This window comes from Ruegeria sp. HKCCA5929, from assembly GCF_013034525.1.
In the GTDB taxonomy this organism is placed as follows: Bacteria; Pseudomonadota; Alphaproteobacteria; order Rhodobacterales; family Rhodobacteraceae; genus Ruegeria.
Genome location: NZ_WQGE01000004.1, coordinates 112680 through 340780, shown reverse-complemented (window position 1 = coordinate 340780; position 228101 = coordinate 112680). Strand labels below are relative to the sequence as shown.

The following is a 228101-nucleotide window of genomic DNA, read 5'->3' as shown; positions in this document are numbered from 1 at the left end:
ACCTTCGCTTTCGTCTCGGACTCGGCTGCGATCTCGTCCCAGAATGCAACGGCCGCCGCTTCGACAGTTGCCCATTCTTCGTCCGGAATTGACGTCAGCTGCATCTTGTCGCCGTTGACGCGCAGGCTGGCCTCGCCACCCCAATACCACCACTGGCGGTAATAGTGCGACTGATCGGTGCAGACGCGGAACAAGGTTTGCAGGTCTTCCGGCAGCTCATTCCAGCGGTCCATATTGGCGAAGAATGAACCCGCCCATGCGCCCGAGATGTTGTTGGTCAGGAAGTAGTTGGTCACATCCGCCCAACCCACGGTGTAGTCTTCGGTGATCCCTGACCACGCGATACCGTCCAGCTCGCCGGTTTGCACCGCAACTTCGATGTCTTCCCACGGCAGTGTCACCGGCACGACGCCAAACTGGCTCAGGAAGCGGCCCGCTGTCGGGAAGGTAAAGACACGCTTGCCCTGAAGGTCAGCGAGGCTGTTGATCGGGTCTTTGGTCGCGAAATGGCACGGGTCCCAGGCACCTGCCGAGATGTGCTTGACGCCAACTTTAGAATACTCGGCGTCCCAGATTTCGTTCAGCCCGTATTGATTGAACAGAACCGGCACGTCCAGCGAGTAGCGCGAGGCAAACGGGAAGTAACCGCCGAACACGGTGACTTCGGTCGGCGACGCCATCGAGTCGTCATCCGACTGCACTGCATCGATCGTGCCGCGCTGCATGGCGCGGAATAGCTCGCCCGTCGGGACCAGCTGGTCTGCATAGAACAGCTCAATCTGCATCCGATCACCGGCGATGGTGTTGAACATCTTGATGGCCGGATCGATCACGTGTTCGGCCAGCGCCGGGCCTGCATAGGTCTGCATCCGCCACCTGATCGTTGATTGCGCCAGTGCAGGTGTCGCCAGCGCTGCTGCGGGCGCGGCTGCTGCGCCTTTCAGAAATGTACGTCTGTTTGTCATTCTCTCTCTCCGTTGGTCAGTTTCAGCAATGCGGGGGATGCCCGCGATGCCCCGGTTTGGTCCGGGATCATTTGTTGTAAACGTATTCTGGTAACCACAGCGCGATCTGCGGGAAGGTCATGATAATGGCCAGTGCAAGCGTCATCACCATCACGAAGGGCAGGATCGACCCGTAAATGTCACGCAGTGAAATCTCTGGTGGCGCCATCGCGCGCATCAGGAACAGATTATAGCCGAAGGGCGGTGTCATATACGCGATCTGAGTCGTGATCGTGTACAGCACGCCATACCAGATCAGGTCGAAACCCAATGCCCCCACCAGCGGCACGTATAGGGGGGCAACGATGACCAGCATGGCGGTATCGTCCAGGAACGTACCCATCAGGATAAAGCTGAGCTGCATGAAGATCAGGATCACCCAGGGGTTCAGGCCCAAACGTTCGGTAAACAGATTCTCGATCGCGCGCACCGCACCCAGCCCATCGAACACAGCGCCAAAGGCCAGTGCTGCAAGGATGATCCACATGAACATGCAGGTGATGCCCAGTGTTGAGCGCACCGAGGTTTCGAAAACCTCGCGGGTCATCCGGCCCTTCAGCACCGCAGCGACAAACGCCGTCAAAGCGCCAATGGCCGAGCTTTCAACCAGCGAGGTCCAGCCGTTCACAAATGGCACCATCATCGCGGCAAAAATGCCCAGCGGCAAAAGACCGGCACGCAAGAGACGCAGTTTTTCCGCCATGGGAACATCACGTTCTTCCGCTGATAAAGCAGGCCCCAAAGTTGGGTTAATCCGGCAGCGGATCACGATGTAAAGGATGAACATCGCAGCCATCATCAGTCCGGGCAGTAGCCCCGCCAACCAAAGCTGACCAACCGGTTGACGGGCGATCATTGCGTAAAGAACCAAGACCACCGAGGGCGGCACAAGGATGCCCAGAGACGATCCGGCTTGTATCACCCCCGTCACCATCTTCTTGTCGTACCCACGTTTCAGCAATTCAGGCAGCGCAATCGTTGCGCCGATGGCCATACCTGCAACGCTTAGACCGTTCATGGCCGAGATCAGAACCATCAGACCAATTGTGCCAATGGCCAGACCGCCGTTCAGCCCGCCCATCCAGACGTGGAACATCTTGTACAAGTCGTCTGCGATTTTGGATTCGGCCAGCACATAGCCCATGAAGATGAACATCGGCAGCGTCAGCAGCGGGTACCATTTCATCAGCTTCATGGCGGCGGAAAAGCCAATGTCGTAACCGCCACGATCCCCCCAAAGAAACAGCGCTGCCATAACGGCGACAAAGCCGATGGCTCCAAAAACGCGCTGCCCTGTCAGCAACATCAGCATCATGGTCGAAAACATCAGGATGGCGATCATCTCGTATGACATCAGATCACCTCGCGCGGGATGTCATCGCCCTTGAGGCGTAGTATATCTTTGAAGAGTTCCGAGATGGCTTGAAGCAACATCAGGAACAGCCCCACAACCATGATCACCTTGATTGGCCACAGGTAAGGACGCCACGCGGTGGGACTGCGCTCGCCATATTGCAGCGAATAACTCAGCGAGTCGTAGCCGCCATAGATCATCACACCCAGATAGACGATCAGGAAGAACACCGTGATCGCATCGGTCCAGGCCCGCCGACGATTCGACCATTCACTATACAGCAGATCCATACGGACGTTCGATCCCATCTGAATGGAATAGGGGCCGCCGAGCACATAATAGGCCACCATCGCAAACTGGGCCATCTCAAGGGTCCAGAGAGATGGCAAAAAGAACGTCTTCGAGATCGAGGACCAGAGCAGAATGCCCATCATGACAAAGATGCCATACATGACCACACGCCCGATCCAGCGGTTCGCGCGATCAATGACCGCCACATATCCCCGCATGAATTTCATTGAGATATTGCCTCTGTCATGCTGTAGCCTCGGTGTTCGAAAAGGCAGAAATGACGGATTGCAGGATCGGCGCGAGCTGCCCTGCCATTCGGTTCACACCCGCAGGAGTGTCGATCAGGTCATTGCGCACCTCGATCATGACATTGGGCAACCCGCGTTTGATTGCGTGTTCCTGCAACGTGTGCGTGACGCCGTCAGTGGCCGAGTAGGGTTCGTTCAGCGCGACCTTTAGTCCGGTGCCTTGCGCCTGTTGCAACATGATCCGGGCCGCGCGGTCGTCTTTGTCATGCAATATACCCAGCTCAACCGAGCGCGTCTGTCCCTTGTAGATCGGGGTGAAGCTGTGGATCGTGATGACCACGGGCGGCTCGTTTCTTGCGTTCAAGGTGGACGACAAAAGGTTTCGGAATGGGTCATACACATCCCGCACGCGCTGGGTGCGCTGTGCCGCCGTCAGATTCGTGTTTCCGGGAACTGAAAACACTTCGCTGAGTTGAGGCATGGCGTCTTCACGTTCCGGCGGGCGGTTGCAATCATAGACAAGCCGACTGACCCGAGAATGGACCAATGGCGCGTCCAGCGCCCCCATCAACTCAACCGAAAGCTCCATTGCGCCAATATCCCATGCAGCATGGGACCGGGCCGCACTCTCATCCAGACCGAGGCCGTGCAAAGCGGCGGGGACAAAGCGGCTGGCGTGTTCGCACACCAAAACCGCATTGGCGCTGCCCCGTGCATTGAGCAGACGTGCAGCCGGTGCCTCGACGGTTTGTAATAGGGATGACTCGGAATCGTGATGCATAGGTAGCATTTGTTACAGCAGCTTCCCAACTGTCAAGAAAATTACTGTAGACAAAATTACAGGTGAGAATATTCTGTAACAAACATAAGAAACGAGGGTGCCGATGGCCACCGTTGTGAAACTTGTCAAACAGCGGATTCAGGATGAACTGGACGATCTGACTCGATCAGAGCGCCAGTTGGCGTCTATCCTGTTGCAGGATTATCCGATGGCAGGGCTGCAATCGATCACCAAGCTGGCAGCTGCTGCGCAGGTCTCGACCCCGACCGTTATCCGTATGGCCCGCAAGCTTGGGTTCGATGGGTTTCCGGACCTGCAGGATGCCCTGCGCGAAGAAGTGGCAGCGCAGATCAAGAAACCGATCTCGAAACGGGATGCCTGGGTTGTCGATGACGAGGCCGAACACCCGACAACGCGCTTTGCGCAGGCCGTCTGGACAAACATGCGCCACACGCTGGAGCGTCTGGACAAAGAGATGTTTGACACCGTCGCCCAGCTATTGGCTGAAACGGACCGGCATCTTTATGTGGTGGGTGGCCGCATCACCCGATCCAACGCGGATTATCTGTTCAATCACATGCAAATCATCCGTCCAAACGTGACCATGCTGGGCAATTCAGCCAATGTTTGGCCGCAGTACCTTTTGGACATGGACGCGTCCTCGGTCCTGGTGATCTTCGACATTCGGCGATACGAGGCGCATCTGGAAAAGCTGGCCCAGGTTGCCTCGAGCCGAGGCGTCACAGTTGTTCTGTTTACCGACCAGTGGGGCTCACCGATCGGAAAGACCGCAAATTACACCTTCCACGCCTTGGTCGAGGCCCCTTCAAGCTGGGATTCGACGATAGCGCTGCAGCTGATTTCGGAAACCTTGATTGCAGAAGTGCAAGAGGCCCGGTGGGAGGAAAGTAAGGAACGGATCGAGGAACTGGAGCAGTTTTTTTCGTCAACCCGGCTATTCCGCAATCAGGATTGAACGGTCGAATCTGATTAAGCGCTTTGGTGCAAAAACGGTGGCACAAAATTTGCCACTTCTTGCTTGACGCGCACCTGTGCATGACTTAACCAACGCAAACCATTTGCGGGTATAGCTTAATGGTAAAGCCCCTGCCTTCCAAGCAGGCTATGTCGGTTCGATTCCGTCTACCCGCTCCAATCACCCTTACTTTTCTGCGTCAAATGGCCCTTTCGGGTGGCTGATCCATGTCGTGATGCTTGACCAGAAGGGCGGCTGAGGCCAAGAAAGCGTTCACTTTCTAGCGTTCAATCCATAAGGGCCCGACATGGCAAGACAGACCGCCAACAAACCAGCTCAAGCCGCTGCCCCCGGTGCCAGCGAAGAGCGGGCCCGCTCAAAGAAAATTGGGGTGCTGGCCTCGCTTTGGCCTTTCATGAAGCCCTATAAGCTTTTGATGATCGGCGCGACTCTGGCGTTGATTCTGACCGCAAGCATGACGCTGACCCTGCCACTTGCGGTGCGGCGCGTGATTGACAACTTCCGCATTCAGGATGGCGAACTGCTGGATTGGTATTTCCTGGCGGCACTGGGTATCGCCGCTGTTCTGGCTGTGGGCACCGGTATCCGGTATGCGCTGGTCACGCGACTGGGCGAACGTGTGGTGGCCGATATTCGCAAGGCTGTGTTCGATCGCGTGATCGCGATGAGCCCTGAATTCTATGAACGCATCATGACCGGCGAGGTGCTCAGCCGGATCACAACGGATACCACCCTGATCCAATCGGTGCTCGGGTCATCAGTGTCGATCGCGTTGCGCAACATGCTGATGTTCTTTGGTGGGCTGGTTTTGATGCTGCTGACCTCGGCCAAATTGACCGGGCTGGTGCTTTTGTTGATCCCGATTGTCGTTGTTCCGATCCTGGTTCTGGGCCGCCGTTTGCGCGTGATCAGTCGCGAAAATCAGGATTGGATCGCAGCCTCGTCCGGAAACGCAGGTGAGGCATTGGGGGCTGTTCAGACCGTGCAGGCCTTTACCCATGAACAGGAAAGCCGCAAGCAATTCGGAGAGATGACCGAAACCTCGTATGTGGTCTCGTTGCGTCGCATTCAGACTCGCGCGGTCCTGACAGTCATCGTGATTTTCCTGGTCTTTTCGGGCATCGTCGGTGTCCTTTGGATGGGGGCCAATGACGTACGAAACGGTGTGATGACCGAAGGCGTTCTGGTGCAGTTCGTGATCTATTCGATCATCATGTCAGGCTCGGTTGCGGCCCTGTCCGAAATCTGGAGCGAACTTCAACGCGCGGCCGGGGCGACCGAGCGTCTGGTCGAACTTCTGAATGCCGAAGACACCGTGACCGATCCCGCCAAGCCCTTGACCCTGCCCAAAGATGTTAAAGGTGAAATCCGGTTCGAAGATGTCAGCTTCCGCTATCCAGCGCGCCCCGATACCGTCGCACTGGATCATCTGTCGCTGCAGGTCAATCCGGGCGAAACTGTCGCGTTTGTCGGACCGTCAGGTGCAGGCAAGACGACCGTCATTCAGTTGATCCAACGCTTCTATGATCCCAATTCGGGCCGGGTCACGTTGGATGGTCATGACCTGCGAGAGCTGGATCGGGCAGATTTCCGTACCCATATGGCTCTGGTTCCTCAGGACCCCGTGATATTTGCCGCCTCGGCCCGCGATAACATCCGCTTCGGGCGTTTGGATGCAACCGACGCCGAAGTTGAAGCCGCGGCTCGTGCAGCCGCCGCACATGATTTCATTGCGGCCTTGCCGGAAGGGTATGACAGCTTTGTCGGTGAACGTGGTGTAATGCTGTCCGGTGGGCAAAAGCAGCGCATTGCCATCGCCCGTGCTATCCTGCGAGACGCGCCGGTTTTGTTGCTGGACGAGGCGACCTCGGCTCTGGATGCGGAAAGCGAACGTGCGGTGCAAGGCGCGGTAGACCAGATGCGCGCTGGGCGCACGACGCTGATCGTCGCGCACCGATTGGCAACCGTCAAAAAAGCCGACCGCATCGTCGTGCTGGAAGAGGGCCGTATCGTGGCGCAAGGCAGCCATGATGATCTGGTGTCTCAGGACGGGCTGTATGCACGTCTGGCCCGGTTGCAATTCACCGACGGTGTTGCCGCAGAATAAGGGTGACGCACGGGCATTTTCCCATTCGCCGTAGCGTCATTCTACATTTTACCCGTTGTCACAGCTAAGCCCTCGCTTGCGCGCGGTCGGTTTTGATCCCATCTTGGAGGCGAACAACAAGCCCGCGCGAAATGCGGGAGATCATACGGGAGGAACCACATGGCTTTTGTGGGATTGGAAGACAAAACGCGCATGGAACAGGAAATGCCGTGGGAGGATCGGGATTTACCCGTCACCTTCCATCAGCTCTTGTCGCGCACGGCAGAGAAGTTTCCCAACCACAATGCCATCAGTTTTCAACTGTTGTCGGGACCAACCGAAAAGGCCGAGACCCTGACCTGGTCGCAACTGCAGGGCAAGGTTAATCAGGCGGCGAACCTTTTCCGTTCTCTGGGCGTTGGCGAAAAAGATGTGGTGGCCTATGTGCTGCCCAACTGTAACGAGACGCTGATCACGATGATGGGCGGCGCGGTAGCCGGGATCGTGAACCCGATCAATCCGCTGCTTGAGCCGGAACAGATAGCGGCCATCCTGCGCGAGACCGGCGCCAAGGTTGTGGTGACGCTGAAATCGTTCCCAAAAACGGATGTGGCCCAGAAAGTGGAAGAGGCTGTGCGTCATGCCCCCAAGGTCAACACCATTCTGGAAATCGACCTGAATCGTTATCTGACGCCACCCAAATCCTGGCTGGTGCCGTTCCTGCGCCCAAAGATGGGTGACAAGGAAAAACTGGCCCATGCGAACTACAAGAACTTTAATAAAGAGCTGGCCAAGCAGCCGACCACGCTGACGTTTGAAGACAGCAAGGAAGACCGCGTTGCGTGCTACTTCCACACGGGCGGCACGACAGGTATGCCAAAAGTGGCGCAACACAAGTATTCCGGCCTCGTCTATAACGGCTGGCTGGGTCACACGCTGTTGTTTGACGAAAACGACGTCATCATGTGCCCGCTTCCCATGTTCCACGTCTTTGCGGTGCACGTGATTATGATGGCGGCCGTGTCCTCGGGCGCGCATGTGATCTTCCCGACACCGGCCGGGTATCGTGGAGACGGCGTTTTCGACAATTTCTGGAAGCTGATCGAACGCTGGAAGGTAAGCTTTATCATCACCGTTCCCACTGCCATTTCGGCCAAAATGCAGCGTCCGGTTGATGCCGATATCTCAAGCGTAAAAACAGCTTTCTCTGGCTCGGCCCCGCTGCCGGTTGAGCTGTTCCGCCGCTTTGAAGAAGCCACGGGTGTGACGATCGTTGAAGGCTATGGCCTGACCGAGGCCACGTGTCTGGTGTCGTGCAACCCTGTGGATGGTGAGAAAAAGATCGGATCGATCGGTATTCCGTTCCCCTATACGGATGTAAAAATCCTGCAAAGCGGGCCGGACGGACCGGTCGAATGCGGTACGGATCAAATCGGAGAAATCTGTATCTCGAACCCGGGTGTATATGCGGGCAACACCTATACCGAGGCCGACAAGAACGTCGATCTTTACTATTACGACAAGTATTTGCGCACGGGTGATCTGGGGCGGTTTGATGAAGACGGCTATCTGTGGATCACGGGCCGCGCCAAGGATCTGATCATTCGCGGTGGCCATAACATTGACCCAGCCGAGATCGAAGAAGCGCTATTGGGCCATGAAGCTGTCGCGTTTGCCGGTGCCATTGGTCAACCAGACGCGCATTCCGGTGAAGTGCCATGTGCGTTTGTCGAACTGGTCGACGGGGCGTCGGTCACGGAAAAAGAGCTTATGGACTACTGCAAGGTTCATGTGCATGAACGTGCGGCGCAGCCCAAGCATATGACCATTCTGGACGAACTGCCGAAAACTGCGGTTGGTAAGGTCTTTAAGCCCGATCTGCGTAAGCAGGCGATCACACGTATCTACAATGGTGCGCTTGAGGCAGCTGATGTATCTGCACGTGTTGTTTCGGTGATCGACGACAAAAAGCGCGGCCTTGTCGCGCAGCTTGACGCGAACGGATCTTCGGAAGACGATGTCTCAAAAGTGCTGGGCGCATTTACCCAGCCATGGGAGTGGTCTGAGTAAGCCGGAGGGACAATGGACTATGAACGCCTGATTGACGAGGAAACCTGGGCGTTCATACGTCGCACGGCTGAAAGCTATCCCGATGATGCGGTTGATCTTTCAATTCAGGATCAGCGTCGCGTCTATGACACCATGTGTCAGGATTTCCGACAACCTCGCCCTGCGGGTGTAGAAACACAGGATCAGGCGGCTGATGGCGTTCCGGTCCGTATCTACACCGCCGGGCAACCCACCCGAACCATCGTCTATTTCCATGGCGGTGGGTTCGTTGTGGGTGGGTTGGACAGCCATGATGATGTCTGCGCCGAACTGTGCGCCCAGACAGGGTATCGTGTTGTTTCGGTTGACTACCGGCTGTGCCCGGAACACGTGCATCCCGCGCAGTTCGAGGACTGTTGGACGGCGGTGAATTGGGCGGCGCGTGAATATGGTGACCCGCTGATCCTGGCCGGAGACAGTGCTGGTGGGAACCTTTCCGCTGCCGTTGCCCATCACGCGCGTGGGCGATTGGACGGCATCTTAGGACAAGTGCTGATCTATCCGGGGCTTGGTGGCGACCGTAGTCAGGGTTCATATCTTGAACACGCCCATGCGCCATTGCTGACCTTGGACGATATCAAGTTCTATGAGACCGTCCGATGTTCAAGTGATCAGCCGCAGAACGACCCGACCTACGCGCCCTTGCAGGACAGCGACTTTTCGAACCTGCCCCCAACTGTGGTTGTGACGGCCGATTGTGACCCGTTGCGTGATGACGGTCTGAACTACTGTCAGCGAATTACCGTAGCAGGGGGCCAGGCCCATTGGATCAACGAGCCTGGCCTTGTGCACGGCTATCTGAGGGCACGGACCTCGGTAAAACGCGCTGCGGAAAGCTTCGAACGTATCTCGGTCGCTGTCGAAGCCCTGGGACAAGGGATCTGGTCTTACGACTAAGAACTATCTTAGTGCAAAGACGCGTTCGCCTTATCGCAGGAACACTTCGCCTTTCATTGTCTCTGCAATGGGGGCACCCATACGGCTAAGGATTGTCGGTGCCAATTGCAACTGGCTGATGACGGTCTCTGCGTCAGGTCCTTCTGCGTCGCCGAAGTAATACAGTGCTGTTTCCTGTTGCAATGGGCCACGACCACCGTGATGGCCGCGTTCGTCCTGCCCGTGATCGGCGGTTACGATCACATCATATCCCAGTTGGCGCCAGCGGGGGATAAAAGGGGCCAGCATCTCGTCGGCGACAAAGCAAGCATGATCCATTTCTTCGCAATCGTGGAAGAAACGGTGGCCCATACTGTCCAGCGTGCAGGTGTGAAGGATGCCATAGTCCAGCCCGAAGCGCAGGCACAGATTGGTAAGTGTCCCATACAGGTCCACGTCGGATGGCGTCATCTGATTGTCTTTGCCATATCCCGTCATGCTGTGGAAACGACCATGGTTGATCGTCTGGCTTTCGGGCTCGTCATATTCGATATCACGGACATAGTCGAACGGGTGGCGGTTGAAGAACTGGGACCAGTAGCTATGCGTTACTGCTCCGGTTACGCCGCCACCTTCGCGAACCTGACTGAATACGTCCTTGTGGCTCAAACGAAAGACGTTGCCGTTGCCGGTGCAGCCATGTTCCTGCGGTGTCACACCTGTGTGGATTGACGCATAGCAGCTGGCCGACGTCGAAGGCAGCACGGCCCGCAACTTCCAGACCCGTGCGTCGCCACTGTCGACCCAGCCTTCCAGATTGCCAAACAAACGACGAAAATTGCGGTAGGGGACGCCGTCCAGAATGATGAGTAGAAGTTTGCGGTCCATGCCCGTGCCTTTCATTAAATTCTTCAGCCGAGCCTAGGAGATTCGCGGCCCTAAACGCGACTGTTCACGCCCCCAATAGCAAAATCCCGACACCTGTCATCTGACAAAGCGCCGGGATTTTCAGATTTCATGGAACTGTCACAAGCGTGGATCAGTTGCCTGCGCTCTCCATCTTGCGATGGGCGACAACCTCTTCCAGCCAACCCAGATGCATTTCGGGCACCGAGCTGAGCAGAAGGTCGGTATAGTCGTCAAACGGCGGGCTCAGCACCTGCGATTTCGGCCCGTAGCGAACCACGCGCCCCTGATACATCACCGCGATGCTGTCGCTGATCGCGCGGACCGTCGCTAGATCGTGGGTGATGAACAGATAGGCCACGTTCTCGATCTTTTGCAGGTCCAACAGCAGCTTGAGAATGCCATCCGCCACCAGAGGGTCGAGCGCAGACGTTACCTCATCACAGATGATCATCTTCGGCTTTGCCGCCAGTGACCGGGCGATGCAGACACGCTGTTTCTGACCACCGGACAGCTCGGCTGGATAGCGGTCGATGAACTTTTCGCCCAACTCGATCTCATCCAGCAGTTCGATGACCCGCTTGCGCTTTTCCGCACCCCGCATGTTGAAGTAGAATTCCAGCGGGCGGCCGATGATGGTTCCAACGGTCTGACGCGGGTTCATCGCCACGTCGGCCATCTGGTAGATCATCTGCAATTCGCGCAGGTCTTCGCGGGTTCGGCCTTTGAGGTCTGGCGATAGTTTGCGCCCGGCAAAGGTGATTTCACCATCCCGAGGGGGCAACAAACCGGTGATGACCCGCGCCAGCGTCGATTTACCCGAGCCGGATTCGCCCACAACGGCCAGTGTCTGCCCCGGATGAAGCTCGACATTGACGTTGTGCAAAACGTCGAAGTTCAAGCCCTTGTAACGCGCGGTGATACCGTCAACGCTGAGCACCGGTTCTGGTGTCGGCTGCTTCTCTTCATGCTCAATTGAGCGAACCGAGACCAGCGCCTGCGTGTATTCCTCCTGCGGATTGTTGATGATCTGATCGGTGTTGCCGTACTCGACCGTATTGCCCATGCGCAGAACCATGATGTCATCGCTCACCTGCGCCACAACTGCCAAGTCATGGGTGATGTAAAGTGCGGCGACTCCGGTGTCTGCGATGGCTTCTTTGATCGCCATCAGAACATCGATCTGGGTAGTCACATCCAGCGCCGTGGTGGGTTCGTCGAAAACCACAAGATCAGGCTCGGGGCACAAGGCCAGAGCCGTCATGCAGCGCTGCAACTGTCCACCCGAAACCTGATGCGGGTACCTGTCGCCGATATTGTCCGGGTCGGGCAGACCCAGCTTGGCGAACAGTTCACGCGCCCGGCCTTCGGCCTCTTTGCGGCTGAACTTTTTCTGTTCGACCGCAGCCTCGACCACCTGATCCATGATCTTCTTGGCCGGGTTGAAGGACGCCGCGGCGGACTGAGACACATACGTGACTTCGCCACCGCGCAGCTTGCGGATATCCCCGTGCGAGGTTTTCAGGATATCACGCCCGTTGACCCAAACCTCACCACCGGTGATCTTCACACCGCCCCGGCCATAAGCCATTGAGGCCAGACCGATGGTGGATTTCCCGGCGCCGGATTCCCCGATCAGGCCCAGCACCTTGCCGCGCTCGAGATCAAAGCTGACCCCGTGCACGATCTCGATGTCATGAGGTTTTTCACCCGGTGGATACACGGTTGCGCCGATCTTGAGGTCGCGGACCTTGAGAAGTGGATCGCTCATCCCCGGCCTCCTTTCAGTGATGTGGTGCGGTTCAGGACCCAGTCAGCCACCAGGTTGACCGAAATCGCCAGCGTCGCGATGGCGACAGCGGGATACAGCGCCGCACCGATACCGTAGACGATGCCGTCCTTGTTTTCTTTCACGATGCCGCCCCAGTCCGCCAGCGGCGGCTGAACGCCCAGACCCAGGAAGGACAGGGTCGAGACAAACAGAACCATGAAAATGAAACGCAGACCCAGTTCAGCCACCAGCGGCGACAGAGCATTGGGCAGGATTTCGCGGAAGATCACCCAGATCTGGCCTTCACCCCGCAGGCGCGAGGCTTCGACGTAATCCATTACGGCGATGTCCACCGCAACAGCGCGCGCCAGACGATAGACGCGCGTGGCATCCAGCAGGCCCATGACAACGATCAGAACAGGGATGGTGACCGGAACCATGGCCAGAACCACCAATGCGAAGATCAGCGATGGAATCGACATGATCAGATCGACTGTACGTGACATGACCTGATCGACCCAGCCGCCCATAACGGCTGCCAGAAAACCCAGGACCGAGCCGGTCACAAAGCTGAGGATCGTTGCTGCCGTGGCGATGAAGATCGTCGTGCGCCCGCCATAGATCATGCGGCTGAGAAGGTCGCGGCCAATGTTGTCCGTGCCCAGCCAGAATTGCGAGCTTGACGGCTCCCACACATCGCCGACGACCTCGGCCATGCCATAAGGGGCCAGCAGGGGGGCAAAGATGGCAACAAAGAAGTACAGGCCGGTAAAGCCAAGACCGATCATTGCAGAGATAGGAATGTTCTTCATTTCGGATGCCTCAACCTTGGGTTGGCAAGGATCGAGACGATGTCTGCAATCATGTTCAAACCGATATAGATCGCGGCGAAGATTACACCGCACGCCAGGACAACGGGCACGTCACGCTTGGTCACGTGATCCACCAGATATTGCCCCATGCCGGGATAGACGAAGACGACCTCGACCACGACGACGCCAACAACAAGGTAGGCCAGGTTCAGCATGACCACGTTTACAATCGGTGCGATGGCATTCGGGAATGCGTGGCGGTAGATCACCTGAAAGTTGCTCAGGCCCTTAAGCTCTGCCGTCTCGACATAGGCCGACTGCATCACGTTCAAGATTGCAGCGCGGGTCATACGCATCATGTGCGCCAAAACCACCAGAGTCAGCACGATGACAGGCAAAGCGATAGAGTTCAGCTTTTGCCCAAGGGTCATGCTGTCGTTGATCATTGCAAGCGGCGAGAAGAAGCCCAGTTTGACGGCAACGAAGTAGACCAGCACATAACCGATCAGGAATTCGGGGATAGAGATCGTGGTCAGTGTGACCGCCGAAATCATCTTGTCGGGCCAGCGGTTGCGGTAGCGGACCGCCAGAAGGCCCAGGAAGATAGCCAGTGGAACCGAAATAATAGCGGCCCAGAACGCCAGAAACAGTGTGTTGCCCAGACGGCTGCCAACGGATTCAGCGATGTCGAGCTTGTTTGTCAGTGATTGGCCCAGATCACCCTGAACAATGCCACCCAACCATTCAAAATAGCGGGTCAGGGCTGGCCGGTTGAGGCCCATTTCTTCGCGCAGGTTTGCCAGCGCTTCGGGGGTTGCGGATTGGCCAAGGACGGCTTGCGCCGCGTCCCCGGGAAGGGCTTCAGTGAGGCCGAATATCAGAGCCGATGCACCGAAGAGAAGCAAGAGTCCCAGCGCTAAGCGCTGGAACACCAGTTTGATGATGGGATGCATATACAGTAGCCCGGATCAGACGAACCACATTTTGCGGGACATATTGCCGTTCATCAGCTCTTGTGTCGGGTCGGTTTCCCAACCGTCCAACTGGTTGCTGATGCCCTCAACAAAGTCGTTGAACATCGGACAGATCAGACCGCCTTCATCACGGACCATCATGCCCATCTGGCTGTAGATACCTTTGCGCTTCTCAGGGTCCAGTTCAGCACGTGCGGCGAACAGCAAGTCGTCGAAGGCCGGGACCTTGAACCGCGTGTCGTTCCAGTCCGCAGTCGACAGATAGGCAGTCGCATACATTTGATCCTGAACCGGGCGGCCACCCCAGTAGGACGCACAGAATGGCTGAACATTCCAGACTTCCGACCAGTAGCCATCATTTGGCTCACGCTTGATCTCAAGCGGAATTCCAGCTTCTGCTGCAGACTGTTGGAACAAGGCCGCTGCATCTACCGCACCAGGGAAGGCGCCATCTGCCACACGCAGAATAATTGGCGAACCGTCATGGCCCGACTTTTGATAATGCTCAGCGGCCTTTTCAACGCTGAATTCGCGCTGCGGAATAGTCTCATCAAACAGCGGGTAAGCCGCGTTGATCGGCATGTCGTTCCCGATCGAACCATAGCCTCGAAGCACTTTCTCAACCAGATCCTCTCGGTTGATGGCGTGTTTCAGAGCGAGGCGCAGTTCGTTGCTGTCGAACGGTGCAGTGTCAATGTGCATGATGAAGACATAGTGTCCGCGACCTGCGGTCGAGTGCACTGTCAGGTTTGGCGCGCGTCCCAAAAGGTCGGCCACTTTCGGTTCGACCCGGTTGATTGCGTGAACTTGTCCAGATTGAAGCGCGGCCGTACGGGCCGTAGCATCGTTGATCACGATCACTTCTACGCTGTCGAAATTTCCGAAATCCGAATTCCAGTGGTTTTCGAACTTTGTATAAAGGTGGCGCACACCGGGTTCATCCACTTCTACCTTATACGGTCCGGTTCCGATGCCCGCGCCAGGATTCTCCATCCCTCCGTCAGGCTGAACGATCAAATGATAGTCGGCCATCAGATAGGGCAGGTCAGCGTTTGGCTCAGTCAGCGTGACCTGGAAGTTGTCCCCGTCAGCCTTCATGGACTCGATACCTTTCATGATGCCAAGCGCACCAGATTTCGAGTCTTCGTTCGAGTGACGCTGCATCGTTTTAAGAACGTCTTCGCTGGTCATTGTTTTCCCGTTGTGGAACTCAACGCCTTGACGCAGCTTAAATGTCCATACTTTGGCGTCTGCGCTACCTTCCACGCTTTCTGCCAGGCGCGGTTCGATGGTGCCATCGGGTGCCACTTCAACCAACTGATCGCCGAATTGTTTGCCGTTCTGGAAGGGAACTGAGCTTGCATAGGTCGCCGGGTCAAGCGAGTTAGTTGATTCGCCACCTTGCAGGCCAAACTTCAGGTCACCGCCTTTTTTGGGCCCTGCCGCCCGCGCGGCGTCCGCAAACATTGTGCTGGCCATTGCTGCTGAAACACCTAAAGCCGCAGCTTTCCCCATAAATTCGCGGCGGGTCATCTTCCCGGCAGTGACCTGGCCGGCCATGTGCGTGATTTGTTCGTTCATTGAGTGTTCTCCCTATTGAGTGGTTTTAGCCCTTTGCGGACTTTTTATTGACGCATGAGTCAAAGTTGGCGCATTTCAGACAGCCGAGCAAGGATATTTCGCGCGTGCACCGAAAACGATGGTCTTCACGATGACGTCAAGAACGCTGCCCTCGTGATCTGTATGTTGAGAAACCGTCTGCATATTCTTTCATTTTCGGTTCTTGATGGAACAAAGTGTAGGAAAATACGTCAAATCATACGCGTATTGCGACAATTAGGTCCATTACGTTGGTCCCGGTCGGTCCCGTCAACAAAAGCGCACCCGCTGAATCCAGAAAGGTGCCGCTGTCAGCGTTTTGAAGGTAGGTTTCGGCTGCTTCTACCCAGGTAGTTCCGGTTACGATTCCTCCGGCTGCGTTTGTTGGGCCGTCCGTACCATCCGTGCCACCGGCAACAACCGTCAGGTTCGGCTGACCTGAGATCTCTTTGGCCAATGCAAGCGCCAGTGCCTGATTTCGCCCACCGCGCCCTGGGTCATCGGGGAGAACCACGGTCGGTTCACCGCCAAAGATCATCACACCTTTGTCCATGCCACGTAGCATTGGCCCAAGGTGCGCAGCCACCCTCAGATAGTCGTCGTGCAGGGTTTCGTCATTGGCCAGAACCGTTTGACCCGCTTCGCTTGCTGCGAAGGCAGCCGCATTTCGGGCATGGGCGTTTGAAGCCACGATCTGAGTGGTCGCTGTGAAGCTGTAATCATCGGGCAAAGCGCCAATGCCCGAACCAATGACACTGAGATCGTCGCCGGGCACATCTGAAATCGCCAGAACAGTCGCGTGTGCACCTTTGAAATGAGACAGCAAACCGCCGCCCTTGATGCGTGACAGCTTGCGCCGCTCGGCGTTCATCGCCCGAATGTCCATCCCCTCAGACAGCAGTCTGCGGTTCAACGCTTCCAGATCGCGCAAAGATACGCCGGGCAGAAGATCCTCGGCCAACGAGGACGCGCCGCCTGAAACCAACAGAAGGACATGAGAGCCCGGCGGCATCTGCTCCATCGCAACGCGGAGCGCGCGCCCGCCCGCAAGGCTGCGGTCATCCGGCACCGGATGAGAGGCCTCGATCACCTCGACCGACTCGGGAAGATCGCGACCGTGTTCGTCTTTGGTGACCACAAGAGTGGGGATCGGACCAAACTGAGCCAGCGCCGCACGTGCCATCGCGGCAGCGGGTTTGCCGACCGCGAGAAGCCGATCGGGCTTGGGAACACCCGGCAGTGCGGCCTTGGTGGCAGCGAACCCATCGACCGCATCAACTCCGGCCTGCCAAAACGAAAGGGCTTGCTTTGTGATATCCATCAATTCTCAATCCAGATCGTGACGGGGCCGTCATTTACAAGTTCGACCGCCATATCAGCCCCAAACTGCCCCGTTTCCACCGCAACACCTTGTGCGGAAAGGTGATTTGCAAACTCCTTGTACAGCTGTTCGCCCTGATCCGGCGGGGCTGCGGTTGAAAACCCCGGCCGGTTGCCGCTTTTCGTATCGGCGGCGAGTGTAAACTGGCTGATCACCAACGCCGATCCGCCAATATCCAGAAGTGAGCGGTTCATTTTCCCCGCATCATCTTTGAAGATACGAACCTTGGCCGCCTTTTCGGCAAGCTTCTTGGCCTGCTCGTTGCCATCGCCCTGCATGGCGCAAACAAGAATCATCAACCCCTGTCCACATGATCCTGTGACAGTGCCATCGACCGACACTTTGGCATACGACACCCTCTGCAATACTGCGCGCAAGGGATTCCTCCTTGTTATGCGAAAGCCAACCTCTGGGATTGTTTAATCCCACCATTCCACAAAGTCACTCGGTGCGGCGCGTTCTGTGCGAAAGCTATTTGCGGGATGATCAGGGTCCGCATAGCCAAAAGAAATCGCGCACAGGATCAAGCGGTCTTCGGGGATCTGAAAATAGCGATGCAAGAATGGACCGTAAGTGGCCAATGCGGCTTGTGGTATGGTCGCGATCCCCAACGCTTGGGCTGCCAGCGCGAAGGCCGTGACAAAACCACCGCAATCCATCGCGCCATAGGGGCCAAGCTCAGCCGGGCTTGAAAGGATAGCGCAATGCGGTGCGCCAAACAGGGCAAAGTTCTGCATCATTTGCTGCGCCGACCCGGCGCGGTCCCCGCGTTCCACCCCAACAGCTTCGTACAGCGCCCAACCACAGGCGCGGCGGCGATCCTGGTACACGCCCGAGTAGGAGGTTGGAAACGGCAGATCCGGTGCTGGGGTTCCGCTGACAGCCTCAGCTAACATTGCTTTACGGAACGTATCTGTTTCATCTGCGCTGGTGATCACCAATTGCCAGGGTTGTGCATTGCACCAGCTAGGGACTTGGGATGCGCTGGTGACGATCTGTTCGATCTGCGCTCGCGGTACTGGTTCTGACAGAAACGCCCGACAGGAATAGCGGTCTTTCAGCAGAGTATTCAGTTCAGCTAACGACACGGCAGACCCATCCCTTTGTTTCCGCACTGAGCATGACCGGGCTTTGCCCGATGCACAAGCCTGTCCGCAGGTCCGCCTATTGCCCTGTGGCCGCCAAATATCCGACACCCGCAGCCACCAACAAACCTAGTACAACAGCGATGGTGATTTTGATCGCTGACCAAGGACGTTCGCCTTGAACCCGCCCGGTTCTACCATTGACCACAAATCGGTAGGTCTGGCCGCGGTATTTATAGGCGGCCATCCAAACCGGCAGCAGGATATGCTTGAACGTAACATCACGCACATCTGTATCGACCGCATGAATGCGCTGCCGGTCCCCGCCGATGTCAAAACGAACGTCCCGTTCGATTACGCGCGCCATATGGGCGCGGGCTTCGGCGTACCCTTCCCGCAGTTCAACGCTGTAGGCTTCAGCACGGAAACCGGCCAGGTATTCGGGCTGATAAGGCTCCAGCGCGGGCAGATCCCAGGGCTCCAGCGCGTCGGTGTACCGTTTTGGAAGCGACTTAGACGCCAGCACCAACACGTCGTCAAAAAACCGCGCGACGCGGCCGGACTTGGAGGTCCAGCGTACCTTTGGCACTTGTTGCTGAACCCGCTTGCCGTCTCGCATTACGGTGCGGGTTTCATAATAGACAGTGCCGCGTTCGCCGCGATACGAAGACTTGGTGTCGGCGTCGAAGGTCCAATAGGGCACGTAAATACCCTGCATCTTGCGCCCTTTGCGTGCATATTCCTTCAACCCGTTTGGTGCGAACCACAGTCGCCCCAACCAATCGCCCATCGCCTTGTGGGCTGATCGTTCGTCGAATGCAAAAGGCAATACGCCTTTTGGTTTGATATGCCGGTTGATCCCGGTATCTGTCACGACTGGCGTGGCGCAAAACGGGCATTCTGCTGCATGGGTGTTCGGGTCGAACTCCACCTGCGCGGCACAGTTTGGGCAGGACAGAACGCGGGTTTCCTCGATCTCGCTGTCCGGCAGGCGGTCAGCGATGGCAGCGTCAAAGTCCAGCTCTCGCAGACTTGCACTGCCCCACGGCCCGGCACTGATCGGCTCGGAATGCCCGCAATGATCACAGGTTAAGGTACCATCACCAGGGTTGAACCGGTAGTCAGCGCCACACTGGTCGCAGGGGAAACGGTGTTCGGTCGGGTCAGGGGCGGTGACGTGTGTCATGAATTACCCGGTGGTCATGATGAATAGGAAGGAAGACCGTGTTTGTTCACGTTCCAGGCGCAGGAGGCGGCAGGATTGTGAACAACTGCGCAAGTTCCTGCACGTCGCCTGCCTTTTTCCAACCGTCTTGTCCTGCGGTCCAGACATATGTGTCACGTGTCAGTTCGCCTTCGCTGGCCATGCGTCCCATCTTGGCTTTGGAAAACGGCCCACTTGTCTGACCATCCACAGCGATATGCCACACATGTTCGACAGGTGGCGGAGGAGGCGGTGCCGCATGTGCTACCGGTTGCGGGGCAGCGGGGCCGGGCGATCCCCACGGGCCGCTCGGCTGGCTCGCTGCCATGTTCGACATTTGCTGTGCCATCGCCATGCCCATACCCATGCCAAGACCAGCCCCCATGCCGCCGCCTTGACCCGGATTATTGGCCGCAGCCGTCATTGCCTCTGCAGCGGAATACTGTGTGAACTTGCCCAGATCGCCCGCCAACCCCATCGAGGTCCGCTTATCCAGCGCTGCCTCGACCGCAGGCGGCAGCGAGATGTTTTCAATGTAAAATTCCGGCATTTCCAGCCCATAGCTGTCCAAGACCGGCGAAACTTCGGCAGCGATCAGCTTGCCCAGATCGGCGGTGTTTGCGGCCATGTCCAGCACCGGAATGCCTGAGCCCGAGATGACGCGGCTGAACTCCTGCACGATGATATTGCGCACCTGAAAGCTGATTTCATCCATTGTGAATTCGCCGTCTGTCCCGACGATTTCGACAAGGAACTTGGCTGGGTCCTTTACACGCACCGTGTAGGTGCCATAGGCCCGAATACGGGTTGGCCCGAACTCGGGGTCGCGCAGCATGATCGGGTTTTTGGTGCCCCATTTCAGGTCGTTGAACCGAGTTGTGTTGACGAAATAGATCTCGGATTTGAACGGCGACTGAAAGCCGTGATCCCAATGCTGAAGGGTGGTCATGATCGGCATGTTGTTGGTCTCAAGCATATAGAGACCCGGCGTAAACACGTCGGCCAATTGCCCTTCATGCACAAATACTGCCGCCTGACCTTCGCGCACGGTCAGTTTGGCACCGTACTTGATCTCGTGCCCCTCACGCTCAAACCGCCAGACCATCGTATCACGGGTGTCATCCACCCAATGAATAACGTCAATGAATTCTCCGGTCAGAAAATCGAAAATTCCCATTTGGGTTCTCCTGTCCTTGGGGTCAGAGCGGCTGACCCATTAACTCGCGGGCAATAATACGTACGACGGGGCGCGCATCATCCACGCCCACACCAGGTTGCAGGCGCTGATCATACAGCATCGTCAACAGTTTCTCGTCATGGCTGGTCAGCAGCGCAAACTCATCATCATCGTTGAAAATCGAAGGCCGTGCTGCGGGGCTGTCATTGGACAGACCAAGTCCCTGCGCAATCTCTTCGTGAATACAACTGCGACGCACCAGATCGGTCAGTTCGGCCCGGATCAACGCGACTGCACGCACATATTTGTAGGGCGACGCCCTGGTCGCGGAGGCAAAGACCAGACAGTCGAAATTGGCGCGTGGGTTGGCAACAAGATCCAGCGAAGCCTGGCTGATATTCGGGATCAATTGCTTCAGGCGCGACGCGACATAGGCGCTGTCGTCCTTGCCTGCGAAAAAGACATGGAAGTTGGCGTTGCGCGACACAACCGAAATCGGGTGCTGGGTCAAACCGGCCAGACGGCCCGCGAACACGCGAACCTGATCCGCGTCCTTAGTCCGCGTTTCGGGCAAAACCGAAGGGCCAAACTCGGTCTGGATGCGCACGGGGCCGGACCAACGGCTCAGCTGCCCATCTGTTTGGCGAGAACCGATCGAAACACTCTGCGTCGGATATTCGCTGTAAAACGCGATTGCTTCGAAGTTACGGGCCAGATCGTCGGCATCATAGGGCGTATCCGGTCCGCCGCCATCTGTGCGCAACAGCCCTCGAACCAGAAGGTCGCGTTCAACCCGCTGGTAGAAACGCGCCAGATCCTGACTGGCGGCAGAGGGCGGTACATACGCATTCGCCGCTGTCGGTGCGGGTTCGGGCCGGGGTTGCGGCGCAACAGTGGATGTCAGGGTTTCATCGCAGTTGGCCAAGGCCAACACCGAAGTCACCCCTAACACAAGTTTCAGAGAGTTGAAGCGCCGCACGCGGATCTTGCCTTTAGCCAGGAACCGACGTACCGGAATTGTCACCAATCCCGTCCCGGCGCGCTTTGGCAGCGGCCAGCGTGTCACGCAATTCGGTCTCCATCTTTTGCAATTCGACCTCAGCCGCCGCGCGTTTCGCTTTTCCTTCGTCCGCAATCGCCAGGCTTTCGTTGATAGTTCCGATCAGGTCAGCATTGGCCTGCTTGACGGCCTCGATGTCGAACACACCGCGCTCCATCTCTTCGCGGATCATCTTGTTGGATTCGCGTAAGTTGGCCGCGTTCGAGGTCAGAAGTTCGTTTGTCAGATCATTGGCGTCACGTACCGCGGCTGCAGCCTCGGCGCTGCGCTGGATGGTGACGGCCTGCGCCAGCTGGGTTTCCCACAGAGGCACGGTGTTCACCAGCGTCGAATTGATTTTGGTGACCAGCGACTTGTCGTTTTCCTGCACCAACCGGATTGAGGGCAGCGACTGCATCGTGACCTGGCGGGTCAGCTTCAGGTCATGAACCCGGCGTTCCAGATCGTCGCGCGCGGCACGCATGTCGCGCAGCTCTTGCGCTTTCATAACCTGTTGATCTTCGGGCGCGGCCTCAACTTCGGCTTCTTTCTCGGGAATGTCGTGGCTGTCCAATTCGGTCAGCTTTTCCTCGCCTGCTGCGATATACAGTGCCAGTTCGTCATAAAAGCCCAGCGTCTTTTCATAAAGCAGATCAAGCGATTTGATGTCCTTCAGCAGCGTATGCTCATGGCTCAGAAGGTCGTCGGTTATGCGGTCAATCTGGCCCTGAACTTCTTCGTATTGGGCGGTGAACTTGGCAAACGGTGCGGCCTTGCCCAGCAGTTTTTCCCACCAGCTGCGTTCGCGGCGCACGTCCAGTTCACTGACCGAGAACCCTCGTATCGTGGTGACGATATTGCGTAGGCTGTCCCCGGCGGGGCCCACGTCCTTGTTGCGCACATCCGCCAGCATGGCCTGACTGATTTCCTGCAGTTCGGCCTGTGCGGACGATCCGAAAGACACGATCGAGTTGGTATTGCCCATGTCGATTTCATCCATCCGCTTGCGGATTTCGGCACTGACGGGTTCGTCGGCGTCTTCCAGCGACACGACCTCGGCCTGAGGTTCAGGCAAAGCTACGGCTGTGACTTCCTGCACCAGAGTTTCGGCCTGAACTGCCTTGTTCTTGATCTCATCGGACATGGGGATGTTCCTCGCTCAAATAGTGGCCGGTCAGTCCAACCGGACGCCCTCGCGCTGCAACCTTTCGCGCAGCACGTCAATTTCAACCGTCAGATCACTGCGGTCATCCAATAGCATTTTGCGCGTACGCGCGGCGAAATTCTGTTCCAGATCGTCAAGCAGCGCAGAATAGTCCGCAAGCGCCTGCGTATCGCGGGTTCGGGCGTAGACGTCAGCAAACTTGACGGTCGCGTCCCGTGCGCCCTGCAGATAGACAGTCAGGTACTTTCTGGCACCGGCCAGATCGCGGGGATCTTCTTCGACCGTGCGGAACAGATCCCGCGCGGTGTCCTGAAACCGTTCGACGCGGGCTTCGACCCTGCGGTCGCCTGCGCGTTTGATGGCGTCGGTCATCTCAGACAGATGTTTCTCGGCATCATCGACAACGCGGGCCACGCGGTCTTGTTGAAAGGTGTCGATCCCTTCCATGCCTTTGTCTTTCATCGGATCAATGCCGAATGAGACCGAGTGCAGAACGGTTGCCGCCACTCCGAAAAGCACCGGGGCCAACAAGCTGGCTTGTGCGGCGGTTTCTGCATCCAGAAACTCGGTCCTGTACGTAGCAAGTCCTGCACCCAGACCGGTCAGAATGCTTGCAAATATCTTGCGCGGAAAAGCAGGCCGTCGGGCGGTCTTTCGGGCATTGTATGCGGCTTCGGCCCGCAGACCTTCGCGCAGCAGGAACGCGGCAGCTGTCAAGATACCAGCTGCGATAAGCCCGATGGTCATGCCGATCGCACCATCGTTCAGTGACAAAAACGCCAAAGGAATGGCCGGAAGAAACAAAAGGTTCGCACGCGCACCAGCAGGTTCAACCCGTGCGCCGTCAAATTGCCCCCTTGGCAGAGGTGAATCGCCCGAGGTATCGCCCTGCGGGCTGTACTTGCCGCCAAACCGCTTTGCCATGGCCTACAGCCCCCCAAGCAGGCCGGTGCAGACACCAAGCAACAGCAACAACAAGACAGCGTAGGCGAGTTTTTGCACTCCGCTTCCGGACATCACGCCCCCCAAACAGCAGCATTCACTGAAAATTTAGGGGATGCGAGGGCTTAGCGCTAGGGGGAAGGTTGCCGAACCCGCGTCACTTGCGAGGTTTCTTGCCGATTGGTGCCCGTTTTCTTTGCGGTCGCGCTGGGCGCTTGGGCGCGGCATCGGGTTTGACGTCTCCGTCCAGCCCAAGTTGATCGCGCATCACACGGCGGCGGATCTCTTCAACCTCGCCCTGCTTCAGGCTGCCCAATTGGAACGGGCCGTAAGACACGCGCAACAGGCGGTTCACAGTGAAGCCGATATCTTCCATCGCGCGGCGGATTTCGCGGTTCTTGCCTTCTCGTAGACCAATGGTCAGCCATGCATTGGCCCCTTGCTGACGATCCAGCGACACGGTCATAGGCTGAAAACGTTCGCCTTCGATGACCAGACCTTTACGCAGCGGTTCGAAATCTTCGTCTTTCGGGCGACCATTCACCCGTACGCGGTACTTGCGCAGCCAACCGGTTGAGGGCAGTTCGAGCTTGCGTTTGATGCCGCCATCATTGGTCAGCAGAAGGAGCCCTTCGGAGTTCAGGTCAAGCCGACCGACGCTCATCACCCGCGGCATATCTTCGGGCAATTTGTCGAAAATCGTCTCACGTCCCTTCTCATCACGGGTCGTCGTCACCAGTCCCGCAGGCTTGTGGTACAACCACAGGCGCGAGGGCTCGGGTTCCGAGACGGGCTTGCCGTCGACAACGATCTGGTCTTTTGCCGTGACGTTCAGGGCTGGGCTTTCGATGGTCTTGCCATTCACGGCCACACGGCCTGCTTCGATCATGCGTTCAGCCTCACGCCGCGACGCAACACCGGCGCGGGCCAGGACTTTGGCGATCCGGTCGCCGGGAGGAGGGGTCTTGCTCATGTCAGGCCCATACCGCATCCCGCGCGCTTGCGAAAGGCAGGTTTCTGATGCAGTCAGGGGCATGATGTTCAAATCGCATATGGATCAGGCATTGGCCGAGGCGCGCGCGGCAGCGGATCGCGGTGAGGTGCCAGTAGGCGCCGTTATCGTAGGGCCGGACGGTTCCGTTGTTGCAGCGGCGGGAAACCGGACGCGCGAGTTGAACGACCCAACCGCGCATGCCGAAATTCTTGCCCTACGGGAGGCATGCGCGCGTGCAGGGTCCGAGCGGTTGCCGGACCATGATCTCTACGTCACGCTGGAACCCTGTGCGATGTGTGCAGCGGCCATGGCAGCCGCGCGCATAAGGCGGATTTACTACGGCGCGGCCGATCCCAAGTCAGGGGGTGTGGCACACGGCGCGCGCGTGTTCTCACACCCGCAGGCGCATCACGTACCCGAGATTTACGATGGGATCGCCGGTGACGAAGCAGCAGAGCTTTTGAAAGACTTCTTTGCTTCGCGCCGCAAAGACGTGCCGGGCTGAAGCCCGCCTACAGTTTGATTGGCTGCATCACTACGGGCTCAATCACGTTGACCTCCGGCAGCCCGTCAATCAGCGACTGTGCTGATTGTTCGAGGATCGGGAAGGTCTTGTAATGGCACGGAATAACCGTTTTGAAGTTGAAGTAGCGCTTGGCCGCGTAGGCTGTGGCTTTCATGTCCATCGTGAAATGCCCGCCAGCTGACAATATGCCGATGTCAGGTTTGTAATAATCTCCCATCCAATCCATATCGGCCATGATGTCCGTGTCGCCCGAGACATAAAGCATGTGCCCCTCAGCTGCGATCATGAAACCAACCTCACTGCCGCCGGTACGCAGCCCGTCTGGAGTTGAAAAAGTCGAGCTGTGAGACGCCGGAACCATCGTGACCTTCACCCCGTTCAGATCGACGGTGCCGCCTTTGTTGAAGCCGATGGTCTCAATGCTTTCGGCTTCGCTCCAGTATCCCATCAGATCGTACTGACCGACCACGGGGATTTTCAGGTGTTTGGCCAGAGGGAGTACATCGGCCACATGGTCAAAATGGGTATGTGTCAAAAGGATATGGGTGGCCCCATCCAACGCCGCGTCGTGCTGATCTTCCGCTAGAACGGGATTGCCGGTTAGCCAGGGGTCAATCAATAGAACCTGTCCCTGGGTTTCGATGCGGAAACTACCATGCCCCAGCCAAATAATGTTCATTCCAAATTTCCTCCAAAATGGTGTCTTGGCAGCAGCCTAGCATCGGCTATGTAAATTTCCATGGATTGGATTCGAGAAATTGATGGCTATTGTGAACGGCTGTCTCCGGATTATTGGGCAGAGCCAATAAACGCGATTACAAACGCAGCTTTTCTGATTTCTGCTTGGATCATGTGGAGGCGGGTTCGCAATCAGGACATGCCACTGGCCATGATCCTTGTTGCGCTTCTGGCGATGATCGGAATCGGCAGCTATCTGTTTCACACGCATGCTCAGGTCTGGGCGGCCCTAGCAGATGTGGCTCCGATCCTTCTGTTCATCCTGGTTTACATTTTTGCCGTGAACAAAAACATCTGGCGGATGTCGTCGGGGTTGGCGTTCGGAGGGACGTTGCTTTTCTTTCCCTACGCGGCAGCAACCGTTCCGCTGTTTCAGCTTATTCCCGGGTTAGGGGGATCGGCAGGCTATGCGCCGATTCCTCTGCTCATCCTGATCTATGCGACCCTGCTGCGGGGCCGAGACCCAGTCTTGGCCAAAGGAATGTCTGTTGGAGCATTGATTCTGATCCTCTCAATCACCTTCCGTGCGCTGGACTTGCCGGTTTGCGGGCAATGGCCGCTGGGGACGCATTTCATGTGGCACATCCTGAATGCCATAATGCTGGGTTGGATGATCGAAGTGTATCGCGCGGCCCTTATACGGGGCCGCTTTGCAGAAAGTCTTTAAAGCTGAGAGGTGGGACGGTCCCTATTGACCGTCCTCAAAATAAGGAAAAGAGCTTCCCAAACTGCGTAAGTTCCGACTCAATCCTGAAAGGCGGCGGCCAGATGGTCGGGCAAGTCGAATTCAGTCAAAACCCGCGCGCGGCCCTCGGATGACATTTTGCGGGCAGTCTTTTCAACGATGCTCTGGATTTTCTCAGCCGAGTGTTTCGCGGCAAAGGGTTGGAAATACCATTTCAGGAACACAAAGCAGATTACATCTTCCAGCGCCTGTACTTCTTCGTCGCGCTTGATGCCCTGTTTCCGCAACATACGACCCGCAGCTTCAACCTGTTCGGAGTCATAGCCTTCCCGGGTCATCAAGCCCATAACCACGTCGGCATGGTGCACGGCCTGCGCCTTGCGCCAGGCCAGATAACCTGCGCGACCTTCAGGATACTCTGTGCGTGCCAGTTTCCAGCGCTCTACATGCTGACCACGCGCCGCAATCTGAAGGGCGTCAGAAGCGTTCGGGAACAAACGGTCCAACTCGGCGGTCATGCGTTCGCCGTAAAGCAGCGCTTCGGGTCGGTCCTCGTCGAGGTTGTGGTCATGTGCATTGGCTGCATCGATTGCGTCCAGAACCGCTTGCTTTTGCGCGCTCATACTTTGCTCCACTGGCTTGCCTACGCCACGAAAGTTTCGCAGCCGTCTTGGATATTGTCGCTCATGCTAACGGCTTGCTGTGAGATGCGCATCCTGGAAAATGCAAAAAGGCCGGGTCAGAGAGGGGATATCCGGCCCGGCCGGGACCTGCGCTTTATTTGGCAGGTTTAACCTGATCCTGCGTGACCGGTTCCGCGACAGGGGACGGGAAGGTCAACGTGCGTGTCAGGTTGCTTGTGTCGATACCCAAAGCCATGGCCGGCGCGGCCAAAAACGTGGCGGACAAGACTGCGGCTGTGATCAGGGATTTCATTGTGTTTCTCCGGTTTGCGTTGTGTCGCTGTTTATAAAATGAACAGTACAGTTCAGTTTTCAAGATCGATAATGAACTAATCGGTTTACTTTTTCGTATACCCCTCATTCAGATTTGAATGGCAGGCAAAGGCGCGGAGCCCAAAACTCGGGCTTGCCTGTTGCGCAGCGGTCTTGCGACTGCCGCAACAGACGGGTAAACGCCCCATAACGTATATGAGGGAAGCCGATGTCGATTGACCAAAGCACCGCCGCCAAAGTGGCCAAACTGGCCCGGATCAAGGTCGAGGATGACGCGCTGCCGGCGCTGGCATCCGAATTCAACACCATCCTGGGTTTCATCGAGCAACTGAACGAAGTGGATGTCGAAGGGGTTGAGCCGATGGTTTCGGTCACGCCGATGCGCCTTAAGCGTCGTCAGGACGAAGTGACCGACGGTAACCAGCAGGACAAGGTTCTGGCCAACGCCCCCGACGCGCGCGAAGGGTTCTTCGCAGTCCCCAAAGTGGTGGAGTAAGACATGAGCGATCTGAACAAACTGGGCCTGGCCGAGGCCCGCGACGCGCTGCGCAAAGGTGACGTTACCTCGGTTGAACTGACCGAATCCTGCCTGAAGGCCATTGATGAGGCTGACGCGCTGAACGCTTTTGTCCACAAGACGCCCGAAATCGCGCTGGAGCGTGCCAAAGCAGCGGACGAGCGGATCAAGGGTGGCGACGCGCCGTCGATGTGCGGTCTGCCGATTGGTATCAAGGATCTGTTCTGCACCAAAGGCGTACCGTCGCAAGCCGCATCGGGCATTCTTGAAGGCTTCAAGCCTGAATACGAATCTACTGTCTCGCAGCAATTGGCCGATGCGGGTGCGGTGATGCTGGGCAAGCTGAACATGGACGAATTCGCCATGGGCTCGTCCAACGAAACCTCTGTCTACGGCAATGCGGTCAGCCCGTGGCGACGCGGCAATGATGATGCACAACTGACACCCGGTGGATCGTCGGGCGGGTCAGCCTCTGCCGTGGCGGCCGATCTGTGCCTCGCCGCGACCGGCACTGACACGGGCGGTTCGATCCGCCAGCCTGCCGCGTTTGTGGGCATCACGGGTATCAAACCCACCTATGGCCGTTGCTCGCGCTGGGGCATCGTTGCGTTTGCATCCTCGCTGGATCAGGCTGGGCCGATGACCAAAGACGTGCGCGACGCCGCCATCATGCTCGAAGCCATGTGCGGACATGATCCCAAGGATTCCACCAGCGCCGAGTTGGCCGTACCGAATTTCGAGGCGATGCTGACCGGCGACATCAAGGGTAAGAAAATCGGTATCCCCAAGGAATACCGCATGGACGGTATGCCAGGCGAGATTGAAAAGCTTTGGGCCGAAGGGGCTGAGATGCTGAAAGCTGCTGGGGCCGAGATCGTCGATATCTCGCTGCCGCACACCAAATACGCGCTGCCAGCATATTATGTGATTGCCCCGGCCGAGGCGTCCTCGAACCTGGCCCGTTATGATGGTGTTCGCTACGGTCACCGCGCGCAGCTGGCACAGGGCGACGGCATCACCGAGATGTACGAAAAGACCCGCGCCGAAGGTTTCGGTCATGAGGTGCAGCGCCGCGTGATGGTCGGTACCTATGTGTTGTCGGCAGGTTTCTACGATGCTTACTACAACCGCGCGCGCCGCGTCCGTACCCTGATCAAGAAAGACTTCGAGGACGTGTTCGCTGCAGGCGTTGACGCGATCCTGACCCCGGCGACCCCTTCGGCGGCCTTTGGCCTGGGCGAAATGACCGAGGCAGATCCCGTTCAAATGTATTTGAACGACGTCTTCACAGTGACCGTTAACCTGGCTGGTTTGCCTGGTATTTCGGTGCCCGCAGGGCTCGACAAACAAGGTCTTCCGCTAGGTCTGCAGCTGATCGGACGCCCGTGGGAAGAAGGCGATCTGCTCAACACCGCCTATGCGCTGGAGAACGCGGCTGGTTTTGTGGCCAAGCCCGGGAAATGGTGGTAAGCCTCAGGCAACTGAAGCACGAGATACGGAGCCAAGTGATGCGCGTTTTGCTTTTGGTCCCTGCCCTGACGCTGGTTGCGGCCTGTACGGATGTCGCGCCGCTGACCAGCACCGGGTTCAATACGCCCGAGTATCAGGCACAGCGCGAGGCGCAGTTGGCCGGGCAAGGCGCAGCAGGCAACCCGCTGTTGGCTCCTGTCGATGTGTCCCAGCAGCCGCTGGGCGCGCCCGGTTCGGCAGGCTTCGCAACCGGTGAAAACGCCGATATTGCCAATCAGGCCGCTGCAGCCTTGGCCAGCACATCGGGGCAGGGCTCTGGCGTTGTGCCTGCGGCACCGGCGTCAAACAACAGCGCAATTTCCGACGAGCAGGACTTTGCCGCGGTGTCTGAACGGCGCAGCATTGAATCCGACGCCGCACGGCTCGAGCAAAACCGCCAGACTTACGAAGTTGTGGCCCCAACCGCCGTGCCAGAGCGCAACGCAAGCGGTCAGCCCAACATTGTGCAATACGCCCTCAGCACCTCGAACCCGGTCGGTACGCAGCTTTACAGCCGCGCAGGTTTTAACCTGCAAGCCAAGGCACAGCGGAACTGCGCGCAATTCCCATCCCCTGATCAGGCACAGATCGAGTTCCTGTCCAATGGCGGCCCACAGCGCGACCGTAAAGGTCTGGACCCGGACGGAGACGGCTATGCTTGCGGCTGGGACCCAAGCCCGTTCCGCAGTGCCGTCAACAACTGAACTCTCACCCATTTGGCATCCATCGCCTAACTTCGGCGAACGCCGAGACGGGCTAACGCCGTCTTTAATCGTGATCCACTACACGGCCATGGGCAGCGCCCAGGCAGCTCTGGAGCGTCTCTGTGATCCGACGGCCGAGGTTTCGGCGCATTACCTGATCGGCAATGACGGAAGGCTTTGGCAGATGGTGCGCGAAGAAGACCGCGCGTGGCACGCCGGGGCAGGGGAGTGGGATGGCAAGAACGACATAAATTCGCGGTCGATCGGGATCGAATTGGACAACACAGGATTGCATCCTTTTTCCGAACCACAAATGACGACGCTCGAAACTTTGCTACCTCGGATCATGAACACCTGGTCAATCCTGGCGTCGGGTGTGATCGGCCATTCCGACATGGCTCCGGATCGCAAATCAGACCCCGGTCCACATTTCGACTGGCAAAGGCTAGAGCGGCAAGCTTTGGCACGACCGCGCGGTTCAGACATCGCGTCAGCCTTACCAAGCCCGGGCGAATTCCGCGCCGCCGCGCGACGGGCAGGTTTCACTGCCCCGGTGGAAGATACTCAACTGCTGGCTGCCGTTCGGCTACGGTTTCGCCCTTGGGCAAAAGGCCCGCTTGAAACTGCGGATTTGAATGCGCTCACGCAGCCCAACACAATAACCTGATCCGCTCTTCATCTAGCTAAAAATACCTCGGGGTTGAATTGGCCGCAGGCCAAGAAGGGGCTGGCCCCTTTCCCGCTTTGCACTCTTGACGCCGCAGGGCGCAAAGCCTACCCATCCCCCGCGCGGAGGGCCGGATGGCCGCTGGGGTCGCAAGGCCCGAGAGGAAAGTCCGGACTCCACAAGACAACGGTGCCGGGTAACGCCCGGGCGGGGCAACCCGACGGAAAGCGCCACAGAAATCAGACCGCCACACATGTGGTAAGGGTGAAACGGTGGGGTAAGAGCCCACCGCGCCGCTGGCAACAGGGGCGGCACGGCAAGCCCCACCGGGAGCAATGCCAAATAGGGTCCCCGCGCGGGATGGTCGGCGTCTGCCGATACCACCGCTAAGCGCGTCTTGGCTGAGAGGGACCGGGTTGGCAGCTTGAGCCGTGCAGCAATGCACGGCCTAGAGGAATGGTCATCGAAGGGGTTAACCCCGGAACAAGATCCGGCTTACAGGCCCTCCGCGCGTATTCAATTACCCTCCGGGCGGCGTGTAAGCCCCGGTCAGCCGGGCGGCTTTTTCGGTGACCGCGACGAATTCATCCGCGGTCCAGGCGCGGACCGTCTCGATATTCGTCACGGCACCCGATGCGGCAACGGCCATGCCCACTGCGACGGCGTCGGTCCCGTCGGGGGCTTCGCTGATCACAACAACATCGTTGCCACCCGTGGTCATGTAAAAAGACAGCAACCTGCCGCCGACTTTCTCGAGCAAGGTTTTGACCGGGCCGGTGCGGTTCTCGGGCTTCTGCAACATGCCTTTGACGCCAGCTTGCGAGTAAGATGCATAAGTAATGAAAATGGGCATTGAAACCTCCGAGTTTTGACAATCAATTGGGGCCATTGCATCGGCTGGCCCCTTGGGCCGATTGGTGTCAGCCGCCGGTAAGAAACGGGGCCGCGATTAACCAAACTCCTGCACCGATCAGTGCCAAACCCGAGACCGGAACCAGCCAACGGGCGGTGGGGAGCAGTTTTTCAAGCGCCACATAGGCGGCAATGCCGACGATCCAGTACAGGTTCATGATGCCGCCGACGAACAGCAGCAGCATCAAAGCCCAGCAGCACCCCAAGCAATAGGTGCCATGCAGGCCGCCGGTTCTGAACGCCCCCAAAAGACCGGGGTGGTTGTGGTCCGCCAGAAATCGGGCGGGGCTTTGGCAATGACGCAGGCACGCGGTCTTCAGCTCCGAAAATTGATAGGCGCCCGCAGCCAGCAAAACGATTCCTGCAAAGGCGCCGGAACTTATTGTCATCATCGGACCGTCAGACAGTCCGATATGCTCTAACCCCCATTGCAAGGCGGTTGCGGCAAGACTGAAGGAAGCCCACGCCACCAGATAGCCCGACAGAAAGCACAAGCTGAATGTCGCGGCACGCGCTTTGTCTGGCCCTACGCGCTTGAGCGCGGTGAACAAAAGCACAGCAGGCGCAGCGCTTGGGGTCATCATGGCAATCATCATGACCCACCACATAAGAAAGATCAGCAGGGCGTAACCGATGCTCCAGGCTGTGGCAGAACCCATGGTCATGGGCTCGCCAATCGGGCCCGCCATCCGCGTCATTTCAACTGCGGACATATTCATGCCAACCCCGGCCACCGTGTACCACGCGGCAGCAAGAACGATCAGCAGAACGCTGCCCAAAACGATCACAGTGTCCTGTCGCAACAGCCGTTCAACGGCTCCGGCGTGGTGCGAGGAGTGTTGCCTTGTCATGAGGCACCCAAGTTTAAGCGCCCAATACGCCGTGACCCGAGATGTTCAGATGCGCCAGATGTGCGTGCGTGGCATCAAAGGTCAGGCTTATCTTGCTGCCGGTGGTTTTTGCCGAACCCGACGCAGCTTCGGCCTGACGGTATTCGAACCCGTTTGGCAGTTGGATCGCCGCCCGATGTGGCGCGCCAGAGACGATATGGGGAATTGGGCTGACTTCAACGTCGAAAACACCCGTGACCTTTGCATACCCGCTGCGATCTTCGCGGCTCCAGTCCAACTCGATCGGAACGAACAGTGTTTCGTGCTTGGTCGGGGCCATCGCGCTGAAGACGTACCAGAATGTGGCCATTTCGTCGGTGTCTTCTCCGGTCATGATTGCCTGCAAGGCGGCCCGCTGATCGGCCGAGGCGCTCTCATCGATGATCAGTTGCATCTGACCGTTGCCTTCATGAATAGGTCCCGGCCAATGGTAAACACCTGCCGCCCGAAGACCCCCCAGATCAGTGTCGCCATAGTGGCCGCTTTGAATGTCGAAGACGACGACCGCCTCGCAATTGCCATGAGACGGCAAAACGCTGAACTGGCAAGGGCAGCCAAAGTTGCAATTGCAATTGGCCAATTCTTCGGCCTGAATAACCCATTCTGTCATGATAACCCCCCAAGAAAAGTCGTGTAAAACAACTCTGCTCAACGCGGGGCGATCCCGCACATGCTGCCTCGGAAATCGAGCCTGGATTTGGCTTCTTGGATGCTCGAACGTATCACAAACTCGTGATATGTACAAACATGACTCCGGTTAAGATGTGAAATACAGGCTTTACTACGAGGTCTAATCGCGCGTGAGTTGAATGCGGTATTCGATTTTACGTTCGGCTGTTAGGTTTGAGGCACAGATTTTAATCCGGGAGGTTGATTATGAGTTTTTTGAAAACGCTGGCGTCTGTGGCCATCGGGTTTGCTGCCGCAAAGGGCATGGACAAGTATCAGAAAATGGGTGGAATGGCGGGCCTTCAGGATATGATGCAGGGCTCGGGTGGTGAATTTGGTATGGACCAGCTGGGCAAAATGGCCGAGCAATTTGGCTTGCCCGGAGGTGCAGCAGGACTTCAGGACATGATGGGCAAGATGGGGCTCGGCGGCAGCGCTGCCGGAGCTGCGGGTTTAGGAGGCTTGTTGAACGCAATGCAAGGGGCCGCGAAAACGGCCAACCAACAGACCGGTGACATGATGGAAACTGTGTTCAGTGGCACCCCGGCTGGCGCAGCGATGGAAGCACAAGCCAAACTGATGCTGCGCGCCATGATTCAGGCGGCCAAGGCGGATGGCGAGTTGGATGATCACGAAAAAGAAATCATCCTGGGTGAATTGGGCGACGACATCAGCGACGAGGAACGGGCGTTTGTACAAGAGCAGTTGAATGCACCGATTGATGTCATGGGATTGGCTGCTGATTCTGGCGCGCCGCTGAGAGCACAAATCTACGCCACATCTCTTGCCGCCATTCGTCTGGATAACGCGCGCGAAGCGTCTTACCTGCGGCAATTGTCCACTGCGCTGGGCCTCTCAGACGCGGAAAGAGACCAGATTCACACGTATATGGGGGCCCCGACCCTGACGGATTGATCTCGGGAAGGATTCCCACTGCAGGATAGGCCGATTGGCCTTGACATAGTTGGTGCAGCGCGTAAAAGCGCACGCTCATAGGAATTCAACCGAAAGGCCCCTGCCTTTTCGGACGCAGGAGATAACCATGGCGAAGCCGACGACAATCAAGATCCGCCTGAACTCGACCGCGGGCACGGGCCACTTCTACGTGACCAAGAAAAACGCGCGTACCATGACCGAGAAAATGACCATTCGTAAATACGATCCGGTCGTTCGTAAGCATGTTGAGTACAAGGAAGGCAAGATTAAGTAATCTGCCTTTCCACGTGGACATTATTTTAAAAGGGGCTCTGATTGGCAGGGCCCTTTTTTTCTGTTCAGTTCCGCGGCCCAGTGGTGAAAAGTCTGGGGCAATCTGATGCGCCTCCGTTGCAGCGGCGCATCAGCGGTTAGGGCAATCGCATCGACCTTGGCTTGCTTTTTACGGCACCCTGCCAGTACGCTTCAGCAAACCGCCACAAAATGTTGAGCGCCATGAAAAAAATCTTGTTGTCCACATTCGCCGTCCTGACCCTCGCGGCCTGTGAAGATCCGTTTAACCGCGAAGGTGTCGGATTCACCGGAATTGATGGGGAGCCGCGCACTATCTCTGATGTACCGGGCGCTGTTGCCTTTCTTCCAGAGGCCACAAACGTTCCTGCAGAACTGGCAAAGATTCCGACCATGACTTTGCTGGTCGATGAGACCGATCCGTCCAAAGTGGCATCGGCGGCAATCAACAGTGGCGGACAGTCGCCGAATACAGCTGTTCAGCTCGAAGGCAGCGACACTGACCTGTTCCTAAGCACTGTCAGCGTCAACGGAACGTTGTTCGGCGTATTACGCACTGGAACCAACAGCGTGACAGTCGAAAATTCGATTGGGATCGGCTTTGCGGAAGAAACCGAGCGATTCACCGGATGCCTGCCAGCGGGCGGAGTATTCCGCAAAGGTACATCCGAGCGGAGTTCCGGTTTTGCCGTTCCGTTGAATTGTAGCTGATCGGTTAAAACCGGGAATAGGGCCTCACCTGATTGGTGGGGCTATTTTGATTCTGGGGATTGGAAAAAATGACGGGCTAAAAAGAAAAGGGCCGGTCAATGACCGGCCCTTTCGACTAGAGAATAAGCTGTTATTCGCGGCTACCCAGCAGTTGCAGCAGGAACATGAACATGTTGATGAAGTCCAGATACAGGTTCAACGCGCCCATGATTGCGGCTTTGCCCAACCACTCCTGATCGCCTGCGTGGGCCATCTGAAGGTAAGTGGTCTTGATTTTCTGGGTGTCATAAGCGGTCAAACCCGCAAAGATCAGAACGCCCAGGATGGATACGGCAAACATAACGGCAGGCGATTGCAGGAAAAGGTTGATGACCATTGCAACAACCAGACCAATCACGCCCATCATCAGGAACGTTCCCATGCCCGACAGGTCTTTCTTGGTGACATAGCCGTAAAGCGACAGCCCGGCGAAGGCGATTGAGGTTACCAGGAAGACCTGAGCAATCGAAATGCCGGTGAAGGCAACAAATATCCAGCTGAGCGACAGGCCCATGACCGCCGCGAAGACGTAGAAGAACAGTTGGGCACCCGCTGCCGACAACCGGTTGATTGCGGCACCAAAGCCAAACACCATGGCCAGCGGAGCAAACATGATGATCCAACCCAGGATGTTCGGGCTCAGCGTGACCGGATCACGGAATACCGAAAGCAATTGAGGGTTTGAACCAACGGCCCAGGCCACGGCGAACGTGATCAACATGCCCACGGACATTGTGCCGTAGACTTTGTTCATATGGGCGCGCAGGCCCTCATCAATCTCGGCGGCGCGCGCGCCGGATGCCGTCCGGATCGTGTCGAATTGTGCCATCAAAGGGTCTCCCTTATCGAAAAGTTTAGTCGCCCCGGCTGTGCGGGGCGGTTTCCCCGTAAATATCGGCAACTAGAGGCTGTGTTTCAAGAGATTCCGGGCGAAAACCGACTAAAACACGCAACAAATTCGGCGACAGGTGATGCAAAGCCACCCATCGCCGTTAAAAAGTGAGTTTTGAACTTATCTTTTCCAGAAATCAGGCGCATCCCAGAAGAGCCGACGCGCCTCGGCAGAGGCCTCAGCGCGGGTCACTCCGATGTCCTCAAGCGCGGCATCATCCAGTTGTGCCAGTTCACGACGCTGCCGGTTCAGTTCCAATGCCCGAAAAAACCGCGACATCAGGGACAGTTTGGCTGGGCTGCAAGTCGTATGAAGTGCAATTTGGGTCATGATCTTTGTCCTTTCCAGGTTTTTCGATGCTTTCTGTGTCCGACATCAATTTCCTTGATTGATATGGAGGCATATGACATATTTTGAAAACGAATATTTTTGATGACACGCATAAGGAATCGTGAAGATGCGAAATCTGGACATTACGACCCTACGATCCTTCGTGGCAGTTGCGGATCAGGGCGGTGTCACGCGCGCCGCTGGTTTTTTGCACCTCACGCAATCCGCGGTTTCCATGCAGTTAAAGCGGTTGGAAGAACTGCTGGGTTTGGAATTGCTGGATCGCAGCGGTCGCACCATCGCGTTAACAGCCTCGGGCGAGCAGTTGCTGGCTTACGCTCGCCGGATGATTGCCCTGAATGATGAAGTCATCAGTCGTTTGACGGATCAGGCATTCGAGGGCGAAGTGGTTCTGGGTGTGCCCCATGACATCGTCTATCCGGCGATCCCACGGGTTTTGCAGCGATTCAACGTGGATTTTCCGCGTGTGCGTGTGCAATTGGTGTCGTCGTATTCGCTCCAGCTGAAAGACATGTACAAGCGTGGTGAATGCGACTTGATCCTGACAACTGAGCCATCCACGGCTGAGGGCTCAGAAACCATAGCCGAGCTTCCTTTGCGCTGGATAGGTGCGCCGGGCGGGTCTGCTTGGCGCAAACAGCCGCTTCCACTGGCGCTTGGACGTAGGTGTCTGTTCCGGCCACAAGTAATCTCGGCACTGGATGCCGCCGGAATCCCGTGGGAGCTGTCAGTGGAAACCGAGAATGACCGGACGATTGAAGCCACGGTCAGTGCCGATCTTGCAGTTCACGCCATGTTGGACGGAACCGAAGCCTCGCACCTTGAACAAATCGAATCCGGCGGCGCATTGCCTGACTTGCCGGCCCACAAGATCAACCTCTATGGCGGCGAGTCGGGCCGTGGCGCAGTCGTCGAGGCGTTGGCGCAGTTGGTGCGTCAGAATTTCCGGATGCTAGGTGGTACACAGCTGCGCGCGGTGGCGGGGTAAAAGCGATCAGGGCGTGATCACGATCTTGCCCGTCGACTTCCGCTCTTTCAGCAGTTGCATTCCATAGGCGACGTCATCAAGCGGTAGAGTGTGGCTGATATGCGGTTTGATCCGCCCTTCTGCATGCCACTGGAAAAGGGTCTCGAAGCTGTTGCGCACAGCTTCGGGGCGAAATTTCAGGTATCCGCCGATATAGAAACCGATAACGGTCAGGTTCTTAACCAATAAGTGGTTTGCCGGAATCTGTGGAACCTCGCCCCCGGCAAAACCAATCGGAAGCAAGCGGCCCTCGGGGTTGGTGGCGCGAAAGGCGGCTTTGAACACGTCGCCGCCGATGGCGTCATACACGACGTCTGCGCCGCCCAACGCTTTGACGCGCTCTCTCAGGTCTTCTGAGGTGTCGATCAGGTGATCAGCCCCTGCGGCCTGGGCGACGGCAAGCTTTTCCGTACCGCGCGCCTGCGCGATCACCCTGGCACCCATAAGTTTGCCAATCTCGACAGCTGTCAAACCAACGCCGCCCGCCGCACCGGTGACCAACAGCGTCTCGCCCGGTTGCAATCTGGCCCTGTAATCCAGCGCCATGTGACTGGTGCCATAGGCGATCTGTATCGCTGCGGCATCTTCGAAACGCATGGCATCTGGCAACGGGATCGCTCGATCCGCGTCAAAAACGCCGAATTCTGCAAGCCCGTCCTTCCCAGAATAGACTGCGATCCGGTCCCCCGGCATCAAACTTGACACGTCCGGCCCGACCTCATCCACGACACCCGCTATTTCCATACCCAGCGTAAACGGGGCAGGGGGCGTGTCCTGATACGTGCCCTTTTGCATCAGAAGATCTGCAAAGTTCAGGCCACAAGCCTTGATCGCCACACGCACCTGACCCGGGCCCGGAACCGGGACATCAAGATTGCACAACTGCGCCGCTGCTCCGTCAGATTGAACGCAATAGGCCCGCATCACTTTCCTCGCATTTTGGGTCATAGGCGCGCGTGAGTTGGCGAAAGTCAATTAATTTAGCATGACGGCGGGCACCGGAAAGCAAAAGGTCCTTTGTCAACATTGCCATCCGGAGCGTTGGGTAATTCATTATACAACCACAACCCTTCTAAAGGGTGTGTGACTCAACCGTCTTGAAAAAAATTCAAAAACCGGCATTATAAACGCTTAGTGCTGTGTAGGGGGCGGTACAGTCCGTATTAGGGGGTAATTAAGGGGAACCCTCTATGCATGCGATAGCGGACGTCGCGACCTCCCACGCAGATGTTTGTGTAGTATAGGAGAATACCAATGACTCATCACGTCGATGTCCATGTGGGCAAGCGCGTTCGGCATCGCCGCTGGCTGATTGGCATGACCCAACAGCAGTTGGCGCAACAAGTTGGTATCAAGTTTCAGCAGATCCAAAAATATGAGACCGGAGCCAACCGAATCAGCGCATCCCGCCTTTGGGACATCGCCGAGGCATTGGAAGTGCCGGTCAGCTTTTTCTTCGAAGGACTGGAAGAAGCCCAAAAAAGCGACGCGGAAAAGAAATCCGTTCCTGCCGATCTTATGGGCGACAAGGAAGCGCTGGATCTGGTGCGTTCTTACTATGCGATTCCGGAAAACCAGCGCCGCCGTCTGTTCGAACTGGCGCGGGTTCTCAGCGACGTCGCCTGAGTGACTTGACTTTGTTGGGCGTTGCTCGCACCTGTGGGCCATGCAACCGACAGCTTTGAACGACATCGAAATCGCCGAAGAAATGGCTGACGCAGCGCGCGCAGCCATTCTTCCTTTTTTTCGTCAAACCAATCTGGAAACAGCAAATAAGCTGACCGACGGGTTTGATCCTGTGACGGTGGCCGACCGTGCAGCCGAAAAGGCGATGCGAGAGGTTCTAGCCCTGCGCCGCCCCGAAGACGGCATTCTGGGTGAAGAGTTTGGTGAGCTTAAAGGCAGCAGCGGCCGGACCTGGGTACTGGACCCTATTGACGGCACACGCGGATTTATCAGTGGCACACCAACCTGGGGCGTTCTTATTGCGCTGAGCGATCAGGATGGGCCGTTCATGGGGGTCATTGATCAGCCTTATATCGGAGAGCGCTTTTTGGGATCGCCATCCGGCGCTCATTTTTCTGGTCCGTTGGGCACCCGCAGTATGAAAACCCGCGATACCAATACACTGGATCAGGCAACTCTGTTTACTACGTTTCCCGAAGTTGGGACCTTGGAAGACCGGAAAGGGTTTCAGACCGTATCCGAGCAGGTGCAACTGACGCGGTATGGAATGGATTGCTATGCTTATGCGCTGCTTGCGGCGGGGCAGGCGGATCTGGTGATCGAAGCAGGTTTGAACTCTTACGACATTCAAGCGCCCATAGCGGTCATTCAAGCGGCAGGCGGGATCGTGACAGATTGGCAAGGTGGCCCAGCGCATGATGGTGGTCGTGCCTTGGCTGCCGCGAACGCAGAGCTTCACGCCGCAGCCCTTAAGATCCTGCGCCATTTCTGAACACTGTTGCCGCGCACACGAATGGCGGTTAAACCGTATATAGCCGGTTCTTGAGCCCGTTTTCCGCCGGCCAACGCACTCCTTGCATGAAACGGGCAGATGCAGGAGAGCGATATGACCGAAATCCTACTCAAGAACGCTGACCTTATCCTGACGATGGATGACACCCGGCGGGAATTGTCTGGGGCTGACATTCTGATCCGTGATGGGCAGATTGCCCGGATCGGGATGGGCTTGCAGACGCAGGACGAAGTTCACGACGCCTCGGGCTGCCTGGTGACGCCCGGTCTGGTGAACACCCATCACCACCTTTACCAAACCCTGACCCGTGCCGTTCCGGGCGGTCAGGATGCGTTGCTGTTTGGGTGGCTGCAAACGCTTTACCCGATCTGGGCAAGGTTCGGACCGGATGAGATGTTCACCTCTGCCCAGATTGGCTTGGCTGAACTGGCGCTGTCGGGCTGTACGCTCAGCTCCGATCACCTTTATCTCTACCCCAACGGCGCGCGGCTCGAAGACACGATTTCTGCTGCGTCCGAGCTGGGGATGCGGTTCCACCCAACGCGTGGCGCGATGAGCATCGGCGAGAGCGACGGTGGACTGCCGCCGGACATTCTGGTGGAAGACGAAACCGCCATTCTGAACGACATGATCCGTGTTGTTGACGCGTTTCATGACCCGTTAGAAGGGTCGATGTGCCGCGTTGGCCTTGCCCCGTGTTCACCGTTCTCTGTCAGCCGGGATCTTATGCGCGATGCAGCTTTGCTGGCGCGAGACAAAGGTGTGATGCTTCATACGCATTTGGCTGAAAATGATGAGGACATTGCTTATTCGCAGGCGCAGTTCGGGTGCCGCCCCGGTCAGTATGCCGAAGATTTAGGCTGGACCGGCCCCGATGTCTGGCACGCCCATTGCGTCAAACTGGATGGGGCCGAGATTGATCTGTTTTCACGCACCAAAACAGGCGTGGCCCACTGCCCGTGTTCCAATTGCCGCCTTGGTTCCGGCATCGCACCGGTGCGTGCGATGCGCGACGCGGGCGTCAAGGTCGGCCTTGGCGCAGATGGGTCAGCCAGCAACGACAATGGCAACCTAATGCTGGAAGCCCGGCAGGCCATGCTGCTGCAGCGCGTGGCCAATGGCGCAGATGCCATGTCGGCCCGCGAAGCGTTGGAGATCGCGACGCGTGGCGGGGCCGATGTGCTGGGCCGCACTGATTGTGGGCGGCTGATGCCTGGCAAACGCGCGGATATCGCGGTGTGGGACACAGGCAGCATCGAAAGCGCGGGCAGTTGGGATCCTGCCGCATTGCTTCTCGCGGGGCCGATGACCGTTAAGCATCTGTTTGTCGAAGGTCGTCAGATCGTACGGGACGGGCAGATCACAACGATTGATCTGCCCCGTGTGATCGAGCGTCAGAATGCGCTTGCGCGGGCGTTGCAGGCTTAAGCAGCCTGTCGCCCGCCGATCCAAACCTCGGCCACGGCCCGATCATCACCCATCATGATGGTCGGGAAAATCGCCTCCCACACATCGTTTGCATGGGCCTCGCGCTGGGCGATAGCAGGGGTCGAGGCGAGGTCGAGCACAACCAGATCCGCCTCCATCCCCGGTGCGACATTGCCGATGCAGTCGTCCATGCGCAGGCTACGCGCGGACCCGACGGTGCCCAGCCATAGCAATTGCGCCGGATGCAGCGGGCGGCCACGCAGTTGGCCGATTTCATAGGCCGCCGCCATTGTGCGCAGCATCGAAAAACTGGACCCGCCGCCTGTATCCGTGGCCAGACCGATGCGGTGGCCATCATGGATTAGCCCATTCATGTCAAACAGACCCGACCCGATGAAAGTGTTCGAAGTGGGGCAGTGGATCAGTGAGGCATCAACTTCGCGCAGCCGATCGCGCTCTCTGTCCTCCAGATGGATGACGTGCCCGTACAGGCCGTTTTGACCCAGCAGGCCAAACTTCTCGTAGGTGTCCAGATAGTCCTGCGCGTCGGGGAACAGAGACTGGACCCATTCGATTTCATCTGTTTGCTCGCTCAGATGGGTTTGCATCAGGCAATGAGGATGCTCTGCCCAAAGCGCGCCCATCGCCTCAAGCTGTTCGGGGGTTGAGGTCGGCGAAAAGCGCGGGGTGATGGCATAGGACAGCCGGTCAATGCGGTGCCACTTTTCCAGAAGCGCGGCAGATTGGTCATAGGCGGTCTGAGCCGTATCGCGAAGACCTTCGGGCGCATTGCGATCCATGCAGGTCTTGCCCGCCACCACCCGCTGTCCACGTTGCTGCGCAGCCGTAAAGAATGCATCCACACTTTCGGGGTGGATTGTGCAAAAGCTGCACATCGTAGTGGTGCCATGTGCGGTGGTCAGATCCAGATAGCGATTGGCGATTTCACTTGCATAGACGGGATCGCCAAACTTCATTTCTTCCGGGAAGGTGTAGGTGTTCAGCCAGTCAATCAGCCGCTTTCCCCAACTGGCAATCATTGCCGTCTGCGGGTAATGCACATGCGGGTCAACAAAACCGGCCAGGATCAGATGATTACCGTGATCCCTGGTGACCGCATCAGGATGAGCCAGCGCCAAAGCATCGACGGCGCCAACATCTGCGATGCGCCCGTCTTCTATCACAACCGCTTCGTCCAACCGCGTGGCGTCGGTCGGCTCTCCGTCAAAGGGTGAGCCGATAAAGCTCAGAACGCGCCCTTTCAAAAGCGTCTTTTGCGCCATTTGCCCTGTTCTCCACCTGTTTGGAACCACGCATCAGCATAGGCGGACGAAAGAAGTGGGTAAATCGGCGCATTGTCATTGTTTTCCGGTAGCTGCTTCTTCTATTTAGAAGCCAATCGCCGAATAAAGGGGGCAGCGCATGACGACAGGCAGTGACGAAGCCGGACACGATCTGCCCCGGGAGGACGACGCTTACGCGCTGGATCCCAAAGCCGTGGCTGCGATCCTCTATGCGGTGGATATCGATGATCGCGAAAAGCTGATCGAGTTGATGGAGCCGCTGCACGCGGCTGACATCGCTGACCTTCTTGAACAGATCAACCCGTTTGACCGGGCCCGCCTGATCCGCCTGTATGACAAGGAATTTGACGGCGACATCCTGTCCGAACTGGATGAATCGGTTCGGGAAGAGGTGATCTCGGTTCTGAAGCCTGATGTTCTGGCGGACGCTGTGCGCGAGATGGAAAGCGACGACGTCGTTGACCTGCTGGAAGACCTTGAGGAACCTCAGCAGGAAACCATCCTGGATGCGCTGGAGGATTCCGAACGGATCGCCGCCGAACAGGCGCTGTCCTACCCTGAAAATTCGGCCGGCCGTCTCATGCAGCGCGAGGTCGTCATGGCGCCCGAGCATTGGACCGTCGGGCAAACGATTGATTTCATGCGCGCCAATGATGATCTGCCCGAGCAGTTTTATCACGTGGTGCTGGTCGATCCGCGCCTGAAGCCAGTGGCGCAGGTTACTTTGGGCAAGCTGATGGCGGCCCGACGTGAGGTGCCGTTGCATGATCTGACGGAAGAGGAGTTCCACATCATCCCTGTCGATCAGGACGAGGAGGACGTGGCGTATGCCTTCAATCAGTACCACCTGATCTCGTCCCCGGTTGTGGACGCAGATGGACGTCTGGTTGGTGTCATCACCATCGACGATGCGATGGTGGTTCTGGATGAAGAACACGAAGAAGACATCCTGCGTCTTGCCGGTGTCAGTGACGAAAGCTCTATTTCCGACAGTGTCGCAGCGACCAGTCGGCGGCGGTTGCCTTGGCTGGCGGTTAACCTATGTACCGCGATCTGTGCCTCGCTGGTGATTTCACAGTTCGAGGCTGCGATTGATCAACTGGTCGCACTTGCCATACTGATGCCGATTGTGGCCTCGATGGGGGGCAATGCGGGCACGCAATCGCTGACGGTGGCGGTGCGTGCTTTGGCGACGCGAGACCTGACCAATGCAAACGTGATGCGTGTTATCCGGCGCGAATTGTTGGTCGGCATGCTCAATGGGCTGTGCTTTGCCATCGTGTTGGGTACCGTGGGGATGTTGTGGTTTGACTCTCCGCTATTGGGTGTCGTGATCGGATCGGCCTTGGTCGTGAACATGATCATCGCCGGGTTCGCGGGTACGGTAGTACCTGTCGTGCTGGACCGTTTGGGTGTTGACCCGGCGCTGGCGTCCGGAACCTTTGTGACGACTACAACGGATGTCATGGGGTTCTTCATCTTTCTTGGCCTTGCCAGCGTGGTGCTCTTGTGACCGATCTGACCGAAATCAAAGCCGCAGCCCGTAAGGCGGCCTTTGCGCGCCGCAAGGCTGCATTCGATACGCGTTTGCCCGGTGCAGCCGGACGGTTGTCCGAGGTTCTGGCGGGGCACCGGGGCGTACCCATGTCAGGCTATATGCCCATCAGAACCGAGATCGACCCTCTGCCCGCGATGGCCGAGGCATCGGCTTACGGGCCGGTTGGCGTGCCGGTCATTCAGGCCGCTGGTCAACCTTTGAAATTCTCTCGCTGGACACCCGAAGGTGCGCTGAAAGATGGCCCGTTTGGTGCCAAAGTGCCCGAGGTGGATGACTATTTCGATCCCGAGATTCTGGTCGTGCCGCTGGTCGCGTTTGATGCAAATGGCGGTCGGCTGGGCTATGGCGGCGGGTTCTATGATCGCACGCTAGAAGGTTTGCGCGCCAAACGCCCGACGCTGGCCATCGGTTTCGCCTTTGACGCGCAAGAGGCCGAGGGCCTGCCGTTGGAGCCAACAGACCAACCGTTGGACATGGTCATCACGGAAAGTCGGGTGCTGACCTTCTAGCTGTTATTGCTCGAAATGGCTGCGCAAGTAATCCCAGGCATCCACTTCGGTGCCGTCTTTAAGGATACAGACGCCGTAGACGCTGCCATCTTCGTTTTTCCGAAGTTGATACGTCCCGTCGTTTTCGATGCAAAAAGTTGCTGCGGGGTTGGGCATGGAGGTTTTGGTGCCTTCGGCAACGGCAGCCGAAGCAAACAAGACGCTGGCCGTCAGTAGAACTAAAGATTTCACGAAGAATTCCTTCTATATTCAAACGCTCTTTAAAAACATTGCCACAGGTGAATGTGAATTCAACCCTCAACTTGGCGGCAAATTTCATGCTTCCGCCTTGTTATTGCCCTGCACAGCCCCTACGACCCGGATCATGAGGATTTTGTTTCTTGGTGACGTCATGGGGCGCGCGGGTCGCGCCGCCGTTCAGCAGCACTTGCCGCGCCTGCGCGACGAATGGCGGCTGGATTTTGTTGTGGTCAACGGTGAAAACGCGTCGAACGGTATGGGACTCAGCGGCGATCACGCCAAGCTGCTTTTGGATGCGGGTGCGGATTGCCTGACGCTCGGTGATCATGCCTTCGACCAGAAGGACATGTTGCAATATATCGAGAAAGAGCAGCGCATCGTGCGCCCTGTGAACTTTGCCAAAGGCGCGCCGGGGCGGGGTCATCGGCTGTTCAATGCACCGGGTGGGCGCAAGGTTCTGGTCGTGCAGGTGCTTGGGCAGGTTTTCATGAAACGGCCCTTTGACGATCCGTTCTCGGCCATCGAACCGATCCTGAAGTCGCATCCTCGCGGGGGGCAGGCGCAAGCCATTATCGTGGACATGCATTGCGAGGCGACGTCCGAGAAAATGGCGATGGGCCACTACTGCGACAAGCGTGCCAGCCTTGTGGTCGGGACACATACCCATGTTCCGACCGCGGATTCTCAGATTCTACCGGGCGGTACAGCGTATCTGACAGATGCCGGTATGTGCGGTGACTACGACTCGGTCATCGGGATGGACAAGCAGGAACCGATGCGCCGATTTATCACGGGTATGCCCAAGGCGCGGTTCACCCCTGCAAACGGTGAAGCCACGCTGAGCGGCGTGTTCGTGGAGACCGATGATCGTGACGGTCAGGCCAAATCTGTTCAAATGGTGCGCGTCGGCGGGCGTTTGGAGCAGGCTGGGCCCGAATAATCAACGTCAGGCTTGCTCTGCTGCGCGCAATGCGTGAAACTGCATGTCATCAGGCGCTTGGGCCCGGGTTCGGACAGAATACCACGAATGAATTTCCTTTCACTGACAGACACGGGCAGCGCAGTTCTGGCGCTGCTTATTGTTGCGGGCATGTTCATCATGTTCCTGCGCGAGGTGTATCCGACCGAAGTCGTGGCCATCGGAGGCGTCTCGTTGATGCTTGTCACAGGCATTCTGCCCTATCAAAGCGCATTGGCGGTTTTGTCCAATCCTGCGCCGTGGACCATTGCGGCGATGTTCATCATCATGGGTGCCTTGGTGCGAACGGGGGCTTTGGACTCGTTCACTTCAACCGCGCAGAAGCAGGCGCAGGTGAACCCACGTATCGCGATTGGTTTGCTCATGGGGTTTGTTGTTGTGGCCTCGGCTGTGGTGTCGAACACGCCAGTTGTGGTGGTCATGATTCCGGTTTTTGTGCAAATCGCTCGCACCCTGAATGTGCCCGCGTCCAAACTGCTGATTCCGTTGAGTTATGCCGCCATTCTGGGCGGTACACTGACGCTGATTGGCACATCGACCAACCTGCTGGTCGATGGTGTGGCACGCGCACAAGGGATGACACCCTTTACAATCTTCGAAGTCACGCCACTGGGGATCGTCCTTGTGATCTATGGGATGTTCTACCTGCGCTTCATTGCGCCCAAGCTTTTGCCCGAGCGCGACAGCATGGCGTCGCTGCTCAGCGACCGGTCGAAGATGAAGTTCTTTACCGAGGCCGTCATTCCGCCAGACAGCAACCTCATTGGGCGCGAGGTGACAGGTGTTCAATTGTTCAAGCGGCCGGGTGTACGCTTGATCGATGTTCTCCGAGGGGATGAATCCCTGCGGCGTAACCTGAAAGGCGTCGAACTGCGGGTCGGCGACCGTGTCGTGTTGCGGACCGAGATGACCGAGTTGTTGAGCTTGCAAAGCAACAAGGAACTCAAGCGCGTGGACCAGGTGTCTGCCGTTGAAACCAAGACGGTTGAGGTGCTGATCACGCCCGGTTGCCGGATGGTGGGACGGGCCTTGGGCATGCTGCGACTGCGCCGGCGCTATGGCGTTTATGTCTTGGCCGTTCATCGCCGCAATCAAAACATCGGTCGCCAGTTGGACGAACTGGTGGTTCGCGTCGGTGACACCCTGCTGCTGGAAGGTGCACCCTCAGACATCCAGCGCCTTGCAGCGGAAATGGACATGGTCGACGTTACACAACCGTCCGCTCGGGCTTTCCGCCGTCGTCACGCACCCATTGCAATTGGTGCGCTTGTCGGGATTGTCGCCCTGGCCGCGCTGGGCATCGCGCCGATCCTTCTGTTGTCGATTGTAGCGGTCGCTGTGGTCCTGATGACCCGCTGCATTGACGCGGACGAAGCGTTTTCCTTTGTGGAGGGCCGATTGTTAGCATTGATTTTTGCGATGCTCGCCATCGGTGCAGCACTGGACAACTCTGGCGCGGTGTCGCTGATTGTCGAGGCTGTTGCGCCCGGGCTAGGTGCCTTGCCGCCGTTCCTGATCATATGGGCGGTTTATCTGTTGACGTCGGTCCTGACCGAGCTGGTCTCAAACAATGCCGTGGCCGTCGTTGTTACACCGATTGCAATCGGGCTGGCTCAGGCTGTTGGGATGGACCCGCGCCCCCTTGTCGTCGCTGTCATGGTTGCGGCCTCGGCATCATTTGCAACGCCGATCGGCTATCAAACGAACATGATGGTCTACGGTCCCGGCGGCTATCGGTTTACCGATTTCTTGAAGGTGGGCGTCCCGTTGAACCTGACGGTCGGATTGCTCGCATCTCTGCTTATCCCGTTGATCTGGCCTATCTAATGTCGGCGCGGAATCGCCACTCGTAAACTGATAGGCTTGTAAATTCCGGGCGACACACAATCTTTTGTGAATGTGATTTGCAAAGGGGAATTGCCATGCTGACAGCAGCCCAAGCCACATTGGCAGGCGCAGCAATTGCAACCATGATCAGCGGTGCCGCAATGGCTGGTACGGTTGAGGGAACTGCAACCTACCGCGAGCGTATTGCGCTTCCACCTGACGCAACCCTGTTTGTCGAGCTTCAGGATATTTCGCTGGCCGATGCACCAGCCGTAACACTCTCGGCGCAACGATACGCTCTGACAGGTGTGCCTGCGCAGTTTGAACTGACCTATGATGACGCGTTGATCAAGGACGGGCACAACTATGCGGTGCGCGCGACGGTCACGCAGGGGCAAAAGCTGTTGTTCACTACAGACATGGTTTATCCGGTCCTGACAAACGAAGCGGGGAACACGGCTGACCTGTTGCTGGTCCAGGTTCAAAGCCAAAAAAGCGCAACACTTGAGAACACCGAATGGGTCGCGGCAACACTAAACGGCGCACCGCTGCAGGCTGAAAGGCGCCCCGAACTGAGCTTTGGGCAAGGCGGGGCCTTTGGGGGCAGTGGCGGCTGCAACCGTTTCAGTGGTCAGGCAGAGGTTTCGGGCAACCGGATTACCTTTCCGGACAACATGGCCGCAACCCTCATGGCTTGCCCGCCCGAATTGGATGAGGTTGAGCGCGCGTTTCTGAAGTCGATGCAGGCCATCACATCCTTTGCGATGGAGGGAGATGCGCTGGCTCTTCTTGATGCTGAGGGAGAGCCTGTGATCAAGCTGGTCCGTAAATAGAGCTGCAAGGCCGTCAGGCGACGGCCCTAGACCGCCCTGCGTTGCGCCCCGAAAAGATGCATCCGCCCAGGAAGGTTCCTTCCAGCGCGTTGTACCCGTGATAGCCGCCTCCGCCAAAACCGGCGACTTCGCCTGCGGCGAACAGGCCGGGCACCACGTTGCCATCTTCCCCGATCATCTGGCTGTCCAGGTTGGTTTGTAGCCCGCCCAGCGTTTTGCGGGTCAGGACGTGCAGCTTAACCGCAATAAGCGGGCCGTTGGCCGGGTCGAGGAACTTGTGCGGTTTGGCAGTGCGGATCAACTTGTCTCCGCGATAGTTTCGGGCGGCCAGAATCGCCATCATCTGGGCGTCCTTCGAGAAAGGATTGTCGACCTGCGAGTCGCGCGCTTCGATCTGCCCGCGCAAGTGCGCTTCGTCGATCAACCCACCGCCCAGATGATTCATCCCGTTGACCAGTTCGGTCAGCGTGTTGGCCACGACGAAATCCTCGCCGTGTTCTTTGAACGCTTCAACAGGGGCAGTTGCCTTGGACCCGGACAGGATGCGCTGACGGATGACTTCTTTCCAACTGCCCGAGGTAAAGTCCGGGTTCTGTTCAGACCCGGACAGGGCGAATTCTTTCTTGATCACTTTCTGCGTCAGAACAAACCAGCTGTACTCGTACCCTGTTTTCAGGATTTCCTTCAACGTCCCCAACGTATCGAATCCAGGCAGGCAGGGCGGTTCCAGACGGTTTCCTTTGGCGTCGAACCACATAGAGCTGGGGCCGGGTAAAATACGAATGCCATGGGCAGGCCAGATCGGATCCCAGTTGCGCACGCCTTCGGTGTAATGCCACATGCGGTCGCCATTGATGACGTGTCCGCCCGCTTTTTCGCTGATCCCGATCATGCGGCCGTCGACATGAAAGGGCACACCAGCCACCATGTCTTTTGGCGGTTCACCAAGACGATCTTTGGGCCAGTTCTGCCGAACCATTTCAAAGTTACCGCCGATACCGCCCGAGGTAACGATGACCGACGGCGCATAAACCTCGAACTCACCCACTTCGTCCCGGTTGGTCTTGCCGCCACGTTGGGTGGTGTCGTCGGCCAAAACCTCGCCAGATACGCCTTTGGCAGTGCCGTTCTGCATGATGATGTGGCTGACCTGATGGCGGAACTTCATTTGGATCAGACCGGCGCTGACATGTTCTTTCACACGTCGGATGAAATGCTCCAGAACGCCGGGACCAGTGCCCCACGTGATGTGAAAACGCGGGACAGAGTTGCCATGCCCGTTCGCATAAGAGCCACCGCGTTCTGCCCAACCTACGACCGGAAACCAGCGCAAACCCATCTCGTGCAACCACGGGCGCATTTCACCAGCCGCAAACTCGACATAACTCTCGGCCCATTTGCGGGGCCAGGCGTCTTCCGCGCGGTCGAACTGTGCGCTGCCCATCCAGTCACGAAGGGCAAGCTCTTGGCTGTCGTGTATGCCCATCCGCCGTTGTTCCGGAGTGTCGACCATGAACAAACCACCGAGGCTCCAGAACGCCTGACCACCCAGAAAGCTCTCGGGCTCCTGATCGACAATGATCACCTTCTTGCCTCGGTCGCCCAGTTCAGCCGCTGCTGCCAATCCAGCCAGGCCCGCGCCGACGACAATCGCATCTGCTGTGTTCTTGGTCATAAACTGTCCTTTCAGCGTCGGCGAAACCAAACGAGGAACGGCAACACGACGGCATACATCGTGATCCCGTAGACTGCGGACGGCAGGGCCAGAGGGCTAAATCCGCTCTCTGTGCCTGTGATAAGGGCCGCCAGTGTAATGCCCAGTGTCGAGTTCTGGATGCCAGTGTCAATTGATATGCTTTTACACTCGGCCCATGACAGATTTGCAGCCCGTGCGATCCCCAACCCGATGAGTAAAAGTGCAACGTTAAGCGAGATCAGACCGGCGCCCATGATGCCCAGGTTATCAATGAAAATCTGCCAGTTCCCGGCCAGGGCGGCCACAACGATCAAAACGAACAAAGCGGTTGCGAGCGTTGAAAGCCCATTCTCGATACGGTTTGCAAACCCGGTTGCAAACCTGCGAACTCCGACGCCTATGGCGACGGGAAGGGTGGTGATCAGAAACATGGCAATGGCCAGACCGCTGATCGACACATCAGGTGCGTTTTCCTCCATGAAATAGGTGATGGACCACGCGGCCAGAAAGGGCACTGTCAGGATTGACAAGATGCTGATCACCGCAGTCAGGCTGACGGAAAGCGCCACGTCGCCCTTTGCCAATTTGGTCAGAATATTGCTGGTCACACCACCGGGGCAAAAGCTGAGCAGCATGAAGCCAACTGCGATTTCAGGGGGCAGGCCAAACAGAGTGACGGTGAGGAACGCAGCGATGGGCAAAAGCACCACCTGACAGACCGCACCGATTGCAAACGGGTGTTTTCGGCTCAGTACGCGCCGGAAATCTGCTGTCTCGAGTCCAATGCCAAGTGACAGCATGATAATGGCCAGCGAGATCGGCAGGCCAACATTGATGAGCAAGTCCAAGAACAACTCCTCCCAAAGTCGTTTCGGATCAGCCTATGCGAGCATGAAAGGCGCAGGCAACCGCGCCGTTGGGTCACTTGTAGCGTTCGACAAAGCGGCGCAGGATTTCGCCGGGTTGGGTGACGTCTGCGGCGTTGCAGATGTCGATCAGGCGCTGGGCGTCTTCGGGCGGGAAATAGCCGTGATGTTTGTAGATGTTGATGCGCTGTTCGAAGTCTTTTGCATCCGCTTCGGGGTGAAACTGCGTGGCATAGACGTTCTGTCCAAAGCGGATCATCTGAAACGGGCAGGGGTCTGAGGCGACAAGATGCGCGCAGCCTTCAGGCAATGCTTGAACAGCTTCCTTGTGACCAACGAAGGCGTCGAATTCCGGGATCAGCCCGGCTGTCAGCGGATCCGAGGAACCATCTTCTGTAAGGTGGCAAGCTGAGGGTCCGACTGGTTCGCTGTACTGGGCTTTGCTCACGTCACCGCCCAGATGCGCGGCCAGAACGCCCAAACCATAGCAGCAGCCCATGAAGGGGTGATCCTGCGCCGTGATCTGCGGCATCAGGCCCATAACCGCGCCTTCGATCTTTGCGTCCAGTTCAGATTTCGTTGCTGGATCGTCACTGACACAGCCGGGACCTCCGCCAACGATGACGCCTGCATAGTCCGTGACATCCAGATCGTCAGGCAGGTTCTCACAATCCAGCCGGATGCGATGGGTCTGTTCGGGCGTCAAACCGGTCTTGTCCAGAATCGAAGCATATTCGGCGTCTGATGCGTCCGTTTCAGGTCGCAGTTGCAGGATCAGAAAGCGTTTCATGCTCTGCCTTTACCCGTCACAGCGGCCAGAAGACAAGGATGGCAGGGATGGAAACCGCGATGATCAGCACCTCAAGCGGCAGACCCATGCGCCAGTAATCGCCGAACCGATAGCCTCCGGGACCCAGAACCAGCGTATTGTTCTTGTGTCCAATTGGCGTGAGGAACGCGGCCGAGGCCGCAACGGCAACCGTCATCAGGAATGGGTCGGGCGAAACCTCGAGCGTGCGGGCCATTTGTATTCCGACCGGCGCGGCGACAATGGCGGTGGCGGTGTTGTTCAGCACATCCGACAAAGTCATGGTTACGACCATCAGCACAGTCAGGATCGCCCAGGCGGGCAGGCCATCGGTCAGCTGGATCAGCGCATTTGCGATCAATTCAGTCCCGCCAGAAGTCTCCAAAGCACTGCCGAGTGGGATCATCGAACCCAGGAGGACAACCACCGGCCATTCAATGTGATTGTAGATATCCGCAATCGGCATGATCTTGGTCAGCACATAGGCAATGACCACCAGTCCAAGGGCAATGGGCAAATAGATCAACCCAATACTTGCGGCCAAAACCGCAGCAACGAACAGTCCAATGGCAAGCCACGCCTTATCGTTGGCAGTGACGTTCAATCCACGCCCTGCAAGGGGCAGGCAGCCCAACCATTCCGTGACATCCGCCGCGCGGTCGCGCGGGCAGAGCAGCAGCAGGATATCGCCGGGTTCTACCTCGGTTTTGCGAACCTGTTGGGTGATTTGTCGCCCCTGACGTGAGATGCCCATCAGCACTGTACTCTGCCGCCAGGCCAGTCCAAGGCCCTGTGCGGTACGCCCGGTGATGCGGGCACTTTCTGGCACGACCACTTCGATGACGTCCAATCCGTCACCTTCTGCCGTCAACACTTCTTGCCGTCGCGTGTCCGAGAAGTCGAGGTTCAGCGCGGCGCGAAATTCGTCCAACGCCTCGGGCCGGGCTTCCAGAACCAGTGCGTCGCCTTCTTTCAACGTGGCATGGGCGGATCGGCCATAACGCCGCTTGCCATCGCGGATCAGGCCGATGATGGCGACGTCGGATTTTTCAGCGGCCTCATAAAGCTCGCTGACGCGTTTGCCGATATGCGCGGATTCAGGGGGGACAGTTAGCTCGGCTATATACTCCGCCAATGCTTCCGATGTTTCAGTTTGCGGCCCGCGATTTGGGATCAGACGCCAGCCGACCAGAGCGACAAAGGCAAGACCCGCAATTGCGGCTATCCCGCCCACGGGCGCAAAATCGAACATGTGAAACGGCTCGCCCAGCGTCTCGGCCCGGATCGAAGCGATGATGATGTTCGGAGGGGTGCCGATCAGTGTTGCCATCCCCCCAAGAATGGTGGCAAAGCTCAGCGGCATCAGCGACAGACCCACTGATCGCCCCGCCTTGCGCGCGGTTTGGATGTCCACCGGCATCAGCAAAGCCAGCGCAGCCACGTTGTTCATGAAGGCTGACAAGACCGCACCGATCCCGCCCATCAGCGCAATATGCGCGCCCAGCCCACGTGAGGCATCGACCAATGTGCGGGTGATCATGAACACCGCCCCTGACCGGACCAAACCGGCAGAGACGACCAGAACCAGCGCCACGATGATGGTGGCCGGGTGGCCGAACCCTGCAAAAGCGTCATCCACTGGCACAACACCCAGCACGACACCGATCATCAGTGCGGCAAAAGCCACAAGGTCGTAACGAAACCGACCCCAAAGCAGCATTCCAAAAACCGTAATGAATAGCGCAAAAAGAATAATCTGATCTGTCGTCATACAGTCACCATAGTCCCAGCCTCGCAAGGAGCAAGTCGCTCTCTTGATCCCGCCCCCTGCAAACGTCTATATGAGCGCCGAACACGTAATCACGATGACGAGGACGCACTATGGCAGGCCACTCCAAATGGGCCAACATCCAGCACCGCAAGGGACGTCAGGACGCCGCGCGGTCCAAACTGTTTTCCAAACTGTCGAAAGAGATCACAGTGGCCGCCAAGATGGGCGACCCCGATCCCGACAAGAACCCGCGCCTGCGTCTGGCGGTGAAAGAGGCAAAGTCGAACTCGGTGCCCAAGGACGTGATCGACCGCGCAATCAAGAAATCGGTTGCAGGTGAAGGCGACGAATACGAAGAAATCCGCTACGAGGGTTACGGCCCGAACGGTGTCGCGGTGATCGTCGAGACCATGACAGACAACCGCAACCGCACCGCTTCGACCGTGCGCTCGACCTTTTCCAAGAACGGTGGAAATCTGGGCGAGACGGGCTCGGTCGGGTTTATGTTCGACCGTAAGGGCGAAGTTGTCTATCAGGCGGATGCTGGCGATGCAGACACAATTTTCGAAGCCGCGATCGAAGCCGGTGCCGAAGATGTCGAAAGCTCGGAAGATGGCCATATCATCTGGTGTGCGGACACTGACCTGAACGATGTGTCAAACGCATTGGAAGAAGCACTGGGTGAATCGGAATCCACCAAGCTGGTTTGGAAACCGACTACGACGACCGAGCTGGGTCTGGAAGACATGCAAAAGCTGATGAAGCTGGTCGATGCGCTGGAAGACGATGACGACGTGCAGCGCGTCACAACCAACTTCGAAGCCACTGACGAAGTGATGGCTCAGCTCTGAGCTGCTGCAAATCGCCAATGCGAAGCCCGGCCAATCTGGTCGGGTTTTTCGTTTTGGTACAAATTCTGAGGGTTATTGGCTGAATCCCCGTAAACGCATAGGCTGGGCGGGTGTTGATCCGCAGGGAAGGCGCAACCGAAAGGCCAATGACATCCGAAACACCTGATACCGCCAAGCGCAATGTACCGGTTCTGACCGGCCAGAGTATTGTGTCACAGGTTGCGTGGACGCTGGGCAGCCCATCGGTGGTATTGCCGTTTCTGGCGGTGTCTTTCGAACTGCCCATGTTTGTGGCAGGCGCGCTGGTTTCGGTGCGGATGGTTGGAAGCATGATTTCCGATTTCTTTCTGGCGCAGTCCATTGCAGCAAAACCGCAAAAGAAGCGCGCAATTGCCACAACCGAGGCCGTTATCGGTGCCTGTCTTGTCTTTGCAATGGCCGCAGCCGCGACCGGCGTCGTCCCTTTGATCGCCGTAGTTTTCGTTTCAGTCTTTTTTGTAATCGGTCTGGTCGACGAGATTCAGAACCTTATGTTCACCGATCTGCTGGGCGATCATGTCCATTCCCGATCTCGCATGGTGATGCACTATCTGCAGCTTGGCGGAGGTGGATTATGTGCCATTGGCCTTGCATTGCTGGTGCATCAGATCACCAAGGAAAACCCACCCTTCTCACGCCATTCCACAATGATCGGCGTGTCTGTCGCGTTCTTTCTGCTATCGGGTCTGTTGATGTTGGCGATGACAGAGAATGTACGCTCTGCTGCACCGGCAAAACCGACTGAAACCAAAACAAAGTTGTCGCTCAGGTCCAATGTTCATGGCATCCTAGGCATGTTCGAGCAGGCCTGGTTTCGGCGTTACATGGCCATGCGTATGCCTTTGGTGGCAGTCTCGCTATCTGTCCCGTTTTTTGCGCTAATCGCGGCCGAGGCGCATCACAGTTCGGCGAAAGGTCTGACTGCGATGATCGTGTCTTCCGCCTCGGGGTATCTCGTTTCAGGACCGCTGTGGCAAATCGTGAACATGAAGTCTCATCGCGCCGTCATGGTGGTTGGCACCTTGATGGTGGCGGCAACCGGAGCTGTTCTTTTGGCGTTCCACTACTTGGGCATCGATCACGAGGTTCATCTGCATGCCGTCGCGCTGTTTGTTGTCACGGTCGCAGTGACTGGGATCAGTAGTGCGCGCAAACTATATTTTCTGGATGTCGCGCCCAAGGAACAACGTGTGCAGGGATCAGCCGCGATCAAGTCGTTCACACGATTGTTCGCGGTTCTGCTTTCGGCGGCCTTGGCCGCTGTCGCGCATATGCACGAGGTCGCCTTGGCGGTCGGCTTCATCGTTGCCGCCAGTTTGGTGGCCTGCGCGACATGCTATCGCATGATGTCGCCCGTACAGAAGGACGCGCCCCTTTCGCAGGAATAATCCAAGGGTCTTCAGAAGAACGAAGAAATCTCCTCAAGCGGTTTCTTCAGCTTTGGCACTGCAGGTACCGTTGCGTTTTCCGAAGGGTGACCTACTGCGATGATCATTGTCGGTTTTTCCGATGCAGGGCGGTCCAGTGCATCGTTCAGAAACCGCATCGGATTTGGGGTATGGGTCAAAGTGCTGAGGCCCGCGTGGTGCAGCGCAGCCAGCAGAAACCCGGTGGCAATGTTCACGCTTTCCGGCACGTAGTAGTTCTTGTACCGCGTCCCATCTTCGAAGTGTCCCCAACGCTGGGCGAACACCACGATCAGCCAGGGTGCAATAGTCAGATGTTCTTTGACTGCGTTGGTGCCGATGGGCTCCAACGCTTTTATCCATTCGTCACCTGCGCCGCCTGCGTAGAACCGGCGCTCCTCTTCTTCAGCTTCTTCTCGAATGCGCTGCTTTAGGTCAGGGGCCGAGATCGCAGCAAAGTGCCAGGGTTGATGATTGGCGCCAGACGGCGCGGTGCCTGCCGTACGCAAACACGTTTCGATCACAGAACGGTCCACGGGGCGGAGGCTGAAATCTCGCACCGTGTGGCGCTGGCGCATCTTGTCGTAGAACTCTTGTGCGGCACCTTGCATGTCAGCATCGCTGATCTCGGACCGGTCAGGCAATGGAATGGGATCATAGCTGAGGGCATCGCGTGAAAACATCGGTTCCTCCGAAACTTTGGTGTGCGATCAGTTCGCGCTGGGCGGCAGCAGGACCTGCTTGGCGGCACGTTGAACCGCATGTGTAAGCGGTTTGAGGGCAGGTGCAAGTACGCGACCAACCTGCCAGCTGAGGGCAACATCCAGCGGAGCATTGGCCAGGAGGGGCAGCAACCGCCCTTGTTCCAAGGCGTCTTTGGCCAGGGCCGCTGGGTTCATACCCCATCCCAGCCCGGCAATCGCAGCATCCACGAAGCCGTTCGAGGATGGCAGGAAATGAAACGGCGGCGACATCTGGCCCGCGATGTATTGCGACAGCCATGCCTTTTGCAAACCATCCTTTTGGTTGAAAACCAGGCAGGGCGCTTTGCTAAGCGTGCCCTCGTTCACACCATCCTTGAACCACGTGTTGATGAAGGAAGGGCTGGCTGTGGGCAGGTACCGCAGCACACCCAGCGCCGTCACGTCACATCCTGTCACGGGACGCCCGCCCACAGTGACGGCTGCGCTGACCTCTCCGCGTTTCAGCCAATCCGCTGAATGGTCCTGGTCGTCAACGACTAAATCGAACAGCATGTCGGGCACTTGCGCCATTGCATCGATAAACCATGTGGCCAGAACATCGGCAGGCACCGCTATGCGCACCCGCCCGGATCGCGGGTTCTGTTCCAACGCCAGTTCGCGGGCAAGTTGCGCCTCAAGAAGACCGACGTCCTCGGCATAGCGGGCAATACGCAACCCTGCGGGCGTTCCGGTGCAAGGTGTAACCCGATGGATCAAGGATGCGCCGACCCGATCCTCCAGCGCTTTGATCCGCTGGGAAACTGCAGAAGGCGTGACAGCCAGTTCCGCAGCGGCGGCTTCAAAGCTCCCAAGGCGCAGGATGGCTGACAATGCGGACAGTTGGTTTGGATCCAGCAGCATTAGAGTTTCTTAAGTCAGAGCAGAATCTTTAATTTGATAGGTCAAGCCAAGGGGCTTAGTCAACGCTTGGAAAGGTTCAGGAGGTTCCATGCCAACATCCATGATTGCCGGTTTTGCGCTGGGTTTCAGCCTGATCCTTGCGATCGGTGCGCAAAATGCCTTTATCCTGCGGCAGGGACTGCGGCGCGAGCATGTTTTCATTCTGTGCCTGACCTGTGCTGTGTCCGATGCTGTTTTGATCGGCGCGGGAGTGGCCGGTTTTGGCACTCTGGCGCAGGCGGTGCCATGGTTCGAAACCGTGATGCGCTATGGCGGTGCCGCGTTTCTGACCTGGTATGGGCTGCGTAGCCTTGGCTCGGCCTGGCAGGGTGGCGCAGTGATGGAGATCGGCAATGGTCAGCGCACCAGCTTGAAAACTGCGCTTCTCACGGTGCTCGCCTTCACCTGGCTGAACCCGCATGTCTATTTGGACACTGTCGTGCTGATCGGTTCAATCTCGGCGCAGTATGACGACCGTCTGGGGTTTGCACTGGGCGCAATGACGTCCAGCTTTGTCTTCTTCTTCTCGCTAGGGTGCGGAGCAGGCGTTCTGTCGCCTGTTTTTACCCGCCCGAGGGCGTGGCAGGTGCTGGATGCCGGGATTGGCGTTGTCATGCTGGGGATCGCACTGAAACTTGTTGTCATGTGAAGGGTTGTTCCTGACCGGGTTTCGGTGTTCAACCTAAGCCATGACTTCACACGCCGTTTCATCCCGCCCCATAGCAGGCATGTTCTGGATGTTTTCCGCCGGGCTGTCTTTTGTTGTGATGACGGCTTTGGTGAAGTCCTTGGGGACGACCATGAACCCGATTCAGGCAGCGTTTCTGCGATACGCTTTGGGGCTGGTTTTCTTGCTTCCGGCTCTGCGGTCGATCATGGCAACACGGCTAACGCCCCGTTTGTTGACTCTGTTCGGCGTGCGGGGTGTGGTTCATGCTGTTGCGGTGATGCTGTGGTTCTTTGCCATGACGCAGATCCCGTTGGCTGAAGTTACGGCTATGAACTACATGACACCCGTCTACGTGACTTTGGGGGCAGCCCTTTTTCTGGGCGAAAAACTGGCCTTTCGGCGGATCGCAGCAATTCTGGTTGCTTTGGTCGGGGTGTTGATCATCCTGCGACCGGGTTTCCGAGAGGTGTCTCCGGGGCACCTGGCGATGCTGGGCACAGCTTTGACGCTGGGCGGTTCGTACCTGCTGGCTAAGCTGTTGGTGCGCGATGTGCCACCTTCGGTCGTTGTTGCGCATCTTTCGATTTGGGTGACACTGGCGCTGATCCCCTTTGCTGTTGCGGTCTGGACTCAGCCCAGCTTACGCGATCTCGGGGTTCTGTTTCTGGTGGCCTGTTTTGCCACTGCGGGGCATTATTTCATGACCCTCGCTTTGCAAGCTGCACCTGTGGCTGTCACGCAGCCGATTACTTTTCTTCAGCTAATCTGGGCCACATTGTTGGGCGCTGTTGTGTTCCACGAAAGCGTGGATGTTTGGGTCGTTGCCGGTGGAACTTTGATCTTATGCGCTGTCAGCTTCATCTCATGGCGCGAAGCCGTGCTGAATCGCCGAGACTTGACGCCTCCGAGTATTGCGCCGAAGCTATGAGGTAGGTCCTACCGCGCCTTTCATTGATTGACGAGTCAATAAAAAACTCCTAATTTGGGATCATAACGCCTGTTCAGGGGGGAATGATGCCTAAAGTAGGAATGGAGCCGATCCGCCGGGATGCAATTGTCCGTGCCACGATTGCCGAATTGGGCGTGCAGAAATCCCTTGATGTGACAGTCAGCCAGATTGCGAAACGAGCAGGCATGTCCAGTGCACTGGCGCATCACTATTTTGGCGGCAAGGATCAGATATTTTTGGCAGCCATGCGTCAAATCCTGACGGATTTTGGCGAAGAGGCGCGTGCCAAATTGAAGGCGGCCGCGCCCGAGGAGCGAGCAAAAGCAATCATTCAGGCGTGCTTTGCCCCCTCATGTTTCACACCGGACGTGATTGCCGCGTGGATGACCTTTTATGTTCTGGCGCAAACCAATGATGACGCGCTGCGCCTTTGGCAGGTCTATCAGGCGCGCATCCGTTCGAACCTTATTGATGCGCTTCGCCCCAAGATGAAGGATCCGGTTGAGGCGGCCGAAAACATGATCGCCTTGATTGATGGGTTATACATCCGAGCGGCTCTCAGCGCCCCGGAAGAGCCGCAATTGGCGGTGAACCACGCAATGCGCGTGCTCAACACTCTGCTCGAGGCCGAAAAATGACAAAACCAAACATTCTGATCCTGATGGTGGATCAGCTGAACGGAACCCTCTTTCCCGACGGTCCCGCAGACTGGCTTCATGCCCCGAATCTGAAGAAGCTGGCCGAACGGTCGACCCGGTTTGCCAACGCTTACACGGCCTCGCCGTTATGCGCACCGGGGCGGGCCAGCTTCATGTCCGGCCAACTGCCTTCGCGCACCGGCGTCTATGACAACGCAGCCGAGTTCCGCAGCGACATCCCCACCTATGCACACCACCTGCGCAGGGCGGGATACTATACCTGCCTGTCCGGCAAAATGCATTTCGTCGGCCCCGACCAGATGCACGGGTTCGAGGATCGTCTGACCACCGACATCTACCCGGCCGATTTCGGCTGGACGCCGGATTACCGCAAACCGGGCGAGCGGATCGACTGGTGGTATCACAACATGGGTTCCGTCACCGGCGCGGGTGTTGCCGAAATCTCCAACCAGATGGAGTACGATGACGAGGTTGCCTATAACGCCAAGGCCAAGCTTTATGATCTGGCGCGCGGCAAGGATGAACGTCCATGGTGTGTGACCGTCAGCTTTACGCATCCCCACGACCCATACGTCGCCCGCCGCAAGTATTGGGACTTGTACGAGGATTGTGAGCATCTTCTGCCCGAGGTCGCTGATATCGGCTACGACAATCAGGACCCGCACGCCAAGCGTATCTTCGACGCCAATGATTGGCGCAGTTTTAACATCACCGAAGAAGACATTCGCAAATCCCGCCGCGCCTATTTCGCAAACATCTCCTATCTGGACGACAAGATCGGAGAGATCCTCGAAGTGTTGGAAACGACCCGGCAGGAGGCGATCATCCTGTTTGTCTCGGATCACGGGGACATGCTGGGCGAACGCGGCTTGTGGTTCAAAATGAACTTCTACGAAGGTTCCGCGCGTGTGCCGCTGATGATTTCATCCCCTGATCTGCCTGCCGGGCGGATCGACACGCCGGTTTCCACAATCGATGTAACCCCGACCCTCGGGGCATTGGCAGGTGTCGACATGGATGAAATCGCGCCATGGACGGATGGCGAAAACCTCGTTCCGCTGGCGAAAGGTGTCGAACGCACCGCGCCGGTGGCCATGGAATACGCCGCCGAGGCATCTTATGCACCGCTGGTGTCGCTGCGCTATGGCAAGTGGAAATACAACCGCTGCGCGTTGGACCCGGATCAGTTGTTTGATCTCGAGGCCGACCCGCACGAGATGACAAATCTGGCAGACAGTCCCGAACACGCGGGTACCCTGCAAACCTTGCGCGCAAAATCCGAGGCCCGTTGGGATCTGGATCGCTTCGACGCCGACGTCCGCGCCAGTCAGGCGCGCCGCTGGGTCGTGTACGAAGCGCTGCGGCAAGGCGGATATTACCCATGGGATTACCAGCCGCTGCAGAAAGCATCGGAACGCTACATGCGCAATCACATGGATCTGAACATCGTCGAGGAAAACGCCCGGTTCCCACGCGGCGAATAACCTCTTCATCTTTTCGAAAATACTCCCGCCGGAGGAATCCAACCTTCTCGGCGGGACAGGAGTTGTGGAAATGGAAGCAGATTTTGTCATCGTAGGCGCAGGGTCCGCAGGCTGCGCAATGGCATATCGCCTAAGCGAAGCCGGGGCCTCGGTCCTGGTGATTGAACACGGCGGGACAGACGCGGGACCGTTTATTCAGATGCCAGCCGCGTTGAGCTATCCGATGAACATGTCGCGTTACGACTGGGGCTATCAGTCCGAGCCCGAGCCGCACCTGAACAACCGTCGTCTGGCTTGTCCGCGTGGTAAGGTGATCGGGGGCTCGTCTTCGATCAATGGCATGGTCTACGTTCGCGGCCACGCACGTGATTTCGATACATGGGCCGAGATGGGTGCAGATGGCTGGTCCTATGCTGATGTCCTGCCATACTATAAACGCATGGAAAGTTGGCACGACGGGGGGCACGGTGGTGATCCGGCATGGCGTGGCACGAACGGTCCGCTGCATGTCTCACGCGGCCCGCGCGAAAATCCCTTGTTCAAAGCGTTTGTCGACGCGGGCCAGCAGGCCGGATACGAGGTCACGGGCGACTATAACGGCGAAAAGCAGGAAGGCTTTGGCCCGATGGAACAGACCGTCTGGAAAGGGCGGCGTTGGTCGGCGGCAAATGCCTATCTGAAACCAGCGCTCAAGCGCGACAATTGCGATATCGTACGGGGCCTTGCGTCTCGGGTTGTGATGGAAAACGGGCGCGCGACCGGGGTGGAGTTGGTCCGCGGCGGCAAGTCTGAAGTCATCAAGGCCCGGCGCGAGGTCGTTTTGGCAGCGTCCTCGATCAACTCGCCCAAGCTGTTGATGTTGTCCGGCATCGGCCCGGCTGCGCATCTGGCCGAGCACGGGATTAGCGTTGTTGCGGATCGACCGGGCGTTGGTGCCAACCTGCAGGACCATTTGGAGCTTTACATCCAGCAAGCCTCGCTGCAGCCAATCACGTTGTACAAGCATTGGAATCTGTTCAGCAAAGGTCTGATCGGGGCGCAGTGGTTGTTTACGAAAACCGGCCTAGGCGCTTCGAACCAGTTTGAAAGCGCGGCCTTTATCCGGTCGAAACCGGGCGTAGAATACCCTGACATTCAGTACCACTTCCTGCCCATCGCGGTTCGTTATGACGGGCAGGCGGCAGCGGAAGGCCACGGGTTCCAGGCGCATGTCGGTCCGATGCGGTCTCCGTCGCGTGGGGCTGTGACACTGCGGTCCGCACAAGCTGCGGACGCGCCAGTGATCAAGTTCAACTACATGAGCCATGAACAGGATTGGGAAGATTTCCGCACCTGTATCCGTCTGACTCGCGAAATCTTTGGTCAGAATGCATTCAAGCCCTACGCGGGCAAGGAAATTCAACCGGGTGCCGCCGTGCAATCAGATGAAGAGCTGAACGGCTTTATCGCGGAACATGCCGAAAGCGCATATCACCCCTGCGGCACCTGCCGGATGGGGCGGGCAGACGACAAAAACGCTGTGGTCGATCCCGAAGGGCGCGTCATAGGTGTGGATGGGCTGCGTGTTGCGGACAGCTCGATCTTTCCTCAGATCACCAACGGTAACCTCAACGCGCCGTCGATCATGGTGGGTGAGAAAGTGTCGGATTCCCTATTGGGCAAAGACCCGTTGCCCAAGGCCAATGACCGGCCTTGGATCCACCCGAACTGGGCAACGGCACAGCGTTAACCTTTTGACATGCCCTCGGTTGAATATGCGTGATTTCAGGCGCATATCGGGGGCATGTTAAGGATTTGTTTAGTTTTTGTTCTGCTTCTGCCATCTGTGACACTGGCCGCTGAACGTCTTTCAGGCCAAGTTAATGTAGTAGATGCCGATACTTGGGATGTCGGCGGCATCCGAGTTCGCCTGCATGGAATCGATGCGCCCGAGCTGGATCAATCCTGTCAGGATGCCGAAGGATCAACGTGGCCATGCGGCGCTTGGGTGACGCAGGAGGTTCGCCAGCTATTCCAGGGAAAAACAGCATCATGCATGCCGATGGACCGCGATCGATATGGTCGGGTTGTCGCAAGGTGTATGTTCGAGGCGCAAGATGCAGCCGATCAACTGGTGCGGCTGGGTTTGGCCTTTGCCTATCGCAAGTATTCACATGCCTATGAAAGCGCTGAGCAAGACGCAAAGGCGCGACGTGTTGGGCTGCATCAGCAGCAAGTTCAAGTGCCCTGGGTGCATCGCGCCGCCAGGAATTCCTCGTCATCCGATGGGTGCCGGATCAAAGGAAACATCTCGGCCAAGGGCGAAAAGATATACCACATCCCGGGCCAGACCTTCTATGCCAATACCCGGATCAGTACATCCAGCGGCGAGCGTTGGTTCTGTTCTGCCGCTGCCGCCCGTGCCGCAGGATGGCGCGCGTCAAAGCGCTAAAATCTGTATGAAACCTGCATGAAATTGATCCGCGTCAAAGCGGGTTCTTCCGGACGCGTCTACGCCTGATTTGCAACGACTTATTATGGAGCGAACAGATATGTCCCACACCCCGCATGAACTGGCTGAAGAATTTCCGGACAAAGTTGAATTGATGAGCCAGCTCAAGCAATCGGACGCGCATTTTGCCCGGCTGGCCGACGAGTACCACGAAATCAACCGCGTGGTTCATCGCGCAGAAACAAATGTCGAACCGATGGAAGATCTGGCTGAGGTTGAGCTGCGCAAAAAACGCGCGGCCTTGAAAGATGAAATCTGGTCGATCCTGTCCAAAGCCTAAGCCAAGAGATGGGGGCTCTGCCCCCGTCGCGGCCTAGGCCGCGACTCCCCCGAGGTATTTTGGGCCAGGTGAAGATCAGGTGACTTCGTAGGGCAAGGTGCCGCGCAGATGGGTGTCTATGCTTAGGCGACGTTCCAGGGGCGGAACCGAGCGCTGGTGGCAGGTTTGCCGTTCGCAGATGCGGCAAGATATGCCGATCGGTTCGTATGCACTGGCGTTATTGATATCGAGATTGTCGGCATAGACTAGTGCCGGAGCATGCCGAACCTCGCACCCCAAGGCAATCGCATAGCGCCGGACAGGGGCGCCAAAGGATCCGCCGGACTTTGATACGTCACGTGCAAGAGAAATATAACGAACCCCATCTGGTGTTTCTGCCAGTTGGCGAAGAAAGTGCCCCGGTGTTTCAAAGGCGCGGTGCACGTTCCACAAGGGGCACGCACCGCCAAACCGCGCAAATTGCAGGCGCGTGGCCGAGTGTCGTTTGGTAATCGTGCCAGCCTGATCCACCCGGACAAAAAAGAAAGGGATCCCCTTTGCTCCGGGGCGCTGAAGCGTCGATAGCCGATGGGCAATCTGCTCGATTGACGCTCCGAACCGATTGCTGAGCAGTTCCAGATCGTGGCGCTCTTCTTGCGCGGCGGTCAGGAAGACGGAATAAGGCATCAAAGACGCGCCTGCGAAATAGTTGGCAAGGCCGATCTTTGCAATCGACCGGGCCTCGTCGCTTTGGAACTTTGCAAAATCCAGCGTTGCTTCCAACAGCTTGTCCTGGCTGATCAATGCAACCTGCAAAAGCAATTGGAACACTTGGGTTTGCGGCGCAGCGCGCGAGGACAGGCGCAGTATTTTGCTTTCTGCGTCGTAACTGCGCAGTAGGTCCATATCTGAAAAAACGACCTGAATACCGCGCTCCGACAGGCTGTTCAGGGCGGCCTGCCGTATCCCTCCGGGCCCGTCTGCGCGGTTGGCGAACAGTTCTGCCGCCCTGTCCACAGCGTCGATGTAGTTGTCGCAATAATGGAAGAAATCTCGCACTTCTTCCCACGGACTGGCCTGAATACGTGCATCTTCGCGCCCCAAGGCTTCGTCCAGTGACGCAAGGCGTTCGTGTGTTTGGCGGTAGGTTTTGTGTAACTCGATAAAGGCACGCGCCAAGGCGGGGGCGTTGGATGCTGTCAGGCGCAAATCAGCCAGTGGAGGTTGGGCATCGGCGAATACCGGGTCGGCCAATGCCTCACGCATGTCAGATACCAGCCGCTCACTGTCGCCGGTGCTGAGTTCGGTCACGTCCATGCCGAATTCCTGTGCCAAGGCTAACACAACCGTCGTCGAAATCGGTCTGTTGTTGTTCTCCATCTGGTTCAGATAAGGCAGGGAAACGCCCAGTTTGGCTGCGAATTCCCGCTGGGTCAGAGTCAGACGTGTGCGCATCTCGCGGAGCTTTGCGCCCGCATAAAGTTTTTGAGTCGCCATTGGGGGTCTTTGCAAGTTTCCTAAATCCGAATCCTAACTTTGCAAAGTGATCCGCGCAACCGATTAGAGCCCAAGTTGCCGTTCCCGCCGGATGACTGCTGCAATCGCACAAATAGCCAAAAGGGCTGTTGCCAGCATCAACCATAAAAGAGGCATAGCGCCGGTTTCGTGTGTCAATAGCGCGCCCGCCAATGCGCTTAGACCTGCGCCGCCGCCCAACATGATGGCGCCGCTCAAGCCTGACGCGGTTGCAGCCAGGTGCGGGCGGACAGACAGTGAGCCGGCAGTTGCATTGGGGATGACCATACCGTTTCCGATGCCGACAAAGGTCATGAGTCCAAAGAAGCTGAGCGCCGTTCCGCTGCCTACAAGAAAAAGCGTTGCCGATAGGGCGACGCCGAAAGCATTTAGCAGGCTGCCCCAAAACACCATGCGATTCACGCCGACGCGCATAGAATAGCGCCCGCTGATGAAGTTCCCCGCGAAGTACCCAACGGCAGGTGCGCCAAAATAGATGCCAACTTGCGCGGCGCTCAGTCCGAATAATTCAGTTCCAATAAATGGTGCGCCACCCAGATAAGCAAAGAACGCTCCCGACGAGAATGCGCAGGCCAGTGAGTAACCCCAGAAGCGAGGCGAGGTCAGCAATTCGGGGTATTCTTTGAATTGCTGTATGAGTGATTTTCCGCTTTTTGCTGCCGTTTCGCCAAAATCCGTAAATGTCAGGAAAAGCGTCAAGGCACCAATGGCGAATGGCAGCCAGAAGTTTGCTTTCCAGCCGAACGCCTCTTCGAGAATGCCGCCAATTGCAGGTCCGATCATGGGGACCACGGCCATGCCCATGGTCACATAACCGATCATGGATGCGGCCTGGTCTTGATCGTACATATCCCGCACGGCCGCGCGACTTAGCACGATACCTACGACAATGACTGCCTGACACATCCTGAAGACCAGGAATATCTCGGCGTTCGGCGCATAAATGCATCCCAAAGTGGCCAGTAGGAAAAGCGCGAGCCCCCAAAGCAAAACCGGTCTACGACCCGCCTTGTCGGCAATTGGGCCAATCACGATTTGCAAAACGGCATTGATCAGCAAGTACAAGGCAATCGAGAGCTGCATGACCTTGTAATCGGTGTCGAAGTACACGGCCATGTTTGGAAGGCTGGGTAGGAACAGGTTCATGCTCAGGGCGGATAGGCCTGAGAGCAAGACAAGTGTTGCCAATGTGGGTGGTGTGCGCTGCGCGGCGCCTAAGCTGAACTGCATAGTTCACATGTATAGCTATTGAAATTCGGAATGCCAGTCGTTGAGAAAAATCAATTCGATACTTAGCTAATTTGCAGTTATCCAGAATGTTGTTGCTGAAACTTTGCAAATTTGCCGAAAAGAGCTTTGGCTCAGACTGTCTTGCAGGTAGTGTCCCGTCAAATTTTAAAAGGGATACGCGTCATGAAGGACATCCTTTCGGAGTTGGAAAATCGCCGAGATGAGGCACGACTGGGCGGTGGGCAAAGAAGGATCGATGCCCAACATTCACGCGGCAAGCTGACAGCACGTGAACGGATCGAATTGCTGCTGGACGAAGGCAGCTTCGAAGAATTCGATATGTTTGTCAGCCACCGCTGCACTGAATTCGGTATGGAAAACCAAAAGCCTGCGGGTGATGGGGTCGTGACCGGGTGGGGCACAATCAACGGCCGTATGGTCTATGTTTTCAGCCAGGACTTTACCGTTTTCGGCGGGTCGCTCTCGGAAACCCACGCGCAGAAGATTTGCAAGATCATGGATATGGCTGTGCAGAACGGAGCGCCGGTCATCGGGATCAATGACTCGGGCGGGGCGCGAATCCAAGAGGGTGTTGCATCGCTGGCTGGGTATGCCGAAGTGTTCCAGCGCAACATTACGGCATCCGGCGTTGTCCCGCAGATCAGCGTGATCATGGGCCCCTGTGCCGGTGGCGCGGTCTACAGCCCGGCGATGACCGACTTTATCTTCATGGTCAAAGACTCGTCTTACATGTTTGTGACCGGTCCCGACGTGGTAAAAACGGTTACAAACGAAGTGGTGACTGCCGAGGAGCTGGGTGGTGCGTCGACACACACCAAGAAGTCCTCGGTCGCGGATGCAGCGTTTGAAAACGATGTCGAGGCTTTGGCAGAAGTCCGTCGACTGGTGGATTTCCTGCCCCTTAACAACCGGGAGAAACCCCCGGTCCGTCCGTTCTTTGACGAGCCCGGACGGCTTGAGCCGTCGCTGGATACCTTGGTGCCCGACAATCCCAACACGCCTTACGACATGAAGGAACTTATCACCAAAGTGGCGGATGAGGGCGACTTCTACGAGATTCAGGAAGACTTTGCCAAGAACATCATCACCGGTTTTATCCGCTTGGAGGGCCAGACCGTTGGGGTCGTTGCCAACCAGCCGATGGTTCTGGCGGGATGTCTGGACATTGACAGCTCGCGCAAGGCGGCGCGCTTTGTGCGCTTCTGCGATTGTTTTGAAATCCCGATCCTGACCTTTGTGGATGTTCCGGGCTTCCTGCCGGGCACGCAGCAGGAATATAGCGGTGTGATCAAACACGGTGCCAAGCTGCTTTATGCCTATGGTGAGGCCACAGTGCCCAAAGTGACCGTGATTACGCGGAAAGCATATGGCGGTGCTTATGTGGTTATGGCGTCCAAGCATTTGCGTGGTGATTTCAACTATGCCTGGCCCACAGCCGAGATTGCGGTGATGGGGGCAAAAGGCGCAACCGAAATCATCCATCGCGCAGATCTTGGGGATGCAGAAAAGACCGCGCAGCACGTTGCAGATTACGAAGATCGGTTTGCCAACCCCTTCGTCGCGGCCGAGCGCGGCTTTGTCGATGAGGTGATCATGCCGCAATCGACCCGTCGTCGTGTGTCCAGAGCGTTTGCCAGCTTGCGGGGTAAGCAGCTGAAGAACCCATGGAAAAAGCACGACAATATTCCGTTGTAACTGACCTGGGGCGGTCAGGCCGCCCCGCTGCTCTTATGCGTCGTCAGGCTAAAAACTGGGCAAAACCCGCTCAAAATTGAGGCGGAATTGACAAGAATCGGCAAATAGTTGAATGATCCGACCCATCAGACATAGAACAGCGCAGTTCACAAGCACTGCGCGCGCGATCCCGGAAGGAGGAGCTCGCCCTTGGCGGGTCCGGGATCGCGCCATTTGTCTGATGATCTGCCTGGTCTGTTCACCCGTCTTTGCCCAATCAGATACGCCGTTGCCGGTGCCGTCTGGCCAGCCTGTGCACTTGGATGATGTCTTGCTCGACAACAATCCGGGCGAGCTTTGGGTGCGCTTCCGTTTCATCGCTCCAAAAATTGGCGCGACGGTAGGACGGATCACTTACGATGTTGCGTCCAAAGACATGGAGCATCTGTGCCAAATACTGGCGGTTCCCTATGTGGCCCAGCATGACTTGCAGCCTGTGCGGGTTGTCATTTCATTGGCGGACCGACCGGTAGAATTTGGCGATGCTGCCCCGGACGCGACGCAGTTTTTTGAAGCCTACCGGCTGGAGCAGTCCCGGTGTATCTGGGAGGGGCTTTGACCATGAATTCTTTCTTTCATGACGTCAGAGCATCTCAGACCAACGGTGCGGCTTTGGAGGTGCGCAACATGATCCCATCCCTTTTCGGGTTTGATATTTCTTTGTCTGTCAGCGTTAAGCCGGAGGTATTGCCATGCTGAAGCATCGCGGCTTCCCCGGGCGTCTGTCCGGCACGGATTTTCAGTTTACCATTCGCCGGGCCAATCCCAAGGGCGTGACACCTTTGACGCGTCGGGAACGGTTCCGCGACCGTAAGCCTGCCGACAAGCGTGCGGATACCGCGTTCATGGAAGCGCTTTGGACTCATTTCGGGGATCAGCCCTTCGAGCGGGGCAATCTGGACGCGGGTCGCCTGAGCTGGTTGTTCGGGCGCGAAGTTGTGCCTGCAGAGGACCCGTTTAATCCGTCCAGCTATGACGCGCTTTTGGTCATTGATGTGGATGTGGCCCGCGCATCTTTTCCCGAAATCATCGACGGGGTGGGCTGATTTTGTCATTGGCTGCCGCATATCAGTATGCTGAACCCGGCGTAGCGGCGATCCTGCCCGCCACTGGGCAGGATCCGTGTGCTGCATCAGAAGTTGAGCTGAGCGGCCAGCTGAACGCGGCTACCGTCAAAGGTGCGGCCGGTGGGCGCGTCGTTCCGCTCACCATAGATGTACTCGGCGCTGAGCGTCAGGTTGTCAGTTGCCTTGTAGAAGGCGTTGACATGGATCGTCTCCAGCTCGGTGAAGGACAATGTGCCGGTCGAGGTGGGAAGATCATAATTCTCGCGACCGTACGCAATGCCGACATTCCATTTTGGACTCAGGTCTTGCCTGAACTCGACGGTATAGCCATCCACATCGTTCGCTTGCCCGCCGACAATCGCATCGCCAAGGCCGATCAGATAGGGGCCAAGGGCCTCACCCGTCACGTAGTTGACTTGGAACAGCCCACCTTGCCAAGGGCGAACCGAGGCAGAAGCAGTGAAGCCCGTTTGGTCAACTTCCACATTGCCGGAATTGGCTTTGCCATGCAGCACCGCGCCCCGCGCAATATATGTGCCGTCATTGTATTCCGCCGAAGCCGTCAAGACCGGATCGTCAGAGTTCGAACCGCTGACATTTTCTTCCAGAGAAACGGCGAACTGAGCGTCGCCCCCAAGTTGCCCGGTGTATCGCAGCTGCGGGACACGGGCGAAGGCAATCCCGACCGGGCCGTTGAATTCCACCGAGGTAGGATAGGTGTCCAGCGGCTGGAAGTTGGTCCAGTACTGGCCGATCAGGAACTGATCACCGATCGTGATGTTTGCGTGGCGTATGCGCAGTTCGGCAGTTCCACCCGAGCCAAACAGATCAAGCTCCAGCTGACCCCCGATGTCGCCGATCCCACTTGGCGTGGTGGTCCGCAGGCCAACCCGCGATTGGCGTACGGTCGCACCAAAGGTGCCATCGGTTGCGGCAGACGGTTCACCGATGACGTTCACAAAGGCAGTATCGCCCTGATCAAAGTCGAAATCGTAGAAGAAGTCTGCCTTGACGTAGCCATAAACGTCCAAAGTGGTGTTGCCGATCCGAAAATCTCCGTCAGCGGGGCTGCTATCGGCGGATTCCAGCGCCTCAACCCGTGCGCGCAAGGCATCGAGTTCGGCTTGAGTCTGGGCATTCTGAGCATAGGCAAGCGTGCCGGTCACACTAAGCGCCGAGGCAGCAAGCAGGAGTGCCTTCATTCGTGTCGTCATCATGTGGGTGTTTCCTTGTGTGCGAGTGTGCATCCGCACCGTTTCACGCGGCCGATGACGACGGAAATCACGAGAATGGGACGAAAAAGCCCAAATATCTCAAGGAAATGTGCGACTCGGCCCTGGAAAAATCACGTCAGGGTGAACCGATCTGTCAACCATATGAATGTGAATGCACTTTTGCAGTGCAGAAAAATGTCGCCGCGTGATGCCGCACGTGCAAACGGCCGCCTCTGTTTGGGTAAATGTAACGGCAATTTGACGGGTAGGCAGGGGCTGTCACCGATTTACCAGAGATCCTGGATCGGCACGAATTTGCGTGAGTTGTCTCAGCGTGGGCAGAAACCAGCCGAGTTATCGTGTGGAAACAATACTGTGTTTGCAGGTGATATTGTGGCGTGCACAGTGAGTGGGCCGTGCGGCTCTACTTTGCCTGCGCCGCACATGCACCTACTATTCCGTACCCCTTCCTTACGCGGGCAGGCTTGTGTTCCCCACAAAAACCTGTCCGCGTTTTTCTTTGGGCGTCTGGCAGGTGAAAAGAGGCAAAAACCTGCACATATCCCGCCTGCGCGCACATTGATATTGAATAACAGGCCGCGCTTCGCGCATCTGACCCTCAACAAATCAAGAAACCAAAAAGGGCAGATATCATGCGAATCTCTCAGTTCATCTTTGTTGCAGCGGCCTGCGCGGGCTTGGCGGCTTGCGGTGACACCACGGGCGAACAGGCAATCTTGGGTGGCGGGGCCGGCGCTGTCGGCGCAGCCGTTCTTAACGCAGACCCACTTTTCGGCGCGGCCGTCGGCGCAGCCGGCAACGTGCTGTATTGCAAAACACAGAACACCTGTAACTAACGCATCTTTTTCGGGGCGCCTGTCGCCCCGTCCGCTATCTCGCATCACGCCGTCGTGGGGATCGCTCCCTGCGGCGGCGTTTTGCGTTTCCAGAACACCAAGCCAAAGGACGTTCCATGTTCAATAAGATCCTGATCGCCAACCGGGGCGAGATCGCCTGCCGAGTCATCAAGACCGCCCGCAAAATGGGTATCGGCACAGTTGCTATTTATTCGGATGCGGACAAGAACGCGCTGCATGTGTCGATGGCGGATGAAGCCGTGCATATTGGCCCGCCCCCGGCGAACCAGTCTTACATCGTGATCGACAAGGTCATGGACGCCATTCGCCAAAGCGGTGCGCAGGCGGTGCATCCGGGTTACGGGTTCCTGTCGGAAAACGCCAAATTCGCCGAAGCGCTGGAAGCTGAAGGTGTGGCCTTTGTCGGTCCCCCGAAAGGTGCAATCGAGGCGATGGGCGACAAGATCACGTCGAAGAAAATCGCTCAGGACGCAAACGTGTCGACGGTTCCGGGCTATATGGGGCTGATCGAGGATGCAGATGAGGCGGTCAAAATCTCGAATGAGATCGGCTATCCGGTCATGATCAAAGCCAGCGCCGGTGGCGGTGGTAAAGGCATGCGGATTGCGTGGAACGACGAAGAGGCGCGCGAGGGCTTCCAGTCGTCCAAGAACGAAGCTGCGAACTCGTTTGGGGATGACCGGATTTTTATCGAGAAATTCGTCACCCAGCCGCGCCACATCGAAATTCAGGTTCTGTGTGACAGCCATGGCAATGGTATCTATCTGGGCGAGCGCGAATGCTCGATCCAGCGCCGGAACCAGAAGGTGGTCGAAGAGGCGCCGTCGCCATTCCTTGATGAAGCAACGCGTAAGGCGATGGGCGAACAAGCCGTGGCCTTGGCTAAGGCGGTTGGCTATTCCAGCGCAGGCACGGTGGAATTCATCGTTGACGTTGAAAAGAACTTCTACTTCCTTGAAATGAACACCCGCCTGCAGGTGGAACACCCGGTCACCGAGCTGATCACCGGCGTCGATCTGGTGGAGCAGATGATCCGTGTGGCGGCGGGTGAGCCTTTGACGATCACACAGGATGACGTGACGCTGACCGGTTGGGCCATTGAAAACCGCCTATATGCGGAAGACCCGTACCGGAACTTCTTGCCGTCGATTGGCCGTCTGACCCGGTATCGTCCTCCGCAGGAAACTGCGGCCGGTCCGATGTTGGTCAACGGCAAATGGCAGGGCGAAGCGCCTGAGGGTGAGGCCGCCGTACGCAACGATACCGGCGTCTACGAGGGCGGCGAGATCAGCATGTATTACGACCCGATGATCGCAAAACTCTGCACCTGGGCCCCGACCCGTGAAGCCGCGATTGAGGCGATGCGCGTTGCCCTGGACAGTTTCGAGGTTGAAGGCATCGGTCACAACCTTCCGTTCCTGTCGGCTGTTATGGACCACCCGAAATTCATCAGTGGTGACATGACCACAGCCTTTATTGCTGAAGAATACCCAGATGGGTTCGAAGGTGTTTCCTTGCCTGAAGCTGATCTGCGCCAGATTGCAGCCTCCTGCGCAGCAATGCACCGTGTGGCCGAAATCCGCCGGACCCGCGTTTCGGGTCGGATGGACAATCACGAACGCAAGGTCGGTAAGCGATGGGTTGTTTCGCTGGAAGGCCACGAGTTCCCGGTTCAGGTCAACGCTGACAAAGAAGGTGCGACCGTCAAGTTCGAAGATGGCTCGACCCTGCGTGTGGCCTCGGACTGGACGCCGGGTGATCAGCTGGCCGTACTAGATGTCGATGGCAGCCCTTTGGTTCTGAAGGTTGGCAAGGTTTCGGGCGGGTTCCGCATTCGCAACCGTGGGGCCGACCTGAAGGTTCTGGTGCGCCGTCCGCGACAGGCAGAGCTGGCCAAACTGATGCCGGAAAAACTGCCGCCGGATACCTCGAAAATGCTGCTGTGCCCGATGCCTGGTCTGGTCGTGAAAATCGATGTCGAAGTGGGGCAGGAGGTGCAGGAAGGTCAGGCGCTGTGCACCATCGAGGCGATGAAGATGGAAAACATCTTGCGGGCCGAGAAGAAGGGCACGGTTGCAAAGATCAACGCTGGCCCCGGCGACAGCCTTGCGGTGGACGAAGTGATCATCGAGTTCGAGTGATCATGCCAGTGCTTTCACTATACCTCCGACGGTCTCCGGCGTTCTGCGCCGGAGCTGCCGGGTATTGCGAAAGCGCTCAACCGCCCTCGCGCCGGTCGCGGATTTCGCGCTCACGCAGGGGGGTCTTGTCGATGGACCGGCCGATTTCTCGCACGCTCCAAGGGGCAGGTTTGCGCAGTTTGACCACACCGTCCTTGTCGACAAACACCATCTGGAACCCACGTGGACGCAACTGTGACCGGATCGGAGACCGCGCCGATGGGTCGGTATCGGTCAAAACCACCACATCCCGGTCACGCATGGCCTCTTCGCCGTCCAGCAGCATGTCGATCTGTTGTTGGAAGCGCGGGTCGGCAGGTGTGTCGGCAAAAACTACGATAGGCCGGTTGACCCATAGAAATTCGCTGAGTTCGCTGTCTCCGACCGGGCGAACAAAGCTGTCATCCGAGGGCGCCGTGCCGTCCGCCGCCCAAGCGGCCAGAGGGATTAGTGCCGAGAAAACAAAGGCAAGCGTGCGAGTCATGTGGCCTCCTGTTCTTTCGAATATAGCCCCTGTCTCCGCGATTGCGACTGACGATTTACACAGAACGCTCAAAATTTCGCGCTTGCGCCCCGACGCAATGGTCAAGCGCAGGACCTCAATGCGGACGCTTTTTGCGGCCGCCACCCGAGTTGACGAGAGGAAATTCAAATGACCGACACGAAGGACTGGAAAGCGCTGGCCGAGAAAGAGCTGCGCGGACGTCCGTTGGACGATCTGACCAAGGAAACGCTGGAAGGCATCGCCGTCAAACCACTTTATACGCAGGAAGATACCGCTGACTTGCCGCATATGGGCTCTCTGCCCGGGTTTGGTCCGTTCACACGCGGGGTGAAGGCGACGATGTATGCCGGGCGTCCGTGGACGATCCGCCAGTATGCGGGCTTTTCGACGGCCGAGGAATCAAACGCCTTTTACCGCCGTAACCTGGCAGCTGGTCAGCAGGGTGTTTCGGTCGCTTTCGATCTGGCCACGCACCGTGGTTATGACAGTGATCACCCGCGTGTTGTGGGCGATGTGGGCAAGGCCGGTGTGGCCATCGACAGCGTCGAGGATATGAAGATCCTGTTCGACGGCATTCCGTTGGACAAGGTCTCGGTCTCGATGACCATGAACGGCGCGGTGGTTCCGATCTTGGCCAGTTTCATCGTTGCGGGCGAAGAGCAGGGCCATGACAAATCGGTCCTGTCTGGCACAATTCAGAATGACATTCTGAAAGAGTTCATGGTGCGTAACACCTATATCTATCCCCCTGAACCGTCGATGAAGATCATCTCGGACATCATCGAATACACCTCGAACGAGATGCCCAGGTTCAACTCGATCTCGATCTCGGGCTACCACATGCAAGAGGCCGGGGCGAACCTGGTGCAGGAATTGGCCTATACGTTGGCGGACGGACGCGAATACGTGCGCGCCGCGACTGAGGCCGGGATGGACGTGGACAAGTTCGCGGGGCGTTTGTCGTTCTTCTTTGCCATCGGCATGAACTTCTTCATGGAGATCGCCAAACTGCGTGCGGCGCGGACCCTATGGCATCGCGTGATGACCGAATTCGGTGCAAAATCCGAGCGGTCAAAGATGCTGCGTACCCATTGCCAGACCTCGGGCGTGTCGTTGCAGGAGCAAGATCCCTATAACAACGTGATTCGCACAGCCTATGAGGCAATGAGTGCGGTTCTGGGCGGAACGCAAAGCTTGCACACCAACGCGTTGGACGAGGCGATTGCTCTGCCAACCGACTTTTCGGCGCGTATCGCGCGGAACACGCAGTTGGTGTTGCAGGAAGAGACCGGCGTGACCGACGTGGTCGATCCTTTGGCCGGTTCGTATTACATCGAAAGCCTGACCAACGAACTGGTCGAAAAGGCCTGGGCCTTGATGCAAGAGGTCGAGGAGATGGGCGGCATGACCAAAGCCGTGGCCAGCGGCATGCCCAAACTGCGGATCGAGGAAAGCGCGGCGCGCCGTCAGGCGATGATCGACCGGGGCGACGAGGTGATCGTCGGTGTCAACAAATACCGCAAAGAACAGGAAGACCCGATCGACATTCTGGATGTCGACAACGTTGCGGTGCGCGAAGCACAGGTCGCGCGACTGGAACGTATCCGCGCAACCCGCGACGAGGCAGCGTGTCAGGCTGCGCTGGACGCGCTGACCACAACTGCCCGCGAGGGTGGCAACCTGCTGGCTGCTGCGGTCGAGGCCGCCCGCGCCCGCGCATCCGTAGGAGAGATCAGCATGGCAATGGAAAAGGAATTCGGTCGCCACCGTGCCGAAGTGAAAACCCTGGCCGGGGTGTATGGCGCGGCGTACGAAGGTGACGAAGGTTTTGCGGCGATCCAGAAGTCCATTGAAGAGTTTGCCGAAGCTGAAGGGCGTCGCCCCCGTTTGCTGGTGGTCAAGATGGGTCAGGATGGGCATGACCGGGGTGCCAAGGTCATCGCCACGGCCTTTGCCGATATTGGGTTTGACGTCGACGTCGGGCCTTTGTTCCAGACACCCGCCGAGGCCGCGCAGGATGCCGTGGACAATGACGTGCATGTGATTGGGATTTCCTCGCAAGCTGCAGGGCACAAGACGCTGGCCCCGCAGTTGGTGGAAGAGCTGAAGAAAGCTGGTGCCGAGGACATCATCGTCATATGCGGTGGCGTTATCCCGCAGCAGGATTATCAGTTCCTGTACGATCATGGGGTGAAAGCGATCTTTGGGCCGGGCACCAATATCCCCGAAGCTGCGCAGGACATCCTGCGTCTGATTAGTGAAGCGCGCGGCTAAACAGTGGCTAAGGTTTTTCGTCGAAAAATCTTGTGATCGCGCGCCGATGGCGGAAACATGCGACCAGACCTGATTGGGTCTGGTCGAATTGTTTTTAGGAGGGGCGCATGTTGCTCGATCACCTGGCTGTCGCCGGAGAAACGCTGGAAGAAGCATCCGCGCATGTCGAACAGGCTTTGGGCGTTGCGCTGCAGGCGGGCGGCAAACACGAGAAGTTTGGCACCTATAATCGATTGCTGGGACTCAAGGACGGCCTGTATCTTGAGGCAATTGCCATTGATCCCGACGCGCCCACGCCGGAACGGACCCGCTGGTTCGATCTGGACCGGTTCACAGGTAAACCGCGGCTGACCAATTGGATTTGTCGCGTGCCGGATATCGAGGTGTCTCTTTCAGTGTTTCCCGATGGTGTTGGAACGCCGATTGATCTGACACGCGGGGCTTTGAGTTGGCGAATGGCCGTGCCACCGACCGGCCGACTTCCCTTTGACAACCTGTTTCCCGCGCTGATTCAGTGGCAGGGGGATCTGCATCCGGCGCAGATGTTGCAGGACAGCGGCTGCCGCCTACGCAGGCTGGTTGTGTTCCACCCGGATGCGCTAACACTGGCCACGCATCTTGGCGCGTTGGACTGGGTGGTGTTCGACACTGGGCCAGCCGCTTTGCGGGCCGAGTTTGAAACCCCGCACGGCGTGCGTGTGTTGGAATGAAGGTCCGACAGGCGCAGCCTGCAGATGCACACGCGATTGCCGAGATCACCAATCAGATCATTCGCGAGACGTTGGTGACGTTCACAACCGATACCCGCAGCGTTGAGAGTATCGCCGAAGATATCCTCGCCCGAGGTCCCGGGTTTCTGGTTGCAGAAATTGAAGGCCGCGTGGTCGGGTTTGCGACCTTTGGGCCTTTCCGCTCAGGCCCCGGGTATGTCCACAGCTCGGAACACTCGATCCAACTGGCACCCGACGCGCGCGGCAAGGGTGCTGGCCGCGCCCTGATGGCGGCACTTGAAAAGGCCGCGCGTGCCGAAGGCGTCCATGTGCTGGTTGCTGGCATCTCGTCCGCAAACCCGTCTGCCATTGCATTCCACACAGCGTTGGGGTTCGAACAGGTCGGGTATATGCCTCAGGTCGGTTACAAATGGGGTCAGTGGCTGGATCTTGTGCTGATGCAGAAAATTCTTTCACCGGAATGATCTATCGCACCTGACAGTCCCGGATTGTGGCGCTAGGGTACGGCCATGTCGATCTGGACCCGCATATCCGACGCGCTCAGCGCCCTTGCACAGGGCGAAAGCCTGACCGCCGTTTTTGAAAAGCTACGCTCGCCGCCTGAACGCTCGGTTGCGTTCACGATTGCCGTCATTGCGTTGGGTGCAAAAATGGCCAAGGCAGACGGGCAGGTGACGCGGGACGAGGTCACGGCCTTCCGCGACGTGTTCCAGATTGCGCGCGAGGATGAAGAAGGCGCTGCGCGGGTTTTCAATATGGCGCGCACGGATGTTGCCGGATACCAGGACTATGCCCGCAAGATCGCCCGGATGTTTTCCGAAGACAACACGACCCTCTGCGACCTGATGGAGGGGCTGTTCCACATCGCTATGGCAGACGGGTTTTACCATCCCAATGAAAACGAATTCCTGGAAGAGGTCAGCCGCATCTTTGGTCAGACCGACGCGCAGTTTCTGGCCTTGCGCGCGCGGTTTGTACCCGAGGCACCCAATGACCCTTACGTGGTGCTGGGCGTATCACGGGACATGCCAGTAACTGAGATTCGCAAAGTCTGGCGTCAACTGGTACGCGAGACTCATCCGGACGCGATGATGGCACGCGGGGTCCCCGAAGAAGCGATCCGGTTGGCTGAAAAAAAGATGATCGACATCAACCGCGCCTGGGATGAAATCAACGGCGCGGCGGCCTGAGAAGATGCGGCTGGCGACCTATAATATAGAATGGTTCGCCAATCTTTTCGACAAAAACGACGCCCTCATTGTCGATGAAAGCTGGTCGGGCAGGCACGACGTCACAAAGGCCCAGCAGGTCGAGGCAATTGCCAAGGTTCTGACCGCGATAGATGCTGATGCGGTTCTGATCGTTGAGGCACCGAACACCGGCAAACGCCAGAACACGGTACGCGCATTACAAGCCTTTGCCGAGGCATTCGATCTTCGCACTTCTGACGCGGTGATGGGTTTTGCCAATGACACACACCAGGAGTTGGCGTTGTTGTATGACAGGTCAGTTGTGGACGTGCGCCACGACCCAAAAGGAGACGCCGACGATCTATCAGCCCCTCGGTTCGATGGTGAATTCAAAATTGACCTGGATGTTGATGCGACCGAAGACATCGTCCGATTTTCCAAACCGCCAATGGAACTGGCTCTGACAACACGAGCGGGTAAGGACGTTAGGTTGATCGGGGCGCATCTAAAGTCAAAAGCGCCGCATGGTGCAGATTCAAGGGATGAGGCGATCCGCATTTCGATTGCCAATCGCCGTAAGCAACTTGCGCAGGCGGTTTGGCTGGCCAGAAGGGTCGAGGCGCATTTGGCGCAGAATGAGTCTGTAGTCTTGCTGGGCGATCTGAATGACGGGCCGGGCCTGGATGAGTTTGAACATCTGTTCGGACGGTCGTCGGTTGAGATTTTGTTGCAAGCGGGGCTGTATGACCCGCATGCGGTCAGGGCGCATGAGTTCAGGCCGGGATCAGTGCCGTCCACTGCACGTTTCGCGCGCCCCGACGAAGGCCGGTTTCTTGAGGCGTTGTTGGACTACATCATGATCTCAGAGGATTTGCGTGCCTTTGATCCAGCCTGGCGCATATGGCACCCGTTTCGGGATGTTGCATGCTGGTCTGAACCAGAGTTGCGGCAAGCGCTGTTGACAGCCTCGGACCATTTCCCAGTCACTCTGGATATTGATCTGTAGCCTTTGCAGCTTGCGTCTGAAGGCTTATATCAACGTTATGAAACGGATTGTTTTGATCAGCGTCGTGTGGGCGTCTTTGGCGGTGCCGACACTGGCACAAGAAGACACTGGAAAATCCCTGATGGAGCAGGGGGCCGAGCTGTTTTTCGAAGGGCTGCGCAAGGAAATGGAACCGGCACTGGATGAGTTGCTTGGGATGGCGGACGAGTTTGGGCCGGCCATGCAATCTTTCCTGCAAGAGATGGGCCCCGCGCTGGCGGAACTGGCGGCTGAGGTCAAGGATTGGAGCGCTTATGAAGTGCCGGAAATCCTGCCCAACGGTGACATTATCATCCGTAAAAAACCGATTGAAGATCTGCCCGAGCCTGAAGACAAGGATGAAGAGGTTCCCGAAGGCGCAACTGATATCTGAGACAATCTCAGTTCTTGATGATCACGCGCATTTCGGATTTCAGTGCGCTTGCCAGTGAATTCAGGCGCGCTTCGGCCACTTCGCTGAACAATGGTGCCGCAGCTTCGGGCAGATACAGCTCTAGCTCGCGTTTTTTGGGATAGAGTTTCAGTCGTCCCATATTGGCATCGTTGTGCATCCACAGCATCGCGCCAAATCGCATGGCTTTGCCCAGAATCTCGGCCTGTTTCTGGTCTTTCTCGTCCAGTAACTCATACAACGGGGCAAACCGATTGCCTTCACGTTTGTTTCGATAGCGGTGTTGTAGTGCAAGCCCGATAAAGACACGCTCGGAATGCTTGAGGCCACCAAGATTTGCGCGGGTGACATAGTCGAAACATGCTTCGGCCCGGTAATCCGGGTGGGCCCTCCAAGTGACGTCGTGCAGCAGGCAGGCCGCCTTGATCAGGCGTACCCGGCTGGGCGGTGCTGACCGGAACAAGGGCATCACAAAATCATAAAGGTGGCGACCAAAGCCGGGCAGGCGCGCATCTTTGGCTTCGGAAAAGCGACTGGCTTCGATCAACGGGTCGCGGTCGCGCAGTTCCTGTGACATCTGTTCGTAAAGCAGACCTTCGCGGATGCCATAACTTGAAATCGCGATATCCTTGGGCTTGAACGTTCGGATCAACCGCGCCAGCACGTCCATCGCATAAGGAATCAATGACATGCGCGAGCTTGAGACCCCAGCTTGGCTGCGCAGCTTGTCGGGATCGTTCTTTTCGATGAACTTGATCGTTTCACGCACCTGTTTGGTGGTCATGCGGTATTCGTGCAGCACGTTCAGCGGATAGCCCCGCCGCAGCATGTCCAACCGCGCAAAGGCGCGCCAACTGCCACCGACCAGAAACAGACGGTCCCGCTGCGGGCCCATCTGATCGCGCAGCTCTTCCATTGTAGACTTGATATGCGCCTTGCGCGCCCGTCGCCCACCCTTGATGTCGCGCAGCTTCAGCGGCCCGAGGGCTGAGGTCACACGGCGGCCGACCTGACCGTCGCCGATTTCGGCCAATTCCATCGACGAGCCCCCAATGTCGCAGATCAGGCCGTAAGCACCGGGCCAGCCCAACAACACGCCTTGCGCTGACAGGCGGGCCTCTTCAGCGCCGTCGATCACGGCCACATGCAGCCCGGTTTCCGCTTTGACCTGCGCGCAGAAATCAGGGCCGTCTTCGGCCTCTCGCACGGCGGCTGTGGCCACCACGTGCAGCCCGGGCAGATCCAAATCCATTGCCAGATGCTGGAACCTGCGCAGTGCCGCCAGCGCGCGGTCGCGTCCGCGCGGGTTCAAACGCCCTGTCTCGGACAGGCCCGCGCCCAGTTCGCACATCACCTTTTCGTTGTAGAAATATGCGGGTGATCGGGCCGCCCCGTCGAAGATGACCATTCGCACCGAGTTCGACCCAACATCGACCACCCCGACCCGTGACAGAGCCCGCGTGCCAGGGTCGTCGAACAATGGTTTTCCGAATGGTCCCCAGTCCGGGATGTCGGTTTCGACGGTCTGATCCATGTGTCTTCCAAATAGTGCAGTCAGAGGATGCGAAATTGGAGCTTGCGGGTCAATCACCCGTCTCGATCTCATCCGGGCTTGTGTTCAAAACCCGGACAGCCAATGCGCGGGTGATGTCGCGTTTTTCCGTCAATGCCAGGTGGTCCAGCTGTTTGACAACATTTGCGGCGGTTTCAAACCGGCGGTCCATATGCTTGACGAGATAGGCAATGACCTCGGGGCCGGGATTCAACTGACGGTCCACAAACAGCTTGGCCAGCACTGCGCCCAGCAGCGCATCGTCGGGCGGATCCAGCGCGACGTGGTGGGCCCCTTCAACCCGGCTTTGCAGATCTGCCAGCGGCATTTCCCAGAACTTCGGCGCAAGCCTGCCGGTCATCAACAGGGCGTGCCCCTCGGCCAGAACCAGATTGTGCAGGTGAAACAGCGTTTTCTGCTGTTCCAGATCACCTGCAACCATCGGCACGTCTTCGACCGCAATCGGCTTGCGCGCCAGTTCTGGTACATCGTCATAGCGCAATTCAGACGCTTGAATGATGCGACCGCCGGTTTCAGCGGCCCAAACATGCGCCAGGTGGGTTTTGCCAGCGCCAGCAGGGCCGCTCAGCACAAGTTTGTTTCCGGGCCAGGACGTGGCCGAGATCATTGCTACGGCCAAAGCATTGGCAGGCGAGACAAAGAAGTCCTCGCGCCCAAGCGCAGTTTTGGCGGGCAGATCAAAGCTGAGTTGTCGGGCCATTTACTCGGTTTCCTGATCCTGGCTTTCAAGACCGGTGTACAGGCGGCTGTCCAGATAGAGCGAGGTTCCAAACCGAGCCAGAACGCCAAGGGCCGCTGCGACCGGAACGGCAACCAACATCCCGACAAAGCCAAACAGCGCGCCAAAGACCGAAAGCGCCAGCAACAGCCAAACCGGGTGAAGCCCAACGGAGTTTCCGACCAGTTTGGGTGTCAGAAAATTGCCCTCGGTCACTTGCCCAATGGCAAAAATACCAGCGATCAGGCCAATATGAGCCCAGTCACCCCAGAACTGGAACAGTGCCAGTCCGATGGCCAACGTGCCACCGATCAAAGCACCCAGATAGGGAATGAACGTGACCAACCCCGCAATGAAGCCCACGATCAGGCCGAATTGCAGACCCGCGAGCATCAGGGCCACCGCATAATACGTGCCAAGGATCAGACAGACCGTACCCATCCCGCGCACGAAAGAGGCCAGAACGGCATCAATCTCGCCCGCTAACCGTTTGATGGTTGGGGCGTGATCGCGTGGCAGCAACTCTCCAATCCGGGCGATCATGCGATCCCAGTCCAACAGAAGGTAGACTGCAACAACCGGCACGATCACCAGAAGAACCACGATGTTGATGGCAGACCCCAGCGAGGTCAGCACCGTTTGCAAAACGTCCCCGGTTTTAGACTTGAGCGTTTCGCCAAAAGACACGAGCATCTGGTGCGTGCTGGATTCCCGGTCCAACAGGGATGGGAACTGTTTTTCTACGAAGCCGCGCAATTGCTTGAACAGCTCAGGCATCACGTCCACAAGATCCAGCAACTGGGTGATCAGGGCTGGAACGACCATCAGGATAGCCAACACGAACCCCAGAATGCCAACAACGGTAATGATTGCCGTAGCAGCCATGCGCGACAGGCCAAGCCGTTCAAGCCGATCCGCAACGGGATCAAGGAAATAGGCAATGGCCCCGCCGATCACAAACGGCAGCAGGACATCTCCCAAGGCCCAGAGGATCAATACAAAAACAACAGTGGCAACGCCCCAGTATCTCATCTGATCCTTAACCGGCAATGCCATCGCGATCCCCTTTTGCAGGTCTTTGATGGTGTTCTTGGCGTATCAAGGCGAGTGATGCAAGCGCTTCATTTGGCCTGAAATTGCAGCCTTTAGTCCTGAAGTGTCCCCAGTTCCGGCGTATTGTCGTCTGCGGTCTCATCGGGCCAGTTGGTGCGCCAGATTTCTGCAGACCAATGCCCGCAATGAACAGCAGGGCGGTCGAAACCAGGCAGTGCAGCCAATAAAGGTTCGACGATGACGTCGTGGCGGGGAACGGCGAAGTAGGGGAAAGAGTACCGCTCTTTGCCTGACCGGTTGACCACCCGGTGCGGCGTGGACTTCAACCGACCACCGGACCAAAGCTCCAGCATATCGCCGATATTGACGACAAACCCGCCCGGTGGGCAGTTTGGCGTGATCCATCCCCCAGTGCGCGTCTGTACTTCAAGTCCGCCCACCGGATCTGGGGCGATGATGGTCAGCGCGTCCGTGTCCTTGTGCGGATGGATGCCATAGCCAGCCTCGTCCGCAGCCTGCGGCGGATAGTGTAGAAGGGTCATGTTGGTCATCGGGTCCTGGAACGCACTGCGCAGCGTGTTTGGCTTCAGGTTCAGACCTGTCTCTAACGCCCCGAGCAAAAGATCGGCGACCCGGTCCAGCTGGCTCCAGTAACCCAGAATGATCTCTTTGGCGCCGGGTAGTTCGTCCGGCCACAGGTTCGGCCCGTACAAAGAACAGTCCGAGCGTATCGGGGCATTTGCCGCGACTTCGTGATGCAGCTTGTAGCCTTCGTATTTGTCCGCGTTGCCCGAGCCATCGTTGGGTGTGAAGAACCCCATGGGGATATAGCCGCGATAGTTTTCGCGGGTAATGGCCTGATCCCATTTACGCGATTCATCGATGGCAAAGATCTCTCGGGTCGCCTGTCTAACTTGATCAACGGTTTGCTGAGTCACGCCTGTCCCGGTGATGGACAGGAACCCGATCCCGGTACAAGCCTCAAGGATGTGCTGCACCGTTGCTTCGTATGTATCGGTTTTTGGTTCGGTCAAAGGCGAGATGTCGATTGTTGGAATGCTGTCCATTAGTGAATCCTAACCCCTTGGCGTTCCAGTTCCGTGTGAACAGGTGCCAAATTCAACTGGTCCAGGTCCTGATTGCTTTTCAATGACAGCGCTGCCGCAATGCCTGCACCCTGACCCATAACGGCACAACAGGCCATGTTGCGCGTAGCTGCATGCGCTACCCGATCTGCACCATGCGACCGGCCTGCAACGAGCAGCCCCTTAATTCCCTTTGGCAGCATTGAGCGATAGGGAATCTGCATATATCGCCCCGTGGTCGGCAGGATCAGAATGCCATAACCGTCGATGAATTCGGGATAGATGCCAATGGTATCTTCAAACCGACCCTGATGGCGGGCATCGTTTTCGGTCATGTTATACACCGCGTCGATCTTGCGCGTGTCGCGGATGCCAATGGTCATACCGAAGTTTCGAAGCCGCGCGTTTTCACAGCCCGGCATGAACCGGCGCAAAGCGTCAATAGCCAGCATCGACTGGCGGCGGCCCTCGATCTCGCCGCGTGTCAGGCTGTCGGGGTCGGTGCCATCGACCTCGGCCAGGTGGATGAGGTTCATGTACGTCAGCTCACCCGTGTCATGCATCGCGCCCCAGGTGCCCGCGATGGTGTTCAGATGCGGCGGGATCAGCCCTTCATCTATGGCTTGCTGGAACGGTTTGTGTACGAACGGCGAGAACATGTCATCCTCTTTGCCTGAGGTCTCGATATTCCACTCACCGCCGCCGCCCCAGTCCTTGTAGGTCTGCGGGTCGGCCTTCACGCCCTCCATGAACGCGCGTTTATCGACGCCAGCCAGATGGAACATGACCGAGGCGGCCATCATGTCTTCACGCGGGGTCTTGTGGGTCGGTGCGCCTGCGCGGTGCGCCACATCCGCGTCGCCGGTGGCGTCGATTACCACTTTGGCCAGGATCGCCTCGCGCCCGGCTTTGGATTCGGTGATGATGCCGGTGATCCGGTCGCCCTCCATGATGGGGGCGACGAACTGACGATGAAGCATTGGACGCACGCCTGCCTCTTCGACCAACTTATCGGCCACCAGTTTGAACCCTTCGCTGTCCAGCTCATAACTCAGCGACTGGCTTTCCGGCACCGCCGCGCCCATGTCTTTGGCGCGGGTCTCGAACTCCATGCCGATGCCGCCGGCCTCGACCGTCTGTTCATGGCGATACCAGGCAAACCCCTCGACGCCCACAGCAGTGATGTTGCCGCCCATGCAACCAAAGCGGTCGACCAGAGATACTTCGGCCCCGGCCCGCGCCGCTGCCAGTGCTGCGGCCAGCCCTGCGGGACCAGAGCCAACAACCAACACGTCGGTCTGATGGATGACAGGGATTTGGCGGGCGGGTTCCAGAATTGTTTGCATCGGCGCCTCTTGAGTTTCGCAATTCTGTTACAATTGAAGCTCTCGATTGGCGGGTCAATCAAAAAACCGACTGACGCGAAGTCGCAAAACTGCCAATGTTCGATTGCCCCCGGCGGGGCTTTGGAATAATCACCTGTGCAGTCGAATTCTTACCTTTGAAGGTCCATCCATGCGCCTGAGCCGTTACTTTCTGCCCGTTCTCAAGGAAAACCCGTCTGAGGCCCAGATCGTCAGCCATAGGCTGATGCTGCGCGCGGGCATGATCAAGCAGGCCGCCGCCGGTATATATTCGTGGCTGCCGCTGGGCTTCAAAGTGCTGCGCAAGCTGGAAAACATCGTGCACGAAGAACAGGCGCGTGCAGGCCACATCGCGATCCAGATGCCGATCCTGCAATCGGCCGACCTGTGGCGCGAATCCGGGCGCTATGACGACTACGGTCAGGAAATGCTGCGCATGCAGGACCGTCACGGTCGCGACATGCTGTATACGCCCACCGCTGAGGAACTGGTGACAGATATCTTTCGCGGTCACGTCAACAGCTACAAAGACCTGCCGCTGACGCTGTATCAGATCCAGTGGAAATTCCGCGACGAGATCCGCCCGCGTTTCGGCGTGATGCGCGGGCGCGAGTTCTACATGAAGGACGGCTACAATTTCGACCTGACCAAGGAAGACGCGCTGCACGCCTATAACCGTCATCTGGTCAGCTATCTGCGCACTTACGAACGCATGGGCCTGCAGGCCATTCCGATGCGCGCCGATTCAGGCCCGATCGGCGGCGATGACACCCATGAGTTCCTTGTGTTGGCTGATACCGGCGAATCCGAGGTCTTTTATGACAGCGCAGTCACCGACCTGACTTTTGGCGACCGCCAGATCGACTATGACAACCGCGAACAGTGCCAGGCTATTCTGGAAGAGTTCACCTCGAAATACGCGCGTACGGACGAGACGCATGATGAGGCATTGTTCAACCAAATCCCCGAAGAACGCCGTCGCGTGGCCCGAGGTATTGAGGTTGGTCAGATCTTTTACTTCGGCACCAAGTACTCTGAAGCGATGGGTGCAACGGTTCAGGGTCCTGACGGAAAATCCGTCCCGGTTCACATGGGCAGCCACGGTATCGGTGTCAGCCGCCTGATCGGCGCGATCATCGAAGCCAGCCATGACGACAAAGGTATCATCTGGCCCGAGGGCGTAACGCCGTTCCACTGCGGAATTGTGAACCTGAAGCAGGGTGATGAAGAAGCAGATGCGGCCTGCGACAAGATCTATGCGGCGCTGACCGCCTTGGGTCTGGAGCCGCTGTATGATGATCGCAACGAACGGGCAGGGGGCAAATTTGCAACCATGGACCTGATTGGTCTGCCCTGGCGCATTACCGTGGGACCGCGCGGTCTGAAGAACGGTGTGGTTGAACTGACCTGTCGCCGTACAGGCGAAAGCGAAGAGCTTAGCCCGGAAGCGGCAGTCACCAAGGTTGCAGAAATCTATGAGAAGATCGCCTGATCGCAATCTTCGGGTGCACAATTAACAGTCACCGTGAACTCGTTAGAACAAACTAGGCGGCCAGCATTCTGATCTGGCCGTCAATCGCGGCCAACTCAGGTTGCCTGGCTTCGCTCTCAGTCCTGGTCTGCCGTCGGGCGCTCTGCCAGAACGTCACCATTGGCACCGTCACCGCGAGCGACCACAATCGGTCGGCCCAAACGGCTGACCAGTTCGCGAAACTCGAGACCCAGAAACCGCAGCCCGCAAACGCGTGCGTCGGTCGTCCGATCCGTGATGCACAAACGCCCCTGACGGAACGCCAGCCGGTATCCTTTTTCCTTGAGGATATCAGCCAGATTGCTCCAGCTTGCTGCGCTGACAAAGATCGGCCGAATGGCCGCGCGCAGCAGTGCCGCTGTCTCACAATCCAGTTCTGTTGATGCCCTGCGGGTTGGAATTGCGCCCGCGCCATTGTTAGAGATTTGAAAATTCATTGAGCGACCCCCGCTCTTTAAATGTGTTCCCCCATAGTTAGGGTGACAAAGTTTCTGAAAATAATCAAAAAGAGTAATAAAATTTCGCCCTCATTGTTGCCTTTTCGATTCACAGACTCACAAAGTGCGATGATTAACCTCATAACTGAAACAATATCACCTTGTCTGTGAAGGGCTTCACAACTCACGGTGTAGCGCCGCGTTTTAAAGTCGTCCGTTTGGCTGCGACTTGTAAGCGGCGGCCCGAATCACTGCTACGCATTCAGGCCGAGGAACCAAGTCTTGGTGACTACCGGCTTGACCATCGGGTGAAATGCCGAAACTGTCGCCGCAAACAAGAAACACCCCGGAGCAGGCATGGCCAACACACCCCCGCCCTTTGCCCCTTTTGAATGGAAGATTGCATGGCGTTACCTGAGGGCCCGCAGGGCCGAAGGTGGTGTCAGTGTTATGACTTGGATTTCACTGATCGGGATCACCCTCGCGGTGTTCGCGCTGATTGCGACATTGTCGGTCCGGTCGGGTTTCCGTTCGGAATTTGTGGGCACCATTCTGGGGGCCAACGCGCATGTGACGGTTTATTCCTCAGGTGAGATCGACGCGCAGGGCCGAGTCGACCGAACGATAGCCGATTACGAGGACCGCTCGGCCCGGATCGCGCAGGTGCCCGGTGTTGAAAGAACAGCACCTTTAGTCAAAGGACAGGTGTTGATCACCAATCGCGACCGCAGCAGCGGGGTTGAGGTGTTTGGCATCCGACCTGACGATCTGCGCGACCTGCCAGGTATCGCGCAGGCAGAACAGTCTGCAGGAGATCTGACTGAGTTTGAAAGCGGTGAAGATGTCATTGCCATTGGATCCGGCGTCGCGCGTAGCATCGGTGCCACCGTGGGGGATGTTGTCAAACTGACCTCGCCCAATGGTGTCAAAACAGCCTTTGGCACCTCGCCGCGCGTGAACGCGTATCGCGTCGTTTATGTCTTCTCGGCAGGTCGTTATGATATCGACCGCACCCGCGTGTATATGCCGTTCTCGCAGGCCCAGAGTTTTTTCAACCGTGAAGGTGTGGCGGATGAAATTGAGGTGATGGTGGAAAAGCCTGAAGAACTGGGCCCGATCCTGATCTCGATTCTCGAAGCCTCGGGCGAACGCAGCCAAATATGGACTTGGCAGGATGCGTCGGGAGGCTTTCTGCGGGCGCTGGAAGTTGAAGACAACGTGATGTTCATTATCTTGTCGATCCTTGTTCTGATCGCTGCGATGAATATCGTTTCGGGCTTGATCATGCTGGTCAAAAACAAGGGGCGCGATATTGGCATCCTGCGCACCATTGGACTTAGCGAAGGGTCGGTTCTGCGTGTCTTTTTTATCTGTGGGGCGTTCACCGGCCTGATTGGAACGGCAATGGGAGTCATTCTGGGGTGCCTTTTTGCGATCTATATCGATCCGATCTTTTCCTTCGTGAATTATGTGATGGGCGGCGGCGTCTGGGATCCGTCGATCCGCGGCATCTATGCTTTGCCGGCAGAGTTACACCTGAGCGACGTGCTCAAAGCCATCGGGCTGTCGCTTGGTCTGTCTTTCATCGTCACCTATTTTCCAGCGCGTCGTGCGGCGCGTCTGAACCCGGTTGAGGCGTTGCGCTATGAATGATGTCACATTGCGCCTGAATGGCCTGACCAAAACCTACCTCAAGGGTACGCCGGGTGAAGTACAGGTTCTGCGCGGTGTCGATCTGGACCTGCGCGCGGGTGAGGCCGTGGCGATGGTGGCTCCGTCCGGTGCGGGTAAATCTACGCTTCTGCACATTGCAGGACTGTTGGATATGCCCGACGACGGAACCGTTGAAATCGGAGGGCAGAACGTAAGCGGAAAGGGCGACCGAACCAGAACCGCGCTGCGCCGACAAGATGTCGGGTTTGTTTATCAGTTCCACCACTTGCTGCCCGAGTTTACAGCGCTCGAAAACATCACTCTGCCGCAGCTGGCGAACGGTATTTCCGAAAAAGCCGCGCAAAAGCGGGCCATGGATCTTCTGGACCGGGTGGGCGTTGCCCCGCGCGCCAGCCACCGCCCAGCCGCACTGTCGGGTGGTGAGCAACAGCGCGTGGCTTTTTGCCGGGCGCTGGCCAACAAGCCGCGGGTTTTGCTGGCGGATGAACCGACCGGAAATCTCGACCCCGAAACCTCGGATCAGGTGTTTGATGCGCTGATGGCACTGGTCCGGGACGAGGGGTTGTCGGCCTTGATTGCGACGCACAACCTTGAACTGGCGGCGCGTATGGATCGGACGGTTAGACTTGAGGCTGGGGTGCTCAGGCCAGTTGAGTGATTGCAACACCAACGGCCATCACGGCAATACCCCCGGCCCGCATCCATGTCAGCGGCGTGATCTGAGCTCCAAACAGGCCGAAATGGTCAATGGCCGCTGTGCTGATCAATTGGCCCAGCAAAACAAAGAACACTGCGTTGCCCACTCCGAAATGCGGGGCGACGTGGGTGATTGACAGAACGTAGAACGCGATCAGCACGCCTGCCAGCAGCAGGTGTTTCGGGGCCTCAGCGACCTTGGATAGCGCTTCGAACCCTGGGAACAGCAACATCACAAGCGCTGACGCAGCAAAAGCGATTGCGAACAGGATCACGGCGGCAGTGGTCGGCGATCCGATCAGCTTGCCCAAGGCTGCGTTCAAAGCGGCCAGAATTGGCACTCCGATCCCGGCTGCCAACATTATGGCTGCGTATTGTGTCATGTCCTGCATCCTCCCGCCTGCGTTGATCTGGATCATTGCGCCAAGGTGTCCACCGGGCAACCCTGCAAATGTCTATCGTGGCAGGAGGATACGATGTTCAAAGCAAAACTTGGTGTGCTGGTTTTATCAACTTCGCTCGCCACCTCTCAGGCGGTTTTTGCGCAAGACGCCAAGATCGGTGAGGAGCTTTACATGCACTATTGTGCAACTTGCCATGGGATCGATGCGACAGGGCAGGGGCCTATGGCAAGCGTGCTTGTCGTACAGCCGAGTGACCTGACCAGCTTGTCTGGCGAAGGCGGCGTATTCCCAACCGCACGTGTGGTTGCACGAATCGATGGGCGTGACCCGTTGGTCAGCCACGGCAGCCCGATGCCGGTTTATGGTCCGTATTTCGACGGGCAAGACACGTCCATGAAAACACCGCAGGGCCAGCCGATCCTGACAAGTCAGCCTATTGTGGATCTGGTTGCCTATCTGGAAACGCTTCAGGACTGACTGCAAATTCCGTCCACTTCTGCCTCGCTCCATGGCAAAAGAACCGCTCGTTCACGCCCTTTTTCCGGCAAAGGGGACAGGTCGAAATGTGCACCCAACATAGTGTGGAGCCTTGCTGTGCGCTCGGCCTGAGGGTCCAGCGCACGGCAACACACGTATTCCTCGACAATCGCGCCCTGCTGTTCGAAGCCATAGGACAAAAAGTCAGGTGAGGTATCCAGATCGAACAGATACGGATCCCGTCTTCCGCCGTGTTCTGCCGCTGCTCGCAGAGGGTGATATCCGGTGGTTGCGCGGTTCTGCCATTGCCATACATGGGTCAATTCATGAGCCAGTAACATCGCGGCGATCAGGTTCATCTGATCGGGAAAGTCGGTCATGTAATCTTCCAGATACCAGTCGCGTGCAAAATAGACCTTGTTGAACAGGGCGACAGCTGCGGGTTTGCCAGTAACAAACCCCGCTTCGACAGGCGGCAAAATAAGCTCACGGCAGGCCAAACGTGGGCGTTCTTCCCGGAAATACGTGACCGGTGCGACTGGGGCACCTTCGACCAATCGCACATTATCCAGATTCAGTGTGTCGCCTTGAATGCTCTCTGCAAACACGCGCTCTGGTTCGGTCAGCGGACGCCCGCAGGACGATAGAAATAAGAGAGAAACTAGAAAAACGCGCAGAACCATAAGAAGAATCCTAATCTGCTGCGCCCGTTCAGCAAACCGTTTTCAAACGCTCATAGCCAGAACCCGGCTGATTTCCGTCAAGGATCGCCCGGATTGATTCATCCAAGTGTTGAATGCTTGCTGGACAGCCACCATCGCCTTTTTGGACGTGGCAGGTTTGTCGATCACGCCTTCGGCAATCAGCCGGGCGGTAACGTCCTGGGACAGAATAAAACTGTCGCGCCCAATAAACCTCATAGAATATTGTGCCGACGCCCCACCCAGACGCGAGCCGCGCTTGGCCAACATTGCCAGCAAGCTGATATAATCTTCCGAAGGCCAGCCACCCAGCACTTTGCCCGCGCCGCCTTCTTCACGCAATTCCATAAGAAAAACAGCGTTGTCACGCACCGTCGAAATCTTGGTGCCGTGGCGTACGATTCGCGTATCCTGCAACAACGCATCGAATTTTTCGTCATCCATAAAGGCACACCGCCCCACGTCAAAACCGTCAAACGCGGCTTCGAAGCCATCCCATTTGTTTTCGATGACTTTCCAGTTGAACCCAGCCTGAAAGATGCATTTTGTAATGATGGCCAGCCAACGATCTTCTGGCAGGGCTACCAGTTCATCCTGGGTTTTGGGTTTGTACAGCGTAGCTTGCAACGCATCTGGCCCGCCATGTCGTTCGGCAGCAATTTCGAAGATTTCGTTAAATGCGCGCATTTATCCAGCCTCAGATACCATCTTCTGAGTGTTTGCCTTTTGTTCCGCCTTTGCAATCAAAAAATATAGCTGCCAGTGCATGAGCCCGGTCCTGACTGTGTTTCAGATCGGCGAGTTCTCGGCCGGGGCTGCGATGGCGATTCTGGCACTGATCGCAGACCGCATTGTGCAAGGCTTTGCCGAAGAACGCCGCGCGGCGCTTGGCTTGTAACACAGGGCAGGGGCGGCATGTTTGCCCCTGCGCAAAACTTGATTTCGGACAAGGAACCCAGCGCTATTCTGATCTAGACCGATCCCAATACGTTCGGAGATCACCATGACCGGTTGGGTTCTATTCCTTGCAGCGCTTGTCACATTTCTTCTCAGTCACGCGATTCCCGTGCGGCCGACGGTGCGCGGGTGGTTGATCGGAACGCTGGGGCATCGTGGGTACTTTGCAGGGTATTCCATCCTGTCGCTGGCTGTGCTGGCCTGGCTGATCATTGCAGCCGCAAACGCACCTTATGTGGAGGTCATTCCACCGTTTCCTGTATTGCGTTGGGTGCCGGTCTTGATCATGCCGGTTGTCTGTTGGCTGGCCCTTGCGGGGCTTGCCATTCAAAATCCGTTCTCGTTCGGCGGGCTAGGCAACCGGACCTTTGATCCTGAGAAGCCTGGTGTCTTGCGCACCACCCGCCATCCGGTCCTTGCCGCGTTGATGATGTGGGCATTGGCGCACTTGCTGGCCAATGGCAGCCTGTCGCATGTCATCCTGTTTGGCCTGTTTGCCGGTTTCGCGGCCATGGGTATGGCCTTGATCGACCGCCGCAAACATAGCGAAATGGGCATGGAATGGATACGTTTGTCGCGAAATACTGCGCGCTTTTCACTCCGCGCGCCGCGTCCTTGGCCGCGCCCCTGGGTGTGGCTGTCCGCACTGGCCGCTTATGCGGTTCTACTTCACCTGCACGCACCTGTGATCGGCCTGTCTCCGCTTCCTTAGCTGGGGGAGTGGTCGGATGTACCTGAGCGTGCTATTTGAAATGTCGCAATGAAAAACAAGAGGTCCAAGATGAATCTGGCCTATGTCACCACCACCGATCGCGGTGCCACTGATCGCCTGTTAAGCGCTGTAGCAGAACACCTGCTGGCTTCGGGCGCGAAATTGGCGGGCGTTGTTCAAACCAACACCGAATGTGCGGACAGCAGCAAATGCGATATGGATGTGCGCGTGCTGCCCGAAGGAGAGACCATCCGCATTTCGCAATCGCTGGGAACCCAGTCGCGCGGTTGCCGTCTGGACCCGGCGGCGCTGGAACAGGCGGTCGGATATGTAACGTCGTCGCTGTCCGACGCACCTCAACTGTTGATCATTAACAAGTTTGGCAAGCACGAGGCCGATGGCCGCGGGTTTCGCCCGGTGATCGCTGAAGCACTTGCGCAGGACATCCCGGTCCTGGTCGGTGTGAACGGTCTGAACAGTGAGAAGTTTCAGGACTTCACAGGTGGTGATGCGGAACAGCTGGACTCGGACCTGAGCGCAATCGTCGCTTGGTTCGAGCGCGTAAACGCGCAGCAGGCCACCGCGGCCTAAGCCAAGTCACGTCACGTAACACGCTGAATCCCTGCCTTGTTTCGCTGACTTCGGGCTGCAATCCTCGCAATACGGAGGATGAGCTGAATGTGGTCAAACTGGGCAGGAAACGAAAACACAAATACAGCGGTCATGCGTCCGACAACACTGGATGCGTTGCAACGCGCTGTAATGTCGCCTCAGACGCTGAGGGTCGTTGGAGCTGGCCATTCTTTCACACCTATTGTGGCAGGGGCCGAGCGTATTCTGGACCTGTCGCAGCTTGAGGCCCCGACAATCGGTGCGGCTGAAGACGGGCAGGTCTGGGTGAACGCCAACGCACGCCTGCGCGATCTGTCCCCTGCTTTGGCTGACCGGGGGCTGGCTTTTCGCAATCTTGGCGACATCAATACTCAATCGCTGGCTGGGGCGGTTTCGACCGCGACCCATGGCACGGGGAGCGAGTTGCCCTGTCTTGCCGCAGAAATCACGGATGCGCGCTTTGTCGGTGCAAGCGGTGAGGCCTTAACCTCGGCCGATATTCCTTTGGACATGGCACAAGTAACGCTTGGGTTGCTGGGTGTTCTGACCGAAGCCCGCATCAATGTTGTGCCCAAATACAATCTGCGCCGTCAGGTCATGCTGACCGATTTGCCGGAGTGCTTGGCGAACATGCACAAGAAGTGGGCTGAGAACCGAAACTTCGAATTTTTCTACATTCCTTTCACTGGCAAGGCCGTCGAACTTCGCCATTCAGTGGTCGACGCGCCCGAAACCAAGGCCCCGCGTGATCTGGATATGCTGGCGGTCAAGGTTCTGAAACTTGCCCGAAACGCAGGGCGGTTCAGCGGTGGTTTGCGTTCAACGTTGCTTAGACTTTTGACGATGGCGCAATCCGACGAGGATTACGTAGGCGAAAGCTGGCGGGTTTTGTGCAGTGACCGCCATATCCGCTTTAAAGAGATGGAGTATCATTTGCCCCCTGAGGTTGCCAGCGACGTGTTGGCTGAAGTGTTCCGTCGTCTCGAACGGGATCACAAGGATATCTATTTCCCCATTGAGGTACGACAGACCGCAGGCGACACTGCGTGCCTTTCGCCGTTTCAGTGCGGCCCGCGTATCTCTGTTGCTATTCACACGGATGCGGATGAGGACCACAGTCGCTACTTCAACGCGCTGGAACCGCTTTTTGTCGAGGCCGGAGGTCGCCCGCATTGGGGCAAGATGCACAGCCTGACTTACCGGGAACTATCCGGCCTTTACCCCGATTTCGACCGCTTCTGCGCCTTGCGTGAACAGCTTGATCCGCAGGGCAAGTTCCTGACACCTGCCTTTTCGAAGCTGTTTCAGCCATGAACGACCCGTATGTCGCCGGTCTGTCGCAATCGCTGCGAAACTACGGTGCGGATCATCCGGTCATCGCAATTGACCTGAACCGGCTCGAGTCCAATTGCGCGATGGCCATGGCCGGTGTTGATGCTGGGCTTGAGAAACGCTTGGTTGCTAAATCTTTGCCCTGCTTGCCGCTTTTGGATCAAGTCCGGAGTCTGATCCCAACCTCGGGGCTTATGACGTTCTCAGAACCAATGTTGACCGCCTTGTTGCAAGCCGAAGGTGGCACCGATCACCTGATTGGCAAGCCTTTGCCCGTTGGCTCTGCAGCGCGTGTGCTTCAGGCAAACCCCGATGCCGCAGATCGGGTGCAGTGGCTGATCGACACCCCCGAACGCTTGCAGGACTATCTGACGCTTGCGGACCAGACCGGCTTGTCTTTGCGTTTGTCGCTTGAATTGGACATTGGGTTGCATCGCGGTGGCCTGAGCGCGGATCAGGTTGCCAGTGTAGTAAAAACGATTGTTGCAAACCCATTGGCGCGGTTGAGCGGCGTGATGGGATATGAGGCGCATCTGGCAAAACTGCCTTCTGTACTCAGGGCCCGAGCCGAGCGGCGCTGCGCCGAAGCCTATCGCCAAGCCGTTGCAGCTCTGCCCCACAGCGGCGCAGGGCTGTGTCAAAATACAGGTGGCAGCCTGACCTTTCAGGCTTATGGCGCAACCGGTTCCGCAACGGAGGTCGCCTTTGGTTCGGTTTTGGTCAAGCCTTCGGATTTCGATCATCCCTCGACAACGGCTTTTCAACCTGCAGCTTTTATCGCGACGCCAATACTCAAGACCATGCCCGGCAATGCTTTGCCCGGGTTAGAGTTCCTACCGCGACGCAAGACGGATGTTGCCGTGTTTGGCGGGCATTTTCTTGCGCAACCGGTTTATCCAGAGGGATTTTCCTATTCCTCAATCTTCGGTCGATCCAGCAATCAGGAGGTCTGGACAGGCCCGGCGTCAAGTATTGTACAACCCGGCGAAATTGCCTTGCTGCGCCCGACACAAAGCGAGGCGGTGTTGAACCAATTCGGCAAGGTTTTGGCTGTGCGCGACGGCGCTGTTGTACAGGAATGGGAAACCCTGCCGAATTAACAGCAGGTTGCATTGGATTACACATCTTTGGAAGATGGTGGGCGACCCTGGAATCGAACCAGGCGTGCGTCTCCGCGAGGGAGTTACAGTCCCCTGCCACACCTTGCGGCCTGTCGCCCACTGTCAGGCGTTGCACCTGACGTGGAGGCGTGATTACTAGCGCACCAAAGGAGCGTCAACAGGAAAATTCCGCTTTGACGCAGGAAACCGAATTCTCGGCCCGGAGGCCCCTAAAATGAAGAAACCCAAATGGGTCGTCGAAAAGGAACAGGCGCGCAAAGCTGCTGCCGCCGAAACCGTCTGGCTGTTTGGCTTGCATGCGGTTCGGGATGCTTTGATGAATCCAAATCGTCAGAAATTGCGCCTGATCGTGACCCGAAACGCGCGGGACAAGCTGGCGGAAGCTATTGATTTTGCAGGGATCGAGGCCGAAATGGTTGATCCGCGCAAGTTTTCCGCGCCCATCGATGCGGGATCGGTTCACCAGGGTGCGGCGCTTGAGGTCAAACCGTTGGATTGGGGCGGTCTGGCTGAAAACTGTATCGGTCGAGAAAACCCGCGCGTCATCCTGCTGGATCGCGTGACCGATCCGCATAACGTCGGGGCGATTCTGCGTTCAGCCGAAGTTCTGGGGGCCAGCGCCGTGATTGGTACGCGCCATCACTCTGCACCTGAAACGGGCGCACTGGCCAAAACCGCCAGCGGCGCACTTGAGCGTCAACCTTATCTGCGGGTGCGCAATCTTGCGGATGCGATCATCGAGCTTCAGGGCATGGGCTTTCTGGTCCTGGGGCTGGACGGCGAAGCCGAAGTGACGATCGAAGGCGCGCTGTGCGAGGGGCGTGATCGCCCAGTGGCCCTTGTGCTTGGCGCGGAAGGCCCAGGCTTGCGGCAAAAAACCAAAGAGACCGTGGATCAGTTGGTGAAAATTGACGCAGCAGGTGGGTTTGGGTCGCTGAACGTCTCAAATGCGGCGGCAATCGCCTTATATGCATCTCGTCCCTGAGCAAAGGAGAGCGTTATTTCCGGCCCATCCAAAATCGCCACCTGCTGTTATTGCGGGACCCGTGCGGCCCTGGTCCTGAAGGGAAAAGAGCGGCATGAGCTTAGTTGTTCAAGCTGCGGTGCGCCGCTGCATGATTTGAAGATGCTGCCAAAGCGCAAGGCTGAGAAGACCAAGCCGGCGCGACCTGCTGTGTCTCATGTGGCGCCTCCAAAGGCGAAACGCAAAAAGAAGAAAAAGAGCATGTTCTCGCGCGTATTCGACGAGGCTTGGGATGTGATTGAGGATATTTTCGACTGATCTCCCTGGCGTTGAAACTCGATCACATCCTTGTCAACAGGGCTTCCGTTGCCCGTGAAAACTTGCATCTTGATACTCTCAAGAACGCAGATTCTGACATGACGATGCTGATCCGACGTACCATCCTTGGCGCGCTGAGCGCCCTTTTCCTTTCTTCTGTCGCGTTTGCGCAGGATAAACCCGTCTATTTTGCCACCGAAGGCGTGGCCTTGGCCGGGTATGACCCCGTGACCTATTTCGAAGGCGCGACGCCTGTGATGGGTGCCCCGGAAAATGCGGTGATGTGGAAAGGGGCAAAATGGCACTTTTCGTCAGCCGAAAACCGCGAGCGTTTTGAAAGCAATCCGCGCGCTTTTGCTCCGCAGTTTGGTGGATATTGTTCTTACGCGATGGCCAAAGGCGTCCTGAAAAGCACGGATCCCAATGCGTGGCAGGTTGTCGATGGCCGACTGTACCTGACGCATTCACCGCAGATCGAAGTGATGTGGCGGCAAGACAGGGCTGAGTACATTGAAATGGCAGAAGAAAACTGGCCTGTGATCTTGCATCAGAAATAGGCAAGAATCAGCTAATTGTGAAAAGTCATCACAAAAATGCGCGCCCCCTCTTTTTTTTAACCAACTCATGCCTAAATGTCACAGTGACCGCGGAACGGAACTGCCGCGGGTCATTTCACTGTCCCTCGTTCCAACAACTGGCGCCCAAGGTTTCTTGGGCGCTTTTTTCTTTTGGGAACCCTGTTAAGGATAGGGTATGCCAGACTATTCCGATCAGCACCTCAAGAACATTCTGCAACGGACCAAGACGGTTGCCGTTGTTGGGGTGTCAATGAACCCTGTGCGGCCCAGCTTTTACGTGGCGCGCTATCTGTCGCTGAAAGGGTTCGATGTGATCCCCGTCAATCCGGGACACGCGGGCAAGGAACTGTTTGGCCAGACGGTGCGTGGCAGTTTGTCAGAGATATCCGGGCCAGTGGACATGGTCGACATTTTCCGGCGGTCCGAAGCTGTGCCGCCTATCGTTGACGAAGCATTGGCGGCCTTCCCTTCCCTCAGCACGATCTGGATGCAAATCGGTGTCGAACACCCCGAAGCAGCCGCCCTCGCCGAAGCCCGCGGTGTGGAGGTGGTGATGAACCGCTGTCCCAAGATCGAATATCAGCGCCTGTTTGGCGAACTGCGTATGGGCGGGTTTTCGACTGGGATTATCTCCTCCAAGCTTTAGGGCGTTGTCGGCTGATAGGGTTTCAACCGGGCCACCTGTTCCTGCCGCCGTTTCTCTAGCACCACGTCGCGCGGCACCCACTCGTATCGGGTGTCCTCGACCAGTGGAGACCAGAACAAAACTCCACCATAGCGCCACGGGTCCAGCACAACACCGTCATAAAGCGATTCCCCCTTGCGGCTGATGATTGCCGTGCTGTGGTCGATCCTAAACGGGTTGTCGGCATTGGCGATCGCGCGGTGCATCTCCAACGTTTGAAAGTTTTCCTGTTTCAGGCGGCGCTCAATGTCTTCGGCCCAGTGCCAGCATAAGCCGCGCGGGCGTAGTCCCTTGTTGACTTTTGTATTGTGGATCAAGGGTGGGTCGGTGATCTGATATTCATCAACAAGTTGCGCGGTGTAGGCATAAGCGACTTGCGCCGCGCGTTGGGCTTCGTCAGGATCTACATCAGGCCCCAAGCTTTGGATTTGAGTTGCCAGCCGTTGGACCTCATCCCCGGTCGAGGGTGGTGGCGCAGAACAGGCCGCAGCAATGGCAAGCGTTGCCACAAGCATCAAAACTCGGATCATGTCGCGCCCTCGGCCTGCCAATCTGACGTCCGAGTATAGCGGCCTAAACAGCAGCGCGGAACCCAGGCGTTACCCCTTGGGGCGGGATGCTTTTTCTGCGATACCGCTGACGCCCTGACGACGTGCCAGTTCGGTCAGGACATCATCCAGCGCCACGTCCCGCGCGGCCAGCATGACCAGAAGGTGATACAGAACATCAGCCGCCTCAGAGGTCAGCTTGGCTTTGTCATCCTTGACGGCCTCGATGATCGCCTCAACGGCTTCTTCGCCAAACTTCTCGGCGCATTTCTCGGGACCTTTGGCCAGCAGCTTGGCTGTCCAGCTGGAGTCCGGGTCTGCGTCTTTGCGGTCTTCAATCGTCCGGGCCAGATCGTGCAGGATGCTCATGTCAGCCTCATGGGAATGCCCGCAGCGGCCATGTGTTCCTTGGCCTCGCGGATGGTGTATTCGCCGAAATGGAAGATCGAAGCAGCCAGTACGGCGCTTGCACCGCCTTTGGTGACACCTTCGACCAGATGGTCCAGATTACCGACGCCGCCGCTGGCAATCACCGGCACATTCACCGCGTAGGAAATGGCGCGGGTCAGGGGTAGGTTGAAGCCCGCCTTGGTGCCGTCACGATCCATCGACGTCAAAAGGATTTCCCCGGCCCCTTTGGCAACAACCGTTTTGGCAAATTCGACCGCATCAATACCGGTGGGCTTGCGTCCGCCATGGGTGAAAATCTCCCACTTGCCGGGGCTGACGGTCTTGGCGTCGATGGCGCAAACGATGCATTGGCTGCCAAACTGGTCCGCCGATTCCGCGATCACATCCGGGTTGGCGACGGCAGCCGAGTTGAAACTGACCTTGTCCGCCCCTGCCAGCAACAGGGCACGCACATCATCCTTGGTGCGCACGCCACCGCCTACTGTCAGTGGAACAAAGCATTGCTCGGCCGTGCGTTGCACCACATCAAACATAGTGCCGCGGTTTTCGTGCGTCGCGTGGATATCCAGAAAACAGATTTCGTCCGCTCCAGCGGCGTCATACGCTTTCGCTGACTCCACGGGGTCGCCTGCATCGCGCAGGCCGACGAAGTTCACGCCTTTGACCACGCGGCCGTCAGCAACATCAAGGCAGGGGATGATCCGGGTTTTCAGCATGTGGGCGTCCTTATTTGCCGGACCTTTAGCGGCAAAGCCCCGCCGATGCCAGACTTGTGATTGTGATCCATCGTGAAGCCATGGAAATTAGAGGTGAAATTCATGAAAAGGATTATCGAAATGAAACATCTTCTTCTGGCTTCAATTCTCACGTTTGGAGGCGCGCTGTCCGCCATGGCTGACGACATCATCAAAGTACAAACAGATAAATCCGTTTCTGAAGCGCTGGATGCGCTGGAAGCGGCGGTTGGCAATGCCGGTGCTACTGTGTTTGCCCGCATTGACCACGCAGCTGGTGCGGAAAAGGTCGGTACGCCCATTCCCGCCAATCAGGTGCTGATTTTTGGCAATCCTGCACTGGGCACACCCGCGATGCAGATTGACCCACGCGCCGGTTTGTTCCTGCCGCTTAAGGTTCAGGCGTATGAGGACGCCAACGGTCAGGTCTGGCTGGCCTATGAAGACCCCAAAGAGACGATGGATGAACTGGATGAGGTTGAAAAGTCACCCGTCATCGAAAAGATGCGCGGCGCACTGGCCAAGCTGACTGCTGCCGCCGCGCAGTAATCCATCAAGACAGAGCGCGAATGGCCTCAGCCAGGTCAATCGCGCCATCATAGAGCGCCCGGCCCGAGATCGCGCCGTTCAGTTCGACACCGCAATCGCGCAAAGCAATCAGGTCTTCCAGTGAGCTGACACCGCCCGAGGCGATAACCGGGATGGATACGGCCTGAGCCAGCGCGGCGGTGGCCTCGACATTCGGTCCCTGCATCGCGCCGTCGCGGTTGATGTCCGTGTAGATGATGGCTGCGACGCCTGCGTCCTCGAAACTGCGGGCCAGATCGGTGACCTGAACATCAGTCTCCTCGGCCCAGCCTTTGGTCGCCACCATGCCGTTGCGCGCATCAATGCCCACGGCGACCTTGCCGGGGAAGGCTTTGGCCGCTTCGCGCACCAGATCAGGGTTTTCAACCGCAACTGTACCCAAAATGACCCGCGCCAATCCCTTGTCGATCCATGTTTCGATCGTGACCATGTCGCGGATACCACCGCCTAACTGAGCAGGCACGTCGCAGGCTTTCAGAATCGCCTCAACCGGGGCGGCATTGACCGGCTCACCCGCAAATGCGCCGTTCAGATCGACCAGATGCAACCACTCGCAGCCTGCATCAACAAAGGCACGGGCCTGAGCAGCGGGGTCTTCGTTGAATACAGTGGCCTTTTCCATTTCACCGCGCAGCAGGCGCACGGCATTGCCGTCTTTGAGGTCGATGGCTGGGTAGAGGATCATGTCTGGCGGCCCTATATCTGTGTTTCACGCGCGGGATATCGCACAGGCAGGGCAGGGGATGCAACGCGACGCTGGGTCATTCTTGCCCGTCGGTCCTTGGCGGGTCAGACTGCCCTCAAAACAGGGAGAAAATCATGAAGAAATTCACTTTTGCAGCGGGCTTGTCGCTTCTTGCGACTGGCGCTTTGGCAGCAGATCCCGTCGACGGTTTGTGGAAGACCGCCCCGGGCGACACGGGCGGTTACCTGCATGTCACGATTTCTGAATGCGGCAGCGCGATTTGCGGCACCATCGACAGCGCATTTGACGCAGATGGAAACCAGCAGCTGGAATATGAAAATCTGGGCAAACAGATCATTTGGGACATGGTCCCTGAAGGCGGCGGCAGCTATGACAGCGGTAAGATCTGGGCCCCGGACCGCGACAAGACTTACAATTCGAAAATGTCGCTGGACGGCCAGAACAAGCTGACCGTCAAGGGGTGTGTGGCTGGCGGTTTGATCTGCCGGGGTCAGACCTGGACGCGCGTCCAGTAATCCTCAGGGTGTCCAGGTCAGGAAATTGCCCAGCATACGCAGACCAACATCCTGACTTTTCTCGGGGTGGAACTGCATCCCAACCATCGTGTCGCGGCCGATCACGGCCGTGACCTCTTGCCCATAGTCCACGTAAGCCAGCCGCTGTGCTGGGTCGTTCACACGAAAATGGTAGGAGTGGACGAAATAAGTGTGATCGCCAGTTTTCACCCCGTTGAACACTGGGTGATCGCTTTCCAAGACCAGATTGTTCCAGCCCATATGGGGGACTTTCAGGGCTGCATCCGAAGGCTCGATTCGGACAACATCACCTGCAACCCAGCCCAAACCATCGGTTTCGCTGTATTCGTGGCCCTTAGTCGCCATCAGTTGCATGCCAACGCATATTCCCAGAAACGGGCGACCTTTCTGTTCAACCGCCTCGACCATCGCGTCATAGATGCCCTTATGCCCACGCAGTTCAGCTGCACACGCGGGAAAGGCTCCATCTCCGGGTAAAACCAAACGGTCCGCCCGGGCGACAACATCAGCGTCCGAGGTCACAACAACCTCACCGGCGCCGACCTCTTGCGCCATGCGCTGAAAGGCTTTTTCTGCCGAGTGAAGATTGCCGCTTTCGTAGTCGATAATGGCAGTCAGCATTTACAGCGCGCCTTTGGTCGACGGAATTGCATCCGCCTTGCGGGGGTCTGTTTCGACCGCATCACGCAGCGCACGCGCGACGGCTTTGAACGCAGCCTCGGCAATGTGGTGGCTGTTAAAGCCGTGCAACTGGTCGATGTGCAGGGTGATGCCACCATGGGTGCTGAGGGCCTGAAAGAACTCCCGCACCAGTTCGGTGTCGAACGAGCCAATCTTAGGCGTCGGCAAGTCTACATTCCAAATCAAGAACGGACGGCCCGACAGATCCAGCGCACAGCGCACCTGCGCGTCGTCCATGGGCAGATGGCATTCGCCATAACGGCGGATACCTTTCTTGTCGCCCAAAGCTTGTGTCAGTGCCTGACCCAGCGCGATGCCGGTATCTTCGACCGTGTGGTGGTCGTCGATGTGATAATCGCCCTTTGCGCTGATCGTCATGTCGATCAGCGAATGGCGCGCCAGCTGATCCAGCATGTGGTCAAAGAAGCCAACACCGGTCTGGTTGTCATAGGTGCCGGTGCCATCCAGATTGACCTGGACCGAGATCTCGGTTTCGGCGGTCTTGCGGCTGATCGAAGCGCTGCGCATGGGCGAATTCCTTTTGCTACAGGCGCGCTTATAGACGGGGTTGGGCTGCCTTATCCAGACCATAGGTGGCATTCAGGCCAAACTGTTGCAGGGGATTGCGCCCGGCTGTGCCCCGTGTCAGCTTGCAAGCAACACGAACCGATAGGGTCACACCATGTCCACCTGCGTTTTCATCCAGATCCGCTGCAAACCCGGCACCACTTACAAGGTGGCCGAGGAAATCGCCCTGCACGAAATTCATTCCGAGCTGTATTCCACCAGCGGCGAATATGACCTTCTGCTCAAGCTCTACATCCCCGAAACCGAAGATGTGGGCCATTTTATCAACGAACATCTGCTGGTGATCCCTAATATCGAACGCTCGCTGACCACCATGACGTTCAAAGCGTTCTAGCCCAGCTCGAACGTCGTCACGCCAAAGATTCGGTCCAGATCGATATCCGGCTGATGGCTGGAATACATCCGGGCGGTTTCAAACACTTTGTCCAGCCCAAGCGCGTCGGCCAAAGCGAAGGCTGATGTGTTGGGCTGTGGCATGTCCACAAAAACCTCATGCTCGTTGTGGTCTTCGGGAATGGCAGTCAGCAGAGCGGCCAACAGAGCCCTTGCAATGTCGGCATTGTCCGCAAACAGCGGGCCAACCTTGTACCCGGTGAGGCAAGGGCGCAGCGTTGCGTAGCCTCGGATTCTGCCGTTGTCGGAATAGACCTTTGATACGTGATTGTAAGCGCTGAGCCAGCTTTCAAGGAACAAATCGCGTGCAGCGGGAAACATGTCGCGGTCATAGGCTTTCAATTCATCTGACGCGCTGCTCATATCCGCTATGCAATCATTCGACGATGTACCCAGCTTCGCCAGCATTCGCGTTTTTGTTCCGGCAAATCGGTAGTTGTTATACGCAAAGGTAAAGCCTGACTTGCGATAATTGTCCTGTTGCTCGACAACCCCATCCAGACCCATGTTACGACCGCCGCAATGAGCAAGCGCATGTTGCGCGATCTCAAGCCCGTGACCATGGTGCCGGAACTCGGGTTTAACGATGTAAAAGCCCAGAAACGCGAAATCGGCGTTGTAATTCACCGCCGAGACCGACGAAATCATCTCTCCTTCCAGGAACCCACCCAGGAACCCGTCCGGGTCTGTTGGTCGAAAGCACTCGGCGTCATGTACGCCGGGGTTCCATCCCTCGCGCCCGGCCCAATCCACAGCGTGCTGGACTTCGGCGGCAGTGAGCGGGCGAATGGTATAGTCAGACATGGGGTAATCCTGCATTGCGTAATGCGACCAGAATGGCGCAACGCGGTGCAAAGAACCAGCATGTTGAGAAAGTTTTGTATCTGGAGCGGGCGAGGCGATTCGAACGCCCGACCCTAACCTTGGCAAGGTTATGCTCTACCCCTGAGCTACGCCCGCATCAGATACATATGTTGGTCCGAAGACCTCTCAATGGAGCGGGCGAGGCGATTCGAACGCCCGACCCTAACCTTGGCAAGGTTATGCTCTACCCCTGAGCTACGCCCGCGCCGTTGAGTGAGGAGGGATGTATAAATTCCCACGCGGGGCTGCAAGCGGAAAAACACAAAAAAGAGGAAAAATCTTTCGACGGAAATGCGCCTCTGGCGCGTTCTATTTTCAGAGCATCACAAAACAAGAGGGGCTAAGTGAAGGAAATGGCGAAAACAACAGACCTGAAAATGGCGATGTTGGCTGTTTTGATCGTGCTGACAACGGTGATCTGCACACAGGACGAAAACAGGGTGGCAGAGATCGAGCCGGTTCTGATTCAAGCTCCGGCGGTCGATACGCGAGTTTTGGCAAGTTGATCCCGCAGATGGTCAGAGCGCCAAAACCAGATTCGCAATGGCAGCGATCAATATCGAAGTGAAAGTCAGCCCCATCCCGATCTGTCGCAGGATGATGATTTGCGGGGTTCTGCCAAACCCGTAAGCGTGCAACAGACGTCCAGCCAGCAACGTCAGGCCCAGCAGATGCACAAGCCAGCCACCCGCGCCCTGCAACTCAACCATCGCAATCAGCAAAAGGCCGATAGGCGCGTATTCGGCGCAATTGGAATGCGTCCTTATCGCCTTGATCATCATTTTGCTGCCGCCATCCCCGACCGAGATTTTGTCACTGCGACGCTGCAGAATCACTTTGACGCTGAGCGTCACATAAAGAACTGCGATCAGGGCCGCATAGATCGGAGTGATTGAAAGCAAGGTGTGTCTCCTTTCCGTCATAGAAAAAGGCCGCCCGGTTCCCCGCGCGGCCCTTGTAACCTTAGAATGCTAAACCGGTTATTCCAGTTCGACCAGCAGGTCCTTAGCGTCAATCTGGCCGCCGGGCTGGACGTGAACGGCCTTGACCGTGGCATCACGCTCGGCATGAATGCCGGTTTCCATCTTCATCGCTTCGATGGTCAGCAACATGTCGCCTTCCTTGACCTGTTGACCGGCAGTCACGGCGACGGTGGCCACAACACCAGGCATCGGGGCTCCGACATGGTTGGGGTTGCCGACTTCGGCTTTGGGCCGGGCTTGTGTGCTTGATGCAACCATCCGGTTCGGAACCCGGATCACGCGCGGTTGGCCGTTTAGTTCAAAGAACACGCGGACCTCGCCGTTTTCATCGGTTTCGCCAATCGCCTGACAGCGGATTTCCAGCGTTTTGCCCGGGTCAATCTCGGCCGTGATTTCCTCGCCCGGCTCCATGCCGTAGAAGAAGGTGCGTGTTGGCAGAGTACGGACCGGGCCATAGATCCGGTGGCGACCCATGTAGTCCAGGAACACCTTGGGATACATCAGGTAGCCGTTCAGATCTTCGTCATCGACGTCTTTGCCTTCCAATTGCTTGGACAGTTCGGCACGCGTGGCTTCCAGATCGACCGCAGGCACGTCCTTGCCGGGGCGCTGGGTGTTGGGGGCTTCGTCCTTCAGAACCTTCTTGATGATCGTGTCAGGGAATCCGCCCGGAGGCTGACCCAGATTGCCACGCATCATGTCCACGACCGAGTCGGGGAAGGCCACGTCAGTCGACGGGCTTTCCACATCGTCGCGCGTCAGGCCCTGGCTGACCATCATCAGCGCCATGTCGCCGACAACCTTAGAAGACGGTGTCACTTTCACGATGTCACCGAACATCTGGTTCACGTCGGCATACATCTGGGCGACCTCGTGCCAACGCTCTTCCAAACCCAAGCTGCGCGCCTGCGCCTTGAGGTTGGTGAACTGACCGCCGGGCATCTCGTGCAGATACACTTCGGACGCCGGGGCCTGCAGGCTGGATTCAAACGCCGCATACTGTCCGCGAACCGCTTCGAAATAATCGCTGATCTCACGAATCGCCTTGATGTCCAAGCCGGTGTCACGGTCGGTGTGGCGCAGGGCCTCAACAACAGTGCCCAGGGTTGCCTGCGAGGTGTTGCCCGAGAAGCTGTCCATCGCGCAGTCCACGGCATCTACACCCGCCTCGGACGCGGCCAGAATGGTCGCGCTGGCGATACCCGCCGTGTCGTGCGTGTGGAAGTGGATCGGCAGACCGACCTCTTCTTTCAGCGCGCGGATCAGGATTTTGGCCGAGGCCGGTTTCAACAGACCCGCCATATCTTTTAGGCCAAGGATATGCGCGCCTGCGTCGCGCAACTCTTTCGCCATTCCGACATAGTACTTCAGGTCATATTTGGCGCGGTCCGGGTCCAGAATATCACCGGTATAACAGACGGTGCCCTCGCAGATCTTGCCGTTTTCGACGACCGCATCCATCGCCACGCGCATGTTTTCAACCCAGTTCAGAGAGTCAAATACACGGAACACGTCGATGTTCTGCGACGCCTGGCGCACGAACTCCTGCACCACGTTGTCGGGGTAGTTGGTGTAGCCGACCCCATTTGCGCCACGCAGCAGCATCTGGGTCATCAGGTTCGGCATCGCCTCGCGCAGGTCGCGCAGTCGCTGCCACGGGCATTCCTGCAAGAAGCGATAGGCGACATCGAAGGTCGCTCCGCCCCAGCATTCGACCGAGAAAAGCTGCGGCAGGTTCGCCGCATAGGTCGGAGCCACTTTGATCATATCGATTGAGCGCATCCGGGTTGCCAGCAAAGACTGGTGCCCGTCGCGCATGGTGGTGTCCGTGATCAGCAGTTGACGCTGCGCCTTCATCCAGTCGGCAACGGCCTGCGGGCCTTTCTGTTCCAGCAGGTTGCGGGTGCCCATTTGTGGCTCGGCCTTCTGTGCGGGGGGCTTGGCCTCTTTCAGGTCTGCGCGCGGCTCGGGGCGATCCTTGGTCTCGGGGTGCCCGTTCACCGTAATGTCCGCGATATAGGTCAGAACCTTGGTGCCCCGGTCGCGGCGGCGTTTGAACGCAAACAGGTCCGGCGTCGTGTCGATGAATTTGGTGGTGTATTCATTCGACAGGAAAGTCGGGTGTTTCAGCAGGTTGATGACAAAGTCGATATTTGTGCTGACACCGCGAATACGGAATTCGCGCAGGGCGCGGTCCATCCGGTGAATCGCCTTGTCCGGTGTTGGGGCCCAGGCCGTCACTTTGGTCAGCAGTGAATCGTAGTACCGAGTGATCACACCACCCGCATATGCCGTACCACCATCCAAACGGATGCCCATGCCAGTGGCCGAGCGATAGGCGGTGATCCGGCCGTAGTCGGGGATAAAGTTGTTCTGCGGATCCTCGGTCGTAATCCGGGTCTGCAGCGCGTGCCCGTTCAGATGTACGTCCGCTTGGCTGGCAGCACCGGTGGCTTCAGCCAGAGTCTTGCCTTCGGCAATCAGGATCTGTGCCTGTACGATGTCGATACCGGTGACTTCCTCGGTGACAGTGTGTTCCACCTGCACGCGCGGGTTCACTTCGATGAAGTAGAACTTGCCGGTTTCCATATCCATCAGGAACTCGACCGTGCCCGCGCATTCATAATTCACATGGGCGCAGATTTTGCGGCCCAACTCGCAGATTTCAGCACGCTGTTCTTCGGAGAGGTATGGGGCAGGGGCGCGTTCAACTACTTTCTGGTTCCGACGCTGGACCGAGCAGTCGCGTTCATAGAGGTGATAGATCTCACCATGTTTGTCGCCCAGGATCTGAACCTCGACATGGCGGGCGCGGGTGATCATCTTTTCCAGATAGCCCTCACCATTGCCAAAGGCGGCCTCGGCTTCGCGACGACCTTCCAGCACCTTTTCTTCCAGCTCGCCTTCCGACTGAATCGGGCGCATACCCCGACCGCCGCCGCCCCAGCTGGCCTTCAGCATCAGCGGATAGCCGATCTCGGCGGCTTCCTTGCGGATGGCGTCCATGTCATCGCCCAGAACCTCGGTTGCTGGAATGACAGGAACATCTGCCGCAATAGCGACACGCCGTGCGCTGGCTTTGTCACCCAAGGCGCGCATGGTTTCCGCTTTGGGGCCAATGAAGGTGATACCGTTCTGAACACAGGCATCCACGAAGTCGGGGTTTTCTGACAGCAGGCCGTAACCTGGGTGGATCGCGTCAGCGCCGCATTGCTTGGCCACGCGGATGATCTCGTCGATCGACAAATAGGCTGCGACCGGACCCATGCCCTCGCCGATCTGATAAGCCTCATCCGCCTTGAAGCGGTGCAAGCCCAGCTTATCTTCCGCTGCATAGACGGCGACGGTGCGTTTGCCCATCTCGTTCGCTGCGCGCATAACGCGGATGGCAATCTCGCCGCGGTTGGCGATCAGGATCTTGTTGAAGTCTGTCATAGTAGGTCCCGGTCTTTTGTGTTTGGGCGTCTTATTGGGCAAACAATACGCGCAGGTATATCCGTTCTTCTGGGTAGAACCGGCATGTTACCGCTCGCAAACGCCCTTTGGCCGCTGCAGCCTTATAGTCATGCCGCGCTGCAGCATCAAATGTTTAGCGTTATCTCTCGATTTGAGACAAATTTGCCAATCCCATTTGCCCCATATTCGCGTGCAGATCCTGTTGTAGAATGTCGATTACATGGGCAGGGCCCCGTGCGCCAAGTGCTGCTAACCCATACAAAAAAGCGCGCCCCAGCATGACAAAGTCCGCCCCAAGGGATAGCGCGCGCAGAACGTCCAGCCCGCCTTCGATGCCACTGTCAAAGATCAGGGGAAGATGGGTGGCGGTTCTGATGGCTGGAAGAACCTCTATGCTGGCGGGGGCTGCATCAAACTGACGACCGCCGTGATTCGAGACCCAAAGTGCGTCCACCCCAACCTGTTCCAGACTGTGTGTATCTTCGGGCCGAAGGATGCCCTTTATCACCAAAGGCCCATCCCAGTGGTCGCGCAGCCACGAGACATAATCCAAATCCGGTGAGGTCCTGAGCAAGTATCCGATATGCGCCGTCGGCGGCAGATTGCCCGGATTTTCAATGTATTTATCCAGACTGCGCATGCGCGGCGCGCCGCTGCGCAGCATTCCCATCGCCCAGGCAGGCCGCATCGCGATCTGTGCAAGCAAGCGTGGTGTCAGCTTTGGTGGCTGCCTTAAGCCTGAGCGGGTTTGCCTTTCTCTGCGCGATGCGACGGGAACGTCTACTGTCAGGACAAGCGTACGAAAACCGGCGTCACGTACACGGTTCAGCATATCCTTGCGAATGTCTGGATCCCTCGGTGGGTACAGTTGGAACCAAGCGTCTGGCCCGAGATGCGGGGCCAGATCCTCGGGGCTCTGACTTGCGACGGTCGACAGGGTATAGGGAATCTTCGCCTGCGCGGCGGCCTGCGCCAACAAACGCTCTGCATTCGGCCAGACCAACCCGGACATTCCAATGGGCGCGATACCGCAGGGCAAAGCACAAATACGGTTCAGAATCGTCTTTGTCGTATCAAACTCCAACTCTCCGTGCAGGATGGAAGGAGCAAGGCGAACGTCATCCAGCGCTTTGCGGTTGCGTAGCAGGGCCGTTTCCGAACCTGTTCCGCTTTCGACATATTCCCACACGAAATGCGGCAAACGGCGGCGCGCGCGGCGTTTCAGGTCCGGGATGCCCGGAAAGGTGCTGTGCAAGTCCATGCGGATTGATCCGACCCGCCGTGCGATTCGGCAAGGGGTTAGGCCGCATCTGAATTTTTCGGGTCACTGTCAGCTTCAGATCGTTTGGGTTGAATTTGCGACTCGCCAGCAACTTGAACCTGGTTGCGCCCCTGGTCCTTGGCGACGTAAAGCGCATCATCTGCAGCGCGCATAAGATCCTGCGGCATGGTTCCGTGTTTCCGGTAATGCGCGACCTCTTCCCGATCGCAATTCTGTTCCAACGCGGCACCAGTGTGTTGACTGCGGCTTATAGATTTCTGAAGCGTTTCGGTCATGTGGCGTCGATTGAACAGGCCGGTCGGCGGGTCGCGCACTGATTGGTCATGCAGTTGATCGCCCATGCGGACATTGGCAATCGCCATGCTGATTTGTTCGGTGCAAAACTGTGCCAATTTTCGGCTTTTTTGGAAGCAAGCTTCGCCCCCTTCGCAGGCCCCAGCACCCTTCGGGGTGAATATGCGCCTTATGTGTGCCGCCATTCCAACTGGCGCAGCCATCCAGTTCATCCCGCGAGTTGGAATACACATGAACACTGCCCTCGGCCTCGGGCAGAATGTGGGTCAGAAAGCGCTACACCATATCGAACAACTCATCCTGCGAAGGGCTGAACTGCAGCTGTTCGTTTAACTCGCCCAACAAACGTCCCCCGCGTTCCAGGCGGAGTTTGTCATCCACTAACTGGAGTTCACGCGCCGACACGTCATCAAGGCGGGCCAGAGCGAAAGGCTAATGGCGACCTGGACAAGCTCGACGCTAAGATTGAAAGCAAGCAGACTCCACCGACGCTGCCTTCCAAGATGTTTGCCTGATGCCCAAAGCCAGGTTTTAAGTTAAGCTAACCCAAGCTGCATTCCTTAAAGAGCTTTGCACGCACGCGGAAACAAACTTTACCCCATTAAGCCCATCGTGGACCGTTGGATAGACAACGGACGCGTCAGGTGAAATCCCATTTCGGAAAGCTCGGATCGCCTCGGCTGCCTCGCCATAGATATTGGCAAAACCTTCAAGATACCCCTCGGGATGGCCCGGTGGGACTCTGCTCAACCGATTGGCAGCTTCACCAGCCCCGGCGCCATTTCGGGTGATCAGACGCTTTGGTTCGTTGTAGGGTGTGAACCAAAGGTAGTTGGGATCTTCCTGAGACCACTCTAGCCCACCTTTTTCGCCGTAGACCCGTAAGCGAAGCGCGTTTTCATTGCCAGGAGCCACCTGAGAAGACCAAAGCATACCGCGCGCTCCGCCTTCGAAGCGCAGCAAGACGTGCGCGTTGTCATCGACTTTGCGCCCCGGCACAAAAGCCTGCAAGTCTGCCGCCAGGCTTTCGGCTGTCAGCCCGGTTACAAAGCAGGCAAGGTTGTATGCATGGGTTCCGATGTCACCGGTTGATCCACCCGCGCCCGAGCGTTCGGGGTCGGTTCGCCATTCCGCCTGTTTGAAATCCTGCTGCTCGGTCAGCCAATCCTGCGGGTATTCAACCTGAACCACGCGGATCTTGCCAATATCGCCGTTGGCAACCATTTCGCGCGCCTGCCGAACCATCGGATAGCCCGTGTAATTGTGGGTCAAAATGAATAGGGCGTTCGCGTTTTCCGCTGCTTTGACCAGCTTCTTTGCATCGGCAAGGGTCGAGGTGAGTGGCTTGTCACAAATGACATGTATACCGCGTTTCAGGAACTCACGCGCGGCGGCATAGTGGACGTGATTTGGCGTGACGATTGAGACCGCCTCGATCCCAGATTTCAGCCGGGCTTCCCTGATTGCCATTTGTTTATAGTCTTCATAGACCCGTTCGAGCCCCAATGCCTGACCACTTTCAAGAGATTTCTCTGGCGTCGAGGACAAGGCACCGGCAACCAGTTCGAACTTGTCGTCCAGTCGCGCGGCTATGCGATGAACACCGCCTATGAAGGCGTCGTTTCCACCGCCAACCATGCCAAGGCGAATGCGTCCTGAGGTTTCTTCACTGCGTCCTGTGACCATCACTCAATCCCCAGCATTTTACGATTGGCGGCTTCGTCTGCACCCCCGTCGGCGAAGTCATCAAAGGCTTTCTCGGTTACACGGATGATGTGATCTGACACGAACTGAGCGCCTTCACGCGCTCCATCCTCGGGGTGTTTGAGACAGCATTCCCATTCGACCACAGCCCACCCATCAAAGTCATTCGCAGCCATTTTTGAGAAGACGGCACCGAAATCTACTTGGCCATCACCAAGCGACCGGAACCGCCCAGCCCGATCAATCCAGCTTTGATAGCCGGAATAAACACCCTGCCTCCCGGTCGGGTTGAACTCGGCATCTTTGACATGGAACATCCGGATCCGATCTTTGTAGATGTCAATATTGTCCAAATAGTCGAGGCATTGCAGCACGTAATGCGACGGGTCGTATAACATGCAGGCCCTTGGGTGATTGCTTGTCCGTTCCAGAAACATCTCGTATGTCACACCATCGTGGAGGTCTTCTCCGGGGTGGATTTCGTAGCAGACATCGACACCGCATTCATCGGCGTGATCAAGGATGGGTACCCAACGGCGCGCGAGCTCATCAAACGCTGTTTCGATCAAGCCCGCAGGGCGCTGCGGCCAAGGATAGACGTAGGGCCATGCTAGCGCGCCTGAGAATGTCGCATGTGCCGAAATGCCCAAATTTTTCGAAGCGGATAGCGCCTTTTTGACCTGGTCCACTGCCCATTCTTGACGGGCCTTTGGGTTTCCTCTGACGCTTTCGGCCGCGAAGCCATCAAACGCACTGTCATAGGCAGGGTGAACGGCCACAAGCTGGCCCTGAAGGTGCGTCGACAGTTCAGTGACTTCGACACCATTTTCTCTGGCTTTGCCTTTGAAATCATCGCAATAATCAGTACTGGTCGCGGCCTGCTCGAGGTCGAATAACCGGCCATCCCAACTGGGGACTTGAACACCCTTGTATCCGCAATCAGCCGCCCATTTGGTGATCGTGTCCCACGAATTGAACGGCGCTTCGTCCCCCGCAAATTGCGCAAGAAACAAAGCTGGACCTTTGATCGTTTTCATAAAACTTCCTCCCCAAAACCTAAGCCTCTATGGCGGTAAATTTTCCTTCAGATAGATGTCGATACGGATACGTTCCTGGGCTTTGTTGAATGGCACTTTATCCGAAGTTGCCCGCAAAAGACGGACGGCAGAACGAACAATGTGCCCAGTGTCTTGCGAGATTAAAGCATCAAATGTACCAAGCCTAAGCGCCTCACGACTGAGCGGCGTAAGCTCATGAGCTATGATCACCAGATCCTTGCTGAGTTTGTTCTCTGAAAGAAATTGAATCAGGCCTGCGTTGCCCGCTGCTGACGAGTATATTCCGACCAGATCCGGATAGGTTTCAAAGATTTCGGGCATCATCTTGTAAATCAGATCCGGGTCATCGCGGCCCTCGACAGATGCGACGACTTGGAGGTGTGGAAATTCCTCAGCTACAACTAGGTCAAAGCCTTGGCGACGTTCGAGGTGGTCACGCGCCAAACGGGATCCTGTAAGAACCAAGACCTTGCCTTCGCGATGGACAAACCTCCCCATCAATTGAGCGGCGGTTCGTCCTGCCGAAACGTTGTCAATTCCTACAAAATGGTCTCGCTCAGAGCTGGGCAAGTCAGACACCAACGCAACCACAGGAACGCCTTTGTCCCTGAGCCTTTTTACCGCATCACGAACAGAAGGCGTTTCGGGCCCAAAAACAGCAACCCCATCAACTTCTGAACTGTCGACAGCATTCAAAATATTGACAATATCTTGCGGCTCAAACGGAGCGACTTTCCTTATCGCAATACGAGTCCGCTCGATAAATTGGTCGCGGGATTGTTCTGCGATCTGACTGCTGATTGCCTCCACAAACTCGTTGTCCGTGTCCGGCAGAACAAAGAGGAAGTTGTAAACTCGGTTTCGTGCAAGGTTTGCCGCAGCGGTGTCACGCACATACCCCAGCTCATCAATTGCCTTTTGCACCTTCTGTACGGTTACGGCCCGCACGCCGGGGCGTCTGTTCAAGACCCGGTCAACAGTCGCCAGACTGACACCGGCGACGCGCGCGAGGTCGTTGACGGTTGGCTTTTTCACCAATTCTAGTTTTTGTTTTTGATCTTCCACGTGTTCTTCAGCCCTCAATCTCCCGCGCTAAGCCTTCAAACAACATAGCAACAGCCTCAGCGCCGGGATCGTTATGTCCAACTAGATTTTCTTCGGGAACATAAGCTGCACGCCCTGCCTTCGCACGACGAATATTCGCGGTGTTGTTCGCACCTTCGCGGGCAGCCTGGGCCGCATGTTTCAGACCAGATGGCAGTGCAGTAAGTGCCGGTGCTAGGGCGTCAATCATTGTCCTGTCACCGACCTTGGCGCCCCCAACCTGGCTGACGCGATTCAGTCCTTCAACCAGAGACTTCGATACCGAAGCCCCGCTCGCACAGGCATCTCCGGCTGCGTTGAAGAAAATTGCAAGTATCACGCCGGAAGAACCACCCATGGTTTGGCTTAACTCGTTACCCAACGCCGGAAACAGTTGTGTCAAATCGGCAAGCGGCATGCGGTCAAGACTTCCTTGCAATGCTCTTGCGGCAGTCGCCAATGTGCTTCCTGTATCGCCATCCCCGGATTTTGCGTCCAGCTCGTTCAGGCTCTTCTCTGCGTTAATAAGCAGCTCAGACAGCCGGGTGATCGTTTCCCTTGTGGTGGGATTGTGCGAAGGGATTGGATCGATCGGGGTCAGGCCATCAGGCAATGGTGCAACTTTGATCGGGTCGATGGAATTCACCCCGGGCCAAGCGGCCAGATCAACGGGTGCTTCAAGGGCTGACAAATCGTCCTGATCTATAGGCAGAATGGAAACCGAAAACCCGTGCATATCCAGCGATGTCATCATTGGTGCCGGACCAATTATATGATGGGCAATACCAGTCTCGAACAAGGCATGTGTGAGGACAGCCATTTCCAGCGGAGTTGTAGAACCCAGGTTGTTGACCAACGCCACACAATCCCCGGACCCAACCTTTTGCTTCAGCTTGTCCACTACCGTGGACATGGCCGAAACAGCATTTGAGAATTCGACTTGCTGTACACCGGGCTCGCCGTGGATGCCCAAGCCGAGTTCCGCTTTGCCGGGTGCGATCCGGTCTTCTTTTGGAGATCCGGGAACGGTACAGGTGTCCAAGCTCATTCCGATGCTGACAACCTTTGCTATGGTGTTTCTTGCTGCGGTGGTAACGGTATCTAGGTCAGCACCGCTTTCAGCAAGCGCTCCGGCTATTTTGTGAACGAACAACGTACCCGCGACACCACGTGGTTGCGGAAGGTCGGGCAGAGCGATGTCGTCATCGACAACGACCATTTCGACCTTGCGGCCCAATGCACGGGCGCGTTCAGCTGCCAATCCAAAGTTCAACCGATCACCAGTGTAATTCTTGACAATAAGCAAGCACCCGGCCTCACCCGTGACAGCAAGTATGCCAGCCAAAACCGCCTCGACCGAGGGGGAGGCGAAAACTTCGCCGCAGACCGCGGCTGTCAGCATACCGGCACCAACAAACCCTGCGTGGGCCGGTTCGTGACCAGACCCTCCACCGGATACCAGGGCGACCTTCGACTTGTCCCAGTCCGACCGGTAAACAACCTTGATATGCGGATAGCCGTCCAGCCGGGTTAGCTGCCCGCCGGAGGAAGCCAGAAGGCCGTCTATCGCCTCGGTTACCAGGGTTTCTTTTGTGTTGAGGAACTGGGCCATGCTTTTGCTCCTTAATTCACACGCGCGCCGGACGCGTCAAAATACAACGGGTTGTGGGGGCGGATTTTTATAATCTTTCCAGATGGGTAGTCCTGATGGACATCGATCAGGGTCACCACCGGGTGACCATTCAGATCCAGATGCAGCCGTGTTTGGTCTCCCAGATGCTCGGCGCGTATCACCCGCGCCTCGCTGCCTTCACCTTCAATGATGTTTTCCGGGCGCAGGCCTATCTGCGGACCTTTGTGATCGCCCCCAAACAAATCGGACGGTAGGATGTTGATCCGTGGCAGACCCAACCTGCTGGCTACGTAAACACTGCCGGGATTTTCATAGATGTCGCGAGGGGTGCCATACTGAACCAGCTTGCCGTTTTCCAAAACGCCGATATGTGTCGCCATTGTCATGGCTTCGACCTGATCATGCGTCACGTACAGTAAGGTCGACCCCAGATCGGCCTGAATCCTTTTAAGCTCGACCCGCAAATCCGCCCGAAGCTTGGCGTCCAAAGAGCTGAGCGGTTCATCCATCAGGAAAATCTGTGGGTCACGCACAAGCGCACGTCCGATTGAAACGCGCTGCATTTCACCGCCGGACAGTTCAGTGGCTTTGTTGTCCAGCTTGTGCGGAATTTGCAGGATCTCAGCGACTTCGTTAACCTTCCTCGTGATTTCATCCTCTGGTGTCTTCAGGATCGGCGACCGCAAAGGGAAAGACAGGTTCTCGCGCACCGTCATATGCGGGTACAGCGAGTATTGCTGGAAGACCATCGCCACATCGCGCTGGGCAGGTGTATCTATACCGACGTCACGCCCGGCAATGCGTACTGATCCAGAGTCCAGTTTCTCAAGCCCGGATATCAATCTCAGCGTCGTCGTTTTTCCCGCACCTGTCGGACCCAACAACACCACAAAGGCGCCGTTGGGGATCGTCATTGAGATATCATCCACCGCTTTAAGATTGCCGAATGATTTCGAGATATTCTCCAAAACGACTTCAGCCATTGCTTAGCACCTCGTCGTTCAGGGCGGACCTCAACGCGCGCCCGGTTGATTTTTCAAATAGGGTTACCGCGTGAGAGCGGAACTCCAATCCCACCGTCTCGCCGGGATTTACGACGTCGCGTGCATCAATCCGGGCTTTCAGCTCTCCGTTCGGGCTTTGCAGCGTCACGATCTGGGTTGTTCCCAAGTATTCTGCGGCCAAGACCTTGGCCCGGTATGCGCTCGCATCCGATAGAAAAACATGTTCGGGGCGAACGCCAAAAACCAAGTCACCTTCCGCCCCTTCCATCAGTTTGGGTACGGCTTCGTCATGGCCATTCAGTCGAACCAATTCCGAGCCAGGCTCGACCTTTCCCTGAAACGGCAGGAAGTTCATCGAAGGAGACCCGATAAAATCTGCAACGAACATTGTGGCTGGTTTGTCGTAGATTTCCTGAGGTGTGCCGAATTGCTCGATCACAGCGTTGTTCATCACTACGATCTTATCGCCCATTTGCATGGCTTCTAACTGATCGTGTGTGACGTAAACAGTGGTTGCGCCCATACGGTCATGAAGCGCGCGCAATTCTTCGGCCATATGCTCCCGAAACTCGGCATCCAAGGCGCCCAGCGGTTCGTCCATCATGAACGCTTTGGGTTCGCGAACGATCGCGCGGCCCAGCGCCACGCGCTGCCTGTCGCCACCTGACAGTCCACCTACGGCGCTATCGAGGATGTCGTTGATCCCCAGAATTCCCGCGACTTCCTCGACCTTGGCTTTGACAGCAGCACGCGGCATGCCCTGCGATATCAGGGGATAGCTGATATTTTTGCGCACGTTCATGTGGGGATACAGCGCAAACATCTGGAACACGAAGGCAATGTCTCGCTCTGATGGGGGGCGCTGGCTGATCTCTTCGCCGTCCAGGTAGATTTCACCCGACGTTGGCAGCTCCAACCCCGCGATCATTCGCAGCGTCGTCGTCTTTCCGCAGCCGGATGGCCCCAGCAACATGAAAAACTCACCGTCTTCAATCGTGAACGAGCTTTCGCGGACAGCCGTGAAATCGCCGAACATCTTCTTTACGTTTTTGACTACGATCTGGGCCATTTCTACTCCGGGAAATGGCTGACGATGATGAACATGACGGTTCCGATCAGCGTGACGATGAAAGAATATGTGAAGGCCCAAAGGACAAAGGGTTGCATCAGCATAAAGACACCCAGTGTAATAAGGATGGTTGCGACCATCTCCCATGGGCCGCGGCGGAGCCGCATCAATCCGGTAAGAAATTCGCTCATTTGCGCACGGCTCCGAATGTGATCCCGCGCAGCAAATGTTTGCGCATCAGGATGGTGAAAATCATGACAGGGATCAGGAAGATCGTGGCACCTGCCGCCACTGCAGGCCAGTCCAGGCCGCCAATACCGATAATGGTCGGGATGAACGGCGGTGCAGTTTGTGCGTTCGCGGATGTCAGCAGTACGGCAAACGCGTATTCATTCCAGGCGAAGATCAGGCAGAAGATCGCAGTTGATGCAATGCCTGTGGCGGCTTGCGGCAGGACCACTTTGTAGAACGCCTGAAACCGGGTGTACCCATCGATCAGCGCCGCTTCTTCGTATTCGCGTGGGATTTCGTCGATGAATCCCTTCAGCAGCCAGACCGCCAGCGAAATGTTCACTCCGGTATAGAGCAGGATCATTCCTAGATGCGTGTCGCTCAGCCCAAGGTTTCTGAACATTAGAAAGATTGGGATTGCAACAGCAACTGGGGGCATCATCCTCGTACTCAGGATGAAGAACAAAAGATCGTCCTTGAGTGGGACCTTGAACCTGCTGAATGCATAGGCGGCCAGAGTGCCTAGGAAGATACTCAAGAACGTCGAGCCAAATCCGATGATAACCGAATTCATAAAGCGCTCACCGAACTTCGATGGCCCGACGATCACCATGTCATATTGGCGCACGATCTCATCGGCCCAGTTCTGCGGGGGATTAGCTTCCAGAAACTCCTGCGTTTGTCGCGTGCGCGTGGTGAAGAGGTTGACGTAGCCTTCAAGCGTTGGGTCAAAGACTACTTTGGGCGGATAGCTAATCGCGTCGGCGGGCGATTTGAAACCGGTCAGCAAGATCCACACCAGCGGGATCATCGTGATCAGCGCATAGCCGATGACCAGAAAGCCTGCGATCCACTTGGACCGGTTCGAAGGTTCGGTGACGGAAAAACTGCTCATCTCTGTTTCACCTTGTTCAGGGCTTTGACGTAGATCGACGCAAGGCCGAACACGGTGACGAAAAGGATGATCGCATAGGCTGACGCATAGCCCGTACGCCATTTCTCAAAGGCTTCGCGTTTCAGGTTGATCGAAGTGAGTTCCGTAACAGACCCCGGCCCCCCGCCGGTTAGCTGAACCACCAGATCGAACATTTTGAAATTCTCGATCCCTCGAAACAGCACCGCGAGCATCAGGAACGGCAGCACCATCGGGATGGTAATCGTAAAGAACTGCCGCACTTTGCTGGCCCTGTCGATCTCCGCCGCCTCATAGATGTAATCGGGAATGCTACGCAGCCCGGCCAGACAGATTAGCATCACGAAGGGGGTCCACATCCAGGTGTCGACAATCACGATCGCCCAAGGGGCCAGATTGACGGATCCCAGCATTTCAAAGCTCGATGGGTCTTTGCCTGTAAACCAGGACACGATGTAGTTAAACAGCCCGATTTGAGGTTGATACAGGAACTTCCAGAAGTTCCCGACGACTGCAGGAGACAGCATCATCGGCAGCACGATGATCGTTGTCCAAAGATCGTTGCCCTTGAATTTCTTGTTGATCAACCAGGCCAGAGTAAACCCAATCAGGACCTGGAAAAAGATCGTCCAGAACAGGAAATGCGCCGTCGCCTGCATATTTAGCCAGGTGTCCGAATCTGTCAGAATACGCTCGTAATTCCTGAGCCCGACATCTTTGACTTCGCGCCCGATCCGGTTGGCCTTGTAGTTGGTAAAGCTCAGTTGGATGGTCCAGATCAACGGAAAGATGTTGATCGCCAGCAATAGGAATATCGTTGGGGAGATGAATATCCAGGCGATCGCGCGATCGGATAAACCTCGTATTTTTCGCGCAACTCGCTCGGGCGTTGCCTGCGCAACGCGATCTACGGTCCTGTCAGACATCTCTTTGCCAGTTCTTGTTGGTTTAGGACTCACGGGTGAAGGTGGAGCGGGATTGCACCCGCTCCTGCCTTTGTCCGGACTATAGCTTGCCTTCGTCTTCGAAGACTTCCGTCCAATCTTCGATCAGAAGATCAAGCGCTTCTTGGGCGGTACCTTGGTCTGCGACCACGTAGTCGTGGATGCGTTTCTGCATGGCCAGCAGGAGTTCCGCATAGGCAGGCTCTTGCCAGAAATCCTGAACTCCAGCCATTGCTTCAAGGAAGTCACCGGCAAACGGTTGGCTGTCCACGAAACCAGGATCTTCCAGCACAGAGTTATGCGCCGAGTAGCCGCCTAGTTCCCACCATTTAGCCTGCACTTCCGGCTGCGCGAACCACTTGATGTAATCAAGGGCGGCGTCCTGTTTGTCAGAGTAGCTGACAACAGAAATGCCTTGTCCGCCAAGCGTTGAACCTGCCTGGTTTTGTGGCGGGTTTACAAAGAAGTCGATCTTGTCACCGCCGGTATTGGGGTCGGCATAGAGACCTGGGAAGAACGCAAACCAGTTCATCGCCATGGCGACCTGACCGGACTTAAAGGCATCCAGGCTCTCACCCATGTAAGAGTTGGTATATCCCGGAGGTGTCGCCGTTTTGTAGAATTCCTTGTAAAATTCTAGAGCTTCAACAGCTTCCGGTGAGTTTACAGCTCCTTCCATGTCATATGAGCCCGGGGTGTTTTCGTATTTGAAACCCCATGGATACAGCGCTCCGGTCACACCCATGGTGATCCCTTCCGAGCCGCGCTCGGTAAAGATTGCTGCTCCGTAGACAGTCTTGCCGTCGATTTCACGACCCTGAAAGAACTGGGCGATCTGCAACAACTCTTTCTGAGACTGAGGTTCACGTAGGTCCTGACCAGTCGCTTCCTTGTATGCAGCTTGGATTTCGGGGTTTTCAAACCAGTCCTTGCGATAGAACCAGCCGTTTGCATCGCCCATCGCAGGCAGCGCGTAGTAGTTTGGTGTACCTTTGGGCCAGGTCGAGTAAGCGTAAACAGTGGCCGGTGCGAAATCGTCCATGCTGATGCCTTCAGCATTGAAGAAGTCGTTCAGCTGGACATAATGACCATTCTCAGCGCCGCCGCCGATCCATTGGCTGTCACCGATCAGTAGGTCGCAGAGCTTACCCCCAGAGTTCAGCTCGTTCAGCATACGGTCCGCAAAATTTGGCCACGGAACAAATTCGAAGTTCATCGTGTGGCCGGATTCTGCTTCGAATTCTTTTGATAGTTCGACAAGCGCGTTGGCCGGGTCCCATGCAGCCCAACATAGCGTCAGATCTTCAGCATTTGCCTTGGTAGAAAGAGTAGTAGCGGCAAGGACTATTGCGCTGGCCGAGGCCAGTTTTGTGTAAGTCATCCATTCCTCCCTTTTTGCGCCGTCAATCGAGGATGTGCGAATCGCGGCATACCTCCAAGGCTATTTGAGGTACGCACCTCAAGTCCAGAAATTTTTGAGGCTCGTACCTCAAACTGGCAGAGGGGATCGTTGGATTTTCTTCTTAATGTGTGATTTTAAAAGAAATAGTTTGCGCATCTTTAATGCGATTCTATTTTAGGCAGTGAGATGTAAATGGCCTAATCGACTAAAAGTGGCGCAACCCACAACCGCAATCGTCGTGCAGCCAACAGGGACAGCGAAGTCTCTGCTGAAGCACTTAAAGATTATTTGGTCGATACCTTCGAGAATTGGAGATAGTTTCAATCAGCGCGTACCACACGGGGGTCGTGTATAACTCGTTTGGTCAGGTGCAGACATATGAACGCTCTCTCTATCGTCAGATTGAACCGCTACCCCATTAAAGGCTTGAGTGCCGAACCCATACAAACCGTGACGCTGCGAGCAGGGGAGGGGATTCCGGGTGATCGCCTGTTCGGATTTGCGCGCTACAACTCCGGTTTCGACGTGCAGAACCCGCAGCCGCTCCCGAAAGATCGATTTGTCGTTTTGCTGAATGAGGCTGCATTGGCAGGTATTCAGACGAATTTTGATATTGAGACCCAAGTTCTTGCGATCAAAGCAAACGGCAAAACACGTAGCTTTAATATGTTAGCAGCAGAAGATCGGAGAAATGCGTCAAATTTCCTTTCTTCGGTGATCGGCTTAAAAGATCCCGAACCGCCAAATTTCGTTTCGTCTGCTCCTCATCGGTTTACAGATGTGTCTGTCGTATCACCTAAAATGATGAACGCGATATCCGTTTTGAACCTGGCGTCTGTGGGCAAGTTGGGTGAAAAACTGAACGCGGAAATCCACCCGGCGCGCTTTCGGGCGAATTTAGAGATAGATGGTTTAACTTCGTTTTCCGAGTTGGATGCCGTTGGTTCAGTTTTCAGATTTGGCGACGTCGAGTTGAAGATACTCTCACGCACCAAAAGATGTGCGGCCACTGAAGTGAACCCGGATACGGCCGAGCGGGACCTGAAGATACCCTATCTAATTCGGAAGTTGATGGGTCATACGGACATGGGTGTCTATGTTGAGGTTGTTAAAGGCGGAACTCTGAGAGTCGGCCAAACTGGTGAAATGTTAAGTTGAATGTTACTCATCCTGCCAAAGTGGCAGTCATAGGCGGTTCGTCCCGCCTTCTCTAAAGTGATTTGTGTCTAGTCGTTCGTTTGCTCGCCCAGTCTGGCGAAAGTAACTCGTTCGAAAAACGATGCTCCAGATGAAGCATTTGATTGACCAAACCTGGATAACTTACCAACAAGTTGGTTGCGGATTTCTCTGACCTCTTCCTGGGCTTAGGTGGAAAGACGGACCGATATGCGCTGATTACGCGATAGAATGCCTTTGTTTCATCTATGACAACTTCGTTGCGACCGAGGCTGCTCAGTTGATACAAAATCAATAGCTTAGCTGTCATTGAATGGCAAAACAATGTGTCGCCGGACACGTTCAAGAGCCACCCGTGGGTCGTACAACTGGCTTTCGACTTGGCGCCCCATTTAGACGACACGATGGCGTAAATCGGATTCCAGCATACGATCGACGACCGGACCAGGGATGGCATAGAGTCCCCAACCGGCCAGCGCTGTAAGCGCAAGCAGCATTGTCGTTATTATGAACGTCTTTAGCCTTGTGCTGATGCCTGCCGTCCCAGCCCCGTCCATGTCCACACTCTCCCACATTGGTAAGGGCAGGATGTGCGGAGGGGTTTGACAGAGCGTTAATTCAGCCCGGAACATACCAAAGCAAATGTTTAAGATTTATTGGAACAGAGGCAAAAAGCTTGTGAACAAGCCGTGAACAAACTCTTTCCCTTCGGGCTTATCCGGCGTAGTTTGGGCCCATGAGCAGTTTTGACGAAATGGACGCCTTCGAGGGCGCATCGCTGTCGGCGCGGGCTATGGCCGTGCGCCCGTCACCCTATCTGGATGAACTGAACCCGGCGCAACGGGACGCGGTCGAACATCTGGATGGCCCGGTTCTGATGTTGGCTGGGGCAGGGACGGGCAAAACCAAGGCTCTGACGGCCCGTATCGCGCATTTGCTCAACACGGCGCGCGCCCGTCCGAATGAGATTCTCTCTGTGACATTCACAAACAAGGCCGCGCGCGAGATGAAAGAGCGGGTCGGTCGCCTGCTGGGCCAGCCTGCCGAAGGGATGCCGTGGCTGGGTACGTTCCACTCGATCTGCGTCAAGCTGCTGCGCCGTCATGCGGAATTGGTCGATCTGAAATCGAATTTCACGATCCTGGACAGCGATGATCAAAAGCGACTGCTGAAACAGCTTACTCAGGCGGCGAACATCGATGATAAGCGTTGGCCTGCGCGCTTGCTGGCCAGTATCATCGACGATTGGAAAAACCGTGCGTTGACACCGGACAAGGTGCCTTCTGCCGATGCTGGGGCGTACAACAACAAGGGTATTGAGCTTTATGCACAGTACCAGACGCGCCTGCGCGAATTGAATGCGGTGGATTTTGGCGATCTGCTGCTGCACATGGTCACGATCTTCCAAACCCATCCGGACGTTTTGGAGCAATACCAGCGCTGGTTCCGCTACATTCTGGTGGACGAGTATCAGGACACCAACATTGCCCAATACCTTTGGCTGCGTCTGCTGGCCGGAGGACACAAGAATATATGTTGTGTGGGGGACGACGATCAGTCGATTTACGGCTGGCGCGGGGCCGAAGTGGGCAACATCCTGCGCTTTGAAAAAGATTTCCCGGGCGCTTATGTGGTGCGGTTGGAGCAGAACTACCGCTCGACCCCACATATTCTGGCGGCAGCATCGAACGTCATTCGAGGGAACGAAAACCGGCTGGGCAAAGAGCTCTGGACCGATGCCGAGGAAGGCCACAAGGTCAACCTGATCGGCCATTGGGATGGCGAGGAAGAGGCCCGCTGGATCGGCGAGGAAATCGACGCGATGCAAGGCGGTACACGCGGTATCCGTCCGGTGAATCTGGATGAAATCGCCATCCTTGTCCGCGCCTCGCACCAGATGCGCGCGTTCGAAGACCGCTTCCTGACAATCGGTCTGCCTTACAAAGTGATCGGCGGCCCGCGATTCTATGAGCGGATGGAGATTCGCGATGCCATGGCGTATTTCCGGCTGGTGATCAGCCCCGAAGACGATCTGGCCTTTGAGCGTATTGTAAACACGCCAAAACGCGGCCTTGGTGACAAGGCGCAGCAGACCATTCAGATGACCGCACGTGAAAACGGCGTTTCTCTGGTCGATGGGGCACGGATTGCCGTCGACAATGGGCTGATCAAGGGGAAGGGTGGCAAAGCCCTGCGCGAGTTGATTGATGGGCTGGCGCGGTGGAACGCCATGACGCGCGGCCCAAGGATCGAGGTCGACGACGACTCAGTGATCGATGACGGATCGCCCCTGCGGTTTGGCGCACCCGAACACTCGCATATCGAACTGGCCCAGATCGTCCTAGACGAATCCGGCTATACGGCCCATTGGCAGAACGACAAGACCCCCGAAGCGCCGGGGCGTTTGGAAAACCTTAAGGAACTGGTCAATCAACTGGACAACTTCGAGAACTTGCAAGGGTTTTTGGAGCATGTCAGCCTTGTCATGGACAACGAACAAGACGGCGACGGGGCAAAGGTGTCGATCATGACCCTACACGCTGCCAAGGGGCTCGAATTTCCGGTTGTCTTCCTGCCGGGGTGGGAGGATGGGTTGTTTCCCTCGCAGCGTTCCATGGACGAAACCGGCCTCAAAGGTCTCGAGGAAGAACGGCGTCTGGCCTATGTCGGCATCACCCGCGCGGAAGAGGTTTGTACGATTTCATTCGCCGCCAATCGGCGGGTTTTTGGGCAGTGGCAGAACTCCATGCCTTCGCGTTTCATCGACGAATTGCCGGAAGACCATGTCGAGGTTCTGACTCCTCCCGGCCTCTATGGCGGCGGGCACCAGACAGCGGGAATCGAAACGCGCGCAGCCGAAGCCAATGTTTATAACTCACCGGGCTGGAAGCGGATGCAGGCGCGGCAGGGGCAATATGGCATGTCACAACCCCGCGAAAGTCGGAACACGGTGATCGACGCCACCGCTTTGGCCAGCTTCACGCTGGGTGAGCGCGTGTTTCACCAGAAATTCGGCTATGGCGCGGTCATTGGTATCGAGGGCGACAAGGTCGAGGTTGATTTCGACAAGGCAGGCACGAAGAAGGTTGTGTCGCGTTTTTTGACCAACAAGGACGACGTTCCGTTTTGAGGCGTCAGATCCCTTCGACAAGAACCAAATTAGTCGAGGCGGTGGCTTGCCGGATCCTCGCCAATTCGATGTAATCAGGGTCGTCTTTCCAGGCTTTCGCTGTGGCTAGGTCTGGAAACACCATCAGCACAATTCCACCTTCCGGCCAATCGCCTTCGATTCGTTCGATCGGTTTCGATGAGACCGTGAGCAAACGGCCTTTGTGGCGGTCGAAGATCGGCATGAACCCTGCCAGATAATCTTGATACCCGTCCGGGTCGTGTATGTCGATTTGCGCGATGAAATAGGCAGCCATGGCGTTCTCCGGATCAGAAATCAGGATGCCATCCTACACAGGTGCCCGAAAAACAAAAAACGGCGGTTCCCAGGGAGGAGGAAGGGGAACCGCCGTCTTGTCAACATCAGAGCAGGGAGGAGGAGAGCCCTGATGTATACGAACCCGGGTTTGAGCCCGGTATGGGTAAGACGCGGCGACGTCAGGGAGGAGGACGACGTCGCCGCGCGCTTTCAACATCAAGGCAGGGAGGAGGAGAGCCTCGATGTATCAGGTTCCGGCATCTTGAGGCCGGTATAGGGTGCGGCAACGTCAGGGAGGAGGAGAGACGTTGCCGCTGATTACAGACCCTAAAGGGAGGAGGAAGGGCCTGATCTCGGTATCTTTGGTGCGCTCAGCGCGCGGTGTGGTCTTCTGCCGCCTGCATGGCGACCCGGCGGATCATCGAACGGTGCAGGCCCAGATCAGCCAGCTCGCGGTTCGACAGGCCGGACAGTTCGTTCACAGTCTGGCGGTACATGCGATAGCGTGCAAAGCGGGTCTTGGCGTTTTCAACTAGCGTGTTCAGTCCGAACGCCGGTGCGCTCTTGGGTGCGGTTTGTGTGCTTGCAACTGCCATTTTCATCATCCGTCTTTCTTGCGTTACCGATATCAGTCGGTCCGTGCTTGAGACTGAAGATAGGCAAATGCTGCGATTGCACAATGGGTCACGTCATCAATGCTGCTATGCAGCAAATGCATAGATTGGTTCGCTTTTTTCCCGGCAACGATATGCGCCTTTAAAATATAGGTTTTACCCAAGGGCAACTTGATCGACCCGAAAATCGCATCGATGTGAACTGCCTTGGAATTGAGCGCATTCGACGAGAATTTGTGCGACTTGAAACGCAGAGGACGGATTCCGGATGTGCGCAGTATGTCAAAGAATGACTGTTTGGAGGGGCCAGAGTCGTCTTGCCGATTCTAACCGCTCGGGTTGGCGGCAGCGCGAAGTAGGTCGTTTAAAGTGCCAAGTGACGACCTATGGGAATTCGTGGGCGATGCTGGTGTGGGCAGGGGAATGCCGGAATCTTTGGTGTCTTTTTCTGGTAGATTCTTGCGTTTGGCTGCTTCACACGCGTCAAAAAATCCAGCCTGAACGAACAGATTCAATTTTTTTCGGGAAAACGCGGGAAATTTTTCCCCAGAGATTTGTTCTATATATAGGCGGTGCCTGATTTAGTTGCACTATTTGTGGTGCATTGGCGCCAAAACCCTTGTATTTTAGTATATACATCGCGTGCCCCGGGTGCCACGGAGGGAAAAATTCCTGTTGATTTCCATGAATTCCCATGGCATCCCTTATACATCCGATGAGGACGAGGCAGCAGGGGCACCAAACGACCCCGAACCAAAAATACTAATCAGGTTTCATACAGGCATCTCGCTTTCATCAACCAAGAGATCCGGCGCGCGGGCGAGCAGACATCCCCCCAGGTGGCGCGTGCAGCTGGACATCCCGCAAAGCGGGTCAATGCGGCGGGTTGATCAGTGGCAGCAGATCAACCCGCCGTTTTTCTTCCGGGGGGAACGTGAATTTGAGGTGGGGCGCAAGCGAAAGGGACAGTCGTCTTGGCGCGCAGGTTTAGAGGTGAAAGCCACCATAAGGTGGACACGAAGGGCAGGGTCTCGATCCCGGCCTCGTTTCGCCGTGTGCTTGAAGCGTCCGATCCCAACTGGCAGCCCGGTGACAATCCTGAGCTTGTGATTGTCTATGGCGACCACCGCCGCAAATACCTTGAGTGCTATACCATGCAGGCGATTGACGAGGTCGACGCCAAGATTGACGCGTTGCCGCGTGGCTCGATGGAACGCAAGATGCTGCAACGCATGTTCCACGGTCAGTCTTTCCCGACCAATGTCGATGAGACCGGTCGTCTGGTCTTGCCCGCCAAGCTGCGCAACAAGATCGACCTTGAAAATGAGGCCTTCTTTATCGCCGCTGGTGACACTTTCCAGATCTGGAAGCCCGAGACTTACGAGGTCGAGGAGCTGGCCAAGGCCGAAGAGTGGATGGACGATCTGCCCGACGATTTCGACCCGATGGTCTATCTCGATGGCGTCGGGGACGCGTGACGGCATGTCCGGCGCTGTCTCTCCCTCCGACAAACCCCATATCCCTGTTCTGCTGCGCCCTCTGTTGGCCGCAGTGGCTCCGGTATCCGGTGTTTGGTTGGACGGCACCTTTGGGGCGGGCGGATATACGCGCGGGTTGCTAGATGCAGGGGCTGACAAGGTGATTGGCGTCGACCGTGATCCGCTTGCCTTTGAAATGACCGCTGATTGGGCAGGAGAGTACGGCGACCGGTTGGTGATGCAGCCCGGTGTGTTCTCACGGATGGACGAATACGCTCAGGATCTGGACGGCGTTGTTCTGGATCTTGGAGTGTCTTCGATGCAGCTGGATCAGGCTGAGCGCGGTTTTTCTTTCATGAAAGACGGCCCCTTGGACATGCGCATGAGCCAGGAAGGCGAAAGCGCTGCTGATTTGGTCAACACGTCGACCGAGGCGCAACTGGCTGACATCCTGTTCCATTTCGGCGAGGAACGCGCAAGCCGCCGGATCGCCAAGGCCATTGTGAAAGCGCGAAGCGAAGAACCAATCACTACGACCCTGCGTCTGGCTGAGATTATTGAATCCTGCCTGCCGCGCCCCAAGCCCGGACAATCGCACCCGGCGACCCGCAGCTTTCAAGGGCTGCGGATCGCGGTCAATGCCGAGTATGAAGAGCTGTTTCAGGGGTTGATGGCGGCGGAAAGGGCGTTGAAACCTGGCGGGCAACTGGCTGTCGTGACTTTCCATTCCATCGAGGATCGAATGGTCAAGCGGTTCTTCCAGTCCCGCGCGGGCAAGACAGGGCGTGCAAACCGTTACGCGCCTGAAATCGAACAGGATCAGCCGCAATTCACGCTTAAGACCCGCAAGGCCGTTGGGCCAGATGAGCAGGAATTGCAGGAAAACCCGCGTGCGCGCTCGGCCAAACTGCGCGTGGCAATCCGAACCGAGGCACCGGCAGGGGAAATTGAGGCCCGTGCCATAGGGATGCCGCAACTGGGGGGAAGGGCAAAATGAAGAGTATTTTGTATGTGTTGACCGCTCTGTCCGTTTTTGGGTTGGCGCTGTGGGCCTATCAGGAAAACTACCGCACCCAGCAGGTGGTGAAGGAAACGCAGAAACTCCAGCGCGAGATTGGCATGGCACAGGTTCGGCTGGCTGTTCTGAACGCGGAATGGGCTTACCTGAATCGTCCTGACCGACTGCGCGAATTGGCAGATTTGAATTTTGAGCGTCTGGGCCTGTTGCCGCTGCGGGCAGAACAGTTTGGGCGTGCCGATCAGATTGCCTATGCCGAAGACCCCGATCTGCCCATCGTTGATCCGATTGAGTTGCAGGCCATCACCGACATTCAGGCGTTGGGCGAGGTGCAGATTCCATGACACGCACGCCGCTTCGCCCTCTGGCCCGAATTCTTGATGCCCGCGCCCGAGGTGAAAACCCAAAGGCGATTGAACGGGAAAACATCCGTAAACGCCACGAGGATATGAAAGACCGCGCCCGCGCCCGTGCGGAAGGGCGTCTGTTGGTGTTGGGGCTGTTCTTCTTTTGCGCCTTCTCGGTTGTTGGCGTCCGGATGGGTATGCTGGCCACATCCGAAGCGCAGGAGCCAGTGGCAAGCGCGCCGGGTGCGGCTATTGCCATGCAGCGTGCCAATATCGTTGACCGCGAAGGGCGCATCCTGGCGACCAATCTGGACACTTATTCGGTCTACGCGCAGCCGCCCCTAATGATCGACCCGATCGCTGCCGCAGATCAGTTGGTGGCAATCTTTCCGGATCTGGACAAAGAGCGTCTGGTCAAGGACTTCACAGGCAAGCGTAAGTTCTTGTGGATCAAGAAACGCATCTCACCCGAACAGAAACAGGCCGTACACGACATCGGGGATCCAGGCATTCTGTTTGGACCACGCGAAATGCGCCTTTATCCCAACGGCAAGCTTGCCGCACATATTCTAGGTGGGTCCGGCTTTGGTCGGGAAGGTGTCAGCGCTGCGGAAGTGATCGGTGTTGCAGGTGTCGAGAAACAGTTCGACGACTATCTGCGCGACCCGGCCAACGGCAACAAGCCGCTGCAATTGTCGCTGGACCTGACCATTCAGGCGGCTGTGGAACAGGTGCTCTATGGCGGCATGAAGATCATGAATGCCAAGGGAGCCTCGGCGGTCTTGATGAACGTGCACACAGGTGAGGTTGTATCAGCCGCGTCTCTGCCGTCGTTTGATCCAAATGACCGTCCGCGCCCGCCGACCTCGGGGTTTGATCCATCGGACAGCCCGCTCTTCAACCGCTATGTGCAAGGCGTGTACGAACTGGGCTCGGTCTTCAAGATTTTTACTGCAGCGCAGGCCGTCCAACTGGGGCTAGTGAATTCAAATACGATCATTGACACGTCAGGTCCGATGAAGATCGGTCGCTTTCCCATCGGAGAGTTCAACGGCAAGAATTACGGCAAGATCAGCGTTGCGGACGTGATCGTACACAGCTCGAACCGGGGTACGGGCCGGTTGGCGTTGCAGATCGGTGCGCAGCGGCAGCAGGATTTCCTGAACACGTTGGGCATGTTCGATCCAACGCCGTTTGAAATTGTTGAAGCCAAAGGTGGCGTACCGCTCAAGCCCAAGAAATGGGGTGAACTGAGCACTGTGACCATTTCCTACGGTCATGGTCTGTCAACAAGCCCGATGCATCTGGCGGCCGGGTACGCGGCCATTGCAAATGGCGGGCATTATGTCAGCCCGACTATTCTAAGAAAAAATGGTCCGCAATACGGCCCTCGGGTCATGTCGGACAGCACGGCGCGTCAGGCTCAGAATATGCTGCGCAAAGTGGTGACAGATGGCACCGCCAGCTTTGCTGAGGTGAAAGGCTATGACGTGGCGGGCAAAACCGGCACGGCGGACAAGCCAAAGCCGCGTGGCGGGTATTACGATGACAAGGTCATTGCGACCTTCGCGACGATCTTTCCGGCCTATGATCCGAAATACGTTCTGATCGTCACATTGGACGAACCTTCGATTGTGGCATATGGCGAAAAGCGCCGCACTGCGGGCTGGACGGCTGTGCCGGTCGCCGCCGAACTCATTGGTCGCGTCGCACCCTTGCTGGGCCTGCGCCCCCGGCTTGAGCCTGAGGCGGGCGCTGCTATAACGCTGACCTCAAACTAGGCTGTCCGGCAAGAGGTGGGTCATGGGCACAAGGACAAAGAAACTCAAGCAACTGGCCCTGACCGCGCGCGGGGGCGCAAACCCTGACATCACAGGTCTGGCCGATGACAGCCGTGAGGTGAAAGACGGCTTCCTGTTCGCGGCCCTTCCCGGCACGCGGGTGCATGGCGGAGAGTTCATTCAGTTTGCCCTGCGCATGGGTGCATCCGCGATCCTGACCGATGCCGAAGGGGCTCAGATCGCCGAGGTCGAGCTTTCTGCATCAGACGCCGCACTGATTGTGGTTGAAGACCCGCGTCAGGCGCTGGCCGGGGCGGCTGCGTTGTGGTTTGGAGCACAACCAAAAACTATCGTCGCCGTCACGGGAACCAATGGAAAAACATCTGTCGCCACCTTTGTGCGCCAGATTTGGTCTGAATTGGATCACGCTGCTGTCAATCTTGGAACCACCGGGGTTGAGGGCGCATGGACCGCACCGTTGGCGCACACCACCCCTGAACCAATCACCCTGCATTGCTGTCTGGCAGAGGCGGCTGAAAATGGTGTGACCCATGCCGCGATGGAAGCATCGTCCCACGGCCTGGAGCAACGTCGCCTGGATGGCGTGCACCTGACTGCCGCAGGGTTTTCCAACTTCACACAAGACCATCTGGACTATCACGAAACCTTCGAGGCGTATTTTGCCGCCAAGGCTGGACTGTTCGACCGAGTGTTGCCGCAAGACGGTACAGCGGTGATCAATCTGAGTGACCCTAAGGGGGCACAGGTCCAGCGGATCGCAAAATCCCGGGGCCAATCGGTGTTGACCGTTGGTCTTGGCGATGCTGATTTGTGCCTGATCAATCAGCGGTTTGACGCCACAGGACAGGACCTGCGCTTTTCGTGGCAAGGCCGAACCTACCAGACTCGTTTAAACCTGATTGGTGGATTTCAGGCCGAAAATATCCTGCTGGCCTGTGGGTTGGTCATCGCCGCTGGCGACAGCCCCGAGCAGGTCTTTGAAACACTGCCGCATCTGACAACGGTACGGGGACGGATGCAACTGGCCGCAACGCGCGACAACGGTGCAACGGTTTTTGTGGATTACGCGCATACGCCCGACGCGGTGGCCACGGCCCTCAAGGCGCTGCGCCCGCATGTCATGGGGCGTCTGATCGCCATCGTTGGGGCAGGTGGGGATCGCGACGCCACGAAACGCCCTCTGATGGGCAAGGCGGCGGCGAACCATGCTGATGTGGTGTTTGTCACCGACGACAACCCACGCAGCGAAGACCCGGCCACCATCCGCGCTGCAGTCATGGAAGGTGCGCTTGAGGCCGCAGGCCAGGCCAGCGTGACCGAGGTCGGCGACCGGGCCGAAGCCATCCTGCGTGGCATCGACGCGCTGCAACCGGGCGATGCGCTGCTGATTGCTGGTAAGGGGCACGAAACCGGCCAGATCGTCGGGGATCAGGTTCTGCCCTTTGATGACGTTGAACAGGCCAGTATTTCTGTGGCCGCGCTTGACGGGAGGGTAGCATGACACTCTGGACAGCATCCGAAGCCGCCGAGGCCACAGGCGGTCAGGCGACGCGTGATTGGGTTGCAAATGGAGTATCGATCGACACCCGCACCCTTCAGCCCGGAGACTTGTTCGTCGCGTTGAAAGCTGCGCGGGACGGTCATGATTTTGTGGCGCAGGCGTTGGAAAAGGGGGCGGGCGCTGCACTGGTGTCGCGCATACCCGATGATGTGCCGGACGGCGCACCTTTGCTAATCGTCGAAGACGTTCAGGCTGGACTTGAAGCCTTGGGTCAGGCCGCACGGGCGCGAACGGATGCGCGCGTGGTGGGCGTAACAGGCAGCGTCGGCAAGACCTCGACCAAGGAAATGCTGGCGACGATCCTCGAAACCCAAGGCAAGACCCATGCCAGCGTGGCCAGTTACAACAACCATTGGGGCGTGCCGCTGACCTTGGCGCGGATGCCGCGCGACACGGAATTCGCCGTTATTGAGATCGGTATGAATCACCCGGGCGAGATTGCCCCTCTGGCCAAACAGGCGCGCCCACATGTGGCGCTGGTCACAACCGTGGCTGCGGTGCACTTGGAAGCCTTTGAATCAGTCGCAGGCATCGCCCATGAAAAAGCGGCGATCTTTGAAGGGTTGGAGCTCGGCGGGGCCGCGATTGTAAATGCAGACATCGAGCACGCAGACATTCTGCGCCAAACCGCGCTGGGCCACGGGACGGGAATTGTTGATTTCGGCCGCAAGGCCTCGGATTACCGATTGACCGACGTGCAGCAAGCGGTCAACGCCGTGAACGCCCAAGCCGTGATCGGCGATTATCCCATCCGCTTTGACGTCAACTCTGCCGGCACCCATTTTGCTATGAACGCGCTTGGGGCTCTGGCGGCCTGCGTGGAACTGGGTGTCGATCTGGATCAGGCGGTCGCGGGACTGCGAGCGTGGTCGCCGGTCAAGGGGCGCGGTGTGCGCGAAAGCTTGCCGCTGTCCGGTGGTGGCCAAATCGAACTGCTGGACGATAGCTACAACGCCAACCCAACCTCGATGGAGGCCGCGCTGGACGTGCTGGCTGCCTCGCAAGGTACCCGCCGCATCGCGTTTTTGGGTGACATGAAGGAACTGGGCTCGCAGGAAGTGGCGATGCACGCCGAAATGGCGAATGTTGCAGCCATGGGGAAAGTAAATCAGGTGCATTGCATCGGCCCCTTGATGCAGGCCATGCACAAGGCGCTACCCGATGACAAGCGCGGGCTCTGGTTCGAAACCAGCGCCGAGATGGCCGCGCATTTACCTGCATTGATCAATGAAGGTGACACGGTATTGGCCAAAGGGTCACTCAGCATGGCATTGGCAACGATTGTTGACGGTCTGCGTAAAATGGGGCAAGGGAGCGCGCTTGATGGGTGATCGCACCCAGACGCCGCGTGTGAGAAAGGTATTGTCATGCTGTATTGGTTGACCGCCCTGTCGGATGGCGGGGACTTCTGGAACCTCTTCCGCTACATCACCTTCCGCGCGGGCGGTGCCTTTTTGACGGCGCTGATCTTTGGTTTCCTGTTCGGCAAGCCCTTGATCAATGTGCTGCGCAGAAAGCAAGGCAAGGGCCAACCGATCCGCGATGACGGCCCCGAGGGCCATTTTTCCAAGGCGGGCACGCCGACCATGGGCGGGTTGCTGATTGTTGGTGCGCTTGTGACATCGACCCTGATCTGGGCACGCTGGGACAACCCTTATGTCTGGATGGTTCTGTTCGTAACGCTGGCCTATGCGGCCATTGGGTTTGCGGATGACTATGCCAAAGTCTCCAAGCAAAATACGAAAGGCGTCTCAAGCAAGATGCGTCTGGCGTTGGGCGTCATCATTGCGGTTCTGGCCTCGCTGTGGGCATCTTTGCACCATCCCGAGGCGTTGCAGAACCAACTGGCGGTGCCCGTGTTCAAGGACACTCTGGTCAATCTGGGCCTGTTCTATATCCCGTTTGCGGTGGTCGTGATCGTGGGGGCCGCCAATGCGGTGAACCTGACTGATGGGCTGGACGGACTGGCGATCATGCCCGCAATGATTGCCGCCACGACCCTTGGAATCATCGCCTATGCGGTCGGACGTGTGGACTTTACCGAGTATCTGGACGTGCACTATGTGCCCGGAACCGGTGAAATCCTGATCTTTACGGCTGCTTTGTTCGGCGGCGGTTTGGGCTTTTTGTGGTACAACGCACCACCCGCGGCGGTCTTCATGGGTGACACCGGTTCATTGGCTCTAGGTGGTGCACTGGGGGCGATTGCCGTCGCCACCAAGCACGAGCTTGTTCTGGCCGTGGTTGGCGGCTTGTTCGTGGTCGAGGCGCTGAGTGTGATCATTCAGGTCCTCTACTTCAAACGCACCGGCAAGCGGGTCTTCCTGATGGCCCCGATCCACCACCATTATGAGAAAAAAGGCTGGGCTGAACCGACCATCGTCATCCGTTTCTGGATCATCTCGCTGATCCTGGCGATGATCGGACTGGCAACGCTGAAGGTAAGGTGAGCAACCGTCGCATTGTGCTGTCAGGCTGTTCAGGAGGCGGTAAATCCACCCTCCTGCAAGAGATGGCGCGGCGCGGCTATGAGACTGTTACAGAACCCGGTCGCCGCGTTGTGATCGCGGAACAGCAAGTCGATGGAACCGCCTTGCCTTGGACAGATCCCGAAGCGTTTTGTCGGAAAGTCATCGAGACGGCCTTCAACGACATGACCCAAGCCCCGGATGGTTTGGTTCTATTCGACCGGTCCGCATTGGATGCATTGATCTGGTTTGAGCGCACAGGCACTGATCTGGACAAAGCCGTGCGAGACCAGATCGTCCGGCTTGACTATGACCGTCAGATTTTTCTGTTTCCGCCTTGGCCTGAAATCTATGTGAAAGACAGTCAGCGTCAGCACGATCTTGTTGACGCTCTTGCGGAATATGAGGGTTTGTGCGACCGCTTGCCCAAACTTGGTTTCAAGACCACCCTTGTTCCAAAGCGACCTGTCGAAGAACGGGCGGATTGGCTTGAGGCACAGCTAGACGAAGGAAGTAAGACATGATCCCAGTCAAAGGCTTTTCAGGGCAAAAAGTTGCAGTTCTGGGGCTGGGCCGATCGGGCTTGGCGACAGCACGCGCTTTGCGTGCTGGCAAGGCTGAGCCTGTGTGCTGGGACGATAACCCGGTAGCTCGTGAAACTGCCGAAGGCGAGGGGTTCACCTGCGCCGATCTGCGTAAACACGGCGCGTTTGATGGCGTTGCGTCGCTGATCGTCTCACCGGGCATTCCGCATCTTTATCCTGAACCGAACCCAGTCGTTTCCGCGGCTTTGGACGCTGGCGTGCCGGTGGACAACGACATCGGCCTGTTCTTCCGTTCCTTCGCGGGGTCGGAATGGAACAACTACGACACGCCGCCGCGCGTGATTGCAGTGACGGGCTCGAACGGGAAATCCACCACGGCGGCGTTGATCCACCACATCCTGACCGAAGCCGGGCGCGAGGCGCAATTGGCGGGCAATATCGGACGCGGGGTTCTGGATATTGATCCGGGCGGCGATGGTTCGGTGGTGGTTTTGGAACTCAGCAGCTATCAGACGGAACTTGCTCGTGCGTTGACTCCCGACGTGGCTGTATTCACCAACCTCTCACCCGATCATCTGGACCGACACGGCGGCATGGGCGGCTATTTTGCTGCCAAGCGGCGTCTCTTTGCTGAAGGCGGGCCAGACCGCGCGATCATTGGCATTGACGAGATCGAAGGCGCATTTCTGGCTGGGCAATTGTCCGAAGGGCCAACGGATGACCGGGTGATCCGCATCTCGGTTGCGCGCAAACTGACAGGTCCGGGGTGGCAAGTGTTTGCACGCAAAGGTTTCTTGTCGGAATACCGCAAGGGGCGTCAGGCAGGTTCCATCGACCTGCGCGCGATCAAAGGTCTGCCCGGTGCCCATAACCACCAAAACGCCTGCGCTGCTTACGCCGCCTGCCGGTCGTTGGGTCTTGCGCCGCGTGTGATCGAGGATGCGCTGCACTCTTTTCCGGGCCTGCCGCACCGCAGCCAGATCATTGCCGAAGCGGGTGGGGTTACTTACGTCAACGATTCGAAGGCGACCAATGTCGACAGCGCGTTGAAGGCGCTGAGCGCGTTCAAAAACATCCGTTGGATTTGCGGTGGGCTTGAGAAAGAAGGCGGTATCGCAGCTTTGAACGCTGCGTCGGATCAGGTGCGCAAAGCTTATGTGATCGGTCGCGAAGCGGCGGGTTTCGCGATGCAGTTGGAAGCGGACGCCCAGGTTTGCACCACAATGGAGGCCGCCGTAGCGCAAGCTATCGAAGACGCAGAAGAGGGCGACACGGTGTTGCTGGCACCGGCGGCAGCCAGTTTCGATCAATATGACAATTTCGAGCAACGCGGCGATGACTTTACCGAGCAAGTGCGCAAACGACTGACGTAAGGCGACGCTCTGCCGGTTGATCTGGACTTTTCCCAATCAGATTGACACTTTGTGGGAAGTAAGGTTGCGTCACCTTCAGTTCACAAAGAGGTAGCGGATATGTCTGCACGCAAAATTTTCTTCGCCCTTCCTGTCGTTGCACTGGCCGGAGCCTGCGCCAATAGCGGGGCGAACTATGTCCCGATCATCGACGGGGCGGTAGGGCCCAATTATCAGTCCGATCTGGCCAATTGTCAGGCGCTGGCACGATCTCAGCCGACGCTCGACAGCAACACTGCGGGCGCCGCTGCCATCGGCGCGGCCGGTGCTGCGGCAACCACTGCAATCATCGACAACAGTGCCAGTGATCTAGGCCGTGCAGCAGCAGCCGGTGCGTTGATCGGTGCTGGTGCAAGCGCGATCAACAACACTCAGAATCAGGAAGTGATCGTGCGCAACTGTATGCGCGGGCGCGGGTATAACGTCGTCGGTTAATGCTTGGCGGCAATGGCAACACCAGCGGCATGGCCTGACGACCATGCCCACTGGAAATTATAGCCACCCAACCAGCCAGTGACATCCACTGCTTCGCCAATCGCATAGAGGCCAGGGACATCCTTGGCCTCCATGGTTTTAGAAGACAAATCTTCGGTATCGATCCCACCCAGCGTGACTTCGGCCGTGCGATACCCTTCGGTTCCCGATGGTACCAATTGCCAGGCGGATAGGGCTGCGGTCAGGTCTGTCAGTTTCGCATCTGACTGATCTGCAAGGTTGCCGGACATAGGAATGACCTTACTCAGATAATCCACCAACCGGGCGGGCAGATGGCGCGCCAGTTCTGTCGTCAAAGCCTTTCGACCCCCGCTCTGACGCTGTGTCCGCAACAGATCGAACAACGGCAGATCAGGGATCAGATTCACCCGGATCGCTTCACCCTCGGACCAATAAGATGACAACTGCAACACCGACGGCCCGCTGAGGCCGCGATGCGTGAACAGCAACGCTTCGTCAAAGCTGGTGCGATCGTTTGACAATCGCGCTGGCAAGGAAACACCGGACAAGTCATTGAACCGACCATCCGAGAAGGTGAACGGAACCAGCGCGGCGCGCGTGTCGGTCACGCGCAAGTCGAATTGTCCGGCAATGTCATAGGCCAATCCGGTCGCGCCCATTTTCGGGATCGACTTGCCGCCGGTGGCCAGCACCAGATTGGCGCAGGTCAGGTGCTGCCGTTGCCCGTCACGTTCGACCTCAAGCGCAAACCCGCTTTCGGTCTTGCGCAGATCGCGCAGAGACGTTTGCACCCACAGCTCTGCTCCTACATCGCGCATCTCGTCCAGCAGCATCTGTATAATCTGTTTCGATGACCCATCACAAAACAGCTGACCCAGCGTTTTCTCGTGCCAGGCGATATTGTGACGCCCAACCAGATCGACAAAATCCCACTGCGTATAACGTGCTAACGCAGATTTGCAGAAATGCGGGTTTTGCGACAGAAAGCTGCTTGGACTTGCGTACATATTGGTGAAATTACAGCGCCCACCGCCCGAGATGCGGATCTTTTCGCCCGGTGCTTTGGCGTGATCAATCACCAAAACGCGCCCGCCACAGTGGGCTGCGCACATCATGCCTGCGGCTCCGGCCCCCAATATGATTGTGTCGAACCTCATGCACCGCCATTGGCGCGGATTCTGTGCAATGACAAGAGGGAAAGCCGCGCCACCTGTTGCGGCGTCAAAATTTCGTTGCAGGATTAACGATTCTCAGTGAACCACGCGCGCCACTTTTCGAGCTGTTGAACAAGCAATAATGTTCCTACTGCGTTGTGCAACTTGGGAACGGGTCCGCGAGAGCATCTGGGTCATTTCGAAATAAACTGCGAGCGGTAAACTATACATTCGTTATAGTTGAGACATTGGTAAGTTCTACCGAAGCAATAAGACACTTGTTTAGAACGTTATCTGTCCCTTTTGTTTGCATCAGGAAGGTAGCATAACACTACACAACAATTGGGTTTTCCTGTTCGGTTGTGACGGGAGTTGGTTGTGCAAGGCATTAGTAGCGTTGAGGTTTCTGAGGCTCGTTCTCAATACTGTCCATCAGTGTCTAAGCGGCAATTAAACGCCTTTTGCGGGAAAGATTCGTCTTTTCTGGCCAATCTCGACTAGTCTGCCACCCCACTCAGAGCCGTCAGAAAAAGTCCGGTTTGAGAGTGTAAGGCAAAATTAAGTCGACGAGAGTTCACAAAACACATACAATAAGGTGCATTGGATTGAACTTAACGCATTTTAGAAACCGAAATTCTCTGTCAGGCCGACAACGCCTTTTGAAGCCCATCCAGACCAAGGGTCGGTCCTGCGAAAAAAAAGACGGCGCCGAAACGAGCACAACCTTCGGATCAGCGCCACGCATGCATCGGATGCAGCCTGATCATTCTTGGGGCGGTGCATCCCAATTGGTTAAAGAAGTCAGAGATACGATCATGGGATTAAACCTGAATCTATACAGGCCAACCGAATTGCCTAAGGCACAGCTCAGGGCCATTCTGTTTTTGGATGCTTGCGACTATTCAGTTGAAGTACGCGAAGCTGAAATTGAAACTCTTGCCACCATCCGCCGCGACCTGAATTGCGCCAGTGAACTGGTCCAAAGCTTTCGCGGCTGCGTGACGGGCCTGACGGGTGACGGCCTGTGCGCCGTGTTCCCAAGCGCGCGTGCTGCGGTGGAAACTGCATTGGGGGTGCAGGAGGTGCTGACCCAAAGCCCCGAGCGGTATGCCAAAGGGTATCGCATCGGCGTGCATCTGGGTGACACGTTTGAAGTCGATCAGCAGATTATTGGTGACGCGGTCAACACGGCGGCCCGGATCGAAAGTGTGGGTTCGCCCGGCGAAGTTCTGGTTTCAAGCGTTGTGCGCAATGCATTGCGCGGGCGAAACGACTTTCTCTTTAACTCTGTCGGCCGTCCCAAGCTCAAGAATATCGGCGCTTCGCTTGAGCTGTTCACGGTGTCGCGGGCGACGATAGAGGGTGCGCTTGAGCAGGCATCAGCAGCAGGCCCCATGCCTGTACCAACAAGCCAGCCTGCGCGTGTTTCACTGCCGTCTTCGATTGCACACCCCCGTCCGAATTTTGTGGTTGGTCTGTTGTCTCCGGATGTGGGGGCAGGGTCCGAGACGGCCACTTTTGTCTCCAACATCGTTGCAGAACAATTGTCAAAATCGCTGATCGAGATCGAAGCGCTTGAAGTGCAGGATTACCGGGTGTCACAGATCCCGCTCCCGACCGATCCTTTGACGAGGGGGCCTGATCTTTTCTTGCAATGCCGGGCTGCGAGTTGCGGTGACATGCTGCAAGTGTCCGCCACTGCCATGAGGTCTGAAGACCGGAAAGTGATCTGGAGCCAGAACGTCGTGGCTGATCAGGGTGACTTTCTGGGACAAAACTGTTCTGGCCTGACGTCCTTTATCAGCTATGCCACTGATGCATTGCTTACCGCTCTGCTCAACGGGCGTCATATGCGTGATCCGGCAGCGCATCATGCCGCTAAGACGGCGGTTGCGGCTGTGCATCATCTGTTGACGATGAGCGGGCCGGGGTTGGACGAGTTGGAAGCCGACATCCTGGCCGCGTACGAGCTTGACCCCAAGCCGGTCTATCTGGCCTGGCTGGCCTATGTGACCACGTTCAAGGTCGGCGAGCGATATGGCACTTGGGACGCCACGCTTGAGGCGCAGGCGCGCGACCTGGCCCGCCGCGCTGTCGAGGCTGACCCCAATAATGGCACTGTGCTAGGTCTTGTTGCCCATGTGCATTCCTACGTGTTCCGTGAGTTTTCGGTCGCGCAAGATCTGGTGGACCGTGCACTGGAGCTTAGCCCGTATCGCGCCATGAGCTGGGATTCGGCTGCCATGCTCTACTGCTATACTGACCGGCCCGCGATGGCGCGGGAAGCTGCGCAGCAGGCCAGATTGGTTGGGCGTCACAGCCCGTATCGGCATCTGTTCGACGGTGCAGCCTGCGTTGCATCGCTGGTCAATGGCGATTTTGAGAAGTCCATCGAATTTGGTGAATCCGTGATGGAAGTTCAGCCGCAGTTCAAAACCGTCATGCGCTATCTGGCGGCGGCTTACGGACATGCGGGCAACCGCCAGATGGGGGAGCAGGCTTTGAAGCGGCTGATCAACCTGGAGCCCGACATGTCACTGGCCTGCATTCAGCAGGATCGCTTCCCGGTGCCGACCCGGTTCAGCGCGCATCTGATGGAAAGCGGCCTGTCACGGATCGGGTTGCCACAACAAGTTTAAGAGTTTCGGAAGGGGGACAATATGGATTACAAATACACGCTGAACGCGTTTGGCATGCTTGCGCGACGTGGTGAGTTGATCTCTTGCACAGTATTAGAGTTGATGAACATTGGTCTTGGTGCCGATGATCCAAGGGCCGATGTGGAAGAGTTTTTCTACAAAGCGCAAAGCAAGAGTTTTCTGGCGTTCAGCGAAGCTATCAGCGCTCTGAGACCTGATCTTCTTAATCCTGATGGCATTGCTGAAATTGCCAATTATCTGGCAAGTGGCGATGGTGTCGCTCGGATCAGTAAGAGCGATGCGGTGATTAAGGCGCTGGATGCCGAAATTCAAAACAGATCGGCCTTGGGCGCGGCATCTATTGCACTCAGCCAAAGCGCGGCCTTTGCCTTAAACCGCAATCGCAACCGGAACAGAAACCGCAATCGCAACCGCAACCGGAACAGAAACCGCAATCGAAATAGAAATCGCAGTGACTTTGCCTTTGACGGAAGTGACGCCGCATTCGGCTGGCGCGACATGCGCCGCCTGTGCAAGATCGGTATCCCCTTTTTGGATCACGTAAAGGGTAAAATCTGGGAAAATATCGACCTTCTGCCTCCGCCGGGGCCGGATGACAGCTTGAAAGAGACGGAATACCTGCTGGAACTGCAAGGTGAATTGAAAACCGCCAACCAGGCGCTGCGTCGAGAAGAAATTGTAGCGCAGGCCAGTTTCGGGATTGATGACTACCTTTCACCTTTGGGTATCGAGGACGACGGAGGCTTCGGCGCAACCCATGCACTGATGGTGATCTTGCTGGAACTGACGAACGAGATCGGGCTGACCTACAAGAACCGTTTCAGCAGGCAGCGTCCGAACATCATCCAGCCTTTGATCCGGCCCTACATCGCAGTGCCTTATCACGCGGCTTACCCTTCGAACCACTCGTTCCAATCCTTCGCCATAGCCGAGATGTTTTCGCGTATCCTACCAGAGCATCCGGGCACCATTGCCTTGTTTCACAGGGCGCAGCGCATTGCGGAAAATCGCGAATGGGCCGGTCTGCACTATCCCAGCGATACTGCCGCGGGGCGGGAATTGGCCCGCAAGACAGTTGCGTATGTGGCCGAGGTTCTGGATGAGCTGATGGATGCCGCTCAGGACGAATGGCTGGGTTGAGAAATAGGGGGAGTGACCAAGATGACGATGGGTCAGGAAGACTATAAACGTTACTACTATCTTTGGCATCTGGTCGCGATCAAAGCGATCACAGTGCAGACACCTCCGGCAAGTTCTCAGGGATGCCCGGAAATCGGCAGTGTGGAATGGGACTTTCCCGACAGCAAACGAGAAGCCCATATTGGTTTGATCGACATGGGTGTCGCACCTTATCATCCGAACCTTGTGGCACCGCCCATGTCGACGGATACGGACCAGATTCTGTGGGACAAGGCAATTGATCTGGCAAGCCATCCATACGGGGCCAGATATGTCGATCTGGGCGCGGTTCCGGCCAGCGACCGGCATGTTGAAAAGCCAGTGGCGTTGCTCGCTTCAATACCGACCGGAGCAACCATCGCAGGACTTAACGCTGACGAGCGGGCGATCGTTGACGAAATCCGCGCGGGGTGTGGCGTTGAGCGTTACGTCCAAGCGTATGACGACCGATATGCGGCCCACGGAACAAGTTGCGCCGGTCTGACCAGCGGTACCGCTTATATCGGGGATCAATACGGAAACACGGGCAATATCGCAGCCTATTTCGGTGTCGACCCCCTAAGCAAAGTGATTCCAATAACCACCTCGATATCGCCCAGTCCTAAAGAACTGATCGCAGCTTTTCTATACGCCTATGCACAAAAGGTGCACGTGATCCTATTGCCGCGGGATGCGGCGGACCCAGAGCATTGGTCTGGGTATCCCAGCCTGGATGCGAATGAAAAGACCCGCCTTCACGAGACCCTGCCGGGTGAACCGGATCAGGACGCGATTGACATTGATGCATCTTGGCGGCTGTTGAAGAAGGTTATTGAATGGGTCAGCCTGGAAATTCCGGTGGTCTGCGCCGCCGGAAATGACGGGCGCAGCGAATTGATTTATCCGGCCAAAATGTCGTCCGATCCCAATAACGGGGTCATATCAGTAGGAGCAGTGAGCTATAACGCTTATCGGTCCGGCTATTCGAACTACTCTTCGCATTTGACGGTCGTTGCACCTTCGGACGATGGAGAGGTTTATAATCGGCATCAGATACGACTCGACCGGGACGCAGCCCCTGCAACCGATTTTCATTGGGATGAAGATCTGCACAAAACCCCGGGTTCTTGTACTGCCAAGATACCTTCGGTTCCCTATGCGTCTCAACGGCTGATCACACTGGATGCACCCGGCCCACGCGGCTATGTCGAAGGCTCGCTTGCAGGGCCAGTGGAAACTCGTGCCAAAGCTGCTGACGATCCGGCTGGCTTGTATACCGAATTTGGCGGCACGTCTGGGGCGTCCGCGCTCGTGGCGGGCGTGATCGCTATGATGCAGCGTAAATCAGCCAATGTGTTGAAAGGCCCGGCAATCAAAGGAAAATTCACCTCTCTAACCGGCAACTCCAGGTTTGATACGTCGCACTGGTATTGGCTGAATGGCACGACCAGTTTACAGCAGGACGCGATCAACGGCACCCCAACGCCGCCCAAGGACGATTTGTTTGGACAGGCGGGTTTGCTGGACGTCAAGCTGATGCTGTCGTTAGTCTAGTTTTCTGAACTGAACAACGTGAGGGCCGAAAATCCGGCTCGGCCCTCATTCCACTAGCCCAAACACCAAATTCCATGTAGACTCTCAACCAGATCCCGAAAACGGGACGTTAACGAGGCAGAGAGTGGCGGTATCTCATGACTGAGATGGTGTATGGCGCGGTCCAGGACCAGCGCGGAGAACCGATTCTACCAAAGTGGTGGCGTACAATTGATCGCTGGACGATGTCCTGCGTGTTGATCCTTTTCACCATCGGTCTGTTGTTGGGTTTGGCCTCATCGCCGCCGCTGGCCGGGCGCAACGGGTTCGATCCTTTCCATTATGTCGAGCGTCAGGCCATCTTCGGCGGATTGGCGCTGATTGCGATGTTGCTGACATCAATGATGTCACCGACGCTGGTTCGGCGCTTGGCCGTTCTTGGTTTTCTGGCGTCATTTGTGGCGCTGGTCTTCCTTCCGGTCTTCGGAACCGACTTTGGCAAAGGTGCTGTCCGCTGGTATTCGCTGGGCTTTGCCTCTCTGCAACCGTCCGAATTCTTGAAGCCCGGTTTCATTGTCGTGGCCGCGTGGTTGCTGGCGGCCTCGCAAGAGATCAATGGCCCTCCTGGGCGTATCTGGTCCTTCGCGCTGTGCATGTCGATCGTCGGGATGTTGGTGATGCAGCCCGATTTCGGTCAGGCCTGCCTGATCCTGTTCGGCTGGGGCGTGATGTATTTCGTGGCGGGCGCCCCGATGCTTTTGCTCGTCGGCATGGCGGGGGCGGTCGTTTTGGCTGGTATGTTTGCCTATTCAAACTCCGAACACTTTGCCCGCCGCATCGATGGCTTCTTGAATCAAGAGGTCGATCCGACCACCCAGTTGGGCTATGCCACCAACGCCATTCGCGAAGGCGGGTTGTTCGGCGTTGGTGTCGGGGAAGGGCAAGTGAAATGGTCCCTGCCTGATGCCCATACCGATTTCATCATTGCTGTCGCGGCTGAGGAATACGGCCTGATCCTGGTGCTGATCATCATCGCGCTCTATGCGTTGATTGTCGTGCGCTCGTTGCTGCGGCTGATGCGCGAACGCGACATGTTCATTCGTCTGGCAGGCACCGGATTGGCCTGTATGTTCGGCGTTCAGGCGATGATCAACATGGGCGTCGCCGTGCGCCTGTTGCCCGCCAAGGGCATGACGTTGCCTTTTGTCAGCTATGGCGGCTCGTCGCTGATCGCGGGCGGTATTGCCATCGGCATGTTGCTGGCGTTTACCCGAACCCGTCCACAGGGCGAGCTTGGTGATATTCTGCGCGGACGAGGATAATGGGGAACCCTTACCTGTTAATTGCGGCTGGTGGAACCGGGGGGCATATGTTCCCCGCTCAGGCCCTGGCCGAGGCTTTGCTTCATAAAGGTTGGCGCGTGCGCCTGTCCACCGATGCACGCGGTGCGCGCTATACCGGCGCTTTCCCGGATGCGACCGAGATTACCGAGGTGTCCTCGGCCACCTTTGCTCGCGGCGGTTTAGCAGCCAAGGCGCTGGTCGGCCCCAAGATCGTGGGCGGCGTGACGAGCATGGCGTTCCAGATGATGCGCGATAAGCCCGACGTGGTTGTCGGGTTTGGTGGCTATCCGTCGATCCCTGCGCTGGGCGCGGCAACGCTGCTGAAAATCCCACGCATGATCCATGAACAGAACGGTGTGTTGGGCCGTGTGAACAAGCTGTTCGCCACTCGCGTTGCACAGGTTGCTTGCGGTGTCTGGCCAACCGATCTGCCCGAGGGGGCACAGGGCGTCCACACAGGCAATCCGGTGCGCGCCGCCGTTCTGGACCGCGCCGCCGCAGGATACATTCCACCCGGCGATTACCCGATGTCGATTTTGGTCATGGGCGGTTCACAAGGTGCGCGTATCCTGAGCGACGTGGTGCCCGAGGCCATTGCCGCCTTGCCTGAAAACATCCGCAACCACATCCGCGTTTCACATCAGGCCCGGGATGAGGACAGTGCACGAGTCACAGCGTTTTACAATGATCATGGCATCCGCGCCGAAGTTCAGACCTTTTTCGCGGACGTGCCCCGTCGCATGTCGGACGCCCAATTGGTCATTTCGCGTTCGGGTGCATCCAGCGTGGCCGATATCTCGGTCATCGGGCGACCCTCGATCCTGATCCCCTTTGCCGCCGCTGCCGGAGACCACCAAACCGCCAATGCGCGTGGCTTGGTACAGGCGGGCGGTGCGATCATGATCCCTGAAAATGCGCTTGACGTTCGCGCCTTGACGCAGCAAATCACCACGGTTCTGACCAACCCCGAAGCCGCACAGAAAATGGCCCATGCCGCCCTTTCGACCGGTGCCCCCGACGCGACCGAGCGTTTGGTGCATCTTGTCGAACAACTGGCGCAGAAGGAGACCGCATGAATCCTGCAACCAAACTGCCGCAAGACGTAGGACCGATCCACTTTGTAGGGATCGGAGGGATCGGGATGTCCGGGATCGCCGAGGTGCTTTTGAATCTGGGGTATCGGGTGCAGGGCTCGGACCTGAAGGCATCGAAGATCACTGACCGGCTGGCGGGTTTGGGGGCTGAAATCTTCGTCGGGCAGCGGGCTGAAAACCTTGAAAACGCTGCGGTTGTGGTTGTTTCGACTGCAATCAAACCCGGCAACCCGGAACTGGATGAGGCTCGCGCCCAAGGACTGCCCGTTGTCCGGCGTGCTGACATGCTGGCCGAGTTGATGCGCCTGCGCTCGAACATCGCGATTGCGGGCACACACGGCAAGACCACCACGACCACGATGATGGCTGAGCTAATGGTGGCGGGTGAGTTTGACCCGACCGTGATCAATGGCGGCATCATCCACGCCTATGGCTCGAATGCGCGCATGGGGCAGGGCGAATGGATGGTGGTTGAGGCGGATGAATCCGACGGCTCGTTCAATCGTCTGCCCGCGACCATCGCAATCGTTACCAATATCGACCCCGAGCATATGGAGCACTGGGGGGATTTCGACAAATTGCGTGATGGGTTCCACGAATTCGTCTCGAACCTGCCTTTCTATGGTCTGGCCGTTTGTTGCACGGATCATGCCGAGGTACAGGCTTTGGTCGGGCGCATCACGGACCGCCGTGTACGCACCTATGGCTTCAATGCTCAGGCTGACGTGCGGGCCGAGAATCTGACCTACAAAGGCGGCGTTGCGCATTTCGACATTCACCTGCAATACGAAGATAAAGTGATCGAAGGTTGCACCCTGCCGATGCCTGGGGACCACAACGTCTCGAACGCGCTGTCTGCGGTGGCGGTTGCCCGCCATTTGGGCATGAAGGCGAATGAGATCCGTGATGCGCTTGCCAATTTTGGCGGCGTTAATCGTCGCTTCACCAAGGTCGGAGAAGTCGATGGGGTTACCATCATCGATGACTATGGGCATCACCCGGTCGAAATCGCTGCTGTCCTCAAAGCTGCGCGCCAAGCAACCGAAGGTCGTGTCATCGCTGTCCACCAACCTCATCGTTACTCACGTCTTTCCAACTTGTTTGATGATTTCTGTACTTGTTTCAACGATGCGGATGTCGTGGCCATCGCCGAGGTTTTTGCCGCCGGGGAAGACCCGATTGAAGGCGCCTCGCGCGACGATCTGGTACAGGGCCTGATCCGTCACGGCCATCGCCACGCACGAGCGCTGTTGGACGAAAACGATCTTGAACGTCTGGTGCGGGAACAAGCCCGTCCAGGGGACATGGTCGTCTGCCTTGGGGCGGGGACCATCAGTGCATGGGCCAATGGTCTGCCAGAGAGACTGATGAGAAAACAAGCCGTTTGACATTCCGGGTCGTTGGTGCGCAACCATAGGATGTATTGACCTGCTACCTGCCATCACCATCCTTTGGAGGGGGAAATGGATTTTTCCGTGATCTTTTCAGCCCTCTGGGTAATCTGTGCCACTGTTGTGGCGATGATGCCAATGCGGCTGCAATTCCCACCGGGGATTGTCCTTTTGATTTGTGCGCCGGTTTTGATCGTTTGGTTGGGATATGACCATGGTTGGGTTTGGTCTGCTCTCGCTTTTGGCGGCTTTGTTTCGATGTTCCGCAATCCGATCCGCTTTTTCTGGCGTAAATGGACGGGCCGAGAGGTGGCGGAATGAGTTGGTCCCTTGCTCTGGCCGCTCTTTGGGGGTTGTCCGCCAATATCCTTGCGATGGTTCCCAGCAAGGATAACCACTGGACACGTGCTTATGTCCTGATTGTCGTGGGAATCCCGATTCTAGGTTATGTCACATATCAGCACGGTCCGTGGATCGGCCTGTTGGTGCTGGGTATGGGCATGTCGATGCTGCGCTGGCCGGTGATTTACCTGAGCCGTTGGACAAAAGCGAAAATGCAGGGCATGAAGACGGCCAACAAGTAACGGCCATATTCAGGAGGCCACATGGTCGATATTGCCACATTCGCCTATTTGCCACTCATTTCTTTGATACTTGGCGGAGTTGCCGGGCTTATTGCCGGGCTCTGGATTGGTGTCAGAGGATTGTTTTGGCTCATCGGCCTGACCTCGGCAGTTGCGTTGGCGCTGATCGTTTTGCTGGCGGGCGTCAGCACGGGCGAGGAGGAGCAGGCATTTGGTCCCTTCATCTGGCTGACTGGATCGGTCCTGCCGTTCCTTCTTGCTGTTATCGTGGGTGGTGTTGGCGGGCGCAGCCTGGCGAAAAAGTCAACCACATGAGCAATCTGCCCGAAGTTCGGGGTCGTCTGACCCCGGCCCGACCGCTGAACGATCTGACATGGCTGCGCGTTGGTGGCCCCGCAGACTACTTGTTCCAACCCGCCGACGTCGAGGACCTGCAAACGTTTTTGCGTGGTCTTCCGTCGGATGTTCCGGTTTTCCCAATGGGTGTCGGTTCAAACCTGATCGTGCGTGACGGTGGCTTGCGCGCCGTGGTGATCCGCTTGGGACGCGGTTTCAACGGGATCGAGATCGAGGGTAACACGGTCACCGCAGGCGCGGCGGCATTGGACGCCCATGTGGCGCGTAAAGCAGCGGATGCCGGGGTCGATCTGACCTTTTTGCGCACCATACCCGGTTCTGTTGGCGGGGCAGTTCGGATGAACGCGGGCTGTTATGGCAGCTACACGGCGGATGTCTTGCGTAAAGCGACTATTGTCACCCGACGGGGTGAATTGCTTGACCTGACCCCCGAAGATCTGAACTTCCGCTATCGCCAGTCCGATCTGCCTGAAGGCTCCGTGTTGATATCGGCGACGTTTCAAGGGCCCTCTGGCGACCCGGCAGAGCTTCACGCCCGCATGGAAGCGCAACTGAAAAAGCGTGATGAAACCCAGCCCACTAAAGATCGCAGCGCCGGGTCAACTTTCCGCAATCCGGCTGGGTTTTCGTCGACCGGGCAGGCGGATGACGTGCATGATCTCAAGGCGTGGAAAGTGATCGATGACGCCGGAATGCGTGGCGCGACGCTGGGCGGTGCACAGATGAGCCCCAAACACTCGAATTTCCTGATCAATACCGGCGCGGCCACTGCCGCTGACCTGGAAGGTCTGGGCGAAGAAGTGCGAAAAAAGGTTTACGAAACAAGCGGCATCACGCTAGAGTGGGAAATCATGCGGGTCGGTGATCCGCTGAAAGAATAAAGCCCCAACCGTCAGACCAATAACAGGCTAATTCAGGCGACGGATCAAAGGCATAAACGCAGTACGGACCACCACATAAGGTCCGGGGACATTGAGGCGCACGTTGGGAATGTCGAGCAGGACAAACCCCAAAGTGGCGGTGTTGATGGGTGGACCCTCGGCGGAACGCGAGGTGTCTCTCAGCTCTGGGCGCGAATGCGCAGCCGCCCTTGTGGGAGAAGGCTTTGAAGTGGTCGAACTGGACGCAGGTCCCGACCTTTATGCGCGCCTTTTGGACATCAAACCGGATGTGGCTTTCAACGCCCTGCATGGACGCTGGGGTGAAGATGGTTGTGTGCAAGGTCTGCTGGAGTGGATGCGGATTCCCTACACCCATTCCGGCGTTTTGGCCTCGGCTCTCGCGATGGATAAACAGCGCAGCAAAGAAGTGTATCAGGCCGAGGGCTTGCCGATCGTGCCCAGCGTGATCGTGCCAAAGGTCGAAGTCATCGAAGTCCACGTGATGGAGCCGCCCTATGTGGCGAAGCCCAATAATGAGGGTTCCAGCGTCGGTATCTACATCGTGCACGAAAACGCCAATGGTCCGCCGCAGCTGGACGAAGCGATGCCCGATCAGGTCATGGTCGAGAAGTACGTGGCCGGGCGCGAGTTGACCGTGACTGTGATGGGGGACCGACCCCTGACCGTGACCGAGATCATGACGGACGATGGCTGGTACGATTACGACGCCAAGTACAAACCCGGCGGATCTTGGCATGTTCTGCCCGCTGACGTTCCGCAAGACATTTTTGATCGTTGCATGGATTACGCCGTACGCGCGCATGATGCGTTGGGGTGCAGGGGTGTCAGCCGTACCGACTTCCGCTGGGATGACAGCATGGGCGCTGATGGTCTGTTTCTGCTGGAGACCAACACGCAACCCGGAATGACGCCCACGTCGCTGGCCCCGGAACAGGCCGCCCATCTGGGCATGACATTTGGCCAGCTTTGCGCCTGGATGGTGGAGGACGCCTCATGCGACCGTTGACCGCCAGCCGTTCACTGGAAATCCATCGATCCAAATCGCTTGCGGGGCCGGATGCTGATTTCGCATCGGCAGACACGGAAACGCACGAAGCAGAGCCGATTTTGCGCCTGCGCGGGGCGCGGGTGTTTTCCCGCACCGCACGCCGCAGCGATCCGGCACCGTCGCGCCTGAGCTACAGGCTTCAGCGCTGGATGCTCACGCCGGGCATCCGCATGGGTGTCAAAGTCGGTTTGCCGATCTGTGCTGTTGCTGCGGCCGTTGGGGTTTACTTCGCCTCGCCAGAGCGGCGGGACGCTGTCACGGCCTTTGTGGCCGATATCCGTACTTCGATTCAGGAACGTCCTGAGTTCATGGTCAATCTGATGGCCATTGATGGGGCTGGCACCAGCTTGTCCGAGGACATCCGCGAGGTCGTGCCTCTGGATTTCCCGATCAGTTCCTGGGATCTGGATGTCGAACACATGCGCGATACGATCACCGGGTTGGACCCGGTGAAATCCGCAACCGTGCGCATCCGTCCGGGCGGTATCCTGCAAGTGGATGTGGTTGAGCGTCAGCCAGCGATCGTCTGGCGCACCCGCGATGGGCTGGAATTGTTGGATGATACCGGAGCCCACGTCAAAGAGACTCCTTCGCGTAAGGACCATTCAGACCTGCCTTTGATCGCCGGCAAAGGCGCGGATGCCCATGTCGCTGAAGCGCTTGAGATCTTTCAAACCTCGCGCAGCCTGGGCAACCGCGTGCGTGGGCTGGTGCGCGTGGGCGAGCGGCGCTGGGATCTGGTTCTGGACCGTGGCCAGCGCATCATGTTGCCGACCACCCGCCCGGTACGTGCGCTGGAACGCGTGCTGGCTGTCAACGAAGTGCAGGACCTTCTGGAACGTGATGTGGCCGTAGTCGATATGCGCCTTGGCCAGCGTCCAACCATCCGAATGAGCAAAGCCGCCAGCGAAGACTGGTGGAATACAAAAGTGAACGTGAGTAACGGGCAGTAACGACCATGATGACCGATCTTTATCAGTCCCAACGCGCTATGCGTCAGATGCGGCGGCAGGCATTGCAACGCGGTGTGATTGCCATTCTGGATGTGGGTAGCTCAAAGATCGCCTGCCTTGTTTTGCGTTTTGACGGCACGGGTCGGCTGAGTGAAGACAACACCATCGGTTCGATGGCTGGCCAGACCGGGTTCCGCGTCATTGGCGCGGCGACCACGCGCTCGCGCGGTGTACAATTTGGCGAAGTCACCGCCATGCAGGAAACCGAACGCGCCATCCGCACCGCGTTGCAAGCGGCGCAGAAGATGGCCGATATGCGCGTCGATCACGTGATCGCTTGTTTCTCGGGGGCCAATCCGCGCTCTTATGGGTTGGATGCGCAAGTCGACCTTGATGGTCAGCTTGTGACCGAGGCCGAGGTCGGCCGTGTTCTGAACGCCTGCGACGTGCCAGATTACGGTGAGGGGCGCGAGGTGTTGCATGCGCAGCCGGTGAACTTTGCGCTCGACAACCGATCGGGTCTGATCGATCCCCGCGGCCAGATGGGTCAAAGCCTCGCGGTCGACATGCATATGTTGACCGTAGACGCGATGGCGATCCAGAATATCGTGCGTTGTATCAAGCGTTGTGATCTTGAGCTCGCAGGTATTGCCAACTCGGCATACGTGTCGGGCATCTCAGCCTTGGTCGAGGACGAGCAGGAGCTGGGCGCAGCCTGTATCGACATGGGTGGTGGCACCACCAGCGTGTCGATCTTCATGAAGAAGCACATGATCTATGCGGATTGCGTCGGTATGGGGGGCGATCACGTAACCAGCGACATCTCGATGGGTCTGGGTGTGCCTGCGGCTGTGGCCGAACGGATCAAAACCTTCAACGGGGGCGTGCACGCAACCGGGGCCGATGACCGGGATATGATCGATATCGGTGGTGACACGGGCGACTGGGAACATGACCGCCGCACCGTCAGCCGGGCCGAGCTGATCGGCATCATGCGCCCGCGCGTCGAAGAGATTCTGGAAGAGGTCCGCGTGCGTCTTGACGCCGCTGGGTTCGAACATATGCCAAGCCAACAAATCGTTCTGACAGGAGGCGGTAGCCAGATCATGGGGCTGGACGGACTTGCCACCCGCATTCTGGGACAGCGCGTGCGTCTGGGACGCCCGTTGCGTGTGCATGGCCTGCCGCAATCGGCGACGGGCCCTGCGTTTTCCTCTGCCGTGGGTCTCAGCCTGTTTGCGGCCCATCCTCAGGATGAATGGTGGGATTTCGAGATCCCGGTCGACACCTATGCTGCGCGCCCGTTCAAACGCGCAGTGCGGTGGTTCCGTGATAACTGGTAAGCACTTGCGCTGGGCCGCGCTTGGCGCTGCCCTGTTGCCTGGCTGGGCCACGGCGCAGAGTATGATCACGCCAGACGCGTTTCTGGACGCTGCGGTCGGCAAAACTCTTACGTTTTACGAGATTCGCAGTGGCGATCTGGTCGGGACCGAGCAATTTCTGAACCGTCGCGTCTCGGTTTGGCGGGAAGAGGGCCGGGGATGTGTTTATGGGCAAATCACGACGCCAAACGGTCAGATCTGCTTTCTTTATGACAACGATCCGGACGGAATCCCGGTTTGCTGGTGGCCGTTTTTGCACGAAGGCCGTCTGATGGTGAGGCTGGCTTCATTTGCAGACGGAGAAATTCAGGAAGTGCGTAGTATCACGGAAAGCAGCCTGAACTGTCCAAACGCCCCGACCAGTTGAAGTTTCCGGTTGCGGCGCGCAGTTTTATCCCTCAAAATATCCACAGGGCCCGTCAGAGGTCTCGCGGCAGGACCTGAGCAGTTTTCCGCAGTGTAGAAATAGTCTGTCTGAGCGCGAAGGAGAGGATTCCTTCGCGGGGTGATGGGTGTCTTGTTATGGTCGCCGATGTTTCCGCTATATCTGGCAGTGCCTGCGAAATGCCGCCGGTTGCTGCCTTATTTCCTCCATATTTTGTGGCAAAACGCGATTTTTGACGTGACCTTTTCGCATCATCCGGCTAGAATCGAACAAGGATAGGTAAGAAAAACACCGCTTTGGCGGGACATAAATACAGGCGGACAGAGCATGACATTGAATCTTTCGATGCCCGGGCACGACGAACTGAAGCCTCGGATTACAGTATTTGGCGTTGGCGGTGCAGGCGGGAACGCCGTCAATAATATGATTGAGAAACAGCTGGACGGCGTCGACTTTGTGGTCGCCAACACCGACGCGCAGGCGCTGCAGCAAAGCCAGTCTTCGGCACGCGTGCAGTTGGGCGTGAAGGTCACCGAAGGTCTGGGCGCGGGGGCCCGTCCAACCGTTGGCGCGGCAGCCGCCGAAGAAAGCATCGAGCAGATCGTCGATCATCTGGCAGGCGCGCATATGTGCTTTATCACCGCCGGTATGGGCGGCGGCACCGGCACCGGCGCTGCACCGATCATCGCGCAAGCCGCCCGTGAATTGGGTGTGCTGACGGTGGGTGTCGTCACCAAGCCTTTCCAATTCGAAGGCGCCAAGCGGATGCGTCAGGCCGAAGACGGCGTTGAAGCACTGCAAAAGGTTGTCGACACGCTGATTATCATTCCGAACCAGAACCTGTTCCGTCTGGCCAACGAAAAGACCACCTTTACCGAAGCCTTCTCGATGGCAGACGACGTTCTGTATCAAGGCGTTAAGGGTGTTACGGACCTGATGGTTCGCCCAGGCTTGATCAACCTCGATTTTGCCGACGTTCGTGCCGTAATGGACGAGATGGGCAAGGCGATGATGGGAACCGGCGAGGCAACCGGCGAAGATCGTGCGGTTCAAGCGGCAGAAAAAGCCATTGCCAACCCGCTGCTGGACGAAATCAGCCTCAAAGGCGCGAAGGGCGTGTTGATCAACATAACCGGCAGCCACGACCTGACTCTGTTCGAACTGGACGAAGCGGCCAACCGCATTCGCGAAGAAGTGGACCCCGAAGCAAACATCATCGTCGGGTCGACGCTGGACACAGCCATGGAAGGCGGCATGCGTGTATCGGTCGTTGCGACCGGTATCGACGCCAGCGAAAAACCCGTGGATGTACCTGTTGCGCGTCGGTCAATGTCCGAGCCCCTGACACGCACCGTTTCGGCGGAAGAGCACATTCAGGAAGACGCACCTGTTGCAGCCGAAATGGTAGAAGCCGCGCCTCAGATGGAAGAGCCTCGTGAACCTTCGCTGTTTGAGGCAGCGGAAGAGCCTGCGCAACCGCAGTTCCAGCCGCGAGACGAGCGGGAAGAGGATGATCTGCCGCCTCCGGCGTACCAGCCGCGCGTCGCCGACTTTGAGCCGCAGCCCGAACACGTCGAACCCGCGCCCGAAAGCTTTGTCGCCCCGCGCGGCCATGCGGCAGGGACACCGTCGCCTGAAGCGCTGCAGCGTCTGCAGGCGGCTGTACAAAAGGTTCCGTCTGCGCCGCAGCGTCCGGCTGCACCGCGTCAGCCCGAGGCCGTTTCGCAGCCCGAACCTGAAGAGCGGTCGCGTTTTGGCTTCAATCGTCTGATCGATCGGATGACCGGTCATGCTGCGGATACACCGGCGCAAGCACCACGTCAGCAACCGGTTCTGCGCCAGTCCGAGGCCACCGCGCCGGTCCAGGATGAGGCCGATCCCGAGCAGGATCGTATCGAAATTCCTGCCTTCCTGCGCCGCCAAGCCAACTGATCGCGGTAACAAAATCCACTCACAGGGCCGCTTCTTAGCGGCCCTTTATCGTTTAGAAATGGTGGTTTACGAATATGTAAGCAGGGTTTTGCCGATCTGTTACATACATGTTTCATTCGGTTACAAAGAGTGAGTTGAGCCTTGACGCAGGCTTCCTTAACTGAGTGTCCAACACAGCCCTCGCAGGCTGGACACTGCTCACCGAGGCCCATTTTGCAACATACGCTCAAATCTCCGGTCACGTTCAAAGGCGTTGGACTGCATGGCGGCCAACCCGCAACCATGGTTCTCAAGCCTGCTGCGGCGGGGCATGGGATTTGGTTCAAACGTACGGATATTCATCTGGGCGATGCAATGATCCCCGCCATTTACCATGCGGTCGAGCGTACCCCGCTCTGCACCCGACTGGTGAATGACTCAGGCGTCTCGGTCTCGACCATTGAACATATCATGGCCGCATTGGCCGGATGTGGTGTACACAACGCGCTGATCGAGATTGATGGTCCCGAAGTGCCGATCATGGACGGGTCTTCGATCGACTTCGTGCGTGGCATCATGGCAAAAGGCGTGCGCCGTCAAGCCAGCCCGGTTCTGGCCTATGAGGTTCTGAAGCCCGTGACCGCGTCGCGCGAAGGCGCGGATGCCAGTATCGTTCCTGCCGACGGTTTGATCATCGACTTCCACATTGATTTCGAAGACAGCGCAATCGGCAGCCAGACCAAAACGCTGGATATGCGCAACGGTTCCTTTGCGCGCGAACTCAGCGATTGCCGTACATTCTGCCGTCGCACGGATGTCGAAGCCATGCGTGCCAACGGGCTGGCCTTGGGTGGTACGCTGGACAATGCCGTTGTAGTTCAGGGCGACGAGGTGCTGACGCCCGGTGGTTTCCGCCGCGCCGACGAAGCTGTGCGTCACAAGATGCTGGATGCTCTGGGTGACCTCTATCTGGCAGGTGGTCCGATTCTGGGCCACTTTACCGGTAACAAGTCGGGCCATTCTCTGACCAACACCCTTCTGCGCAACCTGTTCGAGACACCCGGTGCGGTGCGTCCGGTGCTGTGCACGCCGCAGCAGGCCGCACGTCTGCCGGGGCAGGGGCTTATTGTAAACGAAATTCCGGAAGTCGCCTGATCAGATCAACTCTGACGACATTTGCGCCAGATGTTGCATAAGGCGTTTTGCACCGGAATTTTCTGTGCTAGACCATGGCTCAATTCGGGGCGAACCCCATTAAGTAAGACGACAAGGATGGGCGGTATGGTTGGCAGCAAAGCGGCAGTCAGACTCGCAGGCGCGATTTTTCTGACAGCAGTTTTGACAGCGTGTGGTAACGGAGGCGGCCTTTTCGGCAACAAAGGCGCTGACCGGAGCCAGAACCTTGAAGGGTTCACGCCGGAACAGATCTACACCCGTGGTGAATACGAACTGTCGCAGAATCGCTCGGACGATGCGGCATGGTATTTTTCGGAAGTTGAACGCCTGTATCCTTATTCCGATTGGGCCAAACGTGCGCTGATCATGCAGGCGTTTTCGTTCCACTCGGACAAGAACTATGAAGAAAGCCGGGCCGCGGCGCAGCGATATATCGACTTCTACCCCACGGATGAAGACGCAGCTTACGCGCAATACCTGCTGGCGCTTAGCTACTATGATCAGATCGATGAGGTCGGGCGCGATCAGGGCCTGACCTTTCAGGCACTGCAATCGCTGCGCACCGTGATCGAGGTGTATCCCGACAGCGAATATGCCACCTCGGCGGTTTTGAAATTCGACCTCGCCTTTGACCATCTGGCAGGCAAAGAGATGGAGATCGGGCGCTATTACCTGCGTCAGGATCACTACATCGCAGCGATCAATCGATTCCGCGTTGTTGTTGAAGATTTCCAGACGACCTCTCACACCGCTGAAGCGCTCTATCGTCTGGTCGAGGCTTATTTGTCCCTTGGCCTGCTGGACGAAGCGCAGACAGCCGGTGCCATCCTTGGCTATAACTACCAGTCCTCGGAATGGTATGACGATGCCTACAAGCTGCTGACGTCGCGCGGTCTTGATCTAAAGAGCCGTGGCAACAACTGGCTCAGCACGATCTATCGTCAGACCATCAAGGGTGAATGGTTGTAATCGCCATGGCTTCTGGCTTGGGACGCTAAAGACCCGATGCTGCGCGCCCTAGATATCCGCGACATGCTCATCATCGACCGGTTGGAACTGACCTTCCAACCGGGTTTGAACGCTTTGACCGGGGAAACAGGGGCTGGCAAATCGATCCTTCTGGATTCGCTAGGGTTTGTGTTGGGCTGGCGCGGACGGGCCGAATTGGTGCGGCAGGGTGCAGCACAGGGCGAGGTCGTCGCCGAGTTTGAACTCTCCACCGACCATCCCGCTCATGCGATTCTGTCTGAAGCCGGCTTGCCGGGCGGCGAAGAACTGATCCTGCGTCGGGTCAACACTGCCGAGGGGCGTAAGACCGCCTGGGTCAATGATCGGCGGTGCTCGGGCGAAGTGCTGCGCGCATTGTCCGAAACCCTGATCGAACTACATGGACAGCATGACGATCGTGGGTTGCTGAACCCGCGCGGGCATCGGGCGATGCTGGACGATTTCGCTGATGTATCGGGGCATTTGGCCAAAGTGCGTGCGGCCTGGTCCGAGATGTCCCGTGCGCGTAAAGCCCTGGCCGAAACCGAGGCCGCACTGGAGGCTGTCCGCAGCGAAGAAGAATTCCTGCGCCACGCTGTGGCCGAACTGGAGCAGCTTGATCCGCAACCGGGCGAGGATGCCGAACTGGATGCCCGCCGCCGCATGATGCAAGGGGCCGAACGCATCCGGGATGATGTCGCCCGCGCTTTCGCGCTGTTATCCGGGGATGGGGCTGAAGGTGCAATGTCTGACGCGATCCGCTGGTTGGAAGGCGTGTCAGACAACGCAGGTGGTCAATTGGAAGAACCGATTGCCGCGCTAGGGCGGGCGATGATCGAACTGGGCGAGGCGCAGGACGGCGTGAATGCATGCCTTCAGGCGCTGGATTTCAACCCGGCGGAACTGGAACAGGCCGAAGAACGCCTGTTTGCCATCCGTGCACAAGCGCGAAAGCATGATGTATCACCGGATGATCTGGGAACATTTGCCGACACTCTGCGCGACCGGTTGAATCGGTTGGAGGCGGGTGACGCCGATCTGGCGGACAAACGTGCAGCCGTGAACGCGGCGCAGGAAGCCTATAACACTGCTGCTGCCGAGCTGAGCGCAGCCCGCAAGGCGGCTGCTGGGCGGCTTGATGCTGCCGTCATGACTGAACTGGCCCCGCTCAAGATGGAACGCGCCGTGTTCCAAACCGAACTCACTTTGGCGGAACCGGGACCCGAAGGCACTGACGCAGTGGCGTTCACTGTGGCGACCAATCCCGGCGCTCCGGCCGGTCCTTTGAACAAGATTGCATCGGGCGGTGAACTCAGCCGTTTTTTGCTGGCGCTCAAAGTCTGTCTGACTGGGGATGACAGCGCGCGCACGATGATCTTTGACGAGATTGACCGGGGCGTTGGCGGTGCCACAGCTGATGCGGTTGGGCGCAGGCTGGCGTCATTGGCGCAGGGCGGTCAGGTTCTTGTCGTCACCCATTCGCCTCAGGTTGCCGCCCGTGCCGCGCATCACTGGCGTGTGCAGAAACAGGTGACAAAGGGACAAACCCTGTCCACCGTAATTCCCTTGGCGGAACCGGACCGTGTGGATGAGATCGCGCGTATGGTGGCAGGTGATACAATCACCGAGGAAGCACGCGCTGCTGCCCGGGCCCTGCTGCAAGCCTGATATGCCTGTGGCGTGAATCAGTGCTCACACTGTCGCTATCTCACTTTTATATGGACGCTCCGTGGCTTACTAAGGGTTAAGAGATGATCCCCGAGGGCCAATGACCCAATCGACCCGCACCGTTCTGCGCAACCAGTTCAATCAGGCTCTGGCCGCGATCAAGGATGCGTGGCGGGTGATGCTGCGCCGGGGGCCAAGCCAGATCCAGTTTTGGTTCATCGCACTGGCCATCGGTATCGCGGCAGGGTTCATGGCGCTTGGCTTCCGCAAAGCCATCCGTTCCCTGCAGGCTTACCTTTACGACACGGATGATATCCTGCTGCTGCACAGCCATGCCGAGAAGTTGCCGTGGTTCATGGTTCTGATTATTCCCATCGTCGGCGGCCTGCTTGTGGGCGTCATCTTGAACCGGTTCACCAATGACGGGCGTGTACGGTCTGTGGCCGATGTAATCGAAGGCGCCGCCGTGACGGACGGCCGGGTTGAGGTCAAGGCCGGGATCGCGTCGTTTTTTGCTTCTCTGATCACGCTCAGTTCGGGCGGGTCAACGGGCCGGGAAGGGCCTGTAGTGCATATGGCCGGAGTGATTTCCACCTGGGTCAGCAACCGCATCCACGCGGACGGGATCACGGGGCGTGACCTTTTGGGATGTGCCGTTGCCGCCGCTGTTTCAGCCAGTTTCAACGCGCCCATCGCGGGGGCCTTATTTGCGCTCGAGGTCGTGCTGCGCCATTTCGCCGTTCATGCCTTTGCGCCGATCGTTATCGCCTCGGTCGCGGGAACGGTGATCAACCGGCTGGAATACGGCGATGTTACCGAATTCACCCTGGATACGCCGGGGTCGCTGCAATTTTATGTCGAACTTCCGGCTTTCCTGATCCTCGGTCTGATCTGTGGATTTGTCGCCCTGCTGCTGATGCGATCGATCTTCTTTGCCGAGGATATCGGCAGTCATATCCAAAGCCGTCTGTCCATCCCGGGGTGGCTGCGCCCGGCGGTCTCTGGCGCGATGCTGGGGCTGATGGCGATCTGGTTCCCGCATATCATCGGCGTGGGTTACGAGACCACAATCCGTGCTCTGACCGGTGATCTGGTTCTGACAACGGCCATCCTGTTTGCCGTTACCAAAACCGTTGCCGTCGCCATCACCATGGGCGGGCGCATGGGCGGTGGTGTGTTTTCTCCCTCACTTATGGTGGGCGCGCTGACCGGGCTGGCCTTTGGACTGATCGCCACCGGACTGTTGCCGGACGTGTCCGGAACACACACGCTTTATGCCTTTGCCGGAATGGGTGCTGTTGCTGCGGCGGTGCTGGGTGCACCTATTTCGACCACACTGATTGTCTTTGAATTGACCGGGGATTGGCAGATCGGTCTTGCGGTGATGGTGACGGTTTCTATGTCCACTGCGCTGGCCTCGCGTCTTGTGGATCGGTCCTTCTTCCTGACCCAACTGGAACGGCGGGATGTCCATCTGGCGGCCGGGCCGCAGGCGTATCTGTTGGCCATGCTGCGCGCCGGGGCCGTGATGCGCCCAATCGGTGACCCGCGTTCGATCACCAAGGAAGAAGCGCAAGGACTGATCGAGCAGGGCCTGTGCATTCAGGCCAGCGCCACACTGGAAGCCGCCATGCCCTATTTCGACCGGGCGGACATCCCTTGTATTCCGGTGGTTATTTTGGATACCGATGGAACTGAAACACCGGTAGGTGCGCTTTATCACATTGATGCGCTCAAGGCCTACAACAGGGCGCTTGCCGCCACCGCGGCCGAGGAACATTCCTGATCCTCAACCACCGTAGACGCTGGCAGCGTCCCCCAGGTAATTGTCCCATGCAAACCAGTAAGAAATGTGGCCCGCAACCCGAGACAAGCGTGTGCCATCCGGTCCGATCAACGCGTCTTCAGTCACGGTCCAGCTTTGACCTCTGCCATCCTGCAAACCTGTTTGCGTGGCCTTGAATGTATGACCTTTACGCTCGTAGGCGCGTACGCTGCGTTCCTTTGGGTCCCCGATCAGAACCAGTGGCGTTTGGGCGATGGCGTCGTTTATCACCGGCTTGTGCTTGAATGCATCCAGCGGCCATGCGCGCGCGGCTCCGAACTGGCGCACGGCAAAGATGTAATCTTTCTGCCGATGTCTGGACTGATCCACCGCAGCCGGGAACATCAACTCGCTTGAGGCGAAGTAGTCTCGATAGACAACGCCCGACCCATAATTGCGCCGATGCCCGGTATTCAGAGACAAGACGCGCGTCTTTGGGTGCGAGGTTTTCCAACTGTCCCACGTAGTGATCACAACCGGGCGCTGTTTCAACGTGATGCCGCTATTCACCAAAGGACCCACAACAGGTTTGCCGGTGTATTGGTTCCAAAGCGAATGTGTCTCGCGGTCAAACATCAGCTTGTTCGAGCGATAAAGGAACCCTGACGAACCGAAAATGAACGGTTTTCGCCGCCCCGCCACCTGCGTTTCAAAAAGAATGCCGGACCCGCAAAGCGTGCAATAGGCCAGCGCCACGGGTACTCCGCCGATCACTTCATTGAACATCTCGTGCCAGCCCATGATCCGCAACGGATAGGCGCGCTCGTCCCCGTTGATTGCTACGCCGAAGACCAGATCATCGCCTTTAAGATATCCGGCATTCGAAGGTGAAATCAGAGACGGATTGTCCAAAGACGGAATACCGTCCTTATGCACTCCGCCCCATGCGATTTCTTCCAAACGGATCTTCATCCGGTCGCGTTGCAGGTATTCGGGTTGCAGGAACACGTCGAAGTTCGGGTCGATCCGCAGCAGAACCTCGCGCTTGAACGGGATAAGCGACGGATGAGGAGTAATCTGCGGGTTCCGCTCCTGCCACAGCATCCACTCGAACCAGTCGTTGCCATAGCGCTGCCCGGTCAGAGCCTCCATTACCTCGACGATCTCGTCTCGCCGACGGTCGGCATAACGCATCGCGGTCAACAACCCAGGAACAACATCTGGCTGCCCACGATCCTTGAGGTACGCCATCTGCGCCTCAAACGCGGTACGTCGCCCCTCCAGCGTGCTACGCAAAGCTTCAAGCACTGGATCCTGCTGTGCCCAAAGCGAGCTTGGGGCAAGCGCACCAGCCCCGATCATCCCTGCAAAACCGCGACGTGAAATCAACATGGAAGCCTCCGGTGATACCCGCAGGTAAGTGTGCCGCAATTGCCGCTCACATGCATTCCACAGCTGCGTGAGGGTAGGAAATAGAGAGCGCTTTCGCTTTCAGAAGCTTTACAATAGTCGCAAAAAAAACGGGCCTTCCGGCCCGTTTGAATGCGCAACAAAGATCGCTAAGCTCAGACTAAATCTGCTCTACCTTCACTGATTCCACAGGATAAAATGCCAGATGATCTTTGATCTCAGCCACGTCCGGGATTGGGTTCTCATAGCTCCAGACTGCATTTTCGGTCACGGATGATTTGTTGACGATGGAAAAATGCGTTGCGTCGCCCTTGCCGGGGCAATGGGTTACTTTGTCGGTACGGTCCAAAAAGGCCATCGCGATGTCGTTGCGCGGGAAGTAGATCACCGGATCCTTGTCGCCTTCGTGCAGTTCCAGGGCGTTGTTTGTCTCGCCCAGGATCGCACCGCCCGAGCGGACACTCCATTTGCCCGGCGCTTTTTGGATCGTGATCTCGGTCATTCCTATTCCTTCCTTCGTCGTATTCGGGCCTCTCCTCTGCCCGTTCTATGTAACAGCCCGGTGTCAGACCGGCGCAGTTGCGGCATCCAACCACAGTTGCGCGTCACGTCCCAGGCTTGGGCGGATCTTTTCCGCAACGTCGCGGTGGTAGGCATTCAGCCAGTCACGTTCGTCGGGTGTCAACATATCGACCAGGATCAGCCTGCGGTCAATCGGTACGAAAGTCAGCGTCCGCCAGTTCAGCATTGCACGCTCTGCGTCGCTGCCGGGCAGGGCGGGAGCCTCTTCCACTACGACAAGGTTTTCAATGCGGATGCCAAAAGCGCCTTCACGATAGTATCCAGGCTCGTTTGACAGGATCATACCTGGCTGCAACGGCACATGGCTTACCCTTGACAGGCGCTGCGGCCCTTCGTGAACACTCAGATAAGCTCCGACCCCGTGGCCGACCCCATGATTGAAGTCTTGCCCTGCGGCCCAAAGCGGCGTTCGCGCCACGCATTCGATGTCACGACCTGCAAGCCCTGCAGGCCAGCGCAACATCGACATGGCAATCATGCCTTTCAGGACACGTGTGAAACACGTTTTCTCTTCCTCGCCAACTTCGCCGATGGCAATGGTTCGTGTGATATCGGTTGTACCGTCCAGATATTGCCCGCCGCTGTCCAGAACCAGAATGTGACCGTCTTCCAAGCGGCTGTCGGTTTCTTCGGTCACGCGATAATGCATGATCGCACCGTTTGGCCCGGTCCCTGCGATGGTGTCGAACGAGATATCCTGAAGCGCATTGTCCTTGCGCCGGTTCTCTTCCAAGCGCGTGACCACTTGAGTCTCGGTCAAACTGGCGGGTACCTGCCCGTCCAGCCAGCAGAGGGTCTCGATCACGGCCACTGCATCACGCAAATGCGCTTCGGCGCTGCCCGCGATTTCGGCAGGGTTTTTGCAGGCTTTGGGCAGGGCACAAGGATCCCCACCTTCAGTCATCTCCGCCCCCAACACATCCGCTACGATCTGGGGCAGTGTGCCAATGTCCACTTGAACCGGCCCCTCCAGTGCGCCGACCGTATCCGGGAAAGTCTGCGGGTCATGCACAGTCACATTTGAACCTAGATGATCCCTGACTTCGACCAGCTTTTCGGCTGTCATGAACAGGTCGACCTTGCCATCCGCATGTAAAATCGCAAAACCATGTGCGACCGGGTTATAGGCAATGTCAGATCCGCGAATATTCAACAGCCACATTATCGAATCCGGCAGGGTGAGGATCGCAGCACTATTCCCATTCCGCTGCAAGTCTTTGGCCAGACGCGTAATTTTGCTGTCCGACGACTCCCCGGCAAATTCAATCGGATGCACCTTGACCGGCTTCATGGGTGGCGCAGGTTGATCCGTCCAGATCCGGTCAACAAGGTTCTCACATCTCACTGGTTCGATACCAGTACCGTCCAGATCACGAAGCAAATCGGAAATCTGACCTGCAGCGTGCAGCCAAGGATCAAACCCCACCTTGCCCCCGTGGGGCAGTTGCTCTTTCAGCCACGCGCTCAGGCTGACCTCGGGCCAGGGCACTGGCGTGAAGTCATCGGCAACCTGTGCCTTAACCTGCGTACGATACCGCCCGTCAATGAAGACCCCGGCGACATCAGGCAAGGCGGCGCAAAACCCGGCCGAACCTGTAAAACCCGTTAACCAAGCCAAACGTTCATCACGTGGGGCCACATATTCCCCTTGATGGGCGTCCGCGCGCGGTATCAGAAACCCATCCAAACCTGCTTGCGCCATTTCCGCTCGCAGCGCGGTCAACCTTGGTGGGCCTTGTTCCGGGCGGGCAGTCACTTGAAAGGATTGGAACATGAAGGGCCTCATTCACTGTGGTACCGGCAGACCCTGAGGCGCAGTGGAACAAATGTCCAGATCAGTATGACCCGAACAAAAGCCGATCCCAGACTTCATCTTTTCAAAAATACTCCCGCCGGAGGCAAGGCCAGCCTCAGCTGGCCTTTCGCATCCCCATCACCCGGGCCCGAGCGCGCGGATCACTGTCGAACAAAGCCGCCAACTGTTCGGTCATAGCTCCTGCCAGCTGTTCCACATCGGTGATGGTCACGGCGCGGTCATAATACCGGGTCACGTCGTGGCCGATCCCGATGGCCAACAGTTCCACCATCTTGCGCTTTTCGACCATGGCGATCACATCGCGAAGGTGTTTTTCCAGATAATTGGCCGGGTTCACACTCAGCGTGGAATCGTCGACCGGAGCACCATCCGAAATGACCATCAGGATCTTTCGCGCCTCGCGCCGCGCCAGCATCCGCCGGTGCGCCCATTCCAACGCCTCACCGTCGATGTTTTCCTTCAGCAGGCCCTCTTTCATCATCAGGCCCAGATTGGGGCGCGCTCGACGCCAGGGCGCATCGGCACCCTTATAAATGATATGGCGCAGATCGTTCAGACGCCCCGGCTGCTGCGGGCGGCCATCGTTCAGCCAAGCCTCGCGCGCCTGACCACCTTTCCACGCCCGCGTGGTAAAACCCAGAATCTCGACCTTCACATTGCAGCGTTCCAGCGTCCGCGCCAGAACATCCGCACAGATGGCCGCGATCGAAATCGGACGTCCCCGCATCGAGCCGGAATTGTCCAGTAGCAGTGTGACCACTGTATCGCGGAATTCGGTATCTTTCTCGACCTTGAAGCTCAATGGTGTGGTTGGATTCGCCACCACACGCGCCAGACGACCGGCATCCAGAATACCTTCTTCGCGGTCGAACTCCCAACTGCGGTTCTGTTGTGCCTGCAGTCGACGCTGTAGCTTGTTGGCCAGGCGGCTCACAGCCCCCTTCAGCGGTTCCAGCTGCTGATCAAGATAGGCACGCAGCCGTTCCAGCTCGGCAGGTTCCGCCAGGTCCTCGGCAGCGATTTCTTCGTCATGGGTATCCAGATAGACTTTGTAATCCGGGTCAGCCTCGGATGCTGGCGGCGGGGCAGGTGGCTCCATCGGGGCCTCACCTTCAGGCATCTCCGCCTCATCGCCCAACTCATCCTCGGCCATCTCATCCATCGAGACCTGTGCCTGAGATTGATCCTGTTGCTCTTCCTGGCTTTGTTCAGGGGTGGCGTCTGCGTCCTGCTCGTCCTGATCATCCTGACCGGTGCTGTCTGGGTCGGGCTGTTCTTCAGCGTCTTCCTCGGCCTGATCTTCCTGCTCATCGTCCAGCTCATCGGGGTCATCCCCAAGCTGATCGCCATAGCCCAGATCCTTGATCACCTGACGGGCAAATTTGGCAAACTCGGCCTGATCCGAGAGAATTTCGTCCAGATTCTCCAGCGTGCCTCCGGCCTGTTCCTCGATGAAGCCGCGCCACAGGTTCATGATGTTCTCGGCCGCAGGCGGCAAATCGCGCCCGGTGGCCAGATGCCGTATCAGATAGCCTGCTGCCACGGCCAGAGGTGCATCGGCAGGCTGTTTGCATTGGTCATAGCCACGCCGGATCGCCTCATGCCCGATCTTGACGTCAATATTGCTGGCAGTGCCGGGCATATCCCGCGCGCCCATTGCTTCGCAGCGAGCGGTCTCCATCGCCTCATAGAGGTCCCGCGCCATATCACCCGGAGGGGCATAGCGTGCATGAGTGGCATCGTCGTGGTATTTGCGTTGCAAGGCCAGAGCATCGGCAGTACCGCGCGCCAAAAGCACCTCTTCGCGCGTCATCCGGCGCGAAACCTGAGGCAAACGCATCGACTCGCCGGACATGCCCGAAGGATCAACCGTATAGGTTACGGACAGCTCGGGGTCATCGGCCATGACCTTGGTTGCCTCGGCCAGAGCCTTCTTGAACGGATCAGCAGGGTTGTCGTTCTTCTGTGCCATGTCCCCAAGCCTTTCACATTGCAGCCCCGATTTCCATGAGCAGGGAAACGGGATCCGCCTTCATCTGGCTAAAAATACCTCCGCCGGAGGCATTGCGCCCGCAAACGGGCGCAATTCGGCGTATTACCCTAAGCTCACACTCGCCGCGCTTTCCGGCAGCTCTTCGTCGAAGCAGCGTTGATAGAACTCGGCCACGGTCTGACGCTCCAACTCGTCACATTTGTTCAGGAAAGACAGGCGGAAAGCATACCCGACATCGCGGAAAATCTCGGCGTTCTGTGCCCAGTTGATCACCGTACGGGGGCTCATGACGGTCGACAGATCGCCATTCATGAAGGCAGTCCGGGTCAGGTCGGCCACAGTGACCATCTGACTGACGGTCTTGCGGCCGTCGGCGGTGTTGTAATGTGGCGCTTTCGACAGCACGATCATCGTTTCGGCATCGTGGCTGAGGTAGTTCAGGGTCGAGACCAAAGACCAGCGGTCCATCTGTGCCTGGTTGATCTGCTGCGTGCCGTGGTACAGACCCGTGGTGTCGCCCAGACCAACCGTGTTGGCGGTGGCAAACAGGCGGAAGTTAGGGTTCGGTGTGATGATCTCGTTCTGGTCCAGCAGGGTCAGTTTGCCGTCATGCTCCAGAACACGCTGGATTACGAACATCACGTCCGCGCGGCCCGCGTCATATTCGTCGAACACGATGGCGACCGGGTTACGCAGCGCCCAGGGCAAGATGCCTTCGTGGAACTCAGTGACCTGCTTACCGTCGCGCAGCTTGATCGCGTCCTTACCGATCAGGTCGATCCGGCTGATATGGCTGTCCAGGTTCACGCGTACTGCGGGCCAGTTCAAACGCGCCGCAACCTGTTCAATGTGAGTCGATTTACCCGTACCGTGATAGCCCTGGATCATCACACGACGGTTGTGGGCAAAACCCGCCAGAATGGCCAGCGTAGTTTCAGGATCGAATTTATAGGTCGGGTCGATGGCCGGCACACGATCTGTGGCTTCGGCAAAGCCTTTGACCTTCATTTCCGTATCAATGCCGAATACGTCGCGGACCGAGATATCTTCGGTTGGTTTTGCGTTTACGTCGATCGATCCGTCAGCCATTCGTCTTGTCCTTATCCTTTGGCCCGCCTTGCCGGGTCTGAACCCGTGTGTGGTGCAACATATTGCGGGCAAGGGCAAGGGAAAGAGACAGACCTGAAAAGCTGAGGGGATGTTTCTTTGAAACTGGCCTTATCGTTATTGCGCGCCGAGGCTTGTGACTTTCGGCTCAAACCGAGAAAGGAACGTTATCCCCGGGGCGTGCAGTTTAAAAGAAATTAAATATAAAAATATTACAATTATATTATGTGAAGGATTAATCTGGCTATATGCTCATGCATAAGTCGCTCTAGGTGTTTGTTAACGGAAAAAGTTCGAATGGCGCTTACAATTCTAGGCCCATCTTCAATTGCGGTCCCCAGTGGGTCGTCTTCCGTTATGCAACAATACACTGCAACCAAAGCCGGAGCTTCATGGAATGTTGTTGTTACGGGAACAGGGGGATTGAACCCTTCCGATTACTCTGTTTCGATTTCGTCGAGCGGGGTTTTAACTGTTGACCTCACCCCGGGTGTCGTCATTCCTCCCAACACGCAACTGGCCGTCGAAATATTCGCGTCTACGGGTCCTGGAAATGGCAACAACGACACACTCTTAGTGACGGTCGCGCTTCCGGCTGGAACTGTGCCGTGTTTCGTGAAGGGCACTATGATAGCAACCGAAAAAGGGTATTGTGCTGTCGAAGATCTTTCAGTCGGAGAGAAAGTGCGCCTTTCCAGCGGTGATCTGCTGCCCATTGAGTGGATTGGAGAAAAGACCCTGAGCGCGGAGGATTTGAGGCGCAACCCTCAATTGAACCCCGTTTGTATCCAAAAGGGAGCGTTGGGAGAAGGCATTCCTCACCGCGATTTGTACGTATCTCCGCAACACAGAATTGTTCTGGAAGGATGGCGCGCAGAACTTCTGTACGGAGAGCCTAGAGTCTTTGCCGCAGCAATCCATCTGGTGAACGACAAAACCATTCGTCAGGTTCATTTCAATGAGCCAGTCACGTACTACCACATTGCTTGTTGTCGCCACGCAATACTGATGTCCAACGGTTTGCTAACTGAAAGTTTATTTCTGGGTGATATAGCGCTGAAATCCTTCCACCGCGAAGACGTAAAAGAGTTGCTAACGCTATTTTCGGAATTAAGTGATCGCTCGACAGTGCCCTCACAAACTCGCCTGAGTTGCTTGAAGCGTTGGGAAGCACTTGTAATTCGAAGTTAAGCTCGCGGAGAAAGCCCTGCCATTTACTGATCTACACCGCGGTCAAGCAAGTTAGTGCAAAGTTTGCTTCTCTAGATCGACTACCATCAATTTGAAATGAGGGCGGCACACAAAGTACGTCACAGCGCCGCGCGCAAACTTTAGCTTTGAAACGACGGTCACCTACTCATTGCGAAAACCAAAGCTCATCGTTACGAAAGCCGCCTTTCACGAGGCGATCCGCTTTCAAAACATCCGGAAACTCGTCCACCCAATCCCGAAACCGGTCATTTGTGATAATGCGTGCCTTGCTGTCCCGCGACGCTTGTAAAATCCAAGGATCCGCCGGCGTTCCTTTGGGTGCGATCATGACCTGCTTGGTGCGCAGGCCTAAAGCGCGGCTCAGCGCCCGGTCGTTCATGTATTCGCCGTCGAGCTTATAGCCGACATTTGCATCGAATACGACACCCGGTTTGAACCCGGCCGTCTTCAGCGCCGACAGCACCAGCCGCAATGTGCCCAGATCCGGCTTACCCTCTTTCCAATGGATCACGTTGGACCCGTCCACGATGATCCATGTGTTTGCCTTGCGCCACCTGAGCCACGCGCGCAGTCCCCAAACCAAGCTGATGACAATGAATAGCAGGCTCAGTTCTCGGGCGAACGCGAATTCAGGCGGAAGAAACGGGGCCGCGAAATAAACGCCCAGCGAACAAAGCAAAAGGAGGTATGGCATTCGCACAGCGGCTGCTCCGTTAATACCTGTGTTCAAACCCCACCATTATTGCGGGTATTGAACAAGGTTTCCCGTGAGCTTGATCGCAATCGGGCCGGGCAGTGTACATACAAAGCCACAGCTGTCGGATCGCAGAATTATTTAAAATTCCGGCTGTCCTTGATCTGATCCCAGGCCCAGACGACCTCTTGTAGCTGCTCTTCCTGCGAGCGATCACCGCCATTCATGTCCGGGTGCAAAACCTTAATCAGTTTCTTGTATGCCTTGCGTACTTCGGCCTTGGACCAGCTGTCATTGGCTTCCAGAATCTCGATCGCGCGGCGTTCGGTGGGGGGCAGGCGACGGCCACCACCGCCCGATGTGCGGCCTTTGTTTTGCGTGCTGTTGGCACCCAGAACCTGATGCGGGTCCTCGATACCCAGACGGGCCCAAGCGCGCGCTTCGGGGTCGCCCATCGGTTTTGTTTCGCGTTCCCACACTTTGTCTTTCGACCGTTGCGCGTTCAACTCGGCCTCTGTGGTGCCGTCGAAGAAGTTCCATTTCTGATTGTATTCGCGCACATGCTGCTGGCAGAACCAGAAGAAATCATCCAGCACATCCGGTGCCTTGGGCGCGCGGAACTTGCCCGGCTCGTTGCAGCCCTCATGATCACAGATCCGGACCGACGTCTCGGACGCGCCTGACATGCCCCGACGCCCGCGCGGGTTCTTTTTCTTGGCGCTGGAAACGGACATATCAAATCCGAAGGGGTCTGACTTCGTCATGCTCTCAATCCTCACGAACGCATCTTTTCGACTCGGAGGCAGCAGTTTAATCTAAGCAGCCGAAAGTAGAAGAGGGGGGCGGTAAAATTTTTACCGCTGAGCGAAAAAATGAGCGTGACCGACGAGATCCGAACCTGCCTGCAAGCCGCCTTTGACCCGCGCGAGCTTGAGGTGATCGACGACAGCGAAAGCCACCGCGGCCACGCGGGTTTTCAGGAAGGCGGCGAGAGCCATTTCAACGTCCGCATTCGCGCCGCCGCCTTTGAAGGGCAATCTCGCCTTGCCCGCCATCGTGCGGTTTACAAAGCTTTGGGTGATATCGTGCCCCGCATTCACGCGCTGGCGTTGGATATCGATACTTGAACGCGCAGAACGTCAGTCTGCGCTCATCTGCGCCGAGGGCGTTGATGCCGAAATCGCATATTCTTCTTCGGTCATGTCGTCCTCGATGCCTTCGAACAAAGGGGTCGACAAATAACGCTCGCCAGTGTCCGGCAGCATGACCAGGAAAACGGATCCTTCCGGTGCGGATTCGGCCATCTTCATCGCGACGGCAAAGGTCGACCCGCCCGAGATTCCGGTGAAAATACCTTCTTCCGAGGCAAGTCGGCGCGACCACGCGATCCCTTTGGGTCCGGGTACGGGGATCAGTTCGTCGTAATACTTATTGTCTATGGCTTCCTGCAGGACCCAAGGAATGAAGTCCGGCGTCCATCCCTGAATCGGGTGCGGCTCGAAATTCGGGTGGCTCTCGGTCGGCTGATGATCCCCGTTGCGGGTGTTAGTGTACCCCGATGACACGATGGCTGCATTGGCTGGTTCGGTCAGGATGATCTTCGTTTCGGGCCGCTCTTTCCGCAAGGCGCGCGAGACACCTGAAACTGTGCCGCCGGTCCCGTATCCTGTCACCCAGTAATCCAGCCGCTGCCCTTCGAAATCGGCAAGAACCTCCCGCGCAGTCGTGTTTTCGTGAATATCAGCATTGGCAGAGGTTTCGAACTGGCTGGCCAGAAACCACCCGTTTTCCTCGGCCAGTTCCTTGGCCTTGGTGTACATGCCAAACCCTTTTTGCGCCTTGGGGGTCAGAACGACCTTGGCCCCCAAAAACCGCATCAACTTGCGCCGCTCGACCGAAAAGCTCTCGGCCATCGTCACAACCAGAGGATAGCCCTTGGCCGCGCAAACCATGGCAAGTCCGATGCCGGTATTGCCCGAGGTTGCTTCGACAACGGTCTGGCCTGGTTTCAACCGCCCCTCGCGCTCTGCCGCTTCGATAATATTCAGCGCCAGCCTGTCCTTGACCGAACCAGCGGGATTGAACGCTTCGAACTTCACATAGACGGTTACATGATCTGGCGCGATACGATTGACTCGGATGCAAGGAGTGTCGCCCACGGTGTCCAGAATGCTGTCATAAAGGCGTGCCCGCCCTTGCGTCTGCCGAATAGCCATTTTGATGTCCCTCCCGGTTGTTCGATTAGCATGCCATAGATTTTCGGGGCGCGTATCCCTTTTTCAAATGGCGTGTCCTGCTTGTGCTCAAGTCACCGCCAGTCTTTTGACGCTTCTGTTCTTTTTCGGACGAGATCACGCATAGACAGGCGTCTGTTCCGGTCATTTGCAACCGGAGTGCGCTGGAACCCGCGCGGGACAAGCCTAGACGCGGGTTCCGCCGGGCAACCTGTGTTGAAAGCGTGGCAAATGACTAAGGATGTTGGATTTATCTCAAAACAGCAGGTGGTCTAGTGCCCTGACTCAGATACCCAACCCTTCGACATAGACTAAGATTTTGAAGCGTCATCGGCCTCGGATACTTCATCAGACCGTTTCAACGACAACGGCGGTTCATCCGCTTCCGCCGCAATCGGTTTCGGCGCCTGAACCTCGTCGGGGCCCGGAACCGGCTGGGCCAAAGGGGTGCTGTCCATATCTGGTGCTGTACCGATTTCGGATGCGTCAACTTCTTCTTCCACCACGCGCCGAAACACCAGCACGTTACGCCAGTTCGTTGTCGATCCGGTCAGGCCCGCGCGTTCCTCGCTGGGTAGCAGCTCGGCGCGGTGGTATTCCCAGCCGTCCTGACCCATCTGGTTCAGGACCTGTTCAACCGAGACCGCAAAGCGGCCCTCGGGTGTTTTCACCCCTTTGGCTTTGACACCTTTTTGCGGGGCGGGGATCACCTTGTATTCGTAGCGCTGCATCAACTGTTCCTAAACACCTGTTCGCGCCAAACTAACACGCTGATCCCCGAGTGAAAGAGCCGTTGCCCAACCGGCGGAATTCAGCCCTGATGATTGCCGCCTGCCTGTGCTGCCTTGGTCACAACCGAAAGGCACAGCTCAGTCGCCAGTGCCATGTCTTGTACTGAAATCCATTCCATCGGTCCGTGAATGCATTGCATCCCAGTGAACAGGTTGGGGCAAGGGGTGCCGAATTCGGTCAGGCGCGACCCGTCGGTGCCGCCACGGATCGGGACGGACAGAGGTTCGATCCCCAATTCGCGGCAGGCATCGCGGGCCAGATCGACCGGTGTCATGTCATTTTCCAGCCAATAGCGCATATTGCGATACTGATGGCTGATCTCGCAGGTGATATTTGCGCGTGGTTCGGTGGCCTGTACGGCGGCACAAACCTGTCGCACGATGTTGCGCTGGGCTTCCAGTGCGTCCATTTCGAAATCACGCAGGATCAGCTTGATCTCCATCTCGGACGAGCCGCCATTCATGTCGGTGACATGGATGAATCCCTCGCGCCCATCTGTGGTTTCCGGAGTCATGGTGGCCTGAGGTAGCGTTTGAACGATTTTTGCAGCCAGATGTGCAGCGTTCACCATTTTGTCTTTCGCCAAACCGGGATGGATCGAAACGCCTTCGATCTTGATCACCGCACGGTCGGCTGAAAAGCTTTCGTACTCGATCTCACCGACTTCCTGACCGTCCAGAGTATAGGCGAAATCCGCGCCCAGATCCTTGGGCAGCTGTTCGGTTACGCCGCGCCCGATCTCTTCATCCGGGGTAAAGCCGATGCGGATCGGTCCGTGTGCAATATCCGGGTTTTCGATCAGGTGCCGTGCCATGGTCATCAGAATCGACACGCCCGCCTTGTCATCCGCACCCAGCAGGGTTGTGCCCGAGGCGGTTATCAGGTCATGGCCAATTTTCTCGGCCAGATAGGGGTTTTCTTCCGGTGACAGGACCAGATCAGGATCGTCTGGGAATGAGATATCGCCGCCATTGTATCCCTTGATCACCCGTGGCTTGACGCCTGTGGCGTTGAACTGTGGGGCGGTATCCACATGCGCCAAAAAGCCCACTGTCGGCCCCGGAGCGGTTCCGGGAATGGTCGCAACCACCACGCTGTCGCCTGTGACTTCGATATCCTGAGCGCCGATCTGGGCCAGTTCATCGCGCAACAGATTCAGCATGTCGAACTGGATTTGCGTGCTGGGGGTTGTGGGGGAAGTCTCGTCGCTCTGACTGTCGATGGCCGCATACCGCACCAGCCGGTCCTCGAGTTCCTGATCAAATCTGTTCTGCATGATACCTCACCTTTCTGGAGGCGAAGAAAGGACGCGAACAGCGGGAAGTCAAGCCGATGGCTTGACCCCAAGTCTTAAGATTTCGTGAGAATATGACGTGTACAAATCCACGCGTTTCCGCTGGCAGACCTGTACAAATCAACCGGGTTACGAGCCCAGCTTTTTGCTGACCAATTCGTTCACGGCCTTCGGGTTCGCTTTGCCGCCGGTTGCTTTCATGACCTGACCGACAAACCAACCCGCCAGTTTCGGGTTAACTTTAGCCTTTTCAACCTGTGCCGGATTGGCAGCGATGATTTCATCCAGAGCAGCTTCGATGGCGCCGGTATCGGTCACTTGCTTCATGCCGCGGTCTTCAACGATCTGCGCGGGATCACCGCCTTCGGTATAGACGATTTCGAACAGGTCTTTGGCGATCTTGCCCGAAATGGCATCCGACGAGATCAGATCGATGATCCCACCCAACTGTGCCGGGGAAACCGGCGAGTCGGTGATGTCGTGGTCTTCTTTTTTAAGACGGCCGAACAACTCGTTGATCACCCAGTTCGCAGCCAGTTTGCCGTTGCGACCCTTGGCGACGTCTTCGAAATACGCGGCAGATTCCACCTCGGCGGTCAGAACCGATGCGTCATAGTCGGTCAGGCCAAATGCGCTGATAAAACGTGCTTTTTTCTCGTCGGGCAGTTCAGGCAGCTTCGCGGCGATGTTATCGACCCACGCTTGCTCGATTTCCAGCGGCAGCAGATCAGGGTCGGGGAAGTAACGATAATCATGCGCCTCTTCCTTGGACCGCATCGAGCGGGTCTCACCCTTGTCCGGGTCATACAGGCGGGTTTCCTGTTCGACCTCACCACCCCCTTCGACGATGGCGATCTGGCGGCGGGCTTCGACTTCAATCGCCTGCTGGATGAACCGCATCGAGTTCATGTTCTTGATCTCGCAGCGCGTGCCCAAATGCGAGAAATCCTGCGTTTCCTGATACTTCTCATAGGCACCCGGCAAACAGATAGAGACGTTGACGTCCGCCCGCAGGTTGCCGTTTTGCATGTTGCCATCACAAGTGCCCAGATAGCGCATGATCTGGCGCAGCTTGGCGATATAGGCGGCAGCCTCTTCCGGCCCGCGAATATCTGGGCGGCTGACGATCTCCATCAGACAGACGCCGGTCCGGTTCAGGTCGACGAAGGACATATGCGGGTCCATGTCGTGGATCGATTTACCCGCGTCCTGCTCCATGTGGATGCGTTCGATGCGAACCATGCGTGCGGTGCCGTCACCCATCTCAACCAGCACTTCGCCTTCGCCCACGATAGGGTGGTACAGCTGCGAAATCTGATAGCCCTGCGGCAGGTCAGGGTAGAAATAGTTCTTACGGTCGAACGCCGATTTCAGGTTTATATCCGCCTTCAGGCCCAGCCCTGTGCGCACAGCTTGCTCAACGCAGTATTCGTTGATCACCGGCAGCATCCCCGGCATCGCCGCGTCCACGAAAGCCACGTTCGAGTTCGGTTCGGCTCCGAATTGGGTCGACGCACCCGAGAACAGCTTGGCATTAGACGAGACCTGAGCGTGCACCTCCATCCCGATCACCAGTTCCCAATCGTGCTTGGCCCCGGCAATGGTCTTGGGTTTGGGCATTTCGTATGTCAGATCGAGCATGGCGCGCCTCATTTCCGCAGAAGTCTAAGCCTGCGTATTAGGCCCGGCAGGGCCTAGGGGCAAGGGGGAATCCTGACGCGTTCAGTTCTGGGAAAACTGCAGGCCGGTTGGAGTGAAGGTCACGTCCATACCACTGCGCAATTCTTCCCTGAACAGATCCGAGATCGCCCGCAAGGCATCCCGCTGACCCCGCGCGGCAAACCGCTCGGGCGAGTTGATGCGCACCGAGTTGTTGAAGCCTGCTGTCGCGTGGGCCCAGATCAATGGGTGCAACTCGGTCAGGTGATCGCGGATCAGCCAGTTCGCAGTATCGCGCATTTGTGCGCGGAACTGGTCGGCTTGTTCGTTCTGGCCTCGTCCGTTCTGGATGGTGATTGCACAATAGGCCGACAGCATGTTGATCATTTGCTGATCGGGCCGCAGTCGCACGATGTCGCGTAAACCGTCCAGGAAATACTCGGTATCGACCCGCGCACAGGCTTCTTCATCCAACGCAATGGCGTCGAACTGAACCCAAGTGTAGCCGCCAGCACCCCAGACATCTTGGGTCCGAGCCGCTGTGCGCATCGCTTGCAATTCCAATTCATCGTAGCTTCCGAACCACCGGGGCAACAGATGGCTGCCCATGGCGCGCATGTGCCGTTGGTTGCGCGGATCCAGCGTGATCAGGCGCTCATATTCATCAGACACCCGCGCGTTGGCGCGGCGTTGACCGGCCAAAAGCGCGCAGCCTGCCGCAGCAATCAGCGGGCTGTCCGGGGCATCAGTCCGGCATTTGGGCAAGATCGACGCGGCCCGGTCGAAATGTGCCGCACAGCGCGAACGGTGCAAGGGCGGCAGTGCCGTGTCTGACGCTGTACCACGCCACGCCCAGGCCAGATCGATATGGGCAAGTGCCACAACGGCGGCGATCATTGGGTCATCAGGATTGTCCGCCATTTCGCCTTCAAGCTCAGATATGCCTCCCAACAGGTCGTAATCCGAAATGGCTTTGCCGTCCGTCAGTGCGTGTTCCGCAGCCAGAACCACATCCGATCTTGCCCCAAACGCCAGAAGATCGGCAATTGGCATCCCGTCCGACACGGCAACGCGATCCTGATCTGCGGTTCGCATTTCCTTGGACAGGTCGGTCCAACGATCCTGCCTGGCCAAATAGCGGCCATGTTCGATTGTGGAATGTCCGATCAGGTTTTCATTACCCGTTTGCACAACAGGAATGTTGAGTTGTCCTTGTTCAGGCAAGGCAGCCGCCAACGCAGACTTCGTCGCGCACAATTCTGGTGCGGCAGGAGCGGATGAGGCTGAGGGTTGGGCAAACATTGCCCGAAACGACCGAAACATGGCGAAACTCAAAAACTGTAAAAACACTTAACGTCTTTCAAATCTGGCGAGATATTGGGCTCAGATCAAGTTAAATGCTTAGCAGTTTTCGGTTTTTGTGTCCAATTTACCGGTCAGAGGCTCAGTGTTTCAGAAAACAGTAAAATGATGGCGCTCAACACGGAACCCGGCCTGTGTCAGGACCGGTTCAAGGTCTCGATGCGGCGGGAGCGACTCATCGGGTAAACGGATTCGTTTGCCCGAATGCAGAACGATGGAAACGCGTACCGACAAGTCCCACCGCGTGTCAAACCGGAAAAAATCAATGTCCTGCAGCAGGACCTCTGCCTGGCGCTTGCCGGTAAACCAGCGTATGGCGGCCGCATCGATCTGCACGCCGGCGCGCGTATTCTGGATCACGTCCCACACAGCTGGTAGGGTGCCCAATGCCAGCAGCCATACCATCCACCAGGCGGCATCGAACAGGACGACCAGAGCCATCAAACCGGAATAGACCGCAGCCAGAATGACCAATGTTCGCGTGTTTCGGTTCTGGCGGGCGAATGTGAATTCAGTCATGCGCCAAGGATACGCGATACCATTTCACTGGTGTCACGCGACAAGTTCGGGGTTCCAGCAATGCGAGAAAGCTGCGCACGCATCAGGTCCTGACGGTCGGCATCATACCGTTTCCACGTTTGAAATGCCGAACACATGCGTGCAGTGGTTTGCGGATTCACTGGATCCAGTCGGATCAGCCAATCAGCCAGCAGGGCATAGCCAGCCCCGTCAGGCTGATGGAACCCGGCATGATTCATCGCTAGCGCGCCCATAACGGCGCGGAACCGGTTGGGGTTCTTCCAGTTGAAGTCGGCATGTTGTGTCAGAGATTGTGCCACGCCGGGTGTCGCCTCGGGTGCAGCCATTGTCACCTGCAGGCCAAACCATTTGTCCATAACCAGTCGGTCATGCTGCCACTGGTTGTAGAACGCAGCGAGTTCTGTTTCTCCTTTGCGCGCGCGCAACAGACAAGACAGGGCAGTCAATTGCAGGGTCATGTTATCTGCGTTGCCATACGCCTCAGCCGCCATTGCCCCGCCATCCAGTCGGGTGGTCAGCGCCAGCGCGGCGCTGCCAAGGGCGCGTTTGCCGGATTGCGCAGCGTCCGGCGCATAGGGGCCATCCACCAAGGCTTCGCTGTGTAGCCGGGGCAACAGATCCTGTACGTGCTGGGCCGTGGCCTGCCGCAGTGTCTCTACCGCGGACCAGATCACCATCGGATCAGGGGTTTGGCCGCGCTCGTACAAGGTTGCCGCCAGCTCGGATTGCGTCGGCAGCCTAAGCATTAGGGCCCGGTAGGCTGGGTCCAATTCTCCGTCACGCAGCACGGCCAGCAGACCATCGAGGTAATCGGCATCCGGCGCGGCATCATCCTGGATCATTCGCAGCAAAGTATCCTGCGCCAGAGACCGCCCAGCCTGCCAACGGTTGAAGGGGTCGGTGTCATTTGCCAGCAGAAACGCCCGCTCGGCGTTGCTGACGTCATGCTCAAGAATAACCGGCGCTGAGAAATCACGCAGGATCGACGGTGTGGGTTTTGCGGCCAGCCCGGTGAATTGAAAGCTTTGCTCAGCTTCCGTCAGTTCCAACACTTCGGTCGGGCGGACCTCATCCCCATTTGCACCTAACAGGCCCACAGCAACCGGGATCACTTGAGGTTGCTTTTCATTTTGCCCCGGCGTCGGCTCGGTGCGCTGTTTCAACGTCAGGGTATAAATGCCGTCCGCCCAGTCTTCCGAAACGGTGACGCGTGGCGTGCCCGATTGGCTGTACCAGCGTTTGAATTGGGTCAGGTCGCGGCCTGTGGTGTCTTCGAATACCTTGATCCAATCTTCGATGGTGCAGGCTTGGCCGTCGTGGCGCTCAAAATACAGGTCCAGTGCTTTGGTATAGGCTTCGTCCCCGACCAAACGTTTCAACATTCCGATTACTTCAGCACCTTTCTCATAGACGGTCGCGGTGTAGAAGTTGTTGATCTCCTGAAAGCTCTCGGGCCGTACCGGGTGTGACAGGGGGCCGTTGTCTTCGGGGAACTGGCGCGCGCGCAGATCGATGGCGTCGTGGATGCGTTTCACAGGGGCCGAGCGCATGTCGGATGTGAACTGCGCATCGCGGAATACCGTCAGTCCTTCTTTCAGACACAGCTGAAACCAGTCGCGGCAGGTGATGCGGTTGCCGGTCCAATTGTGGAAATACTCATGTGCGATGATTGCTTCGATGCGTTCGAAATTCGCATCGGTCGAGGTTTCGGGGCTTGCCAGAACAGCCGAGGAGTTGAAGATGTTCAGCCCCTTGTTTTCCATCGCTCCCATGTTGAAATCGTCCACGGCGACAATGTTGAACACGTTTAGATCGTATTCGCGGCCATAGACGTCTTCGTCCCATTTCATCGACTTTTTCAAGGCTTCCATGCCAAAGGCGCATTTGCCTTCATCGCCGGGACGAACCCACAGGTTCAATTCCACTTCGCGGCCCGACTTGGTGGTGTATTGGTTGTGATGGGCGATTAGGTCGCCTGCAACCAGAGCAAACAGATAGGCCGGTTTTGGCCATGGGTCGGTCCATTCGGCCCAGCCGTCGCCCTTGCCCGACGGGTTGCCGTTGGACAGCAGTACGGGAAGGTCGCCATTGATGCGTACGGTAAAGGTGGACATCACGTCCGGGCGGTCGGGGTAGTAGGTGATCTTGCGAAACCCCTCTGCCTCGCATTGCGTGCAATACATGCCGTTTGACATGTAAAGCCCTTCCAGCGCGGTGTTATTGCCGGGATCGATCTCGACCTCGGCCTCCCAGATGAAGGGCGCATCCGGTACGGCAGCGGTCAGGCCCTTTTCGGTTACATCCGGCGCGATCTCTGCACCGTCGATTGCAGCGCGGATCAGCGTCAGGTCTTCCCCATGCAGAAAGAATGTTCGGTCCTTGGCATCAGGATTCGGGCGAAAGGCGACGCGCGATGTGACCCGGGTGGCATGGTCGGCAAGGTCGAAGGTCAGGTGCACGCTATCCACCAAATAACCGAACGGCGTGTAGTCCTTCAGGTAAATTGTTGTGGGGGCAGCGTCGCGCATCTTGGGCCTCGTCTCCTTACTGGTTTGGCGCGACGTTAGGGGCTTCGTACAGGGGCTGCAACTGGCCTACGTCACTCGCTTGCTGATTTTAAGGCGGCTTTTTGAAGGACCGAATACTGCTAATCACTCGACAAAAGTTGCCTATCGGAAACTTTCCCCCTAAATGCACCTGAGCATACAGTGGCACACAATCGCGGGAGAGCGGGAACATGACTGGCAGACACACCCTGAACGGGCTGCAGATCGATCCGATTTTGGCAGAGTTTATCGAGACGCAAGCACTGCCAGGAACCGGTGTGTCCGCGCAGCAGTTTTGGGCAGGCCTGGCGCGATTGGTGAACGATTTGGGGCCGAAGAATCGCGACCTTCTAGCGAAACGGTCTGAAATTCAAAGCCGTATCGACGGCTGGCATATGGCCCGCAAGGGGCAGGAGATTGATCCTGCCGAATACCAGACTTTCCTGAAAGAGATCGGTTATCTGGTCCCAGAAGGGGATGGGTTTCAGATCGAGACGGCAAACGTGGATCCCGAGATTGCCCTTACCCCCGGTCCCCAACTTGTGGTGCCGATCACCAATGCCCGTTTTGCCTTAAATGCTGCCAATGCCCGTTGGGGCAGTCTGTACGACGCGCTTTACGGAACTGACGCTATGGGTGATTTGCCAGCGGGCGGTGGCTATGATGCCGCGCGCGGGGCGCGTGTGATCGCATGGGCCAAAGCCTTTCTGGACGACGTCGTACCACTGGCGTCCGGGTCTTGGGCGGACGTGTCCAGCCTTACAGTGAAGGACGGAGGATTGGTTCCTGCGCTGGGCGACCCCGCGCAATTTGCCGGGTTTGGTGGTGCGGCGGACAAACCGGAATTCGTGCTGCTGAAGAACAATGGCCTGCACATCCAGATCATGATCGATCCTTCCAGTACCATTGGCGCAACCGATCCCGCTGGCATCGCGGATGTCCGGCTCGAGTCAGCGCTGTCGACGATTATGGATTGCGAAGACTCGGTGGCTTGTGTTGATGCCGCCGACAAAGTTGTCGCATACGGCAACTGGCTGGGTTTGATGAAGGGCGACCTTACCGAAGAAGTCACGAAGGGCGGCACGACATTCACTCGCAAACTTGCGGACGACCTGAGTTTCACCACGCCGTCGGGCGATCAGGCCGCGCTGAAAGGCCGGTCGCTGATGTTGGTACGTAACGTAGGTCACCTGATGACCAACCCGGCTGTGCTGGACGCTGAAGGGCGCGAGATTGGTGAAGGGCTGATGGATGCCCTCTGCACTACGTTGATCGCCATGCACGATATGAAGCGCGAAGGCGGTAACTCGGTCGAAGGTTCGGTCTACGTCGTAAAGCCCAAGATGCACGGGCCCAAGGAAGTTGCGTTCTCGGTCGAGATTTTCGACATGGTCGAAGACATTCTTGGCTTGCCCCGCAACACCGTGAAGCTGGGCATCATGGATGAGGAACGGCGCACTTCGGCCAACCTCAAAGAGTGTATTCGGGCGGCGAAGTTGCGCGTGGCGTTCATCAACACCGGGTTTTTGGACCGGACCGGGGATGAGATTCATACCTCGATGGAAGCCGGTCCGATGCTGCCAAAAGGCGATATCAAGAACACGCCCTGGATCGCGTCCTACGAGGACCGCAATGTCGACATCGGTCTGGCCTGCGGCCTGAAAGGCAAAGCGCAGATTGGCAAGGGCATGTGGGCGATGCCGGATCGCATGGGCGACATGCTGGACGCCAAGATCGGACACCCGATGTCTGGCGCAACCTGCGCCTGGGTGCCTTCGCCAACCGCCGCGACACTGCACGCGACGCATTATCACAAGGTTGATGTGCTGGCCCGACAGGATGAACTGGCCGCCGGAGGCGCGCGCGGTAAGCTAGATGACCTGCTGACCGTTCCGCTGCTGGGTGGTCGGAACCTGAGCGAAGATGAAATCACTCGTGAGATCGAAAACAACGCTCAGGGCATTCTGGGCTATGTGGTGCGCTGGGTCGATCAGGGCGTGGGCTGCTCCAAGGTGCCGGATATCAACGACATCGGCCTCATGGAAGACCGCGCAACCTGCCGGATTTCGTCTCAGGCGCTGGCCAATTGGCTGCACCATGGCATCGTGGACGAAGCGCAGGTCATGGCCGCGATGCAGAAGATGGCGGCTGTTGTGGATCGTCAGAACGATAGCGACCCAAGCTACACGCCTATGGCGCCAAGCTTTGACGGCATTGCCTTTCAGGCGGCCTGCGATCTGGTGTTCAAGGGGCGGGTGCAGCCTTCGGGCTATACCGAGCCGGTTCTGCACGCCCGTCGTCTGGAGTTGAAGGCAAGCCAGGCGTAAGCGGTTCGGGTCGGGGCAAGGGGTATGTCTACCCCTTGTTTTCCAAAGAAGATTTTATCCAAATGAAAGGGATCAGGGATGGCTATTTCTTTGCGCAAGGCGCGCACCATCATTCGTAAGGCTCTCGAGAAGGGGCGCGAGATGGAGTTGAAGCCTCTGTCCGCTGTGGTTCTGGACGCGGGCGGTCATGTTATCGCCTTCGAACGCGAAGACGGTGCCGCCCCGGGTCGTTTCGCGATTGCGCATGGCAAGGCCTACGGCTCGGTCATGTTGGGCATGGCCGGGACCGCGCAGATGCAACGCGCCGAGGCGCAGGCCTATTTCATGGCCGCAGTGAATGGCGTCTATGGCGGGCAGGTTGTGCCGGTTCCAGGTGGTGTTCTGTTACGCGACCGAAAAGGCGCTGTCATCGGGGCTGTCGGAGTAACAGGTGACACTTCGGACAATGATGCGATTGCCGCAATGGCTGGAATTGAGGCAGCCGGTTTGATTGGTGAGATTTAAGTCTCCGCTTGGTTTGTCCTGCCAATGCCAAAACTTTGGAATTATTTCCCGGTTGATAGATTTTCTCGGGAAATAATTCCATACAAAGTGTCTTTTGGGGGATTGTATTGTGCGTCCCTGAACACGTCCCTGCGCTGTCATGCAGGGCGTGTATTCTTGCACGTCTGAGAGGCTGCCGCTAGCTTCCATGTTAAGCAATGGAACAACAAGGAAAGCGGAATGTCTCGTCCTGTCGTCGGTATCATCGGCAACTCGTATCTTATGAATGACCAATACCCGACACATGCGGGTGGGACGATGAACTCGGACGCGGTTGCCAATGTGTCGGGATGTCTGCCGCTGCTGATCCCTGCGGACCCGCGCTATGTGACGGTTGATGAGTTGCTGTCGGTATGCGACGGCTTTCTGCTGACCGGCGGACGCCCGAATGTTCATCCAGAAGAATACGGCGAACCCGAAACCGAAGCGCATGGAGAGTTCGACCGGGCACGCGACGCCATCACCCTGCCACTGGTTCGGGCCTGTGTGGAACGTGGGCAGCCCTTTATGGGCATTTGCCGCGGGTTTCAGGAGGTCAACGTGGCGATGGGTGGAACACTGTATCCCGAAATTCGCGATCTACCGGGCCGGATGAATCATCGGATGCCGCCCGACGGTACGCTGGAAGAGAAGTTTGCGCTGCGGCATGTGGTGACACTGGATGAGGGCGGAGTGTTCCATAAAGTGTTTGGCGCGACCGAGGTCATGACCAACACCCTACATGGGCAGGGCATCAAGACCATTGGCGAACGCGTCGTCATCGAAGGTCACGCGCCCGACGGCACGCCCGAGGCGATCTTTATCAAAGACGCGCCTGGCTTTACGCTGTCTGTTCAGTGGCACCCGGAATGGGATGCCATCAACGACCCGGTGTCGCGCCCTCTGTTCGAGGCTTTTGGAAACGCTGTCCGGGTTTGGAATCGTGGCGGTTGTACTGCGATCAAGCAGTCTGCTTAACTGTACTTGCCCGCTGCTCTCTTGAGTCACGTCACTGCATCGCAACATTCAAATATTTATTTCTGAGGTCCGTCGACTAACCTTTTGAGCTAACCAGCGGGTCTGAGAGCCTGTCGCTGTTGACATGAAACAGGGCAGGATCGAGCGATGAGCGAGTCAACCCAAAGGCGAAGAGGCCGGACAAGGCTGCTTGCGGGAACATTGATAGTGTTTTCCGGTTTCGCGGCTGAGGCGGTCGCGCAGCAATGTGGCTCTCTGGGAGAATTGTTCTATATCGGGCGCACGCCCGACTCATCCTCTTCGGTGTGGTTGTCAGCGACAGAGCAAGGCGACTATCGCCTCGAAGCTGCGCAACGGAACACAACAGTAGACACCTGGACCAAGTCCCGTCGAGGTGTTCATCTGAGCTTTTCACCCTTTGTTTCGAATGGAAACGGTGGAGTGCACCGGTTGTTTGCAGTTGGCGGAGCACCTAATGGCCGGGATTGCCTGATTGATACGCAAAATCAACAACGAAACTGGAGCTTGCCCGGTGGCGGTGGTGGCTCTGGTGGCGGTGGCGGTTCAGGTGGCTCCGGTGGCGGCTTTGGCGGCGGCGGTGGTTCTGGTGGATCCGGCGGCGGCTTTGGCGGTGGCGGCGGCTCTGGCGGTTCCGGAGGTGGTTTTGGAGGCGGCGGTGGTTCTGGTGGATCCGGTGGCGGCTTTGGCGGCGGCGGTGGTTCTGGCGGTTCCGGAGGTGGATTTGGTGGTGGCGGCGGTTCTGGTGGATCCGGCGGCGGCTTTGGCGGTGGCGGCGGTTCTGGCGGGACCGGTGGTGGTTTTGGTGGAGGTGGAACAACGGCTACTTTGCCTCGTACGCAACCCCAAGGTGCTTCTGCAGGGGCATATGCTGTCGGCGTAGAGTGCGTTGACGCGGCGACGGGTAAACTCGACGCGGCACTTTGTGATCCCACTGTGACAGCGCCCCTTGCAGGCCCCCCTTTGACAGAGGGCCGTGATCTTGCACCGCCATCCACGTGGAATGTGTGGACAGACTTCACCTATACCGAAATCGAAGACACGCGCGGTGTCACGGAAGTCGACGTAAACGACAATTATTTTGCGGCAGGTTTCGACAGGCTTGTCACGCCGGACTTGGTCATTGGATTTCAGGTTGAATACGAAGACATTGATGTCGAAGGGTTTCAGGGCCAGTTCAGACAAGACACCAAAGGGTTGGCCGTCGGGCCATATTTTGCGTGGCGTATGTCCGAGAGGTGGGTGCTGAACGGGTTGGCGACTGTAGGAGAGTTTTCAACGGATGCAAACGTCTTGGGATTGACTGGTGATTTTGATCGCACGCGTTGGCGTGCCAATCTGGAAGCTGTTGGCCAATATGAGGTCGGGCGATTCCTGCTGCGCCCGTCGGTTGCCTTTGACTACTACAATTACAGCGCGGAAGACTATGATCTGAGCGGTAGTTTGGCAGGGGTTCCGGTCAACATCATTGGTGAAGTTGCTTCTGCGACTTACAGCGCCTTGACGCCTGAGTTGGAAGTTAGCAGGCCATTTGTCACGTCACGATCGATTGTATCTCCATTCGCGACGCTAAGCGCAACGTACTGGTTGGACCGTGACGATATTGGCATTGGCGGGGGATCACAGACTGATTTGACCTGGGCCACACGTGTCGGGGTTCGCGGACGCGCAAGTGAAGCCGTCTTTTTCGAAGCAACGCTGGGTTATCTGAGTTTGTTCGAGGATGATCTGGACGCAACGGAAGCGTCGATTTTCCTGTCAGTCAATTTCTGATGCTAAGTGCAAAAAGTAAAAACGCCGGCTCATGTCATTGAGCCGGCGTTTTGTTATCAAACCAGCAGGTTGAACTGGTTGATCAGCGGCAGGCTGCGGGCACGTTCTCCGGTCAGATCAAACAGGGCATTTCCGAGCGCGGGCATCGAGGGGGGCGTGCCGGGCTCTCCTGCGCCACCCATGTGGCGGTTGGTCTCGAGAACGCGCACCTCGACCTGCGGGGTCGTGTGCATGCGCATGGCGTCATAGTCAGGGAAGTTGAACTGCTCGGCTTCACCGTCTGCAAAGGTGATCTCGCCATAACACGCGGCGGACAGGCCATAGATCATACCGCCGAACATCTGCGCTTTGACGTTGTCAGGATCCAGCGCCAGCCCCATGTCGCAGGCGATCCAAGCCTTGTTGATGCGGATGGTGCCGTCCTCGTCGGCAACCTCGATCACTTGTGCCACGGGTGTGCCAAAGCTGTAGGTAAAGGCGACGCCGCGGCCTACGCCATCAGGCGTTTTGCCGGTCCAGCCCGACATCTCTTTCACGGCTTCAAGACATCCGGCAGACGGGGCGTGTTCGGATTTCATCAGTTCAAGCCGGAACTCCAGCGGATCGCGCCCAGCTGCATGGGCCATTTCATCCATGAAGGTTTCATGGAAAAAGCCATTGTGGCTGTTTCCGACCGAGCGCCAGAAGCCCACCGGGACGGCCAGATCCGCGATATGACCACTCATGCGGTAGTTCGGCACGGCGTAGGGTTGGTTGAAGAACCCTTCGACCAGCACCTTGTCGGGGCCGCCACCGGGGAAGCCGGTGTAGCGTTCAACCGCCTGCTGGGTTGGGGATTGCGAAGCAACCTTGCCGTCGATCAGAAAGGCTTTGCCGTCGTGAACCGCGCCGCGCATCCGGGCAATGGCTCCAGGGCGGTAAAAATCATGGCGCATGTCTTCTTCACGGCTCCAGGTCGTTTGAACCGGCGTGCCGGGCATGGCCATTGCAACCTTGGTGGCGATCTCACCAAAGTCCAGTTCGCCCCGGCGACCAAATCCGCCACCCAGATATGTGGTGTGAATCTGCACTGCCTCGGTGTCCAGATTGGCGGTGTTCGCGACGCGGAACTGAATCAGGGTCGGGGCCTGGTTGCCGCACCACAACTCCACAGCGTTTCCGGTATATAGCGCGGTGGCATTCATCGGTTCCATCGTGGCGTGGGCCAGATAGGGCACTTGGTATTCAGCGGTGATTTCCGTCGCGCCCTCGGGGGTCACGCTGACATCGCCATCGTCGCGCATGGTCGAATTCGGCGCGTCGTCAAACGCCTCGGCTATCTTGGCAAAGATACCGTCGGTGTCCGGCGGGTAGGGCGCATCGCCCCAGTCAACGTCGATGGCCTCGACCGCCTGGTTTGCCAACCAGGTGTTGTTGGCGATCACAGCCACACCTGTGCCCAGATCGACAATTTTCTCGACCCCCGGCATGGATTTTGCTGTGCTGTCGTCAAAGCCATTCATCGCGCCGCCCAGTTTGGGATTCATGCGCACGGCCGCGAATTTCATGCCCGGAAGGCGGACATCCACGCCGAATTCGGCGGTGCCGGTAACCTTGCCAACCATGTCCAGACGCGGTTGGGTCCGGCCCAGATAGCGCCATTCGGACGGATCGCGCAGAGACACTTCAACCGGTTCCAATCCAGCCGCATCTTCGGCAAGTTCGGAATAGGCGATCTTGTCGCCGTTGGGTGCAATAACATGGCCCGAGGCTGTTTGCAGGTCAGAAGGGTCAACGCCTAACCGGTCTGCGGCCGCACGTTTCAGCGTTTCGCGCGCCGAAGCACCTGCTTGCCGCATCCGCTCGAACCCGTCTTTCATCGAGGTCGAACCACCGGTGACCTGCAGGCTCAGCGTCTTGCCCAGAACACCCAGTGCCTCACCCAGATTGTGCTGGAAATTCGAGATGTCATAACCCTTGTTGGGCAATCCTTCGCCCACCAGGGCCGAGTTGTAATACGCTGCGGCCGCCGGGCCATGCAGGACGGTGATCTGATCCAGATCGACGTCAAGTTCCTCGGCAATCAGTGCGGCCCATGTAGTTTTCACGCCCTGACCCATTTCAGCGCGTGGGGCGAACAGGGTGACGCCATTCTGGTCAATCAGCACAAACGGGTTCAACGCCGCTTCACCTTCGCCGGGTTTCAACGGGTTGGCGGCTGGGCGGGTGACGTAATACGCGCCAAAGGCTACGCCGCCAACAATTGCGGCAGAGCCGATCAAGAACGTGCGGCGGAGGATCTTACCAACTTTTCCCATGACTTACGCCTCCTTCAGCTTGCCAGCGGCATCGTGAATCGCTGCACGAATTCGGGGGTATGTGCCACAGCGGCAGAGGTTACCCTGCATCGCGTCGTCAATGTCAGTATCGGTGGGCGAAGGGTTTTCTGCCAGCAAGGCGGCAGCCTGCATGATCTGTCCAGACTGGCAGTAGCCGCATTGCGCAACCTGATGATCGACCCAGGCTTGTTGAAGCGCGGACAATGCATCCGGTGCACCAATGCCTTCGATTGTGGTCACGTCACCCCAAACATCCGACAACGCGACCTGACAGGATCGCACGGCCTCGCCGTCGATATGAACGGTGCATGCTCCGCAGGCGGCAACGCCGCAGCCGAATTTGGTGCCGGTCAACCCGACCTCATCCCGCAGAACCCAGAGCAGGGGGACGTCATCAGGCAAGTCCACCTGATGTTGCTTTCCATTGATCTTAAGGGCCGTCGCCATGGCGCACCTCTCGTTGCTGTGGCTGGTTTCTGACATAATTAGCGAAAAGTGTCAGGGTGTCAATTGACAATTTAATCAAAAAGTGTCAGTTCTTCAGACATGAAAGACACGACTGACGATTCACGGCAAAAGGCGATCCTGAACTCGGCGTTTCAAGCCTTTTCTACGTACGGGTATCGCAAGACCTCGATGGACGATATTGCGCGCGGTGCGGGGATGTCCCGGCCTGCAGTCTATCTGCACTACAAGAACAAAGAGGCAATCGTCAGCAAGCTGACGGAGTTATACTATGCCGAAAAAACCGTCGCTGTGGCGCAGGCACTGGCGACACAAGGATCGGTGCCCGAGGTGTTGATCCGCGCGATACAGGCTCAGACGGACGGGATGGCGAAAATTCTGGCCTCGCCACATGGGCTTGAAATACTGGACAACACCAAGTCTTTGTCTTCGGAAATCATCGCTGCGGGTGAGACAAAGCTGGCGGGACTATACGCAGACTGGCTGGCGCGGCAGGAACAGGCGGGCCGCGTGCGTCTGCTGGTTGACGCGGCCGAGACCGGGCGAACGATCGCGGCCACGCTCAAGGGGCTAAAGCTGATCGGTGCAGGGGCAGAGGTCTACGAACAGCAGGTGGCGCAGGTTGCCGCCCTTTTTGGTGCGGGGCTTGAGGTCAGGTAACGCGCTGACGAACCTTGTATTCAGGCGTGTCCCACAGCTTGTTCTGCATGACATCGGCCAGAATCTCGGTTGCCTTGATCACATCGCCTTCGTCGATATAGAGCGGCGTGAAGCCAAACCGCATGATATCTGGCGCACGGAAGTCGCCGATCACGCCACGCGCGATCAGGGCCTGCATTGCGGCATAGCCTTCCTCGAAACGGAATGAGACCTGACTGCCACGTAACTCTGGTGTGCGTGGGCTGGCCAGTTTCAACTCGGGGCAGGTTGCCTCAACACGGCTGATGAACAACTCGGTCAATTCAATGGACTTTGCCCGGACATCGGTCATTTCTGCCATATCCCATATATCCATGGCCGCGGACAACGCCGTCATTTGGATCACGGGGGGCGTGCCGACGCGCATGCGTTCGATCCCGTTGCCGGGGCGATAGTCCAGATCAAAGGCAAACGGGGCTTCGTGTCCAAGCCAACCGGACAGGGCAGGTCGCACTGTTTCCGCCAGTCGTGGCGCGACATAGATAAAGGCCGGGGCACCGGGACCGCCGTTGAGGTATTTATATGTGCAACCCACAGCAAAGTCGGCATTGCAGCCTGCAAGATCGACCGGAATTGCCCCGGCCGAATGTGCCAGATCCCATACGGTGACGACGCCATTGGCATGAGCCAATTCGGTCAGGGCTTTCATGTCATGCATTCTGCCCGATCGGTAATCCACTTCGGTCAGCATCAAGACCGCTATCTCTTCCGTGATAGCAGCGGCCACGTCCTCGGGATCCACAACGCGCAGTTCATACTCTTCACCCAGCGAACGCAGCAGACCGTCGGCCATGTACAGATCAGATGGGAAATTGCCATTGTCTGACAGAACCACTTTGCGCGTGGGGTTGAGCTCCAGCGCGGCGGCGACGGCCTGATACACTTTGATCGACAAGGTATCGCCTGTGACAACACTGCCCTGTTCGGCACCGATCAGACGTCCGATGCGGTCGCCCAGCCCGGTGGGTAATCCCATCCAACCGGCCTTGTTCCAACCGGTAATCAACATCTGCCCCCACTCATCTGTCAGCATCTCCTGTACGCGCGAGGTCGCTGATTTAGGCAGAGGCCCAAGAGAGTTGCCGTCAAGATAAAGGATACCTTCGGGTAGAGAGAACATGGCTTTGGTTGCGGCGAAATCGGTCATGAAAGCTCGTTTTTTGTGTTTGTCTGTCGCTGTTTGCCCTCGGGCGTACCCGATCCAAACTAACCTGTCCACTGATGCGACATCGTGGGGTTTTGCTATTCTGTTCTGAAAACGATAGGACAGCGCCCAGAAACGACACGTATCTTTACGTTACGTCATCCACAAAGGACCAACTATGCGCTGGATCGATGTTCCCCCTGTGTGGCTTGCGGGCTTTATCCTTCTGGCATGGTTGCAGGGCCGGTACGTGGGATTGGGCCTGTCGCTTGAAGGCGGGCTGACCGACCTGATCAGTGGTGTTTTGATCGGAGGTGGCGTCCTGTTGGCGGTTATGGCAGTTGTCGAATTCCGCCGACATCAGACCACTGTCATTCCGCATGAAACACCAAGTGCGATGGTGCAATCCGGAATTTACAAACGCAGCCGCAACCCAATCTATTTGGGTGATGTGCTGATCCTGGCGGGTCTGATCCTGCGGTTTGATGCTGTCCTTTCGCTGGTGCTGGTGCCCGTCTTTGTGTGGGTGCTCGAACGTCGGTTCATTTTGCCTGAAGAGGATCGCCTGCGTCGCACCTTCCGCGCAGATTTTGCACGCTATGAGCGCAAAACGCGTCGGTGGGTGTAAGAGGGGCTGGCTCATGACACAACGTAACCGATGCTGCGCTTGCGAAATAAAATTACGCAAGATACATCTTTTCTTAACAAACCATACCCGAGGACCTGCTCGGCCTTAGACTCTAGGGGGACTGCCAGTGAAGATAGGCACACCGAAGGAAATATTGGATGGCGAGAACCGGGTCGCGATGACGCCGGACTCTGCTGTGCAGTTGCAGAAACTGGGCTATGAGTGCCAGATTGAGAAAGGGGCAGGTGCAGCCGCCGGTTTCTCGGATGAGGCGTACAAAGCCGTGGGCGTTGAAATCGTGAAGACGGCTGCGTCCCTGTGGAAGAGTTCGGACATCGTCGCCAAGGTGCGTATCCCGACTGAGACCGAGATGAAGCGTCTGACCAAGGGCAAGACGCTGATTTCCTTCTTTAACCCGGCGGGCAATGAAGACGGGATGGAGCTGGCCAAATCCAAGGGCGCGAATGTGATCGCGATGGAGATGGTGCCGCGTATCAGCCGTGCGCAGAAGATGGATGCGCTGTCGTCGATGGCCAATATCGCAGGTTATCGCGCGGTTATCGAAGCTGGTAATAACTTTGGTCGCTTCTTCACCGGTCAGGTGACTGCCGCCGGTAAAGTACCGCCTGCCAAGGTGCTGATCGTGGGCGCGGGTGTGGCTGGACTTGCCGCCATCGGGACCTCGACGTCTCTGGGCGCGATCACCTATGCGTTTGATGTGCGCCCGGAAGTGGCCGAACAGGTCGAATCCATGGGGGCCGAGTTCGTCTATCTGGACTTTGAAGAAGAACAGCAGGATGGCGCGGCCACTGGCGGCTATGCCAGCGTTCAGTCCGAAGAGTTCCGCAACGCGCAGCTGGCCAAGTTCCGAGAGCTGGCGCCCGAGATGGACATCGTCATCACCACCGCCCTGATCCCCAACCGCCCGGCACCCAAGCTGTGGCTGGAGGATATGGTCAAGGCGATGAAGCCGGGCTCGGTCATCGTTGACCTCGCGGCCGAGCGGGGCGGCAACGTTGAAGGCACCGTGCCGGATGAGAAGGTTGTGACCGACAATGGCGTGACCATCATCGGCTATACCGACTTCCCCAGCCGGATGGCGGCGCAATCGTCTTCTTTGTATGCGACCAACATCCGTCACATGATGACTGACCTGACGCCTGAAAAAGACGGTCAGATCAACCATGACATGGAAGATGACGTGATCCGCGGCGCAACCGTGACCCATGAGGGTGAGATCACGTTCCCGCCGCCGCCGCCCAAGGTGCAGGCGATTGCGGCGCAGAAGAAACCGGAAGTCAAAGAACTGACCCCGGAAGAGAAAAAGGCGCAGGAGATTGCGGCCTTCAAGGCGCAAACAAAGCAGCAATTCACCCTGCTGGGTGTCGGTGGCGCGCTCATGCTGCTGGTGGGGCTGGTTGCTCCGGCCAGCTTCATGCAGCACTTCATCGTGTTTGTGCTGGCCGTGTTTGTGGGCTTCCAGGTGATCTGGGGCGTGGCGCATTCACTGCACACACCGCTGATGGCGATCACCAACGCGATCTCGTCGATCATTATCGTTGGGGCCTTGATGCAGATCGGATCGGGGTCTTTCCTGGTCATTCTGCTGGCGGCGCTGTCTGTCTTCATGGCCGGGATCAACATCTTCGGCGGCTTCCTCGTAACCCGGCGCATGCTTGCCATGTTCCAGAAATCTTAAGGAGGCCGGGCACATGGAATTTGGCTTCACCACTGCCGCTTATGTTGTTGCGGCTGTTCTTTTCATCCTCGCTTTGGGCGGGTTGTCGAATCAGGAAAGCGCCAAGCGGGCGGTCTGGTACGGCATTGTTGGTATGGCGCTGGCGGTCTTTGCTACGCTTGTGGGTCCGGGCTCGGGCCTGTGGCTGCTGTCGCTGCTGCTGATCATCGGCGGCGGTCTGATCGGTCAATATGTGGCGCAGCGCGTGCAGATGACCGAGATGCCGCAGCTTGTGGCTGCGATGCACTCGCTGGTTGGTTTGGCGGCGGTCTTCGTGGGCTTCAACGCGCATTTTGAAGTTCAGAACGTGGCCGAGGTCTTTGCGATTGCCGACGCCGCGAAAGAGGTTGAACTGGACGGTCTGGGGTCCTTTGCGCAACTGATCGCTAAGAAGACCCCGGCGGAGCTGGCAATTCTGCATGTGGAACTGTTCCTGGGCATCTTCATCGGTGCGATCACCTTTACCGGCTCGGTCGTGGCGTATGGCAAGCTGGCGGGCAAAGTGACGAGCGCGGCGACCAAGCTGCCCGGTGGGCATGCGCTGAACGCGGCGGCTGCGGGCCTCTCGCTGATCTGCCTGTTCTGGTACACCGCGTCTGGTGGCTTCTTCCCGTTGTTTCTGATGACGCTGGCTGCGTTGTTCATCGGCTATCACCTGATCATGGGCATCGGTGGCGCCGACATGCCGGTGGTTGTGTCGATGCTGAACAGCTATTCGGGCTGGGCGGCGGCAGCGATTGGCTTCTCGCTGGGCAACGACCTGCTGATCGTGGTTGGTGCGCTGGTGGGCTCGTCCGGTGCGATCCTGTCCTACATCATGTGTAAGGCGATGAACCGTCACTTTGTCAGCGTGATCCTTGGGGGCTTTGGTGGCCCGCAGGGGGAACAGATGGCCGTTGAAGGTGAACAGATCGCCATTGAAGCGGACGGCGTTGCGGCTGCTCTGAATGACGCGGACAGTGTCATTATCATCCCGGGATACGGTATGGCCGTGGCGCAGGCGCAGCAGTCAGTCAGCGAGCTTGTTCGCAAGCTGCGTGCCAAGGGCAAAGAAGTGCGCTTTGCAATCCACCCGGTTGCAGGTCGTCTGCCTGGCCACATGAACGTGCTGTTGGCCGAGGCAAAGGTGCCGTATGACATCGTTCTGGAAATGGACGAGATCAACGACGATTTCCCCGACACAGACGTGGCCATCGTCATCGGCTCGAACGACATCGTGAACCCGGCCGCACAAGAAGATCCCAACAGCCCCATCGCCGGGATGCCGGTTCTTGAGTGCTGGAAGGCGAAGCAGGTGTTTGTGTCGAAACGCGGTCAGGGCACGGGCTATTCGGGTATCGAAAACCCGCTGTTCTTCAAAGAGAACACACGCATGTTCTATGGCGACGCCAAACAGTCACTCGACAAACTGCTGCCCATGATCGACTGATCAAAAGGCTTAATCCAATTGCAAAGGGCGCCTTCGAGCGCCCTTTTCTTTTTTGTATTGCAGGAGGCTTTGCCTCCTGACCTCCAAGGTATTTTTAGCCAGATGAAGCAACGGATTGTGGTAAAATGGCTTGGTTAGGAGGTTTGTGATGCAGAAGGTGAATGGCATAGGAGGCGTGTTTTTTCGCGCCCGCGATCCAAAAGCTTTGAGCGCGTGGTACGCGGAACACCTGGGCGTCGATCATTACGATCCCGTGCCTTGGAAACAACGCGAAGGCTATACTGTCTTTGCTCCGTTTCCGCAGGACACCGAGTATTTCGGGCGGGAAGATCAGCAATGGATGATCAACTTCCGTGTCGATGATCTGGAGGCCATGACTCGGCAACTGGAGGCGGCTGGTATCGCCGTTGAAACGCATTCGGACTGGGACAGCGAGGTTGGGAAATTCGCGCGCATCCACGATCCTGAGGGCAATCCCATCGAGCTGTGGCAGCCAAATCAATGAGATAGCCGGCTTGTATACATTCGTATCCCTGTAAGTATATGAAACAAAAAGAGAATTGATGTAACCAATATGTGTCGTATAGTGCGCGTGACGAGGCGGAGCCCTGAATGACACCGATTGACGACCACCCCCTTCGCTATGCGCTGGCCAATGAACTGCATGCACGACCATTCCCGGTTGCGTCCATGCCATGCACAGTGGTTTTTTTGGCAATCAAGAAACCCGAGGCTGCGGTTGCGCGTGATCGTAGTCAGGATTTGGCCCATTTGATCAATCTTCTGGATCGCCATGGCGCGCAGCATCCTCAGCCTGATGCCACGCATTATGCCGGTCAGATCGGCCGTCATTGGCTAAAATGGGAACAACACACCGAGTTTGTCACCTACACGGCAATCGCGCAGAACGTAAGCGACCGTGCGTTCAACCCGGCCGATTTCGAAGTTTTTCCTCTTGATTGGTTGATGGCCAGTCCGGGCCAAAGGGTCACATCTGTGATGGTTCGTGTCGTAGAGCGCGAAAGTGACGACGCGATTAAGTCCAAATTGCTGGACTGGTTCGAGCCTGAAAGCCTGGCCGTGGCCAGGGTGTTGGATGATGCCGCCGTATGCGCCAGCGATTTTCGCATCGATCCGGCAGGCCATATGCGGTTTGCTTTGTTCGTGGCCGAAGGAACAGGTCGCCGCCGAACGGGGCGAATTGTCCAGCGCTTGTGCGAAATTGAAACCTATAAGGCGATGTCCATGTTGGGTTTTGCGCGCGTTAAGCAGTTGATGCCGCGTATCGGAGAGTTGGATGGGCAGTTAACCCGGTTGATGGGACAGATGACCGACAACTCGGCGCAGCCCGACTCGCTTTTGCAGGATCTGCTGTCGACGTCGATTGAACTTGAAACTCTGTCAGCCCGGTGCTCGTTCCGGTTCGGGGCAACGGGTGCCTATGAAGCTATCGTCAATCAACGGATTGAAGTGTTGCGGGAAGAGCGGTTTCAGGGCGGTCAGAACTTTGCCGATTTCATGATGCGGCGCTATGACCCTGCGATCCGGACAGTTAAGTCCACTGAACGCCGTCTTCAGGCTTTGTCTGACAGGGCTATCCGCGCGGGCGAGTTGCTGCGAACCAGGGTAGATGTGGAACGCAGTGCGCAGAACCAGGCGTTGTTGGAAAGCATGGACCGTCGGGCGGACCTGGCCTTGCGGCTGCAGCATACTGTCGAAGGGCTGTCCGTTGTTGCCATCAGCTACTACGCGGTTTCATTGGTGAGCTATCTTCTGTATCCGCTGACGGCTTCGGGCATTAGCAAAGGTATGTTGACGGCAGCGGTTACAGTTCCCGTTGTGGCCGGAGTATGGTTCGCAATCCGTCGGATCCGCAAGCGGCTTGGTTGAGCGGCAATTGCCAAATTCGGCTGGACCTGTAGAACGGGGGACGTTTGGCGAGCGACGCGAGGGTTTTTTGTGATTTCTTTAGGTGCAGCATGGCGGGCTGTTGCCGCCATGTTCATTCTGAATGGTGCTTTGTTCGGGATATGGGCCTCGCGCATCCCTGCCGTGCGCGACCGGTTGGGCCTGTCTCATGAAGACCTGGGCTACGGGTTGCTGTTCATGGCGGCTGGTGCTGTATGTTCTTTTCCCATCACCGGGCGGCTTACGGATCGGTTCGGCGCTGTTGCTATCACCCGCGTCATTGCGGTGCTCTACACCCTGTCGCTGATCCTGCTGGCCATTGCCGGGGGATTTTGGGGGCTGGCGGTCTTTCTGTTCATCTTTGGTGCTTTCCATGGCTCCATGGACGTGGCGATGAATGCCTGGGCGGCAGAGGTCGAACAGGCATATGACAAGCCTGTCATGTCTTCATTCCACGCGATGTGGAGCCTGGGTGCGGGTCTTGGCGCACTGAGCGGATACGCTGCTGTTCAGATGGGGCTGAATGTGCTTATGCACTTCTTGCTGGCAGGGGGCGTCGTCGTTGGGCTTGCGCTGGTCTTGTCCTGGGTGCTCTGGACTTCAAAACGTTCGGATCGCGGGCAGGGATCCGTTTTTGCATTGCCATCCGGTATATTGGTGTTGGTAGGGTTTACGGCATTGTGCGGGGCACTGGGCGAAGGTGCCGTCGCGGATTGGAGCGCGATCTATTTGCGTGACATCACGGACGCAACTGAAAGCGTTGCGGCGCTGGGATATGCCGTCTTTTCCGTGACAATGGTAGCGTTTCGCCTTGCCGGTGCTTTTGTCATTGCACGTTTCGGCCCGGTTGCCACAGCGCGCTTTGGCGGGCTTTGCGCTGCTCTTGGCGTGTTTGCCGTTGTGTCAGCGACGGATCCTCTGCCCGCTTTGGCTGGTTTTGCCCTGATGGGTGTGGGCTATGCCGTGATTATGCCGCTGGCGTTCAGTCGGGCTGCAAGTGACCCGGATGTGCCGCCGGGGCAGGCCATCGCCAGTGTTGCAACTTTGGGATATGGGGGGCTGTTGATCGGGCCGCCATTGATCGGCTTTTTAGCGGAATTGTTTGGCCTGCGTCTGGCATTCTCGGTGTTGTTGCCGTTGGCGGTCCTGATCATTGTATTGGCCGGCGCGCTAAGGCGCGCCGACTGAATTTGCTTAACGTCCGCGAATTCGCGGATCCAGCGCGTCGCGCAGACCGTCGCCCAGGTAATTCACGCTGAGCACGGTCAACGAGATTGCCAGACCGGGCCAGAACACGCGTTCAGGGTATTGCTGCAAGTAGTCGACACCGTCGAACAGCAGGCGACCCCAGGTCGGGAAATCAGGCGGGAAGCCCAGACCAAGGAAGGACAGTGCGCTTTCGGTGATGATCGCCGTGGCAATCCCCAGCGTCGCGGACACCATGATCGGCGAAAGCACGTTGGGCAGGATATGCCGTGTAATGATCTGACTGTTGCTGGTGCCGATAGAGCGCGCCGCCAGAACGAATTCACGTTCCTTGATGGCCAGCACGTCGCCCCGCACGATCCGGGCGGTTGGCATCCACGAGGTGATGCCGATGGCGCAGACAATCAGGATGAAGATGCCGCGCTCTAACCCAAAGGCAGCCGATAAAGGCTCGCGGAACAGAAGCATCATGACCAACAGCAGGGGCAGCAGGGGCAGGGCCAGGAACAGGTCCGTCAGGCGCATAAGCGGTCCGTCAAGCCGTTTAAAGAACCCGGCCAAGACACCGATAAACGACCCCAAGAACAGTGCCAGAAGCATTGCCGTGATGCCCACCGAAACCGAGGTCTGCCCGCCCGACATCATGCGTGCCAGAATGTCCCGGCCCAACTGGTCGGTTCCAAACGGATGTGCCCAGCTTGGCCCCTGATTGCGCGAACGGATGTCGATCTGCGTTGGATCAATGCTCCATAGGAACGGCCCCAAGTAGACGCCAGCCACAATGAAGATGAACAGGATTGCACCGATCATCGCGCCCTTGTGGGTTTTGAACTGATCCCACACATCGCGCCATTGGCTGCGGGGTGGGGTGGTCAGTTCCTCCATCACGTCAGCGGTTGGCAACGCGGTGGAAGCAGGTGCCAGTCCTTCATCCGGGATCAGCGTGTCTGATTTGTCGGTATCAGTCATAGCGAATCCTCGGGTCCAGAATGCCGTACAGAACATCGGCGATCAGGTTGAACAGCACGATCAGCACGGCGAAGATGAAGGTCAGTGTTTGCACCATCGGCAGATCGTTGGCCTGAATTGCACCGATCAGCAACTGGCCGATACCATTCACCTTAAACACCTGCTCGGTGATGATAGCGCCGCCGAAGATGGCCGGGATACCCAGTGCAATTACGGTGACCACGGGGATCATCGAGTTGCGCAGGACGTGAACCATAACCACGGTGTATTCGCTAAGCCCTTTGGCGCGGGCGGTGCGGACGTAATCCTGATTGAGGTTGTCCAGCATCGAGGCGCGCATGAAGCGTGAAAGCTGTGCCGTGATTTGCAAGGCCAGAACCATGACCGGCATGATCATCTGTTTCAGCTGTACAACAAAGCTGTCCCAGCTGTTGACCACATGGGTGGTGTCATAGATCGACGGGAACCAACCCAGTTGGACCGAGAAGATCACGATCACCAGAACGCCCGAGAAGAAGGGCGGCACCGAAAAGCCAACCATCGATACGAAGGTGCCCATCTGATCGAACCACGAATACTGGCGATAAGCGGAATAGATGCCGATGGGCAGGGCGATCAGGATGGCGACCACATAGGCGGTGCCGACAACCCACAGAGTCTGCGGGATACGCTGAACGACGATGTCCATAACGGGCGAGCGGGTCTGCCACGAAATAACACGCAGGTCACCTTCGGAAAAGGTGGTGCCAAACATGTGGTCGATAAGAACCTGCGGTTCGATCCAGAAAAATTGCACGATCCATTTCCAGAACCGGATATGCATCGGTTGGCCAAGGCCAAGCGCTTCGCGCATCTTCTCTTTGACTTCGGGCGGGACGGTAAGCGGGACCTGCGCCATCGGGTCGCCGGGGGCAAGCTCGAGCAGCAGGAAAATGACGAGGCTGATGAACAGCAGCGTGGGTACGGCCAGCACCAGTCGTCTGATTGTAAAGTTGAGCATTCAAAGGCGCCTTTGTTGATGCGTCTTTTTGTTGGAGTGGTCTGCAAATGACCGCGCCCCGATACGGGTCGGGGCGCGGCTTTGCAAGACTAATGCTTAGGAACCGGTCTTGCGGTACCAGTCCGCAATGTTCCACAGCTCGCTGTCCCAAACGTTCAGGACAACGCCACCCAGCGTGTTTGCGTGCGCCGACAGACGACCACGGTGGACCAGCGGGATCATGCCGCCGTTCTGAACCATGATGTCGTTCAGCTGCTTCGCAATCTCAGCGCGGGCTTCCAGACCCGCGGTTTCGGCCAGCTGACCATGCAGCTTGTCAAACTCTTCGTTGCAGAAGCGGCTGATGTTTTCACCCTGCCACTGGCTTTCCGGCTTCGGTGCTTTGTCGCACAGGCCGTTGCCCAGGTAAGACTGCGGGTCAGTGCCGTTGAAGGTGTTGGCGTACATTTCAACGTCTGCATAGAACTTCTGGAAGGTGTCAGGCGAACCCGGGTCACCACCAAAGAAGACCGACGCGTTGATGTTGCGCAGTTCGGTTTCAACACCGATCTGGCTCCACCATTCTTTGATCAGCGCCTGGAAGTCCTGACGAACGGCGTTGGTCGATGTCTGATAGACAATCTTCAGCGGAACACCGTCTTTTTCGCGAACGCCGTCGCCATCGGAGTCAACGATGCCAGCGTCATCCAGCAGTTTCTTCGCGCCTTCGATATCCTGCGTGTCGCAAGTCATTGAAGTCGAGTTGAACGCAGCAGGAGCCGGAACCCAGTTACAGGTCACTTTACCCGCCTGGCCATAGCCGATCTCAACCAGCAGCGGGCGGTCGATTGCCATGGACAGGGCCTTGTAGACCGCAGGGTCTTGCAGGAACGGGTGCGGATGTTTGGCCGTCGAACGCTCGCCTTCCGGCAGGTCCGGTGACGGGTTGGTCTGGTTCAGCATGATGCGTTCGACCAGCGGACCAAAGCCTGCAACCGGAGTACCTTTGCCGCCTTCCTGCATCTGAGCAATCACTTCAGGCGCCAGCTGTAGGTTCCAGGCATAGTCAAACTCGCCTGTCTCCATTACGGCACGACCCGCCGCAGTTGCGTCGCCGCCACCTTTGAAGGTTACGGTCGCAAAGGCCGGTTTGGCCGGATCACGATAGTTGTCATTGGCTTTGAAGGTGATCACGTCGTTCGGTTTGAACTCGGTGACGACAAACGGGCCGGTTCCGATCGGGTTGAAGTTCTGATCGGTGCACTCAGGCGCTTTTGCACCCACACAATCTGCGAACTGAGCCGCTTGAATAATCGGGCTCTCGCCACCAACAAAGGGTCCGTACGGGAACGGGGTGGGCGCATCGAAAGTGACCTTAACAGTCAGGTCGTCCACCGCCTCAACCGAAGTTACACCTTCGAATTTTGTAACCTGTGCGCAGCCGCCTTCGGGGTGCATGCAGTAGTCAGCAGTGAATTTCACGTCTGCCGAAGTAAATGGCGTGCCATCCGACCAAGTGATTCCAGGTGCGATTTTCCACGTGATCGAGGTCAGGTCTTCGCTGACACCACCGTTTTCAACAGTCGGGATTTCAGAGGCCAGGAAAGGAACCATGTTGCCGTCTTGGTCATAGCGCGCCAGCGGTTCGATCACCAACGAGGCTGATTCCACATCTTTCGTACCACCCGACAGGAACGGGTTCAGGATCGACGGAGCTTGCCAATAAATGATACTGACGTTGCCGTCCGATCCCCGCTCGGCAAAGGCCATCGGAGCCATTGCCGTGCTTGCAATCGCACCAAGCAAAAGGGTTTTAATTTTCATAATTTACTCCCGAATTGGACACGTTTGTGTCTCGATTATTTCCGCATGGCCTGCGGACTTGGCGTTGCCGCTTTGGGGCAAGGTTTTGATCGATAAAGATAATAGCGCTAACGTTTTTCAGCGCGCGCTCTCCCCAAAGCAGTTACGAGGGGTATCGAAACAGAACTTGCAAAAAATGCAAGTGGTGCCGTCGCGAAAATGTGTAATGCGTTTGACTTTTCCCGGTAGCCCGCCGTAGCGTTCGGCACTCAGAACAAAAATGACAACGTCAGGGGAGCGTGCGCGTGCTGGATCAGCCTATTGCACAAATCAAAAAACTGCGGGTGGAATTTCAGACCAAGGACGGCCCTGTCGTCGGCGTCGAAGACGTCTCGTTCGAGGTCAATCCGGGCGAAACCGTTTGTATCGTTGGTGAATCGGGCTCTGGAAAGTCGGTGTCATCGCTGTCTCTGATGCGGTTGGTCGAGTTCGGCGGGGGCGAGATTGCGGGCGGCGAACTGCTGTTTGATCGCCGCGATGGCGAAGAGATGGACCTGTCCAATGCCGATCAGGATCTGATGAAACAGATTCGCGGAAACGAGATCGGGATGATCTTTCAGGAGCCGATGACCGCCCTGAACCCGGTGTTTACTGTCGGCCGCCAGTTGACCGAAGGGCTGCGCATCCACAAGGACATGTCGAAAGCGCAGGCTGAAGAAAGGGCATTGGAACTGCTGCGTCAGGTTCGCATTCCGGAACCCGAACGCCGCCTTAAGCAATACCCGCACGAGCTGTCCGGTGGGATGCGCCAGCGTGTGGTCATCGCGATGGCCATGGCGTGCGAACCGCGCCTGTTGATCGCGGATGAACCCACCACGGCTTTGGACGTGACCATTCAGGCCGAGATTTTGGCCCTGATGGACCGTCTCAAGCGGGAAACCGGCACAGCAGTGATGTTCATCACCCACGACATGGCTGTCGTCGCCCAGATGGCCGACCGAGTGGTGGTTATGTTCCGCGGCAACAAGGTCGAAGAGGGTACCGTCAAGGAAATCTTCGAGAACCCGCAGCACGACTATACCAAGGCCCTTCTGGCCGCGGTGCCAAAACTGGGTGAGATGCGGGGTAAATCCGCACCCGAGCCCATGAAGCTGTTGGGGGTAGAGGGGCAGAATATTGCCCCCATCCCCGGCACCGAAGAGGTTCTGCTGACCGTCAAGAATCTAACAACACGCTTTCCGGTCAAAGGCGGGTTGTTGCGGCGCACGATTTCGAACGTCCATGCAGTTGAAGACGTCTCATTCACGCTGAACAAGGGCCAGACCCTCAGCCTGGTGGGTGAATCCGGGTGCGGCAAATCCTCGGCCGGACGCTCGATCCTGCGGCTGGTCGAGCCCATGGCGGGTGAGGTAAATCTGGACGGCGTCGACGTCATGAAGCTGGATCCGTCCGGCCTGCGCAAGGCGCGGCTGGACATGCAGATGATTTTTCAGGATCCCTTCGCGTCGCTGAACCCGCAAATGCAGTTGGTGGATCAGGTGGCTGAACCGATGCGCAACTATGGGGTTGCGACTGGATCAGAGCTGCAAGACCGCGTCGCACAGCTGTTCGACAAGGTGCAGCTGCCCCGCAGTTTCATGCGCCGTTTCCCGCATGAAATGTCAGGTGGTCAGCGTCAGCGGATCGCCATTGCCCGCGCACTTGCCTTGAACCCCAAACTGATCATTGCGGATGAAGCCGTTTCCGCCCTCGACGTGTCGGTGCAGGCGCAGGTGCTGAACCTGATGATGGAGCTGCAATCCGAGTTGGGCCTGTCCTATCTGTTCATCAGCCACGATATGGCAGTGGTTGAACGGGTCAGCCATTATGTTGGGGTCATGTATCTGGGTCGCATAGTCGAGCTTGGCCCACGCGCCCGGGTCTTCGAAAACCCCCAGCATGCCTATACGCAGGCGCTGATGAAGGCGGTTCCGATCGCGGACCCCAACAAGCGGAAGTCCGAAAAAGACCTGAACTTCAAGCCGATTCCGTCTCCGATTCATCCTGTGGGCCACACGCCGGAACCTTCGCAATATCAAGAGGTTGAGCCGGGTCACTTCATCCTGACGACGGACAGCGGATACTAATACCAATGGCAAATCGCCTGACGCCGCTTGAGATCATGACCAAGCTGATCTCTTTCCCGACCGTAAGCCGCGAAACCAATCTGCCAATGGTGGATTGGGTTGAGGAGTATTTGATAGGTCACGGGATTAAACCGCATCGATGGCCCGACCCGGATCAACCGCACAAGGCTGCGATCTTTGCGCATGTTGGTCCATTGGAAGAAGGCGCAGTGGTTCTGTCTGGTCACACTGACGTCGTGCCGGTGGATGGTCAGCCGTGGGATACGGATCCCTTCACCGTGACCGAGAAAGACGGCAAGTATTTTGGGCGGGGCACGTGCGACATGAAGGGCTTCGATGCTTTGGCCATTTGGGCCCTTGTCGAAGCGCATCACGCCGGGGTCAAACGGCCATTGCAGCTTGCGCTCAGCTTTGATGAAGAGGTGGGCTGCACTGGTGCGCCGCCTATGATCCAGGCGATGCAGGAAGTTCTGCCCAAAGGATCCGCCGTGATCGTGGGTGAACCATCCATGATGCAGGCCGTGACAGGGCACAAAGGTGGTTTTGGCTTTGATACCCACATCACGGGATTCGAAGTTCATAGCTCGATCATGCACACAGGCGTCAACGCGATCATGGAGGCGGCGCCTCTGATCAATTGGGCGAACCAGCAGAACGCAGCAAATATGGCGGCGGACCCCAGCCCGGTTGCCGCCGTGTTCGATCCGCCATGGACGACCTGCCATGTTGGCATGATTGAAGGTGGCACAGCACACAATATCACCGCCAAGGACTGTAAGTTCATGATGGATTTCCGAACCGTGCCGGATGAATCCAAGGCGCAATGGCAGGATGCTTATTTTCAGCAGGTCCGCGCGATTGAGGCCCGTATGCAGCAAGTGCACCCCGAGGCCCGTATCGAACTTTCCGAAAACTTTTCTATCCCTGGCCTTGTCCCAGAACAGGATGGTGAAGCGGAAACTCTGGTGCGCGCGTTGACGGGCGACAATGCCAGCCATGTAGTCAGCTATGGAACCGAGGCAGGTCAGTTTCAGGAAGCTGGTTATTCGGCGGTGATTTGCGGCCCCGGCGATATTGCACAAGCCCATCAGCCGAATGAGTTCATCTCGGTCGCGCAGTTCGAAGCTGGGCAAAAGTTCATGCAGCGCTTGGTTGAAAAGCTGGGCACCTGATCCGACGTAAAGCGGTAATCGCAGCCGAAGGGGAGGTTTTGAGATGCCGGTAAAAAACAGACTTGCGGAAATGCATGGCGAGATTACCAAGTGGCGCCGTTATCTACATGCACATCCTGAGCTTATGTATGACGTTCACGAAACCGCAGCATTTGTTGCAGACCGTCTGAAAGAATTTGGCGTAGACGAGATTACTCCGGGGATTGGCAAAACTGGTGTTGTTGGAGTGATCAAAGGGCGCACGGATACGCAGGGGCGTGTCATTGGCCTGCGGGCAGATATGGATGCGCTGCCGATTGAAGAGGCAACGGGGCTGGACTATGCCTCAACCGTTTCAGGTAAGATGCACGCCTGCGGTCATGACGGTCACACCTCGATGCTGTTGGGGGCAGCGCAATATCTGGCCGAGACACGCAATTTCGACGGCACCGTGGTTCTAATCTTTCAGCCAGCCGAAGAAGGTGGCGCAGGTGGACTGGCCATGTGTCAGGACGGGTTGATGGAACGCTGGGGCATTCAGGAAGTTTATGGCATGCACAACATGCCCGGTCTTCCTGTGGGTGAGTTTGCCATTCGACCGGGTGCGCTGCTGGCTTCATCTGATGAGTTCAAAATTACCGTCACCGGCAAGGGCGGGCACGCCGCCGCGCCGCATGATGCGGTGGACACGACGCTGGTTGCCTCGCATATCGTTGTTGCGTTGCAATCCGTGGTGTCGCGCACGGTTGACCCGATCAAGCGTGTTGTCTTGACAGTTGGAACTTTCGAAACGGACAGTGTGGCGTCAAATGTGATTGCGCACATCGTGCGTTTACAGGGAACAGTTCGGACGCTGGATCCTGAATACCGCGCAATCGCGGAAGAGCGGGTGCGCCGGATTGCCGAGGATACGGCGTCGGCCTTTGGAGCCACGGCAGAGGTAGTTTGGGAGCCTGGTTACCCTGTGACCGTGAACTCGGATGCCGAAACAACGTACGCAGCCGAGGCAGCCCAAGCTGTCTCGGGTAAGGTCAACGACAGCACGGACCCGATCATGCCGTCCGAAGATTTTGCCTATATGCTTGAAGAACGGCCCGGAGCCTACATCTTTATCGGGAACGGGGACACGGCCATGTGCCATCACCCCGAATATAATTTTGATGACGACGCCATTCCCGCCGGCTGCAGTTGGTTTGCCGAGCTTGTGGAACGACGATTGCCCGTCGCATAAATCAGGGAGAATGACATGCCGATTAAAAACCGCCTTGCAGAGATGCACGATGAAATCACAGGTTGGCGGCGTGACATTCACCAACATCCGGAAATTCTGTATGACACCCACCGCACCAGCGCACTGGTTGCCGAAAAGCTGAAGGAGTTCGGCTGTGATGAGGTTGTCACTGGCATTGGTCGGACCGGTGTAGTCGGGGTCATTCGCGGCAAAAGCGACACGCAGGGCCGCGTGATCGGGCTGCGCGCGGACATGGATGCGCTGCCGATGCAGGAACAAACCGGGTTGGACTATGCCTCGAAAACAGAAAACGCGATGCATGCCTGCGGTCATGACGGGCATACGGCCATGGTTTTGGGCGCAGCGAAATACCTGTCTGAAACCCGCAATTTCGACGGAGCCGCTGTGGTGATTTTCCAACCCGCCGAAGAAGGCGGCAATGGCGCAGAAGCCATGTGCAAAGATGGTTTGATGGACCGGTTCGGCATTCAGGAAGTCTATGCCATGCATAATGTTCCGGGTTTGCCCACCGGACAATTTGCGATCCGGTCGGGGCCGTTGCTTGCGGCAGCGGATGAGTTCTCGATTCAGCTGGAAGGGCGGGGCGGTCACGCGGCGAAACCGCATGAGACTGTGGATACGACGGTGATGATGTCGCAATTGATCGTGGCTTTGCAGACCATTGTGTCACGCAACGCAGACCCAATTCAGCAGGGTGTCCTGTCTGTGACGTCGGTCGAGACGTCGTCCAACGCATTCAACGTGATCCCGCAATCGGCGCAGATACGCGGTACGGTGCGCACGCATTCGAACGAGATGCGCGACTTGATTGAGAAACGCCTCAAAGAGGTCGCCGAAGGGATCGCCGCGACGTTCGGTGGTTCGGTGAACGTCAATTACACGCGCGGTGTACCGGTGACGATCAATGCTGAAGAACAGACAGGTTATGCCGAAGAGGCCGCTGTTTCTGTTGGTGGCAGTTGTGTCGAGGCTTCGATGGTGATGGGGGGCGAGGATTTCTCGTTCATGCTGGAAGAACGGCCCGGAGCCTTCATTGTTCTGGGCAATGGAGACAGCGCCGGGTTGCACCACCCGGAATACAACTTCAACGACGAGATCATCCCGATCGGGTGCTCGTGGTTTGCGGAAATGGTCGAGCGCCGGATGCCGGCGGCTTGAATTAGGAGAGAGAAGAAATGCCAGTTAAAAACCGATTTGCCGAATTACAGAATGAGATCACCGCTTGGCGACGGGATCTGCACGAAAACCCGGAAATCCTGTTTGAAACCCACCGTACCAGCGCAGTTGTGGCCGAGAAACTCAAAGAGTTCGGTTGTGATGAGGTTGTCACCGGCATCGGACGCACCGGTGTCGTGGGTGTGATCAAGGGCAAGTCGGACAGCAGGGGCAAGGTGATTGGTCTGCGCGCAGATATGGATGCGCTGCCGATTCATGAGGCGACAGGGCTGGAATATGCCTCGAAAACACCGGGCGCCATGCATGCTTGCGGCCATGACGGTCACACAGCGATGCTGTTGGGTGCAGCAAAATACCTTTCGGAAACACGCAATTTCGATGGCACTGTGGTGGTGATTTTCCAACCCGCCGAAGAAGGCGGCGGTGGTGGCCGTGAAATGTGTGAAGACGGCATGATGGACCGCTGGAACATCCAGGAAGTCTATGGAATGCACAACTGGCCGGGTAAACCGGTTGGCAGCTTTGCCATTCGTCCTGGCTCTTTTTTTGCAGCTACTGATCAGTTCGACATCACCTTTGAAGGTCGCGGCGGGCACGCAGCCAAACCGCAAGAGACGGTGGACACGACCGTGATGACGGCGCAGGCGGTTTTGGCTTTGCAAACTATTGCGTCCCGAAATGCGGATCCGATTGATCAGGTCGTTGTGTCGGTGACGTCTTTTGAAACCTCATCAAAGGCTTTCAACGTGATCCCGCAAACTGTGCAGATTAAAGGGACCGTGCGTACCATGAGCAAGGATATGCGCGATCTGGCTGAAAAGCGGATCAATGAGATTTGCGCGGGCGTGGCAACAACGTTCGGAGGCACCGCGGACGTGACCTATATCCGTGGCTATCCGGTAATGGTGAACAGCGACGAGCAGACCGCGTTTGCAGCGGATGTGGCAAAGTCAGTATCCGGGGATTGTGAAGAGGCCCCGTTGGTGATGGGCGGCGAGGATTTCGCGTTCATGCTGGAAGAACGTCCAGGTGCTTATATCCTTGTGGGTAACGGCGACACAGCCATGGTTCATCACCCGGAATACAATTTCAACGACGAGGCCATCCCGGCCGGTTGTAGCTGGTGGGCAGAGATTGTCGAACAACGGATGCCAGCAGCCTGAGGTACTAGGTGGGGGCTCTGCCCCCACACCCCCGAGGTATTTTCAGCCAGATGAAGAAGGATCCTTTTAGTGCAGATCAAGCTCTGCACAGAGGGTGTCGATGACGGATTCAAGGGCATCTGACTGCGTGTGTACGCAAGATTGCGCGGCTTTTTGTGCAGATTGCAGGGCGCTCTGGTCTGACAACCAATGCGCCACGATTTGGGAGAGTTCAGCCGCGGTTTGAACCTCAATTGCGCCGCCGGATTTAATCAGCGGGGCAAAGGTCTCGGCAAAGTTAAAGTACCCCGGACCCGTGATCACCGCAGCCCCGGCTTGAGCAGGCTCAAAAGGATTGTGGCCCCCGATTTCTTTCAGTGAGCCGCCGAGGAATACAATCGGGCACAAGGCGTACCAGGTTCCGGTTTCTCCCAGTGTATCAGCGACGTAAATTTGGGTGTTTTCTCTGATCAGTTCGCCCCTGGATCGGAAAGATGCAGGCATATCAGCAACTTTGATCAGCGCTGCAATGTCGTCTCGGCGCTCTGGGTGGCGTGGGATCAACAGCAAGAGCAAGTTCGGCCAGCGTTCAAGCAGTGTCTTGTGCGCGGTCAGAACGGTTTCTTCCTCGCCCGCATGGGTTGAGCTTGCAATCCAGACCGGGCGGTCTGCGATCTGCGTTTGGATGCCCTGCAATGTCGCTTGATCCACCGGCAGGGGATCGGACATTGCCTTTAGATTGGTGCCCCGCTGTACGCGGCTTGGTGTTGCACCGATGTCGATCAGGCTGGCTGCGGTTTTGTCATTCTGGGTCAGAAACAGGCGGAATTTAGATAAAATGAAACGCGCGGTGTCCGGGCGTTTTTTCCAGCCTCTGACAGATTTTTCAGACAGGCGGGCGTTTAGAAGTGCCAGCGGGATGTTCTGCCGACGGCTTTCCACGATCAGGCGGGGCCATATTTCGCTTTCGACGAAGATGCCCGCATCGGGCCGCCAATGAGAGAGAAAGCGAGTTACAGGGCCTGCGGTATCCAGCGGTGGGTATTGATGCCGTGTTCGGGGCGGCATGCGTTTGGCGATCAATGCGGCAGAGGTGGGCGTACCTGAAGTGATCAGGAACTCGGCATCCGGCAGACGGTCAGCCAACCGTTTAATCAGGCTGAGGACCGACAGGCTTTCGCCGACGCTGGCGGCATGAAACCAGATCAGACGCCCAGATGGACGGGGCAGGCTGGCGTGGCCAAGCCGCTCCCTCTCGCGGTTCTCGGGTACATCAGCTGCGCGCAGCTTGTTGCGCACGGTTCGCCATGCCAGGGGCTGCAAAAGAGCAGTAAAGCCGCAGTACAGTCTGTACAGCAGCGTCGGGCGGTCGTCTGCGCCGGGCATGTCAGCCGCCTGTATGGCTCATGTGACGGCTCATCTGGCCATCGACGGCCTGACGGGAATAGTCGAAGTCGTGACCCTTTGGCTTGAGGTTGATCGCGGCCCGGATTGCGTCCTCTAGTGGCGCTTCGCTTTCGGGGTGATCGCGTAGTGGTGCGCGCAGATCAGCCATATCTTCCTGGCCCAAACACATATACAGCTCGCCGGTACAAGTCAGGCGTACGCGGTTGCAGCTTTCGCAAAAGTTATGAGACAGCGGTGTGATGAACCCGATCTTTTGGCCTGTTTCCTCTAGGCGAACATAGCGGGCCGGGCCACCGGTGCGTTCGGCCAAGTCGGTAACGGAATAGTGGTTTTCGTATTCTTTGCGAACGTCCTTAAGCGACCAATATTGATCCAGTCGGTCTTCGTTGCCGATGTCGCCCATGGGCATGACTTCGATCCAGGTCAGGTCCATGTCGCGTTCGGCACACCACTCGGTGATTTTGGGCAGTTCGGGTTCGTTGAACCCTTTCAACGCTACCGCGTTGATTTTGATCCGCAAGCCTGCTTTTTGCGCGGCGTCGATGCCGTTCAGGACTTGTTTCAAGCGCCCCCAGCGCGTGACTTTGGCGAATTTGTCATCGTCCAACGTATCCAGCGAAACATTCACCCGCCGCACACCTGCGGCATAGAGGTCCTCTGAGAAGCGATGCAATTGCGAACCGTTTGTGGTCAGCGTGAGTTCTTTCAGCGCGCCGCTGTCCAAGTGACGGGTCATGGCGTTGAAGAAAGTCATGATGTTGCGGCGGACCAAGGGCTCTCCGCCCGTGATGCGCAACTTCTCCACACCCATCTTCACAAAGGTCGAGCACATTCGATCCAGCTCTTCCAGCGTTAGCAGGTCTTTCTTGGGCAGAAAGGTCATGTTCTCGGACATGCAATACACGCAGCGAAAATCGCAGCGGTCCGTGACGGAAACGCGGAGATATGTGATGGCGCGGGCAAACGGGTCGATAAGCGGAGCTGTCATGGCGTAATAGGTAAAGCCGGAACCGGGTCTCGACAAGGGTGAACTGTGCTTTGCGCTGGTACAGATGCGCGCAGGGCTGTAGGATTTGGGCATGAAGAAAGCACTTGTAATTCTGTGTGTGTTGGCCGCCGGTTGCGATACAGTCCGGTCCACGACCGACCGCGTATTTGGGCGAAGCGACGCACCTGCGCAAACCGTTGCGGACGTGGAGACCGCGACCGCTGTTTCCGAAGAGATTCTGGAGCCGGAACCAGTTTCAGCGCGCCCCAGTTGGGCTGGGGCCAGAACCACTATTGCCGGGCTGGGAGACCCGACCACGCCGGGACGTTGGATGCAGACACCCTTGGTCGAAAGCGAGGTAACGGCGCGCGTAGTTGTGCCAAGAACCGGGGCACAAGCCTATATCACTCTGGTTCCGATCCCTGGCCCTGCCAGCGGTGGCAGCCGGTTGTCGCTGGACGCCATGCGAGCCTTGCTGGTGCCGCTGGATGAACTGGTCGAGGTCGAGGTCTACGCCAACTGATCTTTCAGATACTTGCCGGCTTCACGGCGGGCGAAAGGCTTCATCGCGTCGCCGTGTTCTTCCAGAAATGCAATCACGCGATCTGGGTCATGTTTGGACAGCTCACGCAGCCACCAAGCTATGGACTTTTGAATAAACCAGTCGCGATCCGGGACATATCCGACGGCCCAGCTGAGGATACGGTCGCGGCGCTGCAGGTCTTCCGGCTTGGGGTGGTTCTGTTTTGTCCAGGGCAGAGTTGCAACCAGCGCGGCGCGGCGGGTCCACATATGATCGGATCGGGTCCACTGTTCAACTTCGTCCAGTCGATCAGGGTTAGCTGAAAGCCGCTTTTGCATTGCCGTGCTGGCGTGGTCGGCAATAGCCCAGGCATCGAAATCAGGTAACCAGCTTTGTAAAAGGTCCCAAACCGCGTCATCTGGCCGGATGCGCGCCTGCGTCAGCAACTTGGCCGCTAAAACGCGAGCTTCGTGAATGTTGGTCTGCCACAGTCCGTTTGCCACTTCGACACGCGCGGCGACGTCCAGTTCTTTTCGCCATGCTTTGCTCAGGTCGTTCAAAACGGGGTTCGCGACACCAAGATAGACGCGATCCACCTTGTGGTAGCTGGCCATTTGATCCGCACGCTCAGCGTCGGCATGGGCTTTGATTTGATCGAGGAATTCGGTGGACATCAGATCAGACCGGAACGCCGGTAGGCTTGCCGTCAATTGTCTGCCCGTTTTTCTCTGCCCAGTAGGCGCGGATATCGTTGTCGGATTTTCCGTCGACCCATTTCTGCATTGTATCGCGGTCGGACTGGAACTCCATGAATGGAACGGCATAGCCACACGAAGTCTGAACTATTTCTATGGACTGGTCATAGATTTGCCGCGCGCTGCGATGATGTGGGAAAAGGTTAGCCAGTTCGTCCCAACCTTCATCCCCGACATGCAGGGTACGCGCCGTTCCATAGGTGCGCAGGATCAGGGGCCGGGTGCTGAACGAACACCACATCAGCGTCATACGGTTAACTTGCATCAGGTGGCCTGCTGTTTCGTTGCCACTGCCGGTAAGGTTCATCCAGACGATGCGGTTGGGCCCCAATACCCGCAACGAGTCCATCCCTTTCGGGGAAATATTGACCTGTCCCTCAGCTCCGGCGGTGCCGACGAAGAACATATGCTGATCTTCGATGAATTTCCGGTGCGCATCTTCGAGCTGAGGGAATTGTTTGGCCATGGTTCACTCTACCGTTACTGATTTTGCCAGATTGCGGGGCTGATCCACATCAGTGCCCTTGGCGACGGCAGTGTGATAGGCCAGCAGCTGTGCAGGAACGGAATAAAGGATCGGTGTCAGATTGTGATGGACATGGGGCATGCGGATCTTGCTCCAAACCTCATCCCCGGCTTCGGCGATACCGTCATCATCCGACACAAGGATCACTTTACCTTTGCGCGCCATGACTTCCTGCATGTTCGAAACGGTCTTGTCGAACACAGTATCCCGAGGGGCCATCACAACCACAGGCATGTGTTTGTCGATCAGGGCGATAGGGCCGTGCTTCAGCTCTCCCGACGCGTAACCTTCGGCGTGGATGTAGCTGATTTCCTTCAGTTTCAACGCACCTTCCAGAGCCAGCGGATACATCAGGCCACGGCCCAGAAACAGAACGTCACGTGCTTCGGACAAGCGCTGGGCGGCTTTGCGGATCGCCCGGTTCTGGTCCAGCGCCGCGTTCAGAACGGTTGGCAATCCGCGGAGCGCCGCAGCGTGATCGGCAATTTCTTCGTCTGTCATCGTTCCCCGGTCAGCAGCGGCCTTCAAAGCCAGCATCAACAGCACGCTCAACTGGCAGGTGAAGGCCTTAGTCGAGGCCACACCAATCTCGACACCGGCATGGATCGGCAGAGCGATATCGCTTTCGCGCGCAATCGAGCTTTCCGGGACGTTCACAACTGAAACGATCTTCTCGGCCTTGCCTTCGCAATAACGCAATGCGGCCAGCGTGTCAGCGGTTTCGCCCGACTGACTGACAAACAGCGCCAGAGTTCGGTCGGTGATCGGAGGTTCGCGATAGCGGAACTCGCTGGCGATATCGACCTCAACCGGCATCTTGGCCAGTTGCTCGAACCAGTATTTGGCAGTCAAGCAGGCATAAAAAGCAGTGCCACAGGCTACCATGGTCAGGCGGTCCAGCTTGCTGAAATCCAGATCTGTATCGGGCAACACCACCCGGTCTCCGCTGGTGGGCAGGTAGGATCGGATTGCCTCGGCCACAACGATGGGCTGTTCGGCAATTTCTTTGGCCATGAAGTGCTTGTGTTCGCCCTTGTCCGCGCGTGTATGATCCAGCTTGATCTTGCGCTTTTCGCGGTTGGCCAACTCGCCAGTTTCGGTACGGATTTCCAGCGAAGTGCGGGTCAGAACCGCACGGTCGCCCTCCTCAAGATACGTGATCTGATTGGTCAACGGTGCCAGCGCGATGGCGTCAGATCCGACATACATCTCACCATCGCCATGGCCAATGGCCAGCGGTGATCCCTTGCGGGCGGCCACAATCAGGTCGTCTTCACCGTCGAACAGAAAGGCCAGTGCAAACGCCCCTTCCAACTGGTCGATAGTCTTGAACGCGGCTTCAACCGGCGACAGGCCCGCGTTGAGGTGATGCTCGGTCATCAGGGCTACGGTTTCCGTATCGGTCTCGGTCTGGAAATCGACGCCATGTTCCGCCAGTTCGGCCCGTAACTCGCGATAGTTTTCAACGATGCCATTATGCACCACGGCCACAGGCCCCGCCTTGTGCGGATGCGCATTGTTGACCGAAGGCGCGCCATGAGTGGCCCAGCGGGTGTGGCCGATGCCGGATTTGCCGGGCAACGGGTCATGCACCAGCAGATCGCTGAGGTTAACCAGCTTACCGACCGCGCGCCGTCGACCCAACGCGCCATCATTGACTGTTGCGATCCCGGCGCTGTCATAGCCGCGATATTCCAGCCGTTTCAAAGCCTCTACCAGAATAGGGGCCGCCTCGTGCTGCCCCAGAACACCTACAATTCCACACATAACCTCAGGCCTCTTTATCGCGGCGAGCCTTCTTCGCCTTCAACATATCAAACAATTTACGCGCATATCCGGGCTTGTTTTCCTGCTTGGCGCGGGCGACGGCCAGCGCATCAGGATCCACATTCTTGGTCACGACGGTGCCCGTTGCGGTCATCGCGCCATCACCCACGGTCACAGGGGCCACCAACATTGTGTTCGATCCAATAAAGACGTTCTCACCAATGGTGGTCTTGTGCTTCATCACGCCGTCATAGTTGCAGGTGATCGTACCAGCGCCGATATTTGTCGCAGCCCCCACCGATGCATCGCCGATGTAGCTCAGGTGGTTGACCTTCGCGCCTTCGGCAATTTCAGCATTCTTGATTTCGACGAAGTTTCCAACCCGCGTGTTTTCCGCCAACTCGGCGCCGGGGCGCAAACGGGCATAAGGTCCGATGATAGCGCCACGGCTGACATGGCACCCTTCCAGATGCGAAAACGCCCGGATCGTCGCACCGCTTTCAACCGTGACACCGGGACCAAACACCACATTGGGTTCGATCACTGTATCGCGCCCGATTACAGTGTCAGCGGCCAGATACACTGTTTCAGGGGCCATCAAGGTGACACCCATATCCAAAAGCTCAGCACGTGCGCGGGCTTGGTACACCGCATCCGCCGCGGCCAGATCCGCGCGCGAATTCACACCCAGCGTTTGTGCCTCGTCACAGGCGACGGCGGTCACGTTCAACTCACGTTTGCGCGCGATTTCTACAACGTCAGTCAGGTAGTATTCACCCGAAGCGTTGTCGTTGCTGACATCATCGATCAGTGAAAACAACAGCTGCGCGTCACAGGCGAGAAGTCCCGAGTTACAAAAGGTTAGCGCCCGTTCTTCATCAGTGGCGTCTTTAAATTCGACAATGCGTTCCAGGCTGTCGCCCTTCATCACCAACCGACCATAACGTGCGGGGTCGGCAGCTTCGAACCCGAGAATGACCAGATCGTTCCGCGACCGCGCCTCGATCATCCGTTCCAGCGTGTCCGGTTGTAGAAACGGGGTGTCGCCGTAAAGAACCACAACATCGCCCTCAAACCCTTCCAGCGCTTGCCGCGCCTGAGCAACTGCGTGAGCGGTGCCTTGTTGTTCTTCCTGAACGGCAATCTGCGCGGCTTCGTCTTCGCCTTGCGCAACCTTTGCCACAGCTTCGGACCCGTGGCCGGTGACAATCACTGTTCGCTCGGGCGACAGCACGGACCCGGCGCGCATCGCGTGAACAAGCATCGGCACTTGGGCGATGGGATGCAGGACTTTGGGAATATCCGAATTCATCCTGGTGCCTTTTCCGGCGGCAAGGATGACAAGGGCAATGCTCATGAAATCGTTTTCTCTTTGTGTTTTGGTGCCGACCGTTTTATCCGCTGAGGTCAAAGGCGCAAGCCGTTCGGCCATCAAACAAGATTGCCGATTGAAACAGGGCACGGCGAAAACCTGCCGAATAAGGAGGCGATATGCGCACCGTCATATTCGATTTGGACGGCACATTGGCGGATACGTCAGGCGATTTGCTGGCCGCAGCGAACCATTGTTTTCGCGAAATGGGGCATGGTGACGTGCTGGTCCAGGGGCAGGATTCTGGTATCGCGTTGCGCGGTGGGCGCATGATGTTGACCCATGGGCTAAAACGCGTCGGTGCCTTTGATGAGGACACGGTCCACACCTATTACCCGGTGCTGCTTGAAGCCTATGCGCAGGACATAGACAACCACACCAGTTTCTATCCCGGAGCGTTGCAGGCGGTCGAGATGCTTAGCAACGCTGGATACGGTGTTGGCATATGCACGAACAAACCCGAGCATTTGGCTGAATTGTTGCTGACCCGCATGGGGGTGCGGGACCGTTTTGCCTCATTGGTTGGGGCAGATACCTTGCCGGTCCGCAAACCTGACCCAGCCCCTCTGCGTGAGGCTGCACGTCGCGCTGGGGGCGACCCTGATTTTTGCGTGCTGATCGGAGACTCGGATACGGACCGCAACACCGCCAAAGCCGCAGGTGTTCCGTCGGTCCTCGTGACCTTCGGCCCGTCAGGGGATGACATGGCGGCATTGGAACCCGAGGCCTTGCTGCATCATTTTGACGATTTACCTTCCCTTGTGCCTGCCTTGATTGGTGCGGCGGCGTAACGTCTTGACCGAACCTTGTCGGAGCCTCAGAACGAGATCATGACCGAAAAATTCTCAGGCAATTTCACCCAGCAGGAACCGCTTCCCGAGGACGCGATTGAGGCGGCTTTGGCCGTTCTGCGACACGGGCGTCTGCATCGCTACAACGTAGCGGCAGGTGAATTGGGGGAAACGGCCCTGCTGGAGCAGGAATTCGCGGCGCAGATGGGGGCAAAATACTGTCTGGCTGTGTCGTCTGGCGGCTATGCGCTGGCCACCGCCCTTCGTGCGGTTGGGGTTCAGCCCGGTGATCCGGTGCTGACCAACGCCTTCACGCTGGCCCCGGTGCCAGGGTCGATTGCTTCGGTTGGGGGGCGGGCCATCTTCGTGGGCGTGACGGAAAGCCTGACCATCGATTTGGACGACCTTGAGCGCAAGCTGGGGCAGGCGCGCGTGCTGATGCTGAGTCATATGCGCGGGCATCTGTGTGATATGGACCGGCTGATGCAGATGTGCGACGCCGCCGGGGTGATCGTGATTGAAGACTGCGCGCATACGATGGGCGCGGCCTGGCGCGGCCAGTTGTCGGGGCGGCAGGGCGCAATCGGCTGCTATTCCTGTCAGACGTACAAGCACGTCAACTCGGGTGAGGGCGGTTTGCTTGTCACCGATGACGAAGAATTGGCGGCCAAAGCTACGATGCTGTCAGGGTCCTACATGCTTTACGAGCGCCACCTGGCCGCGCCGGGGCCCGAGGTGTTCGATCGGATCAAATACACCACGCCAAACGTTTCCGGTCGCATGGACAATTTGCGGGCTGCGATCCTGCGTCCGCAATTGCGAGATTTGGACCGTCAGGTGGAGCGTTGGAATGAGCGCTATCGCGAGATCGAGACCGGGCTGCGTGGAACACCGGGCCTGACCATGGTTGAGCGGCCCGAGGAGGAAACCTATGTAGGGTCTTCGATCCAGTTCCTGCTGTTGGATTGGTTGCCCGAACGGATCGCCGACGTGATCAGCCGTTGCGCGGCGCGTGGGGTCGAGCTGAAATGGTTTGGGGGGGCAGAGCCAACCGGGTTCACGTCACGGTATGATAGTTGGCGCTATTTCGACAGTGAGCGTATGCCGGAAAGTGATCGAGTTCTGGCAGGTGTCATGGACATGCGTGTACCTCTGACGTTTTCATTGGAAGACTGCCAATTGATTGCGCGCATTATCCGAGCTGAGGTGGGCGCGGTCTACCAATCGTAACCATGTAGAGTGCGCTTGCAGCGCACGCTCAATCCTTTGCATCGCCGCCCGTATGGGCGGCGTTTTGCGTTTTGGCTGGTTCACAAAGATTGACCGGGCTCGGATTCGCTGGTAATCGTTTATTGAACACTTGTTCATTAACGCGGAGGGAGGACGCAGATGTTCATGGCCACGATGAAGTTCGATCTGGGTGAGGATGTGAATGCTCTGCGCGAGATGGTGCATCGCTGGGCACAGGAACGGGTCAAGCCGATGGCGGCTGAGATCGACCTGACCAATGCCTTTCCGAACGAGTTGTGGAAAGAGATGGGAGAGCTTGGCCTTTTGGGTGTGACCGTACCCGAGGAATATGGCGGTGCGGGTATGTCCTATCTGGCGCACACCATCGCGGTCGAAGAGGTCGCGCGTGCCTCGGCATCGGTTTCCCTGTCATACGGGGCCCATTCAAACCTCTGCGTGAACCAAATCAAGCTGAACGGTAGTGAGGAGCAGAAGCAGAAATATCTTCCGCGACTGATCTCAGGCGAGCATGTGGGCGCGTTGGCCATGTCTGAACCTTCGGCCGGGTCTGATGTGGTGTCGATGAAGCTGCGGGCGGAAAAACGGAACGATCATTACCGTCTGAATGGGAACAAATACTGGATCACCAACGGGCCGGACGCAGATACTCTGGTCGTTTACGCCAAGACAGATCCGGATGCCGGGTCAAAGGGGATCACGGCCTTTCTGGTCGAGAAAGAAATGAAAGGGTTCTCGACCTCACCTCATTTCGACAAGCTGGGGATGCGCGGGTCGAACACGGCTGAACTGATCTTTGAAGACGTCGAGGTGCCGTTCGAGAGTGTGTTGGGCGAAGAGGGTAAAGGCGTGGCCGTGCTCATGTCGGGGCTGGACTATGAGCGTGTGGTTCTGGCCGGTATCGGCACCGGTATCATGGCCGCTTGTCTGGATGAGGTGATGCCTTATCTGGCCGAGCGCAAACAGTTCGGCAAACCCATCGGCAGCTTCCAGTTGATGCAGGGCAAGATCGCCGACATGTACACGGCGATGAACTCGGCGCGGGCGTATGTGTACGAGGTCGCCAAGGCGTGTGATCGGGGGGATGTGACGCGTCAGGATGCGGCGGCGTGTTGCCTTTACGCTTCGGAACAGGCGATGGCGCAGGCGCATCAGGCGGTTCAGGCGCTGGGTGGGGCAGGCTTTCTGTCCGATGCGCCAGTAAGCCGGATCTTCCGTGATGCCAAGCTGATGGAGATCGGCGCGGGCACCAGCGAGATTCGCCGGATGCTGATTGGCCGTGAGTTGATGGCCGAAATGCTCTGAACACAAAAAACGCCCTGCGGACGAGGGAACCGCAGGGCGCTTGAAAGACAGGATCAGAACTTATGGACGTAGGAAACGCCGACAAGGAACGGATCGATTTCCGCGGTGCCGATATTGGTGCCGTTCAGCGAAACGTCCGAGTCGATGTCGAACCAACGTACGTTCAGACGGACCGCGCCATTGTCGCTGACCATGTAGTCCAGACCGGCCTGCAGCGAAACACCGAAGGAGTCATCGACCTTGAGATCGCCCAGAGCGGTCTGTTCGTCAAAGAAGATGGTGTAGTTCAGGCCGGCACCAACATAGGGTTTCCACGCGCTATTGGTCGGGAAGTGATAGTTCACCGACAGGGTGGGGGGCAGGTGCTTGACCGTAGCCGCATCAACACCGCCCAAGGCGATTGTGTGTTTGAACGGGGTTGCGGCCAGCAGTTCGATACCCAGATTGTCACGGATAAAGTATTCAGCGGTGAAGATCGGGCGCGTATCTGCGTCGATAGTGGCAGGTGCACCTGCAATCGTGCCGTTGTCGGATTTCGGGTCCAGATAACCCACACCGACGCCGACGGTCCAGTCACCTTGCGATTGAGCAAACGCAGGGGCGGCCATCGCAACCAGCGCGGTGGACAGGGTCAATGCGGCGAGCTTTTTGGTCATTGTATTGCCTTTGGTTCTGTTGATGCGTCTGACGTCGCAGAACAGAGCCTTGAGCACTCTGATCTGTATCAAGTTTCTGTGAAAGCTGGTGGCGACGAGATTCAGGGAAGTGTCAGCAAAATAAGGAGAATTTTCCGTGCTAACCCCTGAGCGCATACCGGGTTTGCGCCCAGGGGGCGGCTGGGACCTGCCGGATCGGCTCAATATGGCGCAGCAATGCCTGCGCCATGCAAAAGATCAGGTGGCGGTTGTTGATCTGACTGGTTCGGATCCCCGCAATGTCACCTATGGCCAACTGGATCAGATGGCGGATGATCTTGCCCGCGCGCTGTTACGCCGCGTACAGCCCGGAGATCGCGTCGCCGTGTTGCTCAGCCAGTCCCCGTGGTGCGCTGCAGCTCATCTGGCGATCTGGAAGATCGGGGCGATCTCAGTTCCGCTGTTCAAACTGTTCAAACAGGATGCCCTGCGGTCGCGGGTCGGCGATGCTGGTGCCAAAATTGTGCTGACCGATGCCGAGGGCGCTGAATTGCTGGGCGATCTGGCCGAGGCTCTGATCGCATCTGAAATAGGCGAGGCGGGTCCATCCTTGCCATTCGCCGACACTGGCCCCAATGATCCGGCAGTTCTGATCTATACTTCGGGCACCACCGGCAGCCCAAAGGGGGCTTTGCACGGGCACCGGGTGCTGACAGGGCATCTGCCGGGTGTCTCGATCAGCCATAACCATTTGCGTGGGGGCGATTGCCTGTGGACACCGGCGGATTGGGCATGGATCGGCGGTTTGTTCGATGTGCTGATGCCGGGTCTGGCGCTTGGTATTCCCTTGGTCGCGGCGCGGCTTGAGAAATTCACGCCCGAAGCCTGCGCCGATATTGTTGCGCGCGGCGGAGTGCGCAACGTGTTTTTTCCGCCCACGGCCTTGCGAATGCTGAAAGCGGCAGATCAGGGCATTCCCGGCCTGCGCTCGGTCGCGTCCGGGGGCGAGCCCTTGGGGGCCGAGATGCTGGCCTGGGGTCAAAAGGCGTTTGGTCTGACGATCAATGAATTCTACGGCCAGACCGAATGCAATATGGTGGTGTCCTCTTGCGCCGAGGATTTCCCAGTGCAGCCCGGTTGCATCGGCAAACCCGTGCCGGGGCATGAGGTGGCGGTGATCGATGAGAAAAGCAACCCAACGACCGAGGAAGGCGACGTGGCGATCCGGCGCGGCTCGGCTTCAATGCTGCTGGAATACTGGAACAGGCCCGAGGCGACGGCTGAGAAATTCCGGGGCGATTGGTTGATCACCGGAGATCGCGGCGTTTGGGAGGGTGAGTTCCTGCGCTTTGTTGGTCGCGACGACGACGTAATCACCTCAGCCGGATACCGTATTGGCCCTGCCGAGATCGAGGATTGCCTGCTGACCCACCCGGCGGTGGCGACAGTAGGCGTGGTCGGAAAGCCCGACCCACTGCGGACCGAGATCGTCAAGGCGTATGTGGTGTTGAAACCGGGGGCTGCGGCGTCGGCGCAGGAGTTGCAGGATTGGGTCAAAGATCGTCTGGCGCATTACTCCTACCCGCGTGAGGTGGCGTTTCTGGAGGAGTTGCCGATGACGGTGACGGGGAAGGTGATCCGGAAGGAACTGAAGGCGCGTGCGGCGGGGGAGATTGGTTCGTGAGAGTGGCTCTCTCCATAAACAGATTACTATGGTCGGCCTCGTATGTTCTGGTCTTTCCGACAGTAGCACTCGGTACTGACGATGACCCAAGTCAGATCCATGAGCCTGTCTTCGGTGTCGAAGATTGGTTCGATGGGTGCGCACAGCTTAGCAATAATACGGTAATGTCTATTCCAAAGATGGCGCTGGATATGGATTGTGTTGCTTGGGCATTGGACTATTGCACAAACAAACAAGAAAATTCTTACCAAGACATTTGCCACGAGACTTTGATTGATCACATTCATCTCAGAAGTGCTGAAATTTCTGAAGAGCTCCCAGAGAACCCAAACCTTAAGGGCTTCAAGCGATCTTCTTATGAAAAGGCGCGGCAGCGGGCAGCCGACGTTTCTCAATCTAAATGCGATGCCGAAATGTCTGAAAACGAATGCAAATTACTAGATGCTACTCTGAGGTGGCTTGACTTGCGAATTGCCGAACGGCTTCTGGAGGGTAATCGACAATGAAACTCACATCAAAAGCCATGCCCGCCTCTGAAGGCTTCAAGGCAAACCGCGCGGCCCATCTCGATGCGCTGGCACAAATCTCAACTGCTGCCGAAGCGGCCAGGATGGGCGGCGGTGAGAAATCCCGCGCGCGGCATGAATCACGGGGCAAGATGCTCCCCAGACGCAGGGTGGCGAACCTGTTGGATGCGGGCTCTCCGTTTCTGGAAATCGGCGCGACTGCGGCACATGGGATGTATGGCGATGCCGCACCTTGTGCTGGGGTGATCGCCGGCATCGGCCAGGTGCAGGGGCGTGAGGTCATGGTGGTCTGCAACGACGCCACTGTAAAGGGCGGCACGTATTACCCGCTGTCGGTGAAGAAACACCTGCGCGCGCAAGAGATTGCCGAGGAAAATCATCTGCCCTGCATCTATCTGGTCGATAGCGGCGGTGCGAACCTGCCAAATCAGGATGAGGTCTTCCCTGACCGCGACCACTTTGGCCGCATTTTCTACAATCAGGCGCGGATGAGCGCGAAGGGGATCGTTCAGATCGCGGTGGTGATGGGGTCGTGTACGGCGGGCGGGGCTTATGTGCCCGCGATGTCTGATGTAACGATCATCGTGAAAGAGCAGGGCACGATTTTTCTGGCTGGGCCACCTCTGGTTAAGGCCGCGACGGGCGAGGTCGTCAGTGCCGAGGAACTGGGTGGGGGAGACGTCCACACCCGCTTGTCCGGCGTGGCGGATTACCTGGCCGAGGATGACGCGCACGCGCTGGCGCTCGCACGGCGGGCCGTGGCGTCGTTGGGCGGTGCCGGGCTGAAGTCCGGCCTACAGTTTGAATCCCCTGAAGAGCCTGCTTACGACCCCGAAGAGATTCTTGGCGTCGTCCCCGCCGATCTGCGCACGCCCTACGACATCCGCGAGGTCATTGCGAGGCTGGTTGATGGCTCTCGGTTCGATGAGTTCAAACCGCGCTTTGGCGACACGTTGGTAACCGGGTTCGCCCATGTCAAAGGCTGCCCGGTCGGCATAATTGCCAACAATGGTGTGTTGTTTTCCGAGGCCGCTCAGAAGGGCGCGCATTTTGTGGAGCTGTGTTCGCAGCGACAGACGCCGATCGTGTTCCTGCAGAACATCACCGGCTTCATGGTGGGACGGAAATACGAAAACGAAGGCATCGCCCGGCACGGGGCCAAGATGGTAACGGCGGTGGCGACGACCTCGGTACCCAAGATTACCATGCTGGTGGGCGGCTCGTTCGGGGCTGGGAACTATGGCATGGCCGGTCGGGCCTATCAGCCAAGGTTCTTGTGGACATGGCCGAACTCGCGCATTTCCGTGATGGGCGGTGAGCAGGCGGCAGGGGTTTTGGCCACAGTCAAACGTGACGGGATCGAACGGCAAGGCGGCACATGGTCGGCCGAAGAAGAGGCCGAGTTCAAACGCCCAACGCTGGAGATGTTCGAAGAACAATCGCACCCGCTCTACGCCTCGGCGCGGCTCTGGGATGACGGCATCATCGATCCGCGCAAGTCGCGCGACGTACTGGCCCTGTCGCTGAGTGCGGCGCTGAACGCACCTATTGAGGAGACACGTTTCGGCGTGTTCAGGATGTAAGATGAGCGTGAGCTTGAAAACCCTTACGGCCCGCTATCCCGGCGCTCAGACATTCAAATTTGGCGACAACGCAGCGCTGAGCGCTGAACTGTTGGCATTGGTTCGCAGTGGCCGCAAAACAGCGACCTGCGACGCGCTGAGTAACTATCCTGAAGGCAGCTTAGAAATGCCCAAGCCGGGTCGCTGCGATATTGCGCTGAACTGGGACGATACACCGGCATTGGTCATCGAAACCCAGGATGTTTCAATTCAGCGGTACTGCGATGTGACCGAGGATTTCGCTTTGGCGGAAGGTGAGACTGAAACGCTCGAAGAATGGCAAGACCATCATCGTCGCTATTTCCAACGAAACGGTGGGTTTGATCCCGAGATGAAACTCGTGTGCGAACGGTTTCGACTGGTGAAAGACTTGGCCTTGGAAGGGTGAAAAAGATGTTCAACAAAATCCTGATTGCCAACCGGGGAGAGATCGCCTGCCGCGTGATGGAAACCGCTCAGAAGATGGGCGTTTCCTGCGTTGCGGTGTATTCGGACGCGGACGCCGCGGCCAAGCATGTGCAGATGGCGGATCAGGCCGTGCAAATCGGCGGTGCGGCCCCGGCTGAGAGTTATCTGAAAAGCGATGTGATCATTCAGGCCGCGTTGGATACGGGTGCGCAGGCGATCCATCCCGGCTATGGGTTTCTGTCCGAAAACCCGGATTTCGTGGATGCGGTCGAGGCCGCAGGGCTGACATTCATTGGTCCGTCAGCGGATGCGATCCGCAAGATGGGTCTGAAAGATGCGGCCAAGGTTCTGATGGAGCAAGCCGGTGTTCCGGTGGTTCCGGGCTATCACGGTGACAATCAGGACCCTGAACACTTGGCGGGCGCAGCGGATACCATCGGGTATCCCGTTCTGATCAAAGCCGTGGCAGGCGGTGGCGGCAAGGGGATGCGTCTTGTCGAGCGGCCCGAGGATTTCGCGTCTGCTTTGGACAGCGCCCGGGGCGAGGCAAGGACAGCGTTCGGCAACGACGCAGTATTGGTCGAGAAATTCGTCGCCAAACCGCGCCATATCGAGGTGCAGGTTTTTGGTGACGGCACCCATGCGGTGCATTTGTTTGAACGCGATTGCTCTCTGCAGAGGCGACATCAGAAGGTGATCGAAGAGGCTCCGGCCCCCGGCATGACGCCTGAAATGCGCGAGGCGATGGGGCAGGCGGGCGTGCGTGCTGCCGAGGCGATTGGATACAAAGGCGCGGGCACGGTTGAATTCATCGTGGACGCCTCGGACGGCCTGCGCCCGGACAGGTTCTGGTTCATGGAGATGAACACACGCCTGCAGGTGGAACACCCTGTGACCGAAGCGATCACCGGTGTTGATCTTGTCGAATGGCAACTACGCGTCGCGGCGGGCGAGTCCCTGCCGAAGCAACAGGAAGACCTTTCTATTCAGGGCCATGCGTTCGAGGCACGGCTTTATGCCGAAGACGTCCCGAAAGGGTTCCTGCCTGCGACGGGTACGCTGACGCATCTGGATTTCCCTGCCAATTGCCGCGCTGACAGTGGCGTGCGGGCAGGGGATACGATTAGTCCCTGGTATGACCCGATGATTGCCAAGGTGGTTGTGCAAGGGCCGACCCGCTCTGTCGCACTTGAGACGTTGCACCGTGTGTTACAGCAGACCGAAGTGGCGGGTACTGTAACAAACCTTGCCTTCTTGGGGGCGTTGACCCGTCATGCGGGGTTTGCCTCGGGCGATGTGGATACGGGTTTGATCGGGCGGGACCTTGAGACATTGGTTCAGGAACCAGAACCTTCAGTCGAGGCAGTTGTTGCTGCGGCGATGACAGCTTTGGAGCTGGTGAATGTCGCACCTGAAACCGGGTTCTGTCTTTGGGCTCCGTTACATCGCGCCGTGCAACTCTCCGCTGAGGGCGAAACCTTGGATCTGGATGTGCAAGTCGACGGACCGGATCGTCAGATTTGGCAAATGGGAGAGGATCGCGTCTTGGCCGAGCGGACCTTGGATCGCTGGACATTGAACGGTGCGCCGATGCCAGACGTTTCTGTAAGTGGGTCGACCCTCACCGTGTTCTCGGACTATGGCCGCAGTTTTGATCTGATCGACCCGCTGGATCGGGATACCAGTGCTACGGGCGATACCAATGTAATCGAGGCGCCGATGCCGGGTCTGGTCAAAGCGGTCTTTGCGACAGCGGGGCAAGCGGTGCAGGAGGGCGATCGCCTGGCCATTCTTGAGGCGATGAAGATGGAGCATTCCCTGCTGGCTGCGCGCGACGGCGTTGTGGCCGAGGTGTTGGTCGAAGAGGGTATACAGGTCGAGGCCGGGGCAGCGCTGGTGCGTTTGGAGGAAGAGTGATCTGTACCCGCGTCGCCGCACATGGCACGGTCGGGCGATCCGTAGTGGAATGAGAATAAGCCGGGAGGAGCGCAGACATGGGTGATCAGGTCGAGATTTATGAAGTAGGGCCGCGCGATGGGCTGCAGAACGAAAAAAATGAGATACCGGTCGCTGACAAGGTTGCATTGATCGACTGCCTCAGCCGGGCCGGGTTCCGCCGGATTGAAGTCGCAAGCTTTGTGTCCCCAAAATGGGTGCCGCAGATGGCCGGGTCGGCACAAGTTCTGGCCGGGATCAACCGCGCGGATGGAATCCGCTACGCGGCGCTAACGCCCAATATGCGCGGGTATGAGGATGCGCTGGCGGCCAAGGCCGACGAGATTGCCGTGTTTGCTTCGGCTTCCGAGGGTTTTTCCAAAGCCAATGTCAACGCGTCAATCGAGGAATCGATTGAGCGGTTTACGTCGATTCTTGAAGCAGCGCGCCACATCGACCTGCCGGTCCGTGGTTACGTCTCTTGCGTGACCGATTGCCCCTACGATGGTCCGACCCCGCCCGAGAAGGTGGCCGAGGTTGCAGATAAATTGTTTGCTCTGGGCTGCTACGAGGTCTCGTTAGGCGATACGATCGGGCAGGGGACGCCCGACAAGATCGCTCATATGCTTTTGGCGGTGCGTGAAAGAGTTCCCGTAACGCGGCTGGCGGGGCATTTCCACGACACCAATGGACGTGCAATTGACAATATCGATGCGGCGCTGGCGCTGGGCGTGCGCGTGTTTGACGCGGCCGTGGGCGGGTTGGGCGGTTGCCCTTATGCGCCGGGGGCTGAAGGCAACGTGGCGACCGAAGCCGTCGCCGCCCATTTGCAGAGACTTGGATACGAGACGGGGCTGGATCTGGCTGTGATTGAAGAAGCTGCACGGATGGCAAAGGCGCTAAGAGGCTGACATGTTTGAAACACTCGCGATTGCGACCGATTCACGTGGTGTCGCCACTCTGACTCTGAATCGGCCAGAGAAGCACAATGCCCTGTCAGGTCTGATGATCACCGAATTGACCCAAGCCGCAGGACAGTTGGGTCAGGATGCTGATGTTCGAGTAGTTGTCCTTGCGGCGCATGGCAAAAGCTTTTGTGCTGGTGGTGATCTGGGTTGGATGCAGGACCAGATGGCAGCGGATAAAGCGACGCGCTTTACCGAGGCCCGCAAGCTTGCCGAGATGTTGCAAGCCCTGAATACGA

The 228101-nt window shown here is 57.4% G+C and carries 219 protein-coding genes, 4 tRNA genes, 1 other RNA gene and 1 pseudogene (2 of these 225 cut by a window edge); 122 read left to right on the top strand and 103 right to left on the bottom strand.

The window, feature by feature from the left end; all coding sequences use genetic code 11:
• From GOV90_RS12715 to GOV90_RS12700, 4 genes are all read right to left on the bottom strand, one after another.
• Window positions 1-965: the 5' portion of a TRAP transporter substrate-binding protein gene (locus tag GOV90_RS12715; protein WP_171092576.1), read on the bottom strand. It extends 67 nt beyond the left edge of the window; only the first 965 of its 1032 coding nucleotides appear in the window; it begins with the start codon at window positions 963-965; its stop codon lies beyond the left edge, outside the window.
• Between the two features lie 67 nt (window positions 966-1032).
• A complete protein-coding gene (locus GOV90_RS12710; protein ID WP_171092574.1) occupies window positions 1033-2358 on the bottom strand; it encodes a TRAP transporter large permease subunit in 1326 nt (441 codons plus the stop codon).
• A complete protein-coding gene (locus tag GOV90_RS12705; RefSeq protein WP_171092571.1) occupies window positions 2358-2876 on the bottom strand; it encodes a TRAP transporter small permease subunit in 519 nt (172 codons plus the stop codon). Before GOV90_RS12705 ends, GOV90_RS12710 begins: the two co-directional genes overlap by 1 nt.
• Window positions 2877-2892: 16 nt before the next feature.
• Complete coding sequence (locus GOV90_RS12700) at window positions 2893-3678, bottom strand: N-formylglutamate amidohydrolase (RefSeq protein WP_171092569.1); 786 nt, start codon at window positions 3676-3678, stop codon at window positions 2893-2895.
• A 103-nt stretch (window positions 3679-3781) separates the two neighbouring features.
• On the opposite strand from GOV90_RS12700, the gene GOV90_RS12695 reads away from it, so the two are divergent.
• From GOV90_RS12695 to GOV90_RS12675, 5 genes are all read left to right on the top strand, one after another.
• Window positions 3782-4654: a MurR/RpiR family transcriptional regulator gene (locus GOV90_RS12695; protein WP_171092567.1), complete on the top strand. Its 873-nt coding sequence runs from the start codon at window positions 3782-3784 to the stop codon at window positions 4652-4654.
• 105 nt (window positions 4655-4759) lie between these two features.
• Window positions 4760-4833, top strand: a tRNA-Gly gene (locus tag GOV90_RS12690).
• Window positions 4834-4961: 128 nt separating this feature from the next.
• Window positions 4962-6782 carry an ABC transporter transmembrane domain-containing protein gene (locus GOV90_RS12685; protein WP_171092565.1) on the top strand — a complete coding sequence of 607 codons (1821 nt, stop codon included), beginning with the start codon at window positions 4962-4964 and terminating at the stop codon, window positions 6780-6782.
• Between the two features lie 159 nt (window positions 6783-6941).
• Window positions 6942-8831, top strand: coding sequence for an acyl-CoA synthetase (locus GOV90_RS12680; protein ID WP_171092563.1), 1890 nt, complete (start codon window positions 6942-6944; stop codon window positions 8829-8831).
• A gap of 12 nt (window positions 8832-8843) precedes the next feature.
• Entirely contained in the window at window positions 8844-9767 is a 924-nt protein-coding gene (locus tag GOV90_RS12675) for an alpha/beta hydrolase (RefSeq protein ID WP_171092561.1), read from the top strand.
• Window positions 9768-9797: 30 nt separating this feature from the next.
• Here the strand turns inward: GOV90_RS12675 and GOV90_RS12670 are convergent, their stop codons facing one another.
• From GOV90_RS12670 to GOV90_RS12605, 14 genes are all read right to left on the bottom strand, one after another.
• On the bottom strand, window positions 9798-10634 hold the full coding sequence (locus GOV90_RS12670) for an alkaline phosphatase family protein (protein ID WP_171092558.1): 837 nt from the start codon (window positions 10632-10634) through the stop codon (window positions 9798-9800).
• Between the two features lie 151 nt (window positions 10635-10785).
• The gene (locus GOV90_RS12665; protein WP_171092556.1) at window positions 10786-12423 is read right to left on the bottom strand and encodes an ABC transporter ATP-binding protein; all 1638 of its coding nucleotides are present in this window, start codon (window positions 12421-12423) and stop codon (window positions 10786-10788) included.
• Entirely contained in the window at window positions 12420-13235 is an 816-nt protein-coding gene (locus GOV90_RS12660) for an ABC transporter permease (RefSeq protein WP_171092554.1), read from the bottom strand. Before GOV90_RS12660 ends, GOV90_RS12665 begins: the two co-directional genes overlap by 4 nt.
• On the bottom strand, window positions 13232-14188 hold the full coding sequence (locus GOV90_RS12655) for an ABC transporter permease (RefSeq protein WP_171092552.1): 957 nt from the start codon (window positions 14186-14188) through the stop codon (window positions 13232-13234). The genes GOV90_RS12660 and GOV90_RS12655 overlap by 4 nt, the downstream gene beginning before the upstream one ends.
• A gap of 15 nt (window positions 14189-14203) precedes the next feature.
• On the bottom strand, window positions 14204-15790 hold the full coding sequence (locus GOV90_RS12650; RefSeq protein ID WP_171092551.1) for an ABC transporter substrate-binding protein: 1587 nt from the start codon (window positions 15788-15790) through the stop codon (window positions 14204-14206).
• Between the two features lie 235 nt (window positions 15791-16025).
• A complete protein-coding gene (locus GOV90_RS12645) occupies window positions 16026-17129 on the bottom strand; it encodes a glycerate kinase (RefSeq protein ID WP_171092549.1) in 1104 nt (367 codons plus the stop codon).
• The gene (gene dtd / locus GOV90_RS12640) at window positions 17129-17566 is read right to left on the bottom strand and encodes a D-aminoacyl-tRNA deacylase (protein ID WP_171092548.1); all 438 of its coding nucleotides are present in this window, start codon (window positions 17564-17566) and stop codon (window positions 17129-17131) included. Before dtd ends, GOV90_RS12645 begins: the two co-directional genes overlap by 1 nt.
• 42 nt (window positions 17567-17608) lie before the next feature.
• The gene (locus GOV90_RS12635; RefSeq protein ID WP_171092546.1) at window positions 17609-18277 is read right to left on the bottom strand and encodes a nitroreductase; all 669 of its coding nucleotides are present in this window, start codon (window positions 18275-18277) and stop codon (window positions 17609-17611) included.
• Between the two features lie 76 nt (window positions 18278-18353).
• A complete protein-coding gene (locus tag GOV90_RS12630) occupies window positions 18354-19460 on the bottom strand; it encodes a TFIIB-type zinc finger domain-containing protein (RefSeq protein WP_171092544.1) in 1107 nt (368 codons plus the stop codon).
• A gap of 46 nt (window positions 19461-19506) precedes the next feature.
• Window positions 19507-20655 carry an SPFH domain-containing protein gene (locus tag GOV90_RS12625; RefSeq protein ID WP_171092542.1) on the bottom strand — a complete coding sequence of 383 codons (1149 nt, stop codon included), beginning with the start codon at window positions 20653-20655 and terminating at the stop codon, window positions 19507-19509.
• 22 nt (window positions 20656-20677) lie between these two features.
• Window positions 20678-21598 (bottom strand): DUF2927 domain-containing protein, encoded by a 921-nt coding sequence (locus GOV90_RS12620; protein ID WP_371732108.1) that lies wholly within the window; start codon window positions 21596-21598, stop codon window positions 20678-20680.
• Between the two features lie 49 nt (window positions 21599-21647).
• Window positions 21648-22838 carry a toxic anion resistance protein gene (locus tag GOV90_RS12615; protein ID WP_171092540.1) on the bottom strand — a complete coding sequence of 397 codons (1191 nt, stop codon included), beginning with the start codon at window positions 22836-22838 and terminating at the stop codon, window positions 21648-21650.
• A 30-nt stretch (window positions 22839-22868) separates the two neighbouring features.
• On the bottom strand, window positions 22869-23783 hold the full coding sequence (locus tag GOV90_RS12610) for a 5-bromo-4-chloroindolyl phosphate hydrolysis family protein (protein WP_171092538.1): 915 nt from the start codon (window positions 23781-23783) through the stop codon (window positions 22869-22871).
• Between the two features lie 175 nt (window positions 23784-23958).
• Window positions 23959-24774: a pseudouridine synthase gene (locus GOV90_RS12605; RefSeq protein ID WP_371732493.1), complete on the bottom strand. Its 816-nt coding sequence runs from the start codon at window positions 24772-24774 to the stop codon at window positions 23959-23961.
• A 61-nt stretch (window positions 24775-24835) separates the two neighbouring features.
• Between GOV90_RS12605 and GOV90_RS12600 the strand changes: the two genes are divergently transcribed.
• Window positions 24836-25300, top strand: a complete 465-nt coding sequence (locus tag GOV90_RS12600; RefSeq protein WP_171092535.1) for a nucleoside deaminase — start codon at window positions 24836-24838, stop codon at window positions 25298-25300.
• Window positions 25301-25307: 7 nt separating this feature from the next.
• Here the strand turns inward: GOV90_RS12600 and GOV90_RS12595 are convergent, their stop codons facing one another.
• Entirely contained in the window at window positions 25308-26000 is a 693-nt protein-coding gene (locus tag GOV90_RS12595; RefSeq protein WP_171092533.1) for a metal-dependent hydrolase, read from the bottom strand.
• 60 nt (window positions 26001-26060) lie between these two features.
• Between GOV90_RS12595 and GOV90_RS12590 the strand changes: the two genes are divergently transcribed.
• Window positions 26061-26726: a ceramidase domain-containing protein gene (locus GOV90_RS12590; protein ID WP_171092531.1), complete on the top strand. Its 666-nt coding sequence runs from the start codon at window positions 26061-26063 to the stop codon at window positions 26724-26726.
• 77 nt (window positions 26727-26803) lie between these two features.
• On the opposite strand, the gene GOV90_RS12585 is transcribed toward GOV90_RS12590, so the two are convergent.
• A complete protein-coding gene (locus GOV90_RS12585; RefSeq protein WP_171092529.1) occupies window positions 26804-27367 on the bottom strand; it encodes a DUF4202 domain-containing protein in 564 nt (187 codons plus the stop codon).
• Window positions 27368-27521: 154 nt separating this feature from the next.
• On the bottom strand, window positions 27522-27680 hold the full coding sequence (locus GOV90_RS12580; protein WP_171092527.1) for a hypothetical protein: 159 nt from the start codon (window positions 27678-27680) through the stop codon (window positions 27522-27524).
• 228 nt (window positions 27681-27908) lie between these two features.
• Here GOV90_RS12580 and gatC point away from each other — a divergent pair, with 228 nt between their 5' ends.
• The 5 genes from gatC to rnpB all read left to right on the top strand — a co-directional run bounded on the left by gatC (window position 27909) and on the right by rnpB (window position 31611).
• Window positions 27909-28196, top strand: coding sequence for an Asp-tRNA(Asn)/Glu-tRNA(Gln) amidotransferase subunit GatC (gene gatC / locus GOV90_RS12575; RefSeq protein ID WP_171092525.1), 288 nt, complete (start codon window positions 27909-27911; stop codon window positions 28194-28196).
• Between the two features lie 3 nt (window positions 28197-28199).
• Window positions 28200-29687: an Asp-tRNA(Asn)/Glu-tRNA(Gln) amidotransferase subunit GatA gene (gatA, locus tag GOV90_RS12570; protein ID WP_171092523.1), complete on the top strand. Its 1488-nt coding sequence runs from the start codon at window positions 28200-28202 to the stop codon at window positions 29685-29687.
• Window positions 29688-29725: 38 nt separating this feature from the next.
• A complete protein-coding gene (locus GOV90_RS12565; RefSeq protein ID WP_171092522.1) occupies window positions 29726-30430 on the top strand; it encodes a hypothetical protein in 705 nt (234 codons plus the stop codon).
• A complete protein-coding gene (locus tag GOV90_RS12560; protein ID WP_171092520.1) occupies window positions 30381-31097 on the top strand; it encodes an N-acetylmuramoyl-L-alanine amidase in 717 nt (238 codons plus the stop codon). The genes GOV90_RS12565 and GOV90_RS12560 overlap by 50 nt, the downstream gene beginning before the upstream one ends.
• A 122-nt stretch (window positions 31098-31219) precedes the next feature.
• An RNA gene (gene rnpB, locus GOV90_RS12555) (RNase P RNA component class A) lies at window positions 31220-31611 on the top strand.
• Window positions 31612-31617: 6 nt separating this feature from the next.
• Here the strand turns inward: rnpB and GOV90_RS12550 are convergent.
• The 3 genes from GOV90_RS12550 to GOV90_RS12540 form a co-directional block, all read right to left on the bottom strand.
• Window positions 31618-31950: a GYD domain-containing protein gene (locus GOV90_RS12550; protein WP_171092518.1), complete on the bottom strand. Its 333-nt coding sequence runs from the start codon at window positions 31948-31950 to the stop codon at window positions 31618-31620.
• 67 nt (window positions 31951-32017) lie between these two features.
• On the bottom strand, window positions 32018-32860 hold the full coding sequence (locus GOV90_RS12545) for a DUF2182 domain-containing protein (protein WP_171092516.1): 843 nt from the start codon (window positions 32858-32860) through the stop codon (window positions 32018-32020).
• Window positions 32861-32873: 13 nt separating this feature from the next.
• A complete protein-coding gene (locus GOV90_RS12540) occupies window positions 32874-33509 on the bottom strand; it encodes a DUF1326 domain-containing protein (protein ID WP_171092514.1) in 636 nt (211 codons plus the stop codon).
• Between the two features lie 266 nt (window positions 33510-33775).
• Between GOV90_RS12540 and GOV90_RS12535 the strand changes: the two genes are divergently transcribed.
• From GOV90_RS12535 to GOV90_RS12525, 3 genes are all read left to right on the top strand, one after another.
• Window positions 33776-34483, top strand: a complete 708-nt coding sequence (locus GOV90_RS12535) for a DUF533 domain-containing protein (protein WP_171092512.1) — start codon at window positions 33776-33778, stop codon at window positions 34481-34483.
• A 127-nt stretch (window positions 34484-34610) separates the two neighbouring features.
• On the top strand, window positions 34611-34778 hold the full coding sequence (gene rpmG / locus GOV90_RS12530; protein WP_037309480.1) for a 50S ribosomal protein L33: 168 nt from the start codon (window positions 34611-34613) through the stop codon (window positions 34776-34778).
• Window positions 34779-34999: 221 nt separating this feature from the next.
• Entirely contained in the window at window positions 35000-35506 is a 507-nt protein-coding gene (locus GOV90_RS12525) for a hypothetical protein (protein WP_171092510.1), read from the top strand.
• 130 nt (window positions 35507-35636) lie between these two features.
• Here GOV90_RS12525 and GOV90_RS12520 read toward each other — a convergent pair whose 3' ends face one another.
• Together GOV90_RS12520 and GOV90_RS12515 are read right to left on the bottom strand one after the other, a co-directional pair.
• Window positions 35637-36374, bottom strand: a complete 738-nt coding sequence (locus tag GOV90_RS12520) for a Bax inhibitor-1/YccA family protein (protein WP_171092507.1) — start codon at window positions 36372-36374, stop codon at window positions 35637-35639.
• 183 nt (window positions 36375-36557) lie between these two features.
• A complete protein-coding gene (locus GOV90_RS12515; protein WP_171092506.1) occupies window positions 36558-36767 on the bottom strand; it encodes a DUF1127 domain-containing protein in 210 nt (69 codons plus the stop codon).
• A gap of 127 nt (window positions 36768-36894) precedes the next feature.
• Between GOV90_RS12515 and GOV90_RS12510 the strand changes: the two genes are divergently transcribed.
• Window positions 36895-37776, top strand: a complete 882-nt coding sequence (locus GOV90_RS12510) for a LysR family transcriptional regulator (protein WP_171092504.1) — start codon at window positions 36895-36897, stop codon at window positions 37774-37776.
• A gap of 6 nt (window positions 37777-37782) precedes the next feature.
• Here GOV90_RS12510 and GOV90_RS12505 read toward each other — a convergent pair whose 3' ends face one another.
• Entirely contained in the window at window positions 37783-38739 is a 957-nt protein-coding gene (locus GOV90_RS12505) for an NADPH:quinone oxidoreductase family protein (RefSeq protein WP_171092656.1), read from the bottom strand.
• A gap of 330 nt (window positions 38740-39069) precedes the next feature.
• On the opposite strand from GOV90_RS12505, the gene GOV90_RS12500 reads away from it, so the two are divergent.
• The 3 genes from GOV90_RS12500 to GOV90_RS12490 all read left to right on the top strand — a co-directional run bounded on the left by GOV90_RS12500 (window position 39070) and on the right by GOV90_RS12490 (window position 41722).
• Complete coding sequence (locus GOV90_RS12500) at window positions 39070-39441, top strand: helix-turn-helix domain-containing protein (RefSeq protein WP_171092502.1); 372 nt, start codon at window positions 39070-39072, stop codon at window positions 39439-39441.
• A gap of 40 nt (window positions 39442-39481) precedes the next feature.
• Window positions 39482-40273: a histidinol-phosphatase gene (gene hisN, locus GOV90_RS12495; RefSeq protein ID WP_171092499.1), complete on the top strand. Its 792-nt coding sequence runs from the start codon at window positions 39482-39484 to the stop codon at window positions 40271-40273.
• Between the two features lie 114 nt (window positions 40274-40387).
• On the top strand, window positions 40388-41722 hold the full coding sequence (locus tag GOV90_RS12490) for an 8-oxoguanine deaminase (protein ID WP_171172854.1): 1335 nt from the start codon (window positions 40388-40390) through the stop codon (window positions 41720-41722).
• On the opposite strand, the gene guaD is transcribed toward GOV90_RS12490, so the two are convergent.
• The gene (gene guaD / locus GOV90_RS12485; RefSeq protein ID WP_171092496.1) at window positions 41719-43005 is read right to left on the bottom strand and encodes a guanine deaminase; all 1287 of its coding nucleotides are present in this window, start codon (window positions 43003-43005) and stop codon (window positions 41719-41721) included. The two genes, GOV90_RS12490 and guaD, sit on opposite strands and share 4 nt — an antisense overlap.
• 139 nt (window positions 43006-43144) lie before the next feature.
• Between guaD and mgtE the strand changes: the two genes are divergently transcribed.
• Both mgtE and GOV90_RS12475 read left to right on the top strand, forming a co-directional pair.
• Entirely contained in the window at window positions 43145-44539 is a 1395-nt protein-coding gene (gene mgtE / locus GOV90_RS12480; RefSeq protein WP_171092493.1) for a magnesium transporter, read from the top strand.
• On the top strand, window positions 44536-45093 hold the full coding sequence (locus tag GOV90_RS12475) for a 5-formyltetrahydrofolate cyclo-ligase (protein ID WP_171092491.1): 558 nt from the start codon (window positions 44536-44538) through the stop codon (window positions 45091-45093). Before mgtE ends, GOV90_RS12475 begins: the two co-directional genes overlap by 4 nt.
• 3 nt (window positions 45094-45096) lie before the next feature.
• On the opposite strand, the gene GOV90_RS12470 is transcribed toward GOV90_RS12475, so the two are convergent.
• On the bottom strand, window positions 45097-45324 hold the full coding sequence (locus GOV90_RS12470; protein ID WP_171092489.1) for a DUF333 domain-containing protein: 228 nt from the start codon (window positions 45322-45324) through the stop codon (window positions 45097-45099).
• A 133-nt stretch (window positions 45325-45457) separates the two neighbouring features.
• Here GOV90_RS12470 and GOV90_RS12465 point away from each other — a divergent pair, with 133 nt between their 5' ends.
• The 3 genes from GOV90_RS12465 (at window position 45458) to GOV90_RS12455 (ending at window position 48972) form a co-directional block, all read left to right on the top strand.
• Window positions 45458-46273, top strand: a complete 816-nt coding sequence (locus GOV90_RS12465) for a TIGR00282 family metallophosphoesterase (protein ID WP_171092487.1) — start codon at window positions 45458-45460, stop codon at window positions 46271-46273.
• 87 nt (window positions 46274-46360) lie between these two features.
• Complete coding sequence (locus tag GOV90_RS12460) at window positions 46361-48139, top strand: SLC13 family permease (RefSeq protein ID WP_171092485.1); 1779 nt, start codon at window positions 46361-46363, stop codon at window positions 48137-48139.
• A gap of 95 nt (window positions 48140-48234) precedes the next feature.
• A complete protein-coding gene (locus tag GOV90_RS12455; RefSeq protein WP_171092482.1) occupies window positions 48235-48972 on the top strand; it encodes a YbaY family lipoprotein in 738 nt (245 codons plus the stop codon).
• Between the two features lie 13 nt (window positions 48973-48985).
• On the opposite strand, the gene GOV90_RS12450 is transcribed toward GOV90_RS12455, so the two are convergent.
• The 4 genes from GOV90_RS12450 to GOV90_RS12435 all read right to left on the bottom strand — a co-directional run bounded on the left by GOV90_RS12450 (window position 48986) and on the right by GOV90_RS12435 (window position 54113).
• Window positions 48986-50647, bottom strand: a complete 1662-nt coding sequence (locus GOV90_RS12450; protein WP_171092480.1) for an FAD-binding dehydrogenase — start codon at window positions 50645-50647, stop codon at window positions 48986-48988.
• A gap of 11 nt (window positions 50648-50658) precedes the next feature.
• Entirely contained in the window at window positions 50659-51516 is an 858-nt protein-coding gene (locus GOV90_RS12445; RefSeq protein ID WP_171092478.1) for a bile acid:sodium symporter family protein, read from the bottom strand.
• 73 nt (window positions 51517-51589) lie between these two features.
• Window positions 51590-52324 carry a glutamine amidotransferase gene (locus GOV90_RS12440; RefSeq protein ID WP_171092476.1) on the bottom strand — a complete coding sequence of 245 codons (735 nt, stop codon included), beginning with the start codon at window positions 52322-52324 and terminating at the stop codon, window positions 51590-51592.
• A 16-nt stretch (window positions 52325-52340) separates the two neighbouring features.
• Window positions 52341-54113, bottom strand: coding sequence for an SLC13 family permease (locus GOV90_RS12435; protein WP_171092475.1), 1773 nt, complete (start codon window positions 54111-54113; stop codon window positions 52341-52343).
• Between the two features lie 110 nt (window positions 54114-54223).
• On the opposite strand from GOV90_RS12435, the gene GOV90_RS12430 reads away from it, so the two are divergent.
• Window positions 54224-54964, top strand: coding sequence for a YebC/PmpR family DNA-binding transcriptional regulator (locus GOV90_RS12430; RefSeq protein ID WP_170352472.1), 741 nt, complete (start codon window positions 54224-54226; stop codon window positions 54962-54964).
• Window positions 54965-55110: 146 nt separating this feature from the next.
• Window positions 55111-56391, top strand: a complete 1281-nt coding sequence (locus GOV90_RS12425) for a permease (protein ID WP_171092474.1) — start codon at window positions 55111-55113, stop codon at window positions 56389-56391.
• An 11-nt stretch (window positions 56392-56402) separates the two neighbouring features.
• Here the strand turns inward: GOV90_RS12425 and GOV90_RS12420 are convergent, their stop codons facing one another.
• Window positions 56403-57092: a nitroreductase family protein gene (locus tag GOV90_RS12420; protein WP_171092472.1), complete on the bottom strand. Its 690-nt coding sequence runs from the start codon at window positions 57090-57092 to the stop codon at window positions 56403-56405.
• Between the two features lie 27 nt (window positions 57093-57119).
• Window positions 57120-58013, bottom strand: coding sequence for a LysR family transcriptional regulator ArgP (locus GOV90_RS12415; protein WP_171092470.1), 894 nt, complete (start codon window positions 58011-58013; stop codon window positions 57120-57122).
• A gap of 88 nt (window positions 58014-58101) precedes the next feature.
• Here GOV90_RS12415 and GOV90_RS12410 point away from each other — a divergent pair, with 88 nt between their 5' ends.
• From GOV90_RS12410 to GOV90_RS12380, 7 genes are all read left to right on the top strand, one after another.
• On the top strand, window positions 58102-58701 hold the full coding sequence (locus tag GOV90_RS12410; protein ID WP_171092468.1) for a LysE/ArgO family amino acid transporter: 600 nt from the start codon (window positions 58102-58104) through the stop codon (window positions 58699-58701).
• 40 nt (window positions 58702-58741) lie between these two features.
• Window positions 58742-59650 carry a DMT family transporter gene (locus GOV90_RS12405; RefSeq protein ID WP_171092466.1) on the top strand — a complete coding sequence of 303 codons (909 nt, stop codon included), beginning with the start codon at window positions 58742-58744 and terminating at the stop codon, window positions 59648-59650.
• Window positions 59651-59736: 86 nt separating this feature from the next.
• Window positions 59737-60309, top strand: a complete 573-nt coding sequence (gene betI / locus GOV90_RS12400) for a transcriptional regulator BetI (protein ID WP_171092463.1) — start codon at window positions 59737-59739, stop codon at window positions 60307-60309.
• Window positions 60306-61814 (top strand): choline-sulfatase, encoded by a 1509-nt coding sequence (gene betC / locus GOV90_RS12395; protein WP_171092461.1) that lies wholly within the window; start codon window positions 60306-60308, stop codon window positions 61812-61814. Before betI ends, betC begins: the two co-directional genes overlap by 4 nt.
• A 70-nt stretch (window positions 61815-61884) precedes the next feature.
• A complete protein-coding gene (gene betA, locus GOV90_RS12390) occupies window positions 61885-63543 on the top strand; it encodes a choline dehydrogenase (protein ID WP_171092460.1) in 1659 nt (552 codons plus the stop codon).
• A gap of 54 nt (window positions 63544-63597) precedes the next feature.
• Entirely contained in the window at window positions 63598-64245 is a 648-nt protein-coding gene (locus GOV90_RS12385) for a thermonuclease family protein (protein ID WP_171092458.1), read from the top strand.
• Window positions 64246-64345: 100 nt separating this feature from the next.
• On the top strand, window positions 64346-64585 hold the full coding sequence (locus GOV90_RS12380; RefSeq protein ID WP_171092456.1) for a YdcH family protein: 240 nt from the start codon (window positions 64346-64348) through the stop codon (window positions 64583-64585).
• A 75-nt stretch (window positions 64586-64660) separates the two neighbouring features.
• Here the strand turns inward: GOV90_RS12380 and GOV90_RS12375 are convergent, their stop codons facing one another.
• On the bottom strand, window positions 64661-66061 hold the full coding sequence (locus GOV90_RS12375) for a short-chain fatty acyl-CoA regulator family protein (RefSeq protein WP_171092454.1): 1401 nt from the start codon (window positions 66059-66061) through the stop codon (window positions 64661-64663).
• A 63-nt stretch (window positions 66062-66124) separates the two neighbouring features.
• Window positions 66125-67330 carry a multidrug effflux MFS transporter gene (locus tag GOV90_RS12370; protein WP_171092452.1) on the bottom strand — a complete coding sequence of 402 codons (1206 nt, stop codon included), beginning with the start codon at window positions 67328-67330 and terminating at the stop codon, window positions 66125-66127.
• Between the two features lie 183 nt (window positions 67331-67513).
• Between GOV90_RS12370 and GOV90_RS12365 the strand changes: the two genes are divergently transcribed.
• The 3 genes from GOV90_RS12365 (at window position 67514) to GOV90_RS12355 (ending at window position 70131) form a co-directional block, all read left to right on the top strand.
• Window positions 67514-69046: an acyl-CoA carboxylase subunit beta gene (locus GOV90_RS12365; protein ID WP_171092450.1), complete on the top strand. Its 1533-nt coding sequence runs from the start codon at window positions 67514-67516 to the stop codon at window positions 69044-69046.
• A gap of 112 nt (window positions 69047-69158) precedes the next feature.
• Window positions 69159-69644: a DUF6497 family protein gene (locus GOV90_RS12360; RefSeq protein WP_171092448.1), complete on the top strand. Its 486-nt coding sequence runs from the start codon at window positions 69159-69161 to the stop codon at window positions 69642-69644.
• A 133-nt stretch (window positions 69645-69777) separates the two neighbouring features.
• The gene (locus tag GOV90_RS12355; protein WP_171092446.1) at window positions 69778-70131 is read left to right on the top strand and encodes a hypothetical protein; all 354 of its coding nucleotides are present in this window, start codon (window positions 69778-69780) and stop codon (window positions 70129-70131) included.
• A gap of 86 nt (window positions 70132-70217) precedes the next feature.
• Here GOV90_RS12355 and GOV90_RS12350 read toward each other — a convergent pair whose 3' ends face one another.
• Complete coding sequence (locus GOV90_RS12350; RefSeq protein ID WP_253284639.1) at window positions 70218-71354, bottom strand: DcaP family trimeric outer membrane transporter; 1137 nt, start codon at window positions 71352-71354, stop codon at window positions 70218-70220.
• A gap of 665 nt (window positions 71355-72019) precedes the next feature.
• Between GOV90_RS12350 and GOV90_RS12345 the strand changes: the two genes are divergently transcribed.
• Entirely contained in the window at window positions 72020-72223 is a 204-nt protein-coding gene (locus GOV90_RS12345) for a hypothetical protein (protein WP_171092444.1), read from the top strand.
• Window positions 72224-72339: 116 nt separating this feature from the next.
• Window positions 72340-74385, top strand: a complete 2046-nt coding sequence (locus tag GOV90_RS12340) for an acetyl/propionyl/methylcrotonyl-CoA carboxylase subunit alpha (RefSeq protein WP_171092442.1) — start codon at window positions 72340-72342, stop codon at window positions 74383-74385.
• Window positions 74386-74461: 76 nt separating this feature from the next.
• On the opposite strand, the gene GOV90_RS12335 is transcribed toward GOV90_RS12340, so the two are convergent.
• The gene (locus tag GOV90_RS12335) at window positions 74462-74908 is read right to left on the bottom strand and encodes a DUF4174 domain-containing protein (RefSeq protein ID WP_171092440.1); all 447 of its coding nucleotides are present in this window, start codon (window positions 74906-74908) and stop codon (window positions 74462-74464) included.
• Between the two features lie 168 nt (window positions 74909-75076).
• Between GOV90_RS12335 and scpA the strand changes: the two genes are divergently transcribed.
• The 6 genes from scpA (at window position 75077) to GOV90_RS12305 (ending at window position 80542) form a co-directional block, all read left to right on the top strand.
• A complete protein-coding gene (scpA, locus tag GOV90_RS12330; protein WP_171092438.1) occupies window positions 75077-77203 on the top strand; it encodes a methylmalonyl-CoA mutase in 2127 nt (708 codons plus the stop codon).
• 107 nt (window positions 77204-77310) lie between these two features.
• On the top strand, window positions 77311-77913 hold the full coding sequence (locus GOV90_RS12325; protein WP_171092436.1) for a VOC family protein: 603 nt from the start codon (window positions 77311-77313) through the stop codon (window positions 77911-77913).
• On the top strand, window positions 77910-78398 hold the full coding sequence (locus tag GOV90_RS12320) for a GNAT family N-acetyltransferase (protein WP_171092434.1): 489 nt from the start codon (window positions 77910-77912) through the stop codon (window positions 78396-78398). Before GOV90_RS12325 ends, GOV90_RS12320 begins: the two co-directional genes overlap by 4 nt.
• Before the next feature lie 45 nt (window positions 78399-78443).
• Entirely contained in the window at window positions 78444-79124 is a 681-nt protein-coding gene (locus GOV90_RS12315; RefSeq protein ID WP_171092432.1) for a molecular chaperone DjiA, read from the top strand.
• A gap of 4 nt (window positions 79125-79128) precedes the next feature.
• Window positions 79129-80130, top strand: coding sequence for an endonuclease/exonuclease/phosphatase family protein (locus tag GOV90_RS12310; protein ID WP_171092653.1), 1002 nt, complete (start codon window positions 79129-79131; stop codon window positions 80128-80130).
• Window positions 80131-80167: 37 nt separating this feature from the next.
• The gene (locus GOV90_RS12305) at window positions 80168-80542 is read left to right on the top strand and encodes a hypothetical protein (protein ID WP_171092430.1); all 375 of its coding nucleotides are present in this window, start codon (window positions 80168-80170) and stop codon (window positions 80540-80542) included.
• A 7-nt stretch (window positions 80543-80549) separates the two neighbouring features.
• Here the strand turns inward: GOV90_RS12305 and GOV90_RS12300 are convergent, their stop codons facing one another.
• The 5 genes from GOV90_RS12300 to GOV90_RS12280 all read right to left on the bottom strand — a co-directional run bounded on the left by GOV90_RS12300 (window position 80550) and on the right by GOV90_RS12280 (window position 86335).
• Window positions 80550-82094: a Ppx/GppA family phosphatase gene (locus GOV90_RS12300; RefSeq protein WP_171092428.1), complete on the bottom strand. Its 1545-nt coding sequence runs from the start codon at window positions 82092-82094 to the stop codon at window positions 80550-80552.
• Window positions 82095-82143: 49 nt separating this feature from the next.
• Window positions 82144-82833, bottom strand: coding sequence for a DnaA ATPase domain-containing protein (locus GOV90_RS12295; protein ID WP_171092427.1), 690 nt, complete (start codon window positions 82831-82833; stop codon window positions 82144-82146).
• A complete protein-coding gene (locus tag GOV90_RS12290; RefSeq protein WP_171092425.1) occupies window positions 82834-83907 on the bottom strand; it encodes an AI-2E family transporter in 1074 nt (357 codons plus the stop codon).
• 89 nt (window positions 83908-83996) lie between these two features.
• Window positions 83997-84971, bottom strand: a complete 975-nt coding sequence (locus tag GOV90_RS12285; RefSeq protein WP_171172853.1) for an isopenicillin N synthase family oxygenase — start codon at window positions 84969-84971, stop codon at window positions 83997-83999.
• A complete protein-coding gene (locus GOV90_RS12280) occupies window positions 84971-86335 on the bottom strand; it encodes an FAD-dependent oxidoreductase (protein WP_171092421.1) in 1365 nt (454 codons plus the stop codon). The genes GOV90_RS12285 and GOV90_RS12280 overlap by 1 nt, the downstream gene beginning before the upstream one ends.
• A 169-nt stretch (window positions 86336-86504) precedes the next feature.
• On the opposite strand from GOV90_RS12280, the gene proS reads away from it, so the two are divergent.
• Window positions 86505-87845 (top strand): proline--tRNA ligase, encoded by a 1341-nt coding sequence (gene proS, locus GOV90_RS12275; RefSeq protein ID WP_171092419.1) that lies wholly within the window; start codon window positions 86505-86507, stop codon window positions 87843-87845.
• A 116-nt stretch (window positions 87846-87961) separates the two neighbouring features.
• Here the strand turns inward: proS and GOV90_RS12270 are convergent, their stop codons facing one another.
• On the bottom strand, window positions 87962-88321 hold the full coding sequence (locus tag GOV90_RS12270; protein ID WP_171092418.1) for a hypothetical protein: 360 nt from the start codon (window positions 88319-88321) through the stop codon (window positions 87962-87964).
• Between the two features lie 357 nt (window positions 88322-88678).
• On the opposite strand from GOV90_RS12270, the gene GOV90_RS12265 reads away from it, so the two are divergent.
• Both GOV90_RS12265 and GOV90_RS12260 read left to right on the top strand, forming a co-directional pair.
• Complete coding sequence (locus tag GOV90_RS12265; protein WP_171092416.1) at window positions 88679-89974, top strand: lipoprotein-releasing ABC transporter permease subunit; 1296 nt, start codon at window positions 88679-88681, stop codon at window positions 89972-89974.
• Window positions 89967-90653, top strand: a complete 687-nt coding sequence (locus GOV90_RS12260; protein WP_171092414.1) for an ABC transporter ATP-binding protein — start codon at window positions 89967-89969, stop codon at window positions 90651-90653. Before GOV90_RS12265 ends, GOV90_RS12260 begins: the two co-directional genes overlap by 8 nt.
• Here the strand turns inward: GOV90_RS12260 and GOV90_RS12255 are convergent.
• A complete protein-coding gene (locus GOV90_RS12255; protein WP_171092412.1) occupies window positions 90637-91074 on the bottom strand; it encodes a DMT family transporter in 438 nt (145 codons plus the stop codon). The two genes, GOV90_RS12260 and GOV90_RS12255, sit on opposite strands and share 17 nt — an antisense overlap.
• 93 nt (window positions 91075-91167) lie before the next feature.
• On the opposite strand from GOV90_RS12255, the gene GOV90_RS12250 reads away from it, so the two are divergent.
• Window positions 91168-91572, top strand: coding sequence for a cytochrome c (locus GOV90_RS12250; RefSeq protein ID WP_171092411.1), 405 nt, complete (start codon window positions 91168-91170; stop codon window positions 91570-91572).
• On the opposite strand, the gene GOV90_RS12245 is transcribed toward GOV90_RS12250, so the two are convergent.
• Together GOV90_RS12245 and GOV90_RS12240 are read right to left on the bottom strand one after the other, a co-directional pair.
• The gene (locus GOV90_RS12245) at window positions 91563-92255 is read right to left on the bottom strand and encodes a hypothetical protein (protein ID WP_171092409.1); all 693 of its coding nucleotides are present in this window, start codon (window positions 92253-92255) and stop codon (window positions 91563-91565) included. The two genes, GOV90_RS12250 and GOV90_RS12245, sit on opposite strands and share 10 nt — an antisense overlap.
• A 42-nt stretch (window positions 92256-92297) precedes the next feature.
• A complete protein-coding gene (locus tag GOV90_RS12240) occupies window positions 92298-92960 on the bottom strand; it encodes a DNA-3-methyladenine glycosylase I (protein ID WP_171105727.1) in 663 nt (220 codons plus the stop codon).
• Window positions 92961-93039: 79 nt separating this feature from the next.
• On the opposite strand from GOV90_RS12240, the gene GOV90_RS21310 reads away from it, so the two are divergent.
• The 5 genes from GOV90_RS21310 (at window position 93040) to GOV90_RS12220 (ending at window position 96986) form a co-directional block, all read left to right on the top strand.
• Window positions 93040-93171, top strand: coding sequence for a hypothetical protein (locus tag GOV90_RS21310; protein ID WP_256367957.1), 132 nt, complete (start codon window positions 93040-93042; stop codon window positions 93169-93171).
• Window positions 93172-93276: 105 nt separating this feature from the next.
• Window positions 93277-93942 (top strand): NnrU family protein, encoded by a 666-nt coding sequence (locus tag GOV90_RS12235; RefSeq protein WP_171092404.1) that lies wholly within the window; start codon window positions 93277-93279, stop codon window positions 93940-93942.
• A gap of 69 nt (window positions 93943-94011) precedes the next feature.
• The gene (locus GOV90_RS12230; protein WP_171092651.1) at window positions 94012-94533 is read left to right on the top strand and encodes a DUF2478 domain-containing protein; all 522 of its coding nucleotides are present in this window, start codon (window positions 94012-94014) and stop codon (window positions 94531-94533) included.
• Window positions 94534-94620: 87 nt separating this feature from the next.
• Window positions 94621-95868, top strand: coding sequence for a D-arabinono-1,4-lactone oxidase (locus GOV90_RS12225; protein WP_171092402.1), 1248 nt, complete (start codon window positions 94621-94623; stop codon window positions 95866-95868).
• Entirely contained in the window at window positions 95865-96986 is a 1122-nt protein-coding gene (locus GOV90_RS12220) for an alanine racemase (protein ID WP_171092400.1), read from the top strand. Before GOV90_RS12225 ends, GOV90_RS12220 begins: the two co-directional genes overlap by 4 nt.
• Window positions 96987-97021: 35 nt before the next feature.
• Here GOV90_RS12220 and GOV90_RS12215 read toward each other — a convergent pair.
• Window positions 97022-97105, bottom strand: a tRNA-Tyr gene (locus GOV90_RS12215).
• Between the two features lie 116 nt (window positions 97106-97221).
• Here GOV90_RS12215 and rlmB point away from each other — a divergent pair.
• From rlmB to GOV90_RS12195, 4 genes are all read left to right on the top strand, one after another.
• Entirely contained in the window at window positions 97222-97992 is a 771-nt protein-coding gene (rlmB, locus tag GOV90_RS12210) for a 23S rRNA (guanosine(2251)-2'-O)-methyltransferase RlmB (RefSeq protein WP_171092399.1), read from the top strand.
• Window positions 97993-98007: 15 nt separating this feature from the next.
• Window positions 98008-98289: a hypothetical protein gene (locus GOV90_RS12205; protein WP_171092649.1), complete on the top strand. Its 282-nt coding sequence runs from the start codon at window positions 98008-98010 to the stop codon at window positions 98287-98289.
• A 98-nt stretch (window positions 98290-98387) separates the two neighbouring features.
• Window positions 98388-98846: a YHS domain-containing (seleno)protein gene (locus GOV90_RS12200; RefSeq protein ID WP_171172852.1), complete on the top strand. Its 459-nt coding sequence runs from the start codon at window positions 98388-98390 to the stop codon at window positions 98844-98846.
• 196 nt (window positions 98847-99042) lie between these two features.
• Window positions 99043-99513, top strand: coding sequence for a CoA-binding protein (locus tag GOV90_RS12195; RefSeq protein WP_171092395.1), 471 nt, complete (start codon window positions 99043-99045; stop codon window positions 99511-99513).
• Here GOV90_RS12195 and GOV90_RS12190 read toward each other — a convergent pair.
• From GOV90_RS12190 to hisF, 3 genes are all read right to left on the bottom strand, one after another.
• Window positions 99510-100082 (bottom strand): hypothetical protein, encoded by a 573-nt coding sequence (locus GOV90_RS12190; protein ID WP_171092393.1) that lies wholly within the window; start codon window positions 100080-100082, stop codon window positions 99510-99512. The two genes, GOV90_RS12195 and GOV90_RS12190, sit on opposite strands and share 4 nt — an antisense overlap.
• A gap of 69 nt (window positions 100083-100151) precedes the next feature.
• Window positions 100152-100469 (bottom strand): phosphoribosyl-ATP diphosphatase, encoded by a 318-nt coding sequence (locus GOV90_RS12185; RefSeq protein WP_171092391.1) that lies wholly within the window; start codon window positions 100467-100469, stop codon window positions 100152-100154.
• A complete protein-coding gene (hisF, locus tag GOV90_RS12180; RefSeq protein ID WP_171092389.1) occupies window positions 100466-101227 on the bottom strand; it encodes an imidazole glycerol phosphate synthase subunit HisF in 762 nt (253 codons plus the stop codon). Before hisF ends, GOV90_RS12185 begins: the two co-directional genes overlap by 4 nt.
• 120 nt (window positions 101228-101347) lie before the next feature.
• Between hisF and GOV90_RS12175 the strand changes: the two genes are divergently transcribed.
• Window positions 101348-101794, top strand: a complete 447-nt coding sequence (locus tag GOV90_RS12175) for a DUF302 domain-containing protein (RefSeq protein ID WP_254429059.1) — start codon at window positions 101348-101350, stop codon at window positions 101792-101794.
• A gap of 4 nt (window positions 101795-101798) precedes the next feature.
• On the opposite strand, the gene hisA is transcribed toward GOV90_RS12175, so the two are convergent.
• Window positions 101799-102518, bottom strand: coding sequence for a 1-(5-phosphoribosyl)-5-[(5-phosphoribosylamino)methylideneamino]imidazole-4-carboxamide isomerase (gene hisA, locus GOV90_RS12170; RefSeq protein ID WP_171092388.1), 720 nt, complete (start codon window positions 102516-102518; stop codon window positions 101799-101801).
• A gap of 134 nt (window positions 102519-102652) precedes the next feature.
• Here hisA and GOV90_RS12165 point away from each other — a divergent pair, with 134 nt between their 5' ends.
• Window positions 102653-103054, top strand: coding sequence for a DUF2147 domain-containing protein (locus tag GOV90_RS12165; RefSeq protein WP_171092385.1), 402 nt, complete (start codon window positions 102653-102655; stop codon window positions 103052-103054).
• Window positions 103055-103057: 3 nt separating this feature from the next.
• Here GOV90_RS12165 and hisH read toward each other — a convergent pair whose 3' ends face one another.
• Both hisH and hisB read right to left on the bottom strand, forming a co-directional pair.
• Window positions 103058-103696: an imidazole glycerol phosphate synthase subunit HisH gene (gene hisH / locus GOV90_RS12160; RefSeq protein WP_171105723.1), complete on the bottom strand. Its 639-nt coding sequence runs from the start codon at window positions 103694-103696 to the stop codon at window positions 103058-103060.
• On the bottom strand, window positions 103697-104284 hold the full coding sequence (gene hisB / locus GOV90_RS12155; RefSeq protein WP_171092381.1) for an imidazoleglycerol-phosphate dehydratase HisB: 588 nt from the start codon (window positions 104282-104284) through the stop codon (window positions 103697-103699). It abuts the gene before it with no gap.
• A gap of 154 nt (window positions 104285-104438) precedes the next feature.
• Here hisB and GOV90_RS12150 point away from each other — a divergent pair, with 154 nt between their 5' ends.
• Window positions 104439-104678: an Lrp/AsnC family transcriptional regulator gene (locus GOV90_RS12150; protein WP_171092379.1), complete on the top strand. Its 240-nt coding sequence runs from the start codon at window positions 104439-104441 to the stop codon at window positions 104676-104678.
• Here the strand turns inward: GOV90_RS12150 and GOV90_RS12145 are convergent.
• The 3 genes from GOV90_RS12145 to GOV90_RS12135 all read right to left on the bottom strand — a co-directional run bounded on the left by GOV90_RS12145 (window position 104675) and on the right by GOV90_RS12135 (window position 105806).
• Complete coding sequence (locus GOV90_RS12145) at window positions 104675-105541, bottom strand: GNAT family N-acetyltransferase (RefSeq protein ID WP_216602312.1); 867 nt, start codon at window positions 105539-105541, stop codon at window positions 104675-104677. The genes GOV90_RS12150 and GOV90_RS12145 overlap by 4 nt on opposite strands.
• Before the next feature lie 81 nt (window positions 105542-105622).
• Window positions 105623-105697: transfer RNA gene (locus GOV90_RS12140), tRNA-Gly, on the bottom strand.
• Window positions 105698-105731: 34 nt separating this feature from the next.
• Window positions 105732-105806: transfer RNA gene (locus GOV90_RS12135), tRNA-Gly, on the bottom strand.
• A gap of 148 nt (window positions 105807-105954) precedes the next feature.
• Between GOV90_RS12135 and GOV90_RS12130 the strand changes: the two genes are divergently transcribed.
• On the top strand, window positions 105955-106107 hold the full coding sequence (locus GOV90_RS12130; RefSeq protein ID WP_171092376.1) for a hypothetical protein: 153 nt from the start codon (window positions 105955-105957) through the stop codon (window positions 106105-106107).
• A gap of 12 nt (window positions 106108-106119) precedes the next feature.
• On the opposite strand, the gene GOV90_RS12125 is transcribed toward GOV90_RS12130, so the two are convergent.
• The 14 genes and pseudogenes from GOV90_RS12125 to GOV90_RS12060 all read right to left on the bottom strand — a co-directional run bounded on the left by GOV90_RS12125 (window position 106120) and on the right by GOV90_RS12060 (window position 122636).
• Window positions 106120-106503, bottom strand: coding sequence for an MAPEG family protein (locus GOV90_RS12125; RefSeq protein ID WP_171185016.1), 384 nt, complete (start codon window positions 106501-106503; stop codon window positions 106120-106122).
• Window positions 106504-106581: 78 nt separating this feature from the next.
• Entirely contained in the window at window positions 106582-110019 is a 3438-nt protein-coding gene (locus GOV90_RS12120) for a pyruvate carboxylase (protein ID WP_171092371.1), read from the bottom strand.
• Between the two features lie 160 nt (window positions 110020-110179).
• Window positions 110180-111301 carry an alpha-hydroxy acid oxidase gene (locus tag GOV90_RS12115; protein WP_171092369.1) on the bottom strand — a complete coding sequence of 374 codons (1122 nt, stop codon included), beginning with the start codon at window positions 111299-111301 and terminating at the stop codon, window positions 110180-110182.
• Between the two features lie 38 nt (window positions 111302-111339).
• Window positions 111340-112045, bottom strand: a pseudogene (locus GOV90_RS12110) (GGDEF domain-containing protein); the annotation flags it as partial.
• 102 nt (window positions 112046-112147) lie between these two features.
• Complete coding sequence (locus GOV90_RS12105; protein WP_171092367.1) at window positions 112148-113302, bottom strand: Gfo/Idh/MocA family protein; 1155 nt, start codon at window positions 113300-113302, stop codon at window positions 112148-112150.
• Entirely contained in the window at window positions 113302-114357 is a 1056-nt protein-coding gene (locus tag GOV90_RS12100) for a sugar phosphate isomerase/epimerase (protein ID WP_171092365.1), read from the bottom strand. The genes GOV90_RS12105 and GOV90_RS12100 overlap by 1 nt, the downstream gene beginning before the upstream one ends.
• Window positions 114358-114384: 27 nt before the next feature.
• Window positions 114385-115443 (bottom strand): LacI family DNA-binding transcriptional regulator, encoded by a 1059-nt coding sequence (locus GOV90_RS12095; protein ID WP_171092364.1) that lies wholly within the window; start codon window positions 115441-115443, stop codon window positions 114385-114387.
• A 7-nt stretch (window positions 115444-115450) separates the two neighbouring features.
• Window positions 115451-117073: a dihydroxyacetone kinase subunit DhaK gene (locus tag GOV90_RS12090; protein WP_171092363.1), complete on the bottom strand. Its 1623-nt coding sequence runs from the start codon at window positions 117071-117073 to the stop codon at window positions 115451-115453.
• Between the two features lie 11 nt (window positions 117074-117084).
• Window positions 117085-118077, bottom strand: coding sequence for an ABC transporter ATP-binding protein (locus GOV90_RS12085; RefSeq protein ID WP_171092361.1), 993 nt, complete (start codon window positions 118075-118077; stop codon window positions 117085-117087).
• The gene (locus tag GOV90_RS12080; RefSeq protein WP_171092359.1) at window positions 118070-119167 is read right to left on the bottom strand and encodes an ABC transporter ATP-binding protein; all 1098 of its coding nucleotides are present in this window, start codon (window positions 119165-119167) and stop codon (window positions 118070-118072) included. Before GOV90_RS12080 ends, GOV90_RS12085 begins: the two co-directional genes overlap by 8 nt.
• Window positions 119168-119169: 2 nt before the next feature.
• Complete coding sequence (locus GOV90_RS12075; protein ID WP_171092357.1) at window positions 119170-119358, bottom strand: hypothetical protein; 189 nt, start codon at window positions 119356-119358, stop codon at window positions 119170-119172.
• Window positions 119355-120293, bottom strand: a complete 939-nt coding sequence (locus GOV90_RS12070; protein ID WP_171092356.1) for a carbohydrate ABC transporter permease — start codon at window positions 120291-120293, stop codon at window positions 119355-119357. Before GOV90_RS12070 ends, GOV90_RS12075 begins: the two co-directional genes overlap by 4 nt.
• Window positions 120290-121237: a carbohydrate ABC transporter permease gene (locus GOV90_RS12065; protein WP_171092354.1), complete on the bottom strand. Its 948-nt coding sequence runs from the start codon at window positions 121235-121237 to the stop codon at window positions 120290-120292. Before GOV90_RS12065 ends, GOV90_RS12070 begins: the two co-directional genes overlap by 4 nt.
• Before the next feature lie 79 nt (window positions 121238-121316).
• Window positions 121317-122636, bottom strand: coding sequence for an ABC transporter substrate-binding protein (locus GOV90_RS12060; RefSeq protein ID WP_171092353.1), 1320 nt, complete (start codon window positions 122634-122636; stop codon window positions 121317-121319).
• Between the two features lie 399 nt (window positions 122637-123035).
• Between GOV90_RS12060 and GOV90_RS12055 the strand changes: the two genes are divergently transcribed.
• Window positions 123036-123815 (top strand): MOSC domain-containing protein, encoded by a 780-nt coding sequence (locus GOV90_RS12055; RefSeq protein WP_171092351.1) that lies wholly within the window; start codon window positions 123036-123038, stop codon window positions 123813-123815.
• A 410-nt stretch (window positions 123816-124225) separates the two neighbouring features.
• Here the strand turns inward: GOV90_RS12055 and GOV90_RS12050 are convergent, their stop codons facing one another.
• Window positions 124226-124390 (bottom strand): hypothetical protein, encoded by a 165-nt coding sequence (locus tag GOV90_RS12050; protein WP_171092349.1) that lies wholly within the window; start codon window positions 124388-124390, stop codon window positions 124226-124228.
• A 179-nt stretch (window positions 124391-124569) separates the two neighbouring features.
• On the opposite strand from GOV90_RS12050, the gene GOV90_RS12045 reads away from it, so the two are divergent.
• Window positions 124570-126963 carry an ATP-dependent helicase gene (locus GOV90_RS12045; RefSeq protein WP_171092347.1) on the top strand — a complete coding sequence of 798 codons (2394 nt, stop codon included), beginning with the start codon at window positions 124570-124572 and terminating at the stop codon, window positions 126961-126963.
• Between the two features lie 4 nt (window positions 126964-126967).
• On the opposite strand, the gene GOV90_RS12040 is transcribed toward GOV90_RS12045, so the two are convergent.
• Both GOV90_RS12040 and GOV90_RS12035 read right to left on the bottom strand, forming a co-directional pair.
• On the bottom strand, window positions 126968-127258 hold the full coding sequence (locus GOV90_RS12040; RefSeq protein ID WP_171092345.1) for a DUF1330 domain-containing protein: 291 nt from the start codon (window positions 127256-127258) through the stop codon (window positions 126968-126970).
• A gap of 373 nt (window positions 127259-127631) precedes the next feature.
• Window positions 127632-127856 carry a DUF1127 domain-containing protein gene (locus GOV90_RS12035; RefSeq protein WP_171092343.1) on the bottom strand — a complete coding sequence of 75 codons (225 nt, stop codon included), beginning with the start codon at window positions 127854-127856 and terminating at the stop codon, window positions 127632-127634.
• A gap of 992 nt (window positions 127857-128848) precedes the next feature.
• On the opposite strand from GOV90_RS12035, the gene mraZ reads away from it, so the two are divergent.
• From mraZ to GOV90_RS11985, 10 genes are all read left to right on the top strand, one after another.
• Window positions 128849-129352 carry a division/cell wall cluster transcriptional repressor MraZ gene (gene mraZ, locus GOV90_RS12030; RefSeq protein ID WP_171092341.1) on the top strand — a complete coding sequence of 168 codons (504 nt, stop codon included), beginning with the start codon at window positions 128849-128851 and terminating at the stop codon, window positions 129350-129352.
• A gap of 4 nt (window positions 129353-129356) precedes the next feature.
• A complete protein-coding gene (gene rsmH / locus GOV90_RS12025) occupies window positions 129357-130349 on the top strand; it encodes a 16S rRNA (cytosine(1402)-N(4))-methyltransferase RsmH (RefSeq protein WP_171092645.1) in 993 nt (330 codons plus the stop codon).
• Window positions 130346-130714, top strand: a complete 369-nt coding sequence (locus GOV90_RS12020; protein ID WP_171092339.1) for a cell division protein FtsL — start codon at window positions 130346-130348, stop codon at window positions 130712-130714. Before rsmH ends, GOV90_RS12020 begins: the two co-directional genes overlap by 4 nt.
• Window positions 130711-132498, top strand: a complete 1788-nt coding sequence (locus GOV90_RS12015; protein ID WP_171092337.1) for a penicillin-binding protein 2 — start codon at window positions 130711-130713, stop codon at window positions 132496-132498. Before GOV90_RS12020 ends, GOV90_RS12015 begins: the two co-directional genes overlap by 4 nt.
• A 22-nt stretch (window positions 132499-132520) precedes the next feature.
• Window positions 132521-134020: a UDP-N-acetylmuramoyl-L-alanyl-D-glutamate--2,6-diaminopimelate ligase gene (locus tag GOV90_RS12010; protein WP_171092334.1), complete on the top strand. Its 1500-nt coding sequence runs from the start codon at window positions 132521-132523 to the stop codon at window positions 134018-134020.
• Window positions 134017-135411 (top strand): UDP-N-acetylmuramoyl-tripeptide--D-alanyl-D-alanine ligase, encoded by a 1395-nt coding sequence (murF, locus tag GOV90_RS12005; protein WP_171092332.1) that lies wholly within the window; start codon window positions 134017-134019, stop codon window positions 135409-135411. The genes GOV90_RS12010 and murF overlap by 4 nt, the downstream gene beginning before the upstream one ends.
• Window positions 135412-135447: 36 nt before the next feature.
• Window positions 135448-136530, top strand: coding sequence for a phospho-N-acetylmuramoyl-pentapeptide-transferase (mraY, locus tag GOV90_RS12000; protein WP_171092330.1), 1083 nt, complete (start codon window positions 135448-135450; stop codon window positions 136528-136530).
• Window positions 136527-137072 (top strand): AAA family ATPase, encoded by a 546-nt coding sequence (locus GOV90_RS11995; RefSeq protein WP_171092328.1) that lies wholly within the window; start codon window positions 136527-136529, stop codon window positions 137070-137072. The genes mraY and GOV90_RS11995 overlap by 4 nt, the downstream gene beginning before the upstream one ends.
• Window positions 137069-138466, top strand: coding sequence for a UDP-N-acetylmuramoyl-L-alanine--D-glutamate ligase (gene murD, locus GOV90_RS11990; RefSeq protein WP_171092326.1), 1398 nt, complete (start codon window positions 137069-137071; stop codon window positions 138464-138466). Before GOV90_RS11995 ends, murD begins: the two co-directional genes overlap by 4 nt.
• A 99-nt stretch (window positions 138467-138565) precedes the next feature.
• A complete protein-coding gene (locus tag GOV90_RS11985; RefSeq protein ID WP_171092324.1) occupies window positions 138566-138940 on the top strand; it encodes a glycine zipper family protein in 375 nt (124 codons plus the stop codon).
• Here GOV90_RS11985 and GOV90_RS11980 read toward each other — a convergent pair.
• Window positions 138937-140118, bottom strand: coding sequence for an NAD(P)/FAD-dependent oxidoreductase (locus GOV90_RS11980; protein WP_171092322.1), 1182 nt, complete (start codon window positions 140116-140118; stop codon window positions 138937-138939). The genes GOV90_RS11985 and GOV90_RS11980 overlap by 4 nt on opposite strands.
• 812 nt (window positions 140119-140930) lie before the next feature.
• Here GOV90_RS11980 and GOV90_RS11975 point away from each other — a divergent pair.
• From GOV90_RS11975 to GOV90_RS11885, 19 genes are all read left to right on the top strand, one after another.
• Window positions 140931-142754 carry an adenylate/guanylate cyclase domain-containing protein gene (locus GOV90_RS11975; RefSeq protein ID WP_171092320.1) on the top strand — a complete coding sequence of 608 codons (1824 nt, stop codon included), beginning with the start codon at window positions 140931-140933 and terminating at the stop codon, window positions 142752-142754.
• A gap of 21 nt (window positions 142755-142775) precedes the next feature.
• A complete protein-coding gene (locus tag GOV90_RS11970; protein ID WP_171092319.1) occupies window positions 142776-143915 on the top strand; it encodes a phosphatase PAP2 family protein in 1140 nt (379 codons plus the stop codon).
• Window positions 143916-143936: 21 nt separating this feature from the next.
• Window positions 143937-145487: a S8 family serine peptidase gene (locus GOV90_RS11965; protein WP_253284665.1), complete on the top strand. Its 1551-nt coding sequence runs from the start codon at window positions 143937-143939 to the stop codon at window positions 145485-145487.
• A 137-nt stretch (window positions 145488-145624) separates the two neighbouring features.
• Window positions 145625-146788: a putative lipid II flippase FtsW gene (gene ftsW, locus GOV90_RS11960; RefSeq protein WP_171092315.1), complete on the top strand. Its 1164-nt coding sequence runs from the start codon at window positions 145625-145627 to the stop codon at window positions 146786-146788.
• Window positions 146788-147885, top strand: a complete 1098-nt coding sequence (locus GOV90_RS11955; protein ID WP_171092313.1) for a UDP-N-acetylglucosamine--N-acetylmuramyl-(pentapeptide) pyrophosphoryl-undecaprenol N-acetylglucosamine transferase — start codon at window positions 146788-146790, stop codon at window positions 147883-147885. Before ftsW ends, GOV90_RS11955 begins: the two co-directional genes overlap by 1 nt.
• Window positions 147882-149291 (top strand): UDP-N-acetylmuramate--L-alanine ligase, encoded by a 1410-nt coding sequence (murC, locus tag GOV90_RS11950; RefSeq protein WP_171092311.1) that lies wholly within the window; start codon window positions 147882-147884, stop codon window positions 149289-149291. Before GOV90_RS11955 ends, murC begins: the two co-directional genes overlap by 4 nt.
• Window positions 149292-149366: 75 nt before the next feature.
• Window positions 149367-149615 carry a DUF2484 family protein gene (locus GOV90_RS11945; RefSeq protein WP_171092309.1) on the top strand — a complete coding sequence of 83 codons (249 nt, stop codon included), beginning with the start codon at window positions 149367-149369 and terminating at the stop codon, window positions 149613-149615.
• Window positions 149612-149878: a DUF2484 family protein gene (locus GOV90_RS11940; protein WP_171092307.1), complete on the top strand. Its 267-nt coding sequence runs from the start codon at window positions 149612-149614 to the stop codon at window positions 149876-149878. Before GOV90_RS11945 ends, GOV90_RS11940 begins: the two co-directional genes overlap by 4 nt.
• Window positions 149879-149899: 21 nt before the next feature.
• A complete protein-coding gene (locus GOV90_RS11935) occupies window positions 149900-150193 on the top strand; it encodes a hypothetical protein (protein WP_171092305.1) in 294 nt (97 codons plus the stop codon).
• Window positions 150190-151116 carry a UDP-N-acetylmuramate dehydrogenase gene (gene murB, locus GOV90_RS11930; RefSeq protein ID WP_171092303.1) on the top strand — a complete coding sequence of 309 codons (927 nt, stop codon included), beginning with the start codon at window positions 150190-150192 and terminating at the stop codon, window positions 151114-151116. Before GOV90_RS11935 ends, murB begins: the two co-directional genes overlap by 4 nt.
• 109 nt (window positions 151117-151225) lie before the next feature.
• On the top strand, window positions 151226-152143 hold the full coding sequence (locus GOV90_RS11925; RefSeq protein WP_171092301.1) for a D-alanine--D-alanine ligase: 918 nt from the start codon (window positions 151226-151228) through the stop codon (window positions 152141-152143).
• Entirely contained in the window at window positions 152131-153138 is a 1008-nt protein-coding gene (locus GOV90_RS11920) for a cell division protein FtsQ/DivIB (RefSeq protein WP_171092299.1), read from the top strand. The genes GOV90_RS11925 and GOV90_RS11920 overlap by 13 nt, the downstream gene beginning before the upstream one ends.
• 8 nt (window positions 153139-153146) lie before the next feature.
• Window positions 153147-154481, top strand: a complete 1335-nt coding sequence (gene ftsA, locus GOV90_RS11915; RefSeq protein ID WP_171092297.1) for a cell division protein FtsA — start codon at window positions 153147-153149, stop codon at window positions 154479-154481.
• The gene (locus GOV90_RS11910; protein WP_171092295.1) at window positions 154468-154887 is read left to right on the top strand and encodes a hypothetical protein; all 420 of its coding nucleotides are present in this window, start codon (window positions 154468-154470) and stop codon (window positions 154885-154887) included. Before ftsA ends, GOV90_RS11910 begins: the two co-directional genes overlap by 14 nt.
• A gap of 345 nt (window positions 154888-155232) precedes the next feature.
• On the top strand, window positions 155233-156837 hold the full coding sequence (gene ftsZ, locus GOV90_RS11905; protein WP_171092293.1) for a cell division protein FtsZ: 1605 nt from the start codon (window positions 155233-155235) through the stop codon (window positions 156835-156837).
• 213 nt (window positions 156838-157050) lie between these two features.
• Complete coding sequence (gene lpxC / locus GOV90_RS11900; protein WP_171092291.1) at window positions 157051-157971, top strand: UDP-3-O-acyl-N-acetylglucosamine deacetylase; 921 nt, start codon at window positions 157051-157053, stop codon at window positions 157969-157971.
• Window positions 157972-158097: 126 nt separating this feature from the next.
• On the top strand, window positions 158098-158961 hold the full coding sequence (locus GOV90_RS11895) for an outer membrane protein assembly factor BamD (RefSeq protein ID WP_171092288.1): 864 nt from the start codon (window positions 158098-158100) through the stop codon (window positions 158959-158961).
• 36 nt (window positions 158962-158997) lie between these two features.
• Window positions 158998-160647: a DNA repair protein RecN gene (gene recN, locus GOV90_RS11890; RefSeq protein WP_171092287.1), complete on the top strand. Its 1650-nt coding sequence runs from the start codon at window positions 158998-159000 to the stop codon at window positions 160645-160647.
• A gap of 100 nt (window positions 160648-160747) precedes the next feature.
• A complete protein-coding gene (locus tag GOV90_RS11885) occupies window positions 160748-162433 on the top strand; it encodes a chloride channel protein (protein WP_171092284.1) in 1686 nt (561 codons plus the stop codon).
• Window positions 162434-162436: 3 nt separating this feature from the next.
• Here GOV90_RS11885 and GOV90_RS11880 read toward each other — a convergent pair whose 3' ends face one another.
• The 5 genes from GOV90_RS11880 to cobS all read right to left on the bottom strand — a co-directional run bounded on the left by GOV90_RS11880 (window position 162437) and on the right by cobS (window position 169302).
• A complete protein-coding gene (locus GOV90_RS11880) occupies window positions 162437-163804 on the bottom strand; it encodes a DUF3179 domain-containing protein (protein WP_171092282.1) in 1368 nt (455 codons plus the stop codon).
• 178 nt (window positions 163805-163982) lie between these two features.
• Window positions 163983-164324: a DUF427 domain-containing protein gene (locus GOV90_RS11875; protein ID WP_171092280.1), complete on the bottom strand. Its 342-nt coding sequence runs from the start codon at window positions 164322-164324 to the stop codon at window positions 163983-163985.
• A gap of 63 nt (window positions 164325-164387) precedes the next feature.
• Window positions 164388-166178 carry an aminopeptidase P family protein gene (locus GOV90_RS11870; protein WP_171092278.1) on the bottom strand — a complete coding sequence of 597 codons (1791 nt, stop codon included), beginning with the start codon at window positions 166176-166178 and terminating at the stop codon, window positions 164388-164390.
• Between the two features lie 136 nt (window positions 166179-166314).
• Window positions 166315-168192, bottom strand: coding sequence for a cobaltochelatase subunit CobT (gene cobT / locus GOV90_RS11865; protein WP_171092276.1), 1878 nt, complete (start codon window positions 168190-168192; stop codon window positions 166315-166317).
• A 123-nt stretch (window positions 168193-168315) separates the two neighbouring features.
• Window positions 168316-169302 (bottom strand): cobaltochelatase subunit CobS, encoded by a 987-nt coding sequence (gene cobS, locus GOV90_RS11860; protein ID WP_171092274.1) that lies wholly within the window; start codon window positions 169300-169302, stop codon window positions 168316-168318.
• Window positions 169303-169677: 375 nt separating this feature from the next.
• Between cobS and GOV90_RS11855 the strand changes: the two genes are divergently transcribed.
• Window positions 169678-170511 (top strand): Hint domain-containing protein, encoded by an 834-nt coding sequence (locus tag GOV90_RS11855; RefSeq protein WP_171092272.1) that lies wholly within the window; start codon window positions 169678-169680, stop codon window positions 170509-170511.
• A gap of 166 nt (window positions 170512-170677) precedes the next feature.
• Here GOV90_RS11855 and GOV90_RS11850 read toward each other — a convergent pair whose 3' ends face one another.
• Window positions 170678-171226 (bottom strand): hypothetical protein, encoded by a 549-nt coding sequence (locus GOV90_RS11850; RefSeq protein ID WP_171092270.1) that lies wholly within the window; start codon window positions 171224-171226, stop codon window positions 170678-170680.
• A gap of 137 nt (window positions 171227-171363) precedes the next feature.
• Entirely contained in the window at window positions 171364-171990 is a 627-nt protein-coding gene (locus GOV90_RS11845; RefSeq protein ID WP_171092268.1) for a J domain-containing protein, read from the bottom strand.
• A gap of 108 nt (window positions 171991-172098) precedes the next feature.
• Between GOV90_RS11845 and GOV90_RS11840 the strand changes: the two genes are divergently transcribed.
• Entirely contained in the window at window positions 172099-172353 is a 255-nt protein-coding gene (locus GOV90_RS11840) for a BolA family transcriptional regulator (RefSeq protein ID WP_171092266.1), read from the top strand.
• A gap of 12 nt (window positions 172354-172365) precedes the next feature.
• Here GOV90_RS11840 and GOV90_RS11835 read toward each other — a convergent pair whose 3' ends face one another.
• From GOV90_RS11835 to pepN, 7 genes are all read right to left on the bottom strand, one after another.
• Window positions 172366-173442, bottom strand: a complete 1077-nt coding sequence (locus GOV90_RS11835) for a PLP-dependent cysteine synthase family protein (protein WP_171092263.1) — start codon at window positions 173440-173442, stop codon at window positions 172366-172368.
• Between the two features lie 329 nt (window positions 173443-173771).
• Complete coding sequence (locus GOV90_RS11830) at window positions 173772-174191, bottom strand: DUF4177 domain-containing protein (RefSeq protein ID WP_171092262.1); 420 nt, start codon at window positions 174189-174191, stop codon at window positions 173772-173774.
• 80 nt (window positions 174192-174271) lie between these two features.
• Window positions 174272-175528, bottom strand: coding sequence for a peptidase T (pepT, locus tag GOV90_RS11825; RefSeq protein ID WP_171092259.1), 1257 nt, complete (start codon window positions 175526-175528; stop codon window positions 174272-174274).
• A gap of 147 nt (window positions 175529-175675) precedes the next feature.
• A complete protein-coding gene (gene gatB, locus GOV90_RS11820) occupies window positions 175676-177187 on the bottom strand; it encodes an Asp-tRNA(Asn)/Glu-tRNA(Gln) amidotransferase subunit GatB (RefSeq protein WP_171092258.1) in 1512 nt (503 codons plus the stop codon).
• Between the two features lie 81 nt (window positions 177188-177268).
• Window positions 177269-178528: a hypothetical protein gene (locus GOV90_RS11815; protein ID WP_171092256.1), complete on the bottom strand. Its 1260-nt coding sequence runs from the start codon at window positions 178526-178528 to the stop codon at window positions 177269-177271.
• 129 nt (window positions 178529-178657) lie between these two features.
• Window positions 178658-179086 (bottom strand): hypothetical protein, encoded by a 429-nt coding sequence (locus GOV90_RS11810; RefSeq protein WP_171092254.1) that lies wholly within the window; start codon window positions 179084-179086, stop codon window positions 178658-178660.
• Complete coding sequence (gene pepN, locus GOV90_RS11805) at window positions 179083-181635, bottom strand: aminopeptidase N (protein WP_171092252.1); 2553 nt, start codon at window positions 181633-181635, stop codon at window positions 179083-179085. The genes GOV90_RS11810 and pepN overlap by 4 nt, the downstream gene beginning before the upstream one ends.
• A 209-nt stretch (window positions 181636-181844) precedes the next feature.
• On the opposite strand from pepN, the gene GOV90_RS11800 reads away from it, so the two are divergent.
• From GOV90_RS11800 to GOV90_RS11780, 5 genes are all read left to right on the top strand, one after another.
• Window positions 181845-183980 carry a malate synthase G gene (locus GOV90_RS11800; RefSeq protein ID WP_171092249.1) on the top strand — a complete coding sequence of 712 codons (2136 nt, stop codon included), beginning with the start codon at window positions 181845-181847 and terminating at the stop codon, window positions 183978-183980.
• A 78-nt stretch (window positions 183981-184058) separates the two neighbouring features.
• Complete coding sequence (locus tag GOV90_RS11795) at window positions 184059-184484, top strand: heme-binding protein (RefSeq protein ID WP_171092247.1); 426 nt, start codon at window positions 184059-184061, stop codon at window positions 184482-184484.
• A gap of 219 nt (window positions 184485-184703) precedes the next feature.
• Window positions 184704-185480 carry a gamma-glutamyl-gamma-aminobutyrate hydrolase family protein gene (locus GOV90_RS11790; protein ID WP_171092245.1) on the top strand — a complete coding sequence of 259 codons (777 nt, stop codon included), beginning with the start codon at window positions 184704-184706 and terminating at the stop codon, window positions 185478-185480.
• A gap of 493 nt (window positions 185481-185973) precedes the next feature.
• The gene (locus GOV90_RS11785; RefSeq protein ID WP_171105713.1) at window positions 185974-186381 is read left to right on the top strand and encodes a hypothetical protein; all 408 of its coding nucleotides are present in this window, start codon (window positions 185974-185976) and stop codon (window positions 186379-186381) included.
• Between the two features lie 53 nt (window positions 186382-186434).
• The gene (locus tag GOV90_RS11780; protein WP_171105711.1) at window positions 186435-187271 is read left to right on the top strand and encodes an autotransporter outer membrane beta-barrel domain-containing protein; all 837 of its coding nucleotides are present in this window, start codon (window positions 186435-186437) and stop codon (window positions 187269-187271) included.
• A 56-nt stretch (window positions 187272-187327) separates the two neighbouring features.
• On the opposite strand, the gene GOV90_RS11775 is transcribed toward GOV90_RS11780, so the two are convergent.
• Both GOV90_RS11775 and GOV90_RS11770 read right to left on the bottom strand, forming a co-directional pair.
• A complete protein-coding gene (locus GOV90_RS11775) occupies window positions 187328-189568 on the bottom strand; it encodes a molybdopterin cofactor-binding domain-containing protein (protein ID WP_171092241.1) in 2241 nt (746 codons plus the stop codon).
• 3 nt (window positions 189569-189571) lie between these two features.
• Window positions 189572-190036 carry a (2Fe-2S)-binding protein gene (locus GOV90_RS11770; RefSeq protein WP_171092238.1) on the bottom strand — a complete coding sequence of 155 codons (465 nt, stop codon included), beginning with the start codon at window positions 190034-190036 and terminating at the stop codon, window positions 189572-189574.
• Window positions 190037-190135: 99 nt separating this feature from the next.
• Between GOV90_RS11770 and GOV90_RS11765 the strand changes: the two genes are divergently transcribed.
• A complete protein-coding gene (locus GOV90_RS11765; RefSeq protein ID WP_171092236.1) occupies window positions 190136-190714 on the top strand; it encodes a TetR/AcrR family transcriptional regulator in 579 nt (192 codons plus the stop codon).
• On the opposite strand, the gene kynU is transcribed toward GOV90_RS11765, so the two are convergent.
• Window positions 190707-191900: a kynureninase gene (kynU, locus tag GOV90_RS11760; protein ID WP_171092234.1), complete on the bottom strand. Its 1194-nt coding sequence runs from the start codon at window positions 191898-191900 to the stop codon at window positions 190707-190709. The genes GOV90_RS11765 and kynU overlap by 8 nt on opposite strands.
• Window positions 191901-192075: 175 nt before the next feature.
• On the opposite strand from kynU, the gene GOV90_RS11755 reads away from it, so the two are divergent.
• The 6 genes from GOV90_RS11755 (at window position 192076) to GOV90_RS11730 (ending at window position 198788) form a co-directional block, all read left to right on the top strand.
• Window positions 192076-192525: an isoprenylcysteine carboxylmethyltransferase family protein gene (locus tag GOV90_RS11755; protein WP_171092232.1), complete on the top strand. Its 450-nt coding sequence runs from the start codon at window positions 192076-192078 to the stop codon at window positions 192523-192525.
• Between the two features lie 127 nt (window positions 192526-192652).
• Window positions 192653-194224, top strand: coding sequence for a Re/Si-specific NAD(P)(+) transhydrogenase subunit alpha (locus GOV90_RS11750; protein WP_171092230.1), 1572 nt, complete (start codon window positions 192653-192655; stop codon window positions 194222-194224).
• A gap of 13 nt (window positions 194225-194237) precedes the next feature.
• A complete protein-coding gene (locus tag GOV90_RS11745; RefSeq protein ID WP_171092228.1) occupies window positions 194238-195692 on the top strand; it encodes an NAD(P)(+) transhydrogenase (Re/Si-specific) subunit beta in 1455 nt (484 codons plus the stop codon).
• A 148-nt stretch (window positions 195693-195840) separates the two neighbouring features.
• Entirely contained in the window at window positions 195841-196197 is a 357-nt protein-coding gene (locus tag GOV90_RS11740; RefSeq protein ID WP_171092226.1) for a VOC family protein, read from the top strand.
• A 107-nt stretch (window positions 196198-196304) separates the two neighbouring features.
• Window positions 196305-197582, top strand: coding sequence for a DUF3422 family protein (locus tag GOV90_RS11735; RefSeq protein WP_171092224.1), 1278 nt, complete (start codon window positions 196305-196307; stop codon window positions 197580-197582).
• A 108-nt stretch (window positions 197583-197690) separates the two neighbouring features.
• Window positions 197691-198788: an MFS transporter gene (locus tag GOV90_RS11730; RefSeq protein ID WP_171092222.1), complete on the top strand. Its 1098-nt coding sequence runs from the start codon at window positions 197691-197693 to the stop codon at window positions 198786-198788.
• Between the two features lie 6 nt (window positions 198789-198794).
• Here GOV90_RS11730 and GOV90_RS11725 read toward each other — a convergent pair whose 3' ends face one another.
• The 3 genes from GOV90_RS11725 to GOV90_RS11715 form a co-directional block, all read right to left on the bottom strand.
• On the bottom strand, window positions 198795-199775 hold the full coding sequence (locus GOV90_RS11725; protein WP_171092221.1) for an ABC transporter permease: 981 nt from the start codon (window positions 199773-199775) through the stop codon (window positions 198795-198797).
• Window positions 199768-200775, bottom strand: a complete 1008-nt coding sequence (locus GOV90_RS11720; RefSeq protein WP_170375080.1) for an ABC transporter permease — start codon at window positions 200773-200775, stop codon at window positions 199768-199770. The genes GOV90_RS11725 and GOV90_RS11720 overlap by 8 nt, the downstream gene beginning before the upstream one ends.
• 96 nt (window positions 200776-200871) lie before the next feature.
• Complete coding sequence (locus GOV90_RS11715) at window positions 200872-202578, bottom strand: peptide ABC transporter substrate-binding protein (RefSeq protein ID WP_171092219.1); 1707 nt, start codon at window positions 202576-202578, stop codon at window positions 200872-200874.
• A 284-nt stretch (window positions 202579-202862) separates the two neighbouring features.
• On the opposite strand from GOV90_RS11715, the gene GOV90_RS11710 reads away from it, so the two are divergent.
• The 5 genes from GOV90_RS11710 to GOV90_RS11690 are packed head-to-tail and all read left to right on the top strand — an operon-like array spanning window position 202863 to window position 209425.
• A complete protein-coding gene (locus tag GOV90_RS11710) occupies window positions 202863-204683 on the top strand; it encodes an ABC transporter ATP-binding protein (protein WP_171092218.1) in 1821 nt (606 codons plus the stop codon).
• A 5-nt stretch (window positions 204684-204688) separates the two neighbouring features.
• On the top strand, window positions 204689-205855 hold the full coding sequence (gene argE / locus GOV90_RS11705; protein ID WP_171092216.1) for an acetylornithine deacetylase: 1167 nt from the start codon (window positions 204689-204691) through the stop codon (window positions 205853-205855).
• A gap of 43 nt (window positions 205856-205898) precedes the next feature.
• Complete coding sequence (locus GOV90_RS11700) at window positions 205899-207065, top strand: M20 aminoacylase family protein (protein WP_171092214.1); 1167 nt, start codon at window positions 205899-205901, stop codon at window positions 207063-207065.
• A gap of 15 nt (window positions 207066-207080) precedes the next feature.
• Window positions 207081-208244 carry a M20 aminoacylase family protein gene (locus GOV90_RS11695; protein WP_171092212.1) on the top strand — a complete coding sequence of 388 codons (1164 nt, stop codon included), beginning with the start codon at window positions 207081-207083 and terminating at the stop codon, window positions 208242-208244.
• Between the two features lie 17 nt (window positions 208245-208261).
• Window positions 208262-209425 (top strand): M20 aminoacylase family protein, encoded by a 1164-nt coding sequence (locus GOV90_RS11690; RefSeq protein ID WP_171092210.1) that lies wholly within the window; start codon window positions 208262-208264, stop codon window positions 209423-209425.
• A gap of 66 nt (window positions 209426-209491) precedes the next feature.
• On the opposite strand, the gene GOV90_RS11685 is transcribed toward GOV90_RS11690, so the two are convergent.
• Window positions 209492-210790, bottom strand: a complete 1299-nt coding sequence (locus tag GOV90_RS11685) for a 3-deoxy-D-manno-octulosonic acid transferase (protein WP_171092209.1) — start codon at window positions 210788-210790, stop codon at window positions 209492-209494.
• 1 nt (window position 210791) lies between these two features.
• Entirely contained in the window at window positions 210792-211799 is a 1008-nt protein-coding gene (gene moaA / locus GOV90_RS11680; protein WP_171092643.1) for a GTP 3',8-cyclase MoaA, read from the bottom strand.
• Window positions 211800-211890: 91 nt separating this feature from the next.
• Between moaA and GOV90_RS11675 the strand changes: the two genes are divergently transcribed.
• Window positions 211891-212322 carry a hypothetical protein gene (locus tag GOV90_RS11675; protein ID WP_171092207.1) on the top strand — a complete coding sequence of 144 codons (432 nt, stop codon included), beginning with the start codon at window positions 211891-211893 and terminating at the stop codon, window positions 212320-212322.
• Here the strand turns inward: GOV90_RS11675 and GOV90_RS11670 are convergent.
• The 4 genes from GOV90_RS11670 to glmU are packed head-to-tail and all read right to left on the bottom strand — an operon-like array spanning window position 212310 to window position 216727.
• Window positions 212310-212996, bottom strand: coding sequence for a DNA alkylation repair protein (locus tag GOV90_RS11670; protein ID WP_171092205.1), 687 nt, complete (start codon window positions 212994-212996; stop codon window positions 212310-212312). The two genes, GOV90_RS11675 and GOV90_RS11670, sit on opposite strands and share 13 nt — an antisense overlap.
• Before the next feature lie 4 nt (window positions 212997-213000).
• Window positions 213001-213543: a pyridoxamine 5'-phosphate oxidase family protein gene (locus GOV90_RS11665; RefSeq protein WP_171092203.1), complete on the bottom strand. Its 543-nt coding sequence runs from the start codon at window positions 213541-213543 to the stop codon at window positions 213001-213003.
• 3 nt (window positions 213544-213546) lie between these two features.
• The gene (gene glmS, locus GOV90_RS11660) at window positions 213547-215370 is read right to left on the bottom strand and encodes a glutamine--fructose-6-phosphate transaminase (isomerizing) (RefSeq protein ID WP_171092202.1); all 1824 of its coding nucleotides are present in this window, start codon (window positions 215368-215370) and stop codon (window positions 213547-213549) included.
• 4 nt (window positions 215371-215374) lie between these two features.
• Entirely contained in the window at window positions 215375-216727 is a 1353-nt protein-coding gene (glmU, locus tag GOV90_RS11655) for a bifunctional UDP-N-acetylglucosamine diphosphorylase/glucosamine-1-phosphate N-acetyltransferase GlmU (protein ID WP_171092641.1), read from the bottom strand.
• 134 nt (window positions 216728-216861) lie between these two features.
• On the opposite strand from glmU, the gene GOV90_RS11650 reads away from it, so the two are divergent.
• From GOV90_RS11650 to GOV90_RS11640, 3 genes are all read left to right on the top strand, one after another.
• Window positions 216862-217533, top strand: a complete 672-nt coding sequence (locus GOV90_RS11650; protein ID WP_171092199.1) for an HAD-IA family hydrolase — start codon at window positions 216862-216864, stop codon at window positions 217531-217533.
• A 39-nt stretch (window positions 217534-217572) separates the two neighbouring features.
• A complete protein-coding gene (locus GOV90_RS11645) occupies window positions 217573-218763 on the top strand; it encodes a DegT/DnrJ/EryC1/StrS aminotransferase family protein (RefSeq protein WP_171092198.1) in 1191 nt (396 codons plus the stop codon).
• A 159-nt stretch (window positions 218764-218922) separates the two neighbouring features.
• Window positions 218923-220086 (top strand): isovaleryl-CoA dehydrogenase, encoded by a 1164-nt coding sequence (locus tag GOV90_RS11640; RefSeq protein ID WP_171092196.1) that lies wholly within the window; start codon window positions 218923-218925, stop codon window positions 220084-220086.
• Window positions 220087-220139: 53 nt separating this feature from the next.
• On the opposite strand, the gene GOV90_RS11635 is transcribed toward GOV90_RS11640, so the two are convergent.
• A complete protein-coding gene (locus tag GOV90_RS11635; RefSeq protein WP_171092194.1) occupies window positions 220140-220742 on the bottom strand; it encodes an OmpW family protein in 603 nt (200 codons plus the stop codon).
• A gap of 136 nt (window positions 220743-220878) precedes the next feature.
• Here GOV90_RS11635 and GOV90_RS11630 point away from each other — a divergent pair, with 136 nt between their 5' ends.
• The 7 genes from GOV90_RS11630 to GOV90_RS11600 all read left to right on the top strand — a co-directional run.
• Entirely contained in the window at window positions 220879-222405 is a 1527-nt protein-coding gene (locus GOV90_RS11630) for an AMP-binding protein (RefSeq protein ID WP_371808853.1), read from the top strand.
• Window positions 222402-222911 carry a hypothetical protein gene (locus GOV90_RS11625; protein WP_171092192.1) on the top strand — a complete coding sequence of 170 codons (510 nt, stop codon included), beginning with the start codon at window positions 222402-222404 and terminating at the stop codon, window positions 222909-222911. The genes GOV90_RS11630 and GOV90_RS11625 overlap by 4 nt, the downstream gene beginning before the upstream one ends.
• The gene (locus GOV90_RS11620) at window positions 222908-224515 is read left to right on the top strand and encodes a carboxyl transferase domain-containing protein (RefSeq protein ID WP_171092189.1); all 1608 of its coding nucleotides are present in this window, start codon (window positions 222908-222910) and stop codon (window positions 224513-224515) included. Before GOV90_RS11625 ends, GOV90_RS11620 begins: the two co-directional genes overlap by 4 nt.
• Before the next feature lies 1 nt (window position 224516).
• The gene (locus GOV90_RS11615) at window positions 224517-224942 is read left to right on the top strand and encodes an ASCH domain-containing protein (RefSeq protein ID WP_171092187.1); all 426 of its coding nucleotides are present in this window, start codon (window positions 224517-224519) and stop codon (window positions 224940-224942) included.
• A 5-nt stretch (window positions 224943-224947) separates the two neighbouring features.
• Window positions 224948-226879 carry an acetyl/propionyl/methylcrotonyl-CoA carboxylase subunit alpha gene (locus tag GOV90_RS11610; RefSeq protein ID WP_171105707.1) on the top strand — a complete coding sequence of 644 codons (1932 nt, stop codon included), beginning with the start codon at window positions 224948-224950 and terminating at the stop codon, window positions 226877-226879.
• Between the two features lie 77 nt (window positions 226880-226956).
• On the top strand, window positions 226957-227808 hold the full coding sequence (locus GOV90_RS11605; RefSeq protein WP_171092183.1) for a hydroxymethylglutaryl-CoA lyase: 852 nt from the start codon (window positions 226957-226959) through the stop codon (window positions 227806-227808).
• Between the two features lies 1 nt (window position 227809).
• On the top strand, window positions 227810-228101 hold the 5' end (the start) of the coding sequence (locus tag GOV90_RS11600) for a crotonase/enoyl-CoA hydratase family protein (protein WP_171092181.1). It continues 497 nt past the right edge of the window; only the first 292 of its 789 coding nucleotides appear in the window; it begins with the start codon at window positions 227810-227812; its stop codon lies off the right edge, out of view.

Bases quoted from the DNA above. Each gene is read 5' to 3' on its own strand.
- GOV90_RS12165 (WP_171092385.1), top strand. From the start codon at position 102,653: ATGAAGAAATTCACTTTTGCAGCGGGCTTGTCGCTTCTTGCGACTGGC.
- gatA (WP_171092523.1), top strand. From the start codon at position 28,200: ATGAGCGATCTGAACAAACTGGGCCTGGCCGAGGCCCGCGACGCGCTG.
- GOV90_RS12305 (WP_171092430.1), top strand. From the start codon at position 80,168: ATGAAACGGATTGTTTTGATCAGCGTCGTGTGGGCGTCTTTGGCGGTG.
- GOV90_RS12325 (WP_171092436.1), top strand. From the start codon at position 77,311: ATGTTGCTCGATCACCTGGCTGTCGCCGGAGAAACGCTGGAAGAAGCA.
- GOV90_RS12260 (WP_171092414.1), top strand. From the start codon at position 89,967: ATGAATGATGTCACATTGCGCCTGAATGGCCTGACCAAAACCTACCTC.
- GOV90_RS12280 (WP_171092421.1), bottom strand. From the start codon at position 86,335: ATGCAAACAATTCTGGAACCCGCCCGCCAAATCCCTGTCATCCATCAG.
- GOV90_RS12680 (WP_171092563.1), top strand. From the start codon at position 6,942: ATGGCTTTTGTGGGATTGGAAGACAAAACGCGCATGGAACAGGAAATG.
- argE (WP_171092216.1), top strand. From the start codon at position 204,689: ATGGCAAATCGCCTGACGCCGCTTGAGATCATGACCAAGCTGATCTCT.
- GOV90_RS12345 (WP_171092444.1), top strand. From the start codon at position 72,020: ATGCGAATCTCTCAGTTCATCTTTGTTGCAGCGGCCTGCGCGGGCTTG.
- GOV90_RS12565 (WP_171092522.1), top strand. From the start codon at position 29,726: ATGCGCGTTTTGCTTTTGGTCCCTGCCCTGACGCTGGTTGCGGCCTGT.
- GOV90_RS11670 (WP_171092205.1), bottom strand. From the start codon at position 212,996: ATGTCCACCGAATTCCTCGATCAAATCAAAGCCCATGCCGACGCTGAG.
- mraY (WP_171092330.1), top strand. From the start codon at position 135,448: ATGCTGTATTGGTTGACCGCCCTGTCGGATGGCGGGGACTTCTGGAAC.
- GOV90_RS12595 (WP_171092533.1), bottom strand. From the start codon at position 26,000: ATGAACATTATTTGGCTGGGGCATGGTAGTTTCCGCATCGAAACCCAG.
- hisF (WP_171092389.1), bottom strand. From the start codon at position 101,227: ATGCTGAAAACCCGGATCATCCCCTGCCTTGATGTTGCTGACGGCCGC.
- GOV90_RS11855 (WP_171092272.1), top strand. From the start codon at position 169,678: ATGCAACAATACACTGCAACCAAAGCCGGAGCTTCATGGAATGTTGTT.
- GOV90_RS11620 (WP_171092189.1), top strand. From the start codon at position 222,908: ATGAAACTCACATCAAAAGCCATGCCCGCCTCTGAAGGCTTCAAGGCA.
- GOV90_RS11610 (WP_171105707.1), top strand. From the start codon at position 224,948: ATGTTCAACAAAATCCTGATTGCCAACCGGGGAGAGATCGCCTGCCGC.
- GOV90_RS11800 (WP_171092249.1), top strand. From the start codon at position 181,845: ATGACTGGCAGACACACCCTGAACGGGCTGCAGATCGATCCGATTTTG.
- GOV90_RS11895 (WP_171092288.1), top strand. From the start codon at position 158,098: ATGGTTGGCAGCAAAGCGGCAGTCAGACTCGCAGGCGCGATTTTTCTG.
- GOV90_RS11980 (WP_171092322.1), bottom strand. From the start codon at position 140,118: ATGAGGTTCGACACAATCATATTGGGGGCCGGAGCCGCAGGCATGATG.
- GOV90_RS12145 (WP_216602312.1), bottom strand. From the start codon at position 105,541: ATGTCTGACTATACCATTCGCCCGCTCACTGCCGCCGAAGTCCAGCAC.
- GOV90_RS12060 (WP_171092353.1), bottom strand. From the start codon at position 122,636: ATGACTTACACAAAACTGGCCTCGGCCAGCGCAATAGTCCTTGCCGCT.
- murB (WP_171092303.1), top strand. From the start codon at position 150,190: ATGAGCAATCTGCCCGAAGTTCGGGGTCGTCTGACCCCGGCCCGACCG.
- GOV90_RS12185 (WP_171092391.1), bottom strand. From the start codon at position 100,469: ATGAGCATCCTGCACGATCTGGCCCGGACGATTGAAGACCGCAAAGAC.
- GOV90_RS12605 (WP_371732493.1), bottom strand. From the start codon at position 24,774: ATGAGCAAGACCCCTCCTCCCGGCGACCGGATCGCCAAAGTCCTGGCC.
- pepN (WP_171092252.1), bottom strand. From the start codon at position 181,635: ATGCGCGACGCTGCCCCCACAACAATTTACCTGAAGGACTACACGCCG.
- GOV90_RS12695 (WP_171092567.1), top strand. From the start codon at position 3,782: ATGGCCACCGTTGTGAAACTTGTCAAACAGCGGATTCAGGATGAACTG.
- GOV90_RS11840 (WP_171092266.1), top strand. From the start codon at position 172,099: ATGAGCGTGACCGACGAGATCCGAACCTGCCTGCAAGCCGCCTTTGAC.
- rsmH (WP_171092645.1), top strand. From the start codon at position 129,357: ATGTCCGGCGCTGTCTCTCCCTCCGACAAACCCCATATCCCTGTTCTG.
- ftsZ (WP_171092293.1), top strand. From the start codon at position 155,233: ATGACATTGAATCTTTCGATGCCCGGGCACGACGAACTGAAGCCTCGG.
- GOV90_RS12405 (WP_171092466.1), top strand. From the start codon at position 58,742: ATGACTTCACACGCCGTTTCATCCCGCCCCATAGCAGGCATGTTCTGG.
- GOV90_RS12320 (WP_171092434.1), top strand. From the start codon at position 77,910: ATGAAGGTCCGACAGGCGCAGCCTGCAGATGCACACGCGATTGCCGAG.
- kynU (WP_171092234.1), bottom strand. From the start codon at position 191,900: ATGACCGATTTCGCCGCAACCAAAGCCATGTTCTCTCTACCCGAAGGT.
- GOV90_RS12455 (WP_171092482.1), top strand. From the start codon at position 48,235: ATGCTGACAGCAGCCCAAGCCACATTGGCAGGCGCAGCAATTGCAACC.
- GOV90_RS12070 (WP_171092356.1), bottom strand. From the start codon at position 120,293: ATGAGCAGTTTTTCCGTCACCGAACCTTCGAACCGGTCCAAGTGGATC.
- GOV90_RS12240 (WP_171105727.1), bottom strand. From the start codon at position 92,960: ATGCGCGCATTTAACGAAATCTTCGAAATTGCTGCCGAACGACATGGC.
- guaD (WP_171092496.1), bottom strand. From the start codon at position 43,005: ATGGCGCAAAAGACGCTTTTGAAAGGGCGCGTTCTGAGCTTTATCGGC.
- GOV90_RS12310 (WP_171092653.1), top strand. From the start codon at position 79,129: ATGCGGCTGGCGACCTATAATATAGAATGGTTCGCCAATCTTTTCGAC.
- GOV90_RS12385 (WP_171092458.1), top strand. From the start codon at position 63,598: ATGTTAAGGATTTGTTTAGTTTTTGTTCTGCTTCTGCCATCTGTGACA.
- GOV90_RS11870 (WP_171092278.1), bottom strand. From the start codon at position 166,178: ATGTTCCAATCCTTTCAAGTGACTGCCCGCCCGGAACAAGGCCCACCA.
- GOV90_RS12515 (WP_171092506.1), bottom strand. From the start codon at position 36,767: ATGACCCAAATTGCACTTCATACGACTTGCAGCCCAGCCAAACTGTCC.
- glmS (WP_171092202.1), bottom strand. From the start codon at position 215,370: ATGTGTGGAATTGTAGGTGTTCTGGGGCAGCACGAGGCGGCCCCTATT.
- GOV90_RS12420 (WP_171092472.1), bottom strand. From the start codon at position 57,092: ATGTTTTCACGCGATGCCCTCAGCTATGATCCCATTCCATTGCCTGAC.
- glmU (WP_171092641.1), bottom strand. From the start codon at position 216,727: ATGAGCATTGCCCTTGTCATCCTTGCCGCCGGAAAAGGCACCAGGATG.
- GOV90_RS11765 (WP_171092236.1), top strand. From the start codon at position 190,136: ATGAAAGACACGACTGACGATTCACGGCAAAAGGCGATCCTGAACTCG.
- GOV90_RS12150 (WP_171092379.1), top strand. From the start codon at position 104,439: ATGTCCACCTGCGTTTTCATCCAGATCCGCTGCAAACCCGGCACCACT.
- GOV90_RS11810 (WP_171092254.1), bottom strand. From the start codon at position 179,086: ATGACTGAATTCACATTCGCCCGCCAGAACCGAAACACGCGAACATTG.
- scpA (WP_171092438.1), top strand. From the start codon at position 75,077: ATGACCGACACGAAGGACTGGAAAGCGCTGGCCGAGAAAGAGCTGCGC.
- GOV90_RS12545 (WP_171092516.1), bottom strand. From the start codon at position 32,860: ATGACAAGGCAACACTCCTCGCACCACGCCGGAGCCGTTGAACGGCTG.
- GOV90_RS21310 (WP_256367957.1), top strand. From the start codon at position 93,040: ATGAGCCCGGTCCTGACTGTGTTTCAGATCGGCGAGTTCTCGGCCGGG.
- GOV90_RS12360 (WP_171092448.1), top strand. From the start codon at position 69,159: ATGATCCGACCCATCAGACATAGAACAGCGCAGTTCACAAGCACTGCG.
- GOV90_RS11665 (WP_171092203.1), bottom strand. From the start codon at position 213,543: ATGGCCAAACAATTCCCTCAGCTCGAAGATGCGCACCGGAAATTCATC.
- GOV90_RS12630 (WP_171092544.1), bottom strand. From the start codon at position 19,460: ATGACACACGTCACCGCCCCTGACCCGACCGAACACCGTTTCCCCTGC.
- GOV90_RS12685 (WP_171092565.1), top strand. From the start codon at position 4,962: ATGGCAAGACAGACCGCCAACAAACCAGCTCAAGCCGCTGCCCCCGGT.
- hisA (WP_171092388.1), bottom strand. From the start codon at position 102,518: ATGATCCTCTACCCAGCCATCGACCTCAAAGACGGCAATGCCGTGCGC.
- GOV90_RS11775 (WP_171092241.1), bottom strand. From the start codon at position 189,568: ATGGGAAAAGTTGGTAAGATCCTCCGCCGCACGTTCTTGATCGGCTCT.
- gatB (WP_171092258.1), bottom strand. From the start codon at position 177,187: ATGCTCGATCTGACATACGAAATGCCCAAACCCAAGACCATTGCCGGG.
- GOV90_RS12580 (WP_171092527.1), bottom strand. From the start codon at position 27,680: ATGAAATCCCTGATCACAGCCGCAGTCTTGTCCGCCACGTTTTTGGCC.
- GOV90_RS12225 (WP_171092402.1), top strand. From the start codon at position 94,621: ATGTGGTCAAACTGGGCAGGAAACGAAAACACAAATACAGCGGTCATG.
- GOV90_RS12050 (WP_171092349.1), bottom strand. From the start codon at position 124,390: ATGGACGGGGCTGGGACGGCAGGCATCAGCACAAGGCTAAAGACGTTC.
- GOV90_RS11795 (WP_171092247.1), top strand. From the start codon at position 184,059: ATGGCTATTTCTTTGCGCAAGGCGCGCACCATCATTCGTAAGGCTCTC.
- GOV90_RS12450 (WP_171092480.1), bottom strand. From the start codon at position 50,647: ATGACCAAGAACACAGCAGATGCGATTGTCGTCGGCGCGGGCCTGGCT.
- GOV90_RS12380 (WP_171092456.1), top strand. From the start codon at position 64,346: ATGTCCCACACCCCGCATGAACTGGCTGAAGAATTTCCGGACAAAGTT.
- GOV90_RS11945 (WP_171092309.1), top strand. From the start codon at position 149,367: ATGGATTTTTCCGTGATCTTTTCAGCCCTCTGGGTAATCTGTGCCACT.
- GOV90_RS11735 (WP_171092224.1), top strand. From the start codon at position 196,305: ATGACACCGATTGACGACCACCCCCTTCGCTATGCGCTGGCCAATGAA.
- GOV90_RS11970 (WP_171092319.1), top strand. From the start codon at position 142,776: ATGGATTACAAATACACGCTGAACGCGTTTGGCATGCTTGCGCGACGT.
- GOV90_RS12425 (WP_171092474.1), top strand. From the start codon at position 55,111: ATGACATCCGAAACACCTGATACCGCCAAGCGCAATGTACCGGTTCTG.
- GOV90_RS12265 (WP_171092416.1), top strand. From the start codon at position 88,679: ATGGCCAACACACCCCCGCCCTTTGCCCCTTTTGAATGGAAGATTGCA.
- GOV90_RS11790 (WP_171092245.1), top strand. From the start codon at position 184,704: ATGTCTCGTCCTGTCGTCGGTATCATCGGCAACTCGTATCTTATGAAT.
- GOV90_RS12105 (WP_171092367.1), bottom strand. From the start codon at position 113,302: ATGGTCACAGGACGCAGTGAAGAAACCTCAGGACGCATTCGCCTTGGC.
- GOV90_RS12010 (WP_171092334.1), top strand. From the start codon at position 132,521: ATGGGCACAAGGACAAAGAAACTCAAGCAACTGGCCCTGACCGCGCGC.
- cobS (WP_171092274.1), bottom strand. From the start codon at position 169,302: ATGGCTGACGGATCGATCGACGTAAACGCAAAACCAACCGAAGATATC.
- GOV90_RS12525 (WP_171092510.1), top strand. From the start codon at position 35,000: ATGAAAAAAATCTTGTTGTCCACATTCGCCGTCCTGACCCTCGCGGCC.
- GOV90_RS11640 (WP_171092196.1), top strand. From the start codon at position 218,923: ATGTTCATGGCCACGATGAAGTTCGATCTGGGTGAGGATGTGAATGCT.
- hisB (WP_171092381.1), bottom strand. From the start codon at position 104,284: ATGCGCAGCGCTTCGATCAGCCGCAAGACCGCCGAAACCGAGATCTCG.
- GOV90_RS12370 (WP_171092452.1), bottom strand. From the start codon at position 67,330: ATGCAGTTCAGCTTAGGCGCCGCGCAGCGCACACCACCCACATTGGCA.
- cobT (WP_171092276.1), bottom strand. From the start codon at position 168,192: ATGGCACAGAAGAACGACAACCCTGCTGATCCGTTCAAGAAGGCTCTG.
- betI (WP_171092463.1), top strand. From the start codon at position 59,737: ATGCCTAAAGTAGGAATGGAGCCGATCCGCCGGGATGCAATTGTCCGT.
- GOV90_RS12120 (WP_171092371.1), bottom strand. From the start codon at position 110,019: ATGACAGACTTCAACAAGATCCTGATCGCCAACCGCGGCGAGATTGCC.
- GOV90_RS12100 (WP_171092365.1), bottom strand. From the start codon at position 114,357: ATGAAAACGATCAAAGGTCCAGCTTTGTTTCTTGCGCAATTTGCGGGG.
- GOV90_RS12035 (WP_171092343.1), bottom strand. From the start codon at position 127,856: ATGGCAGTTGCAAGCACACAAACCGCACCCAAGAGCGCACCGGCGTTC.
- GOV90_RS11935 (WP_171092305.1), top strand. From the start codon at position 149,900: ATGGTCGATATTGCCACATTCGCCTATTTGCCACTCATTTCTTTGATA.
- GOV90_RS11875 (WP_171092280.1), bottom strand. From the start codon at position 164,324: ATGACCGAGATCACGATCCAAAAAGCGCCGGGCAAATGGAGTGTCCGC.
- GOV90_RS12650 (WP_171092551.1), bottom strand. From the start codon at position 15,790: ATGAACGAACAAATCACGCACATGGCCGGCCAGGTCACTGCCGGGAAG.
- GOV90_RS12290 (WP_171092425.1), bottom strand. From the start codon at position 83,907: ATGGCATTGCCGGTTAAGGATCAGATGAGATACTGGGGCGTTGCCACT.
- GOV90_RS12220 (WP_171092400.1), top strand. From the start codon at position 95,865: ATGAACGACCCGTATGTCGCCGGTCTGTCGCAATCGCTGCGAAACTAC.
- ftsA (WP_171092297.1), top strand. From the start codon at position 153,147: ATGACCGATCTTTATCAGTCCCAACGCGCTATGCGTCAGATGCGGCGG.
- GOV90_RS11645 (WP_171092198.1), top strand. From the start codon at position 217,573: ATGACCGAAAAATTCTCAGGCAATTTCACCCAGCAGGAACCGCTTCCC.
- GOV90_RS12540 (WP_171092514.1), bottom strand. From the start codon at position 33,509: ATGACAGAATGGGTTATTCAGGCCGAAGAATTGGCCAATTGCAATTGC.
- GOV90_RS11675 (WP_171092207.1), top strand. From the start codon at position 211,891: ATGAAGAAAGCACTTGTAATTCTGTGTGTGTTGGCCGCCGGTTGCGAT.
- GOV90_RS12500 (WP_171092502.1), top strand. From the start codon at position 39,070: ATGACTCATCACGTCGATGTCCATGTGGGCAAGCGCGTTCGGCATCGC.
- GOV90_RS11690 (WP_171092210.1), top strand. From the start codon at position 208,262: ATGCCAGTTAAAAACCGATTTGCCGAATTACAGAATGAGATCACCGCT.
- GOV90_RS12115 (WP_171092369.1), bottom strand. From the start codon at position 111,301: ATGGACTTGCACAGCACCTTTCCGGGCATCCCGGACCTGAAACGCCGC.
- GOV90_RS12520 (WP_171092507.1), bottom strand. From the start codon at position 36,374: ATGGCACAATTCGACACGATCCGGACGGCATCCGGCGCGCGCGCCGCC.
- GOV90_RS11695 (WP_171092212.1), top strand. From the start codon at position 207,081: ATGCCGATTAAAAACCGCCTTGCAGAGATGCACGATGAAATCACAGGT.
- mgtE (WP_171092493.1), top strand. From the start codon at position 43,145: ATGACGACAGGCAGTGACGAAGCCGGACACGATCTGCCCCGGGAGGAC.
- GOV90_RS11685 (WP_171092209.1), bottom strand. From the start codon at position 210,790: ATGCCCGGCGCAGACGACCGCCCGACGCTGCTGTACAGACTGTACTGC.
- GOV90_RS12505 (WP_171092656.1), bottom strand. From the start codon at position 38,739: ATGCGGGCCTATTGCGTTCAATCTGACGGAGCAGCGGCGCAGTTGTGC.
- GOV90_RS12665 (WP_171092556.1), bottom strand. From the start codon at position 12,423: ATGAGCGATCCACTTCTCAAGGTCCGCGACCTCAAGATCGGCGCAACC.
- GOV90_RS12065 (WP_171092354.1), bottom strand. From the start codon at position 121,237: ATGTCTGACAGGACCGTAGATCGCGTTGCGCAGGCAACGCCCGAGCGA.
- GOV90_RS12055 (WP_171092351.1), top strand. From the start codon at position 123,036: ATGAACGCTCTCTCTATCGTCAGATTGAACCGCTACCCCATTAAAGGC.
- GOV90_RS12645 (WP_171092549.1), bottom strand. From the start codon at position 17,129: ATGGATATCACAAAGCAAGCCCTTTCGTTTTGGCAGGCCGGAGTTGAT.
- GOV90_RS11745 (WP_171092228.1), top strand. From the start codon at position 194,238: ATGGAATTTGGCTTCACCACTGCCGCTTATGTTGTTGCGGCTGTTCTT.
- GOV90_RS12355 (WP_171092446.1), top strand. From the start codon at position 69,778: ATGCTGAAGCATCGCGGCTTCCCCGGGCGTCTGTCCGGCACGGATTTT.
- GOV90_RS12175 (WP_254429059.1), top strand. From the start codon at position 101,348: ATGAAACATCTTCTTCTGGCTTCAATTCTCACGTTTGGAGGCGCGCTG.
- GOV90_RS12615 (WP_171092540.1), bottom strand. From the start codon at position 22,838: ATGTCCGATGAGATCAAGAACAAGGCAGTTCAGGCCGAAACTCTGGTG.
- GOV90_RS12430 (WP_170352472.1), top strand. From the start codon at position 54,224: ATGGCAGGCCACTCCAAATGGGCCAACATCCAGCACCGCAAGGGACGT.
- proS (WP_171092419.1), top strand. From the start codon at position 86,505: ATGCGCCTGAGCCGTTACTTTCTGCCCGTTCTCAAGGAAAACCCGTCT.
- recN (WP_171092287.1), top strand. From the start codon at position 158,998: ATGCTGCGCGCCCTAGATATCCGCGACATGCTCATCATCGACCGGTTG.
- ftsW (WP_171092315.1), top strand. From the start codon at position 145,625: ATGACTGAGATGGTGTATGGCGCGGTCCAGGACCAGCGCGGAGAACCG.
- GOV90_RS12020 (WP_171092339.1), top strand. From the start codon at position 130,346: ATGAAGAGTATTTTGTATGTGTTGACCGCTCTGTCCGTTTTTGGGTTG.
- GOV90_RS11920 (WP_171092299.1), top strand. From the start codon at position 152,131: ATGCGACCGTTGACCGCCAGCCGTTCACTGGAAATCCATCGATCCAAA.
- betA (WP_171092460.1), top strand. From the start codon at position 61,885: ATGGAAGCAGATTTTGTCATCGTAGGCGCAGGGTCCGCAGGCTGCGCA.
- GOV90_RS12085 (WP_171092361.1), bottom strand. From the start codon at position 118,077: ATGGCTGAAGTCGTTTTGGAGAATATCTCGAAATCATTCGGCAATCTT.
- GOV90_RS12415 (WP_171092470.1), bottom strand. From the start codon at position 58,013: ATGCTGCTGGATCCAAACCAACTGTCCGCATTGTCAGCCATCCTGCGC.
- rpmG (WP_037309480.1), top strand. From the start codon at position 34,611: ATGGCGAAGCCGACGACAATCAAGATCCGCCTGAACTCGACCGCGGGC.
- GOV90_RS11985 (WP_171092324.1), top strand. From the start codon at position 138,566: ATGTCTGCACGCAAAATTTTCTTCGCCCTTCCTGTCGTTGCACTGGCC.
- GOV90_RS11755 (WP_171092232.1), top strand. From the start codon at position 192,076: ATGCGCTGGATCGATGTTCCCCCTGTGTGGCTTGCGGGCTTTATCCTT.
- murD (WP_171092326.1), top strand. From the start codon at position 137,069: ATGATCCCAGTCAAAGGCTTTTCAGGGCAAAAAGTTGCAGTTCTGGGG.
- GOV90_RS12700 (WP_171092569.1), bottom strand. From the start codon at position 3,678: ATGCATCACGATTCCGAGTCATCCCTATTACAAACCGTCGAGGCACCG.
- GOV90_RS11730 (WP_171092222.1), top strand. From the start codon at position 197,691: ATGTTCATTCTGAATGGTGCTTTGTTCGGGATATGGGCCTCGCGCATC.
- GOV90_RS12435 (WP_171092475.1), bottom strand. From the start codon at position 54,113: ATGACGACAGATCAGATTATTCTTTTTGCGCTATTCATTACGGTTTTT.
- GOV90_RS12015 (WP_171092337.1), top strand. From the start codon at position 130,711: ATGACACGCACGCCGCTTCGCCCTCTGGCCCGAATTCTTGATGCCCGC.
- GOV90_RS12590 (WP_171092531.1), top strand. From the start codon at position 26,061: ATGGATTGGATTCGAGAAATTGATGGCTATTGTGAACGGCTGTCTCCG.
- GOV90_RS11835 (WP_171092263.1), bottom strand. From the start codon at position 173,442: ATGGCTATTCGGCAGACGCAAGGGCGGGCACGCCTTTATGACAGCATT.
- GOV90_RS12465 (WP_171092487.1), top strand. From the start codon at position 45,458: ATGAGGATTTTGTTTCTTGGTGACGTCATGGGGCGCGCGGGTCGCGCC.
- GOV90_RS12535 (WP_171092512.1), top strand. From the start codon at position 33,776: ATGAGTTTTTTGAAAACGCTGGCGTCTGTGGCCATCGGGTTTGCTGCC.
- GOV90_RS12510 (WP_171092504.1), top strand. From the start codon at position 36,895: ATGCGAAATCTGGACATTACGACCCTACGATCCTTCGTGGCAGTTGCG.
- GOV90_RS11650 (WP_171092199.1), top strand. From the start codon at position 216,862: ATGCGCACCGTCATATTCGATTTGGACGGCACATTGGCGGATACGTCA.
- GOV90_RS12250 (WP_171092411.1), top strand. From the start codon at position 91,168: ATGTTCAAAGCAAAACTTGGTGTGCTGGTTTTATCAACTTCGCTCGCC.
- GOV90_RS11770 (WP_171092238.1), bottom strand. From the start codon at position 190,036: ATGGCGACGGCCCTTAAGATCAATGGAAAGCAACATCAGGTGGACTTG.
- GOV90_RS12080 (WP_171092359.1), bottom strand. From the start codon at position 119,167: ATGGCCCAGATCGTAGTCAAAAACGTAAAGAAGATGTTCGGCGATTTC.
- GOV90_RS12600 (WP_171092535.1), top strand. From the start codon at position 24,836: ATGATGTTCAAATCGCATATGGATCAGGCATTGGCCGAGGCGCGCGCG.
- GOV90_RS12625 (WP_171092542.1), bottom strand. From the start codon at position 20,655: ATGGGAATTTTCGATTTTCTGACCGGAGAATTCATTGACGTTATTCAT.
- GOV90_RS11700 (WP_171092214.1), top strand. From the start codon at position 205,899: ATGCCGGTAAAAAACAGACTTGCGGAAATGCATGGCGAGATTACCAAG.
- GOV90_RS12710 (WP_171092574.1), bottom strand. From the start codon at position 2,358: ATGTCATACGAGATGATCGCCATCCTGATGTTTTCGACCATGATGCTG.
- GOV90_RS12040 (WP_171092345.1), bottom strand. From the start codon at position 127,258: ATGGCTGCCTATTTCATCGCGCAAATCGACATACACGACCCGGACGGG.
- GOV90_RS12295 (WP_171092427.1), bottom strand. From the start codon at position 82,833: ATGGCCCGACAACTCAGCTTTGATCTGCCCGCCAAAACTGCGCTTGGG.
- GOV90_RS12705 (WP_171092571.1), bottom strand. From the start codon at position 2,876: ATGAAATTCATGCGGGGATATGTGGCGGTCATTGATCGCGCGAACCGC.
- GOV90_RS12255 (WP_171092412.1), bottom strand. From the start codon at position 91,074: ATGACACAATACGCAGCCATAATGTTGGCAGCCGGGATCGGAGTGCCA.
- GOV90_RS12340 (WP_171092442.1), top strand. From the start codon at position 72,340: ATGTTCAATAAGATCCTGATCGCCAACCGGGGCGAGATCGCCTGCCGA.
- GOV90_RS12270 (WP_171092418.1), bottom strand. From the start codon at position 88,321: ATGAATTTTCAAATCTCTAACAATGGCGCGGGCGCAATTCCAACCCGC.
- GOV90_RS11720 (WP_170375080.1), bottom strand. From the start codon at position 200,775: ATGCTCAACTTTACAATCAGACGACTGGTGCTGGCCGTACCCACGCTG.
- GOV90_RS12130 (WP_171092376.1), top strand. From the start codon at position 105,955: ATGGCGAAAACAACAGACCTGAAAATGGCGATGTTGGCTGTTTTGATC.
- GOV90_RS12045 (WP_171092347.1), top strand. From the start codon at position 124,570: ATGAGCAGTTTTGACGAAATGGACGCCTTCGAGGGCGCATCGCTGTCG.
- GOV90_RS11940 (WP_171092307.1), top strand. From the start codon at position 149,612: ATGAGTTGGTCCCTTGCTCTGGCCGCTCTTTGGGGGTTGTCCGCCAAT.
- GOV90_RS11635 (WP_171092194.1), bottom strand. From the start codon at position 220,742: ATGACCAAAAAGCTCGCCGCATTGACCCTGTCCACCGCGCTGGTTGCG.
- GOV90_RS12610 (WP_171092538.1), bottom strand. From the start codon at position 23,783: ATGGCAAAGCGGTTTGGCGGCAAGTACAGCCCGCAGGGCGATACCTCG.
- GOV90_RS12490 (WP_171172854.1), top strand. From the start codon at position 40,388: ATGACCGAAATCCTACTCAAGAACGCTGACCTTATCCTGACGATGGAT.
- murC (WP_171092311.1), top strand. From the start codon at position 147,882: ATGAATCCTGCAACCAAACTGCCGCAAGACGTAGGACCGATCCACTTT.
- GOV90_RS12585 (WP_171092529.1), bottom strand. From the start codon at position 27,367: ATGAGCGCGCAAAAGCAAGCGGTTCTGGACGCAATCGATGCAGCCAAT.
- GOV90_RS12550 (WP_171092518.1), bottom strand. From the start codon at position 31,950: ATGCCCATTTTCATTACTTATGCATCTTACTCGCAAGCTGGCGTCAAA.
- gatC (WP_171092525.1), top strand. From the start codon at position 27,909: ATGTCGATTGACCAAAGCACCGCCGCCAAAGTGGCCAAACTGGCCCGG.
- GOV90_RS12410 (WP_171092468.1), top strand. From the start codon at position 58,102: ATGCCAACATCCATGATTGCCGGTTTTGCGCTGGGTTTCAGCCTGATC.
- GOV90_RS12075 (WP_171092357.1), bottom strand. From the start codon at position 119,358: ATGAGCGAATTTCTTACCGGATTGATGCGGCTCCGCCGCGGCCCATGG.
- GOV90_RS12245 (WP_171092409.1), bottom strand. From the start codon at position 92,255: ATGGTTCTGCGCGTTTTTCTAGTTTCTCTCTTATTTCTATCGTCCTGC.
- GOV90_RS11830 (WP_171092262.1), bottom strand. From the start codon at position 174,191: ATGCAGCGCTACGAATACAAGGTGATCCCCGCCCCGCAAAAAGGTGTC.
- GOV90_RS12190 (WP_171092393.1), bottom strand. From the start codon at position 100,082: ATGATCCGAGTTTTGATGCTTGTGGCAACGCTTGCCATTGCTGCGGCC.
- GOV90_RS12200 (WP_171172852.1), top strand. From the start codon at position 98,388: ATGACGATGCTGATCCGACGTACCATCCTTGGCGCGCTGAGCGCCCTT.
- GOV90_RS12195 (WP_171092395.1), top strand. From the start codon at position 99,043: ATGCCAGACTATTCCGATCAGCACCTCAAGAACATTCTGCAACGGACC.
- GOV90_RS12670 (WP_171092558.1), bottom strand. From the start codon at position 10,634: ATGGACCGCAAACTTCTACTCATCATTCTGGACGGCGTCCCCTACCGC.
- GOV90_RS12300 (WP_171092428.1), bottom strand. From the start codon at position 82,094: ATGGATCAGACCGTCGAAACCGACATCCCGGACTGGGGACCATTCGGA.
- rlmB (WP_171092399.1), top strand. From the start codon at position 97,222: ATGAAGAAACCCAAATGGGTCGTCGAAAAGGAACAGGCGCGCAAAGCT.
- GOV90_RS12350 (WP_253284639.1), bottom strand. From the start codon at position 71,354: ATGAAGGCACTCCTGCTTGCTGCCTCGGCGCTTAGTGTGACCGGCACG.
- GOV90_RS11845 (WP_171092268.1), bottom strand. From the start codon at position 171,990: ATGACGAAGTCAGACCCCTTCGGATTTGATATGTCCGTTTCCAGCGCC.
- GOV90_RS12315 (WP_171092432.1), top strand. From the start codon at position 78,444: ATGTCGATCTGGACCCGCATATCCGACGCGCTCAGCGCCCTTGCACAG.
- GOV90_RS11850 (WP_171092270.1), bottom strand. From the start codon at position 171,226: ATGCCATACCTCCTTTTGCTTTGTTCGCTGGGCGTTTATTTCGCGGCC.
- GOV90_RS12335 (WP_171092440.1), bottom strand. From the start codon at position 74,908: ATGACTCGCACGCTTGCCTTTGTTTTCTCGGCACTAATCCCTCTGGCC.
- GOV90_RS11815 (WP_171092256.1), bottom strand. From the start codon at position 178,528: ATGTTTCGGTCGTTTCGGGCAATGTTTGCCCAACCCTCAGCCTCATCC.
- GOV90_RS12675 (WP_171092561.1), top strand. From the start codon at position 8,844: ATGGACTATGAACGCCTGATTGACGAGGAAACCTGGGCGTTCATACGT.
- murF (WP_171092332.1), top strand. From the start codon at position 134,017: ATGACACTCTGGACAGCATCCGAAGCCGCCGAGGCCACAGGCGGTCAG.
- GOV90_RS12365 (WP_171092450.1), top strand. From the start codon at position 67,514: ATGAAGGACATCCTTTCGGAGTTGGAAAATCGCCGAGATGAGGCACGA.
- GOV90_RS12460 (WP_171092485.1), top strand. From the start codon at position 46,361: ATGAATTTCCTTTCACTGACAGACACGGGCAGCGCAGTTCTGGCGCTG.
- GOV90_RS12375 (WP_171092454.1), bottom strand. From the start codon at position 66,061: ATGGCGACTCAAAAACTTTATGCGGGCGCAAAGCTCCGCGAGATGCGC.
- GOV90_RS12440 (WP_171092476.1), bottom strand. From the start codon at position 52,324: ATGAAACGCTTTCTGATCCTGCAACTGCGACCTGAAACGGACGCATCA.
- moaA (WP_171092643.1), bottom strand. From the start codon at position 211,799: ATGACAGCTCCGCTTATCGACCCGTTTGCCCGCGCCATCACATATCTC.
- GOV90_RS11955 (WP_171092313.1), top strand. From the start codon at position 146,788: ATGGGGAACCCTTACCTGTTAATTGCGGCTGGTGGAACCGGGGGGCAT.
- hisH (WP_171105723.1), bottom strand. From the start codon at position 103,696: ATGCTGACTGCCATTATCGACTACGAAAGCGGCAATCTTCACTCGGCA.
- GOV90_RS11615 (WP_171092187.1), top strand. From the start codon at position 224,517: ATGAGCGTGAGCTTGAAAACCCTTACGGCCCGCTATCCCGGCGCTCAG.
- GOV90_RS12230 (WP_171092651.1), top strand. From the start codon at position 94,012: ATGAATCTGGCCTATGTCACCACCACCGATCGCGGTGCCACTGATCGC.
- GOV90_RS12285 (WP_171172853.1), bottom strand. From the start codon at position 84,971: ATGGACAGCATTCCAACAATCGACATCTCGCCTTTGACCGAACCAAAA.
- GOV90_RS12235 (WP_171092404.1), top strand. From the start codon at position 93,277: ATGACCGGTTGGGTTCTATTCCTTGCAGCGCTTGTCACATTTCTTCTC.
- GOV90_RS11965 (WP_253284665.1), top strand. From the start codon at position 143,937: ATGACGATGGGTCAGGAAGACTATAAACGTTACTACTATCTTTGGCAT.
- GOV90_RS12090 (WP_171092363.1), bottom strand. From the start codon at position 117,073: ATGGCCCAGTTCCTCAACACAAAAGAAACCCTGGTAACCGAGGCGATA.
- hisN (WP_171092499.1), top strand. From the start codon at position 39,482: ATGCAACCGACAGCTTTGAACGACATCGAAATCGCCGAAGAAATGGCT.
- GOV90_RS11715 (WP_171092219.1), bottom strand. From the start codon at position 202,578: ATGAAAATTAAAACCCTTTTGCTTGGTGCGATTGCAAGCACGGCAATG.
- GOV90_RS11725 (WP_171092221.1), bottom strand. From the start codon at position 199,775: ATGACTGATACCGACAAATCAGACACGCTGATCCCGGATGAAGGACTG.
- GOV90_RS12660 (WP_171092554.1), bottom strand. From the start codon at position 13,235: ATGAAGAACATTCCTATCTCTGCAATGATCGGTCTTGGCTTTACCGGC.
- GOV90_RS11975 (WP_171092320.1), top strand. From the start codon at position 140,931: ATGGGATTAAACCTGAATCTATACAGGCCAACCGAATTGCCTAAGGCA.
- GOV90_RS11605 (WP_171092183.1), top strand. From the start codon at position 226,957: ATGGGTGATCAGGTCGAGATTTATGAAGTAGGGCCGCGCGATGGGCTG.
- GOV90_RS11885 (WP_171092284.1), top strand. From the start codon at position 160,748: ATGACCCAATCGACCCGCACCGTTCTGCGCAACCAGTTCAATCAGGCT.
- GOV90_RS11925 (WP_171092301.1), top strand. From the start codon at position 151,226: ATGTCGAGCAGGACAAACCCCAAAGTGGCGGTGTTGATGGGTGGACCC.
- GOV90_RS11880 (WP_171092282.1), bottom strand. From the start codon at position 163,804: ATGTTGATTTCACGTCGCGGTTTTGCAGGGATGATCGGGGCTGGTGCG.
- GOV90_RS12560 (WP_171092520.1), top strand. From the start codon at position 30,381: ATGCTTGCGGCTGGGACCCAAGCCCGTTCCGCAGTGCCGTCAACAACT.
- betC (WP_171092461.1), top strand. From the start codon at position 60,306: ATGACAAAACCAAACATTCTGATCCTGATGGTGGATCAGCTGAACGGA.
- GOV90_RS11740 (WP_171092226.1), top strand. From the start codon at position 195,841: ATGCAGAAGGTGAATGGCATAGGAGGCGTGTTTTTTCGCGCCCGCGAT.
- GOV90_RS12655 (WP_171092552.1), bottom strand. From the start codon at position 14,188: ATGCATCCCATCATCAAACTGGTGTTCCAGCGCTTAGCGCTGGGACTC.
- pepT (WP_171092259.1), bottom strand. From the start codon at position 175,528: ATGCAGAACAGATTTGATCAGGAACTCGAGGACCGGCTGGTGCGGTAT.